The 230686-nt window shown below is 51.5% G+C and carries 221 protein-coding genes, 1 tRNA gene, 1 other RNA gene and 1 pseudogene (2 of these 224 cut by a window edge); 161 read left to right on the top strand and 63 right to left on the bottom strand.

The features are described 5' to 3' along the window. On the bottom strand, positions 1 to 96 hold the beginning of the coding sequence (locus tag CBW46_RS10700; RefSeq protein ID WP_089199992.1) for a D-glucuronyl C5-epimerase family protein. Its footprint begins 1311 nt before the window's first position; only the first 96 of its 1407 coding nucleotides appear in the window; it begins with the start codon at positions 94 to 96; its stop codon lies beyond the left edge, outside the window. Between the two features lie 109 nt (positions 97 to 205). Between CBW46_RS10700 and CBW46_RS10695 the strand changes: the two genes are divergently transcribed. The 19 genes from CBW46_RS10695 to CBW46_RS10605 all read left to right on the top strand — a co-directional run bounded on the left by CBW46_RS10695 (position 206) and on the right by CBW46_RS10605 (position 20644). Continuing rightward, a complete protein-coding gene (locus CBW46_RS10695) occupies positions 206 to 1252 on the top strand; it encodes a glycosyltransferase family protein (RefSeq protein ID WP_089199991.1) in 1047 nt (348 codons plus the stop codon). Then, positions 1239 to 1973 carry a polysaccharide deacetylase family protein gene (locus tag CBW46_RS10690; protein ID WP_089199990.1) on the top strand — a complete coding sequence of 245 codons (735 nt, stop codon included), beginning with the start codon at positions 1239 to 1241 and terminating at the stop codon, positions 1971 to 1973. The genes CBW46_RS10695 and CBW46_RS10690 overlap by 14 nt, the downstream gene beginning before the upstream one ends. Positions 1974 to 2233: 260 nt before the next feature. Further along, positions 2234 to 2944: an acyltransferase gene (locus tag CBW46_RS10685; RefSeq protein ID WP_089199989.1), complete on the top strand. Its 711-nt coding sequence runs from the start codon at positions 2234 to 2236 to the stop codon at positions 2942 to 2944. A gap of 5 nt (positions 2945 to 2949) precedes the next feature. Then, on the top strand, positions 2950 to 4050 hold the full coding sequence (locus CBW46_RS10680; protein WP_089199988.1) for a DegT/DnrJ/EryC1/StrS family aminotransferase: 1101 nt from the start codon (positions 2950 to 2952) through the stop codon (positions 4048 to 4050). A 47-nt stretch (positions 4051 to 4097) separates the two neighbouring features. Continuing rightward, positions 4098 to 5174, top strand: coding sequence for an ATP-grasp domain-containing protein (locus CBW46_RS10675; RefSeq protein WP_165842267.1), 1077 nt, complete (start codon positions 4098 to 4100; stop codon positions 5172 to 5174). 40 nt (positions 5175 to 5214) lie between these two features. Continuing rightward, a complete protein-coding gene (locus CBW46_RS10670; RefSeq protein WP_165842266.1) occupies positions 5215 to 5925 on the top strand; it encodes a PHP domain-containing protein in 711 nt (236 codons plus the stop codon). 58 nt (positions 5926 to 5983) lie between these two features. After that, positions 5984 to 6952, top strand: a complete 969-nt coding sequence (locus CBW46_RS10665) for a Gfo/Idh/MocA family protein (protein ID WP_089199985.1) — start codon at positions 5984 to 5986, stop codon at positions 6950 to 6952. Beyond that, positions 6945 to 8225: a nucleotide sugar dehydrogenase gene (locus CBW46_RS10660; RefSeq protein WP_089199984.1), complete on the top strand. Its 1281-nt coding sequence runs from the start codon at positions 6945 to 6947 to the stop codon at positions 8223 to 8225. The genes CBW46_RS10665 and CBW46_RS10660 overlap by 8 nt, the downstream gene beginning before the upstream one ends. Positions 8226 to 8432: 207 nt before the next feature. Continuing rightward, entirely contained in the window at positions 8433 to 9389 is a 957-nt protein-coding gene (locus CBW46_RS10655) for a sugar kinase (RefSeq protein WP_089199983.1), read from the top strand. A gap of 14 nt (positions 9390 to 9403) precedes the next feature. After that, complete coding sequence (gene hxlB / locus CBW46_RS10650; RefSeq protein ID WP_089199982.1) at positions 9404 to 9949, top strand: 6-phospho-3-hexuloisomerase; 546 nt, start codon at positions 9404 to 9406, stop codon at positions 9947 to 9949. Positions 9950 to 9960: 11 nt separating this feature from the next. Then, positions 9961 to 10971 carry an ureidoglycolate dehydrogenase gene (gene allD, locus CBW46_RS10645; RefSeq protein ID WP_089199981.1) on the top strand — a complete coding sequence of 337 codons (1011 nt, stop codon included), beginning with the start codon at positions 9961 to 9963 and terminating at the stop codon, positions 10969 to 10971. A 73-nt stretch (positions 10972 to 11044) separates the two neighbouring features. Next, positions 11045 to 11665 carry a bifunctional 2-keto-4-hydroxyglutarate aldolase/2-keto-3-deoxy-6-phosphogluconate aldolase gene (locus CBW46_RS10640; protein WP_089199980.1) on the top strand — a complete coding sequence of 207 codons (621 nt, stop codon included), beginning with the start codon at positions 11045 to 11047 and terminating at the stop codon, positions 11663 to 11665. Positions 11666 to 11821: 156 nt separating this feature from the next. Continuing rightward, entirely contained in the window at positions 11822 to 12823 is a 1002-nt protein-coding gene (locus tag CBW46_RS10635) for a substrate-binding domain-containing protein (RefSeq protein ID WP_089199979.1), read from the top strand. A 137-nt stretch (positions 12824 to 12960) separates the two neighbouring features. Then, on the top strand, positions 12961 to 14232 hold the full coding sequence (locus CBW46_RS10630; protein ID WP_089199978.1) for an MFS transporter: 1272 nt from the start codon (positions 12961 to 12963) through the stop codon (positions 14230 to 14232). A 179-nt stretch (positions 14233 to 14411) separates the two neighbouring features. After that, positions 14412 to 15428 carry a LacI family DNA-binding transcriptional regulator gene (locus CBW46_RS10625; protein WP_089199977.1) on the top strand — a complete coding sequence of 339 codons (1017 nt, stop codon included), beginning with the start codon at positions 14412 to 14414 and terminating at the stop codon, positions 15426 to 15428. A 59-nt stretch (positions 15429 to 15487) separates the two neighbouring features. Further along, entirely contained in the window at positions 15488 to 17584 is a 2097-nt protein-coding gene (locus CBW46_RS10620; protein ID WP_089199976.1) for an amylo-alpha-1,6-glucosidase, read from the top strand. A 33-nt stretch (positions 17585 to 17617) separates the two neighbouring features. Next, positions 17618 to 18880: an ABC transporter substrate-binding protein gene (locus CBW46_RS10615; protein ID WP_089199975.1), complete on the top strand. Its 1263-nt coding sequence runs from the start codon at positions 17618 to 17620 to the stop codon at positions 18878 to 18880. 23 nt (positions 18881 to 18903) lie between these two features. Continuing rightward, a complete protein-coding gene (locus CBW46_RS10610; protein WP_089199974.1) occupies positions 18904 to 19803 on the top strand; it encodes a carbohydrate ABC transporter permease in 900 nt (299 codons plus the stop codon). 13 nt (positions 19804 to 19816) lie between these two features. Continuing rightward, positions 19817 to 20644, top strand: coding sequence for a carbohydrate ABC transporter permease (locus CBW46_RS10605; RefSeq protein ID WP_089199973.1), 828 nt, complete (start codon positions 19817 to 19819; stop codon positions 20642 to 20644). 106 nt (positions 20645 to 20750) lie between these two features. On the opposite strand, the gene CBW46_RS10600 is transcribed toward CBW46_RS10605, so the two are convergent. Further along, on the bottom strand, positions 20751 to 22694 hold the full coding sequence (locus CBW46_RS10600; protein ID WP_089199972.1) for a glycoside hydrolase family 97 protein: 1944 nt from the start codon (positions 22692 to 22694) through the stop codon (positions 20751 to 20753). A gap of 275 nt (positions 22695 to 22969) precedes the next feature. Here CBW46_RS10600 and CBW46_RS10595 point away from each other — a divergent pair, with 275 nt between their 5' ends. The 3 genes from CBW46_RS10595 to CBW46_RS10585 all read left to right on the top strand — a co-directional run bounded on the left by CBW46_RS10595 (position 22970) and on the right by CBW46_RS10585 (position 29591). Further along, positions 22970 to 27007, top strand: a complete 4038-nt coding sequence (locus CBW46_RS10595; protein ID WP_165842265.1) for a carbohydrate-binding domain-containing protein — start codon at positions 22970 to 22972, stop codon at positions 27005 to 27007. A 253-nt stretch (positions 27008 to 27260) separates the two neighbouring features. After that, the gene (locus tag CBW46_RS10590) at positions 27261 to 29027 is read left to right on the top strand and encodes an ABC transporter ATP-binding protein (RefSeq protein WP_089199970.1); all 1767 of its coding nucleotides are present in this window, start codon (positions 27261 to 27263) and stop codon (positions 29025 to 29027) included. 21 nt (positions 29028 to 29048) lie between these two features. Next, positions 29049 to 29591 carry a P-loop nucleotide/nucleoside kinase family protein gene (locus CBW46_RS10585; protein ID WP_089199969.1) on the top strand — a complete coding sequence of 181 codons (543 nt, stop codon included), beginning with the start codon at positions 29049 to 29051 and terminating at the stop codon, positions 29589 to 29591. 19 nt (positions 29592 to 29610) lie between these two features. On the opposite strand, the gene CBW46_RS10580 is transcribed toward CBW46_RS10585, so the two are convergent. From CBW46_RS10580 to CBW46_RS10565, 4 genes are read right to left on the bottom strand one after another with little or no spacing between them, the layout of a single operon-like run. Continuing rightward, the gene (locus CBW46_RS10580) at positions 29611 to 30291 is read right to left on the bottom strand and encodes a hypothetical protein (RefSeq protein WP_089199968.1); all 681 of its coding nucleotides are present in this window, start codon (positions 30289 to 30291) and stop codon (positions 29611 to 29613) included. 12 nt (positions 30292 to 30303) lie between these two features. Continuing rightward, positions 30304 to 30834, bottom strand: a complete 531-nt coding sequence (locus CBW46_RS10575; RefSeq protein WP_089199967.1) for an NAD(P)H-dependent oxidoreductase — start codon at positions 30832 to 30834, stop codon at positions 30304 to 30306. A gap of 17 nt (positions 30835 to 30851) precedes the next feature. Further along, positions 30852 to 32483: a DHA2 family efflux MFS transporter permease subunit gene (locus CBW46_RS10570; RefSeq protein WP_089199966.1), complete on the bottom strand. Its 1632-nt coding sequence runs from the start codon at positions 32481 to 32483 to the stop codon at positions 30852 to 30854. A 45-nt stretch (positions 32484 to 32528) separates the two neighbouring features. After that, a complete protein-coding gene (locus CBW46_RS10565; RefSeq protein WP_089199965.1) occupies positions 32529 to 33164 on the bottom strand; it encodes an HlyD family secretion protein in 636 nt (211 codons plus the stop codon). A 233-nt stretch (positions 33165 to 33397) separates the two neighbouring features. On the opposite strand from CBW46_RS10565, the gene CBW46_RS10560 reads away from it, so the two are divergent. The 3 genes from CBW46_RS10560 to CBW46_RS10550 all read left to right on the top strand — a co-directional run bounded on the left by CBW46_RS10560 (position 33398) and on the right by CBW46_RS10550 (position 35599). Continuing rightward, positions 33398 to 33865, top strand: a complete 468-nt coding sequence (locus CBW46_RS10560) for a MarR family winged helix-turn-helix transcriptional regulator (protein ID WP_165842264.1) — start codon at positions 33398 to 33400, stop codon at positions 33863 to 33865. 127 nt (positions 33866 to 33992) lie between these two features. Next, on the top strand, positions 33993 to 34670 hold the full coding sequence (locus CBW46_RS10555; protein ID WP_089199963.1) for an orotidine 5'-phosphate decarboxylase / HUMPS family protein: 678 nt from the start codon (positions 33993 to 33995) through the stop codon (positions 34668 to 34670). A 23-nt stretch (positions 34671 to 34693) separates the two neighbouring features. Further along, a complete protein-coding gene (locus CBW46_RS10550) occupies positions 34694 to 35599 on the top strand; it encodes a sugar phosphate isomerase/epimerase family protein (protein WP_089199962.1) in 906 nt (301 codons plus the stop codon). A 39-nt stretch (positions 35600 to 35638) separates the two neighbouring features. Here the strand turns inward: CBW46_RS10550 and CBW46_RS10545 are convergent, their stop codons facing one another. The 4 genes from CBW46_RS10545 to CBW46_RS10530 all read right to left on the bottom strand — a co-directional run bounded on the left by CBW46_RS10545 (position 35639) and on the right by CBW46_RS10530 (position 40006). Then, positions 35639 to 36691 (bottom strand): hypothetical protein, encoded by a 1053-nt coding sequence (locus tag CBW46_RS10545; RefSeq protein WP_089199961.1) that lies wholly within the window; start codon positions 36689 to 36691, stop codon positions 35639 to 35641. 209 nt (positions 36692 to 36900) lie between these two features. After that, entirely contained in the window at positions 36901 to 37782 is an 882-nt protein-coding gene (locus CBW46_RS10540) for a carbohydrate ABC transporter permease (RefSeq protein WP_089199960.1), read from the bottom strand. Next, entirely contained in the window at positions 37772 to 38644 is an 873-nt protein-coding gene (locus tag CBW46_RS10535) for a carbohydrate ABC transporter permease (protein WP_089199959.1), read from the bottom strand. The genes CBW46_RS10540 and CBW46_RS10535 overlap by 11 nt, the downstream gene beginning before the upstream one ends. A 39-nt stretch (positions 38645 to 38683) precedes the next feature. Next, positions 38684 to 40006, bottom strand: coding sequence for an ABC transporter substrate-binding protein (locus CBW46_RS10530; RefSeq protein ID WP_089199958.1), 1323 nt, complete (start codon positions 40004 to 40006; stop codon positions 38684 to 38686). Positions 40007 to 40557: 551 nt separating this feature from the next. On the opposite strand from CBW46_RS10530, the gene CBW46_RS10525 reads away from it, so the two are divergent. Next, positions 40558 to 41325, top strand: coding sequence for a nucleotidyltransferase domain-containing protein (locus CBW46_RS10525; protein ID WP_089199957.1), 768 nt, complete (start codon positions 40558 to 40560; stop codon positions 41323 to 41325). Between the two features lies 1 nt (position 41326). On the opposite strand, the gene CBW46_RS10520 is transcribed toward CBW46_RS10525, so the two are convergent. Beyond that, positions 41327 to 41878, bottom strand: coding sequence for a 2'-5' RNA ligase family protein (locus CBW46_RS10520; protein ID WP_089199956.1), 552 nt, complete (start codon positions 41876 to 41878; stop codon positions 41327 to 41329). A gap of 89 nt (positions 41879 to 41967) precedes the next feature. On the opposite strand from CBW46_RS10520, the gene CBW46_RS10515 reads away from it, so the two are divergent. The 18 genes from CBW46_RS10515 to CBW46_RS10430 all read left to right on the top strand — a co-directional run bounded on the left by CBW46_RS10515 (position 41968) and on the right by CBW46_RS10430 (position 63622). Then, complete coding sequence (locus CBW46_RS10515) at positions 41968 to 42246, top strand: hypothetical protein (protein ID WP_089199955.1); 279 nt, start codon at positions 41968 to 41970, stop codon at positions 42244 to 42246. Between the two features lie 183 nt (positions 42247 to 42429). After that, a complete protein-coding gene (locus CBW46_RS10510) occupies positions 42430 to 43578 on the top strand; it encodes an ABC transporter substrate-binding protein (protein WP_165842263.1) in 1149 nt (382 codons plus the stop codon). Positions 43579 to 43740: 162 nt separating this feature from the next. Then, a complete protein-coding gene (locus tag CBW46_RS10505; protein WP_089199953.1) occupies positions 43741 to 44631 on the top strand; it encodes a branched-chain amino acid ABC transporter permease in 891 nt (296 codons plus the stop codon). Between the two features lie 35 nt (positions 44632 to 44666). Then, positions 44667 to 46556: a branched-chain amino acid ABC transporter ATP-binding protein/permease gene (locus CBW46_RS10500; RefSeq protein WP_207802267.1), complete on the top strand. Its 1890-nt coding sequence runs from the start codon at positions 44667 to 44669 to the stop codon at positions 46554 to 46556. Next, the gene (locus CBW46_RS10495; RefSeq protein ID WP_089199952.1) at positions 46543 to 47250 is read left to right on the top strand and encodes an ABC transporter ATP-binding protein; all 708 of its coding nucleotides are present in this window, start codon (positions 46543 to 46545) and stop codon (positions 47248 to 47250) included. Before CBW46_RS10500 ends, CBW46_RS10495 begins: the two co-directional genes overlap by 14 nt. A 23-nt stretch (positions 47251 to 47273) precedes the next feature. Further along, positions 47274 to 48443 carry an iron-containing alcohol dehydrogenase gene (locus CBW46_RS10490; protein WP_133253964.1) on the top strand — a complete coding sequence of 390 codons (1170 nt, stop codon included), beginning with the start codon at positions 47274 to 47276 and terminating at the stop codon, positions 48441 to 48443. 15 nt (positions 48444 to 48458) lie between these two features. Beyond that, on the top strand, positions 48459 to 49916 hold the full coding sequence (locus tag CBW46_RS10485; RefSeq protein ID WP_089199950.1) for an aldehyde dehydrogenase family protein: 1458 nt from the start codon (positions 48459 to 48461) through the stop codon (positions 49914 to 49916). A gap of 78 nt (positions 49917 to 49994) precedes the next feature. Beyond that, positions 49995 to 51143, top strand: coding sequence for an acyl-CoA dehydrogenase family protein (locus CBW46_RS10480; RefSeq protein WP_089199949.1), 1149 nt, complete (start codon positions 49995 to 49997; stop codon positions 51141 to 51143). 196 nt (positions 51144 to 51339) lie between these two features. Beyond that, on the top strand, positions 51340 to 51978 hold the full coding sequence (locus tag CBW46_RS10475; RefSeq protein WP_089199948.1) for an RraA family protein: 639 nt from the start codon (positions 51340 to 51342) through the stop codon (positions 51976 to 51978). Positions 51979 to 52012: 34 nt separating this feature from the next. Then, positions 52013 to 53572: an acyl CoA:acetate/3-ketoacid CoA transferase gene (locus tag CBW46_RS10470; protein WP_089199947.1), complete on the top strand. Its 1560-nt coding sequence runs from the start codon at positions 52013 to 52015 to the stop codon at positions 53570 to 53572. Positions 53573 to 53617: 45 nt separating this feature from the next. Beyond that, a complete protein-coding gene (locus CBW46_RS10465; protein ID WP_089199946.1) occupies positions 53618 to 55363 on the top strand; it encodes an FAD-binding protein in 1746 nt (581 codons plus the stop codon). A 9-nt stretch (positions 55364 to 55372) separates the two neighbouring features. Next, positions 55373 to 56284 (top strand): enoyl-CoA hydratase/isomerase family protein, encoded by a 912-nt coding sequence (locus tag CBW46_RS10460; protein ID WP_089199945.1) that lies wholly within the window; start codon positions 55373 to 55375, stop codon positions 56282 to 56284. A 24-nt stretch (positions 56285 to 56308) separates the two neighbouring features. Beyond that, a complete protein-coding gene (locus tag CBW46_RS10455; RefSeq protein WP_089199944.1) occupies positions 56309 to 57067 on the top strand; it encodes an electron transfer flavoprotein subunit beta/FixA family protein in 759 nt (252 codons plus the stop codon). Positions 57068 to 57081: 14 nt separating this feature from the next. Beyond that, positions 57082 to 58050 carry an electron transfer flavoprotein subunit alpha/FixB family protein gene (locus tag CBW46_RS10450; RefSeq protein ID WP_089199943.1) on the top strand — a complete coding sequence of 323 codons (969 nt, stop codon included), beginning with the start codon at positions 57082 to 57084 and terminating at the stop codon, positions 58048 to 58050. A gap of 143 nt (positions 58051 to 58193) precedes the next feature. Beyond that, positions 58194 to 58847 (top strand): GntR family transcriptional regulator, encoded by a 654-nt coding sequence (locus tag CBW46_RS10445; RefSeq protein ID WP_089199942.1) that lies wholly within the window; start codon positions 58194 to 58196, stop codon positions 58845 to 58847. 143 nt (positions 58848 to 58990) lie between these two features. Next, entirely contained in the window at positions 58991 to 61114 is a 2124-nt protein-coding gene (locus CBW46_RS10440) for a (Fe-S)-binding protein (protein ID WP_089199941.1), read from the top strand. Between the two features lie 145 nt (positions 61115 to 61259). Continuing rightward, positions 61260 to 61505 (top strand): HPr family phosphocarrier protein, encoded by a 246-nt coding sequence (locus CBW46_RS10435; RefSeq protein WP_089199940.1) that lies wholly within the window; start codon positions 61260 to 61262, stop codon positions 61503 to 61505. Between the two features lie 197 nt (positions 61506 to 61702). Further along, positions 61703 to 63622, top strand: coding sequence for a glycoside hydrolase family 127 protein (locus tag CBW46_RS10430; RefSeq protein WP_089200032.1), 1920 nt, complete (start codon positions 61703 to 61705; stop codon positions 63620 to 63622). Positions 63623 to 63792: 170 nt separating this feature from the next. Here the strand turns inward: CBW46_RS10430 and CBW46_RS10425 are convergent, their stop codons facing one another. After that, the gene (locus CBW46_RS10425; protein WP_089199939.1) at positions 63793 to 64686 is read right to left on the bottom strand and encodes a helix-turn-helix transcriptional regulator; all 894 of its coding nucleotides are present in this window, start codon (positions 64684 to 64686) and stop codon (positions 63793 to 63795) included. Positions 64687 to 64875: 189 nt separating this feature from the next. Here CBW46_RS10425 and CBW46_RS10420 point away from each other — a divergent pair, with 189 nt between their 5' ends. The 4 genes from CBW46_RS10420 to CBW46_RS10405 all read left to right on the top strand — a co-directional run bounded on the left by CBW46_RS10420 (position 64876) and on the right by CBW46_RS10405 (position 68483). Further along, positions 64876 to 66189: an ABC transporter substrate-binding protein gene (locus CBW46_RS10420; protein WP_089199938.1), complete on the top strand. Its 1314-nt coding sequence runs from the start codon at positions 64876 to 64878 to the stop codon at positions 66187 to 66189. A 209-nt stretch (positions 66190 to 66398) separates the two neighbouring features. Continuing rightward, the gene (locus tag CBW46_RS10415; RefSeq protein WP_089199937.1) at positions 66399 to 67277 is read left to right on the top strand and encodes a carbohydrate ABC transporter permease; all 879 of its coding nucleotides are present in this window, start codon (positions 66399 to 66401) and stop codon (positions 67275 to 67277) included. A gap of 13 nt (positions 67278 to 67290) precedes the next feature. Then, a complete protein-coding gene (locus tag CBW46_RS10410; protein ID WP_089199936.1) occupies positions 67291 to 68118 on the top strand; it encodes a carbohydrate ABC transporter permease in 828 nt (275 codons plus the stop codon). 71 nt (positions 68119 to 68189) lie between these two features. Further along, a complete protein-coding gene (locus CBW46_RS10405; protein ID WP_089199935.1) occupies positions 68190 to 68483 on the top strand; it encodes a putative quinol monooxygenase in 294 nt (97 codons plus the stop codon). Between the two features lie 295 nt (positions 68484 to 68778). Here CBW46_RS10405 and CBW46_RS10400 read toward each other — a convergent pair whose 3' ends face one another. Next, entirely contained in the window at positions 68779 to 69345 is a 567-nt protein-coding gene (locus CBW46_RS10400) for a class I SAM-dependent methyltransferase (protein ID WP_089199934.1), read from the bottom strand. A 187-nt stretch (positions 69346 to 69532) separates the two neighbouring features. Here CBW46_RS10400 and CBW46_RS10395 point away from each other — a divergent pair, with 187 nt between their 5' ends. The 11 genes from CBW46_RS10395 to CBW46_RS10345 all read left to right on the top strand — a co-directional run bounded on the left by CBW46_RS10395 (position 69533) and on the right by CBW46_RS10345 (position 81545). Then, positions 69533 to 70456: a DMT family transporter gene (locus tag CBW46_RS10395; protein ID WP_089199933.1), complete on the top strand. Its 924-nt coding sequence runs from the start codon at positions 69533 to 69535 to the stop codon at positions 70454 to 70456. Between the two features lie 152 nt (positions 70457 to 70608). Then, positions 70609 to 71454: a response regulator gene (locus CBW46_RS10390; RefSeq protein ID WP_089199932.1), complete on the top strand. Its 846-nt coding sequence runs from the start codon at positions 70609 to 70611 to the stop codon at positions 71452 to 71454. Further along, a complete protein-coding gene (locus CBW46_RS10385) occupies positions 71412 to 72164 on the top strand; it encodes a helix-turn-helix transcriptional regulator (RefSeq protein ID WP_089199931.1) in 753 nt (250 codons plus the stop codon). Before CBW46_RS10390 ends, CBW46_RS10385 begins: the two co-directional genes overlap by 43 nt. Beyond that, the gene (locus CBW46_RS10380) at positions 72161 to 73843 is read left to right on the top strand and encodes a cache domain-containing sensor histidine kinase (protein WP_089199930.1); all 1683 of its coding nucleotides are present in this window, start codon (positions 72161 to 72163) and stop codon (positions 73841 to 73843) included. Before CBW46_RS10385 ends, CBW46_RS10380 begins: the two co-directional genes overlap by 4 nt. Positions 73844 to 74087: 244 nt before the next feature. Then, entirely contained in the window at positions 74088 to 74918 is an 831-nt protein-coding gene (locus CBW46_RS10375; protein ID WP_207802266.1) for a sugar phosphate isomerase/epimerase family protein, read from the top strand. Positions 74919 to 74933: 15 nt separating this feature from the next. After that, positions 74934 to 75965 carry a zinc-dependent alcohol dehydrogenase family protein gene (locus tag CBW46_RS10370; protein ID WP_089199929.1) on the top strand — a complete coding sequence of 344 codons (1032 nt, stop codon included), beginning with the start codon at positions 74934 to 74936 and terminating at the stop codon, positions 75963 to 75965. A gap of 27 nt (positions 75966 to 75992) precedes the next feature. Then, positions 75993 to 77372 (top strand): ABC transporter substrate-binding protein, encoded by a 1380-nt coding sequence (locus tag CBW46_RS10365; RefSeq protein ID WP_165842261.1) that lies wholly within the window; start codon positions 75993 to 75995, stop codon positions 77370 to 77372. A gap of 312 nt (positions 77373 to 77684) precedes the next feature. Beyond that, positions 77685 to 78569, top strand: a complete 885-nt coding sequence (locus tag CBW46_RS10360) for a carbohydrate ABC transporter permease (protein ID WP_165842260.1) — start codon at positions 77685 to 77687, stop codon at positions 78567 to 78569. Beyond that, complete coding sequence (locus CBW46_RS10355; RefSeq protein ID WP_089199926.1) at positions 78566 to 79396, top strand: carbohydrate ABC transporter permease; 831 nt, start codon at positions 78566 to 78568, stop codon at positions 79394 to 79396. Before CBW46_RS10360 ends, CBW46_RS10355 begins: the two co-directional genes overlap by 4 nt. A gap of 44 nt (positions 79397 to 79440) precedes the next feature. Continuing rightward, a complete protein-coding gene (locus CBW46_RS10350; RefSeq protein ID WP_089199925.1) occupies positions 79441 to 80286 on the top strand; it encodes a sugar phosphate isomerase/epimerase family protein in 846 nt (281 codons plus the stop codon). Positions 80287 to 80402: 116 nt separating this feature from the next. Then, entirely contained in the window at positions 80403 to 81545 is a 1143-nt protein-coding gene (locus tag CBW46_RS10345) for a Gfo/Idh/MocA family protein (RefSeq protein ID WP_089199924.1), read from the top strand. A gap of 83 nt (positions 81546 to 81628) precedes the next feature. Here CBW46_RS10345 and CBW46_RS10340 read toward each other — a convergent pair whose 3' ends face one another. Both CBW46_RS10340 and CBW46_RS10335 read right to left on the bottom strand, forming a co-directional pair. Then, a complete protein-coding gene (locus tag CBW46_RS10340) occupies positions 81629 to 83614 on the bottom strand; it encodes an NPCBM/NEW2 domain-containing protein (protein ID WP_089199923.1) in 1986 nt (661 codons plus the stop codon). Between the two features lie 566 nt (positions 83615 to 84180). Continuing rightward, complete coding sequence (locus tag CBW46_RS10335; protein WP_089199922.1) at positions 84181 to 84534, bottom strand: hypothetical protein; 354 nt, start codon at positions 84532 to 84534, stop codon at positions 84181 to 84183. A gap of 249 nt (positions 84535 to 84783) precedes the next feature. Here CBW46_RS10335 and cdaS point away from each other — a divergent pair, with 249 nt between their 5' ends. Continuing rightward, the gene (cdaS, locus tag CBW46_RS10330; protein WP_089200030.1) at positions 84784 to 85389 is read left to right on the top strand and encodes a sporulation-specific diadenylate cyclase CdaS; all 606 of its coding nucleotides are present in this window, start codon (positions 84784 to 84786) and stop codon (positions 85387 to 85389) included. Between the two features lie 201 nt (positions 85390 to 85590). Continuing rightward, positions 85591 to 86118: a gamma carbonic anhydrase family protein gene (locus CBW46_RS10325; protein WP_341538179.1), complete on the top strand. Its 528-nt coding sequence runs from the start codon at positions 85591 to 85593 to the stop codon at positions 86116 to 86118. Positions 86119 to 86125: 7 nt separating this feature from the next. Here CBW46_RS10325 and CBW46_RS10320 read toward each other — a convergent pair whose 3' ends face one another. Both CBW46_RS10320 and CBW46_RS10315 read right to left on the bottom strand, forming a co-directional pair. After that, positions 86126 to 86812, bottom strand: coding sequence for a response regulator (locus CBW46_RS10320; RefSeq protein ID WP_133253960.1), 687 nt, complete (start codon positions 86810 to 86812; stop codon positions 86126 to 86128). A gap of 5 nt (positions 86813 to 86817) precedes the next feature. Then, positions 86818 to 88422: an ATP-binding protein gene (locus CBW46_RS10315; protein WP_089199920.1), complete on the bottom strand. Its 1605-nt coding sequence runs from the start codon at positions 88420 to 88422 to the stop codon at positions 86818 to 86820. Between the two features lie 90 nt (positions 88423 to 88512). Between CBW46_RS10315 and CBW46_RS10310 the strand changes: the two genes are divergently transcribed. The 6 genes from CBW46_RS10310 to CBW46_RS10285 all read left to right on the top strand — a co-directional run bounded on the left by CBW46_RS10310 (position 88513) and on the right by CBW46_RS10285 (position 94586). Continuing rightward, complete coding sequence (locus CBW46_RS10310) at positions 88513 to 89700, top strand: CaiB/BaiF CoA transferase family protein (protein ID WP_089199919.1); 1188 nt, start codon at positions 88513 to 88515, stop codon at positions 89698 to 89700. A 31-nt stretch (positions 89701 to 89731) separates the two neighbouring features. After that, on the top strand, positions 89732 to 90517 hold the full coding sequence (locus CBW46_RS10305) for an enoyl-CoA hydratase-related protein (protein ID WP_089199918.1): 786 nt from the start codon (positions 89732 to 89734) through the stop codon (positions 90515 to 90517). Between the two features lie 95 nt (positions 90518 to 90612). After that, positions 90613 to 91674, top strand: coding sequence for a tripartite tricarboxylate transporter substrate binding protein (locus tag CBW46_RS10300; RefSeq protein WP_089199917.1), 1062 nt, complete (start codon positions 90613 to 90615; stop codon positions 91672 to 91674). A gap of 155 nt (positions 91675 to 91829) precedes the next feature. Then, positions 91830 to 92261 carry a tripartite tricarboxylate transporter TctB family protein gene (locus CBW46_RS10295; RefSeq protein WP_165842259.1) on the top strand — a complete coding sequence of 144 codons (432 nt, stop codon included), beginning with the start codon at positions 91830 to 91832 and terminating at the stop codon, positions 92259 to 92261. 16 nt (positions 92262 to 92277) lie between these two features. Next, positions 92278 to 93810, top strand: coding sequence for a tripartite tricarboxylate transporter permease (locus CBW46_RS10290; protein ID WP_089199915.1), 1533 nt, complete (start codon positions 92278 to 92280; stop codon positions 93808 to 93810). Between the two features lie 74 nt (positions 93811 to 93884). Next, on the top strand, positions 93885 to 94586 hold the full coding sequence (locus CBW46_RS10285) for a metal-dependent hydrolase (RefSeq protein WP_207802265.1): 702 nt from the start codon (positions 93885 to 93887) through the stop codon (positions 94584 to 94586). Positions 94587 to 94657: 71 nt separating this feature from the next. On the opposite strand, the gene CBW46_RS10280 is transcribed toward CBW46_RS10285, so the two are convergent. Further along, a complete protein-coding gene (locus tag CBW46_RS10280; protein WP_089199913.1) occupies positions 94658 to 95524 on the bottom strand; it encodes an EcsC family protein in 867 nt (288 codons plus the stop codon). 403 nt (positions 95525 to 95927) lie between these two features. On the opposite strand from CBW46_RS10280, the gene CBW46_RS10275 reads away from it, so the two are divergent. Together CBW46_RS10275 and CBW46_RS10270 are read left to right on the top strand one after the other, a co-directional pair. Then, entirely contained in the window at positions 95928 to 96365 is a 438-nt protein-coding gene (locus CBW46_RS10275; protein ID WP_089199912.1) for a DUF1641 domain-containing protein, read from the top strand. Between the two features lie 34 nt (positions 96366 to 96399). Continuing rightward, a complete protein-coding gene (locus CBW46_RS10270; protein WP_089199911.1) occupies positions 96400 to 97578 on the top strand; it encodes an NAD(P)/FAD-dependent oxidoreductase in 1179 nt (392 codons plus the stop codon). A 68-nt stretch (positions 97579 to 97646) separates the two neighbouring features. On the opposite strand, the gene sleB is transcribed toward CBW46_RS10270, so the two are convergent. Then, positions 97647 to 98294, bottom strand: a complete 648-nt coding sequence (sleB, locus tag CBW46_RS10265; RefSeq protein WP_089199910.1) for a spore cortex-lytic enzyme — start codon at positions 98292 to 98294, stop codon at positions 97647 to 97649. A 415-nt stretch (positions 98295 to 98709) separates the two neighbouring features. Between sleB and CBW46_RS10260 the strand changes: the two genes are divergently transcribed. The 12 genes from CBW46_RS10260 (at position 98710) to phoU (ending at position 112199) form a co-directional block, all read left to right on the top strand. Beyond that, on the top strand, positions 98710 to 100260 hold the full coding sequence (locus tag CBW46_RS10260; RefSeq protein ID WP_089199909.1) for an extracellular solute-binding protein: 1551 nt from the start codon (positions 98710 to 98712) through the stop codon (positions 100258 to 100260). 61 nt (positions 100261 to 100321) lie between these two features. Then, on the top strand, positions 100322 to 101395 hold the full coding sequence (locus tag CBW46_RS10255; protein WP_089199908.1) for an Ldh family oxidoreductase: 1074 nt from the start codon (positions 100322 to 100324) through the stop codon (positions 101393 to 101395). Further along, complete coding sequence (locus tag CBW46_RS10250) at positions 101392 to 102309, top strand: dihydrodipicolinate synthase family protein (RefSeq protein WP_089199907.1); 918 nt, start codon at positions 101392 to 101394, stop codon at positions 102307 to 102309. The genes CBW46_RS10255 and CBW46_RS10250 overlap by 4 nt, the downstream gene beginning before the upstream one ends. A 183-nt stretch (positions 102310 to 102492) precedes the next feature. After that, complete coding sequence (locus CBW46_RS10245) at positions 102493 to 104769, top strand: helix-turn-helix transcriptional regulator (RefSeq protein ID WP_089199906.1); 2277 nt, start codon at positions 102493 to 102495, stop codon at positions 104767 to 104769. A gap of 32 nt (positions 104770 to 104801) precedes the next feature. After that, positions 104802 to 105848: an ABC transporter ATP-binding protein gene (locus CBW46_RS10240; protein WP_089199905.1), complete on the top strand. Its 1047-nt coding sequence runs from the start codon at positions 104802 to 104804 to the stop codon at positions 105846 to 105848. Further along, positions 105845 to 106657, top strand: a complete 813-nt coding sequence (locus CBW46_RS10235) for an ABC transporter permease (protein ID WP_089199904.1) — start codon at positions 105845 to 105847, stop codon at positions 106655 to 106657. The genes CBW46_RS10240 and CBW46_RS10235 overlap by 4 nt, the downstream gene beginning before the upstream one ends. Positions 106658 to 106663: 6 nt before the next feature. After that, positions 106664 to 107485: an ABC transporter permease gene (locus CBW46_RS10230; RefSeq protein WP_089199903.1), complete on the top strand. Its 822-nt coding sequence runs from the start codon at positions 106664 to 106666 to the stop codon at positions 107483 to 107485. Positions 107486 to 107817: 332 nt separating this feature from the next. Further along, complete coding sequence (locus CBW46_RS10225; protein WP_089199902.1) at positions 107818 to 108714, top strand: phosphate ABC transporter substrate-binding protein; 897 nt, start codon at positions 107818 to 107820, stop codon at positions 108712 to 108714. A 253-nt stretch (positions 108715 to 108967) separates the two neighbouring features. Continuing rightward, complete coding sequence (gene pstC, locus CBW46_RS10220; protein WP_089199901.1) at positions 108968 to 109897, top strand: phosphate ABC transporter permease subunit PstC; 930 nt, start codon at positions 108968 to 108970, stop codon at positions 109895 to 109897. Next, positions 109894 to 110751, top strand: coding sequence for a phosphate ABC transporter permease PstA (gene pstA, locus CBW46_RS10215; protein WP_089199900.1), 858 nt, complete (start codon positions 109894 to 109896; stop codon positions 110749 to 110751). The genes pstC and pstA overlap by 4 nt, the downstream gene beginning before the upstream one ends. Before the next feature lie 2 nt (positions 110752 to 110753). Next, complete coding sequence (pstB, locus tag CBW46_RS10210) at positions 110754 to 111515, top strand: phosphate ABC transporter ATP-binding protein PstB (protein ID WP_341538178.1); 762 nt, start codon at positions 110754 to 110756, stop codon at positions 111513 to 111515. A gap of 24 nt (positions 111516 to 111539) precedes the next feature. After that, the gene (gene phoU / locus CBW46_RS10205) at positions 111540 to 112199 is read left to right on the top strand and encodes a phosphate signaling complex protein PhoU (protein WP_089199899.1); all 660 of its coding nucleotides are present in this window, start codon (positions 111540 to 111542) and stop codon (positions 112197 to 112199) included. 115 nt (positions 112200 to 112314) lie between these two features. Here phoU and CBW46_RS10200 read toward each other — a convergent pair whose 3' ends face one another. Beyond that, entirely contained in the window at positions 112315 to 113073 is a 759-nt protein-coding gene (locus CBW46_RS10200) for an HAD family hydrolase (protein ID WP_089199898.1), read from the bottom strand. A 154-nt stretch (positions 113074 to 113227) separates the two neighbouring features. Between CBW46_RS10200 and polA the strand changes: the two genes are divergently transcribed. The 4 genes from polA to CBW46_RS10180 are packed head-to-tail and all read left to right on the top strand — an operon-like array spanning position 113228 to position 117973. Further along, complete coding sequence (gene polA / locus CBW46_RS10195) at positions 113228 to 115891, top strand: DNA polymerase I (protein WP_089199897.1); 2664 nt, start codon at positions 113228 to 113230, stop codon at positions 115889 to 115891. Positions 115892 to 115932: 41 nt separating this feature from the next. After that, positions 115933 to 116802, top strand: a complete 870-nt coding sequence (gene mutM / locus CBW46_RS10190; protein WP_089199896.1) for a DNA-formamidopyrimidine glycosylase — start codon at positions 115933 to 115935, stop codon at positions 116800 to 116802. Beyond that, a complete protein-coding gene (gene coaE, locus CBW46_RS10185) occupies positions 116799 to 117395 on the top strand; it encodes a dephospho-CoA kinase (protein ID WP_089199895.1) in 597 nt (198 codons plus the stop codon). Before mutM ends, coaE begins: the two co-directional genes overlap by 4 nt. Next, complete coding sequence (locus CBW46_RS10180) at positions 117392 to 117973, top strand: lytic transglycosylase domain-containing protein (RefSeq protein WP_089199894.1); 582 nt, start codon at positions 117392 to 117394, stop codon at positions 117971 to 117973. Before coaE ends, CBW46_RS10180 begins: the two co-directional genes overlap by 4 nt. Positions 117974 to 118048: 75 nt before the next feature. On the opposite strand, the gene CBW46_RS10175 is transcribed toward CBW46_RS10180, so the two are convergent. Further along, on the bottom strand, positions 118049 to 118312 hold the full coding sequence (locus CBW46_RS10175; RefSeq protein WP_089199893.1) for an alpha/beta-type small acid-soluble spore protein: 264 nt from the start codon (positions 118310 to 118312) through the stop codon (positions 118049 to 118051). A gap of 125 nt (positions 118313 to 118437) precedes the next feature. Here CBW46_RS10175 and nrdR point away from each other — a divergent pair, with 125 nt between their 5' ends. Continuing rightward, on the top strand, positions 118438 to 118914 hold the full coding sequence (gene nrdR / locus CBW46_RS10170) for a transcriptional regulator NrdR (protein ID WP_089199892.1): 477 nt from the start codon (positions 118438 to 118440) through the stop codon (positions 118912 to 118914). Between the two features lie 69 nt (positions 118915 to 118983). Next, a tRNA-Ala gene (locus CBW46_RS10165) sits at positions 118984 to 119056 on the top strand. A 463-nt stretch (positions 119057 to 119519) separates the two neighbouring features. Here CBW46_RS10165 and CBW46_RS10160 read toward each other — a convergent pair. Both CBW46_RS10160 and CBW46_RS10155 read right to left on the bottom strand, forming a co-directional pair. Further along, the gene (locus tag CBW46_RS10160; RefSeq protein WP_089199891.1) at positions 119520 to 120113 is read right to left on the bottom strand and encodes a C40 family peptidase; all 594 of its coding nucleotides are present in this window, start codon (positions 120111 to 120113) and stop codon (positions 119520 to 119522) included. 366 nt (positions 120114 to 120479) lie between these two features. Next, complete coding sequence (locus tag CBW46_RS10155; protein WP_089199890.1) at positions 120480 to 120989, bottom strand: C40 family peptidase; 510 nt, start codon at positions 120987 to 120989, stop codon at positions 120480 to 120482. A 428-nt stretch (positions 120990 to 121417) separates the two neighbouring features. Here CBW46_RS10155 and CBW46_RS10150 point away from each other — a divergent pair, with 428 nt between their 5' ends. The 6 genes from CBW46_RS10150 to CBW46_RS10130 all read left to right on the top strand — a co-directional run bounded on the left by CBW46_RS10150 (position 121418) and on the right by CBW46_RS10130 (position 126666). Next, positions 121418 to 122932: an extracellular solute-binding protein gene (locus CBW46_RS10150; RefSeq protein ID WP_089199889.1), complete on the top strand. Its 1515-nt coding sequence runs from the start codon at positions 121418 to 121420 to the stop codon at positions 122930 to 122932. Positions 122933 to 123090: 158 nt separating this feature from the next. Then, positions 123091 to 123798 carry a CPBP family intramembrane glutamic endopeptidase gene (locus CBW46_RS10145; RefSeq protein WP_133253959.1) on the top strand — a complete coding sequence of 236 codons (708 nt, stop codon included), beginning with the start codon at positions 123091 to 123093 and terminating at the stop codon, positions 123796 to 123798. A gap of 17 nt (positions 123799 to 123815) precedes the next feature. Next, positions 123816 to 125216 (top strand): M23 family metallopeptidase, encoded by a 1401-nt coding sequence (locus CBW46_RS10140; protein WP_089199887.1) that lies wholly within the window; start codon positions 123816 to 123818, stop codon positions 125214 to 125216. Between the two features lie 100 nt (positions 125217 to 125316). Further along, a complete protein-coding gene (locus CBW46_RS22415; protein WP_481353854.1) occupies positions 125317 to 125424 on the top strand; it encodes a CsbD family protein in 108 nt (35 codons plus the stop codon). A 236-nt stretch (positions 125425 to 125660) separates the two neighbouring features. Continuing rightward, entirely contained in the window at positions 125661 to 125918 is a 258-nt protein-coding gene (locus CBW46_RS10135) for a DUF7667 family protein (protein ID WP_089199886.1), read from the top strand. A gap of 115 nt (positions 125919 to 126033) precedes the next feature. Continuing rightward, on the top strand, positions 126034 to 126666 hold the full coding sequence (locus CBW46_RS10130; protein WP_089199885.1) for a LysE family transporter: 633 nt from the start codon (positions 126034 to 126036) through the stop codon (positions 126664 to 126666). Here CBW46_RS10130 and CBW46_RS10125 read toward each other — a convergent pair. Then, positions 126556 to 127992 carry an amino acid permease gene (locus tag CBW46_RS10125; protein ID WP_089199884.1) on the bottom strand — a complete coding sequence of 479 codons (1437 nt, stop codon included), beginning with the start codon at positions 127990 to 127992 and terminating at the stop codon, positions 126556 to 126558. The two genes, CBW46_RS10130 and CBW46_RS10125, sit on opposite strands and share 111 nt — an antisense overlap. Positions 127993 to 128259: 267 nt before the next feature. On the opposite strand from CBW46_RS10125, the gene CBW46_RS10120 reads away from it, so the two are divergent. The 6 genes and pseudogenes from CBW46_RS10120 to CBW46_RS10095 all read left to right on the top strand — a co-directional run bounded on the left by CBW46_RS10120 (position 128260) and on the right by CBW46_RS10095 (position 135579). Next, complete coding sequence (locus CBW46_RS10120; protein WP_089199883.1) at positions 128260 to 129027, top strand: IclR family transcriptional regulator; 768 nt, start codon at positions 128260 to 128262, stop codon at positions 129025 to 129027. Between the two features lie 357 nt (positions 129028 to 129384). Next, on the top strand, positions 129385 to 130851 hold the full coding sequence (gene gucD / locus CBW46_RS10115; protein WP_089199882.1) for an alpha-ketoglutaric semialdehyde dehydrogenase GucD: 1467 nt from the start codon (positions 129385 to 129387) through the stop codon (positions 130849 to 130851). An 88-nt stretch (positions 130852 to 130939) separates the two neighbouring features. Then, a complete protein-coding gene (locus CBW46_RS10110; protein WP_089200027.1) occupies positions 130940 to 132889 on the top strand; it encodes a YjhG/YagF family D-xylonate dehydratase in 1950 nt (649 codons plus the stop codon). A gap of 469 nt (positions 132890 to 133358) precedes the next feature. After that, positions 133359 to 133547, top strand: a pseudogene (locus tag CBW46_RS21280) (glycoside hydrolase family 43 protein); the annotation flags it as partial. 330 nt (positions 133548 to 133877) lie between these two features. Beyond that, positions 133878 to 134861, top strand: a complete 984-nt coding sequence (locus CBW46_RS10100; RefSeq protein WP_243633262.1) for a cation diffusion facilitator family transporter — start codon at positions 133878 to 133880, stop codon at positions 134859 to 134861. Positions 134862 to 135276: 415 nt separating this feature from the next. Further along, positions 135277 to 135579 carry a hypothetical protein gene (locus tag CBW46_RS10095; protein WP_089199881.1) on the top strand — a complete coding sequence of 101 codons (303 nt, stop codon included), beginning with the start codon at positions 135277 to 135279 and terminating at the stop codon, positions 135577 to 135579. A 176-nt stretch (positions 135580 to 135755) separates the two neighbouring features. Here the strand turns inward: CBW46_RS10095 and CBW46_RS10090 are convergent, their stop codons facing one another. Further along, positions 135756 to 136382, bottom strand: coding sequence for an FMN-dependent NADH-azoreductase (locus CBW46_RS10090; protein ID WP_089199880.1), 627 nt, complete (start codon positions 136380 to 136382; stop codon positions 135756 to 135758). Positions 136383 to 136607: 225 nt separating this feature from the next. Beyond that, the gene (locus CBW46_RS10085) at positions 136608 to 136865 is read right to left on the bottom strand and encodes a hypothetical protein (RefSeq protein WP_243633257.1); all 258 of its coding nucleotides are present in this window, start codon (positions 136863 to 136865) and stop codon (positions 136608 to 136610) included. A gap of 169 nt (positions 136866 to 137034) precedes the next feature. Here CBW46_RS10085 and CBW46_RS10080 point away from each other — a divergent pair, with 169 nt between their 5' ends. From CBW46_RS10080 to CBW46_RS10070, 3 genes are all read left to right on the top strand, one after another. Continuing rightward, positions 137035 to 137721 (top strand): tetratricopeptide repeat protein, encoded by a 687-nt coding sequence (locus tag CBW46_RS10080; RefSeq protein WP_089199879.1) that lies wholly within the window; start codon positions 137035 to 137037, stop codon positions 137719 to 137721. A 171-nt stretch (positions 137722 to 137892) separates the two neighbouring features. After that, complete coding sequence (locus CBW46_RS21760) at positions 137893 to 138210, top strand: hypothetical protein (protein WP_089199878.1); 318 nt, start codon at positions 137893 to 137895, stop codon at positions 138208 to 138210. A gap of 44 nt (positions 138211 to 138254) precedes the next feature. Further along, positions 138255 to 138854, top strand: coding sequence for a pentapeptide repeat-containing protein (locus CBW46_RS10070; protein WP_089199877.1), 600 nt, complete (start codon positions 138255 to 138257; stop codon positions 138852 to 138854). Between the two features lie 441 nt (positions 138855 to 139295). Here CBW46_RS10070 and thiO read toward each other — a convergent pair whose 3' ends face one another. Continuing rightward, on the bottom strand, positions 139296 to 140420 hold the full coding sequence (thiO, locus tag CBW46_RS10065) for a glycine oxidase ThiO (RefSeq protein ID WP_089199876.1): 1125 nt from the start codon (positions 140418 to 140420) through the stop codon (positions 139296 to 139298). Further along, complete coding sequence (locus CBW46_RS10060; RefSeq protein ID WP_089199875.1) at positions 140417 to 141055, bottom strand: thiamine phosphate synthase; 639 nt, start codon at positions 141053 to 141055, stop codon at positions 140417 to 140419. Before CBW46_RS10060 ends, thiO begins: the two co-directional genes overlap by 4 nt. A 171-nt stretch (positions 141056 to 141226) precedes the next feature. On the opposite strand from CBW46_RS10060, the gene thiD reads away from it, so the two are divergent. The 3 genes from thiD to CBW46_RS10045 all read left to right on the top strand — a co-directional run bounded on the left by thiD (position 141227) and on the right by CBW46_RS10045 (position 143436). Beyond that, positions 141227 to 142075 (top strand): bifunctional hydroxymethylpyrimidine kinase/phosphomethylpyrimidine kinase, encoded by an 849-nt coding sequence (thiD, locus tag CBW46_RS10055; RefSeq protein ID WP_089199874.1) that lies wholly within the window; start codon positions 141227 to 141229, stop codon positions 142073 to 142075. 113 nt (positions 142076 to 142188) lie between these two features. After that, positions 142189 to 142626, top strand: a complete 438-nt coding sequence (locus CBW46_RS10050) for a DUF86 domain-containing protein (protein WP_089199873.1) — start codon at positions 142189 to 142191, stop codon at positions 142624 to 142626. 180 nt (positions 142627 to 142806) lie between these two features. Beyond that, positions 142807 to 143436 carry a helix-turn-helix transcriptional regulator gene (locus CBW46_RS10045; protein ID WP_089199872.1) on the top strand — a complete coding sequence of 210 codons (630 nt, stop codon included), beginning with the start codon at positions 142807 to 142809 and terminating at the stop codon, positions 143434 to 143436. 514 nt (positions 143437 to 143950) lie between these two features. On the opposite strand, the gene CBW46_RS10040 is transcribed toward CBW46_RS10045, so the two are convergent. Further along, positions 143951 to 144586, bottom strand: a complete 636-nt coding sequence (locus CBW46_RS10040) for a bifunctional 4-hydroxy-2-oxoglutarate aldolase/2-dehydro-3-deoxy-phosphogluconate aldolase (RefSeq protein WP_089199871.1) — start codon at positions 144584 to 144586, stop codon at positions 143951 to 143953. Positions 144587 to 145680: 1094 nt separating this feature from the next. Between CBW46_RS10040 and mnmH the strand changes: the two genes are divergently transcribed. The 3 genes from mnmH (at position 145681) to CBW46_RS10015 (ending at position 147754) form a co-directional block, all read left to right on the top strand. Next, positions 145681 to 146736 carry a tRNA 2-selenouridine(34) synthase MnmH gene (mnmH, locus tag CBW46_RS10025; RefSeq protein ID WP_089199870.1) on the top strand — a complete coding sequence of 352 codons (1056 nt, stop codon included), beginning with the start codon at positions 145681 to 145683 and terminating at the stop codon, positions 146734 to 146736. Between the two features lie 164 nt (positions 146737 to 146900). After that, complete coding sequence (locus tag CBW46_RS10020; protein ID WP_089199869.1) at positions 146901 to 147353, top strand: DUF948 domain-containing protein; 453 nt, start codon at positions 146901 to 146903, stop codon at positions 147351 to 147353. A 23-nt stretch (positions 147354 to 147376) separates the two neighbouring features. Then, positions 147377 to 147754 (top strand): YtxH domain-containing protein, encoded by a 378-nt coding sequence (locus CBW46_RS10015; protein WP_089199868.1) that lies wholly within the window; start codon positions 147377 to 147379, stop codon positions 147752 to 147754. Between the two features lie 287 nt (positions 147755 to 148041). On the opposite strand, the gene CBW46_RS10010 is transcribed toward CBW46_RS10015, so the two are convergent. The 5 genes from CBW46_RS10010 to CBW46_RS09990 all read right to left on the bottom strand — a co-directional run bounded on the left by CBW46_RS10010 (position 148042) and on the right by CBW46_RS09990 (position 150728). Then, positions 148042 to 148164 (bottom strand): AgrD family cyclic lactone autoinducer peptide, encoded by a 123-nt coding sequence (locus tag CBW46_RS10010; protein ID WP_089199867.1) that lies wholly within the window; start codon positions 148162 to 148164, stop codon positions 148042 to 148044. Positions 148165 to 148169: 5 nt separating this feature from the next. Beyond that, positions 148170 to 148718, bottom strand: coding sequence for an accessory gene regulator B family protein (locus CBW46_RS10005; protein WP_089199866.1), 549 nt, complete (start codon positions 148716 to 148718; stop codon positions 148170 to 148172). After that, entirely contained in the window at positions 148715 to 149386 is a 672-nt protein-coding gene (locus CBW46_RS10000) for a hypothetical protein (RefSeq protein WP_089199865.1), read from the bottom strand. The genes CBW46_RS10005 and CBW46_RS10000 overlap by 4 nt, the downstream gene beginning before the upstream one ends. Before the next feature lie 249 nt (positions 149387 to 149635). Continuing rightward, on the bottom strand, positions 149636 to 149980 hold the full coding sequence (locus CBW46_RS09995; protein ID WP_089199864.1) for a hypothetical protein: 345 nt from the start codon (positions 149978 to 149980) through the stop codon (positions 149636 to 149638). Between the two features lie 88 nt (positions 149981 to 150068). Continuing rightward, positions 150069 to 150728, bottom strand: a complete 660-nt coding sequence (locus CBW46_RS09990) for a helix-turn-helix domain-containing protein (protein ID WP_089199863.1) — start codon at positions 150726 to 150728, stop codon at positions 150069 to 150071. A 200-nt stretch (positions 150729 to 150928) separates the two neighbouring features. Here CBW46_RS09990 and CBW46_RS09985 point away from each other — a divergent pair, with 200 nt between their 5' ends. The 5 genes from CBW46_RS09985 (at position 150929) to CBW46_RS09965 (ending at position 155773) form a co-directional block, all read left to right on the top strand. Continuing rightward, positions 150929 to 151366 carry a hypothetical protein gene (locus CBW46_RS09985; RefSeq protein ID WP_089199862.1) on the top strand — a complete coding sequence of 146 codons (438 nt, stop codon included), beginning with the start codon at positions 150929 to 150931 and terminating at the stop codon, positions 151364 to 151366. A gap of 129 nt (positions 151367 to 151495) precedes the next feature. Beyond that, positions 151496 to 152794, top strand: coding sequence for an alpha-glucosidase/alpha-galactosidase (melA, locus tag CBW46_RS09980; protein WP_089199861.1), 1299 nt, complete (start codon positions 151496 to 151498; stop codon positions 152792 to 152794). 461 nt (positions 152795 to 153255) lie between these two features. Then, positions 153256 to 154065: a glutamate racemase gene (gene racE, locus CBW46_RS09975; RefSeq protein ID WP_089199860.1), complete on the top strand. Its 810-nt coding sequence runs from the start codon at positions 153256 to 153258 to the stop codon at positions 154063 to 154065. Positions 154066 to 154236: 171 nt separating this feature from the next. Then, positions 154237 to 155439 (top strand): M14 family zinc carboxypeptidase, encoded by a 1203-nt coding sequence (locus CBW46_RS09970; RefSeq protein WP_089200024.1) that lies wholly within the window; start codon positions 154237 to 154239, stop codon positions 155437 to 155439. Positions 155440 to 155536: 97 nt separating this feature from the next. Then, on the top strand, positions 155537 to 155773 hold the full coding sequence (locus CBW46_RS09965; protein WP_089199859.1) for a hypothetical protein: 237 nt from the start codon (positions 155537 to 155539) through the stop codon (positions 155771 to 155773). Between the two features lie 156 nt (positions 155774 to 155929). On the opposite strand, the gene ytvI is transcribed toward CBW46_RS09965, so the two are convergent. From ytvI to CBW46_RS09950, 3 genes are all read right to left on the bottom strand, one after another. Then, a complete protein-coding gene (gene ytvI / locus CBW46_RS09960) occupies positions 155930 to 157009 on the bottom strand; it encodes a sporulation integral membrane protein YtvI (protein ID WP_089199858.1) in 1080 nt (359 codons plus the stop codon). A 29-nt stretch (positions 157010 to 157038) separates the two neighbouring features. After that, the gene (locus CBW46_RS09955) at positions 157039 to 157410 is read right to left on the bottom strand and encodes a winged helix-turn-helix transcriptional regulator (protein WP_089199857.1); all 372 of its coding nucleotides are present in this window, start codon (positions 157408 to 157410) and stop codon (positions 157039 to 157041) included. 181 nt (positions 157411 to 157591) lie between these two features. After that, positions 157592 to 158041 carry a LysR substrate-binding domain-containing protein gene (locus CBW46_RS09950; protein ID WP_165842258.1) on the bottom strand — a complete coding sequence of 150 codons (450 nt, stop codon included), beginning with the start codon at positions 158039 to 158041 and terminating at the stop codon, positions 157592 to 157594. Between the two features lie 237 nt (positions 158042 to 158278). Here CBW46_RS09950 and CBW46_RS09945 point away from each other — a divergent pair, with 237 nt between their 5' ends. From CBW46_RS09945 to CBW46_RS09930, 4 genes are all read left to right on the top strand, one after another. Continuing rightward, positions 158279 to 158581, top strand: coding sequence for a heme biosynthesis protein HemY (locus CBW46_RS09945; protein WP_089199855.1), 303 nt, complete (start codon positions 158279 to 158281; stop codon positions 158579 to 158581). A gap of 78 nt (positions 158582 to 158659) precedes the next feature. Next, positions 158660 to 158881, top strand: a complete 222-nt coding sequence (locus CBW46_RS09940; protein ID WP_089199854.1) for a YuzB family protein — start codon at positions 158660 to 158662, stop codon at positions 158879 to 158881. A 369-nt stretch (positions 158882 to 159250) separates the two neighbouring features. Then, positions 159251 to 159571, top strand: a complete 321-nt coding sequence (locus CBW46_RS09935) for a hypothetical protein (RefSeq protein ID WP_243633256.1) — start codon at positions 159251 to 159253, stop codon at positions 159569 to 159571. Positions 159572 to 159710: 139 nt separating this feature from the next. After that, on the top strand, positions 159711 to 160517 hold the full coding sequence (locus CBW46_RS09930) for a DUF2935 domain-containing protein (protein ID WP_089199852.1): 807 nt from the start codon (positions 159711 to 159713) through the stop codon (positions 160515 to 160517). A gap of 40 nt (positions 160518 to 160557) precedes the next feature. Here the strand turns inward: CBW46_RS09930 and CBW46_RS09925 are convergent, their stop codons facing one another. Then, a complete protein-coding gene (locus tag CBW46_RS09925; RefSeq protein WP_089199851.1) occupies positions 160558 to 161736 on the bottom strand; it encodes a THUMP domain-containing class I SAM-dependent RNA methyltransferase in 1179 nt (392 codons plus the stop codon). A gap of 489 nt (positions 161737 to 162225) precedes the next feature. Between CBW46_RS09925 and CBW46_RS09920 the strand changes: the two genes are divergently transcribed. Next, entirely contained in the window at positions 162226 to 162861 is a 636-nt protein-coding gene (locus CBW46_RS09920; RefSeq protein WP_089199850.1) for an O-methyltransferase, read from the top strand. A 487-nt stretch (positions 162862 to 163348) separates the two neighbouring features. Here the strand turns inward: CBW46_RS09920 and CBW46_RS09915 are convergent, their stop codons facing one another. From CBW46_RS09915 to CBW46_RS09895, 5 genes are all read right to left on the bottom strand, one after another. Continuing rightward, the gene (locus CBW46_RS09915; protein WP_089199849.1) at positions 163349 to 164566 is read right to left on the bottom strand and encodes an MFS transporter; all 1218 of its coding nucleotides are present in this window, start codon (positions 164564 to 164566) and stop codon (positions 163349 to 163351) included. Between the two features lie 166 nt (positions 164567 to 164732). After that, a complete protein-coding gene (locus tag CBW46_RS09910; RefSeq protein WP_089199848.1) occupies positions 164733 to 165509 on the bottom strand; it encodes a metallophosphoesterase family protein in 777 nt (258 codons plus the stop codon). 103 nt (positions 165510 to 165612) lie between these two features. Then, positions 165613 to 166581, bottom strand: coding sequence for an ABC transporter ATP-binding protein (locus CBW46_RS09905; protein ID WP_089199847.1), 969 nt, complete (start codon positions 166579 to 166581; stop codon positions 165613 to 165615). Positions 166582 to 166626: 45 nt separating this feature from the next. After that, positions 166627 to 167418, bottom strand: a complete 792-nt coding sequence (locus tag CBW46_RS09900) for an ABC transporter permease (RefSeq protein WP_089199846.1) — start codon at positions 167416 to 167418, stop codon at positions 166627 to 166629. Next, a complete protein-coding gene (locus CBW46_RS09895) occupies positions 167415 to 168191 on the bottom strand; it encodes an ABC transporter permease (protein ID WP_089199845.1) in 777 nt (258 codons plus the stop codon). Before CBW46_RS09895 ends, CBW46_RS09900 begins: the two co-directional genes overlap by 4 nt. A 515-nt stretch (positions 168192 to 168706) precedes the next feature. Between CBW46_RS09895 and CBW46_RS09890 the strand changes: the two genes are divergently transcribed. The 5 genes from CBW46_RS09890 to CBW46_RS09870 all read left to right on the top strand — a co-directional run bounded on the left by CBW46_RS09890 (position 168707) and on the right by CBW46_RS09870 (position 174671). Beyond that, positions 168707 to 170317 carry a CapA family protein gene (locus CBW46_RS09890; RefSeq protein ID WP_243633255.1) on the top strand — a complete coding sequence of 537 codons (1611 nt, stop codon included), beginning with the start codon at positions 168707 to 168709 and terminating at the stop codon, positions 170315 to 170317. 246 nt (positions 170318 to 170563) lie between these two features. After that, entirely contained in the window at positions 170564 to 171190 is a 627-nt protein-coding gene (locus CBW46_RS09885; protein WP_089199844.1) for a fumarylacetoacetate hydrolase family protein, read from the top strand. Positions 171191 to 171492: 302 nt separating this feature from the next. After that, the gene (locus CBW46_RS09880; RefSeq protein ID WP_089199843.1) at positions 171493 to 172332 is read left to right on the top strand and encodes a DUF92 domain-containing protein; all 840 of its coding nucleotides are present in this window, start codon (positions 171493 to 171495) and stop codon (positions 172330 to 172332) included. Between the two features lie 206 nt (positions 172333 to 172538). Continuing rightward, complete coding sequence (locus tag CBW46_RS09875) at positions 172539 to 173456, top strand: endonuclease/exonuclease/phosphatase family protein (protein WP_089199842.1); 918 nt, start codon at positions 172539 to 172541, stop codon at positions 173454 to 173456. Between the two features lie 435 nt (positions 173457 to 173891). Then, positions 173892 to 174671, top strand: a complete 780-nt coding sequence (locus CBW46_RS09870) for a class I SAM-dependent methyltransferase (RefSeq protein WP_089199841.1) — start codon at positions 173892 to 173894, stop codon at positions 174669 to 174671. A 666-nt stretch (positions 174672 to 175337) separates the two neighbouring features. Here the strand turns inward: CBW46_RS09870 and pepF are convergent. From pepF to CBW46_RS09850, 3 genes are all read right to left on the bottom strand, one after another. Continuing rightward, positions 175338 to 177128 carry an oligoendopeptidase F gene (gene pepF, locus CBW46_RS09865; protein ID WP_207802264.1) on the bottom strand — a complete coding sequence of 597 codons (1791 nt, stop codon included), beginning with the start codon at positions 177126 to 177128 and terminating at the stop codon, positions 175338 to 175340. A gap of 702 nt (positions 177129 to 177830) precedes the next feature. After that, complete coding sequence (locus tag CBW46_RS09855; protein WP_089199838.1) at positions 177831 to 178628, bottom strand: TerC family protein; 798 nt, start codon at positions 178626 to 178628, stop codon at positions 177831 to 177833. A 251-nt stretch (positions 178629 to 178879) separates the two neighbouring features. Continuing rightward, entirely contained in the window at positions 178880 to 179107 is a 228-nt protein-coding gene (locus CBW46_RS09850; protein ID WP_089199837.1) for a hypothetical protein, read from the bottom strand. 232 nt (positions 179108 to 179339) lie between these two features. On the opposite strand from CBW46_RS09850, the gene CBW46_RS09845 reads away from it, so the two are divergent. Together CBW46_RS09845 and CBW46_RS09840 are read left to right on the top strand one after the other, a co-directional pair. Then, on the top strand, positions 179340 to 180047 hold the full coding sequence (locus CBW46_RS09845; RefSeq protein ID WP_243633254.1) for a class I SAM-dependent methyltransferase: 708 nt from the start codon (positions 179340 to 179342) through the stop codon (positions 180045 to 180047). A 110-nt stretch (positions 180048 to 180157) separates the two neighbouring features. Beyond that, a complete protein-coding gene (locus CBW46_RS09840; RefSeq protein WP_089199835.1) occupies positions 180158 to 180355 on the top strand; it encodes a cold-shock protein in 198 nt (65 codons plus the stop codon). 322 nt (positions 180356 to 180677) lie between these two features. On the opposite strand, the gene CBW46_RS09835 is transcribed toward CBW46_RS09840, so the two are convergent. Further along, positions 180678 to 181325, bottom strand: a complete 648-nt coding sequence (locus tag CBW46_RS09835; RefSeq protein WP_089199834.1) for a nitroreductase family protein — start codon at positions 181323 to 181325, stop codon at positions 180678 to 180680. 129 nt (positions 181326 to 181454) lie between these two features. Continuing rightward, positions 181455 to 182786: a multi antimicrobial extrusion protein MatE gene (locus tag CBW46_RS09830; RefSeq protein ID WP_089199833.1), complete on the bottom strand. Its 1332-nt coding sequence runs from the start codon at positions 182784 to 182786 to the stop codon at positions 181455 to 181457. A gap of 172 nt (positions 182787 to 182958) precedes the next feature. Between CBW46_RS09830 and CBW46_RS09825 the strand changes: the two genes are divergently transcribed. From CBW46_RS09825 to CBW46_RS09800, 6 genes are all read left to right on the top strand, one after another. Next, positions 182959 to 183276: a hypothetical protein gene (locus tag CBW46_RS09825; RefSeq protein ID WP_089199832.1), complete on the top strand. Its 318-nt coding sequence runs from the start codon at positions 182959 to 182961 to the stop codon at positions 183274 to 183276. Between the two features lie 166 nt (positions 183277 to 183442). Beyond that, a complete protein-coding gene (locus tag CBW46_RS09820) occupies positions 183443 to 184021 on the top strand; it encodes a hypothetical protein (RefSeq protein ID WP_243633253.1) in 579 nt (192 codons plus the stop codon). A gap of 43 nt (positions 184022 to 184064) precedes the next feature. Beyond that, positions 184065 to 185090, top strand: coding sequence for a tetraprenyl-beta-curcumene synthase family protein (locus tag CBW46_RS09815; protein WP_089200022.1), 1026 nt, complete (start codon positions 184065 to 184067; stop codon positions 185088 to 185090). Between the two features lie 20 nt (positions 185091 to 185110). Further along, a complete protein-coding gene (pfkA, locus tag CBW46_RS09810) occupies positions 185111 to 186076 on the top strand; it encodes a 6-phosphofructokinase (RefSeq protein ID WP_089199830.1) in 966 nt (321 codons plus the stop codon). A gap of 159 nt (positions 186077 to 186235) precedes the next feature. Further along, the gene (locus tag CBW46_RS09805; protein ID WP_341538180.1) at positions 186236 to 186430 is read left to right on the top strand and encodes a DUF3906 family protein; all 195 of its coding nucleotides are present in this window, start codon (positions 186236 to 186238) and stop codon (positions 186428 to 186430) included. A 29-nt stretch (positions 186431 to 186459) separates the two neighbouring features. Next, a complete protein-coding gene (locus tag CBW46_RS09800) occupies positions 186460 to 187143 on the top strand; it encodes a uracil-DNA glycosylase (RefSeq protein ID WP_089199828.1) in 684 nt (227 codons plus the stop codon). A gap of 89 nt (positions 187144 to 187232) precedes the next feature. Here CBW46_RS09800 and CBW46_RS09795 read toward each other — a convergent pair whose 3' ends face one another. Then, the gene (locus CBW46_RS09795; RefSeq protein WP_089199827.1) at positions 187233 to 188408 is read right to left on the bottom strand and encodes a putative glycoside hydrolase; all 1176 of its coding nucleotides are present in this window, start codon (positions 188406 to 188408) and stop codon (positions 187233 to 187235) included. 127 nt (positions 188409 to 188535) lie between these two features. Here CBW46_RS09795 and CBW46_RS09790 point away from each other — a divergent pair, with 127 nt between their 5' ends. Next, positions 188536 to 189708, top strand: a complete 1173-nt coding sequence (locus CBW46_RS09790) for an MFS transporter (RefSeq protein ID WP_089199826.1) — start codon at positions 188536 to 188538, stop codon at positions 189706 to 189708. A 120-nt stretch (positions 189709 to 189828) separates the two neighbouring features. On the opposite strand, the gene CBW46_RS09785 is transcribed toward CBW46_RS09790, so the two are convergent. After that, on the bottom strand, positions 189829 to 190023 hold the full coding sequence (locus CBW46_RS09785) for a hypothetical protein (protein WP_089199825.1): 195 nt from the start codon (positions 190021 to 190023) through the stop codon (positions 189829 to 189831). A 143-nt stretch (positions 190024 to 190166) separates the two neighbouring features. Next, a complete protein-coding gene (locus CBW46_RS09780) occupies positions 190167 to 190988 on the bottom strand; it encodes a YitT family protein (RefSeq protein WP_089200021.1) in 822 nt (273 codons plus the stop codon). 522 nt (positions 190989 to 191510) lie between these two features. Between CBW46_RS09780 and cshA the strand changes: the two genes are divergently transcribed. From cshA to fsa, 4 genes are all read left to right on the top strand, one after another. Then, positions 191511 to 193085, top strand: coding sequence for a degradosome RNA helicase CshA (cshA, locus tag CBW46_RS09775; protein WP_089199824.1), 1575 nt, complete (start codon positions 191511 to 191513; stop codon positions 193083 to 193085). Positions 193086 to 193424: 339 nt separating this feature from the next. Further along, positions 193425 to 194273: a YesL family protein gene (locus tag CBW46_RS09770; protein WP_089199823.1), complete on the top strand. Its 849-nt coding sequence runs from the start codon at positions 193425 to 193427 to the stop codon at positions 194271 to 194273. 73 nt (positions 194274 to 194346) lie between these two features. Next, positions 194347 to 194527: non-coding RNA, 6S RNA (gene ssrS / locus CBW46_RS09765), on the top strand. Between the two features lie 48 nt (positions 194528 to 194575). Then, complete coding sequence (gene fsa / locus CBW46_RS09760; protein ID WP_089200020.1) at positions 194576 to 195232, top strand: fructose-6-phosphate aldolase; 657 nt, start codon at positions 194576 to 194578, stop codon at positions 195230 to 195232. A 240-nt stretch (positions 195233 to 195472) separates the two neighbouring features. On the opposite strand, the gene xylB is transcribed toward fsa, so the two are convergent. Continuing rightward, entirely contained in the window at positions 195473 to 197005 is a 1533-nt protein-coding gene (gene xylB / locus CBW46_RS09755) for a xylulokinase (protein WP_089199822.1), read from the bottom strand. A 340-nt stretch (positions 197006 to 197345) separates the two neighbouring features. On the opposite strand from xylB, the gene CBW46_RS09750 reads away from it, so the two are divergent. Continuing rightward, positions 197346 to 197738 carry a DUF1499 domain-containing protein gene (locus tag CBW46_RS09750; protein WP_089199821.1) on the top strand — a complete coding sequence of 131 codons (393 nt, stop codon included), beginning with the start codon at positions 197346 to 197348 and terminating at the stop codon, positions 197736 to 197738. A gap of 189 nt (positions 197739 to 197927) precedes the next feature. Here the strand turns inward: CBW46_RS09750 and tpx are convergent, their stop codons facing one another. Beyond that, positions 197928 to 198446, bottom strand: coding sequence for a thiol peroxidase (tpx, locus tag CBW46_RS09745; protein WP_089199820.1), 519 nt, complete (start codon positions 198444 to 198446; stop codon positions 197928 to 197930). Positions 198447 to 198551: 105 nt separating this feature from the next. Between tpx and gltC the strand changes: the two genes are divergently transcribed. Next, a complete protein-coding gene (gltC, locus tag CBW46_RS09740) occupies positions 198552 to 199457 on the top strand; it encodes a glutamate biosynthesis transcriptional regulator GltC (protein ID WP_089199819.1) in 906 nt (301 codons plus the stop codon). Between the two features lie 65 nt (positions 199458 to 199522). On the opposite strand, the gene CBW46_RS09735 is transcribed toward gltC, so the two are convergent. Beyond that, complete coding sequence (locus CBW46_RS09735) at positions 199523 to 200209, bottom strand: zinc metallopeptidase (protein ID WP_089199818.1); 687 nt, start codon at positions 200207 to 200209, stop codon at positions 199523 to 199525. Positions 200210 to 200230: 21 nt separating this feature from the next. After that, positions 200231 to 200662 carry a MerR family transcriptional regulator gene (locus tag CBW46_RS09730; RefSeq protein ID WP_089199817.1) on the bottom strand — a complete coding sequence of 144 codons (432 nt, stop codon included), beginning with the start codon at positions 200660 to 200662 and terminating at the stop codon, positions 200231 to 200233. A 375-nt stretch (positions 200663 to 201037) separates the two neighbouring features. Between CBW46_RS09730 and CBW46_RS09725 the strand changes: the two genes are divergently transcribed. The 3 genes from CBW46_RS09725 to CBW46_RS09715 all read left to right on the top strand — a co-directional run bounded on the left by CBW46_RS09725 (position 201038) and on the right by CBW46_RS09715 (position 204450). Beyond that, positions 201038 to 202468, top strand: a complete 1431-nt coding sequence (locus tag CBW46_RS09725) for an ammonium transporter (protein ID WP_089199816.1) — start codon at positions 201038 to 201040, stop codon at positions 202466 to 202468. Positions 202469 to 202501: 33 nt separating this feature from the next. Beyond that, positions 202502 to 203572, top strand: coding sequence for a DUF294 nucleotidyltransferase-like domain-containing protein (locus tag CBW46_RS09720; RefSeq protein WP_089199815.1), 1071 nt, complete (start codon positions 202502 to 202504; stop codon positions 203570 to 203572). A gap of 143 nt (positions 203573 to 203715) precedes the next feature. Then, positions 203716 to 204450, top strand: a complete 735-nt coding sequence (locus CBW46_RS09715; RefSeq protein WP_089200019.1) for an exonuclease domain-containing protein — start codon at positions 203716 to 203718, stop codon at positions 204448 to 204450. A 26-nt stretch (positions 204451 to 204476) separates the two neighbouring features. On the opposite strand, the gene CBW46_RS09710 is transcribed toward CBW46_RS09715, so the two are convergent. Further along, positions 204477 to 204926, bottom strand: a complete 450-nt coding sequence (locus tag CBW46_RS09710; RefSeq protein WP_089199814.1) for a M67 family metallopeptidase — start codon at positions 204924 to 204926, stop codon at positions 204477 to 204479. A 66-nt stretch (positions 204927 to 204992) separates the two neighbouring features. Next, complete coding sequence (locus CBW46_RS09705; RefSeq protein ID WP_089199813.1) at positions 204993 to 206300, bottom strand: MFS transporter; 1308 nt, start codon at positions 206298 to 206300, stop codon at positions 204993 to 204995. 179 nt (positions 206301 to 206479) lie between these two features. Here CBW46_RS09705 and CBW46_RS09700 point away from each other — a divergent pair, with 179 nt between their 5' ends. Next, positions 206480 to 207022, top strand: a complete 543-nt coding sequence (locus tag CBW46_RS09700) for a TlpA family protein disulfide reductase (protein WP_089199812.1) — start codon at positions 206480 to 206482, stop codon at positions 207020 to 207022. Between the two features lie 45 nt (positions 207023 to 207067). Here CBW46_RS09700 and CBW46_RS22150 read toward each other — a convergent pair whose 3' ends face one another. Together CBW46_RS22150 and cimA are read right to left on the bottom strand one after the other, a co-directional pair. Next, positions 207068 to 207265 carry a DUF6199 family natural product biosynthesis protein gene (locus tag CBW46_RS22150; protein ID WP_089199811.1) on the bottom strand — a complete coding sequence of 66 codons (198 nt, stop codon included), beginning with the start codon at positions 207263 to 207265 and terminating at the stop codon, positions 207068 to 207070. A 182-nt stretch (positions 207266 to 207447) separates the two neighbouring features. Continuing rightward, positions 207448 to 209067, bottom strand: coding sequence for a citramalate synthase (gene cimA / locus CBW46_RS09690; RefSeq protein WP_089199810.1), 1620 nt, complete (start codon positions 209065 to 209067; stop codon positions 207448 to 207450). A gap of 212 nt (positions 209068 to 209279) precedes the next feature. Between cimA and queF the strand changes: the two genes are divergently transcribed. From queF to CBW46_RS09610, 16 genes are all read left to right on the top strand, one after another. Beyond that, positions 209280 to 209639 (top strand): preQ(1) synthase, encoded by a 360-nt coding sequence (gene queF / locus CBW46_RS09685; RefSeq protein WP_089199809.1) that lies wholly within the window; start codon positions 209280 to 209282, stop codon positions 209637 to 209639. Next, a complete protein-coding gene (locus CBW46_RS09680; protein WP_089199808.1) occupies positions 209623 to 210918 on the top strand; it encodes a DNA polymerase IV in 1296 nt (431 codons plus the stop codon). Before queF ends, CBW46_RS09680 begins: the two co-directional genes overlap by 17 nt. Position 210919: 1 nt before the next feature. Further along, a complete protein-coding gene (mobB, locus tag CBW46_RS09675) occupies positions 210920 to 211429 on the top strand; it encodes a molybdopterin-guanine dinucleotide biosynthesis protein B (protein ID WP_165842256.1) in 510 nt (169 codons plus the stop codon). 125 nt (positions 211430 to 211554) lie between these two features. Next, positions 211555 to 211791, top strand: a complete 237-nt coding sequence (locus CBW46_RS09670; RefSeq protein ID WP_089199806.1) for a ferredoxin — start codon at positions 211555 to 211557, stop codon at positions 211789 to 211791. A gap of 292 nt (positions 211792 to 212083) precedes the next feature. Continuing rightward, positions 212084 to 213526 (top strand): L,D-transpeptidase family protein, encoded by a 1443-nt coding sequence (locus CBW46_RS09665; RefSeq protein ID WP_089199805.1) that lies wholly within the window; start codon positions 212084 to 212086, stop codon positions 213524 to 213526. 107 nt (positions 213527 to 213633) lie between these two features. Continuing rightward, on the top strand, positions 213634 to 214734 hold the full coding sequence (locus tag CBW46_RS09660) for a quinone-dependent dihydroorotate dehydrogenase (RefSeq protein ID WP_089199804.1): 1101 nt from the start codon (positions 213634 to 213636) through the stop codon (positions 214732 to 214734). Between the two features lie 20 nt (positions 214735 to 214754). Continuing rightward, complete coding sequence (gene yjbM, locus CBW46_RS09655) at positions 214755 to 215549, top strand: GTP diphosphokinase (protein ID WP_089199803.1); 795 nt, start codon at positions 214755 to 214757, stop codon at positions 215547 to 215549. A gap of 58 nt (positions 215550 to 215607) precedes the next feature. Beyond that, the gene (locus CBW46_RS09650) at positions 215608 to 216036 is read left to right on the top strand and encodes a DUF309 domain-containing protein (protein ID WP_089199802.1); all 429 of its coding nucleotides are present in this window, start codon (positions 215608 to 215610) and stop codon (positions 216034 to 216036) included. Positions 216037 to 216493: 457 nt separating this feature from the next. Beyond that, complete coding sequence (locus CBW46_RS09645) at positions 216494 to 217258, top strand: pseudouridine synthase (protein WP_089199801.1); 765 nt, start codon at positions 216494 to 216496, stop codon at positions 217256 to 217258. A 28-nt stretch (positions 217259 to 217286) separates the two neighbouring features. Next, entirely contained in the window at positions 217287 to 218111 is an 825-nt protein-coding gene (locus CBW46_RS09640; protein WP_243633252.1) for a Cof-type HAD-IIB family hydrolase, read from the top strand. Positions 218112 to 218416: 305 nt separating this feature from the next. Further along, the gene (locus tag CBW46_RS09635) at positions 218417 to 219505 is read left to right on the top strand and encodes a hypothetical protein (protein WP_089199800.1); all 1089 of its coding nucleotides are present in this window, start codon (positions 218417 to 218419) and stop codon (positions 219503 to 219505) included. 283 nt (positions 219506 to 219788) lie between these two features. Continuing rightward, positions 219789 to 220271, top strand: coding sequence for a 6-carboxytetrahydropterin synthase QueD (queD, locus tag CBW46_RS09630; RefSeq protein ID WP_089199799.1), 483 nt, complete (start codon positions 219789 to 219791; stop codon positions 220269 to 220271). Then, positions 220252 to 220959 (top strand): 7-carboxy-7-deazaguanine synthase QueE, encoded by a 708-nt coding sequence (locus CBW46_RS09625; RefSeq protein WP_089199798.1) that lies wholly within the window; start codon positions 220252 to 220254, stop codon positions 220957 to 220959. Before queD ends, CBW46_RS09625 begins: the two co-directional genes overlap by 20 nt. A gap of 50 nt (positions 220960 to 221009) precedes the next feature. Beyond that, on the top strand, positions 221010 to 221741 hold the full coding sequence (queC, locus tag CBW46_RS09620) for a 7-cyano-7-deazaguanine synthase QueC (RefSeq protein WP_424446211.1): 732 nt from the start codon (positions 221010 to 221012) through the stop codon (positions 221739 to 221741). 446 nt (positions 221742 to 222187) lie between these two features. Further along, on the top strand, positions 222188 to 223630 hold the full coding sequence (locus CBW46_RS09615) for an N-acetylmuramoyl-L-alanine amidase family protein (RefSeq protein WP_089199797.1): 1443 nt from the start codon (positions 222188 to 222190) through the stop codon (positions 223628 to 223630). A 23-nt stretch (positions 223631 to 223653) separates the two neighbouring features. Next, complete coding sequence (locus tag CBW46_RS09610) at positions 223654 to 224235, top strand: GerMN domain-containing protein (RefSeq protein ID WP_089199796.1); 582 nt, start codon at positions 223654 to 223656, stop codon at positions 224233 to 224235. Between the two features lie 196 nt (positions 224236 to 224431). Here the strand turns inward: CBW46_RS09610 and CBW46_RS09605 are convergent, their stop codons facing one another. Further along, positions 224432 to 224839, bottom strand: a complete 408-nt coding sequence (locus CBW46_RS09605) for a hypothetical protein (RefSeq protein ID WP_089199795.1) — start codon at positions 224837 to 224839, stop codon at positions 224432 to 224434. A gap of 199 nt (positions 224840 to 225038) precedes the next feature. Between CBW46_RS09605 and CBW46_RS09600 the strand changes: the two genes are divergently transcribed. Then, positions 225039 to 225692 (top strand): SGNH/GDSL hydrolase family protein, encoded by a 654-nt coding sequence (locus tag CBW46_RS09600; protein WP_089199794.1) that lies wholly within the window; start codon positions 225039 to 225041, stop codon positions 225690 to 225692. A gap of 104 nt (positions 225693 to 225796) precedes the next feature. On the opposite strand, the gene CBW46_RS09595 is transcribed toward CBW46_RS09600, so the two are convergent. After that, complete coding sequence (locus CBW46_RS09595) at positions 225797 to 226549, bottom strand: SDR family NAD(P)-dependent oxidoreductase (RefSeq protein WP_089199793.1); 753 nt, start codon at positions 226547 to 226549, stop codon at positions 225797 to 225799. Between the two features lie 261 nt (positions 226550 to 226810). Beyond that, entirely contained in the window at positions 226811 to 227212 is a 402-nt protein-coding gene (locus CBW46_RS09590; RefSeq protein WP_089199792.1) for a helix-turn-helix domain-containing protein, read from the bottom strand. Between the two features lie 179 nt (positions 227213 to 227391). Here CBW46_RS09590 and CBW46_RS09585 point away from each other — a divergent pair, with 179 nt between their 5' ends. Together CBW46_RS09585 and CBW46_RS09580 are read left to right on the top strand one after the other, a co-directional pair. Then, the gene (locus CBW46_RS09585; RefSeq protein WP_089199791.1) at positions 227392 to 227598 is read left to right on the top strand and encodes a helix-turn-helix domain-containing protein; all 207 of its coding nucleotides are present in this window, start codon (positions 227392 to 227394) and stop codon (positions 227596 to 227598) included. Between the two features lie 751 nt (positions 227599 to 228349). Further along, complete coding sequence (locus CBW46_RS09580; protein ID WP_089199790.1) at positions 228350 to 229486, top strand: glycosyltransferase family 4 protein; 1137 nt, start codon at positions 228350 to 228352, stop codon at positions 229484 to 229486. 541 nt (positions 229487 to 230027) lie between these two features. Here the strand turns inward: CBW46_RS09580 and CBW46_RS09575 are convergent. Continuing rightward, on the bottom strand, positions 230028 to 230686 hold the 3' portion of the coding sequence (locus CBW46_RS09575) for an EamA family transporter (protein WP_089199789.1). The gene runs 271 nt beyond the window's last position; the window shows 659 of its 930 coding nt (coding positions 272-930); its start codon lies beyond the right edge, outside the window; its stop codon occupies positions 230028 to 230030.

The following is a 230686-nucleotide window of genomic DNA, read 5'->3' as shown; positions in this document are numbered from 1 at the left end:
CCCCTCGTGCTGGTGGTGAGAGATTACCTTTTCAACCAAAGCATTCACGCTATAGTATGACAGACTGTAGAAGTGGTGTAGATAAATACCCCGCATGCAGAAGTCTATTCTCCTTATTTACGTGGGCACGAAGACATCTGTGTATGCCATCGATTGCCATTCTCCATAAAATAGCTACCAGACTCACTCGACGGGAGGCCCGCTAATGCGAAGAAAGTTAAAAATTTTGGTATTGATTAAGCCGTTCTGGAGAGCTTATCCGAAACACAGACAAAAATTCGGGGTAATCAAAGCACTGGAAAAATTGGCGGAAGTGAAGTACTGGTATAAGGATGGTAATATACACGATATTCTGAGCGAGCTAGAGTTCCAGCCTGATTTTATTTACCATTATGAAACGGCGTGGCGTTATTCAATGGCGCCCAAAATCACAGGCCTGGACACGGTAAATATACCTAAGGGATGTTTTGTCAATGATTTGCACTATAAGCCAACAGCGGCTCAGGTGAGAAAGTACGGGGAGGAATCGAGGACAAGTTACATTGACAAGAATAAGATAGATTTAATTTTTTGCCCGGTTAAACACTCCTTTTTTCAGGTTTATCCGCAATATAGGGACAAACACAGATGGCTTCCGTGGTCAATTAATCCTTATGTTATAAAGGATTGGGGATTACGCAAAAGCATCGATTACCTGCTGATGGGGCAATTCCACTATCGGGGGCGTAAATATCGCCCTAGGCGAAATCCGCCGAAAGGGAATTATAAATTTAGAGAAGTAGTATTTCGCAAAATGCAGCATGCCAACGGATTTGTGTACCATCCGCACCCCGGACACAGCGTACGCCGAACAAAGGGGGTAATGATCAATGCCAGGTATGCCCGTGAATTAAACCGTTCAAAGATTTTCTTCACCTGCGGCGGACAATGGCAGTGCGCTGTGTTCAAATTTTTTGAGGCACCTGGATGCAAAACCTTACTATTGGCCGAGCCGAACGCAGATGTGCTGGAATTAGGTTTCAAAGATGGCGTTAACTTTGTCGCCTGCAATGAATTTAATGTGGAGAAAAAGGCGCAATATTATTTGAAGAACGTCAGGGAACGACGACGAATTACTAACGCGGGATACGCTTTTATCCACAAATACCATACGAACCGTGTTCGGGCGCGGCAATTTATCAACTATGTGGAGGATTTTTTGCGCAGAAAGCAAGCGAGAGGGAGACGGGTGACGACACTTGCTCCAATGTGATTTTACCACACGCCATTACCGGGAAATTTTGCGAAAGATCAAGCACGCGGGATTTGCCTTTACCAATTATGAGCAATATGTGAAAATGTCGGCTTCACACGCAGACAGAGTATTCATTCTCAGGCATGACTTGGATCATAGTTTGGTTTATGCTAATAAACTTGCGGAGATCGAAGCTGAGGAGAGTGTGACGGCAACGTTTTTTGTCTGGTTGAGTGCTCCTTATTATAACGTCATTCATCCGGAACAAATTAAACTTATTAGACGCATCATCGATTTGGGGCACAGCATAGGGCTGCACTTCGATCCGACGGCTTATCCTGAAAGCAAAGATCTAAGCATGATGATACAAAGGGAAATCGGGATATTGTCAACCATCATCGATCACACGGTTAGCGCGTATTCTTTTCATCGTCCTACCGCAGCCATGCTGAATCAGCATTGGAAGATCGACGGATTGATAAATTCATACGACCGGATTTTGTTTGGTGATTTCAAATATCTTTCCGATTCCAATCATCAGTGGAGAGAGGGCTGTGTTTGCCGACATTTGGCCGATCATAACAAATTGCATGCGCTCATTCATCCGATTTGGTGGTGCTTTGACAACTGTGACACACCTATTGAAAAGCTGCATCAAGCCAGAAAGGATTTAGATGATCACGTGTCACATGAACTCATGCGTAACGTGAAAGTTTTTAGAGAGTATTACGGATCGTGACCTTCAAGCGACTTAACTATTGCTGGATTTATACAGCTGTATCGTCAAAAGCTTTTATCACTGACAGTTACCGGTGATAGAAGCTTTTTTACGTTGGGAAAACTATCCGCACCTCGCATCCCCCCGTGCATCGTGATTCATTTTTTACAACGGCAGGGGGAGCTGTCCAATACCAGAACGAACGTACTTTCATATACATAGAATCATCTAGTAGATATACAAACAAGCCATCTGAAGTATGTGAAAGGAGGCAACGTTCAGTGGTAGATTGCAGGATCGATCCGAGCTGGAGTCTAGGCTACAATGTGGTGATTGAAAATGGTGTTACGTTAGGGCGAAATGTCCGGATTGGCCATAATACTGTGATCTTCGCAGGAACGGTCATAGCGGATGATGTTACGATCGGATGCAATTCCGTGGTAGGCTGTCAACCCTATCAAAACTCTCTCGTCCGAAATGGTGTCACCGGCCAAGGACCTTTGATTATCGGAGAGCAAAGCCGCATCGGCAACGGCGTGGTTCTTTACTCGGGTACAGCATTAGGAGAGGGAGTTCTGGTAGCCGATCTTGCGAGTATCCGTGAGAGAGTCACGATCGGAAATGGAACAATTATCGGAAGAAACGCGAAAATAGAGTGTAGGACGGCAATCGGTCAGCGCTGTGTCATTCAAACCGGAGCTTATATCACTGCAGATATGGTGGTTGAAGACGATGTATTCATAGGGCCGGAGGTATCCACTTCTAATGATAAATACATGAGCCGAGCACCGTATAAGCTGCTCGGGCCGCGGATCCGGCAAGGGGCCAGCATCGGCAACAATGCTACGCTGCTGCCTGGGATTGTCATTGGGGCAAAATCCGTCATTGGGGCGGGCTCTGTTGTCACAAAAGATGTGCCGGAGTATGCAACGGTGGTCGGCGTGCCGGCGAGAGTCGTAAATCGTGCAGACATCACCGCGAAGGAGGACTAAGCCCAATGACTATCCCTTTGATCGATTTACGCGCACAGTACCTCACAATAAGAACTGAGCTGGTGCGCGCCGTCGAAGAGGTGTTGGATAGCGGTATTTATGTTGCAGGCCGACAGGTAAATCTCTTTGAGAAAGAAGCAGCCCGGTTGACGCTGTCGAAATACGCCGTTTCTACGGCGAACGGGACAGACTCCCTGGTGTTGGCCCTCCACGCCTGCGGGGTCGAGCCCGGCGATGAGATTATTACATCCCCGTATACGTTCTTTGCGACAGCGGAAGCCATTGCCAGAGTAGGAGCTGTACCGGTATTTGCGGATATCGATAGGAAGACATACAATTTGTCGCCGGACCACGCCGAAGCGCAAATCACCTCAAAAACCAAAGCGATCCTACCGGTTCATCTCTTCGGCCAACCCGCTGACATGGATGCGTTTCTCTGCATCGCGCAGCGTTATCATATTGATGTGATTGAAGATGCGTGTCAGGCGTTCGGCGCCCATTACAAGGGGACACCCGTAGGAAGCATAGGACGTGTCGGCTGTGTGTCATTTTTCCCCACTAAGAACTTAGGCGGGTATGGAGACGGCGGCATTATCTTCACTGATGACGAGCATGTCGCGCGGCAGGTTCGTTTACTCGCTTCGCATGGAAGCACTGAGCGATACTATCACGAGGCTATAGGTTACAACAGCAGACTGGATGAAATACAAGCTGCGATGCTGCGTATCAAGCTGAGGAAATTAGAAGAGTGGAATCGGCTCCGTCAGAAGAAAGCGACGGTGTATAAGGAACTGCTTCAAGATACTGGAATTACTCTACCGTATACCATTCCCGAGGTACGCCATGTTTACCATATTTACTTGACCGAATGCGAAAAGCGCGATGAACTGGCTTCCTACCTGCAGCAGAGAGGTGTAGCTACAGGACATTATTATCCGTGCGCTCTGCACCTGCAAAAGGCCTGCGCGTATCTCGGTTATCGCCCGGGCGATTTTCCTGCCGCTGAGGAATTATCACGGTACGCGCTGGCTCTGCCGATGTTTCCGGAGCTTACGCTCGCTCAGCAGCAATATATTAGTCATTTGATACATCAATTTATGAGATAAATTTTCGCTACCCAAGGATGAACTCATGTGCGCAAGAGGTGAAACAAATGAAAAAACTTATAAAAGTCGTGGTTACCGGAGCCGGCTCACCAGGAGCGGCGGGGGTGATCAAAGCGTTAAGAAAAGTGTCCGATAGAAACATCCACATCATCGGATTGGACGCTTCTCCCACCGCGGTGGGCCGCGCAATGGTAGATCGTTTCTATCACATTCCCGAGGCGACAGATCAGGCTTTTACACGGACTGTGTTGGACATATGTAAAAGGGAAAGTGCTGACGTGATCCTGCCGTTAGTCACAAAAGAACTATTTAAGTTTGCAGAGCACAAAACGCTGTTTGACAACAAAGGTACGTCTGTGTCCGTGTCCGATTATGAAAAACTAGTGATAGCAAATAACAAAGGGAGGTTACTTGAGGAATTGGCACAAGCAGGCTTTGATGCCCCCCGCTATAGAATAATCAAAACCGTCGAGGAATTGGATGAAGCAATTCGTGAATTAGGCTACCCCGATAATCCGGTCTGCTTCAAACCGACACTGTCAAATGGAAGCCGAGGGTTTCGTGTGTTAGATCCCAGTAAAGATCGAGCTCTGCTTCTGTTTAGCGAAAAGCCCAATTCCACGTATATCAGCATAACTGATTTGTTCGATGTTTTAAAACATGCGACACGGATACCTGAGATGGTGGTCATGGAGTACCTCCCCGGTCAGGAGTATAGTGTAGATTTACTCGCTGACCAAGGCAAGGTGTTAACCGCCATTCCGAGATTACGGGAAGCTATGGTCGGTGGCATAACGACTAGGGGAGTAGTCGTGCACGAACAACCTATTATTGATTACGCCAGCCAAATTGTGAACCATCTGGGGTTACATGGAAACATAGGGGTCCAGGTACGGCTGGATTGCAACAACAAACCAAAAATCCTGGAAATCAATCCAAGAATTCAGGGAACCATCATTCATTGTGTGGGGGCGGGAGTCAACTTGCCTTATTTGGCAGTGAAACTCGCGCTGGGGATAGAGAGTGAGCCGGAGGAGTTAGCCGTGAAGTGGGGAACTCGAATGACCAGGTATTGGGAAGAAATCTTCTATGACGTGGACGGATTCCCATATTCATTGCAATGATTCACATAAAGCCGAATTCGAACAATGGAGGAAAGTTGAAATGATGGATCTGCACACACACTCAGTTTACTCAGATGGTCGCGATAGTGTCGAGCAAATCATTACTACAGCTATAGAATTGGGCTATCAAGCCATTGCAATCACAGACCATGTATGGCGCACCAGCGATTGGGTAGAAGACTATGCGAGTCACATAGATCTGATGAAACAACGGTATGGAAATGAGATTCATATTTTCAGCGGCTTAGAAGCAAAAGTTATGAATTTACAAGGAGATATTGATGCTGCGGACAAATTCGACGCCATGGTGGACTTATTGCTTGGCTCAATTCATCGTATCCCATTTGAGGGAGGTTTCTACAGCGCTTCTAAGGACCACTCGGAGCCGAGGCTGTTTGAAAACTGGTTTATAACCTTTAAGCGTTTGCTTCGTAACCCAAGGGTTGATATCGTATCCCATCCTCTAGCGGAATTGAAACGGTTCAATATACAGATCCACCGTCAGCAAAAGGAAGAAATTGCACGGCTGCTCGCAGAAAGCGGCAAAATAATAGAAATTAACGTCCGGCATAACGCGCCCGATCAGGAAATGCTGGATATGCTGAAACACACGAGTGCTAAATTCGTGATTTCATCAGACAGCCATTCTGTGCATGACTTAACTATGTTCTGTCCGGAAATCCGGAAGATGTATGCCTATCCTCTGAATATTGCCAGTATACCGGATCTGCAGTTGTTGAAAAAAAGCTAGGCAAACGAAGGCTTAGACAACACAACGAACGCAGATACATGGAAGGGGGGAGACCTGCGTGAGAGTAGGCGTGATTGGAACTGGCGTGATGGGGGGGAACCATGTTCGTGCATACGCATCGTTGAAAGACCGGTGCACATTGGTAGGCATTTATGACATAAATTACGAGCGTGCCAGTCAAATTGCACAGCAATATGGGACAGCCGCCTTCCATTCACTGGAAGATCTGCTGCAAAACGTAGATGCAGTGAGCATCACGGTTCCCACCTCGTCTCATTTCTCTGTCGGATCCCAATGCTTAGATTACCGTGTTCATATTTTGGTGGAAAAACCGATTACGGATACGATTGACAATGCAAAAAAGCTAATTCAAAAAGCAGCCATGGCACAAGTCGTGCTCCAGGCAGGGCATATCGAACTATTTAACCCGACGATTCGCACGCTGAAGTCAATTTTATCAAGCGAACAGGTCATAGCCTTTGATATTCACCGTATGGGACCGCTGGAGCCTCGGAACAAAAAATTGGATGTCGTACAGGATCTTATGATTCATGACATTTATATTCTGCCTTATTTGCTGGGGGAACAGGTAGATCAAATATACGCCCTGGGCTGGTCTTACGACAACGTCAGGAAGCATGTCAGTGCCCTGCTTCGTTTTAAAAGCGGAGTGGTTGGGCAGCTGACAGCCAGTCAAGTAACAGAAGAAAAAGTGCGGACTGTGCGTGTCATCACGAGAGATGCGTTTATACAAGCCAACTTGTTGGATAGTAAAATTCTTATCTCGCGTTCCACTAACTTTTTTATGAAACAAGCAAGTGCAGGATACATCCAACAAAACATCGTAGAAAAAGTGGTCGTCCCCGCCGAGGAACCCCTGCGCATGCAATTGATTCATTTTATTGACTGCATTAAGAAGAAAACCAAACCAATGGTCTCCGGGGAAGATGGATTGGAGGCGCTTATAATGACGGAAAAAATCAGGCGTGTTTTACGTAACGTGGAAAGGAAGGTCAATCATGGATGAAATAACGCAGCCGCTTCGAATAAGTGTGATCGGTTTGGGTTATGTCGGACTGCCTTTGGCCATGTTATTTGTTGATAAGCAGCATCATGTGATAGGAGTAGATTTGGACGCTGGCAAAATTAGCCGTTTAAAAGCGGGCAGGAGCTACATCTCAGATCTCACCGACGAACAGGTGTCACAGCTCATGCAAAGCGGAAAATTTGAAGCCCTGTCCGATTATAGACAAATTCCACCTGTGAATGTGTTTGTGATATGTGTTCCGACACCGCTGAATCGGTCAGGAAATCCGGAACTAACCTACATCGAGCGGGCTGGGACGGAGATTGCGCAGCTTGATCTGCAAGGCCAACTCGTCATTCTTGAGAGTTCGACGTACCCGGGCACAACGGAAGAGCTGCTGCTGCCAATTTTAGAGCGCGGCGGTCGCGAAGTTGGCCGAGATTTCTATTTGGCTTACTCGCCGGAACGATTTAACCCTGGCGCACACCAGTTTCAGCGTACAACAATGCCCAAAATAGTTAGCGGAGTAACGCAGCAGTGCTTGCAAAAAGTCAGTTCCTTGTACAGCTCCATTTTCGATACAGTGGTGCCTGTTTCATCCACGCATGCCGCCGAGATGGTGAAAGTATTGGAGAACAGCCAAAGGTTCCTCAATATATCTTTTTTGAATGCAGTCGTTAAATTTTGTGAAGCTATGCACATCGATATATGGGAAGTGATTGATGCCATTCACACTAAACCGTACGGCAATTTGGATTTTTATCCGGGCCCTGGAATCGGGGGCCATTGCATTCCCGTCGATCCTATGTATTTGGAGTGGAAAGCCGCACAGGTTGGAGTGCCCCTGCCGCACCTCCAGATCTCCAAGCACATTAATGACACCATGCCGTTGTATCTTGTCGGCCGCTTGAAAAAAATACTGTCAGAGCCTCAACTGAAGGATGCTTCCATCCTGCTGCTGGGCTTGACCTATAAAAAAGATGTAAGTGATTTACGCGAATCAAGCAGTATGGAAATCTTTTCAATTCTAGTCGAGGAAGGAGCCGATGTGAGTTATCATGATCCTTTGGTTCCGGAGGTGCAAATAGCAGATAAGACGCTGCTTAGCGTAGATTTGGCACCCGAATTGCTCAGCCGAATGGATTGCGTAGTTTTGTTGACGGATCATTCATCCCTCCCGTTGGAATCGATCGTTTTGCATTCAAAATTGTTATTCGATACCAGGAATGCAGTGAAGTCTCTTGGTACCAAATCCCATGTAGTGCGGCTGTAAGGCCGGAAACAGACCCAGTGCCGGATAGGTGCTGGTTTTTTTTCATTTTACTATTGCATCTGAAAGGCTTTTCATTTACAATTTCCCTAAATCGGTTTACAAAACCGGTTTAGTCATTCACTAAATCGATTTAGGCGGATGCAGGGTGTCGGATGCGATCAAATCTCACCGTTTGCTCTCAAATATTTAACCAAAGGAGGTACTTTAGTGGCATCGAAATTTGGCGTTTTAACACTGGGTGACGCCATGATCACGTTAAATCCTGCGGAAAAGGGGCCTTTGCGCTTTGTGACTCATTTTGAACGCAAGGTCGGAGGGGCTGAACTGAATTTTGCCATTGGTTGTGCGCGGCTCGGCATGCGCTCGAAGTGGGTAAGCCGTTTAGGCGAGGATGAGTTCGGGCGTGTGATTTATAATTTCGCACGCGGGGAAGGGGTGGATATGAGTGACGTTGCTTATGTGCAAGGTTATCCAACATCCCTGAATTTCAAAGAAATTCGGGAGGATGGCTCCGGCAAGACTTTTTATTATCGGCAACAGTCGCCTATTTTAACTCTGCAGCCGGAAGATATCACAGATCGGATGTTTGAAGATATCGATCTTGTGCATCTCAGTGGTGTATTTCTGGCTATTCACCCGAAAAACGTAGAGATTGCCAAGAGAGTTATGGACATCGCTAAAGCGAAAGATATCCCGGTTTCATTCGATCCGAATATTCGCTTGAAGCTGTGGAGTATGGAGGAAGCGAGGCCTGTCTATTCAGCAGTTTTCCCATTCGTCGACATTTTGTTAACAGGGCTAGATGAAATACGTTTGATAAGCGGATGTGATTCTGAAGCATCATTGGCGGAATTTGCAAGCGTCAACACTATCGATCAGCTGGTGATTAAGGACGGTGCCAACGGCTCCAAGCTGTACACCAATGGTGTCTGGCATACGAAAGAGGCTTTTCCGGTGACCGCGGTAGACACCGTTGGGGCGGGCGATGGCTTCGATGCTGGGTACATATACGGGCATTTGCATGGTTTATCCAGTGCGGACAAGCTGTCCTTTGCAAACGCTGTAGGGGCTCTTGTCACAACTGTGTCAGGGGATAATGAGGGCTTGCCATATTTGGAAGAAGTATGGCCGTTCATACACCGCCAGGCTGTTATCGAAAGATAGGGGGGCGAAGAGCGATGGCTACCATCAATCAAGTGATCGAGGAAGTGGCTGGTGTCCTGCATAACTGCAAGATGCAAGAGTATGACAATCTTGTTGATTTGCTGAGGCAGGATGTGAGATTTTTTTTCACAGGCGAGGGGCGGTCGGGTCTCGTAGCAAAAATGATCGCGATGAGATTGATGCACAGCGGTAAGCGCGTGTTCGTGACTGGGGAAACAACGACACCATCGATCCGAAAAGGTGATGCTTTGATTGTCATTACGGGCTCGGGCAGCACTCCTTCCATTGTGCATGTGTGCAAATCCGCATCGCAGCAGGACGCTTATGTGTTTGCTGTGACCACCAATGCCGAATTGTACAAGGAGTCCTGGTGCGACGGCATTTTGCACGTACCGGCAGCAACAAAACAGCGCGCACACAATGAGCCGCCTACCATACAGCCCCTCGGCAATCAGTTTGACCAATCCGTTCATCTCTTATTAGACGCTGCTATCATAGATAGTTTATCAGAAGGACACACCCACGAGTCGTTGAGGACACAACATACTAACTTAGAGTGAGGAATGAGACAATGCCAACAGTAACGATACAAGCCGAAGAAGCTAAGAGATTAGTGGTTAAGAAGCTGGCAGAAGCGGGTTTAAGTGAAGGGCATGCTGGTAAAATCGCGGATGTTTTGATCCATGCAGACCTGAGAAATGTCAATTCCCATGGAGTACTGCGAACAGAGCATTATATAAACCGCTTACAGGCCGGCGGCATCAATCCGGATCCGCAGATTTCTTTTCAATTGACCGGACCAGTAAGCGGCGTAGTGGACGGGGATGATGGATTCGGGCATGTCATCGGGGAAGTAGCCATGGATCATGCAATCGAGCTGGCCCGCAGCAATGGAGTGGGCATGGTCACGGTTTGCAACAGCAGCCATTGCGGTGCGCTAAGTTATTTCGTGCAAAAAGCAGCGGATGCGAAGCTAATCGGAATTGCAATGTCACACACCGATAAAATCGTGGTCCCTTTTGGGGGAAGAACATCGTTCCTCGGCACGAATCCAATTGCTTATGGCGTACCTGCCAAAACAAAGAAACCGTTTATCCTGGACATGGCGACATCCAATGTAGCATTGGGCAAAATCCTGCAGGCACGTGAAGAAGGAAAGGCAATCCCGGCTGGCTGGGGAGTTGATGAAAACGGTGCTTCCACCACAGATCCGAACAAAGTCGTATCGCTTTCCACTTTCGGAGGGCCTAAAGGCTACGGATTATCGGTGATTGTTGATGTATTTTCCGGGCTGTTGGCTGGAGCGGCGTTCGGGCCGCATATTGCGAAAATGTACGATGATCTTGATAAGAAACGCAAGCTTGGCCACTATTTCTGCGCAATTAATCCTGCGTTCTTCACTGATACAGACCGGTTTTTGGAACAAATGGATCAGATGATGGAGGAGCTGCAGCAAGTGCCTCCAGCACCCGGGTTTGACCGGGTATATGTACCGGGCGAGATTGAACAAATGCATGAAGAGAGAAACCGTGAACAAGGTATAACGATAGCTTCAAGTGTGTACGAATTTCTTACGAACTAAGTGCTATGAATGAAAGCGGATCCAGTCCCATGTTACATGCGCTGGTTTTGCAATCGGGCAGGGGGTATACGTATTGGATAAACATTTCATTATTCAACAAATCACGGAGAGCAAGATCGTAGCTGTTATTAGAGGACAAGACGGGGCGGAGGCCGCGGAACTGTCCAAAGCGGCTTTGGAAGGTGGCATACGGGCAATCGAATTGACATACACCACACCACACATTGAAGAAGCTTTCAAAGAATTACGGCATACCGATGCACTCTTAGGTGCAGGCTCTGTATTGGATTCAGAAACTGCGCGGCATGCGATTCTGGCTGGTGCCAAATTTATAGTGAGTTCACATTTCGTCGAAGACGTCGCTGCTCTGTGCAATCGCTATGGGATTCCGTATATGCCGGGATGCATGACAATCCGAGAAATGGCCATGGCACTCGAAGCAGGTTGTGATGTACTCAAATTATTTCCGGCAAACCACTTTGAGCCCTCTTTCATCAAATCGGTGAATGGTCCACTGCCGAACGTCCGGATCATGCCAACAGGCGGAGTGAATTTGGACAACCTGAAATCATGGCTCCAGGCAGGTGCGGTGGCAGCCGGTATTGGTAGTGACTTGAACAAGGCCTACCAGCAGGGCGGCTATCAAGCGGTAGTTGAGCTGAGTAAAAAATACATGCAAAAAAGTGCAGACTGATAGCGTACCGAGTTAAGGGCCTTCAAACGCCGGGCCCTTTACTTACGTAAGGTGATGTATTTGGGAATGTGCTTTCGGTATAATGTGATTGTAAAGTCCCTTTTTCCAAATGGTGGTAGCCAGTTGGAACGAAATCATTAGACAGGAATGAATAAAATGAGAGCTATTACAATCACTGATGTGGCCAAACACGCCAACGTATCGAAAAGCACAGTTTCCCAGTATTTGAACAAGCGCTACGAATACATGAGTGAAAACACCAGAAAAAAAATTGAGGCGACAATTCGAGAGTTGAACTACCAGCCTAATATTATAGCACGGAGTTTAAAGCAGAAGTCCACGTTTACGGTTGGCGTAGTAGTGGCCAATATACTTCACACGTTTTCAACACAAGTTACCCGTGCAATCGAAAACTATTTTTACGAACACGGGTTTCATATTATAGTATGCAATGCAGACGATGATCCTGAGAAGGAAAAGAATTACATCGAAATGCTGCGGGCAAAACAGGTGGATGGCATCATTATTTTTCCTACGGGGGACAATCTCGATTTATATCAGCGTATGAAGCGTGATCAATTTCCGATTGTATTCATGGACCGAACGATAGAGGATTTAAATATCGCAACAGTAATGCTTGATAATCACCTTGCGGCAAAGTTAGCGATTGATGAGTTCGTGGCCAGAGGTTATCAAGATATCGCAATTATCACTACTTCCATCAGCCGAAATATTAGTCCACGCGTCGAACGGATTCAAGGATACAAAGCTGCCCTTCAGTCACATGGCTTACCAGTCCGCCCGCATTATATTAAAACAGCCGATGTAGCAGAAATCCCGCACGCGATGTCAGAGATGCTTGGATTACAGCAGCCCCCACACGCCATACTGGCGGGAAATGATATCGTGCTGAATGAAGTTTTGCGCTACATAAAAACGCGTGATTTGAGAATTCCGCACGATGTGGCTGTCGTGGGCATTGACGACGTCCCGTTTGCTAATTTCTATACACCGGAGATAACAACGGTCAAACAGCCAGCGATAGAGATGGCGAGCCAAGCGGCAGAATTGTTACTTAATCAGATCAATAGTACCGGTGAAGCGGACACGAGCGTGCATCGTTTTCAGCCCACTTTGCTGCTGAGAAACTCCTGCTAGATTTCCAGACATGAAGAAAGCGCTTTTATCGCTCCGGTTTACCGGGAAAGGTTCTGCATCAGCTTTTGAAAAGGTTTTCTACCTGTTGTAATCGTTTTCTATATCTGCTGCACTCATTACACTTATAGGAGGATTTTATGTTCTCACAAGGCAGAGGGATGGTCATTCTTTTTTTATTCTTAGCAGGTGTAATCAATTATTTGGACCGTTCAGCGTTGTCCATTGCAGCTCCTTTCATTCAAGGTGATTTATCCTTGTCCGCCACGGAGATGGGGATTATTTTCAGCAGTTTTTCTGTCGGTTATGCTCTGTTCAACTTTCTTGGCGGTATGGCGTCCGATAAATATGGTGCTAAATTGACACTGTTTGTTGCGATGATCGTTTGGTCTATATTCAGCGGCGCACTTGTGCTGGCTGTTGGGTTTGTCAGTATGATTGTCATTCGTGTTTTGTTTGGAATGGGCGAAGGTCCACTCTCGTCAACGATCAATAAAATGGTAAACAACTGGTTTCCTCCGAATCAACAGGCGTCTGTTGTCGGCTTAACGAACAGCGGAACACCGCTTGGGGGTGCTATTGCAGGACCAATCGTAGGCTTTATCGCGATTTCGTACGGATGGAGAATTTCATTTATTGCAATCATGATCATTGGTCTCGTATGGGCGGTATGCTGGTGGAAGCTTGTCAAAGAAAAACCGGCGGCGGCAGCGGATCAGGTAAAGGTGGCAAAATCAAATGCAGCAGCGGCAGAAAGGCCGCCATTCACCTTCTATTTAAAACAAAAAACCGTATTATTTACGGCGTTTGCGTTTTTCGCTTACAATTACATCTTGTTCTTTTTCTTGACATGGTTCCCGAGTTACTTGGTTGATGCGCGCGGCTTGAGTGTGGAAGAAATGAGTATCATCACCGTTATTCCGTGGATTTTTGGTTTTGTCGGTCTCGCTTTGGGCGGCTTCGTGTCGGACCTTTTCTTTAAAAAGTTTGCTCAAAAAGGAGTTCTGTTCTCACGTAAGCTCGTGCTCGTGACCTGTCTGTTCTTATCTGCAGTTTGTATCGGCTTTGCCGGCCTGGTGTCGACTACCGCCAGCGCGGTCATACTTGTCGCGCTTTCCGTGTTCTTCTTATATTTGACCGGTGCCATTTACTGGGCAATTATTAACGATGTCGTGGACTCAAATAATGTAGGGTCAGTCGGTGGATTCATGCATCTTTTAGCGAATACAGCTGGTATTATCGGACCAACGTTAACCGGTTACATTGTGGATACATCAGGTACTTACACCGTAGCCTTCTTGCTTGCAGGAGGACTAGCTGTTGTTGCATCGTTGGCAGTAATCCGCTTTGTTCGCCCGATTGTAACAAGGCGTGATACCGTGCCAGCCGCTCAGTATGACCAGATGGGCTGACCGTTCGCCAAGAGTTTGAAGCGATAACGTTCGCCGGTGGCGCATGAATTACTCATGCGCCATTTTCGTGCCGTATTTTGTCTAACCGTGCCAAAAAATGACTTGCAATCGTTTGCAGACTGCGATATACTTGTCCGAGAATTGATCCGAAACGTTTTGGACGCAAAAGGAGTACATAGATGACGACCATTAAAGACATCGCCCGTGTGGCGGGTGTATCCGTAACCACTGTCTCGCGGGCGCTGAATGGGTATCACGATGTCAATGAGCAGACTCGTCAGAAGATCGTGCGAGTGGCAAAAGACCTCAACTACAGTCCGAATACTCTGGCGAGGGGGCTGGTGCTCAACAAATCCAAAACGATCGGCCTGCTGGTTTCGGGTCTTAACCGGCAAAGCGCCAAAGATCATTTTACGTTCGAGGTGCTGTCCGGAATCAACGAGTGCGTGTCAGAGCAGGACTACGATCTAGTGCTGTTTAATACCAACACAAGTAAGCAGAGGGAGAAGACGTATTCCCAATTGTGCCGTGAACGACGCGTGGACGGGGTGATTCTCTCGGGCATCAAGACGGACGACCCTTACCTGCACGAAGTTGTCGCAAGCAGCATTCCGTGCATCCTCATTGATATTCCGATTCAATCCGATTCCGTCGGGTACGTGACCACGGACAACGTGCTCGGTGCCAAACAGGCTGTGGAACACTTGATGCAGCTCGGCCATCGGAATATCGCTATGGTCAACGGGCACGGTCAGGCATTCGTCAGCCAGCACAGGCTGGACGGTTTCAAGCAGGGGCTTGCGGCCGGCGGCCGGCCGTACAACCCGGACTGGGTGGTTAATGGTTTCTTCGATGAAGACATTGCACGGGTAGAGGCGGAAAGGCTGTTAACCCGTTATCCCGAAATTACCGCTGTGTTTTGCGCGAGTGACCTCATGGCCCTCGGGGTACTCAAAGCAGCGAATAATCTCGGCATCGTTGTTCCGAAAAGATTGTCGGTGGTAGGCTACGACGACATACTGCTGGCGTCTTATGCGAGTCCGCCGCTCACCACAATAGCGCAGGATAAGTTTCAGTTAGGTTATGAGGCGGCGAAGTTATTAATCCGGATGCTCGAGGGTCAGGACAATTCGCGCGCCGTACTGCTGGAAACAGAGCTTATAACAAGACAATCCACGACCGGAAACCACGTGTAGGCGGTTTTCGATTGCCAAAATCCGAAACGTTTCGGACAAACCATGGGAGGAACCTAGCAATGGATTATAGAGTGATTAAAGAGAACGATCTGTTTCTGCTCACCGATTCGAAAGGCAACATCCCGGCGGACCATCCGTACGGGCTTGGCCTGTACACCAAGGACACCCGTTTTCTCAGCCGTATGGATCTTCGAATTAACGGCATTGAGCCGATTTTGCTTTCCTCCGATGCCGCTGAGAATTACATGGCCAAGATCGTTCTAACTAATGCGCACATGGAATTGGAAGGCGAGCTCGTGCTCTGGCGGGAGTCCATAGAAATTGAACGCACGCGCTTTATTTATGACGATGTACTGTATGAAAGCGTGCAAATGACGAACTATTATCCAAAACCGGTACAGTTCGAAATGAGCATACATATGGACGTGGATTTTGCCGATATGTTCGCTGTACGCGGCTTTCAGACGGCAGAACTGGGCAAGAGAACGGGTCAAACCCTCGGCGCACGGTCGATCACGTACCACTACGCAGGGGCGGATGAAGTGAAGCGGGCCACAGTGATCAACTGGGATAAGCCGCACAGCTCAGCTTCTGAAGACGGTGACGTAGCATTCCAAGTGGCATTGGCTCATGGCGAGTCGTATAAGGTAACTTTCCGCATCCAGCCGCACATAGGTGAGATGGAGCCGCGACAGCTGTTGGAGCCGGACGACGCTGTAGTGAGACTCCAGCGCTCTTACGACGAATGGCAGCAGCACATTACTGCCGTGCAAACGGATCATGGGCAGCTGCAGCAGCTGGTAGAGCGCGGTCTGAAAGACTTGAAGGTGCTGCTGACCAATCTGGGACATGGCTCGTTCCCGGTAGCCGGTCTCCCGTGGTTCGGCGTGCCATTCGGCAGAGACAGCTTGATCGCCGCTCTGCAAATGCTCCCGTTCAATCCGGCGGTGGCTAAGGGCACGCTTCGCACCATGGCTGCCAAACAAGGGCAGGCGGTCGATGCGTGGCGGGACGAGCAGCCGGGGAAAATTATGCATGAAATCCGTTTTGGCGAGATGGCGGGCACAAACCAGGTGCCATTTACGCCGTACTACGGCACCATCGATGCAACGCCTTTGTTCCTCATTGTGATGGCAGAGTATGTGAGATGGAGCGGTGACACGGCGCTCGCGCTGGAACTGCTGCCGAACATCGAACGTGCGCTGCAGTGGATTGATGAGTACGGAGACAGGGACGGAGATCTATTCGTAGAGTACCATCAGGAATCCAGTAAAGGCATCGCCAACCAGGGGTGGAAGGATTCCGGGGATTCCATCGTGCACCGTAATGGCGAATACGCGGTGACGCCGATCGCTTTGAGTGAGGTTCAGGGCTATGTGTACCAGGCTAAAATGGGCATTGCCGAACTGTATCAAGAAGTTGGCTTCAAGGACCGTGCAGAGAGGCTGCGTTCAGAAGCACAAGCATTGAAAGCAAAATTTGACGAGGCATTTTGGATGGAAGAGCACCGGTTTTATGCAATTGCTTTGGACGAAAATAAACGGCAGGTCGGCACCATCACCTCCAATCCGGGACATCTGTTATTGTCCGGCATGCTGGATGAGGATAGAGCGGACGCTGTGGCGGATTGCCTGCTCTCGCCCCAAATGTTCTCCGGCTACGGAATCCGTACCATGGGAGCGGGTGAGGCGGGGTACAACCCGATGAGCTACCACGATGGCAGCATATGGCCGCATGATAACAGCATGATTATTCTTGGCCTGAGCAAATACGGCCGGCAAGCCCAGGCAAACACCGTTATTGCCGGGCTGATCGACGCGGCCGACCATTTTGAATACGAGCGGCTGCCGGAACTGTTCTGCGGCTATGACAAAGCACGCGGGAGAGCGGTGCCGTATCCGGTTGCGTGTTCGCCGCAGGCATGGGCCGCAGGCACGCCGCTGGTGTTCGTGCAGTCGCTGCTCGGATTGTTTGCCGACAGCTTGCACAAGCGAATTCAGCTGTCGCCGACGCTGCTCGACGGGATGAATGTGCTGCAAGTAGACAACATCGCGATCGGAGGAGGTCGTTTATCCGTGCGGGTTGAGCGTGCCGACGGTGAAATCCGCTGGTCCGTGCCGCAAAACACAACGGGATTTGAGATTGTAACTGCGTAAAAACAATAATAGGGTGAAAGGGGAGCATGCCGCATGAGAACAGCCAGACGGGTCACAGCCCTCACCTTAACTGCCGCGATGGCCGCCGGATTGTTGTCCGGCTGCGGCGGGACAACAGCCGGAACGGATGGCAAGACTCAAATCACGCTGGCGAGTTGGGGATCCACACCGGATGAGACGCAGCTGCTGAAGCAGGTGCTGCAGGATTTTGAACACGCGCATCCTGACATTAAAGTCAAGCATGAAGTGATCGCCGAGCAGTATATGGACGTGATGAAAACGCGTTTAATCGGCGGTAAAGGACCCGATGTTTTTTATCTCGATGCGATTGAAGCGCCCGGACTGATGGAAACAGGCGTGCTGGAGCCGCTTGACTCATATGTAACGCAAGAGTTCGATACCGGGGATTTTGAGAAGCCGATGCTGGAAGCATTCCGATGGGAGGGTCGAACATACGGATTTCCTAAGGGCTATTCCACGCTAGCATTGATTTACAACAAAAAAATGCTGCAGGAAGCCGGTGTCGCAGTCCCTCAAACATGGGAAGAACTGCGTGCAGCCTCGAAAAAGTTGACTAACTCCGCGGCTGGAGACACCGTGTACGGCTTCGGTCAAAACCCCGAACTCGCCCGTACTTACTACATCGGTCAATCATTGGGCGGGCAAGTGGTAAAGGATGGCCGAGCCAATTTCACCGATCCCGCAGTGCTGCAAGGCCTGCAGCTGTATGTCGATCAGCATCTTATAGATAAAACAGCGGCACAGCCGAGCGACGTCGGCGCCGGTTGGACCGGCGAGATGCTGGGGCAGGGGAAAGCGGCGATGGTGATCGAAGGGAACTGGGCTATCCCGTTTCTAAGGAGCACCTTTCCCGATATCGACTTCGGCACTGCAGAGGTGCCAACGATCAATGGCAAAAAAGGGACCATGGCGTTTACTGTCGGATACGTGATCAACGCTGCTTCCAAAGAGAAACAAGCCTCTTGGAAGCTTATATCTTATCTGACGGGCCGCAAGGGGATGACGGATTGGACCAGCAAAGGCTTCGAGCTGCCAACCCGGAAATCGGTTGCCAAAGCACTCGGCTATGACAAAGATACGCTGCTGGGTCCGTTGGTCGCCGGAGCGCCGTACGCTACAGTCTGGGCCGAGGGGCCGACGCTGCCGACCATTTTTAACAATTTCAACAACCAATTTGTCAGCGCTTATATCGGCCAGCGTCCGCTGAAAGAAGCGATGCAAGACGCCCAGGAGCAAGCGAACGAAGAAATCGAATTCCAGTTGTTTGACGAGTAGATATGAAAGGGAGGCTCGGACGGATGGCACGTAACACTTCCAAGAGAGCGGTTAAAGAGGCTATGCAGGGCTATGTGTTTCTGCTCCCTACCTTGTTTGTGTTGTTAACTTTCATTATCGCGCCGATCGGTTATGCTATTTTTCTCGCATTCCAGAAAGTACAGCTGCTTGGAACCGCCAGCTCGGATTTTATCGGTATCCAAAACTTCGCGCGCGTCGCAGTCGATAACAGAGCCCATATCGCTATCTGGAATACGTTAAAATATGTGGCGATCGTTGTTCCGATTCAGACGCTGCTTGCTATGGTCCTCGCCGCCGTGCTCAATGCCGGTGTAAGAGGGCAGAAAATATTCAGGATCATCTACTTTTTGCCGACGCTTACCTCGTCTGCGGTGCTTACTTTGATTTTCATGTGGATGTTCAACCAGAATGGTCTGATCAACGAGATGTTCGCAGCGCTCGGCCTGCCTAGATACAACTGGATTGGGGACCCGCGGGTGGCTCTCAACGCCATCATGGGCATGAACATATGGTCATCGGCTCCTTTTTACATGGTCATCTACTTGGCGGCATTGCAGGATATTCCTGATTCCGTGTATGAGGCGGCTGACCTTGACGGAGCAAATGCGTTTCGTAAATTTTGGAATATTACCGTGCCGAGCTTGAGGCCTGTCACTTCGTTTGTCGTTATTATGGGCCTGATCGGTACGTTCCAGCTGTTTGACCAGTCGTATATTTTCTCCGCAGGCTCCGGCGGACCTAACAACTCGACGCTAACTGTCGTTCTGCTGATATATCAGTATGCGTTCAAAAATCTGGGTACGATGGGGTATGCAGCAGCTTTGGCGATGACGCTCGCAGCCATCATACTGGTCGCCACACTGATTCAGCGCAAGTTTTCAAAAGAAGAGGCTTTGCACTAAGGAGGAGCGCACGGTGAACCAACGTATAGGTTTAGGCAAAGTTGTGTTGTATTTGATTCTTCTCGTTTATGCGGTTGTGACTCTCATTCCGTTTTTCTGGGCGTTGTCGTCTTCGTTCAAGCCGTTAAAGGAAATTGTAAGCGGAAATATCAGCCTGCTGCCTCAAGAATTTACATTGAGCAATTACACAATGATCTTCACTCAGCAGCCGCTGTTCGCCCGCTGGCTTCTGAACAGCTTGATTATTGGAGTTGTCGTAACCGGTCTGAACCTGCTGTTCAATTCAATGGCAGGATACGCGCTGGCCCGGCTGAATTTCCCCGGCAGAAACGTACTGTTTGCGGTAATCTTGGCCGTGCTGATGATTCCCGCGCAGGTGACCATGATCCCCAATTTTCTCATTCTGAAAGGGTTCGGCTGGCTGGATACATATCAGGGCATGATTGTGCCGTCCATGATCAGTGCCACTTATATTTTTATGATGAGGCAGTTTTTCATCAGCTTTCCCAAAGAGCTGGAAGAAGCGGCGGAAATCGACGGCTTGGGCCGGTTCGGGGCGTTCTTCCGGATCGTGCTGCCTCTGGCCCGTCCGGCGATGGCGGCGCAGGTGATATTCGTTTTCATGGCTTCGTGGAATGACTTTATGAAACCGCTGATCGTGATGTCGAGTCCCGAGATGTTCACGCTGCCGCTCGGTCTGAACACATTCAAAGGCCAATACATCAGCTACTGGAACTATATTATGGCCGCTTCCATGGTGTTCACGCTGCCGGTGCTGCTGATCTACGCATTTTTTAATCGTTATTTTATCAAGGGAATTACGTTTACCGGCGGGAAATGAGTGGCAGTGGCGGTTGACACTTTGCTGTCACTTGCTTGCCAGAAAAAGAACAGTGGTTGGGCATAAGCCCAACCACTTTTTCTTGTTTGCACCCTCAGCTCCGCCGTTAATCCGCCCGGGAGGCTTTTATGAAGCGCCCGACAAATCCGCCGCCGCTAACCATCTCTATTGTCAGCGTTGCACTCGAGTCAACGGTCTCGTTCTCCAGAACGACCGCGCCTGAATTTTCTTCATTGTCCCGCACAAACACGGCCTCGTACTGTTCGCCAGGCTGCAAGAACGAGAGAGGCACCCGTATTGTCCTGGCCGGCCCCGAGCTCATGATTGCCAGCATCCACATGTCGCCGCTCCGCCGCGCAAAAATCGACAGATCGCCGATTCTCGAATCCGGCAGCACGATGGTTTCATCCCATACCGGCTGGATGCTTTTGATCACATCGACTGCGGGGTTATCGAGCACGCTCTGCGGATGAGCGGCAATAGTGAGCATAGGGCTATGGAACGTGGCCAAGCATGCAATTTGATGTGCCCATGAAGAATCACGCCGGCGTTCGGTGAAGATCATGGTCGTGTAATCCGCAGGCCCCGCCAGGTAACGGGTGAACGGCAGAATCGTTTCATGACGCGCACGCAGCTGCAATCCGCTCGATTCCATCCCGCGCACACCCTCATACAGCATCGCATTAGGCCAAGTCCGCAGCCTGCCGGTCGGTTTGTTCGAGCCGTGGAAGTCGAGCACCAGCTGGTACTCTGCGGCCTTTCTGAGCAGCTGCTCATAAAGATCGATGTTTTCCTTGGCTTCATGGTCGAAAAAGTCGATCTTCGCGCCGGCCACGCCAAGGCGGTGCAGCCGTGTGAAGAACGCATCCTGAGCTTCATCGGTACGCAGGTCCTTGCTGTGCCGCCAGAACAGCACGCGCACTCCCTGTTCGTCAGAGTAATTCACAAATTCCCGGATCTGTTCGTCCGTCCAGCCATAGGCAAAGCCTTCGAGAATGTGATATTTCGCGCCCAGTTCCCCGCCCATACGCGAGAAATATTTCATCCACTCCAATTGGCTGACGTCCCCCCGCGGCCGGTAATTGCGGTCCACATAGTCCCACACCGCAAGGCCAGGCTCCACCCATGACGTCTTTATGCTTTGGGGAAACAACTGCGGATCTGCCGGCGGGCACAGGCTGGGCAGAATGTCGCTGTTAACCAGCATGTTGAGGTCGCGCGCAGCCAAAACCACACGCCATGGCGTAGTGATCGTGCCCGTCACCGGCGCCGGTGAGGCCAGACGCTTCGCTTCCTCGCGCCCATATCGGAGCTCGTAAGGATAGTTGATCGGATGGCGGTGGCCCAGTCCGATGATCCAGCTTCGACGGCCGCTGCTTTCGAGCGCCATGCCGCTGTAATCGACCAGATTCGCCTCAGTGATCGAGCCGTACCCGGCATTATCCGGCAATTGGAATGTGAGCGGCGGACCTCCCCACTGCCCTGCCTTCACTTCGGACACGTCCTGCTGTGCATACTCTGCTTCATAGTGGCCGTCTAGGCCGTGGTACCAGACCGTGGAGCCCGCCGGGATGATGAATTCCGAGTACTCGTCCGGCACGCGCACCGCATTCTCGTCTCCGGGAATGATGTGGCGGTAGGCCACGCCGTCATTGAACACCCGTACCTCCAACACGTACGGTATCATACTGAGATCATGGGTAAGAGAGATTTTTGCTCCGTTACAATGATTGACTGCTGTGCTGTGTGCACCGTGCCATGGGTAAGTTTCACTAACGTGGAAGAGCTCCAGGTCATCGAATACGACCCCGGACGACAGGTGATAGTTGTCCATCTGCATGTCAATGGGGGACGGCTCAATCACGGTGGTGTTATCCATCGTAACCTGGTAAGTCAAACGTTCCGGATTGTCGCTCCCCAGTGTGAACTGCACTCTGCCGTCAGGGCTTACAACCTTGATTTGCTGTCGCGGCAGAACCCTTTGCGTACGTCTGGTGGGCTGCGGTGGCGTGGCGGTCGCTTGCACGGTTTGTCCAATTCCTGTTTCCATCGACTTAACCTCCTAAAAGATGAATTGAGCGCGGTGAGGTCCATTCGTTGGCGTGCAGGGCTCCTGATGACTTGTACAGACCCCTATTTTTATATTACTGTCAAAATTCTCAATAAAGAACCGTGTGATAGTAATTTTTTCGAAGAGGAAAATTCACGGTGGCGCCGCCTAAACCTAAAAATAATTATAAAAAATATAAAAATAATACATAGTTTATATCCTAATATTTACCTACAATGTATGTATACGCTTTCAAATTCCAAAAAGGAGCTGGTATGATGGCGAACCAAATGAGAAAGGCAATGTCGGCATTTATTGTTTCGGTGATGCTGCTTTCATCTGCGCCGACCGCGTTAGGAGCCGATGCATGGGCAGCAGCAGGCGGCGGCGAAGGCGGCGGGAGCTGGAGCAGCCTTGAACGAGACGGCGGCGGCTGGGGCGGCGATGGTCGAGACGAGCGCGGCGGTGAAGGGGGCGAGGATCGCGACGGACGCGATGGTGAAGATGGCGGCTGGGGCGACGATGGTCGCGACGGGAGCGGCGGTGAAGGTGGCGAAGATCGCGAAGGACGCGATGGTGCAGCTGGCGGCTGGGGCGACGACGATCGCGACGGTAACAAGGACGGCCACGACGACGGTGACCGGGAAGAGCATGACGGCCGCGGCGGCGATGGCCGAGACGACGATGACGACCATCGCGGCGGGTACGGGGTGCCGGACAAGCTGTCGATTGTCCCCTCGGAGCAAGGTGTCAACATAGGTGAAATCTCACGCAGCTCAATTAATCTCACATCAGGCGATACATACATCTACACGGTCGACACAGCTGAAGGTGAAGGCCGTACCACACTTGCGATCAACACAGTGGACGAGCTGCTCAAGCAAATTGCTTCAAAGACCGGGACGGAGCAAACCTATGCAGTGAAGAGTGCGGACGGGACGACAAAAGAAATGGCTGATCCGATAGCACAGGGTGACGTTTTGACTGTCACTGCAGGGCGACAGTCCCATGATTACAAAATCAACGTGGTAAAAGGCGCAATCAGAGGAAAGATACAGCTGATTGATGACACAATCACTACCAACACTCCGTCTGACGTGGTTCTGAACTTTTTTGCAGGGATGAGAAGTCCGGCCACAGAGGTTGTCATTAAGGTGCCGAAAGACATCGACGCCACGATGGAGAACACAACAGTCAATGTCATCGGCCGAGGCGAAGTGAAGCTGTCAGGACTCGCGACACAATCGATCGGCCGCGTCGGAGCCGGATACCGATTCCAACAAGTCGGTACGGTGGCAATTGATAACCAAAAAGATGGCAGCCAAATCATCACCTTTAAGGGGTTGGATTTACGACCGGCCAATGGTGCGGATCTGCAGATTACCTTCAAGGGTGTGACATTGCACAGAGGCAGCCATCGATTTGAAGCCTCCTACAAAACATCGGAACCGGAGGTGTTAACAAGCCCTTGGAGCAGCGCGAGATTAAATGCAGTAGACACAATCAGCAATTTTCACAGAATATTGGATAAGCGCCTGACTTATAAGGAAACAAGTGACACATATACGAAGGCGAAGTTCAGTTGGACTGCCGCCAAGGATGCGGATTCGATCAAACTACTGCAATCCACCGACAAGGGTGTGACATGGAAAAAAAGCGACGTTAAGGTTGATCCGAGAACAGAAACAGTAGAAGCTGCTAACCTGACGCCGGATACCGAGTACTACTTTAAGCTTGCCGTTGATGGCGGGAAAAATAAGGGAGATTCTAACATCGCGAAATTTTACACCGGTAAATACAATGCCAAGCTGATGGGCGCCAAGGGTGACGGTCAGGCGGATGACACGGAAGCTATTAACAAAGCTATTTTGTATCTGAATTCTTTGGGCGGAGGCACGCTGCTGTTTGAAAACGGCACTTTCAATGTGCGGACGGTCCATCTGCAAAGCAATGTGTACCTTTATATCCATAAGGACGCTACAATTGCTGCTTTGAAAGGCGGGGACGCTCCGGAGACAACTTATTTCTCGGACAAAGGGTATCGCTCCGGCACATCTGCAACGGACCCAGGCCCGTACAGAGATCCCGAGAACTACTTGACCAAGCAAGATGTCGGCCATCATTACTTCCGAAACAGCATGTTTTTTGGTGAAAGATTAGATAACATCAAGATTATCGGAAATGGCAGAATCACAGGCAACGGCAATCTGGTAACCGGTGACAGTGTGATGAACAACCCGCCGGACAATCGCACTGACAAGATGGTTACAGTGAAACTCAGCACCAACTTTGAATTTGGCGGTTTGGATAACGGACTTGACCTGTGGTATGAAGAAACAGATTCACCTACGACTGACGAACCATATTATATTAAGAGCATTGACCCGGATGGCAAAAATGAAGTGCGGCAAACAGACATCAGCAATATGCTCAAAGTGGACCGGGCAGGCCATTTTGCTTTGCTTGCAACCGGCACGGATCACATCAACACGCATGATTTCTATTACGACAAAGGTCCAGGCGGCGGCGCCCGGGATGTGTTCGACTACATGCAGAGCAGCTATGTGACAGCCAAAAACATTTATGCCAAAGGTGTTTCCGATGATATTGTGAAGCCCGGCAGTGATTCTTCCTTAGGCTTCACCAGACCTGCGACGACTTATTACGTGCGCAACATTATAGGTGATACGAACTGTAATCTCTTCCAAATCGGCAGTGAAACGGTCGATGATATCAAGAACATATATGTGGATAATATCTATGTATTGGCGGGGAATAAAGCGGGATTTTCTATATCCACGAATGATGGCGGTCACATCGAAAATATTTACTTGAATTATGGTCAGACAGGGTCAATACACCATAGATCCGAAATGCGGCGCACGCGTGCACCTTTCTTTATCTCTATTTCAAATAGGGGACGTGTGATCGGCGGCGAGGCTAAGAGAATGAAGTTTGTCGAGAACGGCCGGGAGCGGGATGAGCTCTTAAGCACCAATGTAAACATCGGACGGGTGAGAAACATTTTCATCAAAGATGTTAACATCGAAGAAGTTTATCAAGGCAGCCAATATGGTGATCCCTCCAAAAGATGGGTGCCATATACAAACCAGCAGAAGGCGACGCCCATCATTGCCGGTTACAAAGTAGGCGAGGGCGGACCGACACTGCCGGACGGACGCAGCACCGGTTATATTGAGAATCTCCACTTTGAAAATGTTGATGTATTGGTAAAAGGCGGAAATACCTTTGCCGATTCGGAGATCAGTCCTCCGGAATTAGGTGTAGGCAAATATAACGTAGGCGACCTCGGGGTGCAGCCATCTTACGGCTTTTGGGCGCGGCATGTGGATGGTTTGACCTTCAAAAATGTGAATACAAGCTTTGAGCGAAATGATGATAGATATGCGATCGTGCTGGATGATGTGAAGAATGCTGCGATCGACACCATGAAAATGATCAAAGGGACGGGTAATCCCAACGTTTTGCAATTAAAGAATACAAGTAATATAACTGTGAAGAATTCTGCTTTCTACCAGGCCACATGGGGCAACGAGCTGACTTCTCTCGCCGATTTGAACAATGTCACTGTGACAGGCAAACAGACGTATCCGAACCCTATGGTGCAAGACCCGCGCAATACGGGGATACGGCCAAAACCTGGTAACTCGAATGTGACGAACGTAGATATACCGGCAGGCACGGTTACCGTCACTGCAGGTACCACTGCAGTTCATGTCAAGGGGCAAATCGATTCCACGGATGGCACGGTGCAGACTTACTCCGTTACGGATGCGACGTACGCGGAGAAGCATGAGGGCCTGCTTATGCGGGGAGACATACTTGTTGTCACTGCGCAAGACGGGGTGACAAAGAAAAATTACAGCGTCATCGTGCCTGATGACGTCTTACTTGAAGGAGAGGCGCTGGTCGGCGCGAACGCAGTGACAAAAAGTTCTTCTGCAATAACGCTCACGACTTCCTCGACGAATAATATCAGCTATCTTCAGGCGAACGGGGTCGCTTCCGGAGAGTGGATTGAATTCGGCGTGCCTATACAGTCGACGGGCATTTACAAGGTCTCTTACCGGTACAAGACGCAGACATCAGGCAGAGCCACAGTGCAGGCTTATGTCGATGGTGCGGCTAAAGGTGCGGCGGTGAATCAGAATAGTACGACCGCAAATGAATTTGTTGAGGTTGATCTCGGCGAGGCAGCATTCGATGCAGCGGGCAGCTATCCGATGAAATTCGCCGCCACCAGCGCGGGTTCAATCGTCATTGACTACGTGAAGCTAGTCAAGACAAACTAGCCAACGCCAGTGAGCGACGCGGGAATAGAATAGCTGCAATGCGGACGGCTCGTGTTTATTCAGCACTGTTGTCCACCCATGTTTAAGGCAATGACAAAAACCCGCCAGCACGCGCTGGCGGGATTTCTATATTTGGGTCGCGTGGCCGCCGGCCTACAGTTCACAACATATTCACCTTATGTTAAGATTAATAGTTGCTGTACACCACGGAGCATCCCGACAGCCATCTTTTTTCGGTAAAGGAGTACCTACTATGTCAGACTTTAAGGCTTATTATGCGTTTGTGAAACCGTATTGGAAGTTGGTTTTGGTCACGGTTTTAATAGGGATGGTGAAGTTTGCAATACCTATGACTCTACCTCTCATTATGAAATATGTAGTGGATGAATTGTTACTTGGTACCCTGCCATCCGATGTGAAGCTGCAGAAATTACTTTACGTGATGCTGCTGGCATTTGTGTTGTTTGTGGTAGTACGGGCACCTGTAGAGTATTTCAGGCAATATTTTGCCCAATTAATTACGAGCCGCATTTTGTACGATCTGAGAAACCGGTTGTATGAGCACATTCAGAAGCTGTCTTTGCGATATTACCACAACCACAAAACGGGGGAAGTGATTTCCCGAGTTATCAATGATGCAGACCAAACAAAAAATATAGTGGAAACCGGGATGATGAATATCTGGCTGGACTTATTTACTCTGTCCATTGCCATCGCGTTCATGTTTTCCATGGATATCGAAATGACCTTTGTGGCGATCGCCGTCCTGCCGTTTTACGCCTTCTCCGTGAAAAAGCTATACAAAAGATTGAAGGCTTTTGCCAAAGCAAGGTCGCAAGCGCTCGCCGAGATGCAAGGGCATTTACTGGAGCGGGTGAACGGCATGTCGGTGATAAAAAGCTTCACGCTGGAGCAAGTGGAAAAAGAAAGATTTGACGCAAAAAACCGGTCATTTCTACAAAAGGCATTGGCGTTGACCAAATGGAACGCATTAACTAACGGAATTATCAATACTTTGACGGACATTGCGCCTCTGTTGGTGCTATCATACGGTGGTTATCAGGTGATTCAGGGCGATCTCACGGTGGGTGCATTTGTCGCCTTCTTCGCCTACTTGGATCGTGTGTACACGCCGCTTCGTCGTCTGGTCAACTCTTCAACGGAACTGACGCAGGCAAGCGCCTCGCTGGAACGAGTTGTGGAGCTTATGAACGAGCCGTATGATATCGTCGAGTCTACGCAGGCTAAAGCACTTCAACATGTGAATGGAAAAATTGAGTTCGAAGATGTGTGCTTTCGGTATGAGCGCTCTGCTGATTGGGTGCTAAACCATATCAACTTAACTATCCGGCCGGGGGAGACGATAGCGCTGGTCGGGATGAGCGGCGGGGGGAAATCGTCCTTAATCAGTTTAATTCCACGCTTTTACGATATACAGCAGGGCAAAATACTATTGAATGATATTGATATCAAGGATATTTCAATCAACAGTCTACGACGCCAAATCGGTATGGTTTTGCAGGACAATATTTTGTTCAGCGGCTCAGTTCGCGCCAATATTCTTTTTGGTAAGCCTGACGCTTCGGAGGAAGAAATCGTTCGCGCCGCTCGTGCAGCTAATGCCCATGATTTCATTGTTAGCTTACCTAACGGGTATGACACGGAAATCGGGGAAAGGGGGGTTAAGCTCTCCGGGGGTCAAAAGCAAAGGATTGCGATAGCCAGAGTATTTCTCAAAGACCCCCGCATTTTGGTTCTCGATGAAGCGACCTCAGCCCTTGATTTAGAGTCGGAGCACTTAATCCAAGAGTCCCTGCATAAGCTTGCAAAAGATAGAACTACACTGATCGTCGCACACCGATTGTCAACGATTACGCACGCTGACCAGATTGTGCTGATCGAGCATGGAGAAATCAAGGAACAAGGAACTCACGAGCAATTGATGCGCATGGGCGGGGCGTACGCCCGATTGTTTAATGTGCAACATTTTGACCAGATCGCCGTGTCGGTTAAACAGTGAGTTGGCGGGAGGACGTCGGACATGTCAAATGAGAGCCAGAAGCAGATTATATATCTCATATCCGGTCCATTGGGAGTCGGGAAATCCACTACGTCGAAAGAGCTCGCACAAAGGGTGAGGCAATGCGTGCTCATAGAGGGCGATAATATATTGCATATGTTTCAGGGTGAATCACAACCTGCGTGGGACGAACGCTTACGTCTAACATGGGAGAACATCCGTGCTCTGACGAGGAATTTTATGCAGCATGGCTTGAATGTCGTGATAGACTTCGTAGTTGAGGATGAACTGGACTGGTTTTGTGAACAAATATCCGATCTGAATGTGGCATTGAAATATGTTGTATTACACGCGGACAAGGCAACGATCGCCCAACGTCTGACTAGGCGGGGGGATATCCAGATGTTAGAACGTTCTTTATTTTTACTGCACAAGATGGAAAGGGACCCATCCAATCGGCCGTTCCTCTATGACAGCACTACAAAACAAACCGGCGAGATCGTAGCAGATATCATCAATGGCAGCCGATTTACAGTGGTGCAAAAAGAAGGCAGCCCACCGTGATGGTGAGGCTGCCTGAAATTCATTTATTGTTGCTCTTATTGCTCATAGATTGTAATGCAGCCCGATAGTCCTCGTCGTTCATTTCGACTTTCTTTGTCGGGGCAGCGTTGCGTGGGGAACTGCTTTTAAACCTCTCAAGTGCCTCACGGTAAGCTGCGTCATGCAGGGCGCGCTTGGCCTGGCGATGGGCCTGGCGAAAAGCTGCACCGTTGACGCGGCTGTCTGCTTGGCGACTGGCCTCACCATACTGTGGATCATGTACACCGTGTTCCGCGTGGCGATCAGCATCGCCGTAGGCTGCGCCGTTTACGCCACGGTCTGTTTGGCGATCGACCTCACCTCGAGCGTGGTCGTGTACGCCGCGCTGCACTTGGCGATCGACCTCACCTAAAGCGTGGTCGTGTACGCCGTGCTCGACTTGGCGATTGACCTCAGCGTAAGCTTCGTCATTTATGCGACGGCCGGCTGCGTGATGGGCCTCATCATAAGCGTCGCCATTTTCGTTCGACACAGCTGCCGAGTCGGCTTGCCGCGAATCGGGGTTCGCTTCGTCCATTTCCCATAAGCGCTCCAATTCATCATATGGATGCTCCTCTTCGTTTTGCCGCCTGGCAGAGGACGAGCTCGTACGAACGTTCATGATCACCAGTGCCACGAGGACGATTACAGCAATGACGATACATAATATAACAGTGATCATCTGATCATCCCCTTATTTTGCCTGGGCGAAAGATTTTGTTACCTCCGCCACCCGTTTCCCTAATGCTTCGCCTAATGCCAAACCTTGCTCAGAGATCAACTCCGAGCTATCTACGGGACAAGTGATGCCCACGCCATAGTAAGAGCCATACAGCGCGTTCTCAGGTATATTGCCTGGCAAGCCGACAATGATCATCCCCTGGTGAAGCATAGGGGTGATGAGGTTAAGCAGCGTTGTTTCTACACCTCCATGCGTGGTTGCCGTGGTACAGAACACCGCACCAACTTTATTCACCAGCTGTCCGTTGGCCCATAAATAACCGAGCCTATCGATCCATGCTTTTAACCCTGAGCTGATCGTGCCGAAATGACCGGGGCATCCCCATATAATGGCATCCATCTCAGCCAGCTTATATATATCCGCCTCATCCACATGGTCGATATAGACTTCGGCTCCATCCGCGCTTTCAGCGCCCGCTGCGACGGCATGAGCCAACGCTTTGGTATGTTGTCCTTCACTATCGTACACAACGTAAATTTTCATAGATGAACGTTCCCCCTTTACGAGTAATCAGTGCCCACACGTGTGTGCTGTGTGGCGGCCGGCAGCGGTAGTACTTCTTTTTTCGTTATCTCGGCGGTATGCACTTTATCTTTGCGTACGTCGCGCAGGAATAAGCTTAACAGGATTCCCGCGATGCAAAACGCCGTCGCCCAATAGAAGGCATCATTGATGCCTAAGACATTGGCGTGAAGCTGCGTCTGCCCGGCCAGTACGGACATAGCGTATTGCCGTGCCTGGTCTAGGGTCATGTGCCCGGCTTGCGCGATCGACTGCACGAAAGACTGGAATGACTGCATAAAGTTCGGGTCCGAGGTGACCATCTGGTCGGACATGCCGGCAGCGTGGAAAGTAGTACGGCTTGTATAGATTGTTGTCACCAAGCTTGTACCGATCGAACCGGCGACCTGCCGGAGCGTGTTGGACATAGCGGTACCATGGCTGTTGAGATGCTTGGGCAGTTGGTTCATGCCCGCGGTCATTATCGGCATCATTAAGATGGACATCCCGAAGGAACGTACCATATACAACGCTAAAATGTGTTCGTATGACGTGTGTATGTTCAACCGGGTAAATTGATATGTTGTTACGGCTGTAATGATCAAACCGATCAGCGCCAGCGGACGCGGCCCTACTTTGTCAAACAGGATGCCGGAAATTGGCGACATCACAAGCATAACCAGCGCCCCGGGCAGCATCAATAGACCGGCCTCGTAGGGCGTGAACCCCCGCAAGGTTTGCAAATAAATAGGGAGCAGAAACATACCTGCAAACATGATGACCATAAGAATGGCACTAATAACATTGGTCAGCGAAAACATATCATACTTGAACACCCTGAAATCGAGCATAGGGTTGGAAGAGCTTAATTGCTGAATAATGAACGCTATGATGCCGATGATACCGATAATGACAGTGGTCAGAACAATCGGATCGGTCCACCCATTTTTGCCTGCCTCACTTACTCCGTATAACAGGAACGACACACCGACCAAGGAAAATAAGGTCCCATACACATCCAGTTTGATTTTCTTCGGAGTTGTCAGATTTCGGAGCGTGAAGAGAGCAATGAGAATCACCATCACGCCAAGCGGCACCATTGCGTAAAACATCGCCCGCCAGCTGTAATTCTGGATCATCCATCCGGACAAAGTCGGACCGACCGCCGGAGCAAACATCATGGCTAAGCCGAATATACCCATCCCTTTACCACGGATTTCCGGAGGGAAAATGTACAGTATGAGCGTCATAACGAGAGGCTGCAAAATGCCGCCGCCAACGGCTTGGATCAAGCGTCCCGTCAACATAACCGAGAAGTTCGTCGCCACTCCACATATCAGCGTGCCAAGAGTGAAAGAACACATAGCGACCAAGAATAAGGCACGCGATCCGAAGCGTTCAATTAAATACGCCGATAAGGGAATGAGAACCCCGTTCACCAGCATGTAACCCGTAGTGAGCCATTGTATAGTTGCGGCCCCTACACCAAACTCCGTCATCATATGCGGCATTGCAACAGCCAACAGTGTTTGATTTAATATAGCGATAAACAGGCCTAACATAAGCACGATAAGCAGAGGGATATGCTGTCGTATTCCCTGGTTATCCGCACTCGCTGTTTGGGTAGCCATATATAGGCAACCTCCTTTCCGGGCAGCTGCCCGACTCAGTGGACATTACTTCGAAATTTTGATTTGCGCATTCATCCCGGGCAGAACGTTATCCGAAGCGTTCTTGATCGAAATCTTCACCGGAACTTTCTGTGTTACTTTCGTGTAGCTGCCGCTGGTCGTTTGCTGAGGCATCAGCGCGAATACCGAATTCGTGGCGTAACCCATTTTCTCCACTTTACCTTCGAACACGGTGTCAGGCTCACCGTCTACTTTTATATCAACACTATCGCCTTCTTTAATATCTTGCACATCTGTTTCTTTAATGTTGGCCGTGATGTAAAGATGATTCATGTCCGCTACTTGAGCTAAAATCTGGCCTGCCTGCACCGTTTGATCGTTTCTCACTTGGTTTTTAATCACTGTGCCCGCCATCTGCGATGCAACAGAAACCGCGTTTTGTCCCTCCGACACTTTGCCTAATTCAGCGCCTGAGGTCACGGAAGCTCCCTCCTGTACGTTCCAACCCGTTAACTTGCCGGTCGCCGGAGCCACAACAGGCATCATGTCGGCAGATACTTTTGCCTCGTCCGTCTGCAAATAATTAGTGCTCTGATTGTAGTAGTAGGCACCACCGGCGATCAGGGCAAGTGCCACCACTATACCTAAAACATTCACGATAACTAGCCGTGCTTTACTCATTCATTTGTTCTCCTTTCGCTATAAAAGCTGTGAATTATGTGACGTAGTAGGTTCGTGCTGCATTCACCTCTTTTTAACGAATTTATTTAAACAGTTTAAATATTAAATTGTGTTATTATTTAAGTCAACTATTATTTAAATCATGTAAACAAATTTTCCAATTTGACAATTTAATTTCAACCAATTAACATTTTATGTATTTGAATAATTTGGCGCCGAGGGGTCGTTCGAGAATGGTTAAACATGAGCAAGAGTTTCTCAATAACATACAGTCGATTATGCTGTCAATCAGCCGCAAGTTGCGCCCGGTTCTGGAAAAACATTTACAGCCGTACGGCATAACCCCGCCGCAGTTTAACATGATGTTTACTCTCGAACGGGAAGGGGCGTGCCGGGTGACCCACCTGGCCGATATTATTAATGTGAAGCCAAGCGCTATCACCGTTATTATGGACCGGCTGATCGAACGGCAATTGGTGCTGCGCTACCATTCGGAAGTCGACCGCAGGGTGGTCATGATGGAGCTGAGCGAGAACGGTAAACAGGTTCTGGCAAAAATGATGCAATCGTACCGCCAGATTATGGGACAATACTTTGCACAGTTTACGCAGGATGAACTGGCGGCGTTTTTGGAGCTGTTCCAAAAGCTGGATGCAGTTATTACGACGACAAAGATAGACTTTGAGCAAGGCGAAAAGTGACATGGGCTAGCCCGCAGTGACTGCGCCTCTCGGTAGGTGGTTGGACTAAAAGGTTTGCCGTAGCATACTGACACCATTAACGGCATATGGTGAAGGATACTCCCCAATGCAGCAGGAGGTAACACGGATGAAACCAATCTTGCAAATCTCTCTGGATTTGACCAATATCGAGGAAGCGTTGGACATGGCTGAACTCGCGGTGGAGGCGGGTGTGGACTGGATTGAGGCGGGCACACCTCTGCTGCTGAGTGAAGGCTTGCACGCCGTGCGCAAGCTGCGCGAAGCATTCCCGCACCACCCGATTGTGGCGGATTTGAAAACGATGGACGGTGGGTACCTCGAGGCCGAAATGATGGCTAAAGCAGGCGCAACCCATGTAGTTGTGATGGGGGTGGCACATCAAGCGACGATTCGTGCGGTGGTCCGGGCGGCAAAGCATTACAACATCAAGGTTATGGGTGACATCATGGCATCGGAGGATCCTGTGGCTTGCGCGCGAATGTTAGAGGAGAACGGTGTGGATTACATTATTGTACATACCGGGTTTGACGAGCGGGGGGAGGATCCCGCAAGAACTCCGTTCGACCATTTGGATGAGGTAGTCAAAGCCGTTTCAATCCCCGTGCAGGCTGTGGGCGGTCTATCCATCGATCAGGCGGCGGAAATGCCGAAGCACGGTGCCCCGCTGGTCGTGGTAGGTGCACCGCTCGTCATCGACCGGCAGGAATTCAGCCCGAGTACCGACCGTGAAAAACTCAAGGAAATTTTGCTTGAACTGAACAAGCGCGTCAAAGCAAACTATTAGACCGCCGATGGGGAGGTGAGACGATGCGTGTGCCGGGCCGTGCAAGGATAGCAGCCTTTCCTAAGGCGTATCTGAACGATATGGTCGAGGGTAAACTCAGCTTGTTCGAATGGATCGAAATGGCGGGCACCCTGGGTGTGGACGGACTGGAAATGTATTTTCACTTTTTCAAGGACGCGGACAGTTCCTATACGAACGAGGTGAAGCAGGTCGCTGACGCGCAGGGGCTACTCATCCCAATGATGTGTGCCTCCCCGGATTTTACCCAGGCTGATGCAGCCGCCCGCGCGAGAGAGATAGAAGCTATGAAGCGAATCATCGACATAACGGCTTACCTGGGACCGGATGATTTCAGAAGCTGCCGCGTATTATCCGGACAAAACCGGCCGGGCATTGCAATAGAAGACGGAATCCGTTGGACAGTGGAATCAATTAACAAGCTATTGCCATATGCAGCGGAAAAGAAAGTTCATCTGGTGATGGAAAACCATTACAAGGATGGCTTTTGGATATATCCGGAATTCGCTCAGCCGGCAGACATTTTTTTGAAAATCATCGGTCAGATTAGTTCGCCGTGGTTCGGTGTGAATTATGACCCGTCGAACGCGCTTCTCGCAGGTGAAGATCCGATTTGTCTGTTGAAGAAGGTGATCCACCGCACAGTAACGATGCACGCGAGCGACCGTTATCTCAAAGACGGTTACACCGTGGACGATCTGAAAAACTACTCTCTTCAGGGCTATTCGGAAGCATTGGCTCATGGCGTAATTGGCAGCGGATTGAATGACTATGATACTATTTTTTCCATTTTACAGGCGGCGTCGTACCACGGATGGATCTCGATTGAGGATGGAATCAACGGACTGGATGAAATGCGGGAATCGGCGCAATTTCTGAGACAACAGATCGATGAATACCTCACCGGTTGAAGGGGCAAGGGTTTTCAATCCGTGGCAGCCGATCTCCCGCTACTTGGTGAGAATGTGCGGGTTTGCGGCCAGGATTTGTTCTGCGGTTGCCCGCAGTCTCGGCAGGAAGCGGCGAACATCCTCCGCTCGGCGGATGAGGTCTCTCGTGGAAACGATGCCAAGGTCGGCGAGCAGCGCTTCAAATGCGGGAGAGAGTGCCCGCTGCAGCTGCGGCCGCGAGTCTGCAGCCAGAATCTTGTGGCAGCGTGAGAATGTCGCGACCGTCCAGAACACGGTTTCACGGTGATCGCCGGCCTGGATCAGCTCCCGGCTGCCGTCAATGGCGATCGGCCGTGCCGCGGCGGTGATGTCGGTACTGAAGAAAAATGGTGTCTTGGCCTCCGCCGCGGCGGCGTCGAAAGTTATGGCGAGCTGGGTCAGATGATGCGCAGCACGCTCGCGCGTCAAATCAGCGCAGCCGAGCAGCTGCAGCAGCTCCGGGTAGAGCCCGTCGTGGCCGTATTCATTGAGCACTTCGCGCGCGGCGAGGTAACGGAGGCGCACCGTCGGGTTGCGCAGCGCGGCGACCAGCAGGACATGTGTGGTCACGCCGGTAGGGAAAAGCCACGCTGTCACTTGGTCGTACATCGGCGCGGATGTGTCGATGCCGTGCAGCCCGGACTCGATTTTATGCAGCACGTTGTGACAACGGCGTTGTACCCAGTCGCGCTCAGCAAATTGACGGGACACCTTCCTTTGCAATTCGGAAAGACGTCCGGTGGGATCGCTAATGATCGTGTCAATGCGAAAGCTGCCCGCCAGATGATAATTCGTCAAAACCTCCTCTGTTGAGCTCAGTTGGCGCCAGGTGAGAAACGTAACCTCGATTAGTGTACCGCGGTATATGAACTTACCTAATTTTAGCGGTGGCTCAGCCTCCGCAGTGACGACCACGACATCAATATCCGAGGCCGGCGGCAGCTCCGCGTCACTAGACAACCCTACCGTGGAGCCGCTAAAATATGCCCCCCGGAACGCAGCGTCCTTACTCGCGTTCTGCATCACCCACTCAGCAGCTGCCGCGCGTGCAGCGCCCACGGTTTGTATTGTCATGCGAATTATCCCCTCCGATGGTTACCTAACAAAAGTTTTTGCGTGCACCTGCTGACTTCGCACCTCGAACATAGCGTAATTCCTGCTCGCGTCGTCGGCGTTGTAGGCCGCCGTGGTACCACGCGGGCGTGTTCAGGCATCGCATCGACAGCTCGGCATCCGTCGCACAAAAAAGTCCGTATATCCCTCGCGGGATATACGGCGAAGTGTTACCCTTTGATACCTGTTAACGTAATGCCTTCGATAATCTGTCTCTGCGCGATAACGTACACGATCAACACCGGAACCACGGAGATCGTCGTGCCTGCCATCAATAGCGCCCAATCGGCGGCGTACAGCCCTTTAAATGTATTCAGCAGCAGCGGCACGGTGAATTTTTCCGGCGTATTCAGATAAATCAAGGGCTCCAGAAAGTTGTTCCACGTACCCAGAAAAGAAAATATCGCCAAGGCGGCTAGCGCCGGTCTGATTAAAGGCAGGATCACTTTCCAATAGATTGTGAACGGATTGGCGCCGTCGACTACGGCCGCCTCCTCCAGCTCGTTCGGAATACCTTTGACAAACTGCCGCAGCAGAAACACGCCGAAAGCATTGAATAGAGCAGCCGGAACGATGATCGCCAAGTGAGAATCCATCCACCCGATGGTTTGCATGATGATATAGAGAGGGATCATGGTGACCTGCTTCGGTACCATCATGGTAGCCAGAAACAGAACGAACAAGAAGTGGGCCCCCGGGAATCTGATTTTGGCAAAAGCATACGCAGCCATGGACACTGTAAGCAGCTGTGCGGCGATCACGGTCACCGAGATATACAGGCTATTCCAATAGGCGTGCCCGAACGGCATTGCACTCAATGAGTTCGGGTAGTTCGACCATACCATCGGGTCGGGGATCCACTGCGGCGGGATCAGAAAGATTTGGGAAATGTCTTTCAACGAGCTGCTGACCGTCCACAAAAACGGAAAAACCATCAGAAACGCGCCAAGACTCAATACGACGTGCAGTATGATCTGTGAGACAGAAATTCGCTTTTTGCGCGCGGCAGCGTGGGTGTTGCTGATGCTTATACTCAATGTTCTACCCCTCATAGTGCACCCACCTTTTTGACATTTTTAACTGGACCAATGTGAATGTCAGAATGATGGCAAACAGAATCATTGCCGCCGCGGCACTTTCGCCCATTCTGAAGTTAATGAAGGCGCGGTCATAGATGTGAAACACCAGGGTGTAGCTGGCCTTGGCCGGTCCGCCGTTGGTCATAACGAACGCCTGGTCAAATACCTGGAACGATCCGATAATCGACATGATGGTGATGAAAAAGGTGGTCGGCGACAGCAGCGGCAAAGTGATGTGCCAAAACTTTTGCATCCCGGAGGCTCCGTCGATCTCAGCCGCTTCGTAATAGCTGGACGAGATGCCCTGCAGTCCCGCCAGGAAAATTACCATGTTATGACCGAGCCCCGACCATATACTCAGCATGGCGATGGAGGGAATGACCCACTCCGTGTCGGTGAGCCACTTGGGTCCGGTGATGCCGATGCGTTTTAGAATTTCGTTCAAAATCCCGAAGTCTCCGTTCAAAACCCACATCCAAATCACGCCGACCGACACGGTGCTGGTCACTACAGGCATGAAATAAAATACGCGGTAAACATTTTTTCCCTTGACCTTATTCAGCGCAATCGCCACCAGCATGGCCAAGCATATGCTAAGCGGAATCACCAAAACCGTGTAATAAGCAGTGTTGATCAGCGCCTTCCAGAAATGTTCATCGTGAAACTGTATGACAAAATTGCCAAGGCCGATAAATGTTTTTTCTCCAAAGCCGTCCCACTTCATCAGGCTTAAGCTAAGCGCATAAACCAGTGGAATGAGTGCAAACAAGATCAAACCGATCAACTGCGGTCCGATGAAAAAATACCCCCACAGAGCTCTTTTTGCGTTAGTCATGTTCTATCTCCTTCCATTGTCAGATGATGGCAACGGCGATTACTGTTTGTCTTCGGCGATTTTTTGCTTCACCTTGGCGGCGAGCTTCTGGACAGTTGTTTCCGGTGTATCTTTGCCGAGCAGCATCAAATCGTATATATCCTCCGCGTCCTTCGACAGGCCGGCGACCCGGGCGTCTAACTGCTGCGGTGATCCTGCGGCAACCCCAATTTTACGGGCGTCCAACAAATACTGCGCATGCGGCGGAATTCCGTTCGCAGTGACGATTTCGTCAATGCCTGTTACAGAAGGAACAGCGTTGCCGGTTTCGGATAGACGAATCTTCTGTCCCTCTTTGGACACGTAAAACGATAGGAACTTCATCGCCTCCTGCGCATGGGCCGAATTCTTGTTGACCGCCATATACGCAGTGGCCACGGCAGCCGGTTCCGTTTTGTTGCCTGTGTTAGTCGGATAAGGTATGTAATCAAAGTCTAGAGATTTGTTAGTGCTGAACAGCGGCGTCAGCCAACGTCCGGCAGCAACCATGGCCGCCTGGTTGGACAGAAACATGGCGTCTACGCCCTGCCCCTGCGGCAGAGAGCCGGCGTACACGGATTGTTTGTTTTGTACCAGTCGAGCCACGAACTTGACCGCTTCCAGCGATTTCGGATCCTTATCCAGCACATAGTTGCCTTGTTCGTCGTAAATCTTCCCCCCGTTTGCCCATATCCAGCTTGACATGCCCGACCATGATTTTTCCTGCACGAAACCGTATTTGCCCGCCTCCTTCAGCTTCGCTGTGACCTGATCGAATGTTTCCCAATTCCACTCACCCGCGTCGAAATACTCCTGCGGCAGTTTCACGCCGGCATCCTGGAACAGTTTTTTGTTGTAGTAGAGCACGAGAGGATTGCAATCCACCATCACGCCGTAATACTTGTCGTCCTGCTTAGCGACACCCCAGAGCCCGGGAGAATACTCATCCAATTTTGCGGCGCTGTCCGGGCTGTTCAAGAACTCGGTGAGCTCGGCGATAGATTGATTCTTGATCAGCCTGGACATCGTCCCATCACCGACGTAAAACACATCGGGCGCGTTGTTTCCTGACAGCTGCGTTAACAGCTTCTGCTCATACCCGTCGCTGGGCGTAGGAATCAGTTTGATTTGGACGTTCGGATTTTTTTCCATATACGCATCGATGCCTTTCTGATACACCTTCAACTCTGCCGGATTGCCCCATGCACCCATCGTCAAGTTAATGCTTCCATTCGCTGCGGAACCGCTTTCACTTTTGGTCTCAGGACCCCCACAGCCCTGCATCACTGGCAGCGCCAGCAGCACCAGACCCATGGCTGACAGTGTAAACTTTGATCGTTTCATTTGAATACCCTCCCGGTAATGTAATTAAAAATAACGTTTTCAGGTAAAAGTTTACTTATAGCCCAGACGATACCATGTACAGGAGGAGTGTGCAACACAAATTTTGTAACCGCTTTTAATTGTTCATGCCGTAATTTCCCTGTCGACACGAGTACCGCTGGGTTGACACCACACTTATGTATACCTTTTTCTGTTATTAACCAAAATTCGAGCATTTGAATCAGATTGATGACAAGCCGCCGACAAAAGCAGCTAGAGCCATGGCTACCATGGCTAGCGCCGTCCAGCATGCGAAAAACATGCATCCACGTCCATTAATGGACGCGATAAAGAAAGCGCATTATAGTACAGGGAGGGGCTGCAGGCGTGCGCTGCTAGAACTGGCTGAGCAGGTTGGATGCGCGAGTAAAGAAAAAAATTCCGGCTGCGCATACAGTTCTGGCGTACCGGAGTGCAGAGGCAATACGGCAGGCATAAGCTCAGAGCTCCTCGTACGTGATAGCAGCGCAGCCCTCATGGCATGTGGACATAATTCAGTGGAGGTGTATCGGATGAACGAGTGGGAGAGAGCAGTCGACATTTTTCTACGGGATTGGAGAAGCAAACCGGAGGTGATTGGTGCAATGGTCTGCGGCAGCTATATAACAGGCAATCCGTCACCACGATCAGACATCGATGTGCATATTATTTTGTCGGATGCTGTTGATTGGCGGGAAAGGGGCAATAGAATATGCCGTGGATTCCTTATCGAGTATTTTGCTAATACGCCGAAGCAGATCAGGGGTTACTTTCAAGAAGATTTCAATGACCGCCGGACGATGTCCATGGTGCAGTTTATCACCGGGAGCATCGTGTTCGATACGGCGGGCGTGATCGGACAGCTGAGAAGAGAAGCGCAGGAATGGAGGGAAAGGCAACACACCGGACTCACCGAGGCATCGCTGGAATTAAAAAAATACGCAATCTGGGACACGCTGGACAATCTGTATGATTGTTTTGAGGGGCAGAGAGCGGATTTCCATTTTAGCTACCACAACTCATTGATGCGGCTATTTAAGGAGTATTGTGAGGTTCTTCAACTGGAACCGATTCCGTATTATCAGATCTATTCGTATCTGTCGGACTCAATGTACCTAGCTAAATACTTGAAGAGCCGCTTTCCAGACGAGGCGTTCAAACACATGTTTATCCAAGCGTTGCAAGAAGCGGACAGGAATAAAATGATGCAGTATTATGATCGGCTATCTCAGCACGTTCTAACACAAATGGGCGGGTTTGATATCGATGGCTGGACGCTTAGAAGCCCGACTGAGGTGTAACTCAGCTGCAACCCTTTTCACTTCGCGCTAGAGGTACGTCGACATATTTTACATATCGGTCTCGTTCGATTTCTCGATAAATTCGGACAAAATTCACGTCAAAGGTCGGATAAGGAGTCAATTCTTGTTCGGCTTTTCTTAGCATTTGCATCAGCTCCTCATGTGTTAAGCCCCAATAAGTTTGCCCTAAGGTCAAATGCGGAGAGTAACTTTCTAGCTCAAAATATCGCTTGATGAGCTCTGTGGAAGGGGAAATCGCGTGCACAAGCCTTTCGTGCAAGCTATGTATTTTCTCTGACCGCACGCTCAAAAACAGCACATCCCGGGAAAAAAACATCGGTTGGTGCAAGCTCACCTGGAAAGCAGGAAAACCACTGCATACACATTTCACTGCATCAATCCAGCTGCCGTCAGGTGTTAATCCACCCTGAGCCTTCACTGTGATGTGCGGTTCCACGTCTTGCGGCAGTGCATTATTCGGCCACTGTCTTTGGAACCTTGTCGTTTGACACACATATTCGTCTGGCGGCACGATTCCGATAAAAAAATGCATCCTTGACCTCCTCACCTGACGGTTATCCGCCACCTAAATTTTACTGTGTTTTCATGCGGTATGCACCTATCGGGAGAAATTTATGACAGATGGATTGGAAAATATGCGATGTTTTAAAAGATCTCTCGGAGCGCTGCGGCTTTCATTTATTGTTGGCTTTTAAGCAGGGAGATTGCCGTGGTGCCACCACGTCATCTATTGATTGGTTGACCTGTGCCAAGAGAGAGGCGCGCGACTCCCGTACGCAAACGTATGGATACGCCATGTTTGCAGTCCTGCGGGGACCGGACGCTAGGTTTTTTGCTACTCGCGGGGATGGACAGCTAATCCACGTGCCCGCCTCCAACGCTGATAAAAAAACCAATTGACAGAGAATGGAAACGTCACCTATACTACACTTAACGATTATCGATAATCATTAATTACTAGTTCCATTTCTGGAAGCGCTTAATCATGTTGGGAGGTGAGGTGCCGAGTCCCATCGATGTTAAGTCAGCATGAATCGTAGGCTCCGACAATGCGATATAATACCCGAACAAGGAGTGGAACTATTGAAAACGTCGATCCGCGCGATACTATTGATGTGTTTCGCAGCAGTTATACTCACTGTGTCCGCGTGTGGAAACACTTCGGCCGGCGGCGCTGCCGGAGGTGCGGGCGAAGTGATCAAGGTCGGGATGACGGCCGATCTCACTGGGAAATCGGCATTGACCGGCGAGTTCAAGAAGCGAGGCGCGCAGATTGCGCTGGATGAGATTAACGGTGCGGGCGGCATCCAGGGGAAGAAGCTCGAGCTGGTGGTGGAGGATGACCGCGGCACCAATGACGGAATGGTCTCGGCATTCCAGAAGCTTATAGCGGATCCGGAGATAGTCGCGGTCATCGGTCCGATTACGAGCACAATGTCGCTTGCAATCGACCAGATCACGAAGAGAACCGGCGTACCGGTCATGATTGGCGGAACCAATGTCGAGCTAACCACGGAGTTGAAAAACAAATGGTTCTTCCGCTTCAGACCCAGTGACGCTTACGCTGCGAAAACAATAGTAGATTTTTCAACAGATAAGCTAGGGAAAACGAAGGCCGCCATCGTCTATGATACCGATGCCTTCGGTACGGCCGGCAAAGACCTGCTGGTCGCCGAATACAAGAAAAGGAACATGACCCCGGTGGTCACCGAAGGGGTTACCGCCAACACCAAAGATTTCACGCCAGTACTGGAAAACATTCGCAAATCCGGCGCGGATATCATTAACGTATATATGACACTGTCAGCTGACATCGCCCAGTTGGTAGTGCAAATGAGACAGCTTGGCGTCAACGCGGAATTGATATCGTGCGCGGCCGGGGCGCAGACAACTACGATCAAGCTGGCGGGAGACAAATTGGACGGCATCTACGGCGTGAACGATTTTGCGCTTGATCAGAGTGAAGAAACCAAGCGATTTGTTGCAAAGTTCTCGAGCAAATACACTGACAATCCGGACTTATACTCAGGTTGGGTGTATGACGCCCTGAATGTGCTCGCCAAGGTGATCGAAGAAAGAGGAAGCGACCCGGACCAGATCCGCGAGGGGATTTTGGCTATCAAGGGCTATAAAGGGGTGGAAGGCGAATACGACTTCGACGAACTCGGAGACGGGCTTCATGCGTATTCCGTGGTTAAAGTGGAAAATGGCCGGGTTGTGACTGTGAAATAGCGGCACGAGCGGGCGACACCGCCCAGTGGGAGCGCAAGCAGCCGTGGGCAGGGAACGCGCGCGATGATGTTTGCAAAAAATACGTAGGCTTCGGCTGGAGCGGCGGAGCGCAAACGCCATAGCGTCGCATGCGAATCATTACATGAGGGAAGGGGGAAGCGGATGGAACTGCTCAATATGCCCCTGCAGCTTCTAGTCAGCGGAATGGCGATAGGAAGTATTTATGCGTTGGTAGCGCTGGGATTTGTGTTGATTTACGTGTCCGTAAACGTCGTTAACTTCGCCCAAGGCGAGTTTACCATGATGGGAGCGTTCGTCGCTTTTACGCTTATGGTTACACTCGGTATGCCGATCTGGGTTGGACTTATCCTGGGGATTATCATCGTCGGCGGGATCGGTTACTTGTTCCAGTTGAGCGTGTACCGGCCGTTTGCGAGGCGCAACAAGGCGTTTTTGACCGTAATGATCAGCACGCTCGGGGCATCGATGATTATCCAGAACATTTTTCTGCTCGGCTATGGTGCTGTCCCGCTTAAGCTGCCGCCTCTGTTTCAGACAGATACAGTTAAGTTGGGTGAAATCGTCATTTCCGTGCAGTATCTCTCGATCCTGTGCTGCGCCGTCATCCTGTTGGCGGTACAGTACCTGCTGTTTGAAAAAACACGTCTCGGCAAAATGATGCAAGCTACCGCGCAGGACCCGGAAACTGCCAAATTGATGGGTATCAAGGCGTCCCGAATGCAAGCGCTAACATTCATCTACAGTGCGGCACTTGGAGGCGCAGCCGGTATTCTTGTCGCCCCGATTTTTATGATTAGCCATACGATGGGAGCGATCATAGGATTGAAAGCTTTTGCCGCTGCGATTGTAGGAGGTTTGGGTGATGTGAAGGGTGCGATTATTGGCGGGCTGATGATAGGGGTTGCCGAAACGTTTGCCGCTGCATATATCTCGGGCCCGTATAAAGATGCGTTTGCCTTCCTGTTTTTGATCGTTTTCCTAATCTTCAGGCCATACGGCATTTTCGGGGAAAAGGTAGGGACGAAAGCATAATACTCTGGCGTACTTCAACTCTAAGGAGTGTTACCATGCAAACCAATACGATGCAAGCCAAACCGGCAGAGAGCGGACATTACAATGAAACAAAACTGAAAAGTTTGAAGCCGGTTCACCCCGCACTTATTGTGGGCGGTGCAATACTTATCGTTCTCGCGGTCTGCATTCCGTTTCTGCTGCCTGGCGGCCGTTTGGGCAACTACTATATGACGGAGCTTCTAAGAACTGTCGTATTTTGTTTCGCCACGCTGGGTCTGACGGTTGGCATGGGGTATGCCGGCCAAATCTCGTTAGCTCAAGCCGCTTTTTTCGGGCTCGGAGCCTATTCGTTGGCTTCTACCACCGCGCTATTCGGTTTGCCATACTGGGTCGGGCTGACTGCTGCCTTAGTCGTCCCCATTGTGATGGGGGTGTTCCTGGGAGCTATTTCTCTAAGGCTCGTTACGCACTACCTGGCGCTGGTCACGATAGGATTTCAAATCATTGTGCAGCTCGTCCTTCACAACTCGAAAGCGCTAACCGGCGGTGCAGATGGCCTTAGCAGAATTCCGCGTCCGTTCGGTCTGGAGAATCCGACATATTTTTACTGGTTATGCCTGGTTGTCCTGCTTGTGTGCATCTTGTTTGTGTTCCGTTTGAAGCATTCACGATTGGGGCGCGCGCTGTTTGCGCTGCGTGAAGATGAGCTGGCGGCGTCCGCAGCAGGTGTTGACCTGTTTAAGATGAAAATGCTCGCATTTTCCATATGTTCCACTTTGGGAGGGATAGGCGGCTTCCTGTATGCCTCGGCTACCGGGTACATCAGTCCGGATGTGTTCAGCTTTGAGCAGTCCGTCAGCTTTTTCGCAATGTTGATTACAGGGGGCTCGGATTCCATTATCGGCGCGGTGGTGGGGACCGTACTGTTAACCTGGCTGCCGGAATGGCTGCGTGCTTTCAAGGAGTATTACTTGGCGATTTACGGCGGTCTCATCATTGTTTTCCTTATCTTTCTGCCTAATGGTATCTGGGGGCTCATGGGCAGCTTGTACGATATGATCTTCAAAAAGAAAGCAGCATCGGAGGAAAACACAGCGGGGATCAAGTTTATCGAGGGGAAGACTCTAACGTACTTAAACCGGGCGGGGGAATTGGCGAGGCGGCAGGAGCAGGAAGTCATTTTCCAGGTGTCGGGGTTGAAAAAGCATTTCGGGGGCGTCAAGGCGGTTGACGGTATTGATTTTCATGTTAAAAAAGGCGACATTCACGTGCTGATCGGTCCCAACGGTTCGGGCAAAACGACCGTGATCAATGTGTTAAGCGGCATCTACTCGGCGACGGCGGGGCAGATCGCATACCGCGGCAGTGAAATCACCAACCTGAAACCGCACTTAATCGTCGGCATGGGCGCTGCGAGAACGTTTCAAAACATTCGTCTGTTTCCCGAATTGTCCGTGATCGATAACGTCATGATCGGTCAGCATGTACGATCGAAAGCGAATTTGCTCAACATTCTGTTTAATTTCAAAGTGCGGGAAGAAGAGCGGCAGATCCGCGCGAGAGCGGAGGAAGCGCTGGCTTTCGTCGGTTTTGAGTATTTTTTTGAAAAAGTGAAAAATCTGTCCTACGGGCAACAGCGGATGGTGGAAATCGCGCGGGCACTTGCCACTGAGCCTGAGCTTTTGTTCCTCGATGAGCCGGCGGCCGGCATGAACCCGGAAGAAACGCAGGAGCTGGTAAAGCTTCTGAAACGGATGAACGAGCTGGGCATCACGATACTGCTGATCGAACACGACATGCACCTTGTCACCGAGGTTGCCGATTACATTACAGTGCTGGACTTTGGTAAAAAAATAAGCGAAGGCACCGTCGGGCAAGTATTGAGTGATCCGGAAGTTATCAGAGCTTACCTCGGGGAGGAGCTTGCGCGTGCTGAAGCTTAATGAGATCGAAACAAGATACGGCAAAATCGTGGCGTTAAGGAATATCTCAATGGAGGTACATGAGGGAGAGATCGTAGCTCTGCTCGGCATGAACGGGGCCGGCAAATCGACCACGCTGAAGACGATCTCCGGACTGATCAGGCCTAAAGCCGGCACAGTTGAATTCATGGGGCGAAGCATAGAGAGCGTACCGCCGGAAGAGATCGTGCGCCAGGGGTTGATTCATGTGCCGGAGGGCAGAAAAATTTTCCCCGGGCTCACGGTTAGGGAAAACTTGGTGATCGGTGCGACCAGCAGGAAAATTGCCATGAGTACCGTGAACCAAGAGATCGAAGAAGTATTGGAAGTGTTCCCTGACCTGACGCCTCTGTTGGACCGGTTGGGATGGTCGCTTTCCGGCGGACAGCAGCAGATGTGTGCGGTCGGCAGAGGCTTGATGGCCCGGCCGAAACTGCTTATGCTCGACGAGCCTTCGCTGGGGCTTGCGCCGGTGATTGTGCAAAACATGTTTCAAGCTATCCGCAAAATCAACCAAAAGGGCACTACCGTACTGCTGGTAGAACAAAACGCCAGACAAAGCTTAGCCATCTCTCACCGCGGCTATGTGTTGGAGGCCGGCAGCATCGTGGCCAGCGATAGCGCCCCGTCGCTGCTGGATGGAATTCAGAATGCTTATCTGGGTGCGGCGAAATAAAACAGAAGGGACGCGTGAGAGTGATGAATCTAGCGCTGGACGCATTCGAATTCGGCTTGCACACTCACATCTATTACGGAGTGAACAAATTAAACGAGCTTCCGTCCATCATCCGCAAGTATGGTTACAACAAGGTTTTTATTTGCTCGGATAAAGGCATCGTACAATCCGGGGGGTTGCAGCGGTTAGAGGCACTGCTGAGCGAAGCGGGCGTCGCATTCTATTCGTGCACCGAGGTGGAGCCGGACCCTACGATTGAAATGGTGCAGCGCGCGAAAAACCTGTACGTGGAGCACAGATGCGACGCTCTTATTGGAATGGGCGGGGGCAGCTCCATCGACACGGCCAAAGGAGTATCTGTGGCGGCGGCTAATCCAGGCGACCTGTCACAGTACGAAGGAAAAGATAAGATCCCGAATAAGGGCCCCGATGTGATTACGATACCTACAACCGCGGGCACGGGATCGGAAGTGACGCATGCGACGGTACTCAAAGACAGCAAACGGCATTACAAGATGGGGATTTTAAGTGCGCATTTGCACGCCCGGGCTGCGGTGCTCGATCCACAGCTGTTAACCACTGTGCCGCGCGGGGTGGCTGCCGTCACCGGCATGGATGCACTCAGCCATGCGATCGAGTCCTATACCTCGAACCAGGCCCAGCCGATCACGGAAGCGTTCGGACTGTATGCCATCCGCCTGATAGGCCGTCACCTGCGCCCTTTCGCTGCGCGGAGAGCGGACCTCACTGCAGCGTGCCACATGATGCTGGCTTCCACCATGGCCGGGGCCGCATTCATTTGGGGGCGCATCGCGGCGGTGCATGCGATCTCCCATCCGCTTGGCGGACGGCTAGGCGTTGCGCATGGATTAGCCAATTCTCTGCTGCTGCCTGTTGTGATGCGATATAACGTAGGCACGAACTATGAGAAATTCAGGGATATCGCGGTTGCTCTTGGAGAAAATGTGGAAGGCTTAAGCCTGCGCGCAGCGGCGGAACGTTCGATTACGGCGGTTGAACTGCTGATAAGGGATTTGGAAATTCCAACTACCTTAAGCGCGCTCGACTTGAAGCCGTCGGATGAGGAACTAAACGTGATCGCACAGGAAGCGATGGACTCCGGCATGACCAGCGCCAATCCTAAAGATTGCACAGTGAAGGACCTGCGCGCCATGCTCGAGCAGATCAGATAGGAGGCGGCGTTCATTATGAGATACGCACAGCAGACAGCTGTACAAGTGAAAAATTATATTGGCGGGCGGTGGGTTGCATGTGGCGGCCCGAACATACGGAGAGAGAACCCTGCGAAAACGGACGAGATTGTAGCGGTTGCTGCGAGCGCGACCGAGGCGGAAGCGGTGCAGGCTATTGAATCGGCTCACGCAGCATTTCAAACGTGGTCCAAACTTTCGCCGGTCAAGAGAGTGGAGTACATTTACAAGTTCATCGATCTGTTGGAGCGAAACCGGATTGAAGTGGCCGCACTGCTGACTAGAGAAATGGGCAAGCCGCTCCATGAGGCGAACGGTGAAATTACCAAAGCCATCAATGAAGCACGGTTTTCTGCGGGAGAAGCTCTTCGTCTGGCGGGGGAGACTCTGCCTAGCGAGCGGGACGGAATTCAGATTCGTACGATTCGTGTGCCTAAAGGTGTGATCGCCGCGATCTCACCATGGAATTTCCCGTTAGTCACACCGCTTCGCAAAATTGTTCCGGCTCTCGCGTTCGGCAACACGGTAGTGTTCAAGCCCGCGACCGTGACGGCAGCTATGGGTGCCAAAATTGTGGAACTGTTTGAGGAAGCCGCACTCCCGGCAGGTGTGTTAAATCTCGTCGTTGGTGCGGGCAGAACCTTGGGAAATGCAATCATTTCGCATCCGTTAGTGCAGGGTGTCACGTTTACCGGCTCGACATCGGTCGGCAGAGGCATATACAAGCTCGCGGCCGAACGGCTGATTGAGGTGCAGCTGGAGATGGGTGGAAAAAACGCCGGCATTATTTACGACTACGCTGATGTGCCTGGTGCGGTAGATCAGATGTTGACGGCCGCATTCGCAGCGGGCGGGCAGCGCTGCACCTCGATCAGCCGCATCGTTGTGGAAAGCTCGCAGGCGGCCGAGGTGGTAAGGCTGCTTAGTGCACGGCTCGCTGCCTACGTGGTGGGCGATGGCATGACACCCGGCGTGAATATGGGCCCGTTAGTGAGTCAAGATCAGCTCAATACCGTGGAGGATTATGTGAAAATCGGATTGACGGAGGGAGCCACACTGGCGATGGGAGGCCAGAGGCCCGTCGGCCTGGACGGTGGATACTATTATCTGCCCACGGTGTTCACCGATGTAACACCGGACATGCGGATCGCCAAGGAAGAAATATTCGGCCCCGTATTGGCGGTGATTGCTGTGGATAGCTTCGAGGAAGCGATTGCAGTGGCTAACGATAGTGAATATGGGCTTGCTGTGTCATGCTTCACCGACAACATGCGGTATGCGGCGCAGGCGGTCCAGGACATTCACGTCGGCATGGTCCATATCAACAACGGCACCATTAGTGAGTCGCACGTGGCGTTTGGCGGTGTCAAACATTCCGCCGTCGGTCCGTACTCCATCGGATCTACGGGCAAGGACTTTTTTGCCTCCCTGAAAGTGGTTTATTCGGGCAGCTAGTCTAGCATGCCAAGCGGATGGGCTGCAGCTATTTTGCTCTACAAAATGAGTTGATTCCATTGACGGGAGTTGTTACGTATGGGTTATGAATTATCGAATGAACAGTTGGAATGGCAGACGATCGCCCGGGATTTTGCGTCACGCAGGTTGAAGCCCGCCAGGCACTGGCTGGAAGGCGATGAGTTTTGGGCCAACGCGAGGATGCTGTCGGAGCAGGGATTTCTGGGCGTGACCCTGCCCGAGGAATACGGCGGCATGAATTTGGACCTATTCAGCGCCGTGCTGATGATTGAAGAGCTGTGCCGGGTATGCCCGACAAGCGGCCGGATGGTATACCACACGGGTCCGGGCATCACGAATTTCATCAATCACCTTGGAACCGCCGAGCAGAAGGCGAAATATTTACCGAAAATTACGGCAGGTAAGTATTATGTCGCGCTTGGCATGAGCGAACCGGAGGCCGGGAGTGCGGCGACGGACCTGAAAACCACTGCTGTCGAGCATGGCGACCGCTATAAGCTGAACGGATCGAAGATTTTTGTCAGCGAGGGCCATCTGGCCGACGCCTTTGTCGTCTACGCGAGATTTGGCACCACGGGCAAGCCGTCAGACATTGGGGCCATCTTGGTAGAGCGCGATACACCCGGCTTTTCTGTGGGCGTACCCGAGGAAAATATGAGCGGCGAATACCAAACTGCTCTGTATTTCGATGATGCGATCGTCCCAAAGGAGAATGTGCTGGTTAAGGAAAACGCTTTTAAGGCGCTGATGGGAGTATATAATGGCGTGCGATTAGGTTATGCTGCGCAGACGCTCGGCATCACGCAGGCGGCATTCGACCGTACGTGCCAATACGTGCAGGAACGCAAACAATTCGGCAAGCAGATATGTGAGTTTCAGGGCGTGCAGTGGATGATTGCTGATATGTATCTCCAGCTCGAAGCGGCCCGCACACTCCTGTACAAGGCGGCTGCGGATGCGGCTGCCGACAGTAAGGCGGATAAGACATCGGTGAGTATCGCTAAAGTGTACGTTGCCGAAGCCGCGAAAAAGATCACCGATGATTGTCTGCAGCTGCATGGCGGGTACGGTTTTTCCCGGGAATATCCGCTGGAATGGTACTACCGCTGTGTGCGGGCTGCGTCCATCGCAGGAGGGACAATTCAAGTGCACAAGACGATGCTGGCCTCGACGGTGCTGGGCAAAAAGTTCGATCAGCGCAGGTGAGTCCGTTTACGGCGTGTACGACGATGGCAGAGCCTTGTGCCACGTGCATGACGCGTCTGTGATTACGGCACCTAGTCGAGCCTTGGTGCTGCCGGCATCCTTACAGCGCACCGCGGTCGCTGTAAAGGGTTGTACCACGGTGGCGTTGCCGGTACGGTGAGCGGTATCACACACTTTACCAGAAAAGAGGGAGAACATGAATGAACAGCAAACGACCACAACGCTTATTCGGCAGCTGGTCCGGTTTGACGCAGCAATCGTGTCGGATTGCCTTGCAGGCAACGAGCATGCTATGTCAGCGGCGATCAAACCGCTTGATCCCGCGTGGAAGCTGTGCGGCCCCGCATTCACCGTCAACTGCCGGCCGGGGGATAACTTGATGCTGCACTTGGCTGTAGCCCACGCCAAACCGGGAGACGTACTGGTAGCTTGCACCAACCAGCATTATGAAGCGGGCTATTGGGGCGAGATCCTCACGATCGCAGCAATGGAGCGCGGCATAGCCGGGCTGGTTATAGATGGCAGCGTGCGGGATGTCGCGCCCATCGTCCAGCTGGGCTACCCCGTTTTCACACGGGCTGTGTCCATCAAAAAGGCGGAGAAGAACAACGTCGGCAAGCTGCAATCTCCGACCGTGGTCGGAGGCGTGATGGTTCATCCAGGCGATGTCATACTGGCCGATGGCAGCGGTATTGCTGTCGTACCTGCGGCCCGCCTGGAGGAGGTCGTCCGTGCGGCTGAAGAAAAAGTGGCGTTCGAGCAGAAAATCATCGAACAGCTGCGGCAGGGATACTTTACCGTCGACTTGTTCGATCTTCGCAAATATGAGGTGTAGCACTGCACTCACGAATTGAAGGGGGAAGGCAGCCATGCCGAGTCCACATACTGAAGCAGCGCAGCGTTCCAAAGTCATGTCTGCACAAGAGGCGGCTGAGCACATTCCGGATGGGGCGACAGTAGCTATCGGAGGACTTATCTCCATCCTTTGCCCGGAGAAGGTGATCGCCGCCCTTGGAAGCCGTTACGACCGCTCCGGCAGCCCGACCAACCTGACGGTCGTGACACCCGTCCGCGTCGGATGGGACAAAGAGACCATAACGGGGCTCGATCATTTGGCAAAGCCGGGCATGATGAAAAGGCTCATCAGCGGCAGCTTCAATGTGAAGGAAAGCCCGAAAATTACGGACATGATACGCACCAACGCGATTGAGGCATACAGCTTTTCGATGGGGACATTGTTCCATTTAATGCGCAATATGGCAGGCGGAAACACCGGAATGTTTACCAAAGCCGGACTGCACACCTACGTGGATCCCAGGGTGGAGGGCGGCAGGCTGAACGAAAGAACAACCGCCAACATCAACGAAGTCGTCACCGTGGCGGGCCAGGAATATTTGTACTATCATCCACTGCCTGTCGATGTGGCGGTTATTCGCGGCACGACCGTAGATGAGGACGGCAACGTTTCCTTGGAACATGAGCCGGTCACGCTGGCGGGCTTGGAGATGGCAATGGCGGCCAAAGCAAACGGGGGCTTCGTAATCGTGCAAGCCAAGCGGTTGACGGCCCGAGGTTCGATGCATCCGCGAGCCGTAACTGTGCCGGGTATTCTGGTGGACGCCATCGTCATCGATCCGGAGCAGCGGCAAAGTCTGATTGATTATAATCCGAGCTGGACCGGGGAAGTGCGAGAGCCGGCTGATGAGACACCGCATCCCATCCCACTCGACGCGAGAAAAATTATTTTGCGCCGTGCGGCGGAAGAATTGCCGCCGGGTTCCGTGGTGAATCTCGGAGTGGGCATACCGGTGTCGCTGCCCCAGCTGCTGCTCGAGCAAAACCGCCTCGAGGAAGTGACTTTTTCACTGGAGCATGGGGCGATCGGCGGCATTCCGATGGGTGAAGAAGTATTCGGCGCCCATCGCAATCCAACCGCTTTTTTCACCTCCCCGCAGGTGTTCGATTATTACCACAGCGGTTGTCTGTCCGCAACCCTGCTTGGATTTGCGCAAATCGACGGGGACGGCAACGTCAATGTCAGCAAGTTCAACGGGATTTTTCGCGGATCGGGGGGATTCATCGACATCACGCACAGCACGAAGAAAATATTGTTTTGCGGTACGCTGACCAGCGGGGGCTTAGCGCTCGACATTCGCGACGGACGTCTAAGCATCATCCGAGAAGGCCGGCATAAGAAGCTCATCCGACGGGTGGAGCATCTCACATTTAGCGCCCATGCGGCGCGCGAAAAACAGCAGGAGCCTCTATACATCACGGAAAGAGCGGTTTTCCGGCTGGGCGCGGGCGGCCTGGTGCTGACTGAGTATGCCCCTGGCATTGACATTGAGCGCGAAATTTTACCGTTGGCCGATTGTGCAATCCAGATCGCACCGGATGTGAAGCCGATGTCCTCACACATTTTTCAATAGGGCGGGCCAGCTCAGGTTCGCTCATGGCAAAGGAGACCATACCTAATGGTGAGACAAAAAATTGCGAGAGAGATCGCTGCCGATGTTCTGGTTGTCGGCGGCGGCGGAGCGGCGGCCCGGGCAGCGCTGTCGGCAAAACAAGCGGGTGCCGACGTGCGCCTGGCGGTGAAAGCAGAGTGGCAAAAAAGCGGTTCCACCGCTACCGCATTTTCCGAGCTGCTGTCAATCGCAGCGGCAATCGGCCACGGCGATGAGAGGGATCATCCAGAGATACATTACGAGGATACGATGAAATCCGGCGAAGGCTTCATTGATCCTGAGCTGGTGTGGGGACTGGCACATGAAATGCCCGAACGCATCTTTAGCTTAATCGAGCTTGGCCTTAATTTTGACAAACAGCCGAACGGCAAATTGGTGCAGGGTATGAGCGATTTTGCCGTGTATCCGAGAACCTGCCGGGTCAATGGTGTGACGGCGAGGCATATCCTTACCGTTTTGGCCAAACGTTTAAAAGAGCTGGAAGTGCCGGTGGATGAGCACATGATGATATTTGAACTGCTCACGCACGGTGGTGGCAAGGTGGCCGGGGCGCTTGGCTGGGACCGTCTGGCACGGGAAATCGTGCTCTATAGGGTGCCGGCAGTCATCTTGGCCTGCGGTGGTGCCCACGGCATTTACAAGCACGGTGTCGGCACCCCGGAAATGACGGGTGACGGATACGCCATGGCCCATAAGCTGGGTCTGCCTCTCGTGAATATGGAGTTTGTGCAGATCGGCCCCGCCTCGCTGTTTCCATCCGTCACTTTACTGTCCGGGCCGGTGTGGAAAACCAATCCTATTCTGACCAACGGCAGCGGAAGAGATATTTTCCACGGCGTCCTTCCTGACGGCATTACCGCCGAGCGGGTCTATCAAGAAAAAGTGTTCCCTTTTTCCGTGTCGAATGAGTCTTTCTATCTAGATACCTCGATTCAAAGGGAGTCGGAAGCCAATCCAGCACCGGGCGGAGGGGTGTGGTACGAGAAACGGCCGGGCACCGATGATTTGATCGAGGCGACAATGCCGAAAACGAAACGCGTCCTGAAAAGCAAGGGTATCGATCTGGACGAGGATAAGTTCGAAGTCGGCCTCATATCCCAGTGCAACAATGGCGGTGTGCAGATTTTGAATATGGATGGTGAAACCGCGGTCGCCGGGCTGTATGCGGCGGGGGAAACCGCGGGCGGCCTGCGGGGACCGGACCGGCCGGGGGGCAATTCACTTGCGGAGGGTCAGGTGTTCGGACACACATCGGGCACGGCTGCGGCGCGATACTCGCGACGGCAGAGGGGTGCGACCTCAGTGAAGGAGCAGGCGCTCGCCAAGTTGGACGGCTACAATACCTGGCTGGCAAATTGTGCGGCGGGGTCTGGAAGTGCAGCAGAAGCGGCCTCATCGCTGCGGGACATGATGCACAGGAACTGCTTGGTCATCCGCAGTGAGCAAAGGCTGGCGGAGGCGTGGAGCTTCTTGACACAGCTGGAGGAGGCACTGTTGGACGGTGACCTGGGTGTTGCCGGCGAGGATGATTTCGCTGCAGCTATCGAGCTGCATCATATGATTATCACCGCCAAAGCCATCGTCATGTCCGCCCGCGAGCGCAAAGAAAGCCGAAGCTGCCATTACCGGGAGGACTTTCCCGAAAAAAACGATCGGGAGTGGAAGAAAAGCATACGGGTGAAGAACGTGAACGGCAGGATGGCAACGGAGTTTTATCACTGGCCGTCCCCGAGAAGAACAGTGAGAAGGTGATGATTACACATGCAGGTGACAGCGGACTTCATTTCTGACGGCATTTGTAGAATCACACTGTCCAACCCGCCGATGAATCTGTTGACCGATCGGGTGAAGCGCGATATTACAGAGAGTTTTACTCGTGTGTCCCGAGACCCCTCGATACGGGTGGTTCTGTTTGTCGCTGCGGGGCGTCACTTTTGCTGCGGAGCGGACCTGAAAGAGTTTCCTGAGCGCATAGCGAGCAATGCCGCCGGCCGCGTATGGGACGACGGCCATCGTATGCTGGAGGCCATTATACGCATGCCTCAACCAACCATTGCGTGTGTTCAGGGAAATGCAATCGGCGGGGGCGCGGAATTGGCGCTGGCATTCGATTTCCGTTATTTTGAGCAGGACGCACGTTTCGGTTTGCCGGAGGTCACGCGAGGGGTCATGCCCGGCAACGGCGGGTTGGAAAGACTCGTTGATCTCGCAGGCTTGGGCAAAGCAATCGAGTTGATGGCGACCGGCCGCATAATCAGCGCTGCAGAAGCGAAAGCGATGGGCATCGCCACCGCAGTGGCTCCGGCAGACGCCGGTAAGACCCCACCCATGCCGCTGACCGAAGCGGCTCAGACACCGAATGCCGGGGCGAGCACAACTTCGGCTGTGCTGCCTGCAAGCAGCATGCCATCTCACCACACGGATGAGGCCGGGAGCGAGACGCCCTGCACACCGATGCTCAAAGCGGCTGAGGCGCTTGCACGGCAGCTGGCTGCCCTGCCAGCGGTTGCCGTGCAAGCTGTGAAATGTGCCGCCCATCAGTATACGGCGTCCAAAGCGCGTTTTTGCCCGACTGGCCGGGATATGTTTGAGAGGCTGCATGCAACGGACGATATACGCGAAGGCGTGCAGGCTTTTCTGGAAAAACGGACACCGGTCTTCAAGCACCGCTGACTGGAGTGAAACGGAGGGAATACGTTGAATATTTGGGTCTGCCTCAAACAAACATTTGACACTGAAGAGAAAATAAAGTTGGACAACGGGCGCATAGTGGAGGATGACGTCAACTGGGTGATCAATCCATATGACGAATACGCGGTTGAAGAAGCGGTACGGCTGAGAGAGCAGTGCGGCGGGCAGGTGACCGTGGTCACGGTGGGACCGGAGCGAGTGGATACCGCGCTGCGCCACGCACTGGCGATGGGCGCCGACCAAGCTGCTGCCATTGGCGGCGTTGAGGGTGACGAAACGGTCATCGCCTCGGCGTTGGCATGTTATTTGAAGGATCAACCATGCGATCTGATTTTAGCAGGCAATCAATCCATCGACAACGGCGCCGGGCAAGTCGGCGTACGTGTTGCAGAGCATTTGCACATCCCCCATGTCACATCGGTGATAAAATTGGCTGTTGAGGACAACGCAGTGAAGCTCGAAAGGGATGTGGAAGGCGATATTTATCACATTGAGGCAAGGCTGCCGCTTCTCGTCACCTGCCAACAGGGGCTGAATGATCCGCGTTACCCGTCGCTTCCCAACATCATGAAGGCGAAGAAGAAGCCGATCGATAGGATTGACGCCGCCCAATTGAGCGGATTCGCAGCCTCATCCAAAACAGTTACGGTCGACCGCTACTTGCCTCCCCGGCGCGAGCCCTGCCGGTTCATTGATGCTGGCGATGCCCGTAAAACGGCCGGTCAGCTTGTCAGTATTCTTTTTGCACAGAAGTCAATCTTATAGGAGGATCACGCGCAATGAACAAGAAGGTGCTGGTTTTCACGGAAACGAAGGCCTCGGCGCTCCGCCAGGTATCTCTTGAGGCGCTCTCATTGGGCAGACGGTTGGCAGGAGAGGGAACATTACTGGCGGCCGCACTCGGGAGTAAAGCGGCGGATTATGCACCGACATTAGGCGAATACGGCGCGGATCAAGTGTTGATCGTATCGGATGCCCGGTTCAACGAGTATCAATCGGACGCTTATCGCCACACCATGGTTCGACTCATTGAAAGAACGGAGCCGGACGTCATCATCGCCGGGCACACAGCCAACATGAAGGATGCCGCTCCAGGAATTGCCGCCCGCCTGGGTTACGGGCTGATCACAGATTGCACTCAAGTGGAGTTTGAAGGCGGCGAACTGATATATGTGCGACCGATCTATGCGGGGAAAGCGTTCGAAAAGAAGCGTTTTACATCCGGGAAGATGTTCGTCACCATCCGTCCGAACAACTTCAAGGCGGAGCCCTCGCCGGCCGATGCGGAAACGATACCGTTTGAACCGGGAGATATTGACCTCCGCACGGTCGTGCGAGATATCGTTCACAAATCGACAGCAGCGATCGATTTACTCGAAGCAAACATCGTGATATCTGGCGGACGCGGCGTGAAAAAAAAGGAAGGATTCGCACCGCTGCAGGAGCTGGCGGCGGTGCTTGGCGGGGCGGTCGGCGCTTCTCGCGGAGCTTGCGACGAGGGATACTGTGACTATGGTATGCAGATCGGGCAGACCGGCAAAGTGGTGACGCCGGACCTCTACATTGCTTGTGGAATCTCCGGCGCCATACAGCACGTGGCCGGCATCTCGAATTCTAAAGTGATCGTCGCGATCAACAAAGATCCCGAGGCGCCTATCTTCGGGATTGCAGACTACGGCATCGTGGGCGACATGTTCGAGATCGTTCCGCTGCTGACCGAGGAGTTTCGCAAACGGCAGGCGAATTGAGTTGGGTCCTGCCAGATGAAGGTAGTAAGCAACTTGGCGGTCGGGTACAATAGCAAGTGGATATTGTCGATTATTGCGCCGTTTCAACTGCGCAACAACCCGATTGCGTTCAAAACAAGTTGATATAAAGGGAAGTGACGGTAATGAAGAAGGTAGTCTACAAATCGCTTGCCGAACAGGTATATGAGGCAGTGAAAGAGGCGATTATCAAAGCGGAACTAAAGTCAGGCGACCGGATTATCGAGCTGGAGCTGGCGAAAACATACGGCGTAAGCCAAAGTACGGTGCGTGAGGCATTATCGATGCTCCGCCGGGATGAGCTGGTGATTACTCATGCGAACAAGGGCACCTACGTTTCTAACTTTTCGAAAAAAGACGTGGAGGAAATGTACAGCTTTCGTGAAGTGGTCGAATTATTTGCCATCAAAAGGGCGATTGAGAAGGTGCAGGCCGAGGATGTTGCGGCGTTGGCACAGATTTATCAGGAAATGATTGAAGCAGGCAAAACAGATGACATTGAAAAAATGAGAATGAATGATGTGGCTTTTCACAGCGTGATATATAAAATCGCCGACCACTCTTTTGCCTACCAGGTGTGGCAGGACATTACCAACAGGATGAACCGCATCTGGTATTGTACAGGCCAGTATTATTTCAGCAACTTATTGGAGCTCGCGGAGATGCACAAACCAATCGTGGACGCCTTCAAGAATAGGGACAAGGAAGCAGCTTGCGATTCGTTTATATCCCACTTGAACTATGTCAGACATCAGCTTTTGGGTACTCCGGACAAATAAGTGTTTGCCGGTTCGGCTCCAGCCGGTTCGGGAAACGCTGCACGAGCGATCGGCTCGCCGCACACAGACCAAAGCTCCCCCGTGACAGTGGAAGCTTCGCAGTGGGCAGCCAAATACGCCGGACATAATGGGAGAGATATGCCATGTGGGCCTTTATTCAATTCGTTTTATTTTTGGCGGTGACCGGTGCAGGGTTGTTTTTAGTCGTGAAAGCGATTTATGCGCGCTACAGCTACATCCGCTTAGGCCGGCCTGTGCCTGCATCGGCAGGGTATGCGTACAAAGCGCGCATGAGCGGCTTCGTAACCGAAGTGCTCGGCCAGAAAAAACTGCTGAAAGACCGCAAAAGCGGGTGGATGCACGTCGTCGTGTTTTACGGTTTTATCATTTTGCAGCTCGGCGCGATTGATCTGATCTACAAAGGGCTGGCGGCGGGTGAGGCGCTTCCGATTCCCGGATATGATTTGTTTTCGCTGCTGCAGGAGACAACGACGCTCCTCGTCCTGCTTGCCGTCGGCTATGCGGGCTACCGCAGGTATATCGAAGGCATCGACCGGTTAAAAAAGGGCTGGAAGCCGAGCATCGTCATTTTTTTCATATTTTTTCTGATGCTTTCGGTTATCTTAACACTCTCGTTCGAGCGGGCCCTGCTGCAGCATGAGTTTTCGTGGTATGCGCCGCTCTCATCGATCATTGCTGCGTTGTTCTCGAGCCTGTCCACACAGACGTACATGGTGTTGTATTATACCGTATGGTGGGCTCATTTGCTGATTCTGCTGGCTTTCGCCGTCTACGTGCCTCAGTCGAAGCATTTTCACATTGTAACGGCACCTGTCAACATCTGGTTCAAGCGGAGCGAACCGGCCGGCAAGCTAAAAAACGTCGATCTGGAAGATGACAGTGCCGAGTCGTTTGGGGTACAGAAAATCGAGGATTTCACACAAAAACAAATGTTGGATTTCTACGCATGTGTGGAATGCGGTAGGTGTACCAACGTTTGTCCGGCGTCGAATACGGGGAAAATGCTGTCACCGATGCACTTGATCGTAAAAATGCGGGATCATCTGACAGAGAAGGGCAGCAGCATCACTGCGCGCTCGCCATGGGTGCCGGCCTTTGTCTTTGCCGATGAACGTGTGCATTTGTTCGTTAACAGTAATGCGGTTCAACCGGTTTCCCAAAACAAAGTCACGGATATATCGTCGACGATGCGAATGCAGCAGGAGAGGTGGAGGCTGTCAGACAAGAACATCAATGATGTCGAATTAATCGGTGATGTGATCAGCGAAGAGGAAATCTGGCAGTGCACCACTTGCAGAAACTGCGAGGACCAATGTCCGGTTGGTAATGAGCATGTGGATAAAATCATCGATTTGCGGAGACAGCTTGTGCTTATGCAGGGCAGTCTGCCGACAGAGGGACAACGCGCGCTGCAAAACATCGAACGGCAGAGCAATCCGTGGGGATTCAGCCAAAAAGACCGCTTCAAGTGGAAGGAAGAAACGGACCTGCATGTGCCGACGGTAAAAGAAAATCCCGGTTTTGAATATTTGTACTTCGTGGGCTCCATGGGCTCTTACGATAGCAGGAATAATAAGGTCATCCGGGCTGTGATAAAGCTCTTGAACAAGGCGCAGGTAAATTTCGCGGTACTGGGGACGGAAGAGAAAAATTCGGGGGATACGGCACGCAGATTGGGCAACGAGTTTTTGTTCCAGGAGCTGTGCAGAGAGAATGTCGCCATACTGCAGAAATATGATGCGAAAAAAATCGTCACTGCATGCCCCCATACGTATAATACGCTGAAAAATGAATACCCGGAATTCGGTCTGCAAGCGGAGATTTATCATCACACCGAGCTGCTCGACCGGCTGATCCGAGAGGGGCTGCTCCAACCTGTGCATGAAGTGAATGAACGAGTCACTTATCATGATTCCTGCTACCTCGGGCGATATAATGACGTCTATGATCAACCTAGAAACATTTTACGTGCCATTCCAGGCGTGCAGCTGGTTGAGATGGAAAGAACGAGGGAGAACGGTATGTGCTGCGGCGCAGGCGGGGGCATGATGTGGATGGAAGAAACGGCCGGTACACGTGTAAACGTGGCGAGAGCTGAGCAGGCGATCGCGGTCAATCCAACGGTTATAAGCAGCGCCTGTCCATACTGTTTGACAATGATGAGCGATGGCACCAAGTTGATAAACGCAGATGAACGAGTTGCAACAAAGGATATTGCGGAAATATTAGCTGCTTCGGTACTGTAGGGTTTGCTGTGCACTTAAATTATCGATAAACGATAATTCATAGAATTAACGTGGAATATGGGCAGGCGGCTAAATATTAATCCATTAAATTTTGATAAAATACTGGGGGAGTATGATGATTTAACAAAAATGGAGGTCAGCCGCGATGTTGAGTCATACGGAAACCATGGTCAGGATTGTCCAGGAAGCCAATGAGTTCCAGTCTTCAATCGTTCTGAAATACAATAACAAATTTATCGATGCAAAAAGCTTGCTCGGCTTATATACCACCATGTCGGACTCGGAGGAATACGAGCTGCACGTCAATGGAACGGATGCCGCCGAGGCGACGAAGGCTATGGTCCAAGTGTTTGAGAAGTATGGGCTGCGCGTGAAGGTAGCGGCTTCGTAGCTTCGCCACTGACATGGTCCCACAAATAGGTCGGAATCGTCCACCATAAGTACTTTTCGGTTCACTGACATTGGCGTGTTACTTTGCTATGATGGATATGTAAGTGGCACGCCAGTGCTTTTCCCGCGGGCAGCATGCGCTTAACGGAAAAGCGGAACAATGAAAACGATGGAAAGGTGGATGGGGCATTGAGACAGATGAAAGCGATTTCTATGAAGCAGGTGCACATGCATGACGAGTTTTGGTCCAAGCGGCAACAGTTGGTACGTGATGTTGTTATCCCGTATCAATGGGAGGTGCTGAACGATAGGATGCCAGGCGCTGCTCCGAGTCATGCGATGGAAAATTTCCGCATCGCCGCAGGGGAGGCGGAAGGTGAGTACGCCGGTGCGGTGTTTCAGGACACGGATTTCTCCAAGTGGCTTGAAACGGTCGGTTTCGCGCTCAGCTTGCAGCGCGATGAAGCGCTCGAGAGGATCGCGGATGAGGCCATCGATCTGGTCGGTCGTGCCCAGCAGCCAGACGGTTATCTGAACACGTACTTTACCGTGAAAAAGCCGGATGGCAAATGGACGAACCTGCGCGACGATCACGAACTGTACACTGCGGGCCATTTCATCGAAGCGGCTGTCGCTTATTATCGAGCCACCGGCAAACGCAAGGTGCTTGATATCGCGTGTTCGCTTGCCGATTGCATTGCGGCCGAGTTCGGTGCGGGTGCCACTCAGCGGCACGGCTACGACGGGCATCCCGAAATAGAGCTGGCGCTGGTGAAGTTATATCAGTCCACCGGCAACCGGACGTATCTGGAGCTGAGCAAGTTCTTCGTTGACGAACGCGGCAGGCAGCCGCATTTCTTCGACGGTGAGCAGCAGGCACGCACGGAAAGCAGATTCGGCCAACGGGGCTACGATTATTTTCAATCTCACCTGCCTGTCCGCGAACAAACCACGGCGGAAGGGCACGCTGTCCGCGCCGTGTATCTGTATTCCGGGATGGCCGATTTGGCGGCAGAATACGATGACCGCTCGCTTCTCGACGCGTTAAAGGAGCTATGGCGCAACACGACCCGCAAGCGGATGTACATAACCGGCGGCATTGGCTCATCGGCATATGAGGAACGGTTCACGGTCGATTATGATCTGCCGAACGAACGCGCTTACACGGAAAGCTGTGCCGCCATCGGTCTCGTGTTCTGGGCCAACCGGATGCTGCAGCTCGAAGCGGACGGCGAATATGCGGACGTGATGGAACGGGCCCTGTATAATGGGCTGCTTAGCGGTATCTCGTTGGACGGGACCAAATATTTTTACGTCAATCCGCTGGAGGTATGGCCGTCGACGTGCGAGCACCGCAACGATATGAACAAGGTGAAGGGCACGCGCCAGCCTTGGTTTGCCTGCGCCTGCTGCCCTCCCAACATCGCCCGGCTCCTGCTTTCGCTCGGTCAATACATGTATGGGGTGAACGACCGGGAAGTGTATGTTCATTTGTACGCATCCAACACGTTCCGTCATAAGATCGCCGGGGCTGAGCTCGAACTGGTGCAGCAGACAGCTTACCCGTGGCGTGATAAAGTGCTCTTCTCCGTATCGCCCGACCGGCCTGCGGAATTCACGCTCGCGCTGCGCTTGCCGGCCTGGTGCAAAAATCCTGGTATCACGGTGAACGGTGAGCCGGTTGATCCAGCATCCTGCGCAGAGCGCGGATATGCAAAGATCACGCGCACTTGGCAGCCGGGTGATAAGGTTGAGCTGACGCTTCCAATGCCGGTGGAGATTGTGCGCTCGCATCCCGCTTTGCGCGCGAATGCCGGCGCCATTGCGGTGCAGCGCGGTCCGGTGGTGTACTGCCTGGAAGAGGCGGACAATGGCGCCAACCTGCGTGATGTCACTCTGTCCCGCAATGCCGCTTTTTCCTCCGACTACGATCCAAGCTTATTGGATGGTGTGGTGACCTTGAAAACAACCGGCTGGCGATCTGAGATGCCAGCGGATGATGAACTATACACCACGGACGTGTTCGGCCGGCGGCAGGTAGATCTCACCGCAATACCGTATTACGCCTGGGCCAACCGCGAAGCCGGTGAAATGCTCGTCTGGATCAGGGAGCAGTAGACGATTCTCCCAACAGGTATATCGTGGCATAACGTAAGGAAGAGTTTCTATCGTCAACAAAAGCCAGGGGTACTTGACCGCGCGCATGCTTACGTTGCAAGTATCCCTTTTTTAATTTTGAAGCCGCTGCCACGGCCGTATGCCTTACCACTACTGCAGATAGGCATGTCTCACTTGTTGTTCATATGCGTTAGATAAAACGCCTTCCGAAACTCGGAAGGCGTCATTTGTTCGTACTTTTTAAAAAGTTTCATAAAATACTTTTCGTCCCTGATGCCAACGGTCTGTGCGATCTCCTTAATATTTTGATTGGTCCGTGACAGCAGATCCTTCGCCTTCCCCAGCTTAAGCAGATGGATATACTCCTGTAAATTCATCCCGGTCTTCTGCTTGAAAAAGCGGGACAAGTAATCTTTGTTGTAATTAAATTTCTCGGCGATCGAGCAAACGCTTATGTTGGTCAGCGCATGAATGCGTGTCCACTCCATGATGCGGGCGAGGTTGATTTCCGAATGCTTTTTGTTGTGGCCGATGGTAAACTCGCTGATCGTCTGCTCGGATAGTTCGATTAGCAGGGTGGTCAGCAAGTAGTGCGTGCCCTGGTACGTGTAATAGTTGGCGTTAGCTACATGCAGCAGCTGCTGGAACAGTATGTTCAGCCGTTCAATGCCGCGCGGGGTGGAGAACAGCGGAATGTAAATGTCTGCGACCAGCTGTTCCGCGTCCTGCCGGGTGCGAAGCAATCGCAGTTCCTCAGCCATCCGGGCATCATCGATGAGCGTATGATTTCCCGAACAGTGAAAATGAAACCAGAAGAACGATACGTCCTTATCGCACACGGCATGACCAAAGTGAACCCGATTTGGCAGCAAGAGAAGCACGTCCCCCGGTTTGACCTCATGTGGAGTATCCTCCTGTTGAATATATAGCGTGCCCTGGACGCCGATGATCACTTCGTAGCTGTCAATGCTCCGCCTGCTGTGCGACCAAGGTACTTCCGACACGAATTGTCCCGCAGATATGAACTGCATCGGTTTTTGTATATCAGCCTTCAACGTTTGCATAGGTTGTTGCCTCCTTTTTTGTTTTTAACTATATGTTGTCCCATTTCCACCTAATCCGCGACCGGCCGCCGCATATGTCCCCGATTGATAAAAGGTCATATTTGACCACCTAATCTGTTTTTCCGACTACCGACAAAATAATGGCAGGTTGATAAGATAAAAATAACCGGTCAAGGGAGGGACAAATGTATGAAAAAAAGGTTCGTAACAGTAAGCCTGATGTCACTAATGCTGTCGGCTTGCTCCATTGGGGGGCCCGGCTCCGGTGAGGGCGGGGATGCAACAGGAGACGGAAAGACAGTTACACTGCAGTTCATGGGCTGGGAAGCGAGTCCGCTGGAAACGGAAAGTGTCAAAAACGGGTTGAAGCGGTTTATGGAGGCCCACCCCCACGTTAAGGTCGAATATACACCGGTGCCTAACGCGCAATATCCGTCCAAACTGCTCACCATGCTATCCGGGAATGCCGCTCCTGATGTGTTTTTCTTAGGCAGCGCGGAGTACCGTGCTTTTCAAAAGCGGAATGTGCTGCTTGATCTGACGCCGCAATTTGACGAGAAGTATAAGCTGGACGATTTCATCCCATCGGCTGCACAGATCATGCAAATCGATGGCAAAGTGTATGGGGTGAGCAGCTGCACGGTGTCGCCGGTGTTGTTTTACAACAAACAGCTGTTTGATAAAGCTGGAGTACCTTATCCGCCGAGCGATCCGGCAAACGCATGGACTTGGGATGAGTTTGTCGACACTGCGCGGAAGCTCACTGTGAAAGACGGTGACAAAATTGCACAATACGGGGCGTTTGGGTTTGAAAATTTCAACATTGTCACGGCGCAAATATTTTCAAACGGCGGCGAGATGTATAACAAAGACAGTACGCAGTCGGTGATTCATTCGCCCGAAGTCAGCACGGTGCTGCAGAATCATCTCGACCTGCGGGTAAAGCACGCTGCAGCCCCGGAGACGAAAATGCTCGAGAATATAGGGATGAAGGGCGCCCAAATGCTGCAAACCGGCAAGGTTGCGATGCTCGCAGAGGGATCCTTTGCTTTGCAGGAGCTGGCAAAGATGAATTTCCCGGTAGGGGTGGCCGTACTTCCGAAGTTTAAGGAAGCGGTTACACATGGTCAAGCCCATGTGCACGCTGCCTCTGCCAAAACCAAGCATCCGAAGGAGGCATGGCAGCTGATCGACTTCCTCTCCTCCGAAGATTATCAGGCGCAGCTGATCAAAGAGGGGCTGTGGATGCCGAACCGGAAATCGATGTACACCGAAGAGGGTATCGCCAAATGGCACAATGACAAGGTGCATCCGGAAGGGTTCAAAGATCTGATCCCATATTTCCTCAATGCCCGGGTGACACCGTCCGCCTTACTGCGTTCCAACAAAGTTACGGCCATCATAACGGAGGAAATGGATAAGTACTGGTACGCCGGACAGACCGCCGACCAAACGCTCGGCAGCATCCAAGCCCGGTCCAATGAAGAGCTGGCGAGGCAATGAGTTTGCGTGGCACCGTGCGCCCAGTGGCGTTCAGCCCAGTGGCCGTGGAACCACTGTGCGGATGCCGCACTGACGAAAGGCTCGGCAATGGCCGGCCCGGTGCCGCGCCAGGCGGTGCCCCAAAGGCCAGCCCCAGCCAGAGCTGCAGAATATAACGTATCAGCTGTGCTCCGGATTTCGCCGGGGCGACAGCCGCGGAGGTGACGGTAATGTTCGGGAGATTATTATACAGGGACGGCACATGGGCGGTTCTGCTTCTGCTGCCTAATATGATCGGCTTCACTTTATTCACGCTCTTTCCGGTGGTAGCCTCATTCATCCTCTCCTTCACCGCATGGGATATGCTGACGCCCATTCAATGGGTCGGCCTGCAAAACTATAAAGAGCTGCTGCACGACGAAACATTCGTGAAAGTGTTCTGGAACACCATCTACTTTTCCGCCGTGTCGGTGCCGCTTAGTATCGTAATTTCCTTATTTCTTGCAGTAGCGCTCGACGTCGGCATAGGAGGGAAAAAGTTTTACAGGGCAGCCTATTTTTTGCCTGTGATCTCGTCAATGGTCGCCGTGGCGGTCGTATGGCAGTGGATTTACAACCCGGAATACGGCGCACTCAACTATTTTCTCAGCCTGTTCGGCGTCAAAGGACCGAGTTGGTTGACGAGCACGGTCTGGGCTATGCCTGCGGTCATTATCACAAGTGTCTGGAAAGGTCTCGGCTTTAACATGCTAATCTTCCTCGCCGGGCTGCAATCGATCTCCCATGACTACTACGAAGCGGCCGAGATCGATGGTGCCAGCTGGATGGACAAATTCCGCTATGTCACGGTTCCTCTGCTCACACACACCACTTTTTTCGTTACCGTCATGGCATTCATCCATTCCTTCCAGGTGTTCGATGCGGTATTCCTGATGACGCAGGGCGGACCTGCCCGGTCTACTTCGGTGATTGTGCATTACTTATATGAAAATGCGTTTATGTATTTCCGTATGGGCTATGCCAGCGCTATGGCGTACGTATTGTTTTTCATAGTGTTGGTCATCACGCTGATACAGTTTTGGCGGCAGAAAAAATGGGGCTCTTATTGAGGAGGTCATTCCGATGAAAATGAAGCTCGGGCTGCGAATCACCGCTCATCTCGTGCTGGGGTTGGGTGCACTCACCATGATCTTTCCATTTGTATGGACGCTCAGCACGTCACTCAAGAGTCTGCAGGACGTATTCGTTTTTCCGCCGACCTTGATTGGCGACGCGCTGCATTGGGAAAATTACTTTCGGATATCCGATCGCTTTCCGTTTGGCACACTTTTTCTGAACAGCCTGAAAATTACGGTGATCGTCGTGATCTTCCAACTGTTCACCAGTTCTATGGCCGGCTATGTGTTCGCGCGGCTGCGGTTTCGTTTTCGTGACACGCTGTTTGCGCTTTACTTGGCCACAATGATGGTGCCGGGCCAGGTTACGATTATCCCGAACTTCATCGCCATGAAGCTGTTCAATCTGGTGGACACGCACTGGTCGCTCATTTTGCCGGGACTCGTTTCGGCCTTTGGGACTTTCCTGCTGCGGCAGTTTTTCATGACGATACCGGCCGCGCTAGAGGATGCTGCAAAAATCGACGGATGCACACCGTTCGGTACGTATTGGCGTATATTCGTGCCGCTATCCAAACCGGCAATGGCGACACTCGGCGTCTTCGTATTCATGGGCACATGGAATGAATTTCTCGGTCCGCTCGTGTTCATCAATACGCTCAGCAAAATGACCCTGCCGCTCGGGCTGGCCTCCATGGAGGGGATGTATTCAACGGATTGGCCCGTCCTGATGGCCGGCACGATTCTAAGCGTGCTCCCGTTGATCATTATTTTCCTTCTGGCGCAGGACTTTTTCATCAAGGGGGTGACTTTGTCCGGCTTAAAAGGTGAATGAGCGGACGAGAAATGGCGTAACCTGTGTAGAGAATCAATCTACATATCCGATCGAAGGAGAAGAAGCGCCCCATGGTAGCGTTAATCGCGAGATATAAGGTAAAACCGAATGAAACGCAGCAAGTAATACAGCTTTTGCAGCAAATGCAGGCGAAGATAAAAGAATTTGAGCCCGCCTGCCAGATTTTCAGGGTACATAGACCGACGGATCATTCTGACGTTCTCGTCCTGTATGAGGTTTACACGGATATCGAAGCAATGGAAGCGCACCGCGGAACCGACCATTACCGGAACATCATCGAAGGTCAAGTAGCGCCGCTGCTGGAGGGCCGAGAGCGGGAAGTGCTGGACTTGGTCATCGACTGAGCTGAGAACCCCGCGTTTCAGCGTGCGCCTACCCGGCAGCACTGCACCGGCTGCTTCGGAGATCCGCGAGCATGCGATGGTACGGATATATCTGCCGAACGATGGGCAAAAAACGGCTTGGCATCGATGCCAAAGCCGTTTTTTGGTGTGTGCCTCGACGCACAAGCTGCCTACGCGGTCGGCACCAGCGTTGCAGGGCGCGCATGCCGCCGGCACCAGAATCACACGTGTGCCCATGCGGCCCGCATCTGCGTCAGAAGTTGCCTTGGTCGCCGGCACCGGCCGCTGGAGCGGTTCACTTCACGCCCTCGTAGATTCGCAGGGGTGGAGCATTCAGCAGACAATATTCAGCGCGCACGCGCGGGAAGTAATGGTGCATATGGTCCTTTAGATGACGGTCCTTCTGGAAAAACATCTGATAAGGCAGAAACTTGCCGCCCGTGTTAAGCACTTGGTGCGAATCGGAGACGATGCGGTCCTTGACCGGGTCGGGCAGAAAAGTGAACGGAATACCGGACACGACATAATCCGCTTTCGCTGCACCATTCCGGCGTGCCAAGATGTCGCCTACATTTTCCGCGCTGTCATGATGTATGGACATCCTCGGATCTTTAAACCGCTTGTGCAGAATAGCTACGAAACTCGGATTTCGTTCGATTAAAATCAGCTCCGACCCTCTGGTCATGCGGCTCAGCAAATATTCAGTGAATACGCCTGCGGCGGGCCCATATTCAACGATGACATTGTCCTTGGAAAAATCAATTTTGTTGCATACCTTTCTCACGCCGAATCGAGATGTCGGTGTTATTGATGCGATGTGTTTATCTTTTAACATGTTTTTAATGTAGAGAAAGGTGCTCAACGTAGAATCCGCTCCTTTTGGGATAAGTACAATCTTTACATTTTCCCAAAGCAGAGCAATTCATTCCATATTGTCTCAAATAGCTGGCAAGGTGATAGCACCACCTCCATGACAAACATTTCATTTTGCTTATGCCATTCAGTGGTGTATCATAGTATTTCAAGTAACAACAAGGAGATGGTAATTAGTGGGAAAGTTGCCCCGAACACGAACGGCTCTGCTGCTCGTGTTTCTTGTCATTATATGGGGAGTGAACTGGCCTTTATCCAAATTGGCACTGTCGTACACTCCACCTGTGTTGTTTTCTGGTCTTAGAACATTGCTCGGCGGGTTGTTGCTGCTGTTCGTGGCTATTCCGCGATACAGTAAATTGCATTTGAAGCAGACCTGGCACCTGTACGCGATCTCTTCTTTGCTGAATATTGTGCTTTACTATGGTCTGCAGACGATCGGGTTGAATTATTTGCCGTCCGGACTGTTTTCTGTGATCGTGTTCCTGCAGCCTGTGCTGGTGGGATTGTTCGCCTGGCTTTGGCTTGGGGAAGCCATGTTCGCGCTGAAAATTGTCGGGCTTATTCTCGGCTTCGCGGGAGTCGCTGTGATCAGTGCCGGCGGCTTGACGGGTGAAATTTCTTCCACAGGAATTCTGCTTGCCCTCGGAAGTGCCCTAAGTTGGGCGCTCGGCACGGTGTATGTGAAGCGAATCGGCGAAAGAGTCGATTCGATCTGGCTGGTTACGGCACAGCTTATTATGGGCGGACTATTGATGACGGGCTTGGGCACGGCCGCAGAGAGTTGGTCGAGTATCGAATGGAACTTAACATTCGTGCTGTGCCTGTCGTTTATTTCCGTGTTTGTCATCGCAATCGGCTGGCTCATCTTCTTCGCGCTGATCGGAGCAGGAGAGGCGAGCCGCGTGGCATCTTTCACATTCTTAATTCCGGTGATTGCTATAGCTTTCGGTATGATCATTTTGGATGAACCATTCACGCTAACGTTGTTTGGCGGGCTCGTGCTGATTATCATCAGTATCTTTTTTGTCAATCGCAAGCCGAAATCTCTTGCAGCACTAGGCAGCCGGCAAGCCGCGGTCGAGCCTGGAGGCGTCTGAGCGCTGCATCGTTAGCGCGAGCCGACCTTACATTAATTTACAAAAACTCGCTTTATGTGTCGAATTATCGTATTATCTGAGCAGGGTGTTTTCTACAAAGCACCCTGCTTTTTGAATTCCAGAATATATCTGCATATTGGAAGGTGTTCTGCTTGAAACTCATTTTGATTGAGGATGAACCGGAAGCTCTGCTCGGCATGCGCAAAGCGGTGGAGTCGATAGATTTGGAGTTTGCGTTGTACACTTCTAATAATGGGGAAGAGGCGTTATCCGTCATTCTGGACCAGCGGCCGGACTTGATTGTCACGGATATTATGCTGCCATACATAACAGGCTTGGAAATAGTGGAACAGGTGACCAGCCAGGAGTATCAGCCTAAGGTCATAGTTGTAAGCGGATACAATGATTTTGAATATGCCCGCAGGAGTATACAGGTAGGGGCCATGGATTATTTGCTCAAGCCGTTCGGCACGGATGATTTTACCGGAAAAATACGCAGAGCTATCGAGTCGATTCAACAAGAAAACATGCTCATGCAGCAGATGAAGCAGCAGCAAGCTTTCGCAGAGATTGGCAACCGGTCGATGCGGGATGCGTATCTGACGGATTTCTGTTTGCGGCGCACGAGCCTTGAGGAGCATCTTTACCAGAGACTGTGCCTCTGGGAGCTCGAGTGGCTGGCCAATGGGGCGTTGACACTGATCGTATTGGACACCAAGGGCTATCCTGACGGCAAGCCGCTCGGCCGGGAGTTCTCGCTTCAGACGTTTGCCATTGGCAATGTCGTGCAGGAACTGCTGCATGATCATGCGGCTTCCGTGCTGTTCAAGGACCCCCAGAACCGTTGGGTGATTTTAACGGCGGACGAGGACATAGAAGGATTGTCTACGTCGATCGTCACTGGCATTAACCAATACCAGAAGATCCCTATTGCTCTTGGCGCCAGTCCAGAAAGGTGTCGTTCGAGGATATTCATGCCGCCTACCACGAGTCTCTGAAAGCGTTTCGCATCAACGCGTTGTCCGACCAGTCGGACGATTTTTTTCATGCCGATCAACCGGAACCGCTCTCTGATGACCTCTCATCCCCGAAAATTATGACCGCTTTTATTTGCGACAAAGAGTACGAGATGATTGAACTCGGGGTAAGCCGCTATATTCGTTGCACGATCATGTCCGATGGCACGGTGAGCCGCGAAGATATGATTCGTCAACTGCTGAACTATATTTCACAAATCCACGTGCATGTTAGTACCGCCACAGCCAAGGAGCTCGAGGAGATCCCCATGAAGGTGTGGGAAACGTTCGACGAATGCAGAACGCTCGAGGAGCTGGCGAGTGTGCTATGCCAGTATTTGATCAACCTGAGCAAAGAGTTGTTCTCGCCGGCATCGAACGCCATGGTAGAACGCGCCCTGCAGATGATCGCCGAACGATACATGGAAGAACTCACCCTGCAAGTGATTGCGGATGAGCTGTCGCTGCACCCTGTATGGTTAAGCCAGCTGATCAAGAAGGAGACGGGACAGTCATACATGGATCACCTCACGGAAACGCGGATTCAACGGGCCAAGGTGCTGCTGAGGGAATCAAACTTTAAGATTTATGAGATTGTCGAGGCCGTCGGTTATCACGATCTGCAGCATTTTGGGAACGTATTCAAGAAACGGACAGGGCAGACTCCCAAGGAGTATCGATACGGAAAATGAAAAAGAAGAGACATTTCGCTTTCAAAGACAAGCTCTTCAACAAGATGTTTCTGCTGATGTCCGTATCGGTGTTTCTTCCTGTCGCGCTGTTAGGTTTTCTGTCTTACGACAAATCCAAAAGTCAGCTTACCTCAGTCACATCACAGCTGCTGGAAGATAATCTGCAGCTCAACGCCAAACAGCTGAATACGTTTTTCAAAAGTGTGGAAAAGGAAACGGAGAAAATGATCGCCTCCAAACCGCTGCAGAGCCTGCTCCGTTCGCCTCCGCCGAAATCGTACGAGGAAGAAGTAAGCTTCATCAATGGTATGGTAGACGTGATTATTTCACTTAAGGGATCTTACGAGCTGTACGTGCTTCCCAAAAATATGGAACATTATCCGCATTACCGGAAGCTGCTCACCTTGAACAAGCTCCAGCCCGGGTCTAATTTGTTTGAGCGGGCGTATATGCTGCAGCGCACCGGTATTTGGCTCCACGTGTGGGACGACAATTTGCATAAGGCGACGTTCATTTACGTGCGCGCTATCCGTGCGAATAATCTCGAACCGCTTGGTATTTTGGCCGTTCAGATTCCAGATTACATTTTTTTGGAGGAATTGGAGTCGCCTTCGTCGTTCGAACGCTATTTGTTCCTTATGGTCGACAGCGAAAACCACATCATCTCCCACCCGTCATCCGGTTTTTATAACACGGAATACATCCCCCGGCCGGGATGGTTTCAAGCGGAAAAGGAGCTCGACGAGGGGGGCTGGAAGCTGATTGCGGCCGTGCCTCAGCAGGACATAGCCGGCAGCATCGAGCAGATCAAAAATTTCTCGCTGTGGATAGTGGTCGGCAGTCTGGCCGTCATTTCACTTCTGCTGTATCTGATCGTGCGAAGCGTGACGCGTCCGCTTAGTGCGATGGTTGCCCACATGGACGAGGTGGGTCAGGGGAACCTCAGTCCTTTTCGCTTCAACAGGTCGAGAGCAGACGAAGTGGGGCAGCTTGCACAAGGATATAATCAAATGATTGCCGGCATGACCGAGCTGCTGCACACAACCAGACAAATGGAAGCCGACAAGCGGCAGCTCGAGCTGCAGACTTTGAACCACCAGATTAATCCGCACTTTTTCTACAACACTTTGGATGCGATTAAATGGCGGGCGGAAACCGTTCGGGAGAGTACGATCGCCACTATGGTGACGAAGCTCGCAAATTTGCTCCGGTTCAGCTTAAACAACGGTGACGAATGGACTACGATCGAGAGAGAAATAGAGCACGCCAAAAACTACTTGGACATCGAGCTGCTTCGCAGCAATCGGTCTTTTCAATTGTTTATTCAAGCGGATCCGGACCTGATGAAGCAGAAAATCATCAAGCTGATACTGCAGCCGATCGTTGAAAATGCAGTAAAACACGGAATGAGTAAACTGCCGGAGGGCAAGGGCAAAATCCGTCTGACCGTCAAGCGCAGCGACGGGGATATTGTCTTTATCGTGGAAGACAACGGACCGGGTCTGCAGGACAAGCATACCCCGCACCTGGATGTGCCGGGCGGCAGCGATGCCCCCCGCGGCATAGGGCTGAGCAACGTGCACAAGCGTATGCAGCTCCATTTCGGCGCAAACTATGGCATTCACATTGACCGGAATCAATCGCCCGGGCTGAGGGTTGTCGTGCGGCATCCAATGTAGATTAACGCGTGTATCATACACGTGTGCAACAGGCGAATTATTTTGCGGCAGCCGTTGTCGCAAGGACATGCAGCGCGCAAGTGGCGACCACCTCCTGTGGTGACAGGGGGTGGTCGCCTTTTTGTGTTGGTGGAAAACACATTAAGAAAGCAAGGGAAAACATTAATTTACCCATGTTCATTCTTTTTTTATGCGTGTGTATCATGAAGGTGTAATTCATTTCCACAGGAGGGGGCGCTGAAACGTGAGTGCCATCAAATATGGGTACAACACATTGGTCTATGCTGGGGAAGAAATAGAACAAGGGATCAAGAGAATTTCACGGTTTGGATATGACGGCGCGGAGTTCGTAGGAGAACCTGATAAATTGGATGCGCGCGGCATCCGGGAGGCGCTCGACAGATACAATTTGGAAGCGTCATCCATCTGCGCAATATATACGCCGCAGCGTGACCTGGTGTCAAGCGATGCCGCCATCAGACGAAACGCAGTGGACTACTTGAAGCAGTGCGTAGACTTCGCGAGTGCCATCGGCGCTAAAGGCATCTCCGTGACACCGACCGCCAACATGAAAATTCACGCGGAAGCGGATCTCGATACAGAGCTGGGTTGGGCGGCCGAAGGAATTAGAGAAGCCGGAATTTACGCAGGGGAGCACGGAGTGCGCTTGGCCCTAGAGGCGTGGAACCGTTACGAAACATACTTAATCAACCGACTGGAGCAATCGCTCGCACTGGTGAATCAAATCAACCTGCCTAATGTGGGCTGCATGGGCGACACGTATCATATGAACATTGAAGAAACCGACATCGCGGAAGCATTCCGGAACGTTGGTGACAAGCTCTATTACGTTCATTTTGCGGACAGCAACCGCGCGGCACCCGGCAGAGGCCACATTGATTTTAAACCTCTCGCACAGGCGCTGCTGGATATCAATTACAAAGGGTACATCTCAATGGAGCTTCTGCCACCGTTCGCAGACCCATTCAGCGGCGTGAGATGTGAAGAGTTCTACGACCAATACACACAAGAATCCATCGACTACCTGAAAAAATTGTTCGGTTCTTTATCATAAGGAGGTTGTACCACAATGGAAACTATGGTGGCTGCGGTCCTCCACAAACCGGAAGACATGAGAATTGAACAAGTATCTGTTCCTGAAATAGCGGACAATGAAATTCTGATTGCTGTCAAACGATGCGGCATTTGCGGCACCGATCCCCATATTTACCGCGGACACTTCCCGGCGCCGACACCGCTCATCCAAGGCCATGAATTTTCGGGTGAGGTCGCCCAAATCGGGTCCGCTGTCACCACAGTCAAAGTTGGGGACAGAGTCACTGCGGACATTAATATCAGCTGCGGCAAATGCTTCTTCTGCCGGATGGGGCATAAACTGTTCTGCGAAGAAATCATGCAGATCGGTGTTCATATCGACGGGGCGTTCGCGCAGTATGTGAAAGTCCCGGAGTCCAACATCTACAAGCTGCCGGAAGATATGAGCTGGGAAGATGCGGCATATATAGAGCCGCTTGCTTGCGTCATCCGCGGACAGGAGCGCGCCGCCATTACAATGGGCAGCACGGTCGCGATCATTGGAGCGGGTCCGATGGGACTGGTGCATGCACAGCTGGCAAAATTGAATGGTGCAAGCAAGGTTACCATCAGCGAAATGAACGCGGTGCGGCTTGCAAAGGCGAGAAGCCTCGGCATTGATCATGTAATTGACGCGTCCTCGCAGGAGGCGGTGCGGGCGGTGAAGGATTTGACGGGAGGCCGGGGAGCCGACTTCGTTATTGAGGCGGTCGGTGCGGTGCCGACTTACACGCAAGCATTCCAGATGGTGCGTCGCGGTGGAACACTGGTCACTTATGGAGCCGCGCCGGCCACTGCCACGATGGAGATCCGGCCATTCGAAATTTACAGCAAAGAGTTAACCATAGTGGGTTCCTATGCGGGTACATACGACACCTGGCTGAAAGCGATCAATCTGATCTCAAGCAAGCGGTTCAAACCCAGCGATATTATCAGCAAGTCGATTCCGTTGAGCCAAGCTGAGGAAGGAATCCGCGAAGCCATGAGCAACAAAGACACGATTAAAATTATAGTAGACTGCTCTTAATTTCTTGCAGTTTCAGGGGGGATGAATATGCAATCAAAGTGGATCAAGTCATCTGCGGCCTTGCTGCTCACCAGTTCCATGCTGCTAGGCGCTTGCTCTTCGGATAACGATGCGTCGGCATCCGGCGACAGCGGCGAATCCGGACAACAGGTCACGCTGAACGGGGTATTCCTTGGCGCCACATGGGGCCAAGCCGCACAGGAGCTGGCAAAAGAATACGAGAAAGAAACCGGCGTAAAGGTGAATATTGAGCTCGTCGGACGTGATGTAATTTATCAAAAGCTCGCTTTGTCCATCGCCGGCCAAGCCAATTATGATCTGTTTAACGTGGATTACAACTGGGTACCGGAATTCGCATCCACAGACAGCTTATATCCGCTGGACGACCTGATCAAACAGAACAACATCGATACATCCAAATACTTGCCGCGGGCACTGGCATTGACGCAGTGGAACGGCAAGAACGGCTCTTTCGGCGAGGGCGGAACCATCTACGGGCTGCCCCAAACCATCCATCCGCACCTTCTTTGGTACCGTTCCGATCTGTTCAATGATGCAAAGATTAAGCAGGAATTCCAAGCCGAATACGGCTACGATCTTGTACCGCCGAAAACGATGCAGCAGTTCCGCGACGCGGCTAAATTTTTTAACGGCAAAGAAGTGAACGGACAAAAAATGTACGGTTGGGCCGCTCAAGCGAGTAAAGGCTTCGGTAATGTTCACACATGGCTTACATTTATGTATTCCAACGGAGCGGATGTAATTGATTGGAGCAGCATGACTTCCTCCTTGTCCACGCCGGAAGCTATCGAGGCGACGAAAACGTGGGCCGATCTGCTAAGCTACTCGCCGCCGGGAATTAACGATTATACGTTCGCGGAAGTAGCGTCTGATGCCGCGCAAGGCAAGCTGGCGATGGCGCTGCACTGGTCATGGTCCGCTTTTGAGGTAGATGATCCGACAACGTCGAAAACCGTGGGCAAATGGGACTTTGTTCAAGTGCCGGCGATGAAACAATCCGTACCTCATCTTGCGGGCTGGTCCGTTGTCATGCCCAAAACGACCAAGCATCCGGAGGAAGCTTTTAAATTTATGACTTGGCTGGAAAGCAAACAAAACGATGTGAAGCAGGCTGCGATGGGCGGCGGTGATCCGGTTCGCGAGGAATCTTACTCGGATCCGACATTGACGGATCAAGTAATCGAAGGCACCGATGTGAAAAAATTCCGTCGATACGAGGCCCTCCAGGAGGCTATGAAAACAACGAAAGCGCGCCCATTCTTCCCGCAAGAAGAGAAGTGGGAAAGTACCGTATCGGAATATCTCAGCGCCGCACAGTTGAAGCAAATTACCGTGGAAGACGCATTGAAGAAAGCCGACGAAGCGGTTAACGCGATGCTGAAGTAGCAGCGAAGGCAGGTATCGCTAGTAGCGATAGATTGATAAAAGAGGGGGATTTGGTGCCCCTCGTTAGCACTAGCCAATCTGAGCAGATGAATTGCGGATAATCAGGAGGTGGGTATGCTCTGGAGGAGCGACAGCGTCCGCCTTTGTCAGTAGGAAATCACCGATCAACAGCTTAATCAAAATTTCCTACTGACCACAGCGGCCGGAAGAGCATGCCCACTCCGCCCAGCTGTTCCGCATTTCCAACGAGTAGTTGGTTTGCACTTTATGAGGGGGACTCTTCCCCGAAATTATCATTCGGGAGCGTGGAATATGAACAAACTCAGACTGAACAGGAGTGGGCCTTATCTGGTGATGGTACCCGGGGTGATACTCCTGCTCCTATTTTCCATCTATCCCTTCTTGTTTCTTTTAAAGATCAGTTTTCAAAAATACAGTCCAATTGGGAAAACGCAGCCCTATGTCGGGTTTGATAATTATATTACGTTATTTCAAGACCACAATTTCTGGAACGCGATCAAAGTGACGGCCGTTTTTGTCGTCAGCACGGTGTCTTTGGAGTTTATCATTGGACTTGCATTGGCCGTTATTTTAAACCAGCTGCGCTTTGGGGAACGCCTTTTTCAATCCCTGATCCTCATCCCTATCGCCATGGCGCCCACAGTTGTCGGCCTGATGTTCCGATTCATGATGAACGACCAGTACGGCGTGCTGAACTATTTCTCTGAACTGTTCGGATTCGGCAGAAACGCGTGGCTTTCCAATCCCGATAAGGCGTTGACGGCGATCATCATCACCGATGTGTGGCAGTGGACACCGTTTATGATGATCATTCTTCTGGCCGGATTAAAAGGCATTTCCGACGAGCCTTATGAAGCGGCTTCGATCGATGGCGCATCCGCTTGGCAGACGTTCTGGTACGTGACCATTCCACAGCTGTCCAAAATCATTTATATTGCGTTGCTGTTGAGAACCATCGACGCATTCCGGATATACGACACTATTTATATGATGACCAAGGGAGGGCCTGTCAATGTTACGTCCACGTTGAGCTGGATTGTGTATGACAAAGGCTTCAAGTTCCTCGAATTCGGCTATGGTGCGGCTATCTGCGTCGTCATGTTGATTGTGGTAGTGGGACTGCTCACGCTGCTGCTGAAGAAATTCGATGTATTCGAGGTGGAGCCGAGACGATGAACACATCCAAACAGAAGTGCTTGGCTGGTCTGCAGCTCATCATTGTACTGCTCGCTATGGTAGTGTTTGTTTTTCCAATTTTCTGGATGATTTTGACTTCCCTAAAAACGCAAAATGATGCCTTTACCGCCGTACCGAAGTGGATTTTCTCGGTCACCTTTGATAATTACAAAACCGTATTGTTTGACCGGAACTTTATGGCATATCTGATGAACAGCTTTTACGTATCATTAGTGTCAACGCTCTTTGCCGTACTGCTCGGCTGCGGCGTAGCGTACCCGTTCGCCAGATACGGCTTGAGAGGGACCAAAGATGTTCTCACCTGGATTCTCACTTTGAGAATTGTGCCGCCTATCGTCTCGATTACGCCGATTTATCTGCTTTTCTCCAAATTCAACATGCTCGATTCGTATACGGCTCTCATCCTGATGTATACCTTTATGAATCTGCCGCTCGCTATCTGGCTGTTGTACGGCTTTTTCAAGGACGTTCCCGGTGAACTGGAGGAATCAGCGCTGGTCGACGGATGCAACAGGTTTACCGCATTTTTCCGGGTTATTTTCCCGGTCGTTGCACCGGGCCTTATATCCGCCGGACTGCTGTCTTTCATTTTCGCATGGAATGAATTTTTGTTCGCGAATATTTTGTCTGGGCCGAATGTCCGGACCGCCCCCGTTGGGCTGAATGAATACGCTACACCGGTGAGTGTGCTGTGGGGCCAGATCGCGGCGGCGGGAACGATGATTATTGTGCCGATCGCGGTCATTACTATCGCACTGCAGCGTAAAATGGTACGTGGTCTAACAATGGGCGCGGTGAAAGGCTAATCCGATCATCAAAAGCCAAGCATTGTCGAAGGAGGCAAAAATACATGTTCACATACAGCGTGACGCAATGGATCTTCGGTCACGAAGAAATGGAGCTCAGCTTACGGAGGCTGAAAAAGCACGGCTATGACGGCGTGGAGCTGGCCGGGGAGCCAAAAAAAATCAATATTGCGGCGACACAGGCAATGCTCCAGCAATATGACCTCACATGCACATCGATTTGTGGCATTTACACTCCTGAGCGCGACTTATCCAGCAGCAAACCGGATATCCGGCACAATGCGATTCAATATGTCAAGGACTGTGTTGACATGGCGGTACAATTAGGCGCGACCGTGGTTATAGTGGTCCCGACGCCGGTAGGCAAAAGCGGCCCGGACACAACCCAGCAGGAAGAGTGGGCCAACGCGGTCGCCAGCTTGAAGGAGGCCGGTACGTACGCGGCTGAAAAAAACATTCATTTATCAGTCGAGGCGTTGAATCGTTATGAGACTTATTTGGTTAATAAGTTAGACGTGGCAAAACAATTTGTGCAGCAGGTCGATGTGAAGAGTGTCGGCATCATGGCGGACTTGTTTCATATGAGCATTGAGGAAAGAGATCATGCGGCCGCGTTGCGCAGCATTGCCCCCCATCTGATGCATGTGCACATTGCGGACAATACACGGGAAGCCGCCGGATACGGGCAGACCGACTTTACTGGTGTGATCAGCACGCTGCTCGAATTGGGCTACACGGGCAACATTACGATGGAATTTCTGCCTCCGGTCTCGAATCCCTATCTGGTGGCGCACCACGGTGAAGCTCAAGCAAGCTCCATTTATGATGAATACACCAAGCAGTCAATCGACCATATCAAGGCAATTGTGAATAGTTTGCAGCTCAAATGACAGCAGGTAACCGCTTGTGAACTCATACGTCTGCCACAGCAGCCGCGTGCATTGGCATGGCAGTCATGCGTCCACACTGAGAAAAATTTCAGCTGCTAGGTTGGAGGGATAATCGAATGAATACCATTAAAGTGGGCATTGTTGGCACGGGCTTCTCCGCAACGGCACATATGGAAGCGTTGAGGCGGATACCGTGCGTAGAACCGCTGGGGGTAGCAGGAAGCTCCCTGGAAAAAAGCAAAGAAATCGCGGACAAAATGAATATTCCGCGAGCATATGCGTCATACCAAGAGATGCTGGCAGATGCGGACATCCAGGCGGTTCATAATTGTACGCCGAACTCCATGCATTTCGAGATTAACCGGCAAGTACTCCTTGCAGGCAAGCACCTGCTGTCCGAGAAGCCGCTCGCAATCAACAGCACTCAATCGGCGGAGCTGGTGGAATTGGCCGCGCAAACGGATGTCGTGAGTGGAGTCAGCTTCAATTACAGGCATTACCCGATGGTGTCGCAAATTAAAGAAATGCTGCAGGCGGAGGCTCAAAGCAAAATTAACCTCGTGTATGGAGGATATCTTCAGGATTGGCTGTTATATGACACCGACTACAGCTGGAGACTGGATCCTGAGCAGAATGGCCCTTCACGCGCTGTTGCCGACATCGGATCGCATTGGTGCGATACGGTACAGCACGTATTGAATAAAAAGATAACGGAAGTATTTGCAGATCTGAAAATTGTTCATCCAGTGAGGAAACGCCCCAAGGCGAAAACGTCCACATTTACGGCGAGCGGGCAGACCGAGCGCGAAGAGGTACAGGTGAGTACCGAAGATTACGGCAGCGTACTAGTGCATTTCGAAGACGGCGTGCAAGGCGTGTTTACGGTGTCCCAGGTCACTGCGGGCAGAAAAAACCGGCTCCATTTTGAAATCGCGACCAGCCGCTCGTCATTCGCGTGGGATCAGGAAAAGCCGGATCAGCTCTGGGTGGGCAAGCGAGAGCAGGCGAGTCAGGCATGGTTCCGGGACCCTGACTTATTGTCTTCCAAATCGGCCGAGCTGGCGCATTATCCCGGCGGGCACAACGAAGGCTGGCCGGACGGGCTCAAGAATCTGTGCATCGACTTTTACAAAAAGGTGCTCGATAGGCAGCATCAAAGCTCTTTTGCCACGTTAGCGGATGGACATCGCAATATGCGAATCGTTGAGGCGGTGCTGCAAAGTTATCAGGAAAAGAAATGGATACGTGTTGATACATAGTAACTTCTTGTCCTGCTGCAGCTAACAAACAATAAAAGAAGAGACCCGAGTGCATCCCGGGTCTCTTGCAGCGTGAGTTTGCATCAGCGTTTCACCGTAAATCTCGCATTCGCCCAATCGGCGTGGTCGTCAGTCATGCCATTGCCGCCGTTTGTTACAACGAGTCTGAGCACATTCACTCCATCCGTGGCGATGTTCACATGTTGCGCCGGAGACTCGCCCACCATTAACCCGCTGTCGTACACTATTTTTCCATCAGCCCATATTTGAAAGTTAACGGAACCCATATCATCCCGCTCTTCATCATCCACCCCAACATCTGCAGTGAACGCCGATACGTTCCCGCCCAGATAGTAAGATACCTCCGAGTGCGAATGCACGCCTAATCCCTTATCGTAAGTTACACCGTTGAGCGTGATAGGTTTACCGCCGACACTTTTGTCTTTTTGGATCGAGCGCCAGCCGTTAACGCTGCTTCCGAAGAACGGCAGATCACTCACAAATGCGTCTGCTGCCGGCGCCGCCGGTGGAATTTGCACAGATAGCGGGAACGTGACAGTGTTAGGTGTCTTTTTGCTACCGTGGCTGTAACTGACGTTGACTGTCAGGCTGTCAGCGCCTGCATTTGCGTCCTGAGGGACAGTGATTTCCCACGTTACTTCCATGGTTCGTTTGTGCTTATTATTTGATAGTTTTTTCAGCGTTGTATCCGATTTGGGCCGCACGATCCACTGGTCGGGTGCATCTAGCATCACATCTATCTCTCTCAGGTCAGTGAAACCGTTATTGGCCAGTGTCATCGTTACCTCCGTGGGTTTGCCCGGCACGATCAAATCGGTCGAAAGCTGCGCAAGCGCAACAGACGGCTGTGATTTGTCCGCTTGACCTTGGCTTATCCGGAACATGGTTGTGCCGTGCGCAGGCACCACCGCATCGATAACACCCGTCACAGCCGTTTCCTGGTGCGCCCACAGGTCTCGCACAATATAAGCTGCGGACTCGTCCAAACCGAGCGCCGCCGTATGGATACTCATAGTCGTAGTTCGGCTGCCGCGGTTGAGAAAAACAACTGCCCGATCGCCGTCCGCCAGCGGTCTCATCCAAATTTCATGATCGCCATCATCCTCGATTTTCTTTCCCTGCAGACCCGCTGGATCTTGATCGACCGCGATGACTTCCTTATTGAGTAAAATTTCTTTGGTCGCGTCCGACATGCTGCGCAGGTCATTGCCCGCGATCAACGGAGCGGCCAACACGCTCCATAAGCTGAAGTGCGCCCGGTATTCGTCTGCGGTCATGCCGCCATTGCCCACCTCGAGCATGTCGGGATCGTTCCAATGTCCCGGTCCTGCGTATGATTCAAGGCCAACCTGCTGGTCCAAAATACTCATCACGGAGTCCCATCTGTCGCTGATATCTGCGGTTGTGCGCCAGAGATGGCCTACTTGTGGCCCCCATACCCATGGATGCTGCTCTCCCCAGTTGCATATGCTGAACACAATCTCCCGTCCGGTGGCCGACAACGCGTTCTTCATCTGAGTATATTGCGTTTCCGCGTCCAGTCCGGTGGCGTAACACCAATCGAATTTCAGATAGTCCACACCCCATTCGGCAAATTTCCGCGCGTCTTGTTCATAGTGGCCGTAGCTTCCCGGCAGTCCCTTGCATGTTTTTGTGCCGGCATCCTCGTATATGCCCAATTTCAATCCTTTACTGTGAACATAATCAGCCAGCGCCTTAATCCCATTTGGGAAACGGTCAGGATCCGCCTGAAGGTCTCCGTTGGCATCCCGGGTGGGCGCCATCCAGCAATCGTCGATGTTGACATATTCATATCCCGCTTCTTTCATTCCGCTCGCCGCCATGCTGTCGGCCATTTCCTTAATAAGGTTCTCATTTATGTTGCAGCCAAATTTGTTCCAGCTGTTCCATCCCATAGGCGGTGTTTCTGCCAGACCGTTATCGAGCGCATTAACCGGGCGGGCATCCCTAAACCATAAGATACCTGACGAGAGAAATATTGTAAGAAAAACAGTCAAAAAAAATCGATAACTTCGGGTACGTTTCATAGCCGTTATGTCACTCCTTTTATTTGTTTTCCTTTGCGGCTTGTGTCATGTATGTACTCTGCGGGGAGGAGGGATACCGCTCCACGTTAACCTGTTCACACCAGCATCACCTTTGCTTTCTGAGTCAAAGTGGTGATTAAAGAAGGGCGATTGACGATTTTGCAGCGGCTGCGAGTGTCCCTGATGTCCCCGATGTCCCGATGTCCCGTCAATGCTGCGTCCGCTAGGCCGCACTATATGAGCGGTTAACCCATTATGTAAAATGTGCCAATATCCCCTATTATAACACAGCATGTGTAACCGTTTTCAATTTACTCATTTCTACGATATCAGCGCTGATTTCTACGCTGACCGGCTGTTACGTTTATTCGCGGCTCTCCCGCGCACCGGATGGGTATCATAAGGCGCTATAATCCAACGGGCGACAAACGACGCCCCTAGGTCGACTGCAACTGCACCCCAAAATCACGTTCTGACAAGTTGGAGGTGCAGTTCACTAAGGGTGGCGGCCTGTTTTTGTAGGTCGCCTGGTGGGGGAGAACCGGCCGCGGCGCAGCTTCGTTGTGCTATCTTTTCACGAGAAAATGCAGCTGTGCATTTCTGGCATTCGAAGCGAGGTTGCGCAGCACTATTATCCATTCGTGGTTCGTCAGAGGATAATTGCTCACCGGGTATGCCGGCTGCGACAGATTGCGGTCGATCCACCAACCACAATCGATAACTTTGTTTTGTGCGTGGCGAAAGCTGAAGTCTGCATACGTGTTGCCGGGCACGGTTACGTCAAACACAACGCGACTGAAACCATTCCCAAGGTTCTGTGTGGCACGTGCCTGTCTAGTGGTTAGCGCCACTTTTTTATACTTCATACCTGTTCTTTTCGCCACATTATGTGAAGTGGTCAACTCGGTTCTATTCTTCATGCATTCATCTCCTTGTCGTCTGGTGTGCAAAAATTCGACGCTAATATTTATTTATGCCGGCGTTGCCAGAAGGGCAGGGCATGAGGCCAGCGTCTCCCTACATCCAGAGCTGACTCATATTTCCACTGGCGTTAGCACATGCTATAGCTACACTATTTCACATGGATTTGGAGCCATTTGACCATGTTCGAGACGACACCAGTGACAGCCGACAACATCAGCCCGGTACATTACGGACCAGTTAGTACAATGGATGAATTATGCGATTTTTCCCCGCTCAAACTGGAGCTTAAGGATCAGCTGCAGGCTGTGATTGAGCGGTTGCAGAGTACGCTGCGCGGATTAGATGAAGAAGACCGCTGTCTGCTCAACGAATTCGCGTCGATCGGGGCGGAAATCAGCGCAGCTGAATCCCTTGCGGCCACCTTCTATATGAGATGTTACTTATCTTCTTATACGGATAAATATTGGGACATAACACAGGCCGCACAGAACTTATCGAAAAGGCGGCACGGTGCCTTAATCGTGGTGCAGCGCGAGGACCCGCTTGATCAATTGATCACTCCGGGAATACCTATCGGTGCGACGTTAACTCATGCTCTGCTGGAATCTGTGTTTATTGCCGGTGGGCCGCTCCATGACGGAGCCGTGCTGGTGCACGGCAATAAAATCGTGTCCGCGGCCAACGTCCTTCCGCTCACTGCCATCGTAACGGAAAAGAAGCTTGGCACCCGGCACAGAGCGGCTATCGGGTTGACTGAGCGCAGCGACGCTCTTGTGATCGTAGTGTCGGAAGAAACGGGCAAAGCCTCGTTTAGCATGACAGGCAACCTATACGCCTTTGCCCTTAGCTGAACTGTTGCGCGGATAGATAGGTGCAGCCTGGCGGCGCGTGGCCGCCGGGTTTTGCGCGTTACATAAATTACAAAAGTAAGTTACATTAGTTGAATCATTTTACGTTGATTACGAAAAAACACACAGGGATAACCACGCGCTATAATCTGATTATAAACGCTACAACACTAATCCTTACAGGATAACGGAAAGGAGGTACAAATGCGTATGCTTTACTCGCTCGGCTCACTCAAACCGTGTCTACATCCAACGGCATACGTCGCCCCTGGCGCTCAGCTCATCGGAAACATCACAATGGAGGCAGCGTCCAGCGTGTGGTTTAATTCGGTGCTGCGTGGCGATAACGCAGCCATCCATGTCGGCGAACGATCCAATATCCAGGACGGCTGCACTTTGCATGTGGATACCGGAGTTCCTCTGCGTATTGCAAGCCGGGTAACGGTAGGGCATAACGTCATCCTGCATGGCTGCACAATACACACCGGAGTGTTGATAGGGATGGGCGCGATCATTCTCAACCATGCGGAAATCGGGGAGCAGTCTTTGATTGCCGCAGGCGCTTTGATTCCGGAACGGAAACGGATACCGCCGCGAGTGCTGGTGATGGGGACGCCGGGTAAAATCGTTCGTGAATTGGATGAAGATGACTTGCGTATGCTGGAATCGGTATCTAAACATTATGTCGAACAAAGCCGGAGATACAAGGAGTTGATTAAACCAGTGGTTTAGTAACCGCTTACATTTTTCCCTTGTAAATGTACAGCTTGGTCGGTCGTCCCTTTGCCGAATACTTCAAGTCGAGCGTGATTTCATCGGTTTCACACATGTACTCCAGGTATTTGCGGGCGGTGATACGTGAGAGCTGCAACTGATCGGCGATGTCTTGAGCCGATGGAGGCGTCCCGCTCGCGGCCAGCTTTTCCCGGATCATCTGCAGCGTGACGGCGTCGATGCCTTTTGGCGGCGCGGCTGGTTCGCCCGTCGATAACTTCTGCTTGGAAGCATGCAGCGAGTCTATCAGCTGTTGATTCAAATTTGTATGTTCGCGGAATAAGCAATGCCTTTTCTTCAACGTTTCCATAGCAGCGCGGAAGCGTGCGAAGTCGAACGGTTTGATAATGTAATCGATGATGCCAAGCCGCATGGCCTCTTCAACGATCTGCGGATGATCCGCAGCCGTAATTAGTATCACGTCGACGCCTATCAACTTCCTGCGGATTTCACGCAGCAGCTCCAAGCCATTCATCGCTGGCATGAAAATATCAAGTAGAATAACATCCGGGCGCAGTGTCGCGATGAGATCCATCGCCTCATGTCCGGTTCTGGCATGGCCGACACATTCAACAAGTTCAATGCTGTTTAAGTATTTCTGATTAATGCTTGAGACCATTGGATCATCCTCAATCACTAACGCTTTGAGCATCAAGGTCACCCTCCTATGCGTTGTTGTGGGTCTCCACGTCTCGGGATGTTAATCCAAAAAGCAGTGCCTTCGTCGGGTGTCGACGTGATGTCGATTTGCCCACGCAGTGCGTGATCGACATGATTCTTCACCAGATATAGGCCGTAGCCTCTGTCAGAATTTTTGGTTGAGTAATGTTTGTGGAAAATCAGATCGAGCTGCTCTTCCGGTATGCCCCGGCCGTTGTCCTCCACCAAGATAACCCATTGGTCCGGCTGCTCCAGGAGAGTCACTTCCACGGTTGCGTTAGCGCGGCCGTCGACGGCATCAAAAGCATTGTCGATGAGATTGCCCAGAACCAGGATCATGCTGTTCGAGACATCATCAGGCAGATTAGACAAATGACTGCCGGCATGAACGGTGAATGCTATGCTCTTCTCCTCCGCTTGCTGCATCTTCCCGAGCAGCAAAGCTGAAGTTTTCGGATCAAGTATCTTTCGTCCCAGGAACTGGAGCAGCTTTTGCTGGCCGCGATTCGTTTGCAGTATGAGCGCTTTTGCCTCGTCATACTCCTGCAGCTCAAGCAGCCCGTGCAGCGTATGGAGTCGATTCATGAATTCGTGCGTCTTGGCACGCAGCCCTTCGACGTATTGCTTCACACCGGTGAGTTCTTCGGCGAGGCTGCGAAGCTCCGTGATGTCTCTGAAGGTAGAGACCGCTCCCACCACCTCATCGTTCACCAAAATCGGGGCGCGGTTGACAATGATCGTAACGCCGTTGACGGAATGCTCGGAATTATACTCTTTTTCCTTGGTCTCGACTACTGCGCTTAAACGGGAACTTGGAATGATCTCCGTGACGTGTTTACCTAGCGCGTCGCTGCCCAGCGACAGCGTGGTGCGGGCCGATTCATTGATAAGGGTGACTGTCCGTGACTTATCCACCGCGAGGACACCTTCATGCAGACAATCTAACAGGGCTTCGCGTTCCTTGACAATGGAAGCGATTTCATCCGGTTCCAGGCCGTACATCGTTTTCTTGATACTTCGTGCTAGAAGGATGGATAGCAGGATGCCCAAGCCGAGGCCGACGGAAAGGTAGTACAGCACGGACGAGAAATAAGAGTTGACGATGCTGTAGACATTGTTGTTGAACATGCCGACAGAAATAACACCGATAATCCGACCGTCCTTTTCAACTGGGACGAATGCGCGGATTGACGGTCCGGAAATGCCCACAGCCTTGGAAATGTACCGTTCGCCGCGCAGCGCCGGGCCTTCATCACCGCCGGTAAACCGCCTGCCGATCAGCTCCGGGTTATTGTGCGAATAGCGTATGCCGTTGGCGTCCAAGATCGTGATGAAACCTGCTTGGGTTTTTGCTTTGATTTCCTGGGTTCGCGTTTGCAAATATGAGTTCGGATTGCGCTGCTCCATTGCCTGGCGGATATCCGGCAGCTCCGACAGCAGGGTTGCGACATCCATGGCGCTTTTGCCGACCGCATCCTCCACGGATTGCACGATGATGAGATTAAAAAGATAGCCGACGATAACCAGAATGGAGAGCACCACTGTCAGCACCAGACCGGTGATGCGCAGCTGGAGCGGGGGCTTCTGCTTAAATAGCGGCAACGGCCTATCTCCTTTTGGCGAGATTCTCCAAACTATTATATTAAAAATAGTCAGAAAATTACACCATTTTATTGGTAAGGAGTGTTGTGCATGCTTCCGTTAGCGGGAATACGGGTACTTGACGTCTCGCAAATTATGGCGGGCCCTCATTGCACGATGGTATTAGGGGACTTGGGCGCCGAGATCATCAAGGTGGAGAAGAAAAACGGCGGCGACGACTCGAGGCAGATGGGACCGTTTGTGAACGGGGAATCGACTTGCTTTTTCCAGATCAATCGTAATAAGAAAAGCATAGCGTTAGATTTAAAAACCGATGAGGGCAAGCAGATTTTTTACACACTGGCGATGACAGCGGACATCCTCGTGGAAAATTACCGGCCGGGAGTAACCAAGTCTCTGAAGATAGACTTTGACACAATCAAAGAAATGAATCCAAGTATCGTGTACTGTTCTATTTCCGGTTACGGACAGACAGGACCTTATGCACATAAGGGAGGCTTCGATCTGGTACTGCAGGGTATGACAGGCTTGATGAGCATGACCGGGGAGCCCGGCAAAAAGCCGATGAAATCGGGCATAGCCGTATATGACATTGGCGCAGGCATCACGGCAGCCTATGCCATATTAGCGGCATACATCCATAGGACAAAGACAAACGAAGGCCAGCATGTGGACGTATCTCTGGCGGAAGTCGGATTGCCTTGGTTCACTTGGGAAGCTGCCGCGTATTTCGCGGACGGCAAGATTCCCGGACCGACGGGTTGGCGCCATCGTGCCTCAGCCCCGTATCAGTCGGTTCAAACACGTAACGGCTACATCATGATCGGTTGTGCCAACCAACGTACATGGGAGAAGTTCTGTACCGCTGTGGTTGAGAGGCCGGAATGGATTTCCGACCCCCGGTTCAAAACCAACACCGAACGAATTGGCAACGTCGAGGAGTTGGAAGCGTTGATCGAAGAAGTGCTGGTGACCGAAGATTCCGCACACTGGCTTGACAAATGTGAACAAGCGGGAGTTCCGTCGGGTCCGATCAACAACTTCGCGGAGGCTATGCAAGATCCGCATTACATGGCGAGGGATATGATCCAGGAAGTCGAGCATCCGACCATGGGCAATATGAAAATGGTAGGCATACCAACCAAATTTTCACGCACGCCTGGTCAAATTAGGATGCCGGCGCCGACCTTGGGGCAGCACACGGCCGAGATTTTGCAGTCTATAGGTAGAGATGAGCAGCAAATTCAGAGACTGAGGGAAAGCGGAGTCATTCTGTGAACCTATACTAATAGTAAGTGGGGGACTGTACATGCCAACTGAGCAAATTTATATGGAAAAATACGATGACGTCGCGACCATTTATTTCAACCGGCCGGAAAAGCGGAACGGCCTCAGCTATGACATGTGGGTCACGATCTCCGAACTGATGGACGAGTGTGAACACGACAAACAGATCAAAGTAGTCATGTTCCGCGGCGTCGATGCAACAGCTTTTTCGGCGGGCGCCGACATCAGTGAATTCAAGACCCTCAGGTACACGGCGGAGGGCGCGGACAAATACAACAGGGCAACATTGATCGCGGAGGAAAAGGTCATGCATTTATCCAAACCGACCATCGCTATGATCCAGGGGTTTTGCGTTGGCGGGGGCTGCGAAATCGCCCTGGCATGTGATTTCCGCTTTTCCGATCACACGGGCAGATTCGGAATAACCCCGGCCAAGCTCGGACTGGTGTATAACCTGCCGGGAACAAAAAATTTGGTGGATCTGGTCGGACCGGCAAAAGCCAAGGACATCCTCTTCACAGGACGATTGCTGAACGCAGACGAAGCATACCGCATTGGCTTGGTAGACCGCATCTATACCAGTGAGGAGATGGTAGACAAAACGTATGAGTACGCCGCTCTGATCTGCCGTAACGCCCAGTTTTCCGTTAGAGGCTCAAAGTATATCATCGGCAAAGTGCTGGAGGGGGCCGTGAGAGATACTCCGGAGATTGCTCAGTTGGTATTGGAGTCTTTCGAAACGGATGATTACCGCGAAGGGGTGAATGCCTTTTTGGAAAAGAGGCATGCACAGTTCAGGTACTGTTGAGCTAACGTTACAAGCGGCAGGGCCTTTCAGCGTGACACCGCTGCAGGTAACCCGCGGATTGACCAACAATCGCACAAGGAGGGTTCACTTTTTATATGAGGAAATTTCTTACGGCGTTATTAGCTTCAATCGCTGCGGTATCCATGCTTACCGGTTGTGCCAACACGCCGGCGGCGGCTCCTCCCCAGGGCAGCAGCAGTTCTGCTTCCGCAGGCGGCAGCACGACGACGGGTGGCAACATCAGTCATTCGGCTGGTTTCACCCTCACCAAAGATGTCGAATTTGTCGTTCCATACAGTGCCGGCGGAGGGAGTGATATCAACGCCCGCGCTATGGCGCAAATCATGAAGACTCAAAAGCTGGTGGACAAAAACATACTAATCATCAACAAGCCCGGCGGAACCGGCGCGGTAGGCAACAGCTACACCTTCAGCAAAAAGGGAGACGCCCACACGCTGATGACTTGGGTGTCCGGCCAGCAGGCCGCCACCGTAGTGAATAAAGCAGATGTTATGTTAAAAGACTTAACACCCATCGCCACCTTGGCTGTTGACTCCTTTTTAATATTGGTAAAGGCGGACAGCGAGTTCAAAACGTTTGACGACCTGGTGAAAGCGGCCAAAGAGAACCCGGACAAAGTGACGATTGGCGGGGCCGGAGCGACACAGGAAGACTATCTGATACACCACCTCATTAACAAGCATGCCGGAGCAAAATTAAAGTACGTTACTTTCAACAGCGGCGGCGAGGCACTGACCGGCTTGATCGGAGGACATATCGATGTGATGTCAAGCAATCCCAACGAGGTCATCGCACAGATTGAAGCTGGGCAGCTGAGGGCGCTGGCCGCAACATCGGAAGAACGGCTGTCGAGCCCGCTCGAGCAAGTGCCGAGCTTTAAAGACTTAGGCTACCCCGGTATTCAGCTCACCCAATTCCGCGCTGTAGCCGGCCCCCCCGGTATGCCGCCGGAAGCTGTGAAACACTGGGAGGGCGTATTCAAACAAATCCATGAGTCCAAGGAATGGCAGGACAACTATATCAAGAAATACAATCTGAAAAGCGAGTACAAAAATGCGGAGGAAAGCAAGAAGTATTTTGAGGAAGCGTTAAATAAATATCTTGATATCCACAAGGAGATGGCACCTCGTAATTAATCTGGACGTCCCGGGCCAACAATAACAAACATCGTGCGGTTCAAATATTTGCAATGGTTCACGCGGGTGAGAGCTGGGAGGCTCACACCCAGCGGTGAAAAAAGTATAACTGAGGCACGCTATGGTCGATGGCGTGGCGCGGAGGTGCTGCTGAAGTGGGCAGAATTGTACCTATGGTAATAGCGTTGATTGGGGCGTATTGGGCGTATCAAGGTTGGTTTAAGTACGGAGTGTGGGTTAATAAAGGTCCGGGCGGCGGATTTTTGCCGTTTGTGGCAGGTGTTTTGACGACTGTGCTCTGCTGCGTGGAGAGTGCCAAGAGTGCCAAGCAGAGTGGGGAGAAGGCAGCCAAAATTCAAGCCAAGCAATGGCTGCCCGTCGCAGCCACCATAGTGATGATAGCGGTGTTTCAGGTGTGCGGGATGATTGTGACCTTTGGCTTGTTTGTCATAGCCTGGCTACTATTTTTCGAGAGATATCCGATTCATCGCGCCGCGTTCATTGGAGTCAGCGCAACCGCCGTTATTTATCTTGTGTTCAGATTTTTCCTTCAGGTTCCCTTTCCGGCCGGTTATTTGGGAATTTAAATGAAAGGATGAGAGTATGGACGTTATCCAGTCACTGCTAGGGGGCTTTGCCATCGCTCTTACCGTACACAATTTATTGGCTGCTATCGTTGGTGCGATGCTGGGTATCATCGTCGGAGGATTGCCGGGGTTGGGCTCGGTCACCGGTGTGGCGCTGCTGCTGCCGCTGACGTTCACAATGGATCCGACCACAGGCATTATTATGCTGGCAGGAATCTATTACGGCTGTATGTACGGCGGCTCCTACACGGCTATTTTGGTCAATATTCCGGGCGAGTCCTCTTCCATTACAACGGCATTGGATGGCTATCCGCTGGCGAAGAAAGGATTGGCGGGCAAAGCGTTGTTTACGTCCAATCTATCTTCGTTTATAGGTGGTACGATCGGCATTATTTTTCTGACCTTTATGGGGCCGATGCTGGCTCGAATCGGTTTGTCTTTCGGCCCGGCCGAAATTGCCTGCGTCATTCTGCTGGCTTTGTGCTCTATCAGCCTGCTGTTTGGTGTTAACCGCCGCAAAGGACTAATCGCAGCGTTTGTCGGTATTCTGCTCGCAACAATAGGGGTGGATACCACCTTGGGACAATCACGCTTTACATTTGGGTCGATGACACTGTTAAACGGGCTGTCTTTCGCGCCTTTAATCATCGGCATGTTTGGATTCAGTCAAATAATGGAGATGATGGTGCAGAAGGTAAACGCGGACACACAAAAAAAGATTACGTTCAAGGAAAGCCTGTTAAATAAAAACGAAGCCAAAAGAATTCTCGCTCCGTCTGTCCGCACCGGCATATTGGGCAGCTTTGTCGGCATTCTGCCGGGAGCGGGAGCGACGACAGGTTCGATGTTCTCATACATCCTGGAAAAGAAAATGGGCCGCAACCGGGAGCAAATGGGCAAGGGTGCGCTGGAAGGCGTTGCCGCATCTGAGTCGGGCAATAATGCAACCGCCGTCGGGGCATTCGCGCCCCTCTTGTCTCTCGGTATCCCCAGCTCGGGCACGACGGCTGTGCTGTTGGGCGGACTCATCATGTGGGGACTTAAGCCGGGACCGCTGCTGTTTCAAAGCAGCCCGGATTTCGTCTGGGGCTTGATCTCATCCATGTACATCGGTAATGTGATCAGTCTAATGGCATCACTCGCCATCATCCCGCTTCTGATCTATTTTATAAGGATTCCGAATGCAATTATGATCCCTATAATTATCATCTTTTGCGTGCTGGGAGCATATACCGACCAGAATAATATGTTCGATGTGTGGATCATGCTAGCGGCTGGCGCAATCGCTTTTATTCTCAGTATGAACGGTTATCCCATTGCGCCTCTGTTGATGGCTTTTGTGCTGACGCCAATGTTCGAAACATCTGTGCGGCAATCGTTTGATATTAGTAACGGTGATCCGGCAATTTTTGTGCGAGGCCCGATAACCGTCACGGTGTTATGCTTCATTCTTCTGTTTATCGCAGCGCCGTTCATATTAAGGCTCGTGAGGAGAAAGGACAAGGCCGCGAACACGTCCGGTATTGTTGCCCACCCCCATGGTAAATGATAGAATCGAAGGTAGATGAGCGTTTGACGTGACAGTTTTCAAAAACCACTGAACCAGCGGAGGAGATTAATATTATGGAAATCATTTACCATGGGCACTCGTGCGTGCAAATTGTAACTAACGGAAAATCCCTGGTGATCGACCCGTTTCTGAGGGGAAACGAGCTGGCGGTGACAAAGCCGGAGGACATCAAGACGAATGCCGTCCTATTAACACATGGACACACAGACCACATTCTCGATGCGCCACAGGTGGCACGCGATAATGACGCCCCTATTGTAGCTGTGGTCGAACTCGCTTCATATATGGAAGGCAAGGGATTGAAAACAATCGGAATGAACCTGGGCGGCACGGTTGATCTCGATTTTGCGAAGGCGACGATGATTCAAGCGTTTCACAGCTCCGGAATCACGACGGACGACGGCCAAACCATCTACGGAGGGGTGCCGGCAGGTTATATTATCCGGGCGGAGGGCTTGACCGTCTTGCATGCGGGGGACACCGCCTTGTTCGGCGATATGAAAATGATCGGCGAAAGGTTCGACATCGACGTTGCGTTCCTGCCGATCGGCGACCACTTTACAATGGGCCCTGAAGATGCCTTGGTGGCCGCAAAGTGGCTCAGCGCGAAGCTTGTCATACCCGTCCACTACAATTCGTTCCCCATCATTCGCCAGGATGCCGACGCGTTCGCTGCTAAAGTGCAGGCGCAAGGGCAGAATGCCCAAGTCCTTGCCCCAGGCGAAAAGATTGAACTTCAGGCAGGCAGCATTTGAGTGATAGCGTCACATGCACAAAAAAGCACGACTCGCGCGCCTTCCAATGCGTTAAGAGTCGTGCTCTTTCATTACTTCGTGCTGTGAGCTTCTAATTGCTGAAGACGCTGTATGATCCGGCGTTTGCGGTAAAGCATCTGACCTGTCTCCGCCACCTGCTGCAGCGCCTCACGGTTTGCATAAGCGCCGAACAAGGTGCCCGCCACCGGCACGAGCTGAAACATCTTCTTCATGCCGAAGCTGTCACGGTAAGCGGCGACGACCTCCCGCCAGCCCTGCAGCTGGCTCATCACCTGGACTTGTTTGTTCTCATGATCATAGTCCGCCAACTCCTTGAGGATAGCCTGCTTACCGACAAAGTCGGAGGACGAGAACTGAAGGCATTTTACTATAAAGGTACGCTCACGTTCATCGGACGGATCGAATCCGTAACATACCGCCAGCTCCTGCAGCAGCTTCAGAGACAGTCCAAGCATGGCCGGAATGTCGGCCACGATAGTGAAAAGCCCGCCGAATCCAGTCGCGGCCCCCTGTACGGTGGCAATGTTCCTGCGGTTTGCCCTCAGCTCATCGGCAGCTTGGTCCATCACGGTTAAAGGGAGCAGTCTGGCATCGGCAATGGTAAAATCCGCCCCTGTCCGAATCGCGCTCGGCAGCGCCAGATCCATCTGTTCTTGGTCCCCGTCCCGGTATTTCTGCTGCAATTTGCTCAGAATCGCTTTTTCCGACCAGAGGTAGTCGCCCCCGGTTTGAATAAATTTGCCAATCTCGTTTAATGCAGTCGCGAGTTGATCCTGAATCACTCTCGGAGTCAATTTGTCCAACAGCGCGAAAGGCAGCCGGCCGAGCTTTTCCCAGAACCACAGATCCTTTGTTTCATTCTCCCATTGTACGATTTCTCGCAGCCGCTGCTGAAGATATTCGCGGTTTTCTACCACTGCCGCCGCCTCCTTACGTTGTTTTCATTTACTACGCAGAAACTGCGTACGCGATACATACCTTTTACCATTCGAGATCATATGTGAACCGCACATAAGTTTTTTGTTAACTTCGGTCGACGCGGGGAATATTCATAAAAATGGTATTGCAAGCAGTGCTTCATGCGACAGCATTCAATAAAATGGTATTGCAAATAGCCCGCCATTTAGGTATACAATAGAGTAGTAACATTTTTACCCTGTTCGCAGCAGCTTCGGATTCAGACGAAGTCGAAGATTTCTATGTGAAGATTTTCACTTAAGAAACATATAATAAATCATTGTTTATTATATACAACAGGGATGCATCATTGCCTTCAGCTGCGAGCCGCACTACTCATATGAATTAAGGAGGAACGTAGAAATGTCAGACTCAAGTGTTCAGAAGTCGGATCAAGCATCTGCCGCGGTACAAGGTGTTGTCAAACCGGACGTGCTCGACCAATTGTTAAAGCCGGAAGTGCAAGAATCCTTGACTTTGTTGGTGGATCAACTGCCTAAGCTCACCGAAATGGTGACCATGCTGACCAAGACATACGACTTGGCGCAGAAGGTAGCGACAGACCGCGTGCTTATTCAAGATATGGTAGGCGGTATACAAGAAGTGGTCCAGCCGCTCGGGGAAAAAGTAAAGGGTTATGCGTCCGCCGCTATTGAAGCAAGTGACCGCGCTGAACAGAGCGACGCAACCATCGGCCTATTCGGTATGCTCAAACTGCTGAAAGATCCGGAACTGCAAAGAATGCTTCGTTTCGCCCAAGCATATTTGGATATATTGGGTGAGAGAAAACAGCAAGGTTAAGTGAGATCAACCTACTTCAGAACGGAGGATAAACGTGAGTAAACAAATATTGATTTTAGGTGCCGGCTATGGCGGATTGTTGAGTGCTCTGTCTGCGCGCGCGAATTTATCGGCAGAAGAAGCTACTATCACAGTGATCAATCGCGTGGGCACGCACCAGATTATTACGGAGCTCCACCGTCTTGCTGCAGGCAATGTGGATGAGAAGGCAGTCGCGCTGCCGTTGGACAAATTACTTAAGGGCAAACAGATCAATGTGCAGGTCGGCACTGTTGAAAATATCGATCTGCAAGGACATAAAGTGCTGCTCGCTGATGGCACCACCCATGGCTATGATGCACTGGTTTTGGCACTTGGAAGTGAAACGAACTACTTCGGCATTCCCGGACTTCAAGAGAACAGCTTCACGTTGAAATCCGTAGGGGACGCGAACCGGATTTATACGCATGTGAAGGAACGGATCCGCGAATACAGCAAAACCAAAAACAAAGCTGACGCAACTTTCGTTATCGGCGGCGGCGGGTTGACCGGCGTGGAACTGGTAGGCGAGCTCGCGGACGAGCTGCCGGGAATTTGCCGTGAGAACGGAGTGGACTTCAATGATGTGTCGCTGTACCTGGTGGAAGCGATGCCAACCATTCTGCCAATGTTCTCGCCTGAGCTCATTGCACGCGCGACCACAAGTCTGGAAGCCCGCGGCGTACAATTTTTAACCGGATTGCCTATCACCGAAATGAACGGCAACGTAGTCAGCCTGAAGGACGGCAGAACTATCGAGTCGAACACGGTGGTTTGGACGGGCGGCGTACAAGGCAACTCTCTTGTGGCAAACTGCGGCATCGAAGTGAATCGCGGCCGTGCAACGGTCAACGAATTTTTGCAGTCCGTGTCTCACCCCGATGTATTCCTTGCGGGCGACTGCGCGGTCGTGTTCGGTCCGGAAGGCCGTCCATACCCGCCAACAGCTCAGTTGGCATGGCAGATGGGCGAGGTTGTCGGACACAACATCGCTTCTTACTTCAACGGTACCAGCATGGACGCCCTCGCACCGGTATTCTCCGGTACGCTGGCCAGTCTTGGACGCAAGGATGGCATCGGCACGATCGGCGAGAGCGGAATCGAACTGAAAGGCACTCCTGCTTCCTTGATGAAAAAAGCCAGCAACGCCCGCTACCTGTCACATATTAACGGCTTGTTTGCACTAGCTTACTAAATAACACCTACACATACACAAAAACGCTGATCTCACCTGTGGTGATCAGCGTTTTTTGTGAACCGGCATTAGCGTGCGTAAATATGCTTACCGATTTTGACCGTTTGCGGCCGTGACCAGATCCAGTCGCTGGTCGCAGTGTCAGGATTGAAATAATACAGTGAATTGTAGGTCGGATCCCAACCGCGCACTGCGTCGAGTGCTGCCAAATAAGCTGAGCGGTTCGGTGTCAGCCAGTATTGGCCGTCATCTACCGCGGTAAACGCGCGGGATTGGAACACCACTTCGCGAATCGTGTCCGGGAATTGGTCGGATTGGATGCGGTTCATGACCACTGCTCCCACCGCGACCTGTCCAGCGTATGATTCACCACGCGCTTCACTATGAATCGTTTTGGCCATAATGTCCATCTCATACTGGTTTAATGTATATTTTTTCAGCGCTGCCCAAGTGTCAGGTCCGACAACTCCATCAGCGGCCAAACCATAGCTGCGTTGAAACGCGCGCACTGCCTTTTCGGTGCCCGCCCCGAATTTGCCGTCCAACGGCTGCGTGTAGCTGCCTAAGGCTTTTAAACGGAACTGCAAGTCCCAGACATCGCCGTTAACAGATCCTCTCGATAACTGCGTGGCGGCTTGAGCGTGCCCGCTGGAGAGGCCGACCAGCCCGGTCACCAACAGCGCTGCGCAGAGAACGAGTGCTATCAATTTCTTCATAAAATCTATCAGTCCCCTTTCGGGTCGATTATAGGGTGATTCAAGCTCCCGATTCAACCTACACTTTTTGGATTCGTGCCATGCCGGCCGGCGCGTACCCATTTGCGCGGGGGGCGGAAGGCAGACGCGGCAGCACGCAGACGAGGTTTAATTAGTACTATTGGCCAGCAAGAAATGGTAATTTCATCCCTGAACCCATGGTGTGATAACCCGTGTGCCGTGCGGTTCCGGCAGCATAGACAGGTTGAAACAATACTATTGCCGGTCATCAAGTCACTTGGTAACATTAAATTGTAAGCGTAACCACATAACCTTAAACCGTTGTGACAAGCGCCGAAGCACCGCGGGGGAGCTCCCGCTCCCGTCTACCATTTCTGTGGCACGCCATGCCATGCTTCAACATCGGGGGGATAGGATGAATCGCGCGCGTATTGCGGTACGTACTTTCTCGTTGGCGGTGACAGCAGCATCCTTGACCGGCTGTGTGGTGCAGCATGAACAGCTGCCAACAATAGACGATCAATCCGGCAGTCCGCTGCTTGAAATAAGCATAGCCACGCCGCAGGTCGGAGACACAACGAAAAAAGACAATGAAATTGAGCTGGCCATCGAGCAATACACGAACGTAAAGCTTGATATCCAGTGGATACCGCCCGCCGCCTACGAAGACAAAAAAAGTATTATGCTTGCATCCAAAGAATTGCCGAAGGCAATCAAATTAACTCAGAATGTCACTACGCTCAGCGCTATTGAGTCCGGATTGTTGTGGGAGATCGGCCCTCTGCTGAACGAATACAAGAACTTGTCTGCGGCCCAGGCCATGTATTACGACAACATCAAGGTGGACGGCAGATTATACGGGCTGCCTCTTTACCGCGATGTAGCGAGGGGAGGCATCATTTACCGGAGGGATTGGTTTGATGCCCTCGGTTTAACGAACCCGGTCACCCTCGACGATTGGTATCATCTGATGCGAGTTATTGCTGAAAGTGACCCTGACCGTAACGGCGCGCGTGACACGTACGGATTATTTTTGGACGAGTCCTATAACGACCCGGCATCGAGCGCCGCCTTCATGACCCGGATTGCTGTCACGCAGGGCGCTCCAAACAAATGGGGCGTTGAGAACGGCCGGATCGTCGCGGAATTCATGACGAGCCCCTATTTTGAGACGATGAAGCTTTTACGCAAATTGTATCAGCAGCAGTTAATCAACCCCGATTTCGCCGTTGTGCAGGCTGCCGACACAGACGCTAAATGGAACACGGGCAAGGCCGGAGTACGCATCAGCAACGCCTCCTCCGCAGCCGGCTCACATGAGCGGTTAGCCAAGAACGTACCATCGGCCGCAGTTGATGTCATGCCCTTTATCGGGCCGGCCGGACGAATGCTGCCTGCTGAACCGGGCAACAACGGTTTTTATGTGTTTCCAAAAGCCACTGTCAGCACAGAGGCGGAACTGAAGCAGCTGCTGGCGTTCTTCGATAAACTGCTAGAGCCGGAAATGTCGACTCTGCTCACCAGAGGAATGGAAGGACGCCACTATACGATAACTGCCGATGGCAAAGCGGAACTAAAAGATTTGTCGTTATTTCAACAGGAAGTAAAGCCGTACCGGGACAGCTTGCCTTCGTTTGAAGTCGGCGGTCGGGGTTTGCCGTTACAATTCAATTCGCTGCAGGGCAAAGGCTGGAAAATGGTAGAGGATAATCTGAAGCATGCCGTGCCGAATGTGGCATTAACTCTCACTTCCAAAGTGTACATGCAGAGAGGAGTAGAGCTCGATGCATTAATACGAGACGCGCAAACGCAGTACATTATGGGGAAAATTGATGACGCCGGCTGGCAGGCGGCGGTGGAGAACTGGAAGCAAGCGGGCGGCGCCCAGGTGCTGGAGGAATTTACACGAGAGTATGCTAAGCGGCGTGCAGGCGATGTGGGGGCGGACCGGTTCACCCCGCAATAGCTAAGGTCGGGCTCCGGAGCACCTGCAGCACATTTTTGAATAAAAACATAGAGGTGTAAATATGAGCGATATTATTGTACAAGTTGATCAACTAAGACAGTTCTGCACAGACGTGTTTGCCAAATCGCTCCCCCAACGGGAGGCGGCAATCATCGCGGATAATTTGGTCGACGCCGATTTGCTGGGCGTGGAATCCCACGGAGTGTCCCGCGTGCCGGGCTACCTGAAACGGATGGAGCAAGGGCTGATAGAGCGCAGCACGAATATCTCGCTCATCTCAGAGACACCTACCACAGCTATGTATGATGCCGGCAACGGCTGGGGGCAAGTTGTCGCGGTGAAAGCCATGCAAGCGGCTATCGACAAAGCGAAAGCTTACGGAACGGCGTTCGTTGGCGTTAACAATTCCAATCATTTTGGAACCTGCTCATATTATACGCGGATGGCTGCAGCGGAAGGCTGCATCGGCATTGCCATGACCAATAGCTCGGCGATGATGGTGCCGTTTGGCTCACTGGCGCCGTCATTAGGCACGAACCCGCTGTCCTTCGCTATCCCCACAGGCGCCGGTCAAGATCCGGTCGTGTTGGATATGGCCACAAGCAATGTGGCAAGAGGCAAAATTATCGTGGCGAAAACCAAGGGCAACCAGATTCCTGAAGGCTGGGCTGTAACCAAGGACGGCGAACCGACGACGGATCCGATTGCGGCGTTGGAGGGTTTTCTGCTGCCGATGGGCTCCAAAGGCTCCGGTCTTGCCATCATGGTCGATGTACTGTCGGGTGTGTTGACCGGTGCGTTGTTTGGCAAGCGTGTGCCTCGGATGTATGAGGATCCGGAACCGCAAAATATCGGCCATTTCTTTGGTGTGATTCGTGTAGACGCCTTCATGCCGCTCGATGAATTCTACCGGAGAATGCAGGAGAAGATTGATGAAACCGTTAAAAGCCAACCGGCAAAAGGTTTTAACCGTGTGTATATGCCGGGGGAGATCGAATCGTTGAAGATGAAAAAACAATTGGCTGAAGGCATTGCCCTGTCCCCCGCGATATTTCGTGAATTGGAGCAAACCGGCCGGAAGTACGGCGTAGATATACAGTCTTATATGAGTAAAACGGAGGAGACTATGCTATGAATTACGCTGAATTCAGCAAGAAGCTCGAAACGATTACGGCGATAAATATTACGCCATTCGATGAAGTAACGCGCGAGATTGATTGGGAGGGCTTGGAACAAAATATCGAGTACTTGGTGGCCAATGGGGCGGAAGTCATCGTGCCATGCGGCAACACAAGCGAATTTTATGCGCTTACGCTCGACGAAGCAAAGGCGGAAACGAAGCGGGTTGTAGAGATTGTGAACAAACGCGCCATCGTCATGGCCGGCGTCGGTTATTCGGCTGACACCGCGATCGAGCTGGGCAGGCACGCGCAGGAGGTCGGGGCGGATTGTGTGATGATCCACCAGCCGATTCACCCGTACATAACGACGCCGGGTGCGATTTCCTACTACCGTAAAGTGATAGAGGCGTTGGACATTCCGTCCATTCTTTATTTGAAGGATCCCCAAGTATCGGATGACATCCTTATGACACTCGGTGCGCTCGAAAAATGTGTCGGGGTAAAATATGCGATCAACGACCTGCCGCGGTTTTCAACTACGATAGGCAATGTGCCGAAGGAGTATAACATCGCATGGATCTGCGGTACCGCCGAGAAGTGGGCTCCATACTTTTACAATGCCGGTGCGAGAGGCTTCACCTCGGGCTTGATGAATGTATATCCCGAGAAGTCCAAACAGATGCTGTCGGCTTTGCAGGCCGGCGATTGGGATAAGGTGTGGAACGTATGGGCTGAAGTGCTGCCGTTTGAAAACTTGCGGGCCCGTTATAATGCAGGTAACAATGTGGTAATTGTGAAAGAAGCGATGGAGCAGTTAGGCCTGCGCGCAGGCGTGCCGCGTGAACCGGTTGATCCGTTGAATCAGGCTGAGAAGCAGGAAGTTTCGGCAATGCTGCAAAAGTGGGGCAAGCTTGCCGTTCTACAATAACGGCAGTTTATGTATGGCGGGCTGGGCGAAACCCAGGCCGCCTTTTTCATTATATTCTAAGGTTGTGCGCCGCAGTGTGCTGCTTTTCTGCTATAATGGGAGCCGTGGATCATATTGGATGAAGCCGATGCGGTGATAGTTGAAGGTCCATTCATACCAAGCTATAGTGGGAGAGGTCACACTTTGCCTAAATACTTATACCGGCTGCTAGTTTTCACCTTACTATTGGTAGCCATTCCAGTAGCCTCCATTGGAACCATTTCATATTTCATCGCGTCCCGTGACATTGAAAATCAGGTGGTAAAGGGCAACGAGCAAATTTTGCTGCAGAACCAGATGCGCCTGGAGCAGGTGTTAAAAAGCGTGGAACTAGCCGCCGTGCAATATCTGAATTCCACCCTGGTGATAGATTCGATTTATGACAAATTGTCGAACGAAGACTTTCAGACGATTACGGATTTGTCCAGAGGGCTGTATAATTTGCAAGCGCTAACAGGCGTGTCGGAAACGTATTTGCTCAACTTGGAGCAGGATTGGATGATCAGCAACCGCGGTTTCACATCGGCAGCAGGCTTTTTGATCGATGATGAACTGGCGGAATATTCACAGCAGTCGCGCAATTTGTTTTGGCTGGCTGCGGTACCGGCGGCAGCAGCTGGCGGAGCGGGCAGTGAGGCCTCGGATGTGCAGGCTATCCGGCTGGTGGTAAAGCTGCCAATCGTGGCGCCCTCCGCCGAGCCTAGAGCACTGCTCATCGTAGACATGTCACACAGCGAGCTGGAAAGCTATCTGGCGCAGGACACACAGCTCGGCAGTATTTATGTTCTGAATGATGGGCGCACGCCGTTTCTAGCGAATCCTGATGCCCCGCCCATAGCGCCGGCTGTAATTGACAGGCTCAGGGGAACTAAAACGGGCAATGGATTTTTTGAACACGACGAGCTTGCCGTCACCTATAAAGTGGCTCCATACAATAACTGGACGTATGTGTCCGTGGTTTCGATCGACGGGATTACTCAGGAATCGAAGAAAATCGCTCTGATCACACTAAACGCCTGCTTGGTGATTATTGTGTTGTTTGCGGCAGCCGCATGGTATGGGAGCCGCCGGATGTACACGCCGATTCGCAAGCTGTTTGCAACGCTCGAGAAGCTTGGCGGTGAGTCGGCGGACATGAAGAAGAAGGACGAATTCGCTTACCTCGAAGACAGATTTAACAACCTGTTCAGCACGCGCAATCAGCTTCAGCAGCAGCAGTACGTACAGCTGGCCCAGATGAAAGAGTTTTTTTTGCTGAAGCTTTTTCTCGGACAGATCACGGAAAGCGAGTTCTTGTTCAAATCTGAAACTTATGGACTGGCACAGCGAGGAACCGCGCTGGGTGTGCTGGCTCTGCAAATCGATACGCTGCAGAATACCCGCTATTCCGAGGGGGACCGGGAGCTGTTGCTTTTCGCCATTAACAACATGGTCAGTGAGCTTGTTCCTGCAGACCGCTTGTTGGGAGCACTGCTGCTGAACCAGTCCCAGGTATCGCTGTTGACGAGCGAAGAACAAGACCCGGATCAGCTTAGGACATGTTTTTATCAAACCGCTGAACACATTAAATCAAAAGTGCAGGAGCTTCTCCAGCTCCACATCAGTGTCGGAATCAGCCGGGCGTTTCACCGTTATACGGATGCTTCGGCAGCGTACGCGGAAGCGTTGGAAGCGCTCAAACAACGAATCAGGCTCGGTCACGATATTATCGTGAATTACGACGACATCGAGTCCACTCTCGGCGCCAAATACAACGCGATCCAGTCACTCAGCCCGATGGAGGACTATTTCGTGAACGCGCTCAAGGCCGGCGATGGGCCGGCTGCCGCCGAACACTTGGATCAATACATTGCCGCTCTCCTCGAGAGGGGCGTCAAGTTCAATGATTTTCAGATATTGATCCTTCAATTGATCACGCGCGTTTACCAGCAGGTACAGCAGCAGGGCGGAGCTTTGGACAGTTTGGCGGGTTCCAATTCTGTCGTGAGCCAATTTATGAAATGCAGCACGGTCGAGGAGATTTCTGCATGGTTTAAAGGCGAACTGCTGCCGCCCGCCCTCACCTTCCTGAAAGGCCAGGTGGAGACGCAGTATCTGAATACCGCCCACCAGATGGTGCAAATGATTCATGAGCAATACGATCAGGACATATCATTGGAATCATGCGCAGATCAGCTTAAATTTCATCCGGTCTATTTGAGCCGCGTATTCAAAAGGGAGATGGGCGTAACATTTATCGAGTATCTCACGGCATATCGTATGAGTATGGCCAAAAATATGCTCGAGGGAACGAATCTGAAAATCACCGAAATCGCCGAACGCCTGAACTATAACAGCTCTACCGGCTTCATCAGGACTTTCCGCAAGCTCACCGGCATGACACCCGGTCAATACCGTGAGGCGAACTCCAAATTGAAGTAAATCCATTTTTATTACTAATAGGAGATGAAACTATGCCCTTAATCGAAGTCAATGAGGTGCGAAAAGTGTTTGAAACCACGGTCAGACGCCAAGGCCGTTTCGGCACGCTGGCAAGTCTTTTCAGGCCGGAGAAGCGGCAGGTGGCGGCTGTCGAACAGATCAGCTTTGCTATTGAGCGAGGGGAAAGTGTGGCATATCTGGGACCGAACGGCGCGGGAAAATCGACCACAATCAAGATGCTGACCGGTATACTGGAGCCCAGCGCAGGCAGCGTTGAAGTGGCCGGCCTCATCCCCCATCGCAACCGCAAGCGGAGCAGCTATCAGATCGGGGTGGTCTTCGGGCAGCGAAGCCAACTGCTGTTTGATCTACCGGTGAAGGATTCTTATGAACTGCTGCGGTATATGTACAGCGTTTCTTGGGAGCGCTATCATAGCAACCTCAAGGAATTTGCCGACATCCTAGAGGTGGAGCATTTGATGGACCGGCCGGTCAGGACCCTGTCGCTGGGACAGCGCATGCGCTGTGAAATACTCGCGGCGCTGCTGCATGACCCGGATATTTTATTTCTCGACGAACCGACGATCGGGCTGGATGTGGTTGCCAAAGAACGGATACGCTCCTTTATCGAAAAGATCAACCGTGAGAAGGGCGTGACCCTGCTTCTGACTACGCATGATATGAATGATATAGAACGATTGTGCCATCGCACCATGATTATCGACAAAGGTCGGCTTATTTATGATGGAAGCTTACAATACATAAAAGATAACTTCGCGACGGAAAGACAAATCAGGGCGGCGTTTTCGGATGTTCAAGCGGCTCGGGCGGCAGCGCTCATTTTCCATGGCAGGCCGGGGGTTGCGGTCGAGATAGAGGAGCAGGTGGTGCGTGTCACCTATGACCAGCAGCAGACCGATACCTCGGAGCTGTTAAAGCTGCTGTTGGATAAGGCGAATCCGCGTGACCTTACCATGCAGGATGAGAGCGTGGATGCGCTCATCAGCCGGATCTACCGCGAGGGCTTGGAGGAGCGTCCGAAAAATCGGCTGCTGGCGGCGGAGGGGGCACTCCGATGATGTCCGCCGTTCAGCGATTGTCCGGTATGTCCCTGATCGCGGTGCGGCAGAGGATGCAGTTCCGCTTTGACTTTATTATGACGCTGGTGTCCACACTCTTGTTCAGTGTGTTGTATTTTATGCTCTGGAAAGCCATCTACGAGTACTCAGCGGAAACGGTCATGCCTTGGGAACAGCTGATCACATACGTTATGGTCGGTCAGGCTATTAATTTTGCCCGTTGGTCCCCGGCCGACAGGGCGCCCACTTATGAGATAGCAAGACGGGTACGCACAGGGGATATTGCGCTGGATCTCATTCGTCCGGTTGACTTTCAGCTTCAGCGTTTTGTCGAGGCCGCCGGATTTTTCGCGGTTGAAATGCTGTGGGTTAACGTTCCATCAATGCTGCTGCTGATTTGCGTGTTGGGGATCTCCCCGCCGGCGGATGTTGTGAGCGCAGCCGGTTTCGCCCTTAGTCTGGTCATCGGGTTTTTGGTCGCTTTCAGCATCAACTCCATCGTGATGATGGTTTCATTTCTCACGACCAACACGTTCGGCGTACAGCTGGCGAAGCGGGCTGTGGTGGATATTTTCGCTGGAACGCTGATCCCGTTTGAGTTTTTTCCCGCCGGATTGCGAGTGGTGATGGAGTTTTTGCCGTTTCAGGCGATGGCTTATATTCCGCTGTCTATTTACACAGGAGGTTTAACTGGCTGGACGATGGCCGTTGCACTGTCGGAGCAGCTTGGTTGGGCCGTGCTGATGATTGCCTTGAGCCGTCTGCTTTGGATGAAAGCCGCCAGGCGGTTGACGATTAACGGGGGGTGAGGGTGAATGTTAGCGCCGAAACGAAACGCCGTGCAGCAATTGTTTTTTTTAATAGGCATGTATGGGCACTATCTGAAAGTATATGTCAAGACGTTAGTGGAGTATCGGGCGGATACGATCATCGCGGTTGCGGCGGGTATCGTCGCTCAAGGAAGCACGCTGGTGTTTTTGTCGGTCATTTTTCAGCGCATACCGCAGCTCGCCGACTGGGGATTCTACGAGATGGTTTTTATTTTCGGTCTTGCGGCGACGGCAAAGGCGCTCAATCAGACGATTTTCAACGCGCCCTTTACCTTAACGGGGTTCATACGGCGGGGACAGATGGATGTCATGATGGTCCGGCCGGTCGGTGCGCTTTTCCAGACGATTGGGCATTCGCAGGAGCTGAACGGCGTGGGCCAGCTGATCACCGGAATGGTCATTTTAGTTTATGCCGGAGCCCGTGTGGATATGGCTTGGACGGTTTGGACTGTGCTGTACACCGTGATCGCACTGTTTAGCAGCGCTTTGATCCAGTTTGCCGTGCTGCTCACCATAAGCGTGCTCACTTTTTGGGTGCATGAGATAAGGTCACTGATTTATCCGGTGAACTGGCTGTTTGATTTCACGCGTTATCCGCTTGACATTTTTCATCCGGTCTTGCGCGGGCTGCTAACCTACGTTGTGCCTTATGCGCTGGGCAGCTTTTTTCCCGCCGCCTACCTGCTGCGTCCCGGTCTCTACTCTTGGGCCGCGTGGGGCGTACCTGCGACGGCTGCCGTCGTGGTACTGTTGGCTTACGGGCTGTGGGCCGTGGGACTTAAGCGATACGCAAGTGTAGCAGGATAACCCGTAAGCACGAGTTGGCCCAGCGCTATCTTTTGCTTCGCAAGTTCACATTTCTTCAACAATGCTCTGAGAGAAACGAGGCTGCCCATGCCGGTCAGTCTCATTTTTCATGTGCATCTGGCGGTTCATACGTCCCATAAACGAGAGGTATACTCCGCGGGTGCCCGCATTCGGTGACGTCTTTGAGTGCTGTTTTTAGCAAGAATAGTTAAAATTACCCAGTCATAAGGTTTTACATACATTTTACGTTTCACGCGTTTAAACTTTACACTTGCTTGCTAACATGTGCATGTAAACAAAAAAATAGATAGGGCAAAGGGAGGACATGCAAAGTGTTCAAGCGTCTTTCAAAAAAAGGGTTTAGCTCGGCTTTGATCGCAATTTTGATGATGGGGGTTCTTTCAGCGTGTGGTGGGCAATCAGCGGCTCCGGCAGACACCAATCCGTCCGGAAACGGCGCGGCGCCGGCGGCACAAGAATTAAGCGGCACGGTAACAGCTTCGGGTTCCAGTGCGCTGCTTCCGTTGGCGAAGCAAGCGGCAACCGAGTTCATGGACAAAAATCCTGAAGTCACCGTTAACGTAACTGCCGGCGGATCCGGCACGGGCCTGAAGAACGTGGCAGACGGCACGTCCAATATCGGTAACTCCGATATCGAAGCCGGCGACCAATATAAAGATAAAGGCCTAGTTGACCATGTAGTTGCAATTGCTCCGTTCGCTTTGATCGTCAACAAGGGCGTTCCGGTGGATAACCTGACGAAGGCACAAGCAGCTGACATTTTCACAGGTAAAATCACAAACTGGAAAGAAATCGACGGCAAAACCGATGCGAAAATCGTAGTGGTACACCGTCCGGACAGTTCCGGCTCTAAAGCACTGGTTAAGAAAATCGTTCTGGACAATAAAGAGTTTACAAAAGACGGCGTCACACAAGAATCCAGCGGTGCGGTAGCCACAACTGTCGGTTCCACAGCAAATGCGATCGGTTACGTGGACACTCCTTACCTGAACGACTCTATCAAAGCGGTGAAGTTCGACGGAGTAGCATTCAGCAAAGAGAGCATCAAAGAAGGCAAATATCCATTGTACGGTGTAGAGCACATGTACACTAAAGGCGAGCCTACAGGCGCAGTAAAAGCATTCTTAGATCACATCATGTCGCCAGAGTTCCAGACACAGAAGGTAGAGCAACTGAAATTCCTCCCTGCCGACCTGCTAAAAAAGTAATATAAAAACAGGCAAAAAGACACGGGCTCGCTCCGTGTCTTTTTTGTCGGTTGCGTGAGGCACCTGCTAGGCATCCGCGAACTTTGTCTAAAACTATTCAATTTTTACATTCCCTTAACAATACCAAGGCACCGCTTTTACAATTGTCCCCTATACTAGGAAGCGATAAGAGCATGCGACTTGATGCCTTATTACTGACAGAAGCGGTTATAGCGCACCGTAACTAAGCAATCATACACTGGGGGGCATTGGTGTGAACACTTTCGCTGACAAGCTCACTGATAGAGCCAAGAAAGATGAAAAATTAAACCTTTGGGCAAAAAAGCAGAACCGCGCGGATCAATTGATGCGATGGATATTTGTCGGAAGTGCGATCGTTGTTTCGGCGATTATATTTTCTATTATTGCATTCGTAGGTTTACAAGGCGTGAAGACGTTTGGTGACGTCTCACCGTGGGCTTTCTTTTTTTCAACAGAATGGACACCGGCAAACGGTGAGTTCGGGATCTTTTCGTTCCTGTACAGCACTCTGCTTCTAACTTTGCTATCGGTGCTGTTATCGGTGCCGCTCGCTTTATCCGGGGCTGTTTTTATGGCGAAAATGGCTCCGAGTTGGCTGCGTGAAATCATGCGTCCGGCTACCGATTTGTTTGTCGGAATTCCGTCCGTCGTTTACGGCTTGATCGGATTGACGGTTGTTGTGCCGTGGCTCGCTAAAGTGACGGGCACGATCGGCTACGGTATTTTACCTGCAGCGATCATTCTTGCCATCATGATTTTGCCAACTATTTTGTCCATTTCCGAGGATGCCATACGCGCACTCCCAATCCGCTTGGAAGAAGCTTCTCTCGCACTGGGTGCGACCCGGTGGCAAACCATCTGGAGAGTGCTGCTACCTGCAGCCCGTCCGGGCATCATCACCGGTATTATTCTCGGTATGGGCAGAGCCATCGGTGAAACTATGGCCGTGTTCATGGTAATCGGGAACTCGCCTCAGATGCCCGGATCGCTGCTGGAGTCAACTACCGTGCTGACTACCGCGATCGTGAAGGATATGGGAAATACCAACTACGGAACGCCATGGAACAACGCTTTGTATTTGATGGCGCTCGTTCTTCTGCTGATTTCGTTGTTTATGATTATTGCAATTCGCATCGTAGCCAAGAGGAGTGAGCTCAAATGACCAGTAAAACCACCGATCGGATTGCCACAACATTCTTTTGGGCGGCCGGCTTCGTCATCATGCTGCTGTTGGCATGGTTTCTGATTCGGATTTTGGGTGACGGGCTTCCGCATCTGTCCTGGAAGTTCATTTTCGGGAAGCCGCAGGAAATTATGGCTGGCGGCGGCGTAGGCCCGATGCTGTTCAATTCCTTCTACATTTTGTTCTTATCCCTGCTGTTCTCGGTGCCTATTGGGCTAGGTGCAGGCATCTATTTGACAATCTATGCGAAACAAAACCGATTCACGGACTTTATCCGAATTTCGGTTGAGGCTCTGTCCTCGGTACCGTCGATCGTATTCGGCCTGTTCGGTTTTCTGCTGTTTGTAAATTTGATGGATTTGAAATTTTCGATTATCGGCGGAGCTGCAACTTTATCTCTGCTCAATCTGCCTGTTCTTGTCAGGGTAACGGAAGAGTCGCTGCGCTCGGTGCCTGAATCGTACTGGGAAGCATCACTGGCGCTTGGCTCGACCCGCTGGCAGGCGATTCGCAAGGTACTGCTGCCGGCCGCGCTTCCAATACTGATCACGGGGATCACACTGGTGGCGGGACGAGCGCTGGGTGAGTCGGCAATTCTGATCTACACTGCAGGCTTGTCCGTATCGCGGCATTTTCCGGATTTCAGCCCATTAGCAATGGGCGAAACGTTAGCCACCCACTTATGGTATGTCCAGTCCGAAGCCATTGTGCCGGACGCCAAACAGATTGCTCAAGGCAGTGCAGCGCTTCTGTTGATCGTCGTACTCATGTTCAATTTGTTGATTGGTATTCCTAGCCGTTTGATACAAAAAAGACTGACCGGAGGTAAATAAACGTGATCGAACAACATAAGATTACAGTGGAACAACTTAACTTGTTTTATGGCGACAACCAGGCACTCCACAACATCGGCTTGGACATCAAGAATAATTCGATCTCTGCATTGATCGGACCGTCCGGGTGCGGCAAATCAACCTTCTTGAGAACGTTGAACCGTATGAACGACTTGATTGACTCTGTCAGGATCGAAGGAAAAATTTTTGTGGACGGGCAAAACATTTACGGTAATGATATGGATGTCGTGTCGCTTCGGAAAAAAGTAGGCATGGTCTTCCAGCGCCCTAACCCGTTCCCGATGAGCATTTACGATAATATTGCCTACGGCCCTCGCATCCATGGCACGAAGAAGAAGGCTGTGCTCGATGAAATTGTGGAAAAAAGCCTGGTTCAGGCCGCTCTCTGGGATGAGGTCAAAGACCGCCTGAGCAAGTCGGCTTTGGGCTTGTCTGGCGGTCAGCAGCAGCGCTTGTGCATTGCGCGTCTGCTGGCGGTGGAGCCGGAGGTGCTGTTGATGGATGAGCCCACCTCCGCGTTGGACCCGATTTCTACGCTGAAGGTGGAAGAGCTGACACAGACTTTGAAGGAAAAATACACCATCATTATCGTGACACACAACATGCAGCAGGCAGCAAGAATTTCCGACTACACATCATTCTTTCTTAACGGTGTATTGGTTGAATCAGATCAAACGGACAAGATCTTCACGGCTCCAGCGGATCAAAGAACAGAAGATTATATCACCGGACGTTTCGGCTAACAACGCACAGGAAGGAAGTATGGTATGGACACGAGAGTGAATTTTCACCAATCGCTCGACGAGTTGCAAAGCACGCTGCTGCTGATGGGGGACCGGGTAAAAGAATCGATTTCACAAGCTGTCGAATCTCTATCCTCCCTGGATGAAGGTCTGGCTAGAGAGATTATCGACAATGACGATATCATCGATGACATGATGCTGGATGTGGAAGAGAGCTGCCTGCGGCTAATCGCACTGCAGCAGCCGATGGCAAGCGACTTGCGCACTATCGGCATGGCGCTCAAGATTGCAACGGATTTGGAACGGATCAGCGATCATGCGGTGGATATAGCCAAAATCACGATTCGGCTGTCCGGCGAGGAGCTCGTCAAGCCTCTGGAAGATATTCCAAGGATGGCGCTACTTGTCAAAGATATGCTGCACGAAAGTATGCTGTCGTATACCGAGCGGAACATACACAGGGCGGCCGCGCTGGCGGAGAAGGACGACGAGGTCGACAAGTTGTACAGTACGGTGATGACGGAAATTATCGGACTGATGAACGGTGATTTCGTGCGCAACCGCCAGCTGTCACATTTGATGTTTACAGCCCATTATTTGGAGCGAGTGGCTGATCACGCAACGAATATCGGCGAAGGTGTCATTTATATGGTGACAGGCAAGCGCAAAGATTTGAACGTGTGACAAAACCACAGGGGGCCGCAAAAAGCGGGCTCCTTATTTTCATCCTCTCGGCAGCGTGAGAATTTGAGGATTCGACTGGTTTGCCAGTGCTCCTCACCGCCGTTTCCACCGCTTTCTATGCAAAAAGCTCCAGGAGCTGAATGATTTGTTGAATGCCGTATACGTTGCGCTTGCCAAGCTTGTGGTGGTCGATTTTTGGCGGATGGGACTGCTCCTGCCGCTGAATCCAGACCGAGTCCATGCCCGCTTTCGCCGCGCCGCACACATCGTGCTTCCATGAGTTACCCACCATGACCACCTGTCGCGGGGATAGTCCCAATGTGCGGATGGCGGTTTTAAACAACGATGTTCCAGGCTTTTTGTCCGCCTGCCGCTGTGCAGTAAAGATGTGAGCTTCCGGAAAATAAGGGTCCAGCCCAAACCGGCTGAGCAGGTGAACAACCTCCCGCCGCGGGCTATTGCTGATGATGGCCAGCTTGTAACGCGGGGAGAGCTGCGGCAGGAGCTCTACCACGCCTGGCGCGAGTGATTTGGCGGTAAGCCGGTAATTTCTGATGGTATAAAAAAAGTCGTGTGTGAATTTCTGGTGGACCGGGATATTCAACTGCTTCAATGCCGACCGAAGGCACTGCTGCTGCAGGTCTTCGAGCACAAGCCGCACGTTTTTCAGTTTTTTTTGCTGCTGCCAGTGATGTTGATACGCTTCCCACAGCGCATCGGCATGAGGAAATCCGTCGTCTTGCGACCATCGCGCGGCATAATCGCTCCAGACGGAACGGAAAGCCTGCTCAAAATGCAAACCCTGATGAATAAGGGTTTGATTCACGTCGAAACAGATCGCTTTTTTACCTTGGAGCGGATAACGAGTGCTCATTGCGTACTACCTCCGTTCGTGCTGGGCGTTCATCCATTACTTATGTTTATGCTGAAACGTGCGGCGTCACCCCTCAGATGCGACAGGGGCGATGCTTTTTTTCTTTCATCGTCCTATGCTATCATGGAGGGAGTATGGAGAATGAGGTGTAACGATGTCCAAGTTAATATTGATTGACGGTAACAGCATCGCAAGCCGTGCTTTTTTTGCACTGCCGCTGCTGAGCAATTCCAGCGGTCTTCACACGAACGCTGTGTACGGCTTTACCACGATGCTGCTTAGACTCATCGACGAACAAAAACCGACGCACTTTCTAGTGGCATTCGACGCTGGAAAAGCGACGTTTCGACATAAGGATTATGCTGAATATAAAGGCGGCCGCGCCAAAATGCCGAGCGAGCTCGGAGAACAGTTCCCGCTGTTGAAAGATTTGCTGCGCGCGTTTGGCATCTCGCAGTTTGAGCTCGAGGGATACGAGGCCGACGATATCATCGGAACGATCACCCGGGTGGCTGATGAGCGGGGAGATATGGAAGTAGTCGTGGTAACGGGCGACAAGGACATGCTGCAGCTGGCTTCCGAGAAGGTAAAGATCGCACTGACTCGCAAAGGGATCAGCGAGGTCGAGCTGTTCGATCCTCCATATATCAAAGCCAAATATGATCTTACACCGCAGCAAATTATAGATCTAAAAGGCTTGATGGGTGATGCCAGCGATAACATTCCGGGTATCCCCGGCGTGGGTGAGAAGACCGCGTTGAAGCTGCTGCATGAATTTGAAACGGTAGAAGGTGTGCTGTCACATACCGCAGAGTTGAAAGGAAAGATGCGGGAAAAAATTGAACAGCATGCTGATGATGCACGCATGAGCAAGGAGCTGGCTACGATTTTCCGTGAGGTGCCTATGGAAACCTCTTGGGATGAGCTCGTGTATAACGGCTATCAAGGACCAGCATTGGCGGATATGTTCCGCAAACTCGAGTTCAAGTCATTGCTGGAAAAAATGGATTTTGCCGGAGTTGACGCTGCAGGCGCGGATCAGCCTCCGCAAGCCGACATTAAGGCGGTATTGGTCGATCAGGAGAAGCTGCCTGAGCTGATAGAAGCACTCGCGGCGGTGGACGCCTTGCACGTCGAAGTGGTTGGCGATAATCCCCATGCCGGTTATATTCTTGGTATAGCGCTGCATTCGACTGACGTGTGTTATTATGTGCCCTTTGATCTAGTCAAGGACGGCGCGGCCGAGATCGAACCTTTCAAAGCATGGCTCGAATCGGCAGATAAGGCTGTGGCGGTCTTCGATCAGCATCGTGCCGAGGTCGCGCTCCATTGGCAGGGCATCTGCCTGCGGGGCACATCGTTCGATCCGATGCTGGCAGCATATTTGCTGGACCCCACCGAGTCGGAGCTGGCGCTGAGCGGCATCGCGAAGAAGTACGCCCTGCCTGCGCTTCAGCCGGACGAGGATGTTTTCGGCAAAGGAGCCAAGTTCAGGGTACCCGCGGCAGAATTGGTGAGTGAGCACTTGTGCCGGAAAGCGCACGCGGTTCACAGCTTGGTAGAGCCGATGAAGCGGGATCTGGAGAGCAATGAAATGCATCGGCTGTACTACGATCTCGAGCTGCCGCTGGCAGCCGTACTCGCCTCTATGGAACAAAAGGGGATCAAGGTTGACAGGGAAGCGCTCAAAGAGTATGGATCGGAGCTCGCAGGCCGCTTGGAGAGCATCATGAAGTCGATCTACGAAGCGGCTGGCACCGAATTCAACATCAATTCGCCGAAGCAGCTTGGCGAAATCCTTTTCGAGAAGCTGCAGCTGCCCGTTGTGAAAAAGACTAAAACCGGCTATTCCACCGATGCGGAAGTGTTGGAAAAGCTGGAACCGTATCATCCGATGGTCGGCCATATTCTTCTTTACCGCACGCTGGCTAAGCTCCAATCCACGTATGTAGAAGGGCTGCTCAAGGAGGTTCGCCCGGACACCGGCAAGGTACACACGTACTACCGGCAGACTATAGCGGCGACCGGACGGCTGAGCAGTCAATACCCGAACCTGCAAAACATTCCGATCCGCCTGGAAGAAGGACGCAAGATCCGCAAGGTATTTACGCCGTCCAAGCCGGGATGGTCCATGCTGACCGCCGATTATTCGCAAATTGAGCTTCGTGTGCTCGCCCATATTTCGCAGGATGAAAAGTTGATGGAAGCGTTCGTGAATGATATGGACATTCATACCAAAACCGCAATGGACGTATTCGGTGTGGAGGAATCCGCCGTGGACTCGAATATGCGCCGTTCGGCCAAGGCCGTGAACTTCGGTATCGTGTACGGTATCAGCGACTACGGGCTCTCGCAAAACTTGAACATCACCCGCAAAGAGGCGGCAAGCTTCATCGAACAGTATTTTGCTGTGTTCAAAGGGGTTCGGCAGTATATGGACGAGATTGTGAAGGAGGCCCGGCAAAACGGATATGTCACCACACTGCTGCATCGTCGCCGGTATCTGCCAGAAATCAATGCATCCAACTTCAATCTTCGCTCCTTCGCTGAACGTACTGCCATGAACACGCCGATACAGGGCACAGCCGCTGATATCATCAAGCTGGCTATGGTGCAAATGGACGAGCGATTGAAGCAGGAAGGGCTGCAAAGCCGGATGCTGCTGCAGGTGCACGATGAATTGGTGTTTGAAGTACCTAACGATGAAGTGGAAATAATGACAACCATTGTGCCGGATGTCATGGAGCATGCTTTGGAGCTGGGCGTGCCGCTTAAAGTAGATGTCGACACCGGTGCCAACTGGTATGAAGCTAAGTAGATAATCATTAGACTAGTACAACAACCTAGAGGTGAATCAACATGCCGGAGCTGCCGGAGGTCGAAACGATCCGACGTACTTTAAACCAATTGGTGGTGGGCAAAACAATTGACCGTGTCAAAGTACTGCTGCCGCGGATCATCCAGCGGCCGGAGGACGTAGAGGAATTTTGCTTTTTGTTGGCGGGACAAACTATGCGGAGCGTAGAACGAAGAGGGAAGTTTCTGCGTTTTGTTATGGATGATTACACACTGGTATCCCACCTGCGGATGGAGGGCCGGTACGGCCTGTATGATCGGAATGACCCGTTGGAGCTGCACACACATGTCGTGTTCAGCTTCACCGACGGCAGTGAGCTGCGTTATAAGGATGTACGCCAGTTCGGAACGATGCACTTATTCCCAAAGGGACAAGAGTTTGAGGAGAATCCTCTGAAGAAGCTCGGGATTGAGCCGCTCGCTGAGGCATTCACGCTGGAAGCGTTCCGTGCCAAGCTCGCGGGCAGGTCTACCAAAATCAAGCCGCTGCTCCTGAATCAAGAATACATCGTCGGCATCGGGAATATTTATGTGGATGAGTCCCTTTTTGTGGCAGGCATTCATCCGGAGCGTGAGGCCCGTTCGCTCACCCGCAAGGAGACTGCCGCCCTGCATTCAGCCATTGTATCCACATTGCAGGACGCGGTGCGGGCAGGCGGATCATCTATCAAATCCTACGTGAATGGCCAGGGCGAGATCGGCATGTTTCAGCATCAGCTGAAAATGTACGGACGGAAAGCCGAATCGTGCTACAACTGCGATCATCCTATTGAGAAAACCGTGCTGGCAGGCCGCGGGACACACTACTGTCCGAAGTGCCAGCCCATGAAGAGAAAGAGAGCCAAAAAGGTTAAGGGAGCGCTACGCCCATGAATATCGGTTTGACTGGTGGAATCGCCTGCGGTAAGAGCACCGTATCGAATATGCTGGTGGAACGCGGCGCACTACTTGTGGACGCCGATCGTATAGCCAGGGAGGTGGTTGAGCCGGGCAGCCCTGTGTTGTCACAAATAGCGGCGCGGTTTGGCTCGGAGGTTCTGTTACCGGCCGGTGCGCTCAACCGTAAAAAGCTGGGCGAGCTCGTCTTCGGTAATGCGGAGGCGCGCAAAGACCTGCAGAACATCATGCATCCATCCATTCGAGCTGTCATGCGCGAGCGGATGAAGGATTATGAGCTTTCACATCCGGACAAGCTGGTGGTCGTGGACGTGCCGCTGTTGTATGAATCGGGATTGCAGTCGATGTTTGAAGCGGTTATGGTCGTGTATGTGCCGCGTGATGTGCAGCTGGACAGATTGATGCAGCGCGATCAGCTAACACTGGCGCAAGCCGAACAAAGGCTGGCGGCGCAGATGGATATCGAGCGGAAAAAGGACAAAGCTGACGTGGTAATAGACAACAGGGGCACACTGGACGATACACGGCGGCAGGTGGAACGCTTCCTGATGGAGAGGAGGCTGCTATGAGCTGGGGTTTTTGGCGGAAAAAGCGGGTGTTCGCGCTGTTTCTGCTTGCCTTCATCTTATTCATGTTTCTCAGCAGTAACATCGTAAGCAAATGGCTTTACCCAATACAATATGAAGATGAGATTCGGCTGAATGCCAACAAATACAACCTGGACCCGTTTCTGATAGCCGCGATCGTGCGTGTGGAATCCAATTATCAGACGAAAATTGAATCGAAAAAAGGCGCCTACGGGCTCATGCAGCTAATGCCGGAAACGTCCCAGTGGATCGTGGAAATAGGGCAGTTTTCACCCAGTTATAATCAGAAATTACATGATCCGATGGTGAGCATCCAATTGGGCTCCTGGTACTTGAAGTGGCTGCACAAGGAGCTCGATGGGAACACAGTGGCGGTGATCGCCAGCTACAACGCCGGGCAAGGCAAAGTGCGCCAGTGGCTGAACAATGGACGCTGGGATGGCACACGTGAGCATGTGGACGATATCCCGTATGGTGAAACCAGGCATTATATTCAACGTGTTTTATATTATTACAATAAGTATCATAAACTATACGCCGACGACTGGCGCGCACGGTGAGACACACAAAGAAGCACTGGACAGGCCGACCCCTGAGAGTCGGCGTCCAACGCTTCAATGTTATAATTTCTTAAATTAACGCTGCATGCCTTGGCCAAATTGAGTCGCTAGTTGTTGCTCGGCCAATTGCACCATACGACGCACCATGTGACCACCGACTGCTCCGGTGTCACGAGTTGCCATGTAACCGTAGTAGCCGTCTGGAGGCATCGCGATACCGAGCTCCTGAGCGACTTCATATTTCAATTGATTCAGCGCTTGGCTAGCTTGGGGTACGACCAGTATGTTATTACCGCCGCCACCGCCGCCGCCGCCGCCGCCGCCGCCGTTTCCGCCCATTAGGGATTCACCTCCTTGTCTGTTGGTAATTCTATTATGTGGCGATATGCTGAAGTTCATTACAGGGAGTCGCTGGGAAGGTTGGATTTTTCCCGGATGTTCTAACAATGAGGAGTAGACGGAATATGAAATGCCCTTACTGCGATTATCACGGTACCAAAGTGCTTGATTCAAGAGCCGCGAACGAAAATAAATCAATCCGCCGCCGCAGGGAGTGCGAGCGATGTGCCAGGCGGTTTACCACATTCGAAATGGTGGAGGAAACGCCGCTGATTGTGATTAAGAAAGACGGCAGCCGAGAGGAGTTCAGTCGTGAGAAGATGCTGAGAGGCTTGATTCGCGCTTGCGAGAAGCGCCCTGTATCAGTGGAGCAGCTGGACATGATTGTATCGGAAGTGGAGAAGCAGGTGCGTAACACTGCCCACGCCGAGGTCGACAGCCGCGCGATCGGTGAGATTGTGATGGAGCAGCTGTATCCCGTCGACGAGGTCGCCTATATACGCTTCGCATCGGTGTATCGGCAGTTCAAGGACATCAATATGTTCATGCGCGAGCTGACCGAGATTCTCTCGAAACACAATGTCAGCGATGAGAAAAAGTAACCAGGAGTTCGGCGTTGAATTTAGTTGACAATGCCGAATCACCTGTGGTATTATCATTTTTGTCGCCACGGGGCCTTAGCTCAGCTGGGAGAGCGCATCGCTGGCAGCGATGAGGTCAGGGGTTCGATCCCCCTAGGCTCCATATGACAATCAAGAATAGAGAGCCGGTCCTCGCGGACCGGCTTTTTTTCTTGTCGGAATTATTTTGTCTTCAAGTTGTAACACTAGTTGTACGCCAGCTATTTTGACCCGCACTCGCAATTCGGCAATTTGAATTGTCCGACCAGCGGCTGCAGCCGAACGGTGATTGCCTCCACGCTTTGTGGGGTAAGGTTATCTCCTCAGCTGCATCACCATCGTCGGCACAGTCGGCGGAAGAGCTCAACACGTCGTGTGTCGGTGTTTAGAATCAGCTAACACAGCCGACATAGAGCAGAAAAAAAGCCCCGCTGAATGCCGGGGCTTTAATTTTTTCACACATAATTGTGGAGTATTAGTCCATTTCGCAACAGACGTCGCTGTGTTTCAGCGTTCGCCGCACTGAGTGACAGATGCTTGTACAATGCTTTGCAGCGGCAGTGTCCGCAACAGCTAATAAGTAAAACTTACTCCTCCTGTGCGTCCTCCTGTGCTGACTCATTAGCTGATGCTTCTTCTGCCTGCGGAGCGGCAGCTGGAACTTGTCCATCGGCTGGCAGGACCCGTTTCGCGCTCACGAAAGTCTTATCCCATGAGCTGCCTTCAAAATCGGAGATCGTTACGCCTATCCCCACCCGGTAAGTATGAAGCAATTTGCCGTCCCCGATGTAAATGCTGACATGATTGATCTTGCCGTCTTTGTTCGTATCAGAGAAAACCAGATCTCCCGGTTGAAGTTGATCTTTGGACACCGATACGCCTTCCTTGGATTGTTCTCTCGACGAGCGTGGCAGCTCGATTCCATTTTCCTCATAAACATGCTGCACAAATGAGGAGCAATCAAACGAGCTGGTATTGCCCGATTTTGCGCCGAATTTGTAAGGCACTCCAAGATACTGTTTGCCTGTGTTCGCAATATTGTCTGCGACAGATGTGCCTGCAGGCACAGCCGCGTGCACAGCTGCCGGCGCCACAAGCGAGCTGCTTGTGAGAGCAGCGGAAAGGCAGAGGCTGATGCCCACTATGGTTTTGCCGAGACGTCTTTTCTTCGAGTTATTCATAATCATATGCCTCCCTATGCATGGATGTGTGTGGGTGATTGGCCCTAGAACACCATAACACACTTAAAACAACCACAAATTTCCGTGATATGCGCAAACCCTTGAATTGACTGGCATAACGCTGGACCATTAAAAGTCGATGAGAAATTTTTAATCGAGTGTTTATTGACGCTGAGAAGAGAGTGCCAAACGCAGCGGCAACCATCTGGCTACCGCTCTCCTGCGTTGTGCACATGTATGTACCGTTCGCTTAGCGCCCCTAGGACACGCGACGTCGAGCTGCTGTCGAGCCATCAAGCTCCACTGGCATGCCTATAGAGTTTGCTCATGCGACAGTTCAGCCGACCGGTAACTGCACTGTTTGTCCTATTTGATCACACGGCGTGCTTCAACGAAAGTTTTATCCCAAGTAGTTCCTTCGAATTTGGTAATGGTCACGCCGATTCCTTTTCTGTAGGTGTGAAGCAGCTGGTCCTCACCCATATACACGCTCACGTGATTAATGACGCCGTCTTTGTTCGTATCGGAGAAGACAAGATCTCCAGGCTGCAGCTGACTTTTCGATACGGATTCACCGACCTTGGACTGCTGTCTTGACGAACGTGGCAGCTTGATGCCATTTTCCTTATAGATATATTGCACAAACGAGGAGCAATCGAAAGAGCTGGTGCTGCCGGACTTTGCTCCAAATTTATATGGAACTCCTAGAAATTGTTTACCTGTTTCAAAAATGTTGTCCGCGGTTGATACAGTGGATACTTCAGCAGCTTGGGCGGATTGAGGTGCTGCGAACATACTGCCTGAGAAAGCGATCGAGAGGCTAAGAGTGATCCCTGCTAGTGTTTTACCGATACGGTTTTTCTTGGTGTTAATCATAAGTTCCTCCCTACGGTGTGTTAAATTGGTTTAGCTCATGACTCGAGAACACTGTACCACATGTGAAACACCCACCAATTACCAATAGGTGCTGAAACCCGTGCCCCGTCTCAGCTTGCGCTGGATAATTAGAAATCCATGAGAAAATTTTAATGAAAATTGGCTTGACATCTACTGATGCATGGATTAACCTGCCGCTTTGCCTTTCCTGGATCAGAACCAAAAAAGGTTATATTAGTTCGATTGCAGGTTATATTAAGCTGATTTTGATCGGGTTGCGAGCCCTCTCACGGCGCTAAACGAGCCCGTAAAGCCCGCCGTTGCAGACAAGTTAAATGCAGCCTATAGCCTGTTCCGGATGGCCGGCCTAATATGAAGGGGAATCGACAACATTTCACTTCCGGTTAAACCGAATAGGGGGATATGGCATGAAAAAAAAGCGCATACTTACGCCTGCCTGCAGCATGGTTTTGACAGTTGGCCTGCTTACCGCGTCTGGCGGCAATGCAGCGGATACACAGGGAACGGCACAGCCGCAGGACAACTCGGCTCCGTTGGAGCTATCCATTGTGACGCAGCAGGTTGGAGAAATTCCGATGAAGGATAATGAGATCGAAACGGCTATCGAGAAGAACACCAACACGAAGCTGGACATGCAGTGGATTCCTTCGGCCGCGTACGAAGAGAAGAAGAACGTCATGATCGCATCAGGTGAACTGCCGAAGGCCATCAAACTCACGTATACCGCAACATCGATCGCCAATATCCAAGCGGGGATGTTCTGGGAATTGGGGCCTTATCTCAAGGATTATCCGAACCTCGCAGAGGTCAATCCGATGTACTATGACAACATTAAAGTAGACGGTAAGGTGTACGGCGTTCCGCTATTCCGTGACATCGGCCGGGCGGGCTTGGTCATACGCAAGGACTGGATGGACAAGCTGCAGTTGAAAACGCCGGTGACGCTTGATGATTGGTACAACGTGACGAAAGCAATTGCTGAGAAAGACCCGGAGGGCAACGGAGAAGCGGACAGCTTGGGACTTTACTTAGATAAAAAGTTCGCCGACACGCCCAGCAGCGCCTTTATGACACGATTTGCCACGGCACAGGGAGCACCGAACAAATGGGGATTTATCGATGGAAAAATGACCCCGGACTTTATGACCCCGGAATATTTCGACACACTGAAAATGATTCGAAAAATGTACGCTGAGAAGCTGATCAACCAAGACTTCACAGTTACGCAAACAACCGACAACGATAATAAATGGAACAATGGCAAGCTTGGACTTCGTGTCGCGGTGGCCTCAACAGCAGACGGTTACAGGGATCTGGTTACGAAAAATGTCCCGACTGCCGAGGTCGATGTGGTGCCCCTCACCGGGCCTAAGGGCATTCGCCTGCCGGCGGAGACGGGGAACAACGGATTTTATGTCATTCCCAGATCGTCCGTCAAAACCGAAGCCGAACTGAAACGCGTGCTCCAATTTTTCAATGACCTGCTGAACGCGGATAACGCCACGCTTCTGACCAGAGGGATCGAGGGCAAGCATCATGAGAAGAACGGCAAGGTGAAGTGGAAAGACTTGAGCGCCTTTATGCGTGAGGTAAAACCATACCGTGATATGCTCCCTTCGTTCGAAATTACCGGCAAAGGATTGCCGTTGGAACTGGGGCCGTTGGCGGAGAAGCAGTGGAAAGTCGTAACGGAGAATGTGCAGTATGCCATTCCGAATCCGGCGCTGACGCTGAACTCACCTGCTTACGCGGAAAAGGGTGCGGAACTGGATCAGATGATCTCCGATTCGCAGAGTAAATTTATTATGGGCAAAATTGATGAAGCGGGCTGGCAAGCCGAAGTGGACCGCTGGTTGAAGTCAGGCGGCAGCACCGTCATTGACGAATACACCGCCGAGTATAAAAAGAGAAGCGATAAATAGCTGTACAGAACACCATCCAGAAATTGGTAATTTGCCGAGACCGGCGATTCCCAGTGCTCTTGGAGCGGTGTTTTTTATATTAATAAAAGGTTTTTCGTATAAAATAAGGAATTTGACCAAAATAATACTAGCCCGCCCGCTGAGTCATCACTTACAATGTGGCTTATGAGGAGGCAACAATCGATGAGAGTATGGTGAGAGGCTTGAACGTCGTCTTCTTATGTCTCGCTCCCACAGCAATGCTGCTGCTGGGCTGGAATATTTTACATAGCGTGCCTGTGACGTTTTTGTTGTTTTACGGTTTTCTATTGAGCGTTCCTTTTATAGAGTTGATGCTTTATAACCGTCGTACGTTTGGAGAGGCGTGCGCCGAATTCGCGGTCGAATTCAAAAGCAGAAACATGCTGTATGGCGTGATAGCAGGGATTATTTTTATGTTTGTCATCACCGGCACATTGAGCTTGCTGCAAGAACAGTTTTTCGATCAGGATGAGTTACGTGCTTTACTTCTTGAATGGCATTTTTCAGGCGCGTATGTTATTGCACTCGCAACCGTATTGATCGTCATCAACCCGTTTTTGGAGGAGATATATTGGCGCGGTTATATGTTAAGTAAACTGCGTCGAACCATGGGCATTATGAACGCAATTCTGATCACATCCATATGTTACAGCCTCTACCATTTGTTTTTGCTGGTCCCAATGTTTCACTGGCCTTTCAACGTGTTAGCCGTCATTCCCGTGTTTATCGCAGGCGTTTTCTGGGGCTGGCTGCGTCACAAGTCGGATTCCCTTCTCGGTTCAATTGTGAGCCACATTCTCGCCGACGTTGGCATTATGCTGGTGTATTTTAAATTCTTATATTGAGCGGAGGCTATTGAAAAATGGAACTGCGTAAACCATGCGAGCGTTCCGTAGCGCCACGCAAAAGAAGGCCGCGCCTGGCTTCTGTGCTCTTGGTGGCTGTACTCATATTTATGCTGATGCTGCTATTGCTTTGGTTCGTGCACATGCCTGGTCTTTCTCCCCCAGCACCAATGCCAAGTGAACCGACGCAGGCTTCTGCTGAAGCTGTCAGACAGCCTATCGACTTTCGCATGGATGATTTTGAAATCGGCTGGCTGGCGTATCACGATGCAGTAATGCACACGGAGGATGGAGGAGCGCATTGGATGGATGCGGACATGCCCGCTATTCCTGCACCACCGGCAGCAGTGCCCGATGGCATGCTGCCGTGGATGGCAGGCCGCCTGCCAAGCCCCGACACCATTACTGTCGAATCCAAGCAGTACAAGGTCAAGAAAGCGCAATTTCTTACCGCTAACGTCGGATGGGCGCTCACAGAAGCTGCGGTACAATCCGCGCAACAGGTACCATTATGGGTAACCGCCGACGGCGGACAAACATGGGGTCATGCTAGCAGCGCCGAAGCCGTGCAAGGGCTAGCGGCGGAGCGTTTGCGGATGCAGAGCATACGGCACGAGGCTGCGTATTACCCTGACAGTCAGACCGCGCGGCAGGCGATCCAGTCGGATTGGATGCTAATGCCGTCAACTGCCGCTCCGGGAGATATTATACTGGTCCGCCACCGGTCGCCGGGAGCGCTCGAGTGGCAGGGCAAGTCTTATGAGCTCCAGACGTTCGGCGCCGGTTATTTCACCTATCTGCCCGTGCCGATGAAGACGAAGCCGGGCACCTATGCCATCGGCGATCAGGAACTTACTGTTAAGGACAAAAAGTTTGATACGCAGCATCTGAAAGTGACCAAGCAAATGGAGAGTATGAGACAGGACATACAGCGGATTCAAGCTGATCAGAAGAAAATTGATCGGGCCAGAAGCACATCCATGCCTGAGTTTTTGTTCAGCGGTCCCTTCATGAAGCCTGTTGAAGGGGTACTGACAACACCGTTCGGTTACACCCGTTATGTCAACGGCAGGCTGGACAGCAGCCACATGGCGCTCGACCTTGCCGCAAAGCAGGGCACCCCGGTGAAAGCTGCGAATGACGGCGTGGTCGTATTGGCGGAAAACATATACCTTACCGGCAATGCAGTATATATCGATCATGGCATGCATCTCTTCAGCCAGTATGCGCATTTGTCGGAATTGCGGGTAAAAGCAGGCGATCGTGTGAAACAAGGTGACATTATCGGCCTGGTCGGGTCTACGGGGTTTTCGACCGGTCCCCATCTGCATTTTACGTTTTGGGCGCATAACGTGCCCGTCAATCCCGATCTTTTTTTCGATACGACCCCTTTTCATTGGCTTGAGGCTGCGCGCTGAATGCCACATGTACCTGCACATAAATCGCGGCAGCCGCCAGTTGTTTAATTACTCCAGAACCGGGTAATAAATCCCATCATCGATAGAAGGAGTGACACGCATGGCAGGCAAGCTGCTGAGAGGCAATTGGAAGCAAATCAAACACAAGGCGCAAAAGCAGTGGGGCGTGATGATGTATGAGGATCTGGATCTGATTGAGGATGGATAAGGAAAAGCAGCTTGGTAAATTTCACAAACGGTACGGGTATTCTTCAGCATCTGTGGTGAGGGATTACAAGGAGTGGTATGCGCGCCACTGAAATGCGCAGCGCCGCATTAGCGGTACGCAGGAACGGTCCGAACCGTTCCTTTTTTCCAATTGTGTTAATGATTACGTGTAAACCTCGTGCCGGCTGCCCATAATAGCTGCTAGAAACCAATGGCGCACAATAGGGGGAACCAGACATGCTGTCGGTGCATTGGCGATTAGCGGAATTATGGACGATTCAACAAAAGCGGGCTTTGTCCGAGGACGAGCAATCCGAAATGAATGCGTGTTTGCATTATAACGCGGTGTTCGCCAGAAAGCTGGCCGGACTTTACAATCAATCCTTATTGGCTTCTATGTCGAAGGATACCGAATGGCAGCATGACATCTGCGCGCAGATCGATAAGCTGCAAAAACAGGGCGGAGTCAACGCGGAATTTCTCGATTCGTGGTGAGAAAACTATTTTCAGTGCAAGATGTATTCTTTGGTCGTACAAGCAGCTTCCCGTGCATAGATTAGGTACAAGCAGGCGCCAGCCGAAACTAATGCCTCGGGGAGTTGTATGCACAGTGAGCGTAATAATCGGTTATGTCTTTTTGGGTTTGTCTTTAGCGGCTCCGATCGGACCTATTAACGCAGCCCAGTTGGATAAAGGTATCCGGGCCGGGTTCTGGCATGCGTGGCTCGTCGGGGTCGGGGCCATGTTCGCCGATGTGCTCTATATGGTAATGGTTTATCTCGGTGTGGTGCATTTCTTGGACAACTTTTATATGAAAACGTTTCTTTGGCTGTTCGGTTCCTTCGTCCTGATATACGCGGGTGTGGCAAGTTTGTTAAAAGCGCGGGACGTGATGATCGAGAGCCGAAGCGTCCAGGATACGTTATTCAAGTCGTTCCTCTCAGGCTTTTTTATGTCGTTATCCAATCCGCTCACCATTCTGTTCTGGCTTGGCATTTACGGTTCGGTGCTCGCCAATGCTGCCGCCTCGTACGGGAGGAATGAGCTGCTTTTGTACAGTGGCGCCATCGTGTCCGGCATCCTGCTCTGGGACTTGGTAATGGCCGGCATTGCCAGTACGTTCCGGAGGCTCTTAACGGGCGGGATGCTTGTTGCCATCTCGGCGGTCTCCGGGATGTCGTTGATCGGATTTGGCTGCTATTTCGGATTGGAGGCTTATAAGCTGATTTTCGCTGGCTCTTGATTCACTCGCTTCGCGTTCCCATCGACGGTGCATAATGATCGTCACCACCCCGATAATCAGCACAAATGCCAAACTGATAAAGAAGCCTGGCCGGCTGGTCGCATGGAGGACAGCACCGCTTACGGCAAGCACGATCAGAGTCATGCCTGTGAAGCGTTTGGTCTTGCCCCATGCGGAGAGCCGAAGGATCCGTCCCGAGGTGACCAATATGAAAAACCAGTTGTACAGCAGCATCAATCCCGCAGCCGTGGTAACATATTCATATAGGCGTTCCGGCAGCAGGAGCGCCATTAGAATGGACACGAGAAGCCCTGCGGTGGTGAGCCCCACGGCCCGCAGCGGTAGCTTTTTCTCACCCCGGTGGGCGAAATATGCAGGCGCGTCCCCATCGTCAGCGAGCGTGACAAGTATCGTGGTGACCGCAAACAACGACGCCACCAGTGTAGAAAATCCGGCGATAATGAACACGGCGTTAAAGAGATGCGGGACAAAGGCGACGTCGTAGCCGTTGAGCGCTAGAACGAAGGGGCTTTCCTTGGAATGTATCAGGGTCCACGGGATGAGCATGAGTGCAAGTGTAAGGGAGATAACATAGATCACGCCGAGCGTTATGAGCATAATTTTGCCGGCTTTGGGGGCCTGCTTGGGATCGCGCAGCCGCATCGCCATCAAGCCCATAATTTCTATCCCGCCGAAAGCATAAAATGCGAAAATCAGCGAGGACCAAAGTCCCAGCACGCCTGCTGTGAAAAATTCATCCACCGGAAACCTTGCAGGCTGAGTTCCTTCGCCTATCCAACCCATGAGGGCGGCGGACGCGATCACCAGGAACATAATGATAGCTGCAATTTTCACAACGGCGAAGAGATTTTCCATCCGTTCAAACCCTTTGGTCCCTACCATAACGATAATTAAGGCAAGAACAGCGTAGCAGGACGCGAATATCCACATCGGTACATTCGGAAACCACAGCCGGGTGAACAGCGACAGCGCCGCCATCTGGCTGCCCATGATGAGCAGCTCCGAGCTCCAATAGCCCCAACCGCTGCTGAAGCCAGCCCAACGGCCGTAGGCTTTTTTTTCATAGGAGCGAAAAGATCCCTTGAGCGGGTCCTCCGCTGTCATGGTGGCGAGCATATCATACACGATATATGTGCCCAGGGCGGCTAAGACAAAGGAGATCAACACGGCAGGTCCGGCGATTGTAATCGCTATACTTGCCCCGAGGAAGTAACCCGTCCCGATGGTGCACGCCACACCGAGCAGCGACAGCTGCCACCACTGTAATTTTTTGGTCATGTTGTCGTCGTGTTTGTCTGCCTGCATAGTAAACTTCCCCACTGCTAGTATTTTGTATCTTCAATGTAACCCAATTCCTATTGGCCTATGCAAACACTGGTCGTGTGGCGAGATCTAATAATTTTGGCGCAGCGTCCGACAAAAATCCCACCGTTCAATGAAAAGAGAGTTGTCTTTACCAGAGTTTGGGTTTAAAATAGAGTGGTAAGCTGTTTAGTAATATCGTCACTCGTTTTATAATGTAATACTGAGTCGGGATCTGCACCGCAGGCCCAGCCATGTAAGGAGCCGACCATGCCCATCATACAATCATTAGACCGCGCGTTAAACATTCTGAATTTGTTCGACGAGCACACCACGGAGTTGAAAATCACGGAAATCAGCGCTCGCATCGGCCTTCATAAAAGCACAGTCCATTCGCTGCTAAAGACTTTGCAGATGCATGGATATGTCGATCAGGACGCGGAAAGCGGCAAGTATCGCCTGGGTTTAACGCTTCTGGAAAAGGGCCAGCTGCTGCTGCAGGGCATGGATATCCGCGCACAGGCTCGCAAGCATTTGATGGCCTTGTCCGCCCAAACGGGGCAAACGACCCATTTGGTCATATTGGACGGCACAGACGGGGTCTATATCGACAAGGTGGAAGGCATGAAAGCGGCCATACGTTATTCGCGTATCGGGCGGAGGGTGCCTTTGCACAGCAGTGCGTCCGGCAAAATACTCGCCGCTTTTCGCCGGCCGGAAGAGGCGGAGCTGCTGCTGCAGGGATATCAATACGTGCAGCAAACGCCGCACACTCTTCCCGATAAGCACAGCTTCGTACGCGAGTTGGCCAAAGTGCGCGAGCAAGGCTATGCGGTGGACGATCAGGAGAACGAGCCCGGCGTGAGGTGCGCAGCTGCTCCCATCTTTAACCATGCCGGTGAAGTCGTTGCGGCGATGAGCGTGTCGACGATGCTGTCCGGCGTGGATGACGAACAGTTTCAGCAGCATATCGCTCTATTGATCGGCGAGACAGCCCACATATCGCAGCTGTTGGGATACCGAGGGCTGCAGGGGTAGGTGGCGGGGGAGGACAGTATACCGAATTAGACGTCAGGTCTTGCATCTGGTGCGACCACCCATGAAGTCCGTTCATACCGAACAGGGATTTGCCGATGAGGTGAAATCACCCCTGAAGTTGATTAAAATTTCGTATTATGAGAGGATTAAGAGGATAGCGCGGCAGGTCACGCACAGTTATTGTCGTAAAGCAAAGCTGCGGTTTTTCGTCTAAATCTAGCAAACGCTTTCAATCTTGCACCGCTTATTGCAAACGGTATCATCTTTCTTCATGCTCCACTGGCTGCATCCAAGTCAAACGTCGTTTTCACCAACCAATTCACATAAACACTTATATCAAATTTGGGAGGAATGGACATGTCTACAGCACTGAAAGCACCAACGTACTTGAACTACATAAACGGGGAGTGGAGCGCGTCTGCCAGCGGAGAAACCGCGGCCAGCATCAGTCCGGCTAACCGGAATGAAACGGTTGGCTACGTGCAGGTATCCACGGCGCAGGATCTCGATCATGCCGTACAAAGCGCTAAGCAAGCGCACAAAGCATGGAGAAAATTGGCGGGCTCGGCCAGGGGAGATTTCTTGTACAAAGCGGCGAGTGCGATGGAGAAGCGGCTCGATGAAATTGCCGAGACGATGACCCGTGAAATGGGCAAAACGCTGCCTGAAGCCAAAGGTGAAACCGCACGGGGTATCGCTATCCTGCGCTACTATGCGGGCGAAGGGATGCGTAAGATCGGAGATGTTATTCCGTCGACCGACAGCGAGGCATTGATGTTTACGACTCGCGTGCCGCTTGGTGTGGTCGGTGTTATTTCGCCTTGGAATTTTCCGGTAGCCATTCCGATTTGGAAGATGGCTCCCGCATTAATCTATGGCAATACAGTGGTGCTGAAGCCTGCTCAAGAAACCGCTGTCACGGCGGCAAAGGTCATTGAGTGCTTTGTCGAAGCCGGATTCCCTGCAGGTGTAGTTAATATGGTGACGGGGAAAGGCTCGGTCATCGGCCAAGGGCTGGCGGAGCATCCGGATGTCAACGGAATCACGTTCACCGGCTCCAACCAGGTCGGCAAGCAGGTGGGGCAGGCAGCGCTCGCCAGAGGCGCCAAGTACCAATTGGAGATGGGCGGCAAAAACCCGGTCATCATCGCAGCGGATGCCGACCTGGACTTGGCCGTGGAAGGTACGATCAGCGGCGGCCTCCGGTCGACTGGACAAAAATGCACGGCAACGAGCCGGGTGATCGTGCAGAGCGCTGTATACGATGAATTCAAACAAAAGCTGCTGGATAAGGTCCAATCGATCACGGTCGGCGACGGTCTTCAAGGCGAGAGCTGGATGGGACCGTGCGCGAATGAGAACCAGCTGCAAACCGTAATGTCATATATCCAAAAAGGGATCGATGAAGGCGCGGAGCTGCTGCATGGCGGAAACCGGCCGGATGACGCCGGCTTGGCGGACGGTTTCTACGTCACCCCAACGGTGTTTGACAACGTAAAACCGTCAATGACGATTGCGCAGGAAGAAATTTTCGGGCCGGTGCTGGCTTTGATCAAGGTAGATACATTAGAGCAGGCGATTGAAATAGCAAATGATGTTGATTTTGGACTGAGCGCTTCCATTTATACGTCCAGCATCTCGAATTTATTGTCGTTTATTGAAGATATGGAAGCAGGTCTTGTACGTGTTAACGCAGAGACAGCCGGCGTTGAACTGCAAGCACCGTTTGGCGGCATGAAGCAGTCGAGCTCCCATTCCCGTGAACAGGGCCAGGCGGCCATCGAATTCTTCACTTCAATCAAAACTGTATTCGTTAAATCATAAATCAGCGACGGTGCCAGTACTATAGTGGTAAAAAGCGATGCAGCTTGCCGGGAGGTTATACGCGTTGTCACAATCTTTGCAAAACATCATGGGCGTATCGCATGAGGACCTGTACGCCATCCGCACCAAAGCGCCAGGCCCTGCGGGATCTCTGCCGCTTACACATGACCTGCTAATGAACGCTCCAAGCGGGGAACTATTCGGCCTGTCGCAAAATGTGGGCATGGGCTGGTCCCCCGCACGGCTGAGCGGCAAGCAGTACTTGATACTGAGCACGCAGGGCGGCATCCGCCGGGAAGACGGCACTCCAGTGGCCCTCGGCTATCACACAGGGCACTGGGAGGTCGGCCTGCTGATGCAGGCGGCGGCCTTGGAGATTTCCGGCATGGGCGGCGTGCCGTTTGCCGGCTTCGTGAGCGACCCGTGCGACGGCCGCTCTCAAGGTACGGCAGGCATGTTCGACTCTCTGCCGTATAGAAATGACGCCGCCATCGTGTTCCGCCGCCTGATCCGCTCGCTCCCGACACGCCGTGGTGTGATTGGCGTGGCGACCTGCGACAAAGGCCTGCCGGCGATGATGCTCGCTTTGGCGGCGATGCATGATCTTCCCTGTATCATTGTTCCGGGCGGCGTGACGCTGCCGCCCGAGCACGGGGAAGATGCAGGGAAGATCCAAACGATCGGCGCGCGTTACGCAAGCGGCGAGATGACGCTGGAGGAAGCCGCCGAATTAGGCTGCCGCGCGTGTGCCACGCCGGGAGGCGGATGCCAGTTTCTAGGCACCGCAGCCACGGCGCAGGTGGTCGCCGAGGCGATGGGCATGTCGGTGCCGCATTCGGCATTGGCGCCATCCGGGCAGGCGGTGTGGGAAGAGGCCGCCCGGCAGTCGGCGCGTGCCGTTGCAGCAATGGAAGCGGGCGGCCTCCGCATGCGGGACATACTCACGGATGGCGCGATCCGCAACGCGATGGTGGTGCATGCGGCCTTTGGCGGCTCGACCAATTTACTGCTGCATATTCCGGCTATCGCACATGCCGCAGGGCTGCGGGTGCCGGATGTGCATGATTGGGCGGCCGTGAACCGGCAGGTACCGCGCTTGGTTAGCGTACTGCCGAACGGGCCGGAATATCATCCAACCGTCCGGGCATTCCTCGCAGGCGGCGTACCTGAGGTGATGCTCCACCTGCGCCGGCTGGGCTTGTTGGATGAGTCGGTCCTCACGGTTACCGGACAGACACTGGGCTCCGTGCTGGATTGGTGGGAGGCCAGCGAACGCAGGCAGAAAGTGCGTGAGCAGCTAACCCGGTTGGACGGCGTCAACCCGGATGACGTGATCATGAGCCCGGATGCAGCCAAACGAAGAGGGGTGACGTCGACCGTCACGTTTCCGACAGGCAATATCGCGCCTGAGGGAGCGGTTGTCAAATCAACGTCAATCGACCCGTCGGTGTTGGACGCAGACGGCGTATACCGCCATCGCGGGCAGGCGAAGGTATTTACCACAGAGAGGGCGGCTATAACGGCGATTAAGACCGGCGGCATACAAGCTGGCGACATCATGGTGCTGATAGGACGCGGCCCGTCCGGCACGGGGATGGAGGAGACCTACCAGTTAACCTCCGCCTTGAAGCATTTGCCCTTCGGGAAGTATGTATCGTTAATCACCGACGCGCGTTTTTCCGGCGTGTCTACCGGGGCCTGTTTCGGGCATGTCGGCCCTGAGGCGCTGGCCGGGGGACCTATCGGGCGCTTACGGACCGGGGATTTGATTGACATCGTCGTGGATACTCGGCGGCTGGAGGGAACCATTCATTTTGTCGGCAGTGCGGAGCATCCGCTTAGTCCTGAGGAGGGTGCACTCCTGTTAGCGGCTCGGGAGCCTCATCCTGATATGCGGCCAGACGCGCAGCTGCCTGCAGATACCAGATTATGGGCGGCTTTGCAGTCCGTCAGCGGCGGAACCTGGAAAGGCAGCGTGTATGATGTGGAGCGCATCATCATGGCTCTGGAGGCCGGCAAGAAGTCATTAGGCTGGTAGTCGATATTTTCGATTCGGAAAGTTGCTTACTCTTGGGCAGTCCCTTCGGGGACCGCTCTTTTTTATGTCCAAAAACAGCGAGCAAATTGTGTACATAATGTGAAATGTGGACTTGCCGAATACCTTCCATGGAACGTAGCGAGCGTCGGCAGTTGTGCCGGACTAGGCATTTATTAGAGAGCTGCGGAGATTTACTGGCACGGGGGTGTATTTTTCTCTGTATCTATTTCACCATGCACTGCCAGGCATAAAAGGGTAAAAGTTACTTGCGCAGTAGACGATTCAGCCGGTAGCATTTATATTAAAAGAAACCAGTGCCGGAGCTTGGACACATTTTCACATATTGCGCTGTAGGGGAGAGATTGTTATGCCAAGAGCGGATTTTGCGGCGTCACGGCCGCGTTCCATGTGGACAGCTGATTTAGGCGAGGGCACTTTTCAAAATCCCGTTATACACGCCGATTATTCAGATCCTGACGGTAATGCGTATTTGGTGCATGCTTTCGCGCACAGCCCGTCCGGTATCAAGCATAAGCTCCAGCTCTGCCGGATGAGTGCTGACGGCCGAAACCTGTTGGACGAGGGTGTCATGGTATGTGATGGAACAACCAAGCATCCGACACTGGAAGGCCCCAAGATGTATAAACGCAACGGATATTCCCTGCCGAAGCAAATACGATCGGCATAACTTATGAGCAAATGATTCATATCTTATTTGATGGATAATGCCAATTGGCAAAATACTATGAGGAAATGACTCGGGGAGGCTGACCGCATGAGTAAACGCCCGCATCACGGCACCGATCGTCCGCACGATCAAAGCCAAAGGGCCCATCCTGGGCACAGTCAGAGCAGCGGCGCCCGTCATATGGACGAACATAACTGTCACGCCGAGCACGGCCATCATCAGGGCAACGACACGCATCCGGCGCATGATCACAGTCATCACGCCGAGCACGGCGATCATCAGGGCCACGCCACGCATCAGGTGCATCATCACAGTCATCACGCCCAGCACGGCCATCATCAGGGCCATGACACGCATCCGGCGCATCATCACAGCCATCTCGGCCACCACGGCCATCATCATCATGTCGCCGGCGCCGAGGGAAATCGCAAAGCTTTAACCACCGCACTCCTGATTACTGCTGCCATTATGCTTTTGGAATTTTTCGGCGGGTTGATCACGAACAGTTTAGCCTTGCTCTCCGATGCCGGACACATGCTCAGTGATACGACCGCGCTCGTGCTGAGCCTGGTTGCCGTATCTTTCGCCGCAAGACCGGCTTCTGCCCGGAACACTTTCGGTTATCACCGGTTTGAGATTTTGGCGGCGCTGTTCAATGGCGTCACGTTGTTTGCGGTTGCCGCGATTATCATATGGGAAGCGTATCACCGGCTCTTGGATCCGCCAACGGTTGCCAGCGGTTCGATGATGTTGATCGCTTCCATCGGGCTGATCGCGAATCTGTTGAGTGCGTGGGCATTGATGCGACAAGGGGACGTGCACGATAACGTGAACGTGCGCAGTGCTTTCCTGCATGTCATTGGAGATGCGCTCGGTTCACTCGGAGCGATTGCAGCCGGACTGCTTATGCTGCTGTTTTCCTGGTACGCAGCCGACCCGATCATCAGCGTAATTGTCGCCATTCTCATACTAAGAAGCGCGTGGGGCATGATCCGTCATACCGTACATGTGCTCATGGAAGGGGCTCCGGCTGCCATCGACCGGGATGAAGTGTGCAAAGCGTTGGAGAGTATACCGGGGGTAGCGGATGTGCATGATCTGCATATATGGACGATCACTTCCGGCTTGGATGCGTTAAGCTGCCACCTGCGGATTGGGGATAACCAGGACGGGCAAAGTATTCTGCAGAGAGCGATCCACCTGCTCGCAGAGCGTTTTAACATCCACCACACAACCATTCAAATCGAAACTTCCGACATTGAACATCAGCCATGCCAAGTGTGAGCGCGGCCTGCTCGGCCAACAAAAAACAAAAATGGAACCGTCACTGCCATGTAGGCCTCGGTTCCATTTATTTTTATGCTTATGATCCAATCTGTCTCTTCGTTCCGCCAGCGTGGGTGTTCTTCTGATCACCGGCGTCACGCCGTTCCAGTCTAAACGGTTCAGTTCAGGATTCACTTTTCCTCGGCGCTCCATTTTGAGCCGCGCCTTCTTCGCCTTGCTCTGTGCCATGCTGTCTGCCTCCTTGTTGGATTTGGTCGTACTTCTTCAGTATATCTTATTTTCTAGCTGAATCACAGCCGAGCAGCCTGTGACAGTTTTGAAAAAACCTTCGCAAACGGTTGTACTAACAGCGCTGTTTTGGTAACCTAACATTGCGTCAAAGCAAAGATTTTCTGCGCTGGGAGTGAACGGAGTGTCATACGATTTTTATTATTGGTTCATTATGAGCAGCGCTTTTGTTGTTACCAACGTGATTGGCGTCGCGATTATGTACAAAACACGAAGGTTTTTGCTGTCTTTTCTCGTTTCCCTGTTTGTGAATACCGCAATTTTCGTCGCGGCTGGAGTATGGTGGGCGGGTTTATTCGAGGGCTTCTCGCGCATGTTCGGCTTGTTTGGTTATGGGATCGCTTACGTGAACATTGAGGTTTTGCTTGTCTTTGCCTTGTTTATCATGAAAAAAAAGCAGGTGCCGCGTCCCAGTAACAATTTGTAATCTTTCATACATATGGATTTAACGTGCAATGGTTATTATATAGATGACCCCTTTTTTGATATATAAACCTTCGACGATCTGCAATCCTTGTGGTTGCAGATTTTTTTTCGCCTCCGCACATAAAAAACTCCCACACCCGGTATGCCTCGGGATAGGGAGTTGGCGCATAACGACTCTTAGAAAGATTTCGCAGCAGCAGCGGCCTTCTGCAATCCTTCTTCGATAATGGCTTGTGCTTTGTCGGGGAATTGATTATGGCCTTCCACCACCACAGTGGTCAGGTTTCTCACGCCCATGAAGCCCATGATGGTTTGGACATAATTCAAGGACATTTCCACTGCGGCAGCAGGTCCTTCCGAGTAAACTCCGCCTCTTGCGTTCAACAGAGCTACCTTTTTATCCGACTGCAGACCAACCGGGCCTTCTGCTGTGTATTTGAACGTTTTGCCGGCTTGCAGTATGTAGAATAGGTAAGTCAGCAGCTGAGCCGGGATAGTGAAGTTCCACAGCGGGAACGAGAATACAACTTTGTCCGCTGCAAGAAATTGCTCCAAATATTTGTTTGCGTTGTCTGCACGCAGCTTTTCTTGTTCGGTCAGCTCCAAGCCTTTGGCTTGCTTGAACAGGCCGTTCAGCGTGTCCGTGTCATAGTACGGAAGCTCTTCGGAGAACAGATCCAACTCAATGATTTTATCCCCGGGATTCGCCGCTTTGTAAGTGTCCAAAAAGGTGTGATGCAGCTTCACACTTACCGCTTGGTCGATCGGGCGGCCGTTGGCTTTGACAAACAATACAGTAGACATAAAAATTCCTCCGCTTTATATATAATAACTGCCTTACTTCTAGATAGTATTTCACCTGCTTACTTTTGTCAAGTGACTATATAAATGTGAATGTAGCTCCTGACAGCTGACAAAACGCTCAGCGGAAGCAGGAATAGCGGCACTAACAAGGCGGCCAACCAGGAGTGGTTTGACTTACCCTGACCGGACTATACCGAAAAGAGCCGTGATCTGATAAGCTGCGCGCTAGCGGGATTGAAACCTTTTTTCCCGGCTTTCCCAGCGGAAATTGGCGATAAAAAAGCCAACGCTTCCGAATACCGCCAGCCGAATATACATCCAGGATACGTTGTACACTGACTGTGTGAGCAATTCTAATCCGGTAAAAATGGCCGTCAACAGCACTCCCCACAGCAAAACACCGTAATACATGACATATTTAGCTTTCCCCATGGTTCGTGTTTTCCGCCATTTATTCGCTTGTTGCTCATTCATGTGACTCATGTCTTTGCTCCTCCCATGTGGGTCAATTCGGCAGAATTCCGATTTGTCACATGCTTTCGCCGTGGCACAGGCAAACTCCTTCCGGCACGCAGATTGTTCACAAACGCGTTTAATGAAAATTGTGGTACAATGGTTTGGTAAAAAAAGACAGTGAAGGGAACATGGAGTTATGAGCAAGGTACTGTTGTTTTTCTTTTTAACTTGGATCACCGGGAGTCCCATCGTTGCGATTGTTTTGCTGCTTGTACTGCTGTATTTTTTGGATCGGCGGTTTATCGGGCTGACGCCCAATGTTTTTCGGCCTATTCAACGTTCGAGGCGGCTGGCAAAGCTGCGGCAGGAGCTGCGGCTCAGCCCTCACAATAATTCGACTAAGCTTGAAATCGCCCGTATTTTGATGGAACGCAAGCAGTATGCGGATGCCGCCGGGATGCTGGAGCAAGTGGCGGAGGTGATGGATGATTCTGCCGAAGTCCGCGCGGAGCTGGGGATATGCCGTCTCAAACTGGGGCAAATCGAACAGGGCAAGCGTCTGATATTGGAAGCCTTCGATCTGAACCCCCGTGTAAAATATGGCGAACCTTATTTGCGGTTGGCTGAGGCCGTCGCTGAACGCGATCCGGATGAAGCGATCGGTTATCTGGAAAAATTCAGTAGTGTCAACTCGTCCTCTTGTGAAGCTTACTACCGTCTGGGTCAATTGTACCACCGGCTGGGACGGCAGACTGAGGCACAAAGGGCATTCCGTGAAACGGTCGAGCTGTACCGCGGCCTACCGAAATACAAGAGGCGCGTGGAACGCCGTTGGGCGCTACTAGCCAGACTAAAACTCACCGGCGGTGCCAGCGCTAGATAAATGTCGATGCCCGGGCGCTGCCGCCTGGAGGCCTGGCGGCCTGTTTTTGTTCCGTGTGGCCAATCACCCGCACAGGTCGACAACGCAACGCCGTGAGACTAGCTAACAGCAAACAGGATTCATTGCGTTCCGTTTTAACCTCGGTATAAATTGGATAGAGGAGTGAGAAACATGCCTGTGGAGGCGGAAACTTTGTCGATGCTCACGGTGGGATTTTCAATTGTCCTGCTTATCGGCACAGTGGTGTTTACCGCATTGTTGGTCAGAACAAAATCTTTCGGGTACATATGGTTTTTGTTAAACATAGCGCTCTTAATAGCAGGTTATTATTTCGCGTTGGACGTACTGCGGGGAAACACCGACGTCCATCCGGTGCTGCGCTCCGAGGCAAACTCATTGTCGATCGGTTTAACCGCTGTGTTTTGGGGATTCAGTGTACTCTGCACATTGATCGGCGTGCTGCACATTTCTCATAGAACCGAACGGTAAACTGCTTGTCCGGTATAATTAAGACAGTAACGGAGTTGAAAGATATGTATCAGCGTACTGATCGCGAATACAACGAGGTGGATTTCAGCCGGAAGGACCTAACAGACGGTGAACTGCGGAATTGCACCTTCACCAAATGCCGTTTCCAAGGTGCTCAATTAGATGAATGTTGGACAACGAATTGTCGCTTTATAGCATGCGATTTCAGCGGAGCCGCTTTCAACGCATCCATACACACGGGCTCTGCCTTCACAAACTGCCGGTTCGTGGGCGCGAGTCTGTTCGTAGCGAAGTTTGAAGAGTGTAAAATGGTAGGCACGGACTTTGCGGATGCTCGCTTCGATGGCATCACCATGCAGGGCGGAGATTGGTCATACACGAATTTGCGGCATGTGAACTTGACCAAGCAGCAGTTAAACGGTGTGAAATTTGTGGAGGCTGACCTATCCGAAAGCAACTTGCAAAAAACCGATCTACGTGAAGCGGACCTAACCCGTGCCTCGCTGTCGAAGGCGAGCCTCAGTGGCTGCGACCTCAGGGGGGCGAAGCTGGACGGTATCGATTTTAAATTGGTTGATGTGACAGGCGTACACATGGATAGCGAGCAGGCGGTACTGTTTGCCAGGTCTTTCGGAGCAAAGTGAACTAACATGCGTATATGGCAGGGAGCCACGGCGTTTACATGCTGGCTGGCCGCTGCCGGCAGCTGAGCAAAGGGCCGTGGGACCGTCAGCTGCCCTTTAGAAGCAGTGTGTGCGGAGGAGCGAGGTTAAGGCGCAAACGGTGCTAGGCATCACACTGAGTGCTCTGCGACAGTACGGAATGTCTACGTGCGCACTGGCCGGTGCGGCAATCACACTGAGTGTTCTGCGGCTCCACGGAGTGTGTGGATGTCCACTGGATGCGGACGAGAAGTGCAGCCTCCGCCGGTGCTAGGTATCACACTGAGTGCTCTGCGGCACTGCGCAATGTTTGCCATGCGCACTGGCTGATGCCGGTAATCACACTGAGTGCTGTGCGGCACCGGAGTGTGTCGATGTCCACTGGATGCGCACGATAAGTGCAACCTCTGCCGATGCCGGGCATCACATTAAGTGCTCTGCGGCACTGCGCACTCGGTCGGGCGCAAACGCCCCAAGATCCATGTCAGGCTGCTCATCCAACACTAACTGTTTGATCAGCCTGCCGGTGGCGGGAGCAAGCAGGATACCGTTACGGTAATGTCCGGTCGCGGTGATCAGGCCAGGTAGTGCCGCCGGCCGGCCGATATACGGCAACCCATCCCGGGTACCCGGCCGCAGACCGGCCCACGTCCGGACGAACTCGGCATGCTCAAGCTCCGGTATCAGCCGGGATGCAGAGGTGTGCAGTGAGCCTATGACAGAGGCATGGCAGCGTTTGTCAAAGCCGGCTTCCTCTTGCGTCGCACCCACAATCATAGTGCCGTCCTCTTTGGGTACAACGTAACACTCCTTAAAAAATACGGTGCTGCGAATGACAGGCGCTGCTGTTTTCAATGAGATGCATTGTCCTTTCACCGGGAAGAGCGGGAGGGACAGCCCAAATGGCTCGGTCAAGGCGGAGCCCCACGCGCCTGCGCTTAGTATGATATGATCCGCAAAGAGTTCGCCGTCTGTCGTCCGCACCCCGCGGATGTGTCCTCCGCGCTCGATTAAGCTTAAGGCGGGAGTCCATTCGCGTATTTCGCAGTCCAGTTTGTGCAGCGCCGCTGTCAGCGACTGTGCAAGATGGATTGGATGCACCTGATGATCTCGACGCAAGTACAGTCCGCCGAGTACGTCCGGAGTGATAGCCTGTTCGCGCACTCGCATTTCGCGTGCGCTGAACCATTCGGCGTCCTCGATCCAGGAGAGGCGGCTCTGCAGCTCCGATTCATCCTCCGGTGTCAGCGCCGCCCGTAGAATTCCCTCTGCTATATATTGAGGAGAGATACCCCCGATTGTCAGCAACTTAATAGACCATTCCCGGTACAGTGCCTGGCTTAGTCTGCATAGTTGATAAAATGGACCCGGATGGTGCGTTTCCACCTGGGCACCGAGCATGCCCGCGGCGGCGGTAGACGCTTCCTGGTTGAGCGCTCCTTTGTCTATGAGTGCGCAGCGTATGCCGGCGAGACTCAGTTCCAACGCTATGGAGCAGCCTATAATTCCTCCTCCGATGATGATGGCAGACTTGGTACTGCTGTTCATTGATAACCCCTCCTAGGACTGTGCTGGGTACGTTCCAGCGCTTCATGAAACCGGGCGAGCTGGCTCGCCGGATCCGGATGGAGCAGAATCGCAGACAGCACAGCCACGCCCGAGCAGCCCGTAGATAACACGGTGTCTACGTTGTGCGGCTCGATCCCGCCGATTGCAATCACAGGCACAGGACAGGCTTGCACCACCTCGGCCAATGCTGCAATGCCGCGCGGGGGCGTGCCGGGCTTGGAAGCTGTCGCAAAAATATGCCCGAACATGACAAAATCGGCCCCTGCCTGCGCCGCGGCCACTGCCTCGTCCTCCGAGTGAACCGAGCAGCCGATCCGCTGCGACGGCGCCAATATCCGGCGGGCTTGTGGCACGCTCAAACTGCGGAAGCCAAGCTGCACGCCGGGGGCTTGTACCGCCAACGCGGCGTCCAACCGGTCGTTTATGTAAATCGCCGTACCGGGGAGCAGCGTATGCAACTCGGCATACCAAGCGGTGAGTTCTCCCGCCCCGCGCTGTTTCTCGCGCAGATGCAAAGCATCGATGTGCTGCGTGGAGCATTGCACGGCTATCGCCTTGACTTCGTGCAGTTCCTGTTTGCCGGTTGTAATCAGGTGCAGCTCATGCCGTTTCATCTGCCTGCTCCTTTTTTAAACTCATCATATCGCAGCCTGTCAGCACCGTCAAAGCGTTTACATCAGATGTCATAAAAATAACAAATCCTGCGAGCTTGACGCTTGGAAAAGGGACCGATACACTGGATGAAGAAGATTGTAAAACGGACGAGTTTCGGGGGGAGAAACCATATGGCACAGGCAGAGCTATCAGTATATAAGGCGTTAACTATAGCTGGCTCGGACAGCGGCGGCGGAGCCGGCATACAGGCGGATCTAAAAACATTTCAGATGCTTGACGTGTTCGGCATGTCTGCAATTACAGCGGTCACAGCGCAAAACACATTAGGTGTAAGCGGTATCTACGATATTCCTGTCGAGGGGATCGCCCGGCAGATCGAGGCGGTAGTGGAGGACATCGGTGTAGACGCGTTAAAAACGGGCATGCTGTCTCAGCCGGAAGTGATCGACTTGGTCGCGGATTTGATCGGCAAGCATAAGCTGGGCAAGCTGGTCGTCGATCCGGTGATGGTGGCCAAGGGCGGGGCCACCCTGTTGGCGGCGAGCGCGCAATCGGCGCTTAGAGATCGGCTGCTGCCGTTGGCCGCGTTAGTGACCCCGAACATCCCAGAGGCTGAAGTGATCACAGGAATGCGCATCACCACCTTGGAGGATATGAAGGAGGCCGCAGTGCGCATTGTGCAACAGTATGGAGCCGGGGCGGCGGTGGTGAAAGGCGGGCACAGCGCCGATGCGCCCACCGATGTACTGTTCGACGGGGAGCAATATCATCTGCTGACCGCCGAGCGCTACCAAACCCGGCATACGCATGGTACAGGCTGCACGTTCTCAGCCGCAGTCACCGCCGAGTTGGCCAAAGGCTGCACACTGTTGGCAGCGGTCCAGACAGCCAAACGATTCATTACGCTGGCTATCCGGCACGAGTTGGGCATAGGAGGCGGCCACGGTCCGACCAACCATTGGGCATACTCCAGATATGCATCCGAAGACCGCGGCGAGCCTACGGAGGAGCCGGTGTAATATGAGTTACGAATATTTAATGCAGGCCGTGCTGTTGATCGTACTACTGATCCTCAGTTTTCCGGCTATTGTTGTATGGTCCAAATGGAGAAAAAAGAAACGGAGATAAGCCCATGTACTATGTAAATGAAGAGCAAATCGGGCTGCGGCTGCGGTTCATCCCAACATTAGCTTCCGCTTGCGAGCGGCTGTCAGCCACGTGGGAAACGTTATCGCCGGCTGACCGGCTCGTGCACCACTTGGCACAGGAGCGCACGCTCCATCTGGCAATCGAGACGGTGACCGATATCGGAAGCCTATTGATTGATGCCTTCATGATGCGGGACGCCAGCAGTTACGAGGATATCATCGACATACTGCGAGGAGAGCGGGTATTCGATGCGACGACAGGCGACATTCTTCGACGATTGGTGCAGATGCGACGACCGCTTGTCCAGGAGTATGCAGATTATCCTCGGAACACGATGCACCCTTTGATTTTAGAACTGCCCGCTGCATTGGCAGCGTTTGCGGAGGCAGTGCCCGCCTTCATCCAGCGAGAAATGGTGTGAGCCCCAATCTCCAGCCGAAGAAATCTCACTGACATTGCCGTGGTTTTTCCGAGAATGGGATTTTCGATACATTTTAGTATACTAATTTACTTAGTGTCGAATTTCGTATACAATGTCAGTATTACTTTCCGCTAGATACGGCGGCGGTAGGGAATTAATCGGGAGGCGGAGAAAGACCGGATGAACCAGGATATGGATATATCCACACGAAAAGTCATATTGACCATGCTCAAGACGCAAGGTTCCCTCGCGGTCAGCGACATGGCTGAACAGCTTGGTGTAACAGAAATGGCTGTGCGGAGGCATTTGAACACGCTGGAGCGCGATGGTCTCATCCAAGCGAGATTGGTTCGGCAGGCGATGGGCCGACCAACGAAATTGTATTCATTGACGGAACAGGCGGATGATTTATTTCCCAAGAAATATAAGCACCTCGCATTGGACCTGCTGGCCGAATTGATTGAGGAGGCAGGCGAGGAGCAGGTTGAACGCCTGTTTGAACGGCGCAAGGAACGTTTGATTGAACGTTATCAGCAGCAAATGGATGGCCAACAATTATCGGAACGTGTCAAAATTCTCGCGGAGATTCAGAATGCCAATGGATATATGGTTGAATGGAAAAGCGAGGAAGGCGACCGGTACGTGATAGATGAGCACAATTGCCCCATTACGAAGGTAGCGAATCAGTACAAATATGCCTGCAATTGTGAATTAAAAATGTTTCAAAAACTGCTCAACGCCGATGTCGAGCGCACCGAGTGCTTGGCTAAAGGCGGAAGCAAATGTTCCTACACGATTCGAAATAACTGAACCATCCCACGCTTGTCGGCTGCGGAGATGGTTTTTTCGTATTTGTATCGACACCTGGCGGGAGGCTCAGCCGGCTAGCTGATTCGTAACTGCGGTGGTCAACAAGTTTTATTCATGTGTGGCAGGGCTAGGCGTGCGGCGCCGGCCGCGGAACTCAAGCCACGTCGTCTCACCGTGCATGCCTGTCGCCCAGCTAAAGCCACGGTCCTCGCGTGCCCGGTCGAAGTGTTGTCAACATGGCCCTTATCGCATGCCCCGTGGAAGAGCTCAGTCACGGCCCTGACCGCGCGTGCGCCGCCTTGCGAGTTAAAGCCACGGTCCTCGCCGTCGTCCCCGCCACAGCTAAAGCGACGCCGCTCTCCTTCTACGCCAGCGTTGCTGCCGCCTTGCCGGTGGCCTCCTAGCCGCAAAAAGCCACCGCCGTGACGCTGTGCACCTGCGGCTCTGCGGTTATGCCGTGACACTCACGTGCAGCGTGCCGTACGGCCTTAGCCATAGGCTATCGGAATGGATTTTAACGTGGTATATTGGCGATTAGCCGGGCTGCTTTCTCTTGGACCCAAAGGTAATTGCCGGCTGTAATTTCCTTCAAATTAACTAATGAGCCGCCGATGCCGACACCGTAACAGCCAGCTTGGATGAATTGAGCGATGTTATCCTCGTTTACTCCGCCCACGGCAACCATCGGTATATGGTTCAGCGGTCCCTGCAGCTCCTTCAGATAGCTGATGCCGAGACTGGCGCCGGGGAATATTTTCACCGCGGTAGCCCCTGCCTTCCAAGCTTTGACGATCTCTGTGGGCGTCATTGCCCCGGGAAAGATGGGCACGTCATTTTGCACCGCGTACCGGATCACTTCCTCATCCATATTCGGGGTAACTAGATAGGCAGCACCGGCATCTAACGCTTTCTTCGCATCTTCCAAGTCGAGGACGGTACCGGCTCCTATGTACATTTTCTGTCCAAACTGCTCCTGAAGCTGAGCGATCATTTCCGGTGCTCCTGGTGTATTCAGAGTGATCTCCATTGCCCGAACTCCGCCGTCCAACAGGGCTTGCGCCACAGCGGCAACATGCTGCTGCTCCACCCCGCGCAAGATGGCGATGATGCGTGTATCTTGAATGCAGCGCAATCCTTCATCCCGTTTCATATTTCATCCACCTCATCCCCAAAATATACATCCATTATGGCATTCTTTTCATTGAATTGAAACTATGGTAGTCTCTATGTAGACAACATTTTTCGCGAAAAAATAGCTATGCACGTTATCCATCCGGGCAAAGCCAAAGGCAAATGGCGGTGCTCCGGCGGGTGAGCAGCTGATCTTACGAAGCTGATCGGCGTCGGTATTATCACAACACTTTGATGAAGAAGGACGGCTTGAGTGAGGCGAAATCAAACGGGTCACATAAGTAATGACCATGCTGAATAAAACCGCGGCCGAAGTGTTGGAGGCGTTTGAAGTGCGCTACTGCACGGACGTCACTGGCTTCGGTCGCTTGGCCGCGTGCCGCGACGCCCAAGGCCAGCGGTGTAGGGGTGCGCATCGGCGAGACGTCGGTGCCGGTGCTGTCGCGCGGCCGCGAGCTTGCGGAAGCAGGCTTCGTACCAGGCGGCACCAAGAACAACTTTGCGCACCTGCAAGGTACCGTCACGTTCGCGCCGACCATTGATCCGCTGGATCAATGGATTTTGTGCGACGCGGTGACGTCGGACGGGCTGCTCAACTCGGTGGCAGCCGCGAAGCGGACGACCTGCTTGGGCGCTTGCGCCAAGCAGGCGTTGACGCTGCCATCATCAACGATGTGGTCGCCGATCATCCAGGCCTATATCAGCGTCGTGGACTGGCTGTCAGCCTCCGCCGCCGCGCGCCACGTTATGCGCCCAGCACCGCCGTGCCAGCACCGCCTGCAAGCGCCACAGCCGGTCCGCCTGTGCCGTAGCCCGCTCGGTGCCGCGGCACTGTGCCAGCACCGCCGTGCCAGCACCGCCTGCAAGCGCCACAGCCGGGCCGCCTGTGCCGTAGCCCGCTCGGTGCCGCGGCACCGTGCCAGCACGCCTGGCCTAGGCGCCGCAGTCGGGCCGCCTGCGCCTCAGCCTGCTCGGTGCCGCGGCACTGTGCCAGCACCGCCTGCCGAGGCGCGCGCAGCTGGTCAACTCGCCGGTGCCGGCACCACCCGTCATCCAAGCGGGCACCCGGCCAGCGCATCGAATGCGCACACATCCGAAAGGGAGCGAGATACAGTGTTTCAAGACATCACAGTGGAAGAACTTCTGGAGCAGCAGCGCAAACGCGAGTTAGTGTTGATAGACGTGCGCTCATCCAGTGAATATAACGACTTCACGATTCCCGGCAGCGTCAACATTCCGCTGTTTAATGATGCGGAGCGCGCCGAAATAGGAACAATCTATAAGCAAGAGAGCGTTGAAGCGGCCAAGCAGAGGGGGCTCGAAATCGTGTCTGCCAAGCTCCCCGCGTTTATCAAACGATTCCAAGAGATTGACCAACGTAAAGCGGTTTTCTGCTGGCGGGGGGGAATGCGTAGTAGAACGGCCGCCACACTGCTTTCACTCATGGGCATCCGGGTATACCGGATCACCGGCGGTATTCGTCAATACCGCAGTTGGGTGGTCGAAACGCTGCGTAATTTTGAGCTGAAATCTCAAATGGTGGTGATCCATGGATTGACCGGCGCGGGCAAAACCGCTGTGCTCCATAAGCTGGCGCAGAAAGGCTTTCCCGTCCTTGACATAGAGCAGCTCGCCGGGCACCGGGGGTCGATTTTCGGTCACATAGGCGTTAAGCCCAACAATCAAAAAACATTCGAGGCATTGCTGCTGCAAGAGCTGCTCCGCTTCCGTGAAGCGCCTTTTTTGGTGATGGAAGCGGAAAGCAAACGGATCGGCAAAGTGGTCATGCCTGAATTTTTAGTGGAGGCAAAGGAACGCGGAATTCAGTTGTTCCTTGATATTCCTTTGGAACAGCGTGTCCGCCATATCATTGAGGATTACGATCCGATGAGTCACAAAGAGGAATGCATAGAAGCGTTTCAGCGCCTTCGCAGGCGGCTCCATACGCCGGTGGCTGCACAGATCGGACAGCATTTCCTGAAGGATGATTTCGCTGAGGGTGTAGCACTTCTGTTGGAGCATTACTATGATCCTCGCTATGAGCATGCCGGCGAACAGTATGAGGCCGTACCGGAACGTATTTCGGCGTCTGATCCGGATGAAGCCGCAGAGAAGATCGCAGGCCGCTTGACAGCACTGATGTCCCAGCGCCAAGCAAACCAAGCATAAATAGTCGATTTTACAACCCGTGGCTAGAGCAGCTGCGGGTTTTTTACTATTTTCACAAAAAAATGTTGGTTCCGAGTGTCAAAACATGGTGTGCGTATCTATACTGTAGTATTCCATAGGCATTCGTCTAGGGCGGTTGCTGAAAATGGGAGGTGGGAGCGAATATGTTTTGGCAAATTGGTATCTGCGCCGCGTGTCTCGCAATTATCATTTTGATCGCTGTGGTGATTCCAGCGGTGCTGGCAGCCAGGCATGCCGTGCAGGAGACCGTCAAAACGCTACAGCATATGCAGATGAAAGTGGAGCAGACCGCGGAGGAATCGAGGCAGCTGGCTGTTATCACACAGCAGTTGCTCGGGGACGTGCAAAATCGCATTCAGCGCACCGAAGCGTTCTTCCAGGCCATGGATCAAACCGGGGAGGCGGCGGGCCGCTTTTCAAAGTCGGTTGAGCTCGTATCACATACGTTGACAGATACTGTGCTCGGTGCTCGCAATTCGCTGCACAGCCGACAGGAGACGATCCGTGAAATCATTGATCTGACCACCACGGGCATGCAGCTGTGGCACCGCTGGCAAGCGCAAAAATCCTCCAAAGCAGCTGCCAAAGATGAATGAACAACCATAAAGGAGAGGATACTATGAGATCGGACAAAAAAGGCAAGGATCTGTTGGTTGGAGCCGTGGTAGGCACGGTGTTAGGGGCGGTCGCCGCGCTGCTTTTGGCGCCTAAATCCGGCCGTGAGCTGCGCGCGGACATCGCTGCACGGGCGCACACGGTGTCGGAGAAGACACAGGAGGTGGCGGGCAGCGTGACCGAACGGTCGAAAAAAATCGCAGGTGTCATCAGTGAGAAAACGCAGCAGGCTGCTGAAACCATCTCCCGGCAGACATACGGTTGGAAGGAGAAGGCGCGGGTAACCGCATTGGCATGGAAGAATGGGAGAGCCGCGGCGGAAGAGCATGGGGAGGCACCGGTCGCTGCGACAATCGTCGAAAAAGAAGATCAGCAATCCTAACGAAAAGAGTAAAACCATCCGAGCCCTGCGCTAACCAGCAGGGCTCGGATGCCTTTTTGAATATATGCAATTGATTACCAGTTGGATGGGTCTATCTCACTCGGGTCGAGCCCTTGCAATAAACCGAGAGGAGGGCATAGACATAGTATGATACGTAAAGCCTGTGCGGCTGTACAGGAGAAGTACGTTGCTTGGGGGGAGCTGGATTTAGTGCGCTGGACCCACTTCGGCCGTAAAAACGGGACGGCTGCCAAGCACTGCTTGGCAGCCAGGCATCATGATGTAGGTTACTTCTTGAGCAGTTCTTGAGGAGTTTCTGGGCGGTGTCCAACGATGGAGTTAGTAGTGACAAATGCGGCGGCCAAACCCATCAATACGCTGTTAGCCATAATGGCAAGCTTCTTTTTCATATATTTCACCTCCCTTCAATAGTATCACGGATGGTGTAAGCGATCGGTGTCGTGAGGAATGCCTGTGAAATAAACGCGGCAGTTAAGACGGTCGATTGCACGTAGAAGTTGCTTGCCACAATCAGCAAAGCAGCAAGTTTTAGTAACGGATAATATTTCGTATCGATGCTGCTCACATTCTGTATGTCATTTGGTGCGGTTATCAGTAGTATGATCATAGAGATAGCATCTAGCACCATGAATGTCACGGAATAATCAAAGGTCATAAAACCCGTAAATATAAAAATCGAGGCTGTAAGTACGCAGCATGAGAGCGACGAAGACATGTGCATGCCGCCTGAGACAAAGCGAAGCAAAATAAACGAGAACATACCTATCACACAAGGCACGAAGTGCCCGGCGATCGAACATACGATAAGCGCTGCAACAATAGCTGTCAGAGTATTAATTAGAAGGCTCAGGGCGTATGTCAGGGCTACTTCCGAGCCGGCCTCGGAGTGATGGCTGCGAATACTTTTAGCAATGGATTTCGCCGAATGATCAATGAAATTCATCGTTTAGACAACCTCTCTCGCCGGTTTTTCCACAATTTTCGGTTATGTTGGTACGCCAAGTACACGCCAATTAACAAAATACCGCATAGAGCTATGGGAAGCAGTATGTGCACCGTCGAACCTCTGAAAGAAACAATACTTATTTGAATACCGAAGATTGCAATAACTAAAATCGCTGCCAGCCAGAAGTTATATGCTTTTAAAGCATCATTGCTGGTTGTGTGGAAACCAAGCTTGTACTTTTGAATCGGGTAGGTGACCAACAGCAGAGTAGCAGTGTTAATTAGCTCATGGACGATAAACTGAGTCAAAGATGTTTTCATAGTGTCCTGCGTAAACAAATGAAAGTACGAGCCTATCGCTAGGACCAAAGTCTCAAACATCGCTGTCGCGAGCATTCCGATGATACTTATCAAAAATGAGAAAATCAACGGCAATCCGAACAGCACAGTGATCAGTATTACTTCGGTAGTGATAACTGGCAGGAGCGAATAACTGACTAGATCGAGTGTATCTCTGATGTAGACGGATGTTGAGGCCATAACCACAGCTATAAGTGCAACTTTGTGCAGCGAATACCGGAAATAAATTCTGAACGTCGACAGACTGAGCAACAGCATACCGAAAAACTCAGCTGCGGTGAAAATAATACGCAACAAAATATACATCAAATAGCTCCTCTGTGCGAATGGTCCATGTTCTAATGATGTATCAATCAATCGTGATTGCATGCAAAACATGATGATAATTTAAGTAGAATTTAAGTTTAGTTTAATATAGTATGGGAAAGTTAACAAGTGGAAATTAGTCGAAAGGAAACGCTTTCTTGTAATGTTTTGGGGTGTGACCGTTCTTGCGCGTTTTTTCTCCAATATATGAACGATTTAATACCGCAAACAGAAGCGTAGTCTCATACACTATGGCAACGCTGGTACGGCAATTGAAGTGGCAGCGAAGAAAACTGCCATCGCTAGCTGCAACGGGATCATGGCTGCATTGTTTTTTTGCGGGGTGATGAAGATGAAGCCCAGCCTGAATTTTCCAGAAGGAAGATGAGCAGTATATCCATGCCCATCACAAACAAAGCCTGGGGAATGTAGTCCGCTTTCGAAATTGCAATAAAAAAGCAAAGCGGCTGGACTACGGATATCAGCACGATCAGATTGGACGCTTGCAGTATAATGGAAGCTTATGAGAGCGCGATCGAGCAACAAATCATCTCCCTGATGCAGTGAGCAGCCTTCACGCGGAATATCGAACATATTTATTTCACCCACCGATGCGCACATCCAACCGATAATCAACATAGCCGGTCGGACGCTGCGCATACGGCCGCTGTCCATGCGCAGCTTATTTATCGGTAGGTGAGAAGCTCGATTGCAGATGACCATGCTTGTCGAATGAAAACTCTAAGCTTGTGTTGTTGTTGTTCGCAACCGATCGCTGAATCAGATCGTGGTATTTGCGCTGGCGCAGCGCGGACATCGTCACGGACACACTGCGGCCTTCGGTGTCAAAATACAACTTGCCGCCTCGTTCATCATATTTTCTGATCTGGCGGAAATTAACGTAGATGGCTGTGTCCACTTTTTTGAATTGATGCTCGTCCAACATGTCTAAGAAAAGGCTAAAATGCCGCAGGGATGCGATGCTTTTCCTCAGCTTATCATTTCGATTGAAATATGTTATTTCTTTCATGCCGATCTCTATGTACAACACCGCTGACAGATCAATATCCACGTTGGCAGCCTCGCCTGTTGAAATATCTTGCTCCACTAGATGGCCTGCTTTGATCATCAGTTCCGTGTATGGGTAATCATAAGCGGCGGACAGTTTTTTCAAAGTGTCCGGCGAAGGTGTGATTCTCTCGTTTGTGGAGCGGTTTTTTTCCAATTCCAGATCCCTGATGTAAGCATGCGAAAGACCGCTCTTTTTAGCCGCTTCTCTTAACGACATCGCACCTCTTAAACCTTCCAGAAATTTACCGAATTCAGCGATAGGCTGACCCATTTATTTTCTCACCTCTTTCTAAACCATTGTAAAGGACAACTGCCGCAAAAGAAACAGTAGCGCTAATACGCAGTACTGCTGCGGGCTGAGCGACAATTCTAAAAAATAGTTGATATATTAAAAGTAGTTCTTGACGATATGTAGTATAAATACTACATTGTTAGCAGGGGCAGTGAGCAACAGGAAAGGGGGTCATATGCATGAAAGATAAAACCATGAACAGGTGGAGCACTTATGAGCCCTTTTACATAGAATTTAACGGCTACAAGATTGCGGATATCGTTATCACCAGTCATGCCTTGTCCCGGTGGGATGAGCGCGTGGGAAGCGGGAACGGCGGGGTTGAGCAGATTTGCTCGTTCATGTGGGATGCGTTGAAACACGGGTCTATCCAGCCCTACTATGAGAATGAGAAAGATGTTTATCTCGTGAATCAGGACATCGTAACTGTCGTTGAGTTTCTATCAATGGAGAATGAAACGGATATTGCAGGCAATCCTTTGCACAAGATGATTGTCGTTACTTTTCTCGGCAAGCTCTCGCAAGACATACAGCTGCGCGATTTGAAAGCGTATTATTCGTGGCTGCGCCATTCGAGAAGAATGGCTTTGTTGAAGCACGGCAGAAAACGCAGATAACCCCTTCACGCAATTCCAGGCGCACTGACTTGGCCGCCGCCAGGTTTTTTTGCATTTAGGAGTATGAAGTGGACCTGCAATGAAGTATAATCTGATTGTGGTTGAATCTTCGATTGGGAGGTTGTACATATGTCAAAAATCGCTTTCTTAGGGGCGGGCAGCACGGTTTTCGCGAAAAATGTGCTGGGGGACTGCATGCTCACGCCGGCGCTGCAAGGATTTGAGCTGGCATTGTTCGATATCAATCTGGAGCGGCTGAACGATTCGGCCAATATGCTGAACAACTTGAAGAATTCAACAGGAAGCACCTGCAAAATTAAAGCGTATACAAACCGCAAGGAGGCGCTCCGTGATGCCAAATACGTAGTCAATGCGATTCAAGTAGGCGGCTATGATCCATGCACCATCACAGACTTTGAGATTCCCAAAAAATATGGACTGCGTCAAACCATCGCTGACACGCTTGGGATCGGCGGCATTTTCCGCAATCTGCGCACCGTGCCCGTTATGCTAGAGTTCGCCCAGGATATTAATGAGGTTTGTCCGGACGCGTGGTTCCTCAACTACACGAACCCGATGGCTGTGTTAACCAATGCGATGATCACCCACGGAGGCGTGAAAACGGTAGGTTTGTGCCACAGCGTCCAGGGCTGTATGCCGTCACTGTTTAAAGCATTGGATCTTGACACAGAGGGTGTCCAGACCAAAATCGCCGGCATCAATCACATGGCCTGGCTGCTCGAAGTGACAAAGGACGGCGTAGACTTGTACCCGGAAATTAAGCGCCGCGCCCGTGAAAAACAAAAGGAACAGCATAAAGACATGGTCCGCTATGAAATGATGTTCCGCTTCGGCTACTATGTCACCGAGTCCTCCGAGCACAATGCTGAATACCATCCTTACTTCATCAAAAGAAATTATCCCGAGCTGATCGATCGATTCAATATTCCGTTGGATGAGTATCCACGGCGCTGCGTACGCCAGATTGAGAAATGGACGACGATGCGTGAAGAGCTGGTTAATAACAAGAATTTGGAACACGAGCGCTCTCATGAATACGCTTCCTTTATGTTTGAGGCGATGGAGACGAACAGCCCTTTCAAAATCGGCGGGAATGTGATGAACACTGGTCTAATTACCAATCTGCCGCGTGAAGCGTGTGTCGAGGTGCCCTGCCTGGTAGATTCCAGCGGTGTCACGCCGACTCACGTGGGCGATCTGCCGCCACAGCTGGCCGCGCTCAACCGGACTAACATCAACACCCAGCTGTTAACCTTGGAGGCGGCCATCACCCGGAAGAAGGAACATATTTATCATGCTGCGCTGCTTGATCCGCATACGGCGGCCGAGCTGTCTATCGATGAAATTGTTGCGTTGTGCGACGATTTGATAGAGGCTCATGGGGATTGGCTGCCTAAGTTTGAGTAGCCTCGGGGCGTGATTGCAATCGACCCTGGATTGCAGCGGCCAGCCGATCCACGGCTTCGCTGTTGCCAAGAACACACTGTGTTTGCTAAAATATGTACGAACATCAATTCGCCCCGGCATCGGGGCGAATTTGTTCCATTGGACGAGCTGCATGCTGTCGCGTGTCTGGCGACCGTTGCAGGTGCAATGGCTGATGTGGCGGGCGGACAGATTCCCGATCACGAAAAGAACTACAAGATTGCGAGACAACCGCCCTTGCATTAGCTGGCAAATCAGCGTGAGCTAGTTTTCTTTGGACGAACACGGACATGACAACAGACTGCTCCCTCTGATATGATGGGACGATGCGGCACACGTGCCTATTATGGGTACCTTTCCTTATCTACCAACATAATCTAATAGAGGTTCATCTGTCGAGCAGCAGGGTTACATCAATTCATAGACAAAGGAAGCGAATACTTGTGCAGCAAGCGATAGCCATACTGGATTCCGGAGTAGGCGGGCTCACCGTAGCGAAAGAAGTGATGAGGCAGCTACCACTGGAAAAAATTATGTATTTCGGTGATACGGCGCGTACCCCTTATGGTCCAAGAGAGCCGGATGAAGTTATAAGATTTACACATCAAATCGTCAGTTATTTATTGCAATTTCAGCCCAAAATGGTAGTGATCGCCTGTAACACAGCGACGGCCGTTGCTCTAGAAGAAATTCGATCCAGGCTCACCATCCCTGTCGTGGGAGTGATTCATCCTGGGGCCAGAGCGGCGATCAAAAATACAAGAAGCGGCAGGATTGGCGTGATCGGAACAGAGGGCACGATTAAAAGCGGCGCCTACGAGCTCGCACTGCGACAGATCACCCCTCATATAGAAGTTGTCAGTCAAGCTTGCCCGGCGTTTGTACCTCTAGTGGAAAAAGGATTGTTTCACACGCCGGAAGCCCACGCTGCGGTTGCGCAATCACTGCGGCAATTTCAGCAAATACCGATGGATTGCTTGATACTCGGCTGCACGCATTACCCTTTCTTGCGTGATACGATCGCCGAGGTTATGGGTCCGAAAGTAAACCTGATCAGCTCTGCGGACGAAACGGCTCGTGAGATCAGCACCGTCCTGTATCACAAAGGATTGCTTGCGACCACCAACTCGATGCAGGTACATCAATTCTTTTGCAGCGGCGATCCATGGATATTCAAAAAAATTGCACAGGAATGGTTAAATGAAGAGATCAAAGTGACACCGGTCGTGTGGCAGGTGCCTCATATCAGCTAATTCCAACCGAACGATCCGTCGGCTAAACAGCAACGGGTCGTTATTTATTTTCAGGGTAAGCCTCAGCAGGCTGAATGGCTGAGGGGCATGAAAGTAATGATACGCCGCATACATATAAGCTACCAAGGCTGCCGCATGGATTGCAGCAGCTGCACAAAGGGGCTGGAAGCGATGACTTTTTCGTACGTCACGCAGCACAATGACACATGGTTTCGAATTGCCCGCCGGTACGGTGTAAGCACGTCCGCACTGTTCTGTTGTAATCCGAGGCTGCGTGAGCATGCTTATATTTACCCCGGACAGATCATACAGATTCCACTGCATCCGGAAGCCGGCTACGTTATCCAAGCGGGGGATACACTACCTGACATAGCGTGGCGTCTACAGATTTCGCCCGGCTGCCTGACCGCGGCAAATCCTGGTGTGGATCCTTTATCGCCATGTGTCGGCCAAACCATAAAGCTGCCTGCCGGTGACGGCGCCGAGATTGTTGACACAAAAAGGGAATACGGGTATGTCGAATTGATGGAGGACATTCGTTGTCTCCGCACTAAATATCCATTTCTTCAAGTCAAAACCATCGGGCAAAGCGTGCTGGGCCGGGATATACCCGCGATACGCTTAGGCAGCGGTCCCAAACGCATGCATTTTAACGGTTCTTTTCACGCGAATGAATGGATTACTACCTTGCTGCTGATGAAGTTTATTGAACAATACGCTCATGCATATGATCACCGCCAGCTGCTGCGCGGCCGTAATGTCACTGAGCTGTTCGCGCAAACATCGCTGTGGGTCGTCCCACTGGTTAACCCCGACGGTGTGGAGCTGGTTCATACGGGAGCAGTACCTGACCCCGTCCAGCATAAACAATTGGTTCGGTGGAATCACGGTTCATTGGATTTCACAGGGTGGAAAGCCAACATTAGAGGTGTGGATCTGAACGACCAGTTTCCTGCGTATTGGGAGGAAGAGAAGCAGCGTCGGGCGGCAGATGGCCCGGGGCCTAGGGATTACACGGGCGCCCATGCGCTGAGTGAGCCTGAAGCCAGGGCTATGGCTGACTTCACATCTGAGCATGATTTCGATATGGTTATAGCGTTTCACACGCAAGGCCAGGAGATATACTGGAACTACCGCGACATGGAGCCGCCGGCGTCGGAGTCGATCGCCAAACGGTTCGCTAAGGCCAGCCGATATCGGGCAATTAAATTGCACGCCAGTGATGCAGGCTACAAGGACTGGTTTATTCTACAATTTCGCAGACCCGGTTTTACCGTCGAAGCCGGGATTGGCGTTAATCCACTGCCGTTGTCACAGTTTCGGTCAGCCTATGATGACGTCATAGGGCTCATGCTGGAAGCGTTGGTCATATAAAGGTATAATAGGGGTGACACTAGAGCCTTAGTGTGAAAGTCACTATATACCTAGCTGTTACCAAGCTGTACTACCGAGCACCGAGGGGGAACTGTCTATGTGGAAGCGACTCATCTCGTTCCGTTACTGGGGCCATGTGTTCCGCCGTATCGGCCCGCTGCTAATGTCTAAGAAAATCCCTCTTAGGGAAAAGCTGCTTTTCGCCATACCCGCCCTGGTTTACTGCATCATGCCGGATGTCATGCCCTTTATGCCGATCGATGACATTGCTCTTACCATGCTGCTTATGAATTTTTTTACCACGCGGGCTGAGCGTAAATATTTGCAGAAGTAGTTAGGCATCACAGGCATTACAGGCGCACAGGGATCACACAAACGCGCAAGCAGCCCGCCTCCGGCAATCCGGACGGGGCTGCTTTTTTATTTGTCACACGACACTCGCTACAGTCTTACTTGTGCCGGTGATCCGGATTTCAATTACCACACTCGTTCATTCTCCTTCAGGCCAACGGATCCAACGCTGCAAATGGCCTTGCTCGTACAGCGCTTTGATCGTAATGATTAGCACCGGAGATAAAATCAATCCAGCCACCCCGAAAAGTGACAGTGAAATAATCATGAAAGACAGCATAGTAAAGGCCGATACCCCCAACGTATCCCCCGTGATTTTTGGCTCCATAATTTGCCGAACCAAAACGACGACGGCCAGCAGAGCTGACAGCCATATGGCTAACGTCGTTTGGCCGACGATAAACAGATAAATGATCCAAGGCACGAATAGGGTGGCCACGCCTAACAGCGGGAGCACATCGAGTAGAGCCGCCAGCAGCGCAACGGCGAATGCATTGTTGACGCCAAGCGCGACCAGAGCGACCAACACAACTCCAAAGGTCAAGCTGATGAGCTTAGCTTGGGCCTTTAGATAGCCCACGATACCTTGCAGCACGTTTTCCCTCAAAAAAATAAAAGCCGACTTGAACGTTTTCGGTGTGTGTTCACGAGCCGCTCGTTTCCAAGTCTCAATTTCTATGCTTAAAAAGTAGGCCAAGATGATAGCTATTATAAAATTTACGAGAAAGGCGGAAAAGCTGGTCAACATCGTGAACGTTCCCGTCAGAAATTGGCCGGCCAGCTCGGTTGCCCTTTGCGCAAACTGTGTAGCGTACTCGGCCATCCGCTGCACCAGATCGTCCGGTAGTGCCGCTATTCGATCATGCAGCAGGTCATTTTTGGATGCGAGCTGCTTCTGCAGGATGGCGGCATATTCGGGCAGCCGCTCTCTTAAATTTAGAATCTGGCTGGTGAGAATTGCACCTGCTCCGGTGATCGCGCCTAGCAGCACAAGCACAAATACGATGATGGATATGGCAGAGGCTATACTTTTTGAAATTCTTCTTTTATGCAGAAAACGGGCTAACGGTTCGATGATGAGATAGACGACAAAGGCGAGAAAAATCGGAGTCGCAATCCGGTACAAATAACTGAAGAGCGTCATGAACAAATATACGGTAAGAATCAGAAGAGCAATATCAAACACGGTTTTCCAATATTTCTTGTAAAACGCAATCATTCAAGCACCTCGTCAACAGGGGGGTAATGTTAAGTCCACTTTGCGGACCATAGCTTCATCTCTTTTAATAACCGGTGCAGATCTTCCCCTTTGGGCGTTAGAGTATATTCAACAGTTACGGGGACAGTGGGATAAGCGGTACGTTCGAGCACACCTTGGTCCTCTAGATGGCGCAGCGTTTCCGTTAAGGATTTCGGGCTGATCGACTTAATTCTCTTTTGCAGCTCACCGAAACGTTTGGTACCGCTGAACAGTTCGCGGATCACAAGAAACGACCATTTGCCGCCGATGACATCCAGGGTACGCTCAATGGAGCATTCAATGTGGGTTGGCTGTTTGGGCACGTAATTTTGGTTTTCCATCAGGGCTTTTTTGTTGGTATCGCTTTCTAATAAAGACATTTAGAAATTCATCCTTCCCATGACAGTTAATAACAAACAGGTAACTAGATATAAATCCCACCATAATGTAATGCTTACTTCCCTGCTTCCATACTAAAGAAGAAAAGCGAAAATAGCAAGGACATCCGGGCACAGGCATGATGTTGCTCTCGTGCACGCGCACCGGCTGCCCGCTGTTCCACTAACGCACTACGGCACTGCTGATATACTGGCGCTGGCGACTGTTTAGCTGTGACTTTACGAAGTTCAGAAACTGTGAGGCTGCGGGACTGAGCTCTTCATTCGACCTTCGGAACAAGTCTATCGGGTTTGTCTCATGTACCCCTTCCACATAGACGCGAGCCACTGCACCCCGTCGCACATAATCACCCACTTCCAGAGCGGACAAAAAGCTAACGCCATAGCCGGCGGTAACGGCCCGGACAGTTTCATTGAACCCCTTGAATTGAAGGCCGACCTCGGGGGGATCGATGCGATGAAGCCGACACAACGCAATGAGCTGTTCTCTGGTTGCGCTGTCTTCTTCCCGGACGATGAACGGCTCCCTGACCAGTTCGGATAATGGCACGGTTTGTCCTGCCAACCGATGGCCGGCAGCTTCATAGAAAAACTTCAAGGCGTGCAAGTTCATTTGCTTCATCCCACCTTATTACATAAGTAGTAGTGCAAAACACCACGTCTGCTTCTTGTTATTCCGATGTGTAACACCAGGAAGCGTATGTATTTTTACCCAAGTGCTGCAATTCGGTAAACAACAGGCCGTCGGCCACACATGGCAGAGCCGTGGTGCGGTATTAGGCGGGTTGATTTCCCCTTCGGCTTTCTTTACAATAAAGAGAAAACTATACGCCATTGGAGATGCCGATTAATGAATGCAAAAATTTCACGCAACGCGGCCAAAGTGCTGCTCGCCGAATTAGAAAAAGAAGAGAACAAAGAATTGAAACTTCGTGTTTACATCACACACAGTCACGGCGATCATGCCCATTATGGTATGAGTCTGGATACGCCGACAGAAGATGATGTGGTTGTCAGCACCGATAAAAACATAGATGTCATCCTGAAGAAGGACGAGCCTTTGCTTGACGGCATTCGTATCGATTACTTTTATACGCCGGAAGAAGGCTTCGCGGTAACCAATCCGTCTAAAGGAAACCACGGCGATCATTAAAAAGGTTTAACCACGGTCGGCCAGCGCCGCTGAGCCGCCGTGCCGGCGTGTCATGGGGCAGGAAAGGATTTGTAAGACATGGCGAACGACATTCGCGTCTGTGACAAGTGTAAGCATATGAGGATGAAAACAGCGGTGCCGAAGCTGCAACAACTGGCTCCCGACGCTGCGATTAAGGTAGGCTGTAAGTCTTATTGCGGACCATGCTCGCGGTTTGCCTTTATATTTATTAACGGCCGCTATGTGACCGGTGCTACCGAAGATGAAGCGATAGGGAAGGCCAAGAAATATGTTAAGTAAGGTATATCCGCATTCAGCACAAAGAGGCGAAAGCCTCTTTTTTTGTTGGTTCGGAACAGGAAGCATTAGAAAAATAGGTCAAAATACCTACTTAGTCGAGGCAAATTAGGTAGTAGGATAGATGCATTCCTTTTAGCCTATCTTATATGCTAAAGTTGTCGGAAAATATTTTAATTACAGTAATCTACAGCAGATTACAGATTTTGACTGTCGGCTATTGACAAGTAGACAATGGCAAACAGGTAAAAAGCTTGCGACTTTAAAATACAAGGGGCTTCGGATGACAGAATCATCTTGCCAGCCAGCTGCCGAAGCAACTGTGACGCCCAGTACGCTCGCGGACTCCAGCCGGATGCGGGGGCTTTTTTTATGAGGAAGGTGAATGGAACAATGTTGAGCGAGGGATCGCAGATGATGAAGAGAGAAGGGTTTTACACAAAAGTGGGCAATGATATCATCGGCATTCATTTGTCGAATGAAGGGCCTAAGCTATTCATTAACAAGGAAATGTTTGAATTACATAATGATTGTTGGGACGTAGAGATGGTGATGGGGAAAAGCAGTCATCTGGTTACGTTTTACTGGCATGGGCAAGTCAAGCTCTCCCTGCGCTGCGGAAACGAAAATGATATGTTTTTGAGCTTATACCATTATTTAATTTGCCGCACTGAGTCCAAACATTTAGCTTAGACTTGAATCACGACCTCGACCGCAGTGGCACCGAAATGGGCGGATGCGCATATCATGCATATCGAGAAGGCAACTAGACAAATGCCTAGTTCGCGACGAAGCCGGTTCTCGCCAAAACGCTCGGGAGGTTTGATAAGATATGCATAGCTACATCGCAGCCGCATTATATGAACATCGTTTTTGGTTGCAGGTGCTGGGAGATCATGCCCGGTTCATCAAAAACGCCTTGTCGCTACACGAAGGTGAAGAAATTATGCGGGCTGACTGTTTTATTCGGTCCATGGACCAGTTATTGGAACAGTCTCGCCGGGAGGTAGCACCTGCCCAGTTGAAGGAGATCACGCAAGCGGCATTTCAACGTGCGCAAGAGATTAGAGCTTTTAAGCTGCATTTGCTGGAACGGCAGCTGACCGGCAAAATAGGTTTTCTGCTGACTCCTACCTTCGTAAATCACATGGTGAACGAGGTCGAGGAATACTTACGCATATTGGCTTTCCTGCAAGCAGGCGAACCCGTGCCGGTGTTTGACGAAATCCACCATCATCTTGTGTGGCTGGCAGATGCGACGGGCCATGCCGCCGCCATTACCGGGAATTTGGATATGACGGAAAAAAGATTGATGGACATGAGTCGAACGTTTGAGCAGCATTTTCAGGATTACTATTTGAAGGCTGTGGAACTGGCCGGCTATATGCGGACCAACTTGAGCAAATTTCCAGCCCTATCTCGTTTCAACGAAGAGGTTGAACTGGAAATGGCGCTGTTCAAGCAGTTTCTCCGAGAGTTGGAGTCGCTCGCGCTAACTAAGGAAGTGCTGGCGGTGCTATCGCCTTTGATGGCGGATCACATGGCACGTGAGGAATGCTATTATTTGACGAAACTTGCCCAGGTCTCGGAAATTAAGCCGCCGAATTGTGATCCCACTAAGCCGCGGACGGACGGATGACACGGCGGACGGACCCGATCGCAAAGCAAAAGCCCTGCGTTTAACGGTCAGGGCTTGTTTGTTGTTCAGCTCGTTTGTTTCGTTCCTTAGCAAATAGACCGCCTGGAGCAAAGTACTGGTACAGCTGACACTCGATGCGGCCGTTGAATAGTTTGCGTTTCTTGTTGGCGGGGCGGCCCATGTAATGCTCGAGCTGTTTGCTCGGACTCAAGATAAAAGCGGACCAGGTTGGCAGCTGAGAGGTCATGCCGCCCAACTGCCGCAGAAGCTTTTCGACTTCACCACGATCACCTAGGCGCTCCCCGTACGGCGGGTTCGTGATTACATAGCCGTAGTCGCCCCGCGGCCGGGCCTTCGCCACCGGCAGCACCTGAAGGCTGAGCTCCTTCGCCAGCCCGGCCGCCTTGGCCGCGGCCACAGCCACATCGATTGCTTCGCTATCGATGTCGGAGCCTACGATCTCGAGCGGCACGTCGTCCCGCACGAGATCGTAAGCCTCTTCCCGTGCCTGGGTCCACAGTGCCTCCGGCACGGAGTGCCACGCCTCGGCGGCGAACGTCCGCCGCAGCCCCGGCGCGATGTTCCACCCGATCATGGCAGCCTCGATCGGGATGGTGCCCGACCCGCAGAACGGGTCGTACAGCGGGCGGTCCGCCCGCCACCGGCTGAGCAGTACCATCGCTGCAGCCATGGTTTCCTTGAGCGGCGCTTCCGTCACGAGCTTCCGGTAGCCCCGCTTATGCAAGCCTACGCCGGTCGTGTCCAGCGTCAAAGTGGCGATGTCGTTCAGCAGTGCCACTTCCATGACATACCGTGCCCCGGTTTCTTTGAACCATTCGGTGTGGTATCGTTCTTTCATGTGTTCCACCACGGCTTTTTTCACGATTCCCTGGCATGCGGGCACACTGGACAACTGGGACTTGTGCGAGCGGCCCTCAGCGGGAAATTCACCGTCCTCAGCGATCCAGTCGGACCAAGGAAGCGCCCTGGTGCCTTCGAACAGTTCGTCAAAGGTGCGGGCTTCAAACTGCCCCATTCGAATTAGTATGCGATCCGCTGTGCGCAGCCACAAGTTCGCCCGGCAGATTGCCAATTTGTCCCCGACGAACGTGACCCGTCCGTTTTCTACCGTCGTGTCGTAACCGAGATCTCGAATCTCTCTTGCCAGGACGGCCTCTAAACCCATCGGGCATGTCGCGATTAAAGTCAGTTGTTCCATCGGTGTCTCACTCCCGTATCTATATTGGTGCCAGCATAGCTCACCATGTTTATTGTCTGTGTTCCCTGCGTCTAGCGCCTTTGGCGCCGCACACTATGGCGGTGTATGTATCATAGGCAGCGCATGTTGGCTAGTGCCGTGAGGCCATTCTGATTGCGGCCGCTGCTGGCTTGTCCGGTGGACCTCGTGGTTGAAGTCTTAATGTGAAAGCCATACAATAAGCTAAAAGAGAATCGCTAAATCACGTTCACTCGACCAGATAGCTGCACTTCACAAGCGGCCCATGGAGCTGCGCGATGTAAAGGTAGTTTGCCTGACATACAGAACGTGAGTCATTCTGATATTATAGCAAACATAGATCAAGGCCATTCGATGATGAGCGGCCGCGGTGCAAAGGTAAGCATGCCTGACATATCAGAACGTAGAACCATTCTGATATTATAAGCAAATCTATTGGTGGATACAAATGAATATGAGGGGGATTGCGTTATGACTGAGTTAAATGCAGAGCAGTACGTGGAGTCACTGCTAGCCGAGGACGAAATGCTGGGGAAGGTGAAGGAAGCTATCAGGGCGAAGGGCATGCCCGAGATTTCCATAGCTGCGGGCTATGGCAAGCTGCTGACAATGCTCGCCAAAATAACTGGTGCGAAAAGCATTCTTGAGATTGGCGCACTCGGTGGCTACAGCGGTATTTGTTTGGCAAGGGGACTTAGCGGCGGCGGCAAGCTCATTTCATTAGAACTCAAGCAGGAATACGCTGATGTGGCGCAACAGCATCTCCGTGAAGCAGGCCTCGGCGATAAGGTAGAGTATCGGATTGGTGAAGCGTTGGATAGTCTTGCACAGTTGGAAAGGGAAGGGCAGAAGTTTGATCTGTTTTTCATCGATGCGGACAAAGGCAATTATCCGAATTATTTGGAGTGGGCGATCAAGCTGGCCAATTCGGGCGCGATCATATTAGGGGATAACACTTTAATGCGGGGGAGGACTGTTGATCCAAGCCGACAGGGCAACTCTGTGACCCAAATGCGTCTTTTTAACGATCGCATCGTGAATGATCCCAGGCTGGAGGGCGTAATTCTACCGGCGTACGACGGGCTGGCAATCGCTAGAGTGTTGTGAACACCTGATGCCTATGCATGCGCCGAGCAGGCCGGCTTGTATGGGCACTGTAAAGTGAGAGTTGTACCGGCGTGTATGGGCACGTGTACAGTGAAGAGTTGCGCCGGCTTGTATGGGCACTGTAGAGTTAAGAGTCACGCAGCGGAACGGTGGTATCGTGCCGCGGTGATCGACGGCCCGAGACCCAGCCTCACGCCGTCCCGAGCACCGACGCACCGTTCCGCGCCGCGGCTCTCCCGAGGCAGCCGCCATCTGCTCGGTCACGGCCTCGGTCGCGCTGAGGCAGCCTCCCGATTTGACGATCGGTCCGGCTCGATGACCAGCTACAGCCAGTGCCACAGCGTTCCACAGCCCGCCCGAGTCAAGCTGCCATCCGGCTCTCCCGCGGCAGCGCCGCCTCTGCGTACATGGCGGCCTGCGCGCAGCTGCCACAGAAGCCGGATATGCATGGTCCTTGCATGCAGGTGCCATTCATGGAGCCTGCATGTTAGCTCTGTATCTCAGTCTTGTCCGACGCGCGGCCATGGAACAGCGTTTGTCGCACCCACAGCGCGTTCGCGAGCATCATAACCGTTGACATAATAAAAAGTCCCCGGATGCTGAGCCAGCCTGACACCGCGCCGCCGATAATCGGCCCCATCATATTCCCTAAGCTTAGAGCACTGGCGTTAAAGCTGTACGCGCGGCTCTCCATACCATTGGGGGTATACCTGCGGATTAGTGTTTGCACACACGGTAGCATGCCGCCCATGAATACGCCAAGCATGAATCTGGAGGCAAACAGCTGCCAAATGTTGGTCACCAATGCCTGGGGGATGAAAGACAAGGCGGCCCCGATTAGGCAAACGGCCAATATCTTCTCCGGCCCAATCCGATCGCTCCATCGGCCAAGCAGCGGCGATGCCAGCATATTGGAGAACCCTGTGACGGAGCCAACCAACCCCGCATAGAAAGCCAACATGTTCCCGGGCCCGTGCAGCTCCTGCACGAACAGAGGTATGAGCGGCATGGAGCTTAGCATTGAGAATTGAATGATAAAAGTTACAGCGTACAATGAAGGGAGTTCTTTGGCCTGTTTCAGTACGTTGAAGCTTTCTAATATCGATATCTTCGGTTGTTTCTTGGCCATGGCGGGATCGAAATTCTCCTTCACCAAAAACAAGGCCACAAGCGAGGCGCAGAACAGCAGGCCGCCGGTAATGTAAAAGATGGGCCGAAAGCCGATCCATTCTGCCAACAGTCCTCCGATGAACGGCCCGAGAATCGAACCTGCAACACCTCCCGACTGGAGTGTCCCCATGGCAAACCCGATCTTATCCCTGGGCGTTGTGGTGGATAACAAAGCCACGGCCGCAGGCATAAATCCCGAGATCACCCCGTTCAGAACCCGCAGCATAAGCAGGTGGGAGGGGCTCGCCGCGAACCCCATTAATGTCATAACCACAGCCATACCAAAGCCTGATCGGAGCAGCATCACTTTCCGGCCGTATCGGTCTGCGAGTCCGCCCCAAATAGGTTGAAATATAAAAGATGTCACGAAGTTTCCCGCGAAAATCAATCCAGCCCAGACCGCAACCTCGTGAGGATCTGTCACGCCCATGTCTTGTATGTACAAGGGCAGAAAAGGAGTGATCATCGTCATTCCGCTCATCACGAGAAATTGCCCGATCCATAATACGGTAAGATTAATGCGCCAACGAACCAAAGCCCTCTCCTCGTTTCCTGCTGAAAACATGCAGCATGTGACTACCCCAAAAGCATCTGCACTTGGCGCTTGCTAAGCTACCAACAAGATGTGCAGCGGCTATGAGAAAGTCACAGTATCACCTATTGTACCACAAGCGTCTTGAAATCTCATGGAGGTGCGCTGCTTATCGTTCCAGCCCATGCGTCATCTCGTAGCGGAACCGGTGGATGTCGGGCATTCCGAGCTTTTCTGCGGTCAGAATCGCCTCCTCTACATCGTATGGGACACGTACGATCTGAATGCTGAAGGACTCCTCCTTTGCCGCATTTTCCGTGCCGTCGATAATCGCGTAGCAGGCGTGGGGAATACCGTCATACGGTGCGCCAACACTGCCGACGTTAAACAAGATAAGCCCCTTTTTTTGTTTGTTTTTTAAAGTCTGAACAAATGGCAGGTGAATGTCACCATAGCCAACGATGTCCGGTGTCGGAGCGACTGCGGCGGCGACTTCCGCGTGCTCTGCATCCGTCGGTTGGCCTGTCAGCTTCGTGTGGTGGAACATCGCCAGTTTTTCTTTGCGTGACGCCTTGCGCGGCACTCTATGATAAACACTTTTGGCGGAGGCGTGAAACAACCTGATCCATTTGCCGCTAAGATAGAGGTCGGTCGAAAACGGAAGATTTTTCAAATAATCCAATCTTGATTCGCCGAGAGCCTCCCGCTGCCATAATCCGGTGTCTTTTGTCTGCGGCTGATTGATGCCGTCATCCCAGTTTCCCTGCAATGTGATTTCACAGAGCTCGCGGACCCGGTCCACGCACTCGGCGGGCTGAGGGCCTTTGCCAACCAGGTCACCCAAGCATATCACTCGTTGAATCCGCCGTTTATTGATGTCCTTACGCACAGCCTCAAGCGCTGTGAAGTTGCCGTGTATGTCGGAGATTAACGCAATTTTTGCCAACGCTGTTCACTCCCTCGGTTGCTTGATGTGCGCTATTTCACAATGGTGTTTATTCGTATTATAATTCTTTACCACGCAAAGAAACACTCATGTTATGGCATATCTAAAATATGTGCCGGATCACCTCTTCGAACACCGGTTCTTCCACGTGCACATCCGCGATGCCTCCCCATTGTTCAAGCTGACGCAGAGCCTGCATTACTGGCACAGTTCGTCTGTTGCACTGCACGGTGACAGTGTTGGCACTGCGTTCCACAATTTGAAAGCTGCCGCTCCACTCGCGAGGGATATGGACTGTGCCGGTGAAGCTGACTTTGATCATAGTGGGCAAGCCGATGCGCTCGCGCAATCCGTCGATACTGCCGTCATAAGCCAGTCGGCCGTGATTGATCACCAGAACCCTGGGACACAGCTGTTCTATGTCATCCATATCATGAGTCGTGAGCAAAATAGTTTTTCCGAAATCATGATTCAATGATTTCAGGAGAGTGCGGATGGTCTTTTTGGCAATAACATCCAAACCTATCGTCGGTTCGTCCAGAAATAGAATGTCCGGGTCGTGCAGCATTGCCGCAGCCAGATCTGCGCGCATTCTTTGACCGAGCGACAGCTTGCGGACAGGGGTATCGAGCAGCTCGCCCAATTGCAGCAGTTCACCCAGCTGTTCCAGCGTACGTTCCTTTTGCCGGCGTTCGATCCCGTACATTGCGGCCAAAATATCATAGGAATCTTTGGCGGGCAGATCCCACCACAGCTGCGAGCGTTGGCCGAATACAACACCTAATTTGCGTACGACATGACGACGGCTGTGATGAGGGCTTCGTCCGGCGATGCGCACTTCTCCCGAGGTGGGATGCAGTATGCCGGCGAGCATTTTGATCGTAGTAGATTTCCCTGCACCAATGGGGCCGATATAGCCTACAAATTCACCTTTACCCACAAAAAAACTCACATCCTGCACTGCCATCTTTGTCCGGTGCCGCCCACGAACGAAGGACTTGAACCGCTGCCAGCGGCTGTCACCGGGACTGGTGGCGCGAAAAGATTTGGTTAGTAGTTTGGCCTCAATCATCGCATGCGCTCCTTCTCATTAATTTTATGTTTGAACCGTGTCGGTTCAACTTCCGGTGCTCTGGTATTTGCTCACGCCAAACTGCCAGAATTTCAGAGTAGCTGAGAGGAACAACGCTGCGAACAGGATGGTCGCAGGCAGCAGCCAGGCGCCGAGCTCGCCGCGCAGAATGTACAAAGCAGGAAGGTAGTTGGCGGCTCCGACCGGAATGACGGTCAGCAGTAAACTTCGCATCCACATAGGATATATTTCCATGGGATACTGTACGGCGGTTCGAGCTGCGTCTTCGGTCACAGTTTGCAGCTCACTGATACGCGTGAGCCAGAAACCGCAAGTCGCGGTGCCGAGACCGATAGCGAACAGGATAGTGGCTCCGGTCACGATGAACATACAAGTGAGTGGGATTGCCGACCAGCCGACCTGCCCTGACTGGAGCATGTGATTAATACAAATGGTGAGAACGGCACCGCCTTGTATGTATTCTCCTGGCATCAGACGGAAGTTCTGCGACATTAATGCGAACAGCAAAGGCACCGGTCGAAGCAGTAATTGATCCAAATCGCCGGAGACCAAATATTTCTCCAAATGATGTATGTCATTCGCCAACGTTCTGTAAATCGCTTTACACATCATGATAGTCCCATATAAATAACCGATTTCATAAATGCTCCAGCCTTTTAGGCTGTCGAACTTCCACAGCACGATGGTGATCAGTACAAAATCCATCACATTAATGATCGCCGCCAGCAGCGCCGAGAACCAAAAGTTCCACTTATACTGCATCCGGCTGCGGATGCTGGCCTGAATTAGCGTGCTGTACATCCGAACTGTGTTCATCCGCCCTGCACCTCCAGCTTATGCCGTACTATGGCGGTTGCGGCGAGGCAGAGTAGAGTGAGCAGCGCGCACCACACGGCTGAGCCAATTAGCGCAAGCGCTGATTCCATCCCTAAATACAGCCTGGTGGGCACATACTGCATATAAGGATAGAAGGACCATCTGCTGATCGTCTGCAGCCAATGCGGCAGCCAGTCAACGGCGATAAGAAAGCCGGACAGTACTGTGGAAAAGGAGTAGTGCACCCAATACAGCCAGTTGGATTCGGTTGTCCATAGAGCGGTCACGCCGATCAAATAATTGATACATATATTCAGATAAGCGGCTAGTGCGAGCGCTGCCAATGTCCACAGCCAAATGGCCGTACTACTGGGAACGGGCAGCCCAAGCGCCCAAATATACAGCAGATAGATCGGCACCGATTTATACATCAGTTGATATCCGGCCTGCCCCCACTCTTTGCACATTAAGTGATAGAACAAGTGGACCGGCCGCATTAGATCCAAAGAGATCTGTCCGGTTCTGACAGCGTTCTCAATGCCGAGTCCTTTTGTGAGAAATAGCGTGATCCATAGACAGACTTGGTTGAAAGCCACATAGTGCACGATATTTTGCAGTGTGTAACCATGCGCTCCAACAGGGTCTCCGACGCCTTTCCATATCGATACGTACACGAGACCGAAGGCTGCGCTTGCGATGGGATTGACAGCGTGCGATGAGCGATATTGCAGATTACGGGCGAACGCTTTTTTGATCAAAACGGGAAATAGCATAAACACCTCCTGAGCAGAGCGTTATGTTGCCGTGAAAAAACGGTTCTGGGCGGCGCCTAGAAAACTTGTATCTGCCGGAGTCATGAGATTCCCGGCCCATGATATGGGTGCGACGTAGTGGAGACAGAAACAGTGTGGATCAAGTTTGTGCGAACAACGCTAAGAACTAGCTGATGAGGGTGAGTGCGTAGATATACAGAAAAGAGAGACGAAAGATATAATACCAAAATGTGGATATGTTTGGCAACTACTTTTTAGATATTTTGATTCATGCCCGCATATGCAGGATTTGGTATAATAGCACGGGACGGTAGCTGCGTGTTGCGACATGTCAATTGTGTGGATAGTTGATTTTCACGGGCGGTGGGAACATGGGCGCCATGTCAAAGGCGATGAGCACTGTTTCCCTTGCATTACCATTAAAGGAGTAGGTCATTATAGAATCTCGTGCGAGCAAACATAATCAGGCAGCCAGAAGCAAAAGAAATACTTGGTTCACCATCGGAGCATTGAGTGTGGTGACGATCGTGTCGTTCATTTATTTAGTGTCTTGGTTGTCCGAACAGGACCAGACCAACTCGCTGGAAGCTTCCACCGCAGCTGCGTCGCCTAGTGCCGATGCAGCTGGCTCGGAGAGCTCAGGCGCACCGCCAAAAGAGCCGACAGCACCGCAGTCGGAACAACCGGCTGTCAGCGGACAGCCGGGAGGGGATCAAGCAGTGCCGACGGCGGGCGGCATCACAGGCGGACAAAGCGTCCGGCTGTCTTTTGTCGGGGATGTCATCTTTGCCGGCAACGTGGAAGAGCTTTTGAAGAGAAACGGTTGGGACTATCCTTACCGGTATGTGCACGATTACATACATAAAGCGGATATCTCCGTGGCTAATCTCGAAACTCCGATCTCGAAGCGCGGCACACCGCAGAGCAAGGAATACGTATACCGCTCCTCCCCGGACGCCTTGCGGTCGTTTAAGGCCGCTGGATTTGACGTGGTAACGACGGCCAATAACCACATCCTTGATTACGGCCAGGAGGCGCTGCTGGATACGTTGGATGAATTGGACAAAGCGGGCATCAAACGTGTCGGTACAGGCCGAAACAGCGATGAGGCATACCGTCCGGCAATCGTGGAGCACAATGGCATCAAGGTCGCCTTCGTCGGTTTCAGCAGGGTCGCTCCTGCGGTGAGCTGGTACGCCGGCAAGCAAACTCCTGGTGTCGCTGAAACCTACAGCACCAAGCTGGCACTGGAGGCGGTGAGCCAAGCCCGGCAGCAAGCGGATCTTGTGGTCGTGCTCGCTCACTGGGGTGTGGAGCGAACCGATCGACCTGTCAAGGAGCAGACGGACTTGGCGCACAAATACATCAACCAAGGTGCGGACTTGGTGATCGGCAGCCATCCGCATGTGCTCCAGGGATTCGAGCAGTACAAGGGCAAATGGATTGCTTACAGCATGGGCAACTTTATTTTTACAACTAACAACGAGCCTTCCACTTGGGAAACGATGATTCTCGATGCAGTGTGCACTCGGGAGCGGGTCTGCGAATTGCAGATGATGCCGGTCTTGACCAAGGGGGCGCAGCCGGTCCGCATGACGGAAGAAGATGGGGCTAAATTGCTTGATAGAATGTCGCGTATTTCCATTAATGCGAAGCTGGAGCCCGACGGGAGAGTGCGTGCTTTGGCAAATGCTCCTGCGCCAACATCTGCCGATGAAGCATCATCAACGGTGGTGAAAATGCCGACAACACGGGCGGCGGGGCCGGTCAACCAGGCTGCTGCGAAGCCGGCAGCAACAACGAAACAGGAGACGGCAGAACAACCGAAGCCGCAGCAGGGCACGCCAACGGCCACGAAGCCGGCAGCAGCGCAGCAGATGCCGAAGCAGAGCACACCAACGGCGAAGCAGCCGGCAGCAGAGCAGCAGACGCCGCAGAGCACGCCAACGGCCAAGCAGCCGGCAGCAGAACAGCAGACGCGGCAGCGGAGCACACCAGCGGCCACGAAGCCGGCAGCAGAGCATCAGACGCCAAAGCAGAGCGCACCAACGGCCACGAAGCCGGCAGCAGAACAGCAGACGCCGAAGCAGAGCACGCCAACGGCGAAGCAGCCGGCATCCGCGTGAGAGCGTACTGGCCTGGCCGTGGAGTTCGCCAATTGTCTCTCATCCATCACTCGTCAGAGCAACAGTACATTACCGAACTCATGCGAAGGAATAGAAGTCATGTTCCTTCGCATATTTATTTTACAAGGACGGGTTGGCTTCCGTCGGCCTGCAATGAGCTAGTGATTGTGGGCACCAAATAATTGAATTATAATTTAGACAACATCACACGCAGCTGGAATTTCACCTAGTTAAGGGAGGGTACTTATGCTATCTGTTCGTAACATTTATTGTGTGGGACGCAACTATGCTCTGCATGCTGCAGAGTTGGGCAATGACATTCCCAAACAGCCGATGATCTTTCTGAAGCCGACACATGCGTTGTTACCGATGGAAGGACAAGCGATACAACTGCCTGGCGATCAAGGAGAAGTGCATTTTGAAGCCGAGCTGGTCATTCATGTCAGCCGACCATACGAAGAAGGGAGCACCGTGGATGAGCTGGTGGACAAGATGGCGCTCGGTATCGATCTCACGCTCCGTGATGTGCAGTCGGTAATTAAAAAGAAGGGGACGCCCTGGCTGCCTGCGAAGGGATTTCTCAATTCGGCCCCTATTACGAAATTTCGACCGTTTCCCGGCTTTGAAGCGATCAAGCAAGCTCAGTTCTCTCTATTTCGCAACGGCGAAGAAGCACAGCACGGTAAGGTGAAGGATATGATATTTGATCTGCAGGTCATTATTGAGTTTATTGCAAAAAATTACGGCTTGGACGCAGGCGATATCATTTTTACAGGAACGCCGGCGGGAGTCGCCGCAGTGCATAGCGGTGATCGACTGGAGCTCCGGTGGGGAGAGGAATCTGCAGGAACCGTCACCGTCGAATTGTCCTGACACGCAGGGGGAGGGGCCTATAACCAGGCCCCTCTTCTCTGTGTCTCCAAGGAGAAGCATGCAGCGATTGATCTGCCAAGCTTTGTTTTCATTGTTTCGCGACGGTGAGGTCGTACGTGCAGCGAATACTAGCAGTGGTGACTGGTTTAATGAATGGCATCACCGTGCGATGGCTCCGTATGAACATGAACAAGCGACAACGACGTTGACCGCCGCCATTGAGAGTGGTGTGAGCTCCAGCCGGGAGAGAGAGACATGTTGGGAGACAGCCACTAAAGTCTATAGGGAAGAGGAATACGGAGATGTGGGACTGGCTTATTGGCGCTGCGTGCAGCCTATACATTGCCGCAGCGGCCTATGGAAAAAAATCATTGTCCGGTTCCGGCGCAGCTGCGGCGGTAGCTGTAGGAACCGTCATGTATGCGATGGGCAGTTTGCCCTGGTTTGGCACGTTGATAGTTTTTTTCATTGCATCCACGGCCTTAACAAAGTGGAGGCACCGGCAGAAATCGCTGGTGGAGTCCGGCTACGCCAAATCAGGCCGAAGGGATGCTGGTCAAGTATTAGCGAATGGAGGGCTAGGCGCAGCGCTATGCATTTGCCATAACCTGTGGCCCGGCCCGCTATGGTGGGTGGCCTTTATCGGGGTGATGGCAACAGTAACTGCGGATACCTGGGCGACTGAAATCGGTGCGCTCAGCCGGACGCAACCCCGCTCAATTTTGAACGGCCGCAAGGTAGCTGCGGGCACCTCCGGGGGTGTGACAGCATTGGGCGCAGTCGCTTCAGTGGCAGGGGGGATCACTATCGGTCTTGCGGCCTGGCTTCTCAGCACGTGGCAGCCCGCGTCTACCCTGGCGGCGGAGAATTCAGCCGCTGCACCTGCAGGAGCAGTGCTCCTGTTATTCGGTGCTGCAGGGGGGCTCGTCGGTTCTTTGTCAGATTCATTGCTCGGTGCGGTATGGCAGGTTATGTATCGCTGCACGGTTTGCGGCAAGGAGATAGAAAAAGACCGCCATTGCAACCAACTGGCGGTTCGTATTCGAGGGGCTTCGTGGTTTACCAACGATGCGGTGAATATCATCAGCTCACTGTGCGGCGGTGCTGCCTGCCTGATCTTATATCTTATATTGTACGGTTAAACGCAGCCTCTGATTTTTCCATTCATTCATTTTTCCGGTTATGTGTGCTGTTTGACGCCCAGATTAACGTCCCTGACATTTTCTTCGTTAAATATTTACAATATTTACAATATTAACATCTATTAATAACATTCAATTAACATAGGAAAGGTATGCTTCAACTGTAATACATAATTAAAACGAATTAAAACAGAGGAGGAATTAGATTGGAGAAAGTTTTGAAACGCCCATTTTTAGTGGTAATCGGTGCACTAGTTTTACTAAGTGGTTTGTTCCCAGGAGCTTCCACTGGGTTTGCTGCAGAAAACAAAGATCAATCGACGGTGGTAGATGTAACAGCAATGACTTTTAATCTAAGATACGAAAATAGCAGTGATCCCTCACCACACACTTGGGATGAAAGGGTTCCTACCATCAAAAAAATGATTAACATGAAGAATCCTGATATCATTGGAACACAAGAAGTGTTATATACACAACTACAAGATTTAGAAAATACATTACCTGAATATAATTGGATTGGTTTAGGCCGTGAAGGCGGAAATCGTGGAGAATACTCTGCTAGTTTTTACAAAGAAAAAGATTACACCGTGCTAGAGTATGATCATTTTTGGTTATCCGATACACCACAAGTAATTGGTTCAAAAACATGGGGAAACAATATTCCAAGAATGGTTACGTGGGCTAAGTTTCTTGATAAAAAAAGCAACCAACAGTTCTATTTCGTCAATACACACTTTGATCATCAATCCGCCAATGCAAGAGAAAAAAGTGCAGAATTAATGCTCCAAGTAACAAAAGAATTTGATCCCGAGTTACCGGTTATCTTGACAGGCGACTTCAACACTGCACCAGATACTCTTCCACACCAAATTTTAACGAATGATGGAGCGTTTGATGATTTATGGGGAACAGCTGAGACAAGAATCAATGAACATTTAGGAACATTTAATGGTTTTCATGATGCTACTGGTGGAGGACCTGACAGGCGTATTGACTGGATTCTTGGAAAAGGAAACCTGACCACTAATGAAATTGAAATTGTTAACTATCAGAAGAACGGACAATTTCCAAGCGATCATTTCCCAGTGATTGCTGACATCACCTTAACTTACGACAAATAAGAGAATGCAGTGCGCCAAGACCACTTGTTCAGCTAATGATGCATCACCATACGAAATTAAACCCTCGTGCATCGAGGGTTTTTTGATATACCGGCTGGCAAGTGCCCGGGACGGCCGGGCGGCTCGCTATCAAACAGGCGCGAAGTGTTGTGCCGGGGGCCGATATAACATGGTCCCTCGATCGGGTGCCGCCAGCAAAGCGCCACGCTGAGGGAAGTGTATTTCAAGGTGTTTTCCCGAACTCACCAAATCCTCACTTTTTTGTTGTCTAATTTTTTCCAACCATGTATTCTGGAAGTATCGTTCTAGAAAGCGAGTGATTATCGTGAGAAACATTAAATTTGTTGGCGACGCAATTATTTTTCAAGGTGCGGAAGGGATAACCACCAACAGTGCTCCCTGCCTGCAAAACTCAAATTACGGAGGGAAAGCAATATGTCTTTCAGTAATTACGGTCAGCTCTGCACGGAGGTCTATGACCTAACCAAGAAAATTGGGCAATCATTCGGCGGTGACATTGAGTACTATCGTGAAAAGCTAAAGCATTGCAAGGGACGTATTCTGGAAGCAATGGTCGGTTCAGGGCGAGTTATGATTCCTTTACTAGAATCTGGACTAACTGTGGATGGGGTGGACTATTCCCCTCAAATGTTGGCTTCTTGCCGAAACCGATGTGAAGAGCGTGGATTAAGACCCGAATTATATGAAGCAAACTTACAGGAGCTTTCTTTGCCACATAAGTATGAGGCAATCATCATTCCTGGAGGCTCATTTTTATTGATTGAACAACGGGAGGAGTCACTGAGGGTTTTACATCGATTGTATGAACATTTGGAATCAGGCGGGCGGTTGATCCTCGATCTGTTTTTGCCCGACAACAACTACAACAGTGCCGAGCTTGGACGATGGGGCGGATCGGCAACATACAACTTGCCTAATGGTGACATGATCACGATGGAAGGCAAGTGCGTGGAAGCTGACTTATTCTTTAATCAATACCGTGTAAGCTACTTGAAGTATGAAAAGTGGCGTAACGGGACATTGATACAAACGGAACTGCAGCGTTTTGCACTACGCTGGTACGGAGTTGAAGAATTCAAGTGCACCCTTGAGAGCGTTGGGTTTGCAAATGTAACCGTTTGCGCAGATTTTGAGGATGAAAAAAAGCCGACCAGTGGCAATCAGAAATTCATTTATCAAGCCGTTAAATCATGATTAAGCACGGCTCCCGCACAAGATTGTAGCGGGGCTTGTCGCGCTAACGGAGAGTTACGTGAATGACAACAGTGAGGACTCGAACGTTAGTCGGATCCCACTTGCCGCCGGTTACTCTTCCTCATCCCATTTCCGTGAGTATGCCTTTTTGGTCACCCAAAATGTTAACCCGCCCACAATGCCTATGGTAATCAGGCCTAGTATGATCGTTCCGCCTATTCCCAAGCTTAAACGCCCCGTTCCCATAAAAATGTATATCGTTCATGGTGTCACACGTGTAGTCAATTATATAGGATGTGTCTACGAGAGTGCAATAATTTCCATCTGAGCTGTGGGAAGTCCATAAAGTGCTCGCTTGTAGCCAGCGGTCAACTTGTGCATGTTTGCAAGATCCGGACGCAGCAAAATAGACCTCCAATGCACCAGAATGGTGAGATTGGAGGTCTGTTTGTTGCGTGTATTGCAATGATGAGATCACGGATCACGGGTCTCTCAGCGCAGCCCATGTTAGCCTGGCGAGATCTGCGATTCTGTTGGGCGTAGCACACGTCAGAATGGCGAGTCTGCGATGTGAAAGGATGCAGCGCACGCTAGAATGATGAGATCGAGATCTATCAAGCGTAGCATCCATCAGCTCGGGCACATCGTTACCTTCAACAGCACGCCTTATTTGGCGAACTGTTCCATTTGTTCCAGCAGACCGTTGAACACATCCATAGCCTGCTTGATCGGTTCGGGTGACGACATGTCTACTCCCGCTCGTTTCAAAATATTGATCGAGTAGTCACTGCCGCCGCTCTTCAGGAAGCCGAGATACCGGTCAACCGCCGGCTGGCCTTCCTCGAGAATTTGCTTTGCAAAGCTCGTTGCAGCGGAGAAGCCCGTAGCATATTTGTATACGTAAAAGCTGTTATAGAAATGCGGGATACGTGCCCATTCCATCTCAATGTCTTTGTCAACTGCCATGCCTTCGCCATAATATTTCACGTTAAGATCATAGTAGATTTTGCTGAGCTCTTGCGGGGTGAGTGAATCACCTTTTTCTGCCCGCTCATGTACAATCTTTTCAAACTCGGCGAACATCGTCTGACGGAATACCGTGGTGCGGAACTGATCCATGTAGTAGGTAAGCAGGTACATTTTCTCTTTAGGATCGGTCGTCTTTTTCAGCATGTAATCCATTAGCAGAGCTTCGTTCAACGTGGACGCCACTTCCGCTAGGAAAATCGTGTACTGTGCATAACGGTAAGGTTGATTTTCATCCGACAAGTAAGAGTGGATCGCATGACCCATTTCGTGGCTGAGCGTGAACATGCTGTTCAGATTGTCCTTGTGATTGAGCAGCACGAACGGATGGGTACCGTATGCTCCCCAGCTATAGGCACCGCTGCGTTTGCCTTCGTTTTCGTAGATGTCGATCCAACGGTGATTAAAGCCTTTTTCTAAAATTTGCAAATAATTTTCGCCTAGAGGCTTCAAGCTTTCCTTCACCATTTCTTGCGCTTGCTCGAACGTGATGTCCATTTTGAACTCTTCCACAAGCGGGGCGAACAAGTCGTACATGTGCAGTTCGTCGACGTTCAACAACTTCTTGCGGAGCGCCATATATCTGTGCATGGAAGGTAGCGCTTCATGGATCGTATCGATCAGATTTGTGTACACTTCTTTGTCGATGTTATCGCTGAACAAAGCCATTTCCAACACAGAAGGGTACTTCCGCACCTTTGCGTAAAATACGTTCTTCGTAATGTTCGCAGCGAGCGTAGCTCCGATCGTGTTTTTGTTTCTCGAGTAAGTCGCATACATCGCCTCGAAAGCTGCCTTGCGAACATCCCGGTTGCGGCTTTCCATGAATTGAATGTACCGGCCGTGCGTGAGCTCGACTTCTTCCCCTTGCTCATTTTTTACCTTAGGGAACCGTAAGTCGGCATTATTCAGCATGCTAAAGATCGTGCCCGGTGCTTGAGATATGTTGCCTACTTGGGCGAGAAGCGCCTCCTCGGATTTGGACAAAACGTGCTGCTTTTGGCGGATCATTTCTTCGAGCGTTCGCTTGTAAAAGCTGAGTTCCGGATGATTCACCAGATTATCCAATTGTTCATCGGATAGACTTAGGATTTCCGGGGAGATGAAAGACAACGCCTCGCTGCTTTCCACGCTAAGCTTTTTTGCCTTGTCGGATAATGCTTGGTATGTAGGGTCCGCCGTATCTTCATGGTGTTTCAGGTTGGCGAACACGTAGAGGCGTTCGGTATGTAAGGAGATCTCGTCCTCTAACTCAAAGCACTGCTTGATCGCGCCAGGGTCGTTCAATTTGCCTTGGAATGCCGCCGCTTTCGCTAAAGCATCCTTGACTTCTTGATATTCTTTATCCCACGCCTGTTGATTAGGAAATAAATCTTCCACATTCCAGCGGTGTTCCGCTGCAACCTCACTGCGCTTAAGTACCTGATTCATCGGAGCCCTCCTTGATAAATGGGATGGTTGGGAGCTGTCATGCGCCGCCAACGGAGCGGACAGCACGGTGCTGCTAAATAGCACGCCGGTCAACACCAGCGGAACAAAACGCATAAAGCACACGCCCTTGCATTTTTTTCCTAGTATGACCGGACCGTAGTTTAATTATAAGGAATTTATGGATCGAAGTAAAACAGGATGAGGATGAACGACCGCGTTGTAGCGGTAAAATTCCTTGCTGATGCACGAAAGCATTTCAAGGAGAGAGGCTCGCATCATAAAGGAATTTATCAATCGGAGTAAAGCAGGATGAGCGAGTGTCCAGCTTCAACCCATAACGAGAAAACTATAAACGATTAACGTGAAAGAAAAAGTTATCATGGCCAGGGCGAGAATCGCCAGCGGTCGCTTGACCCCCGGAGGCAGAGTATCCTTTTTCAGTATGAGAATCAGCGCAAAACAAAATGAGACGATGATAAACGTTAAGATTGTTGCAGAGTCATCCATCAATGTTCACCTCACATCAGCGGCGGTTTGGATAGTATGCCCAATTGTTTGATTCATGCTTAGGTAGCATTCGCCGCGAGCAGGGAAAATCCTTTTCAAGCGGAACTGGTTTTCACGTCGGCGCTCGAAGACAGGCGCGGTGCTGCTGCCTTGTAGCAATAGAGCAGGGGAGGCCAAACGGCCTCCCCTTAACATTTATCCATTCAACTTTACAAGCACCAGGCGTCCTTTTTCATCATGGCTTGCTTTAAAGCTGTCGTTTGGTGAGATATTTGCTTCCTGCATCAGTTCTTCAGATAGGGTCAGATCACCGCTCGCATTAAGAGTGACAAAAGAACCGCTCTTTTTCTTCCAGATACCGGCTAACACGACGCCTACCGTGACGAGCACCAATACCGTCCACTGCACTACAGGGTTCGCCTCAAACCATGCCTTCACTAGAGGATCACCGACCAGCATCTTTGCTGCCGTGAAGGCCAGTACACCTGCGCCAAGATAGAGAATCCATGGAAATTTTTCCATCGCAGTAATAAATAGCGTGCTGCCCCATACGACAATAGGAACGCTGATCAGAAGCCCCAGTACAACAAGCTCGAATTGACCGTGAGAAGCTCCAGCCACAGCCATCACATTGTCGAAACCCATGACCGCGTCGGCGATGATGATAGTTTGAATGGCGGGCCAAAGTGCGTTTTTCGCTGCAATGTTGTGCTCTTTTTTATCCACCAACAATTTAAAGGCGATCCATACGAGCACGACACCACCAATGAGCAGCAGCGCTGGCAGCTGTAAGAGCCATGCCACTACTAGGGTTGCCACCACTCTAATAGCGATTGCACCTACCGTGCCCCAGATGATAGCCTTCTTCTGATACTCCTTCGGCAGATTCCGAGCTGCCAGCCCAATCACAATCGCATTGTCTCCCGCAAGTACCAAATCGATTAGAATAATACTTAAGAGACTTGTAAAAAATGCAGCATCCAACCACTCCATAATCGATCCGCTCCTCACTTCGTGTTTTGTTACATAAAAATAACCTCTACCGCTCGGGCACAGGTCTTACAATGCACAAAAAGACCCTGACCGTTTGGCAAAGGTCTTGCTAACAACATTTGTTGCCAATAAAGCCGGGGTTATGCACCCGAACTGACGACTTTACTGTGACAGCTACTCCCCTTTGGAGGAAATCTTATGTAATTAATTCAATTATAAAAGGGACACCAACTTCTCGTCAAGCGAAAATATCACACTTCTTTCAAAGCGTTCATGATCGCCTCTAATTCTTCTTCAGTTCCGTCAAAGTTCGCAAATCTGTTCTCCGCCCAATGCATCATCTCAGGCCTGCTCAAGAAGGTGTGGCATTCCTCGCCCCATTGATCGGTTATTTCCCGCACCACCAGTGTCTTGCCCTGAACCTCGACGTTCATCATATTCCATTTATCTTTTTTGTAAATCGTATGTTTTTTGATCATAAGTTAGGCTCCACTCCATTACTAAGGATATCGGCTGAATCATACCGCAATGCACCGGTAAAATCAAGTTTTCAGCAGGGCAGGCAGTACATGCACGCTATCTATACCGTTGCCAGTTGCATCTATCTATGGTAGAATCTGCTATAATCTTGTGCAGGCGGGCGTTAAGCAGTATCGCGTGGCACAAGTTGAGACGAGTTGAGACGAGTTGAGACGAGGAGAGATGGGACAGATGCCAATGGGCGAAAAGAGTTATGAACAAATAGGTGTGGCGATGACTTGCCGGTCGTTTGCCGAGTACGAGTTAATGTTTGCACTGGCACCGCTGTCCGCGCAGGACGGGCCGATATTGGATGTTGCAGCAGGTGCATCGGCCTTTGTGGCAGAGGCTTCTGCACGAGGGGTGAGGGCGTACGCGGCGGATCCGCTTTATGCCATGAGCCCGGAAGATGTAATTAACCATGCAGCGAAGGAGATCGACACATCCACGCACAAGCTGGCCGCTATACGGGATGTGTATGACTGGAGCTACTACCGCAGCCTGGATAATCATCGCCGCATGCGGGAATGGTCACTGCAAGTGTTCGCGGCGGATTTTCGCCACAACAGGTCGTCAGGCCGATACACATCAGCGCAGCTGCCGGACCGGCCGTATGCAGACGATGCGTTTTCACTCGTTCTGTGCAGTCATTTTTTGTTTTTATACCAAGATCAGTTTGACGATGAGTTTCATGAGCAGGCGGTGCTAGAACTGCTGCGTGTGTGCCGCAAGGGGGGGCAGGTGCGGATTTATCCGCTGCGGTCTCTCAAATGGGAACTGTATCCCCGGTTGGACACTCTCATCGCCAAGGTACGGGAGACAGGGGCCAGCGCCGAATTGGCTGCTTCCAAGCTGCCGTTTATTCCGGGATCGAGTGAGCTGCTGCTGATACAGAAGTGAACATATAATAAGAAACATTGATAATTTGCCACTGTTGATTTATAATTATGGCGATGTTATAATTAACCTATTCGCCCGCAGATGGCGATACTTCTGGGAGGTTGTTTTCATTGACAGGTACAGTAAAATGGTTTAACGCAGAAAAGGGTTACGGTTTTCTTCAAGTTGAAGGCGGCGAGGATGTCTTCGTACACTTTTCCGCAATTCAAGGCGACGGCTTCAAAACTCTAGAAGAAGGCCAGTCCGTTGAGTTCGAAATCACTCAAGGAAATCGTGGTCCTCAAGCAGCTAACGTCATTAAATTATAAGATCTACACACTTCGATGGAAAGGCCCATTGAGCGGTTTCTTATATATTAGTGCCATAGCAACCAAATGTACAAAAGCAGTTCTCGAACATTTTCGGGAACTGCTTTTTTTAGTCTCGCTTTTGCGTCCGAAGCATGGAATCACCATCAACAATAGCCGCCGGCCGTATCGGCGTGTAACCAACATTCAAGGGCTGAGCGAGGGGAGAATAAACGCCCCGCAACTTGTTCACACATAAGCTGCGGAGTGATTCATATGTTAAGGATAGATGTATAAAACGTAAACCGTATCATTCAGTGTTATGTAACACGGAGATTCGAGGTCAATCCACGATTCTCAAAATGCTGTCCACTTCTTTCCGAGGGAGCCTGCCTGGACGTTCGGCCGGATAACCGAGTGAAATGACCATATTGATCTGGCTCTCTTCCTGGATATCGAGATAAGAGCGCAGCTGCTCTGCGGCGAGCAGTACCGGGCCTGTCATCGGACAGGTGGCCAAGCCTTTGGCGTGCGCGGCAAGCATGAGGTTTTGCGCGGCGAGACAGCTGCTTTTTATGCCTTCTTCGGCCCACACCGTGTCGTCGACCAGTTGAACGGGATCGAATATTTTATCCCTGAATTTAGATGTGTAAGGAGTGGCAAGGCATATGATCAGCACGGGTGCATCGGAAAAGGCGGTTGCATAGGGCCCGAACGATTTTACCAACAGCCGGGCTTCCCGGTTCAATCCGCGCGCTTCCGCTTGTGCTGCTCGTTGGTGGAGCTGATCCCAAGTCATTTGTTCGATGTGCTTAATTTTCTCGCGATTCATGATTGCTATAAATTCCCAAGTTTGTGAGTTAGTATCACTCGGCGCGTATCGGGCACAATCGATGAGTTCTTTGATGTCTTCGATAGATACGTCCTGCTCGGTAAAGCTGCGAATACTTCTTCGTTCCAGAATTACGTTCTTGAAATCGTCAAAATGCATGTAAGTCCATCCCTTCAAGCTTGCGTATGTTCGCTTTATGACTTGGTACTAAGAGTTGCGGTTAATTATATCGGTTTTTGAAAGGGTTGACAACCTGCCAATGTGCGAATTTGCCTTCATTATAGGCTTCTACATATTTTGTGTAACTCCTGTGACCGGCTTGCCGGACGATCTACCGATGGCGCGCAGCACGAGCCACACCACCGCGGCTTCCGCAGCGAGCCCCAATGACTGTGCCAATGCCCCGATCATGCCGTTCCAACCAGGGCTGAGTACGACGCACAGCACTAACGCTATAAGGGTAACCGCGACATTCGCCGCCTGAGACCAAACCATGAGCTTGGTTTCGCCGCGCAGGAGCACTAGGCCATTGCCAAAGTCGAGCCACGGAAAAGCCAGCGTCATGATCATAAAAACTTTTAATGTGCTCAAGCTCGCATGCATCAGGCGCTCCGACACGCCCATCACGTTCTCCATGAACCATGGACCAAGCGGAGTGTAGGCGACCAAGGCGATCAACAAAGTCGGCATAAAAGCGAGGATAAACGTGAATCGGATAACGGATGCAGGATCCTTGCGGTAAAAATTAAGCACAATCTGATGAATATACGAGAAAAAGCTGAGCACTAATTGATTCAAACTCGCCGCTATGGCAAAAGACGCCACAGCCAGTTGAAAATCCATGGTTTTGCCTAGAAACGCGTTGATGGCAGGTCCGATGATCACGGCGATAATGGATGAATAAAGTAACGGCCTGTAAAAGTGAAAAATTTGATGCGGGCGTTCCACAGGGTGATCCGGCTTCTTTTCCGGGATTTGTTTTAATAACGACCTGCCTTCCCATACGCTTACCGCAGCTTCAACCATCATGCCGGCGAGAAAGATAATCGCGCCCACCTGCCCGCTGTCGACTGAGTTTGTGTGAATGAAGTAAAGCGAGAGCAGATACATGACCAGCAGCCGGAATATCATGCCGATCGTAAGCCACTTGGTGCGCATGTTGGAGATGATGATCCCTTGATACATGCAGCGCAGGCTGGAGAAAATGCTTACAAACATTAGCACTTTATATACATCGACCATCGGTTGGATCAATTCCTCGTCAGCGCCGAAGAAATGCAAAAACAGCCATTCGCCGGTCGGAGTGTAGCAAATCAGGCCGCCCATGACTAGTATACAGGCTAAAATGTACCAGCTAACGACGGACATAGCTCGAAACGAAATACGGTCGCGGACCAGAGCGGAGCACGTTTGTCTCATGAGCAGCGCAGGTTTCTCTGTAATGCCCAACACACTGAGCGGCAGCGCGTACGTTGCGATAATGACTTCCGGAGCGGCGGAGCGGGCGAGCGTGCTGTTAATGATGACATGGGAAATCGTAATGAGACTGGAAGAGATTCCGAGAGGAACGAAAAATGTCAGCAGTTGACCGAACGACACACCATTTGGTTGGTTACTCATGGCAGCAGGACCCCTAATTTGGATAAAAATCGATAACATATTTTTCTAGTATACCACATAAAAACGTAGGCTGCGCGGAAGAAAAGTGCTGTAGCAGTGTAGCAGAGTATTGTCTATTCGTGATACATTATGAAGATAATATTGCTGTTGGAAATGGAAGGTGGAGAGCGCCATGAGCTGGAATTTTGTCATGGATGAGCGGCTTGGTATTCCGCTGCCGCATCTGGAGAAAGATTGGGATGAATACAGCGAGCAGGAACGGGCCCGTATTTTACTCAGGTGGGAAGAAATTCGCGGCACGATCCCCGATCATGTGAAAAGATTGGAACGAGTTATAATCCAAAAGCAGCATTGGTTAGCCCTGGAGGAAAATTTCAAGATCTCCTGCCAGTTGAACACTGAAATCGCTGAGCTGGCCGCCACGATCAATGAACTCCACTTATGGTTTCGCGTAAACCAAGACATTAACGCATCCGCCACACACCACTGAAACCGACCAAAAGCGAAAGAGGCTGTTAAGGGGCTTCTATAGAAGCTTCTAATATAATATAATATAAGCTATGTTTTTTTGATGTAAGGGATGAACGGCAGCAGACTGGTAAAAGAGTCCAATCAGAGAAAAAAGAGGTGAGCGTCTCGTGGTATGGGCGGAAGCAGTGCAAAAAATATGGTCCGCTTTATCGGAACATCAGCCGTCTCTCTATCCGGCGGAAGAGTGGGATGAACTGCTCGACATTAGAATCTCCAAGCTAGCTCTGCCAGAAGCTGTGTCCGAACAGCTCACTTATGTGCGGGCTGTTAAAGCAGGCTTGCACCTGTTGAATGAAAGCTTGGATCACTCCCATGAACTATCCCAAAACATCGACAATCCAACCGGAAGCTACTGGCATGCCATTATGCATCGCATGGAAGGCGACTATGGGAACGCAAAATATTGGTTCCGTCTCGTCGGCACACATCCGGTATTCGCCGTGCTGCACGAGCAGGCCCGGACGCTGTGTGAAGGATTCGAGCTGAGCTCTATCCAAAATGCGTCATTGAGGGGCCAGCTGGAAACACTTAAGGTGCACCCTAACTGGGATCCGGATTTGTTCACCGATCTTGTCCGGCATCAGGTAACCGTTGCGCAGGAAGACCAGGTTGACGAGCTGCTGCGCGAAATCCAATGGCGTGAAATGAAGCTGCTGCTGCAGTTTGCGATGGAACGGACCGGAGGGAAGCTGCTTGAGCTTTAGGACCCGTGGCATGGTGCTCGTCCCGCGCAACCCCATTCATCTGATGCTGAGGGTGTACCGTTTTATTTTGCCGGAAGTACGTGAGCAGCTGCGGTATTGGCGGCACAGGGCGCAGCAGATGCCTGATCCCGAGCTGCGCAAGCAGGCGATCACAAGCATGACCAGCAAGGAATTCCACTGTCAGGGTGGAGCTGTGTATGCGGCCGCCAGACTGCAGATGCGCCATGTGCTCATTCCATTGATAGTGGCACTGCAAACGATTAGCGACTACTTGGACAATTTATGCGACAGGAGTACGTCATTGGACCCCGATGATTTCCGTAGGCTGCACCAATCCATGCTGGATGCGGTGGACCCCTCCGCGCCGCTGCACGATTATTACGCTTATCGCATGGAGAAGGAAGACGGCGGCTACTTGAGCGATTTGGTGAAAACATGTCAGGCGAGCATCAGACTGCTGCCGTCGTACCCGCTCGTTGCAAGCGAAGTGCGGGAGCTGGCAAGCTTATACTGTGAGTTGCAGGTGCACAAACATATCAGGCACGAACTGCGCGAGCAAGCTCTGCTTGACTGGTGGCAGCGATACGAGTCGCGCTACCCAGGCATCAGCTGGAATGAATTTGCTGCAGCGACCGGGTCGACGCTCGGCATGTTCATGCTGTTTCTGGCTGCCAGCGACACCTGTCTGCAGCAGCAGACGGCAGCCGCCATTCGGGATGCTTATTTTCCTTATATATGCGGTTTGCATATTTTGCTCGATTATTTGATTGATCAAGAGGAAGACATGCGCGGTGGAGATTTAAACTTTTGCAGCTATTATGACGGTATGGACCAGACGGTTGCGCGTATAGCTTTCATCGTGCTGAAAGCGAGAGAGAAAGCGGACCTTTTGGAAAACCCGGCGTTCCATCGGATGATTGTTGAAGGACTGCTCGCGCTCTATTTGTCCGATCCAAAGGTAAGCAAACAAAGACAGGTGAAGCAAATCTCGCAGCTGCTGATGAAGGGCAGTCCGCTCACCCGACTGTTTTTCTTGTTTAACAGCATAGTGATTCGGAAAACATCTTAGTATATAGGAGGAAACCATACATGACAGTAAAAAAAATAGCGGTTCTGACGAGCGGTGGAGACTCTCAGGGAATGAACGCTGCTGTGCGCGCGGTGGTGCGGAGCGGGTTGTTTTACGGCTTGGAGGTTTTTGCCGTGCAGCGCGGCTATGCGGGATTAATCAACGATGATATCCGGGAGATGGATTTGCGCAGTGTGGGCGATATTATCCAGCGCGGCGGAACTATCCTGCAGACGGCACGCTGCAAAGAGTTCATGACCCTCGAAGGTCAGCAAAAAGGTGCGGAAAACCTGCGCAAGCGCGGAATCGATGGACTGGTCGTAATCGGCGGTGACGGCTCTTATCAAGGGGCTAACAAGCTTAGCCAGCTCGGCATCAAAACAATGGGTCTGCCCGGCACCATCGACAACGATATTCCATACACCGATTTAACGATCGGCTTTGATACGGCCGTGAGCATCGTGGTGGACGCGGTAAACAAGCTCAGGGACACCATGAGTTCTCACGAACGTTCTTCCGTTGTGGAAGTGATGGGGCGCCACAGCGGTGATATAGCGCTGTATGCCGGCTTGGCGAGCGGTGCGGAAACAATTCTGGTGCCGGAAGTGCCGTTCGATTTGGATGAAGTGGCCTCCCGGATGGCAAGCAACTTTGAGCAAGGCAAGCGCCACAGTATTATTTTGGTTGCTGAGGGCGTAGGCAAGGGCGAGGATATCGCGAATGCAATTACCGAGCGCAACGGCATCGAGCCGCGCGTCACCGTGCTCGGCCATATTCAACGCGGCGGGGCCCCAACCCATAACGACCGAGTGCTGGCTGGACGGCTCGGTGACTTCGCGGTCCGCAAGCTGATCGAAGGAGAGTCTGGCAAAGCCTGTGGCATCATTAAAGGCGAGCTGGTGCTGACAGATATCGGCACCGTCGTCAACTCGAAGAAGGAATTTAACATGGAGCTGTACGAGTTGGCTAAAAGGTTGTCTCAATAGTACAGAACCATCACCAGACACCATCAGCCGTTGCCTCCTACAAGGACGGTTTATGGTGTTTTATTTATACACGAAATCTTATGCAACCTTTGACCGTTTCTGATACGATAGGTATTGTGTTAACCCAACTGCCGGACAGGAGGCTGGATCGTATTGTACATGTATAAGCTTGAGGTAGAGCTGAAAGAAGAACAAAAGGTGCACGTAATTGTGTTGGCGGAGGATGACGCGCAAGCGTTTGATTTTTTGGAAGAGCAGATGGTGCGCCATTTTATACATACCCCGGAGGTTGCAGAAGCGACGATTATCGAGAAAAAAAGGGCGGTGAAGGGCGCGGGGTACGTGGTGGAATAAGAACGGCTTGAAAAGAGGTGGGTGCTGATATGGACTACTTTACGAATCTGGAGAATGATTGGACTGCATTGCTGGCGGCGGAATTTGAAAAGCCATATTATCATGAGCTGCAGCAGTTTCTGGAGGAAGAATACGCTACGAAAACCGTCTATCCCGCCGCCAAAGATATATTCAACGCACTCAATCTGACTTCGTACTTGGATACGAAAGTTGTTATATTGGGGCAGGATCCGTACCATGGTGAGGGGCAGGCACATGGTTTGAGCTTTTCCGTTAAGCCGGGCGTACCGGCGCCGCCCTCCCTGAGAAATATGTTAAAGGAGCTGCACGATGACATTGGCTGCGCCATTCCGAATCACGGCTGTCTGGTGAGCTGGGCGGAACAAGGCGTACTGCTGTTAAACGCGGTGCTCACCGTGCGTGAAGGCACGCCGAACTCGCACAGGGGAAAAGGGTGGGAGCAGTTTACCGATCAGGTCATTCAACACCTGAATGGCCGGGAGCAGCCGGTCGTGTTTGTGCTATGGGGAAGCCAAGCGCAGCAAAAGCTGCAGTTCATTACCAATAAGCGGCACGGAGTGCTCCGCTCCGCGCATCCGAGCCCGTTGTCGGCGCGCCGCGGATTCTTCGGCAGCAAGCCGTATTCTAAGGCGAACGAACTGCTCGTTCAATACGGAAGTTCGCCGATCGATTGGCAGCTGCCGAACCTATAGCTGTAAGGCCCTGTCGACTGACGAGGCATGTAGTTCGCGCAACGTGCTAGACAGGGCCGTTGTACAAATTCTACAAATTATCTGATAAGTTAATTGTAACTCACATTCGGTGTGTAGGTGTTTACGGCGTTCCACAGTAAAAACTCGTCGATGCCGTTATCCTTCAAACCGCGTATTTGTTCCTCAATCTCATGCTTGCCATACTTAATGGAGCCTTTCACCCACGACGCTGTGAAATCCTGTAACCAGGGCCGGATGACCGGCTTCAAATCACCGATGGGTTCCAGTTTTTTATGCGTGTGCTGCATGGCACCGTTTATTGTAACATACGGAGCGGCGTCGGGTACGTTCACGCCAAACCAGCCTGCACTGTAGTGGCTTGGATAGACCATCGGACAAATCACGTCGACATTTTGCGAAATTTTTTGAAAGTCCTGACCGATCCCATACGCGGCGGGTACGGAGGCAGCGTAACCGAATATGTCCACGGACATCCTCACGCCCATTGGCGTCAGCTGTTCGCGTGCGTATTTCACAAATTCAGCAACAGCATCGATTCTTGAGCGATCATCTTTGTAATACTGCAATGCATCGGCGCGTTTTTCAAAGCCTTCGGGAAAACGCACATAGTCGAATTGAATTTCCTTGAATCCGGCTTTAGCTGCTTCTTTGGCGACTTCAATGTTGTAATCCCACACTTCCTTATTGTATGGATTGACAAAGCTGTCTTTGCCGTTGTTCCACACACTGCCGTCAGCGTTGACAAATGATAGCTCAGGACGTTGTTTTGCCAAAACCGTATCCTTAAATACAACGATTCTCGCGATGGGGTACACTTCATGCTCTTGCAGCGTGCTCATGAGCTGCGGCAAATCGCTTATTACCTGCTTTGTCGTGCCCAAGGCTTCGAGCTGCGGGTTACCTGTGGGATAAGTTATGTATCCCCAGTCGTCCTTGATGTCGATAACCATGGAATTCAGTTCCGTATCATCCATCAGCTTTAACAGATTGGTCATGCGCGCGCCTGCGGCACTGTGGGCGGTCACATAAACTCCTTTGACCTTGGGCGCTTCCTTTTGCGGGTCCTGCTTCTGGGCAGGGCGCAGATGGTCTTCGGCCGCCGCGGTGGAGCCAGGGCCGGCTTGCTGTGCAATGGCATTTCTCGAATCCAACGAGGCCTGTACGAGTTGGTCAAAGCTAACATCAGGATGAGCTGTACCCACCTGACCCGCGACCATGAGCAGGGAAGCTAACAGAAGTTCCATAGCGTGAGAATCTCTCCTTGCTAGAATGATATTTTTATGATAATGGAAGGTTGACAGGTTAATAGGGAATTTTGATGCATTTTGCCGATTGTTGGGGAATTAACATTTTGTTTAAAGGACAGGTGTTATGAAAAAGCAGATCTGGACTCTCCGTGGACTCAATTTTTCTTACTATGCGACGTCGGCAGCTCTTATGCCTTTTTTGCCCATCTATTTCGGGTTAAGAGGTTATTCGTCATCACAAATCGGTCTGCTTATGATGTTCGGGCCGTTTGTTGCGATCTTCGCGCAGCCGATATGGGGTTATCTCAGTGACCGGTATAACACGCTTAAGCTTATTATTTTCGTCTTGTGGGGACTGACTATCGCGTCAAGTATTGGCATATTCGCCACGGATGGGTTCGGTTGGGCTTTCCTGTTTATGCTGCTGCTGTACTTTTTTATGCAGTCTTCCGTGCCTCTGCTGGACAGCATGACGATCAAATCTGCGCTGCAGGCGGGGATATCGTATGGATCGGTCAGGCTGTGGGGATCAATCGGCTTTACCCTGATAGCGTTGTCAACAGGCTACGTACTTCAAGCTTTCGGCGGCATTCAATTCATTTCCGTGTGGTATTGGCTGATCTGGCTGCTCCCGTTGGTGCTGTTGATTTTTTTAAAAGACGAGAAGGCCAGCGGACCTCAGATTTCGCTCGCTGCATTGACCAGCGTAGTTAGAAACAAGCCGTTTCTTTGGTTTCTGCTGCTTGTGTTCATCATGATGGTGCCTCATCGCATGAATGACGCACTGTTCGTGCTTTATTTGAAAGACTTGGGTTCCAGCGATTCCTTGGCGGGCTGGGCTTGGGCGTTGGCGGCCGTGAGTGAGATTCCCACGTTCGCTTTGCTTGGCAGATATATGCATCGCTTTCATGAACTGGCGCTGCTTGGCATCGTAGCGGTTCTGTATACTGTCCGGTGGTTAGCCTACGCATGGATCACCGATCCCGCCATACTGATATTTATGCAGGCAACACACTCCATTACGTTCGCCGTATTCTGGATTGTGGCAGTACATTATGCCGTCCGCTTGGTGCCGGATGAAATGCGGTCCACGGGGCAAGCGATGCTATCCGCTGTGTTTATAGGCTTGGCTGGAATTGTAGGGGGATTTGCGGGCGGCTATATCAAAGACTATTGGGGCGGTTCGTCAATGTATGTACTCGGCGCCGTGCTGACGGCAATCGCCGCAGCATTGCTGATAGGTACTCACTTATATGGGCAGAAGCAGAAGAAACCGCTCGGCATGCCCTCCATATAGGAGACCGAAACGCTATCGGCGGACGACACCGTGACGGTGCTGCTGCTAGCACACTGGAATGCGCCTGGTGGCCGCGATTGACACCGCGGTGCAGCGTTATCAACCAAAAGAAAGACGCCCTTAATGTAATAGGGCGTCCTTTTGTTGTTTCGATATACTGTATTGAATAATTTCCATTGCGTCTTCCGGGTGCAATCCTTCTAGTCCATTGCGCAGCACAATGTCGCAATCTAATTCGGTTCGCTTCAGAGAAGGATACAACTCGGGAGTCAATCTCATTACGATCGCCGACAACTTTACTGTTTCCACAAGCATCACCCTTCCTCTTTTTTATCTTTCGGGAAGACAGGTTAACTTTCGTGAGCAACACATGTAAAGGATGTAGCTAGAAATGAAATTACTATTCCAGTATACCACATGCAAAAAAAATATGTATGGATTAATATGCCATCACCCTTCTACCCCCGGCGGAACTGGCCGATTATCCCGGTGGTCTCCACGATATTAACGAAAGCGCCTGGATCTGTTTCACGTATCATCTGCTGCAAACTGACCAGTTCGAAGCGGGTAGTGACGGTCATCAGGACGTGCTGCGGTTTTTTCGAATAGGCGCCTTCCGACTGCATCACAGTAACCCCCCGCTCGACTTGCATGAGCTTCTCCAACAACCGGTCCTTGTGGTGGGTGATGATGAAGAGAGTGACTTTTAAATGCCGGGTATGGATCATGTCAACCACTCTGCCGGTAATGTAAATAGATAGCATGGAGTACAATGCGAGATCCCAATCCCGCTGAAAGTAACCGAGTGCCACAATCACACCCCCGTTGAGCATAAACAGCACAGTCCCCAACGGAAAATCGCGTTTTTGTGTTAAAATGGCCCCGACAATGTCAAATCCCCCTGTCGACCCGCCGGCTCGCATAGAAATGCCTGTTGCAAGCCCCATCAACACGCCGCCGGTAACCGCTGCCAGAATATCGTCATTGGCGATCGGATACTCAGGTATGAGAGTAAGGAACCATGTCGTCAAAATGACGGATACAACACTAAGTGTAACGAATCTGCGGCCGATACGAATAAGACCTATCACGATAACAGGAAGGTTGCTGAACAAATAAACGAGAGAGATGCTCCACCCCGTTAAATAGCTTATAATCATCGAAATCCCCGACAAACCGCCGGTTAACAGCTGGCGGGGTACAAGAAACCAATTGAAACTGATCGCTATTATAGCTGCACCAGCTGTGATCGCTAACAGCGCACCAACCCAAGACCGCACCAACGGGGTAACCTCCTCACTTCGCGTTGATACGCTTAGTATGGATGAAATAATGTGTTTCCAACCGAGCGGCGTGTGGCGAAGCGCTGCCGCCGATTCTGCCGTATATTACATATTCGGGCTGGTCAACGCCAATACTAGCATAGACTTGTGTGCCTTCAGGCAGAATGGGATAATTCGTCATACGCGGCTCTCTATTGAAATTTGACATGGACGGTTTCTGTGTCCACATTGGCAGCTGCAGCAGCGCTCGGCTTGTGTATGGAGCACATCCGCAATTATCGCATGATACCTGGTTATGTTGACGCGGCGGCGATGGGTTTCACTCGGAGCCTAATAATGATAGCCGTCTTTCTGGAATATTGTTTCTGTCTGTGGTATAATACTAAAGATATTCTTAAGTACGGCCTGGCGTATGTAATTACGAGTGCTTCGGACGCTTTTTGCAGATAAAAGGATATAGGAGACGCACTTAAGGGTATATACAAACTAGAACCCTATTTAAAAGGAGAATGAAGACATTTGAAAAATTTCAGCGAATTCGGTCTTGAGCCAAAGGTACTGCGTGCCATTACGGAAATGGGCTTCGAAGAATCCACCCCGATTCAAGAGAAGGCAATCCCGATCGCAATGGAAAATCGCGACCTGATCGGTCAGGCCCAAACCGGTACAGGTAAAACAGCGGCGTTTGGTATCCCGCTCGTTAATAAAATCGATGTTAAGGAAGAGAAAATCGTTGCTTTGATTATGTGTCCAACCCGTGAGTTGGCAATCCAAGTGGCTGAGGAAATTGAAAAGCTCGGCAGATTCAAAGGAATTCGTTCGCTGCCGATCTACGGCGGCCAAGATATCGTGAAGCAAATTCGCGCTTTGAAGAAAAGACCGCAAATCATCATCGGCACACCAGGTCGTCTGTTAGACCATATTAACCGTAAAACCATCAAGTTGGACGATGTTCAAACGGTCATTTTGGATGAGGCGGACGAAATGCTGGATATGGGCTTCATGGATGACATCCAATCCATTTTGAAGCTGGTGCCAAGTGAGCGTCATACCATGTTGTTCTCGGCTACCATGCCGGCCAACATCCAAAGACTGGCTCAACAGTTTTTGAACAACCCTGAGCATGTTTCGGTGATCCCTAAGCAGGTTAGCGCACCATTGATTGAGCAATCATACATCGAGCTTCAGGAAAGACAGAAGTTTGACACTTTGTGCCGCTTGCTGGACATGGAATCTCCAGAGCTCGCGATCATATTCGGCCGCACCAAGCGCCGCGTAGATGAGTTGGCCGAAGGCTTGCAAAAGCGCGGCTACACTGCAGAAGGCTTGCACGGTGACTTGTCGCAAAATCAACGTGACAACGTAATGAGAAAATTCCGTGACGGCAGTATCGACGTGCTTGTGGCGACAGACGTAGCTGCACGGGGTCTGGATGTCTCCGGCGTAACGCACGTGATCAACTTCGATCTGCCGCAGGATCCTGAGAGCTACGTGCATCGTATCGGCCGTACCGGCCGTGCAGGTAAGGAAGGCGCTGCATATACCTTCGTAACACCAAGAGAAATCGATCACTTGAATTTCATCGAACGGTTGACGCGTCATAAAATCGCCAAGAAGCCAATGCCTAGCCTGGCTGAAGCGATCGAAGGCAAGCAGAAGATGACGGCGGAACGTATCTTGCAGTTGCTGGACAAGGAAGATCACAACGAATACAAAGGTTTGGCCATTCAGCTCTTGGAGCAGCATGATTCGGTCCACTTGCTGGCGGCGGCTATGAAGCTGCTCACCGGTGAGAAGAAGGACGTTACTGTCGAGTTGACTCCGGAAGAGCCGCTGCGCGCACGCAAGAGAAGAAATGATGTACGCAGCGCGGGCCGCAAACCGTCCGGTAGCTACGGCACTGCAGGCAATGCACGTGGTGGAGACAGAAGATATGGCGAGCGCTCCGGTGGCTATGGCCGTTCTCAGCGCAGAGACGGCGGTAGAGACTATGGCCGTGGCGGCGGCCGCGGTGAAGGGCGCGACTACGGACGCGATCGCGGATTTAACCGGTCCACGTCCGCCCGCGCGAACGATGATCTTGCAAAACGTTAATAACCCGAAAGGTGGAGCTCGCAACATAAGCTCCACCTTTTTTTGTTGCGTCTGGCGCGGGTACTGTCGGCGATTGTCGCGCTGCGGCGCGTACGTGGGTAGTCGTATCCGCGCGGGCGGTTGCGGCAATGCGCGCAGACGGTGTGGCCTGAGGAACGGGTGCGGGATGCCGCGCAGATGGTCGTGGCCCGTACGGGTGGTGCGGGCAATGCGCGCAGACGGATATCCTGTGGCCGCGAAACCTGCCTATCCGGTCAAAAAGACAACTACCGGGAACAACAGAAATAAGCTATAATGAGGGCAGAGGACGGTTGGTGATTAGATGAGGAGGGTGTTGTTTTGGAATTTAGAGGCATCATGGGAGGCTTTTACCGCATCTCGGAGTGGATTATGCGGTTATCCGTCATTAACGTTTTATGGGTCGTGTGCGCATTCCCCTTTTTCATCATCGCGCTCACCTTACTTCAAGCTGAATCGCCCGAACAGCTTTTATCAACGTTCATTCTGTTGGCGGTGCTATCGCCGTTCACCTTGTTTCCATCGACAACAGCGATGTACACGGTGGCCAGAAAGTGGCTGACGGGTGAAGAGGATGCGCCGCTGTGCAAAACATTTTTCCGCGGGTACAAAGAAAACTTTTTGCAAAGCATGCTAGGTGGCTTCGTGTATTGCCTGTTGGCTGTAATTTTGTACACAAACTTCAGATATTATGGTACGCAAGGCGGCTTACTGGGAGTTTTACGCTTTTTAGTGTTGACGCTTACAGTTGTGGTGTCGATCTCGCTCTTTCACTTCTTTTCGATCTTATCTCATCTTCATATGAAGCTGTTTCAAATTTTGAAAAGCGCTCTATTGATCACGATCGGTCATCCGATACGCTCTGTCAGCATGATTGTGGGCAACCTGTTAGTGGTGTATATAAGTTTAACGCAGTTTACATTTTTAATTCCGTTTTTCATGGGCAGCTTGATCGCCATCATCTCTTTTTGGCACTTTAATCTGATCTTTGGTAAGCTGCAAATGGCTCAACAGAAGCTCTCTGAGGAGGAAGCGGCCAAAGAAGCGGAGCAGAACGGGGCAGCCGATGCAGGGCAGCAGCGGAGCGCAATGGACAAGTCAGACACTGATCATGTGAGCACTGCTGCGGTGGCGCATGACGAGGGCGCGCAGAGCCAGAAGCTGAGTTGACTATTATTTAACTACGTTGGGAGTAGAAGTGAGGTTTACTTTCTCGCCGAAAGATCATATAATGGGTTTACAGCAAATCCTGCGGTGTTCGTTTCGGTTTTAAGTTGTTTTGAACCAATGACTGTTTCTTGGGAGACCTACATTGAAGCGCGGCTGACATGCCCCCGAAAGGGGATCTCAAAAGCGATTCTGCGGACACCCACCTGCGAGAGCGGGTTTGAAACGCTAAATCGGACGGCATCTGCGGGTTTTTTTGTATTTTTTGGAAGAGGAAAACCATCATTGGAAGGGTGACAAAAGTTTTGAAACTGTTCATCGACACAGCGAACGTAGAGGAAATTCGCAAAGCACATGAATTGGGAGTTATCGCAGGAGTCACGACAAATCCTTCCCTTATCGCAAAAGAAGGCAGAGATTTTTTTGAGACAGTAAAAGAGATCGCTTCCATAGTGGGCAATCTGCCTATCAGCGCTGAGGTTATTAGCCTGGAAGCCAAGGAAATGGTGGAGCAGGGCAAACAGCTCGCAGCCTTGGGGGACAACATCGTTGTAAAAGTTCCTATGACCGAGGACGGTTTGAAAGCGACTAAAATTTTCACAGAGCAAGGTATTAAAACGAATGTGACACTCATTTTCAGCTCACCTCAGGCGTTGCTTGCAGCTCGAGCAGGTGCAACTTACGTGTCCCCATTTATCGGACGGTTGGATGACATCAACCAGGTTGGGATGAATCTGATCAAAGAGATTAGCGCAATTTTTAAAGTACATAATATTCAGTCTGAAATCATTTCAGCCAGCGTACGCCACTCCGCTCATGTCATCGAAGCGGCGCTGCTTGGTGCAGATATTGCGACAGTGCCTTATAAAGTTATCCAGGGCATGGTCAAGCATCCGCTCACCGACACAGGCATCGAGCGTTTCTTAGCCGATTGGGAAGGCGCGAAACTAAGTCAGTTTTAATTCATGTTTTAAAAAGCCTGCTTGAGTCTCAAACATTGAGCCCAAGCTAGGCTTTTTTGCTATTCATATAGGCGCCGCAGATTCTGGTTGTAATCACCCGATGTGGGCTGTCGGCATGCCGCGACGGACGTTCCATGCATGCTCATATGCCGGCCTGATGGGCCGAACAGTTAATGTTCGTGCACGCATAATATTTTGCCTGCCGCGGCACGACAACAGCTCGAACTCTCTCACACCAAATTATTTAGACACCGCCAAATCACTCAACTGATGCAGGGTGCAGCGCAAAGCGGGATACAGCGAACGGTACACTTCGTAATATTGCTCATAGCGCCTCTGTTGGTTCTTGTCTGGCTCCACGCGGTGGACCACCTTAATCCACTCTTGGCAGAGAACGCTCACATCCCGTTGCAGCACCCCGGAAGCAGCCAACAGAGCCGCGCCGTACGCCGGACCGTCAGTGGAGTTGACTGTCACGACAGGATAGCCGAAAACATCCGCGATCATTTGCCTCCAGAACAGGCTGCGTGCACCGCCGCCGTTGACGCGCAGTTCGCGGATTTCAACGCCGGACGCGGTGATGAGCTCCATGGAGTCTCGTAATCCGAAGGTGATGCCTTCGAGGACCGCACGGGTGAGATGGGCTCTGGTGTGCCGCATGTTTAGGCCGATAAAACCGCCACGAGCTTTTGGGTCTGGGTGAGGGGTGCGCTCGCCGGTCAAATAAGGAAGGAACAGCAGGCCTTCGCTGCCCAGCGGAGCCGTTTCTGCTAGCGCGGTCAGATAGCTGTACACATCGCCGCCATTGGCTTCCACCTGCTGCAGCTCATCCGACGCAAAGTGGTTTTTCCACCATTGAAACGAGCCGCCTGCCGCCAGCATGACGCCCATACGGTGCCACTTGCCGGGTACGCCGTGGCAAAAGGAATGCAGCCGGAACTCCGTATCGGCTTGATACGTATCGTCGTGTACGAACACCACGCCGGACGTACCAAGGGCTACGGAGGCGATGCCCTGCTGAACTACGCCTACACCGACCGCGCCGCATGCTTGATCTCCGCCGCCCGCCACTACCGGTGTGCCGGGCGCGAGCCCTGTGAGCTCAGCCGCGCCATCCAGTACCTGTCCAACGACATCATTGCTCTCGTATAGCGGCGGCAGCCATTCTAGCGGAAGACCCAGCGCACGCGCCACTTCGGACGACCACGAACGGTTGGCCACATCCAGCAGCAGTGTGCCGCTGGCATCCGCCATATCCATGCCTAATTCGCCGGTGAGCTGCAGCCTCACGTAGTCTTTTGGCAGCAGTACGTGTGCCGTTCTCGCGTAATGATGCGGTTCGTGGTTGCGCAGCCAAATCAGCTTGGGCGCCGTGAAGCCCGTTAACGCACGATTTCCCGTCAACCGGCCGAGCTCCGTTATGCCGACGGCTTGCTCGATCCACTCGCATTCAGCGGCAGTCCTCTGGTCGCACCAGAGCAGCGCTGGTCGCACCACTTTCCGATCGCTGTCGAGAAAAACCGAACCATGCATTTGTCCTGATAGCCCCACACCAACGACCTCTCCGCCAGAGACCGAAGCTTTTGCCAATAGTGCTCGGATGGCCGCTGCGGTGCTCCGCCACCAATCCTCGGGATGCTGTTCCGCCCAGCCGGGCTCAGGCTGCAGCAAGGGATACTCCACGCTATGGCTGGCTTTGACCGTACCTGCACTGTCAACCAGTACGCATTTTACAGCCGACGTGCCCAGATCAATTCCTAAAAAATAAGACATGACCCATCCACCCCACAGAAGTTTTATACTTAGTTTATTCGATGAACTAATGTATATCATATATATTCGCATTCTACGAAGAAAATCCTGCCGCGCGCCATATGCATATGAATCATGCGAAGCGGGGAATCCACCCTCCGGCCATGGCAGATGACTGCCAATGTGCTCGCTGGGATGGCCGTCACAGAAATGTCATTGAATTGTAGATATTTTTAATAGAAGCCACATAATATTGTCTAAAATGTGAAATAACTCTTTATCCGGTGTAAGAATGATGATAGAATTGTAACTAAATGTGTTTGCGTAAATTGCATTGCAACTTCTATGAGGAGGGAAAGCTTTGTTGAAGCGCACCTTGATCGGGATCATTCGCAGTCAGGAAACTACCGGTGAGAAAGCGAAAGACCCGGCGTTGAAAACCCGATACTATAAACTTTCTAAGGATGAGGTATGGGATGAGGTAACCAATATGTTTAAGAAAATGAACGGTTACAAACTGCTTCATGAGGTAAAAAGTGTCGGAGAGATCGTGGTAGAACGAAAAACGGTGACTGGGCGAACGCAGGACATTACTTTGACTCTATTCGGAATCAACCCGGTTAAAACTGCAATCGATATTTACTCGGCCTCACGCGGGTCCTTCGGTGATCTCGGTTCGAATTACAGGACGATTTTGGAGATCTACAGACAGTTGGACCGTCGCCTTGCGGCTTACAAAATTGAACAGCAGTGATGGACATACAGCCCCTGATATTCTCGTAGATTCCAGCCGGGATTATACATATAAACAGCTTGCCGTGCGGACACGGGCGAACTTGGAGCTTGCATCGCTATCAGTAGGATCATCCCATGGATGAAACTTTGAACCTGATGTGATAATAAAAACAGCAGAGAGGCTGAGCTTCTCCGCTGTTTTTTTGGATTATACGAGCTTTTGAACTGCTGCAATAGCGTTCTCATAGTTCGGATGTTCTGTCATTTCCTGCAAGTATTCAACATATTGCACAGTGTCGTTCGCATCAATCACGAAGATAGATCGCATATCAAGCTGAATCTCTTTAATTAATACACCGTACGCGAGACCGAAGGAATGGTCTTTATAATCGGATAGAGTGATGACTTTATCGATGCCGGCGGCGCCGCACCAACGTGATTGAGCAAACGGAAGGTCCACACTGATAGTAAGTACAACCACATTGTCACCAAGCTTTGCCGCCTCTTCGTTAAACCGGCGAGTTTGAGCATCACATACGCCAGTGTCCAAAGACGGGACTACACTGATTAATTTCACTTTCCCTGCGAATTCAGCCAAGGATACTTGCTCCATCAGGTTCTTGTTGACCTTGAAATCTGGAGCCTTGTCCCCTACCTTTACTTCAGGTCCGAGCAATGTAATCGGATTGCCTTTCAGAGTTGCTACTCCGGTACGCTCTTGTGTCATTTTGTACGTGGGCCTCCTTAATATACAATGAGAATGATTGGTATTTAACCAAGATTTATTATAAGCTTTTCAAAAGGCATTTGTCCAATGGGAAGGAGACCCGCTGTGGAAATCAGACAGCTGCAATACTTTGTCAAGGTAGCGAAGAAACAGCATGTAACACAGGCCGCGGAAGAGCTGCACGTAGCACAGTCTGCGGTGAGCAGGCAAATTCATCAACTGGAGGAGGAGCTCGGAGTCCCATTATTCGTCCAGAAGGGGCGCAATCTTCAGTTGACGACCGTCGGGAAAAAGTTTTTAGGCCGGATGGAGCAGATATTGCGGGATTTAGACAGGGCCGTGAATGAAGCGCGTGAGTTTCTTGATCCTGAAGCGGGCGAGATTCGCATCGGTTTTCCCCACAGCTTGGGTATCAATCTGCTGCCGACTGTGGTAGCGAGATTTCGTCAGCTCCACCCCAATGTGAAATTCCGTCTGCGTCAGGGCACATATAATAGTCTCATCCGTGATGTCATCAAAGGAGAGCTGGATTTAGCCTTTATCTCCCCGTTCCCGGAGCAAAATGAGTACGTGAGCGGTGACCTGCTGCTGCGAGAGGAGCTCTACGCGATCGTGCCCGAAGGACATGACCTGGCCCAAATGGGAACCATCAGACTGGAGCAGCTGAAAGACGAGGCATTCGTCATGTTTAGCGAGGAGTACTCTCTCCGCAACATCGTTTTGGAAGCATGCGCGAAGGCTGGCTTTGTACCTCAGATCGGCTTTGAGGGGGAAGAGACGGATACGATCCGAGGGCTCGTTGCCGCGGGCATGGGAGTGAGCTTACTCCCGGAGATGGCTTTGACGGAGATCAGCCAGCTGCAGCCTGCGAAAGTCAGGGTGACGGAGCCGCAGGTCACTCGCAGCATAGGACTGATTCAACGGACAGGAGAGAAGCTGCCGCATGTCGCGGAAGTGTTTCAGGCCTTCTTGCGCGACTTCACGCTGGGCAATAAAAAAAGCACATCTTGATGAAAAAAGAAAAAAACGCCGACGGCCTATACAGGCTGATCGGCGTTTCGGCGTGATTCGTATAGTTAGTCCTCGTTGCGGTTGGTGAAAATCATAATATATTTCAGCAACTCAAGCAGCGAGATCAGTGCAGCGGCAACATAAGTCAATGCAGCGGCATTTAACACTTTAGCGACTCCGCGTTCTTCGTCGTTAGTGATGTAGCCCTCGGCCACCATCAAATTCCTCGCGCGGCTGCTGGCGTTAAACTCGACAGGCAGCGTGATCAACTGGAACGCGACGGCTGCGGAAAAGAACAGAATCCCGATGCCAAGCAAAAAGTTGAATTGCTGAAAGATCAGGCCGGCTATGATTAAGAAAGGTGAAACACCGGACGCGAAGTTAACAGCCGGAAACATGCGATGACGCAGCGCCAGCATTGGATAACGTACGCTGTGCTGAATCGCGTGGCCCACTTCATGGCAGGCGACGGACACGGCCGAAATTGAATTCTCGTAATAAACCGGTTCCGATAACCGCACCACCCTGTGTATCGGATCATAGTGATCTGACAGGCGACCTGCGATTGGCTCGATGGGCACGTGGTGAAGACCGTTGGAATCAAGCATACGGCGTGCTGCCTCATAGCCGGTCATCCCGGAATACGTAGGGACGTCGGCCCATTTGTTGAATGTGCCTTTCACGCGAAACTGTGCCCACACAGAAATGGCGAAGGCGATGAGGATCAGGATATCCATTGGATGAAAAAACATGGCAGCTAACCTCCATTTATATTAGGATAAAGGATTTTTACCCATCAGTAATACTAAGGCTTCAATGCAGGCCACTGTGTGGGGAGTGAGCAGCGTGTTCAGCCTTTTCAGCTGGGACGGCTTTAATCGTTCCAGCAGCGGACTGATCTCCTGCACTTCTTTTTGCAGTTGTTGCAAATGCAGCTGAAGAGATGTCAGCTTATCTGTCACAATCTCATCTGAGCATATTTTTGTCCACAATGTCAGACTCGCCTTAATTTCCTCTAGGGTATATTTCTCCCTTTTCATATTCTCAATACGTTTGAGTCTCAGTAAGGTTTCATCGCTGTACAACCGATAATTCGTTTCTGACCGGGCTGTCTCTTCAATTAAACCAAGCTTCGTGTAATAGTCGATCGTTCTGGGGCTGACCGCTGATAACCGAGCCAACTCACCGATTCTGTAGAGCTTCATATCCCCATGGAAACCACCCCTCGATCAGTTTTTCCTACTTATAATGATAACTGAAAATAAACCATACAGTCAAACGTGACGCTTGCAAGAAAACATGCTGAAAAAACGAGATACACCGTCTCCTGCCCGAGGCAGAACCCATGCACGGCCCCGACGCAACGAAATATAATGTGACTAAATATCACATACATCAGACTCACCGATCTCCAACTGCTCCACAGGGACCCTTCAACGGTGCCGTATGTTAGGTTTTATATTCATTTGCTGTTTTCTTCATAAAAATTGTATTGTCAAACATAAAGGAAATGTATATAATGGCAATAATAATTTCAACAAATGTTATAGAAACTAACATATCGAAGGAAGTGGTCCACTATGTTAAAGAAATTGCTATTGTCTGCGGGTCTCATGTCAATTCTGATGCCAACTATGGCGTTCGCAGCGGAGGATGCGGCACCGGCCCAGCTGCAAAGCGCTATCAACTCAGTCTGGGTGATGCTGGCTGCAGTTTTGGTTATTTTTATGCAAGCTGGCTTCGCCCTGTTGGAGACAGGGTCTACAAGGATGAAGAATGCCGGGCACGTGGCTGGTAAAACGGTGCTGACGTTTGGTGTGTGTGCTGTTGCGTTTTGGGCATTGGGATTCGGGCTTGCGTTTGGCGAGGGCAACGCTTTTATAGGCCTAACCGGATTTTTCGTTAACGGTACCGCAGAGCAAGCGGCAGCTGCCTTCGGCTCATTATCGTATTCGGATGTGCCGATCGGCATTAAGTTTATGTTCCAATTGGCGTTCGCAGGCGTATCCCTGGCTATCTGCTTCGGCGGTTTTGCAGAACGCGGCAAGCTGGCCGTGTACTTCCTGTTCGGCATCTTATTCACAGTGCTTATCTACCCGGTCATAGCACACTGGATTTGGGGCGGCGGCTGGTTGGCGGGCCACGGAAAACAGGACTTCGCAGGCTCTACGGTGGTCCATTTAACGGGTGCTACCGCTGCACTCGTGGCTACAATTATGCTCAAGCCGCGGATCGGTAAGTTCAATAAAGATAGAACACCGAATATGCTGCCAGGCCACAATCAAGTGCTGTCGGTGTTAGGCGTCATCGTACTGTGGATTGGCTGGTTTGGCTTTAACCCGGGCTCGACGCTAAGTGCCATGGGTGACGGTTTCTTTGGCTACATCGCTATGACAACTAACCTGGCGGCTGCCACAGGGGGTATAGCGGCCATCGTCGTAGCCTGGATTTATTTTGGCAAAGCGGACATTCCGAGCATGTTAAACGGCGTTCTGGCGGCGTTGGTCGCGATTACGGCATCATGTGCATTTGTCACAGTGAGAGACGCAATTATCATTGGAGCCGTGGCCGGCATCGTGACGTTTTTTACAGCACAATGGTTTGAAAAAGCAGGCATTGATGATCCAATCTATGCGTTTTCCGTGCACGGTGTGGCCGGTATCTGGGGGACGCTGGCCAACGGTATTTTCGCGCATCCGGATCTGGTCGAAACCGTTGGAGTAGGTCAGCCTGGACTTTTATACGGCGGCGGACTGCATCAGTTGGGTGTGCAAGCTTTGGGCATATTCTCGGCTATGGCTTACGTTTTGGTCGCATCATTCATCATTTTGTATATTTTAAAAGTAACTATCGGCTTGCGTGTCACCGAAGAAGAAGAATTAATCGGCTTGGATTTGTCCGAGCACGGTAGTTACGGCTATCCTGAGCAAATGAAAAAAATGATTCAACCTGCGGCGCATGGTCATACGGCGGAAACAGCACAAGCTGCTCCAGCCGCGTCAACGGTGTAAACCAATCAGGCATCACACTAAAGGAGGCAGCGCATGGATGAACTCGCATTAGATATGATCCGTGCTGAAATTGAAACGGCTGACGATTGTTCACAACTGCGGCGGTTACGTGATCGACTGCATCACGTTTTCCAGACGCGGCTCCTTGTGTCTGATGCGTTGGAGTGGAATCGTGTTTTGAATCAAGTTCACGATTGCTTTCTTCGGAAATCGGTAGCACTCGCTCAACAGAACCTCCGCCAACGAGGGCATGAAGACGCTCCTGCGTCTTTTGCCTTTGTTTTGTTTGGAAGCGGGGGCCGCGGCGAGCAGACATTGTGGAGCGACCAAGATAACGGTTTAATCTATGATGACCCAGCGGACAGCGCAGACAGGGAAAGGGCCGACACGTATTTTACTGCGTTATCGGGCGAGATCAGCTCGTTGTTACTTGAACTCGGCTATCCACCATGTGCCGGCGAGGTGATATGTACTAATCGTAGATGGAGGCAGCCGTTGAGCGCTTTCCGCGATGCTATGCTGGCATGGTTCGCAGACCCGCATTGGGAGAATGTACGCTATTTGCTGATATTCGCAGATATACGGACGGTGTACGGTAACTCCGGACTCGTGCGTCGACTACAACAGTCGTTTAGCGCGCGTATCAGTCGAAAGCCGGTCATTCTGGAACACATGCTCCACAACACTTTGCATCACAAGATCACGCTCGGTATATTTGGGCAGCTGATTAAGGAAAGATACGGAGCCGATGCTGGTGGCTTTGATATCAAGTACGGAGCATACATCCCCATCGTGAACGGAATTCGACTGCTCGCTGTGGAGGCAGGGATAGAGTCGACGTCCACCGAACAGCGGATCATAGAGTTGAGGCAGCGCGGGCGGCTGGAAGAGGAAATAGCCCAGGACTGGTGGGAGGCTTTATCTATCGCGGTAAAACTGCGGTCGTTGGTACCCTATCAGCTGGAGGCAGGGCAATACACATCACGCGGCAAGCTGCCTGCTGACGATTTAACGAAGGAACGAACCACTCAATTGAAACTATGCCTTCGCATTGGCAATGATTTACAGAAGTTTGTAAAGAAGCGAATACGCGGAGAAATGTAAGGAGCCCGCAGTTGCCCGAGGCACGGTCGCAGACGGACGACACGGCAGTCGCAGAAGGAAGCGGCAATGCTGGTACCGGAGGAGCCACGACTTGGCAGTATGATGATAAACGGTCTCGGGATATCGTGAGGAGGGACGTCCGGTTGAAAGGCGTGAAATCTGGGGGCATATGGCATTTATATAAAATGGGCGGGATCACCCCTGCTATCACTTCCATGTTCAACGCGCAGTCTGCCCAGCAGATGGCTTTCATCCGGTCCATCATGCGGGAGCAGCGCAAAAACCCGCTGTTCGAGGTGCCGTTGGACACCTTGGAATTGGTTGTGTTTGATTTGGAGACCACCGGCTTTTCGCCTTATAACGGGGATGAAATCATTTCAATCGGGGCCGTGGCCGTGCAAGGGGACAAGGTGTTTGAGGACGACACTTTTTATAGTTTGGTAAATCCGAAGCGGCCTATCCCGTCAGACGTTACACAGCTGACGGGCATAACGAACGACATGGCGGACGCTGCGCCGGATCTGCTGTATGGGTTGGGGAGTTTTCTGGAGTTCGTCCGGCAAAAGGTGCTGATTGCTCACGGCACCGGGCACGACAAGCATTTTCTTAATTCCGCCTTATGGAAGACGTCGAAGATTAACTCAACCCATCGAATGCTGGATACAATGATGATTACTAAATGGCTCAATCCAGATTTGGAGAAATATGACCTGGACTATGTGCTTGCCTATTATAACGTTGACATTACCACCAGACACCATGCGCTGGAGGATGCCATGATGACGGCCAAGCTGTGGTCTAAATTGATGGCTGAAATTAGATCCAGGCGCATCCATACATTGGGAGATTTGTACACTCAATTGAGCCGTCATCAATAACCTTTGGGCATGCACGCTGAAGGTTTTTATTTTTCTGCTGTGCTTATAGGTATGAGAACATGCCGCGTGGTGCCCTTCGAATCATTCTGCCTCTCATATCGATACGCGCGTATGTCACATGCTGATTCTGACAACAGGGATACTATCCAATGGCTAGGCAGTTTGTGCCACTCGGTTTGCAGATCCTGTGCGGACGGTGCCGCGGGAGCCGCCGGGTGAGAGTGCAGTGTGCCCGCTAACAAGCGGTGATCCTCTAATGGGCGGTGCAGCGCGAGTAGTATGTGGTCCGGATGCATCGCGAAATTGCGGGCTGGGTCCTTTGCCACATTGGGGACAGGCATGAATTCGTCCACAAATAGGCTGGAGCCGATACGGTGTCCGAACAAAAAGCCGCATGCTTCGTGCGGCTTTTTCTGTGTGCAATATCTTGTGATCTCTTCTCTGATGGTCTTCGTGACTACAATAGCAGTGATCATGCGCTCTGAATTCCTTCATCATATTGTACGTCAATTATAACTCGATAAAGGAGTCTTGTGAACGGCTCACGCCAGCCGTCCTTTTGGTTTAACCATGAAGTAAATTAGCCCAAGAGCGATAACAGACAGACTAGTGACAGATATAAACACGATAGCATGGGAAATGTCCATCATCCAGCTGAACAGCGGCGGACCGAACGCTACTCCGAGGAATCGCAGACTGCTGTAGATCGAAGTGATCATGCCGCGCTGCTCTCTTTCTACTGAGCCGGTGATCATTGTATTCAAACACGGCAGCAGCAGGCCGGTACCGATACTGCTTATAGTCAGCAGGGTTATCAATACATACATGTTATCCATGTTCAGTACGAAGATACAGGCGCCCAGTGATATCACCATTAGGGCTAAGCCGATGTTCATCAGCCAGCGCATTAATGTTCCGTTCTTTTTAATCATCGCTCCAGTGGTGTAAGACGTTATGACCATACCGAGCAATGGTATAGCGAGAATGAAGCCTTTTGGCACGCCGTCGATGCTGTAAGGCGGGGCTTCGAGTACGTCCGACAGATAGAACAGAACTCCAAACAGAATAAACAAAGCCAGAGAGCCTGCAAAAAACGCCGGAATTAACCAGTGGCCTTTGTCCTTCATAATTCGGCCTATGCTCTCCATATATGCGCTGAATTTTGGGGCAGGCTTATCTTTTTTCGGCTCGGTGAGAAGAAATATCACTGCGAGCAGTGACAAAAAGCAAAACACGGGAAACGCGAAAAATGCGGCGTACCACACAATCAGGGCAAATAGCGAGCCAAGAATCGGACTGATTACTTTACCTGTGCCGTTGGCCGCCTCAGTGAGACCAAGCGCCTTACTCTCCGTGGCTCCCGAGTACAAATCACCCGCTAAAGCCATAGCTATTGGAGCTGTGCCCGCTGCGCCAATGCCTTGTATGGCTCGTGCTGTGATCATCACCCCGTAGGAATTCCACACGGCCCCGAATCCGGCAAGGATACCCGCCAAGCCGTAAATGAGCAGCGAAGGGATCATAATACCTTTACGTGAATATCGGTCAGACAAATAACCTGCGAAGGGTATGATTAACCCTGCGGTAACCGAAAATAAGGTAATGACCAAGCTGCTCTGGAATTTGCTGATCCCCATCTCTTGCTGCATTTGTGGCAGCACAGGCACGAGCATCGAGTTTCCTAATACGAGAACAAGTGGAACACTGGCGATGGCGATGAACTCCCATATTCTGTCTTGTCCCACATCGCCCTTTTTTCGCTTGCCGCCGGCCGACGGCTCTGCTCGCCCTGCATTGTCCTTCTCATTTTCAAATGAGAGTTTCAGTCGTTTGTCTTTGGCGTTTTGCATCGGTCGCAAGTCTCCTTAACACACATAATGTAGCAATAGTGTGTCCTCTAGAGCTTGCCATCATTCTTTCCTGCTTTTGCTCGACCATAGTCCGGCGGTTACCAGTGTATATTCGGATGCAGTGAGGAATAGCAAGCTTGGAGCGATATGAGATTGGAACAAGGCAAAGGAGGCCTATCATGAAAAGAATTGTGTCTGCGTTGGTAATAACGGTACTCTTAGCCGGATGGGCCGTATTTCAGACGGGTGATGGTGGTACGCAGGCAAGGCAGGCGGCATTGATCTCATCGGAAATTGCTCTCGGGAAAACGGCACCTGCTTTTTCTCTGCTAGGCTTGGATGAAAAGGAATATAAGGTGGGTGGAGTGCGGGACAAGCCGCTAGTCCTCAATTTTTGGGCTTCATGGTGTGGTCCTTGCCATCAGGAGGCGCCGGATTTGAAACAGATGTATGACAAGTATGGAGAGCAGGTGGATTTGTACGGTGTCAACGTGACCAAGGGAGACCGGCTGCCGGACGTTAAACGATTCGTGAAGCAGCATAAACTGCCTTTTCCCATCTTGTTAGACGAAAAGGGAACGGCTGCTGAGATGTACCGGATCATCGTAGTACCCACCACTTTTTTGATCGATAAGCAAGGCAACCTCCGTGACGTTATCCACGTACTGCCGCCCGATGAACTGGACAAACGAATTCGGGCACTAATTGACACAAGCAAATAGGTGGCGGCGCAGGCAGGAAGATCGAGTGTGGGGAAAGAGAGAATCTCATTCCATGAGCAGGGTAACAAATAGACCAACTAACCCGAGTAGAAGACAAATACTTCCACCTAATCGTGTATTCCATATAAACAGGTGAGATGGTTCTGTTCCGTCTTCCGACGTCCACTTTGCCGTGAGCGACCAAAACCAAGAGGTCTTAAAAAGCATGAATGAACCGCCGACAATAAGCAATATACTCAACATTCACATCAGCTCCTTCCATATGATTTGCGTTACGTGGTAATACGGTCCAACGTTCCTCTAACGATATATGAATTTTGCTTGATATGAAAAGCCAATGTGTGACTGCAAGAACAAAGCCTCAAGACGTTGTCTTGAGGCTTCTAACCGCCGGCTGGATATCAGTGGTTCGCTTCCCTAGCGGTTTAATGATTGACGACACCAACACGTTCTCTTTGCTCGCCGATTTGTATGGTTGTACGCTCTTTGCCTAATAACGCATAGCGTAAGCTATCGATGAGCGCATCACAGCTGGCTTCAATGACGTTGCCGGATACGCCGACAGTGCTCCACGTGGTGTCAAAGTCGGTGGACTCGATCAACACGCGAACTTTCGCAGCAGTATTGTCTTTCTCATCTAACACACGGACTTTGTAATCGTTCAAATGCATGTTTCTCAATTCTGGGTAATACTCAACCAGGCACTTGCGCAGCGCGTTATCCAACGCGTTCACAGGCCCGTTGCCTTCCGCTGCATTATATACGGTCTGCCCGTTCACATTCAGCTTCACGATAGCTTCGGTGACAGAAGCTTGATTTGCGTGCTTCGCAACTAATATTTTAAACGACTCCAGGGTGAACAACTCCTCCTGTTGGCCGTACGCATCGCGGATGAGCAGCTCTAAGGTCGCGTCGGCACCTTCGAACTGATAACCCTGATGTTCCATTTCCTTGATTTGTTCGATGAGCTGGCGCGACTGCTGATTATTGTTGTCAAAATCCAGCCCCAGCTCTTGCGCCTTAAACACAAGATTGCTCTGGCCGGCCAGCTCAGACACCAGCACGCGCTGCTTGTTCCCAACCAGCTCCGGCGCGATATGCTCATATGTGCTTGGATTGCGCAGAATCGCGGACACATGAATGCCGCCTTTATGAGCAAAAGCTGCGGAACCTACGAAAGCCTGGTTCACAGGCAGATGCATGTTGGCGATTTCGCTCACGTAGCGGGCGACGCTAGTTAACGTTTCCAGCTGCTCCGCGCTCACGCATTCATAGTTCAGCTTCAACTGCAAATTCGGGATCACGGAGCACAGATTCGCGTTGCCGCAGCGCTCGCCGAATCCGTTGATCGTGCCTTGCACCTGCGTTGCTCCGGCCATGACCGCCGCCACACTATTCGCAACGCCGAGCTCGCAGTCGTTGTGTGCGTGAATGCCGATAGGGACGGACACCGCTTGTTTGACGGCAGCCACTATTTCACTGACCTCGTGCGGCAGCGAGCCTCCATTGGTGTCGCACAAGACAATCCAGTCCGCTCCCGCTTCCTCAGCCTTTTTGATTGTTTTCAGCGCATAATCGGCATTATTTTTATATCCGTCGAAGAAGTGCTCGGCATCATAGATCACTTCCAAGCCGTTGCTTTTTAAGTAACGGACGGAATCGTAGATCATATTCAAATTTTCTTCCAGTGTCGTCTGGATCGCCTTATGTACATGAAAATCCCATGATTTTCCGAAAATCGTTGCCACCGGCACGCCGACTTCCAGTATACGGTTTAGATTGGCATCCTGCTCGGGCAGAGTGTCCTTGCGCCGCGTGCTGCCGAACGCCGTCACTTTCGCGTGCTGTAAATTGAGTTCCTTGACACGATTGAAAAACTCGATATCTTTGTTGTTGCTGCCAGGCCAGCCGCCCTCAATATAATGAACACCGAGCGCATCGAGTTTTAAGGCGATTTTCATCTTGTCTTCAACGGAGAGACTGATGCCCTCCCCTTGCGTGCCATCTCTTAACGTGGTATCAAAAATTTTTACGATATTTGCCATGGATTATCCTCCTGCTCATACAAAGCTTGCAAAACTTGCGTCAAATATACTGGATAATTATATCACAACCAGCTCCGCACAGGGTATTACTTTCACAAAATATACGGATTGATCGGCTTGACCAGTCGCTGTGTGGAAGGTATTCTGAGAGAAGCGGTTTAGCGAGTTTTACAAGCCATTCATGCTATATATTTTTCGGGGGTGTGCAACCTATGTCTACCAAACCATCAAGAACACTGCTAGCTGTGCCGAATCCTCACCCGGATCGCGAGTACGAAGTGGAAATTGAAAGTCCGGAATTTACGGCGCTGTGTCCCGTGACCGGGCAGCCTGATTTTGCTACGATCACATTCAAATATATCCCAGGCCCTTCCATTGTCGAGCTTAAATCTTTAAAGCTGTATCTGTGGAGCTTCCGGGACGAAGGGCATTTCCACGAAGATGTGACGAATCGGATTTTGAAGGACTTCGTGGAGCAAATCCAGCCGCGCAAGCTGCAAGTGGTTGGTAAATTTAATGTCCGCGGCGGCATCTACACTACGGTACGCGCCGAGTATGAACAAGAAAAGTAATCAGTCGTACCCGGTGCATGGCAGAGTCATCCTTCATATTGATATGAATGCTTTTTATTGCTCTGTGCATGAGGCGGTGGAACCGGAGCTGTACAAGGGAAAGCCGACGGCCGTAGCGGGCAGCGTCGAGCTGCGCAAAGGTATTATCGTTACCTGCTCCTACCCGGCGCGGGCAAGGGGAATCAAGACGGGCATGTTGGTCGGCCAGGCACAGAAGATGTGCCCCGAGCTGATCCTCATTCGCCCGAATTTTGATTTGTACCGGGAATTTTCGCGCAGGTTTATGAAAATTGTGTATGATTATTCGCCGTTGGTGGAAGCTATGTCAATTGACGAATGCTATGTTGATATCACGGGGTCCAAACAGTTCGGTACCCCGCTGGAGATCGCTTCACAGATCCAGGATCGTATCCGCACAGAGCTAGCACTGCCATGCTCAATCGGGGTGGCGCCGAACAAGCTGCTCGCCAAGATGGCGTCAGACATGAAAAAACCGAACGGCATATCCGTATTACGTAAACGGGATGTGCCGCGAGTGTTATGGGATAAGCCCTGTGCTGAGCTGTATGGGATCGGACGTAAAACAGCGGATAAGCTCAAGCGTTTGCACATCCATACACTCGGACAACTTGCGGCGGCGGATGATAAACTGCTAGCCGATCGATTCGGTGTGCTGGGCCCGGCTCTGAAGCAAGCCGCAAACGGAGAAGATCATTCGCCTGTTCAGCCAGAACGGGAGCAAAGCAAATCGATCGGTCATACGACCACGCTGCCTATCAATTTCACAGAGCTGCCGGCGATCCGTCGTGTATTTCTTAATTTGGCGGATCAAGTCGGCAGGCGGCTGCGCAAACAACAGCTGCTTGCACAAACGGTGCAAATCACGATTCGCGATCCGGATATGAGAACGATTACACGGGCCGCAAAGCTGCAATCGCCAACCGAGAGCCGCGAGGACATTTACCGCATGGCATGCCAGCTGTTCGATGAGCATAGGCCCGGCGGCAAGCCTGTAAGGCTGCTTGGAATCACATTGCAGAACTTGCTTGCCAAATCGGAGACGGCGGTTCAGCTGGATTTATTTGATTATCAGAAGCAGCCGGCTAAAGAGAAGCTCAATAAAGCTTTGGATGCACTGCGTGACAAGTTCGGCGAAAATGCGGTATTAACCGCAGGGATGTTGAGTGATGACCCGTCATCACTGATTCGGGACCATAAAGCTCGCGGCACATCGCTGCAGATGGATCATCTTAGATTAAAGCCGTTGGAGGATGAATAGCATGTCCAATGTCATTGGGTTCATAGGATTTTCCAATAGCGGTAAGACGACCTTGATTGCTCGTCTGGTTGAGTATTTCGCGCAAGAGGGTGTTCGTTCGGCTGTTATTAAGCATGATGCCCATGGGCACTATAAAGAAGCTGAGGGCAGCGATTCATCCAAGTACATCAATGCCGGTGCGTCAGCTGCAGTTGTGGTATCGCCGGAGAGCTACGTGATGTTCCGCCGGGAAGCTAAAAATCTGGAACAGATGGTGAGTCTTCTCCGCGAGCAGGACTACGATCTCATTTTCGTCGAAGGATTCAAGCATGGTCGGCATGACCGGATTGCCCTGATTAGGGAAGCGGAGCAAGCCTCGATTTTACATGACCTCCAGGATCCTCCGATCGCGGTGGCTGGGCCGCCGGAGCTTGCACATTTGGCACCTGCTCACATTCCTTTCCTGGATATGAACGATATCGGTGCGTTGGCGAAATGGATTCTAGCCCGCACGGCGGCAAATGGCGTGTGAACGTTTCTTGTATAATTTTATCCTCTATTGGAAATCCTAAGACTCCATGCCACTTTCTATTTGAACTTTGTATTGTTTTATATTATATTTTAGGATGAGGTTACATTATAGGGAGGAATATAGACATGGCAAAATATACTTGGGTCGAAAAAGACACCTGTATCGCATGTGGAGCTTGCGGCGCAACAGCACCAGATATTTATGATTATGACGATGAAGGCTTGGCTGAAGTAATCTACGACAACGATGGTAACACAGGTAACACTGAGATTCCTGAGGATCTATATGATGATTTACAGGATGCACAAGACGGCTGCCCTACCGATTCCATCAAAGTGGCAGACGCGCCTTTCAATAAATAAATTCTAGCATTTGTAAAAAGCCTTTTTCCAGTGTGCGAGCCTGGAGAGAAGGCTTTTTTCGCGTATTTTGGCAGAAAATATCGGTTGCGCTCATCTGTCTTTTGGTGTTGGCGTTCGGAGTTTTGCAGGCGGTATCTGATCGAAATCGGTCTGATGTGCAGTGGCATGATCGCTACGAGAACGGTCGTTCTGCGTGACAAGTGGCGATAGCTGCCGCGAGCGCCATCTGAAAAAAACGGACAAATCAACCGATAAAATGCAGTAGGGAGATATGGAAAGTAGGGATCGTCCAATGGCAGACAAAGACCAGGAGGAGCGGCTGCGCCTATTTTTCAAACATGAGGAAGAACCGCTGCATTTAAAAAAATATGTTCGCAAGCATCCGACGAATAAAATGGCATGGTATTTGCTGGGCCGTGCGTATGATGCTCAAGGCAAGCATGGTAAAGCGCTTTACTGTTATACCCAAGCCGGGGAGATATACGAGGCATTCGAGAATCAAGCTGCGCCGATACCGCCCGGCATCTGGCTGCCACCCGACCGCTCGCAGCGTCGGACCAGGCACGGCTGGCTTCGCCTCGTAAGAATGGTGGTCATAAGTACTCTCGCCGTGATAGGCATTGCGTACATGCCTGCGGCGCCACCGGCATCCGTGCAGAACGTGCCGGCGTTCCCGCACGCTGATCCTGGCGAGGCGGCGCACGCCAAGGTGTATTACGTGTCAGGGGGCAAAGACAAAGAAAGCGTAGGTGCGGCTTTGCGAGAAATGCTTATCCATGAGCGCGCCAACAGTTACGCCATTCTCGCTTATGGAAAGCCTACCGATGACCGGGAATGGATTTCGTGGCTGGAACCGCCGGATCTGCTGCTATCCGTCGAAAGCAAACAGGATGCTGGACAGCAGCAGATCTCGTATCATGATGCGGAAAGCTGCGCCTGTCAACCTTCGGATCCGGCAAAAGCACGCGCCATCTTCCAGTCGTGGGCGGCCGAGCGTGAGCAGGAGTTGATTCTGCGCTCGGCTATCGAAGCTTATATGCGTAAAACGGGAACCGCCCCGGAGGTGGTGGAGGAACTGAGCCAACCGTACCCTAATAATATTTTACCTGGAGTCACGTCACATATGCAGCAGCTGTTCGATGCACAGCAAGCCCAGCAGGCGACGCATATGGCCGTGCCCACGAGCGGACAGTCCGCTGCGTCGAAGCAGCTGCATAACGTGTCGCCTGAGCAAGCTGTTGGCGCTGATGCCGGAGGCGCAGCTCTGCCACGCGGATTGATCGCCCCGTTAACAGAGCCGCTGCGCATCGTGGTTGACAAGGCAAATCATCGTTTGGTGCTAGTCAGCGGCGGCATTATCGTGCGCAGCTACCCGGTGGGCTTGGGAGCCGGCCGCACGCCTGAGGGGATTTTTGAGATTAGCGAAAAGGTTCGCAATCCGAACGGAAAATCAGATGGGGAGTTCGGTAGTAGGGGAATGACACTGTCCGACACGATGTACGCAATCCATGGTACCGACAAGCCTGCCAGCGTAGGCAAGGATGAATCTCTAGGCTGTATCCGCATGCTCGAGGACGATGTGGAAGAATTATTTGATATGATTCCCATGGGCACACAGGTGACCATCGGCAAAGGCTTGTTGCCTACTGAGATCAAGCGCGGGGACCCAGCGTTCCGCATGCCCCTTCATACAACGGAAACTAACCCGGGAAAAGTGTATAAGTGGTTGGAATAAGGCCGACAGCCAGTTTTATACGAGTTCCCTGTCACTTTATTTTTACTGCGTAACGCGATACACTGTTCAAAGAGAGAATTTCAGTGTACGGTAGGGGAGAGGCTTACATGCTGTATAAAAAAATATTGAAACCGATGCTGTTTCGGATGGATCCTGAGAAAGCGCATCATTTGACTATAGATGGCCTGCATACGGCTAGCAAGCTGCCGGCGGGACAGGCATTGCTGAGGCGCTTGTATACCGTTCCCCGATGCCCGGAACTGGAGTGCACGGTATTTGGCATTCGGTTCCCTAACCCGGTCGGACTGGCCGCAGGCTTGGATAAGAATGCGAAAGCGGTACGGGGGTTCTCCAGTATCGGATTTGGGTTCATGGAGGTGGGCACCGTCACTCCTAAGCCTCAAACCGGTAATGAACTGCCACGGCTTTTCCGGCTGCCGGAGGATTCGGCACTGATCAACCGCATGGGATTTAACAATGTTGGCGCTGACGAGATGGCGCAGCACTTGGAGGAGGCCGGCCGATATACGATCCCTGTGGCGGTCAATATCGGCAAGAATAAGACCACCCCTAACGAGCACGCCGAGGATGACTATCGCGCATGTATTCGCCGGCTCTACACTTATGCGGATTTTTTTGTGGTCAATATCAGCTCGCCTAATACCCCGGACCTGCGCAGCTTGCAGCACGGGGATGATTTGTCACGGCTGTTGGCCGCTGTGCAGGACGAAATGCAGCTGCAGCATGGGCGGCATGGCGGCGCAAGCAAGCCGATATTAGTGAAAATCGCTCCGGATCTGCGTGAGGAAGAGATCACGTATATCGTGCAGGCTATTGTGCAAAGCGGCGTGTCCGGCGTGATCGCTTCCAACACGACGATTGCGAGGGAAGGGTTGATTCATCACCACAAGGGAGAAGCGGGAGGCTTGAGCGGCAGGCCGCTGACGGAGCGCTCGACCCGGTTGATTCACACGATCTATGACGCGACCGGAGGCAAGCTGCCGATTATCGGCTCGGGCGGGATTTTTACCGCCAAAGACGCCTATGATAAAATATGCGCCGGGGCGAGCCTGGTGGAAATTTACACGGCATTGATCTATGAGGGTCCCGAATTAATTCGCCGCTTGAATCAAGGTCTGCGCGAACTGTTGCACAAGGATGGATTTCGGCACATATCGGAAGCGGTGGGCTCGGCGCATCGTCGTTAGATAGGAATGGAGGAACTTGCATGGATGGACGTGACTGGAAAAAGTTTCTGCTGCCTTACGAACAAACGGTAGAGGAGCTTAAGGTGAAGTTTAAAACATTGCGCGGGGAATTAAAAAGCCGTGAGGAATATTCGCCGATTGAATTTGTTACCGGACGTGTCAAAAAGGTGTCCAGTATATTGGAAAAAGCCAAAAGGCTGGATGTGCCGATGGAGCAGCTGGAACGGGGAATCGAGGACATCGCCGGGATTCGTATTATGTGCCAATTCGTAGAGGACATCGCAACACTGGCGGAACTGATTCGCAAGCGCGAAGATATGACCCTAGTGTACGAGAAAGACTATATTACCAACAAAAAACCAAGCGGTTATCGCAGCTATCATATGATTGTGGAATATCCTGTGCAGACAGCTCTTGGCATGAAACGCGTACTCGCTGAGATCCAGCTCCGCACACTCGCGATGAACTTCTGGGCGACCATCGAGCATTCGCTGAATTACAAATACCGTGAGAAACTGCCGGAAGAGGTTATCAAACGGTTAAGCAAAGCTGCTGAAGCGGCGTATCTGCTCGATCAGGAAATGAGCAGCATCCGCGATGAGATTATGGAGGCGCAGCAGCTGTTCGAGGATAACTCCAACATCGTATCACAGGTGCTCAACGGCATCCAAGAATTGTATTTCTACCATCGCGTACGGGAGGCAGCGCAATTCCAGAAACGGTTCAACGACCGTTGGGGAACGGATGACGTTAGATATCTGCAGGAGCTCTCTAAGGAGATCGAGCAAGCCATCGCACGTGCGAAAAAAGGGTAGAGCAGCGTTCACGATTCAGCAGGCACCATTATTTCCCGGGGAATCGAGGCGATAGCGTATGCGAAAGCAGCGTTATGACCGGCTTTATGTGGAATTTATCTATTATTTTAACGTAGAGCGGGATTATTTCGAATGTCACGAAGTGATGGAGGAGCTGTGGCTGGAGGAAGGCAGATCCCCTGTGTACCAAGGCCTGCTGCAAGTAGCGGTGGGCCTGTATCATTATCGGAACGGCAATGTGAGCGGCGCCAAGAAGCTGTTGTCTGCGGCTCTGGCCAAACTGCGTGATCGGCCGGCGGGGCAGCTCGGCATTGATTTGGCTCAGCTAGTGGAAGACAGCCAAATCTATTTGACACGTTTGGAACGGGTGTCTGCAGAGCCGTTCGCCTTTTATGATCTCGACATTCGTATCACCGACCGTGATTTGGCCGCCTTGGTGGAGGAGCTGAAGCTTAATCCGCCACACACCGGCCATAAGGATGATTAGCCGGAAGCTGTCTTGCATTGACTACTCGTATTTTGCAGAGAAGGCAGGATGAGCTCAGAGCTCGACCATCCGCCTTTTTATCATGTACCTGTAAGAGCGTGTTCATTCCTCAGCTCGTATGTATACGCGAAAACGTATTACTTGTGTGAAGTTAATAAATGTCCGGCCGCTGTAAAAACTAAAATGCGCACACCGGCGTGGAAAATTGGAAGATATACAGGCTTCATTCATGTGTGCGAAATTCCTGCGGCTGCGCGGGGACGGCTCAATGTTTTTTGTCACTTCACATCATATTGCCATATGAAATGACTGTGAACACATTCAAAATGCGCCGTAGGGCCTCCACATACTCACGCGCCCTGTTTTTTGCACACGCATTGTCCGGCTCGGTGACACAACTGGCTGGACGGCATGTAGATACAAGAATACCACGCCGGTTGGAGGTGGGAGACAAGAAATGAAAGCAACTATGAGACTGGAGAAGCTGTTGGCACATGCCGGTCACGGAACGCGCAGCGAAATCAAGCGCAGGATAAAAGGCGGCGCCGTCATCGTAAATGATCGGCCCGTTAAGGACGGGGCCATGCAGGTCGATCCCGTCAAGGATCACATTGTCATCGACGGTGAAGTCGTGCGGTACCGGGAATTTATTTATTTAATGTTGAATAAACCGCAGGGTGTCATTTCAGCCACTGAGGACGTTCGTGAGCGCACTGTACAGGATTTGCTAGACGACCACTATCGCTTATTCGACCCGTTTCCGGTCGGACGGCTGGATAAGGATACGGAAGGGCTGCTGCTGCTGACGAACGACGGCAAGCTCGCTCATAACCTCCTCTCGCCGCGTAAACACGTGCCCAAAACGTATTACGCCGAGGTGCACGGCACAGTGTCAGCAGAAGATGGACAAGCTTTTGCCAAGGGTGTCACTCTGGATGACGGGTATGTCACCATGCCAGCGGCACTTAATATTTTGAAAGCCGGAGATCCTGTTCTAGGTGAAGTGTCGAAAATTGAACTCACGATCATGGAAGGTAAGTTTCATCAGGTGAAACGCATGTTTCAATCTGTCGGCAAGCGGGTGGTTTATTTGAAACGGATTACAATGGGACCGCTGCTGCTGGACGAGCATTTGGCGCCCGGGGAATATCGGGAGCTTACCGGCGGCGAGCTGGAGCAACTGCGTTCCGCCCACACACCCGGGCCTGAGGATGCACGATGATGCACAAGATAGAAGAAGGAATAGGAGTGTGGCACAAACTTTGGACTATTCTCTGATTGCATTGGATGTTGACGGCACCTTGTTAAACGACAATTATGAAATGACCGACATTACGAAACGGGCGCTGCGCGAGGCCCATGGGACAGGCGCCAGCCTGGTGTTATGCACGGGCCGAGGGCCGGCAAATGCTGTGCCGATTTTGGAACAGCTGGGGCTCGAGGGTGTGCTGATCACCCACAACGGTGCAGCGACCATCCAGACGCCGGGACCTGTGCTGCTGCAAGAGCATGCGTTTTCGTTAAGCCAGATTGAAGCTTTAATTCGATACTGCCGCAAGCATTCGATTCACTTTGATGTAAATACCGCGTTTGATGTCTTTTTGGAAACGATCGGCTCGGCGGAAGCCATTATGTATGAGAAGTATCTGCAAACTCCTAAACAGATTGCCGATGTGCTGAGCTTAGAAGGGCCGGTTGTCAAATTGACGATGTTCGGGCCAAGCAGCGTGATGGACGCCGTCGAACGCGAGCTCCCGACTATGCCGTTGGCGGATGGAATACGTTGGTTCCGCAGCAGTGCCGAATTCATAGATGTGATGAGCGGCGCAGTGTCCAAAGGTAATGCTCTGGCGAAGCTGGCGGAACAATGGAATATACCTCGGCCGCGTGTGTTGGCTATGGGGAACTATTACAATGACATTGAGATGTTGGAATATGCGGGACTGGGTATCGCGATGGGCAACTCGCCGGATGCAGTCAAAGAGGCCGCTGACGATGTGACCTTATCCAACAACGAAAATGGTGTGTACGCCGCTTTGCTAAAGCACGGAATGGTTAGTGGCAGCTGGTCGTAAACATACACATCCACGCTGTGCGGATAATGGCTAGGAAATAGCGAAAGACCGATTGTATGCAACCGGTCTTTTTTTTGTTGATATGTTTTTGCTACTGTTAATCGTGTTGCCGTTATATGAAGTGTCGCGCATCTGGGGCAGTTGTTGTGTTGCAGCTTCTGCTCATCGGTTCACGTATACTATTGGTGCCGCTGAGTCTGGGATTGGACTCCTGCCGCCGGGCTTATATTTTGGGCCTTTTAGGACACGATAGTAATGCGTCAGTTCAGGCAATGCGATCTACATTCCATTGGAGGCGAGAGACAATGACCGATGTGATGCTCAGACATGATTTAAAGACAGCAGGCGGAGAAGTCAGCGACATTTTGTGGAATAATCAGTTTGTTGGCACTATGACGTTGGTGTACCGTGAGGGCGACCGGATCTCCGGGGCCATCCAATTGGAAGAAGAGAGTCTTCCCCCGCACGGCAAAGAGCGTGTGGCCTCTTTCCTACAGCATTACCTGCAAACGCACATTGACGCATTAGCTATAGAGTCCTGCGATGTTCTGCTGACATACAGCGACTTCGATCAGATCATTTCTACAGATGTAGACGAAGAGATGTCCGCGCTGGAAGATGTGGAACAAGACGATGAGATGCAGTGGGCCGACAATGACCGGTTCAGAGTGCGGCGGAACTTGGATGAGAATGAATATGTTGTCGATGATTATTCCGAGGCCTTCAAGGCGGATATGGCGGCAGATGAGGATGTGGATTACGGCTATTTTGAATTGGTGCTAATTGAGGAAACAGCCGACACCGCCGTCTACCACATTCATGATGAAGAGCAAGAACTGGTTGCCGAAGCCGAGTTTCACCTTACGGACCGCGACGTCACCGGCACCGTAAATTGGAGATTTGAACCTGGAGACGAGGAGCTTGAGGCGGTTGCGGATCTTTTGGTGCACGATTTCGATGAGGACGCAGTGGATACCATTTCCATCAACATGCAGTGGGATGATCAGTTGATCGAAACCTTTCAGCTCGCGCATGAGGATTATTTGGACGATGCGCAGGAGGACATACTTCTGGCCGAAGGGGGAGCGCGGTCGGAAGACGATTATTCCGTAGTGCTGGTCCGTGACGATGGCGATGCCTTAACTTATGAAATCTATCAAGCATCTTATGGCCCGCTGCCGATCGGGACCGCGACCGTTGATATCAGCCAACGTGCGCTGACCGGGTTCATTGATTTCCGCGAGCCGGGCGACTCCGATGACCGCGAGTTCATCTCGCAGCTGTTGATGCAGGAGCTGGATAAGGAAAAAGATTTCGAGTCGTTCAATGTGACGATGCTTTATCAAAACGAGCCTTTCGAGGAGCTGTTATTCGAGTCGGAGCAGGTGCATTAATTAAATCGTAACACATCGCCACAGTGATGCACTCCGGTGCGTCCGGTATGTTCGTTGTTCGCGCGTCCAGTCACCCCGCTAAGGCTTCATCACGAGAGCGGCGGGGCCGGGGCGGAGGGGGCGAATATGATGCCGGACGCGTGCCGGAGTTTTTTTGTATTTATATATGGCGGTGGACGCATGCGTCCCGACTCTTTTCTACTTCCAGTCTTAAGTTGTTGTGGGATGTCTCACGCACGTGCTATAATTAGGTTTGTTTTTTTTGGGGAAGAAGGTGAATACAGTGGAATACCACATTCCGATGAAAGTTCAACAGTTGGGCGTGGACATCGACAAAAGCCAGCTCAAATATCATGATAAAGAAGTATTGGTTTCAAAGGAGTTTACGTTCGACAGCGCACATCATCTGCACTGCTATGAAGGAAAGTGCAAGAGCTTGCACGGCCACACTTACAAGCTGCAGGTTATTATGCGCGGTAAAGTGGATGAGAGGGGTATTACAATAGATTTTGCGGATATTAAGAGAATCGCCAAGGAGCGGGTGATTGATCCGCTGGATCATCGTTATCTCAATGAAGTGCTGCCTCTCATGAACACTACCGCTGAGAACATGGTGGTTTGGATGTATGAACAGCTGAATACGGCGGTTCGGGAGGAAGGGCTTTACCCGCAAGTGCGGGTGGAGGAAGTAAGGCTATGGGAAACGCCGACAAGCTATGCGGCGGTTACCGCGGCGATGATGGGAGATGCGGCAGGTGAGCGCTAATCCGGACTGGTACAACATAAAATTGCCGATGGTGGAAATCTTCGAGACCGTGGAAGGCGAAGGGACACGTGCCGGGTTTCCGACCATATTCGTGAGATTGTTCGGCTGCAACCTGCGCTGCACCTGGTGCGACACCAAATACAGCTATCCGCCTGAGGAAGCCGACCGGGTGATGACCATCTCGCAAATCGTACAGGAGGTGCGTAAGTACCGCTCAACCCACCTGTGTCTGACCGGGGGTGAGCCGCTGCTGTATGGCGAGAAGTCGGCTGCGCTGATAGAGGCGCTCATAGATATTGACAGCTTGACGGACATTCATATCGAAACGAACGGCGCAATCGACATCTCGATGTTCATGGACCGGATTTCTTCTCCGAAGGTACGCTACATAGTAGATTACAAGCTCCCAGACTCCGGAGAGACCGATAAGATGGTGTTAGGCAATTTGATGAAGCTTCGCGAGCAGGATGAGCTGAAGTTCGTCATAGGCAGCGAACAGGACTTCGCCGAAGCCGTCCGTGTGCTGGAACAGTATCCTACCATGGCGCTTCCGCTGTTTAGTCCGGTATGGGAGACAATGCCGCCACACAAACTGGTGCAGCTTATGTTGGAGCATGGCCTTTCACGTGTGAAGCTCAACATGCAGCTTCATAAAATTATATGGGATCCTGCGGCAAGGGGCGTGTAGTGGAGCGTGCACACTATTTCCGCGGCAATAATACAAAGGTGTGAATAAGTATGAGCATGAGCAATCATAATCAAGGCGGCCGGAAAGCCGTCATTATTTTGAGCGGAGGCCTGGATAGCACGACCTGCATGGGAATCGCTCAAGCCAAAGGATACAAGCTGTATCCCATCACGTTCGATTACGGGCAGCGGCATAGAATTGAGCTGGACAATGCCCGGGCGGTTGCGGAGCACTATGGAGCGCAAGGCCGGCATAAAGTGATTCAGCTCGGATTTCTCAAGGAATTCGGAGGCAGTGCGTTAACAGATGATAGCATCGCGGTGCCGGATACAACTAAAGCTGCTGAACATACCGCACAGCCCGAGTCCGACATTCCAGTGACTTACGTACCGGGGAGGAACTTGTTGTTCCTTTCAATCGCCACCTCGTATGCAGAAGCTATTGGGGCGGAAGCGATCTTCATCGGCGTGAACGCTCTGGATTACAGCGGTTATCCGGATTGCCGGCCGGAATTCATCCGCAAGGTGGAAGAAGTGATGGCGGTGGCTACGCGTGTCGGCGTGGAAGGCGGCCCGATCCGGATTGAGACGCCGCTCACCGAATGGACGAAGGCGGAGATCATTCGGCAGGGGAACATGCTGCAAGTGCCTTACCATTTGACCACGTCATGCTACAACGGCCAAGCAGAGGCCTGCGGCGTATGCGATAGCTGCAGACTGCGGTTGAAAGGCTTCGCTGAAGCCGGGTCCGCCGATCCGATCGCATATCGTGCGAGACATTAATGGCAGGCATACGTGCATAGGCTGAAAATGGACGTTGCCTGCTTCATATGATTAGAACCAATGAGTGCCTTATATTGGTAACGGTCAAACTGCTGTCAGCAGCTTGCTGTTGTTCCCGCCGGGGAGGTGATTTAATCCATCCTTGGCGCCTGATTGACCCCTATTCTATCCCACGAGGATAGAGTGGGGTTTTTTTGTTTGTACTCCTAACGCCAACGGTGATGGTCTCGGCGGCATTCAACCCGGTGCAAAAAATACCTTGGGAAAATGCAACATTTTGAGGGATAGGCGCGTCTAATATTTTTGTATGCGTCTGTCGAAAAGGGGGAATGCCGTCGACAACAGATTTTTTTTCATTAAGCAGCTAAAAATGCTCAAATTGTCCATTGTTGAATGCTTCTATAGTTGTGTCACACCATAATTACTTACTATTTTAGAGGTGAAGGATGAAGTTAAGGTTTGTTTCTACATTCATACTACTACTGCTTATGGCCATTATGCTGCCAGCCTTGGCGTCTGCCGCTCCTCAAGGTTCCGCTGACGGAATACCTTTGTTTTTTAACGGAAAACAATTAAAGCCGGAAGTCGAACCCCGTATCATCAAGGATGTGGCGATGGTTCCCGTGCGGATTATTGCTGAAGAGATGGGTTCCAAGGTAGAGTGGGATCAAGCCGCTCAAAAGGTAACGATCACCAAAAATTCGACCAACATACAGATGGTGATAGGCCAGCCCACGGCAACCGTGAACGGAACGAGCAAAACGTTGGCCGCCCCACCCCTGCTGATCGCCGGCAACACTTTGCTGCCCGTGCGCTTTGTCGCCGAAAATATGGGCATCGAAGTGGACTGGCACGAAGTGCAGCGGGCGGTGTATTTGAAAGAAAAAGCAGCGGCTGCACCGCAGCCAGCCCCCGGCTCAGGTTCAGGAGCTTTGCCAACTCCAGCGGGAGCGGGTGTACAGCCGCCGGACAAGCCTTCCACTGACAGTCCCGTCGCGGACGGCAATGGAAAACCTTTGCCCGTAATTAAAACGATTGATATGAATGCTTCCCAATTGTTAATTAAAGCTGATTCGGGAGAATTGAAACCTAAAGTGTTTACGATGACCGGTCCTCACCGGATCGTCATCGACATTCCCAATGTCGTGTTAGACCCGTCACTGTACAAAGATGCGGCGACCAAAAGCGGCGACACGGTATCCAATAATGTCTATGTCGGTCATGTGCGCTACTCGCTGTTTAATATCAATCCACACACGGTGCGCATTGTGCTCGACATGAAAGAGTCTGCAGAGCTCACCTGGGAATCAGGTTGGAACACCTCTGCTCTAGCTGGCGTATTTAAGAAGGGTGCTAAGCATAAGGTTGTGATTGATCCGGGGCATGGAGCCCACGATCCCGGCGCGAAATCGGTCACAGGTCACACGGAAAAGCAATTCAATCTGGCTATGGGGCTAAAAGTGTTTAACCTGCTTTCACAGGAGGCGCAAATCCAACCTCTATTGACCAGGAGCGACGACACGTTTGTCACGCTGGATGACCGTGTGAAGTTTGCTAATGACCATAATGCGAGTCTGTTCGTCTCCATTCACGGGAATAGTTATCGTTCCACATCGACAGGCACGGAAACGTACTACTACAAATATGACAGCGCGGCGTTTGCTAAAGTGATGCATAAGCACATGGCGGCAGTCACAGGCTTGCCGGACCGTGGCGTTCGACAGCAGCCTTTCCGGGTAGTGAAAGTGACTAACATGCCGGCCGTACTGCTGGAGGTGGGGTATTTGTCCAATTGGCGCGACGCTTCGTTGATGTATGACGAATCATTCCAAAACAAGGTGGCGGCTGCGATCGTAGCCGGAATCAAAGAGCAGCTTAACATTCAGTAAGGTAGAAAAAGGTGGTGGATTCGATGCAAAAAAATACGGTTCGCGCTATATTGATCACTGGAGTAATCGCAGCATTGGCATTGTCCGGTTGTGGTCAAAAGCCGACAAGCAGCGGAACGGTGTCTCAAGGCTCCGAACCTCCGGTTAACAACAGCCAGACGACTCCGCCTCCACAGGAGAAGGCTCCAACGTCTAACGAGAACGAACCAATCCAGAGCAAAATCAAAGCGTACTACGGCGATGAACAGGCTTCTCAGCTGGTGGAGAAAGAGGTCACCATCAACTTCAAGGAAGAAAAAGACAAGTATACTGCTGCACTATGGACCTTGAAAAAGGCTCCAGCCAACAGTGGGCTGGTTCCATTGGCCGACTCCCTGGGCTTTAAATCCGCAGCGCTGAAGGACAAAAAGCTGACGTTGGACATTACCGTGTCCGGCGAAGGCCGTCTTGGAGCTGCGGGTGAGGCCATGCTGTTGGAGGCTATCCAAAAAACGCTGTTTCAGTTCTCGGAGGTCGAGCAAATCGACATCCTGGTGGACGGTAAACCCGCAGATTCGCTGATGGGGCATATGGATTTGCCTCATCCCATGAACCGGCCGAGCTAATACTCGCAATACCGTCTGCTGAACGCACAAATAATTAACACAGTGAACCATTAAAATCGCATCTTTAGCCCACATTTACGTGGGTTAGGCCCTTCCGCTTGAGTTGCGGGAGGGCCTATTTTGCATGGCATTCACCTGCCATCGCTTCGCGCGTGAGTGTCTAAGAGCGCTTGTGTGCCGGGAGCTCAGCGATACATCAGACGGTTTTTCTTGCACGCGGACGGCGTTTGTGTTTCTTGGCTGCACGGTGGCCTATTGGAGCAGAGGCAGACCCAGATAAGATGGAGCTCATCGCCGTGAACAGCAGCGGCTGCAGCTGCTTAATCACACGTTTCATCTCCGGGGAGCTCAGCGCTTTAACAATGGCATCCACACCTCCGAGACGATCGATGAGCTGCTGCAGCTGTGCTTGCTCACCGAGAGGCTCGTTGTTTGCCGAGGGAGCGGCCGGAATGGCCTGCTCGGCGGGATGTGCACCACTATAGGGCTGTGCACCATTATCGGACTGTGCACCACTGTAGGGCCGTGCACCACTATACGGCTGTGCACCACTATAGGACGCGGGATGTCTCCAGAAGCCGCCCTCCATATCATAACCCTTCACGCGTTCACTTCCTTTCCATGCATCTTATTGTTGACCGGCACCACATGCAAGGGCTTTCGTGCTCGTTCCACCAGATCGGGCGGATGGGACGCAAATGGCGAGGTGTGGCAGGATATCCACTCTCACTGTGGGACGAGTGCGTATGCAAACAGCCGCATCGCTGCGTAACATAAATGAATGAGAAGAAGGGGGAATAGGCATGTTGGGTTATGCGGCTTTAGGGGATTCGATCACGTACGGTCTCAACGCGAGTGCGGCTGACAGAGCGTATCATTCCCGTGTGGTGTCGATGCTGGCTGCTAAAGGCGTCAAAGCGAAACGGACCGTACTGGCCCGGCCGGGCTGGACGAGCGCTGATCTAGCGGAAGCATTAAGCGTGGATCCCGGTCGTCTGCGAGCCGCCAGCACCGTTTCCGTGTGGATAGGCGGCGTAGATTTGATCCATGCCGGGGTGGATGCATTGCAAGGAGTGGGAATCTCAGTAGAAGCGCGCATGCACCAGTACAGTAGACGACTCGCAGCCATACTGCAAATGATACGTACGATCGGGTCATTTGACGTTATTTGCTGCACACAGTATAATCCTTATCCCAATAGTCCGCTGGCAGTTCAAGGCGTGAGCATGTTGAATCAAGAAATCCAAAAGCAGGCTGAACGAGTTGGCTGCCGCATTGCTCCTGTTGATCAATGGTTTGCCGGTCAAGAGGCACGCCTGATCGATGGCTATCGGAGCGGGACGGTCGAGGAGGTTTACCGTGGCATTACTGCGGTACATCCAAATGAGAAAGGGCACGCTGTTATCGCAGCGGGTTTATTTCCGCTCGTATACGCAGGTATGGTCAGACTACAGTAGCGTGGTCTAACGAGGAAAAGGAAAAACGCTTTAAGATGGGTATCAATATGCACCCAGCTAAAGCGTTTTTCTTATGTGGATCGCACAGTGGATCGATCAATACATCAACTCATATCAATTCCGCCGTTAACCGGAATATAAGCGCCGGTTACATATGTATTCCAGTCAGCGACCAAGCTTAGTACCGCGCCCGCAATGTCGTCAGGCTGCGCCAAACGCTGCAAAGGTGTTAAACCTCTGAGAGTTTCATGCACTTGAGCAGGCTGATCTTTCGTTGCATCTGTGAGCACCAATCCCGGTGCAATCACATTGGTTGTGATATTGTGTGGACCCAGCTCTTGCGCTAAATATTTCGCAAATGCCACGACCGCTGCTTTTGCGGTACCATGGGCTATGAATCCGTGCGACGGTGTGCGCGACAACGAACTGGAAATCAATACGATTTTTCCGCCGCCCTGCTGTATCATGTGAGGGACGACTGCTTGACAAACATGGAAAGCCGAGCCCATCTCGTTACTGAGCTTATAGGAGAACTCATCCCACTTCATCTCGGTGAACGGTTTGTAAGCAAACTCTATATTCGCGTTGTTGATAAGGATATCCACTTTGCCGAATTCGCTGACTGTCTGCTCGACCAAACGCTGCACATCTTCTGGGTTTCTTACGTCAGCTTGTACAATCTTGCCCTTTCGTCCGATAGATTGGACCTCGGCGAGCACGTGCTGAGCATCCTTTTCCGAGCTGAAGTAGTTGATCACCACATCGGCACCCGCCTTGGCGAGCATAATCGCGGTTGCCGCGCCGATCCCTCTGCTGCCGCCCGTTACGATGGCGACCTTGTCATGCAATGGCTGCATAGCTGTAACCTCCCTCGTTTTTGAGTCAGTATAAACATACTACATTTTCGGGTTTTTCCAAAGCTCAGACACTGAAAAAATGTGCCCACAAAGCATTGGATTCGCACTCAACGCCCGCAAAAATACATCACACCAACGCACAGGCGCGCAGCGCATGCAGGCTTGGGCGCACATGTCAACCACCGCGTGAATGCATCACACTAATGTAACGGAGTGCAGAACAATGAAGGCTGGGACTTACAGACGAACTCCTTAATCCTATTAGCCAGGCTCGTTCTCCCTCCGTTGCTTCTCTTTCCAAAACAGTACAGTGAGCATACGCTCAATCCAATCCTTGTCCTGTTCGGTCAGCTCAATGCCGTCGAACATCAATTCATTTTCCCGCAAAAAACGGCGGAGATTCACACGTGGCCTCTCTTTGGATAGGTTGTCGTCATGCTCTGAGCCTGTTCTCGCCAAATAGCCGGCGATGCTCATGAGCTCCGCGTAAGGTGTATTCAATCCCTCGGACAGCTTCATTAACACATCTGGTGAAGGAACTCCCCGGTTGCCATTTTCCAATTGGGAAATATACGCCGCGGAAACACCAGAACGATCCGCTAATTCGCGAATGGTAAAGCCTTTTAATTTGCGCATGTCGCGCAGCTGTTCATAAAAGTTCATCAGGGCACCTGCAATTTTTTCAAAAGTAAACAAAGGTTAACATAAAAATAATAACAGTAAATATCTGTAATTTCAACGTTCGCGGTAACGAATACAAAAGTAAACAAAAGTAGTTGCATATGTAAAACCAAATGGTATAATGGAAATAACCGGAAAAGAGAGGGAGGAACTTCTAGCAAATGAAAATCAGAACGAAGTCGAACGCCTTTGTCAAAGCCAGAATCGTCAAGGGCATGTCGCAGCGCGAGTTGGCCAAGCAGTCAGGACTAAGCCCGTCCTACATCAGTTTGCTGGAACGCTCCGTTAAAACGGTGGGGCCGGCAACCGCTAAGAAACTTAGCGAGCTGCTCGATCAGCCTTTAGAGGCGATATTCATGATTGAGTGACTGCGGCGACGCAACCCGAGCACCGTGTAGTGGCGCCGGGGGCGTCCGCTCGGGGAGACAAGCGTCCGCTAGAAGGCGACCAACTTTGTTTTTTCCGCATGCCTTGGCCTTTTTTATTCGCAGATCGCCGTGTTTATGCACCGGCTTCGTCAGCTTTGCTTGATTCCCGACCGCCGAGTCATTTTTGCAGTCACGGATTACGCCCACACTAACACTGCCAATGGTCTCTGTTCCACACGGGCAAGGATATGTTCGGCAAACGCGCCGGATCAGAGCTGCTGTCCGTAAGCAGGATCACCAGTTGGTCACCGCCATAACGGCAACAGATTCCTGTTCCCCGCTTCTTCCTGCATTGTGAGTGCCGCGATGATTTAACACTTCATCCCCCATTTGATGACCCTTCGCGTCGTTCAATTGCTTGCGTGTCGTTCAATTGCTTGAACATTATCGATATCGATGTACAGCACGGCCACGGGCACTCGTGCGCCAATATGCTGTCTTATCCGTTCATTCAGGTTTTGCGGGTCGCAGATGTGTCAGCTCATTATGAGCGGAGGACGGAGGAGTGATCACGCCTCAGCATCAAGTTATCTCAAACCTACAGCCATTATACCAAACATACATTCATTTTAGGAAAAAGTTGTCGTACGCGTGCGTTTACTGTTACGATGTAATTGTTCAATTATAATCCATTATTCTACAGTACATCGCCAATGTTTGGCATTATTGCATTTGATCACGGAGGGGTATCATGCACATACTGCAAGCCTTGTTTTTTCCGCCGGAGCAGCCTGGCGGAGTATCCTCAATGATTCCCTTTATGCAGGAGCGGTTCAATAAACGCGGTTGGGAAATGGAGTTATTCTCACTGCCGAAGCGGGTGCGCGGCAAAGGGACCGAGCCGGTGTCCTTCACCACCTTCGACTGGCACGTGTATGAGGGGAATCCCATTGTGGATAAATACATTCAAACCTACAGGGATTATATATGGTGGACAAAGCTCCGCATCACAAAAACATATGATCTAATTCACGCGCACCATCCCATCGCGGCGCTGGTTATGAAGCAGCTGTTTCCTGACACGCCCGTGCTGATGACCGTTCATTCAAGCTATGAAAGAGAACTTATACTGAATGGTAAAATTAAGGAAAACGGACCGGAAGAGGCATTTCTCACCGCGCTGTACCGGGAACTGGAAGAACGCGCAGACCAACTGATCACCGTGTCGAATTCATTTAAACAGTATTTGGCGGATTATGTGCAGGAGCCTGACCGCATCGGCGTGATTCCGAACGGCTTCGATGAGAGAAGATTTCGTCCCGTGCCGCATGAGAATAAAATCCCGCAATTGATAACCGTGTGCAGGCTCGTGCCGGCCAAGGGACTAGACACGCTGCTTCTTGCTTGCGCGGAGCTCAAAAAGCGCGGTCAGCCCTTCGTGCTTCATCTCATTGGGGATGGCCCGATCCGGCCGCAGCTGGAACAAATGGCAGTTGAGCTGAATATCTACGAGGAGATCATTTTTTACGGGTACATGCTGCATCCGGAAGACTTCATGCCGTTCTTTGACGTGTTCGTGCTGCCCTCCCGTGCAGAGTCATTCGGCTCCGTGTTTGCAGAGGCGGCATTGTGCGGTTTGGCCCTCGTTGGCACCAATGTAGGAGGTATTCCGGAACAGATCGTGCACGGGCACAACGGGCTGCTCGTACCTGTGGATGATGTGCCGGCACTGGCTGCGGCGCTGGAAAAGGTGGCGGGCGATCCCATCTTCCGCTACAATCTTGGCCGTGTGGCATGGGACAAAGCGCAGAGCGCTTATTCCATGGCGCGGATCGTACAGCAGTTAAAGAGCGTGTACCGCATTTATCGCAAAGATGACAAGGTGTAAAACGGCGTGCGCAGTCTCAAGATAATGTTAGAGTAGTGCCCGCGAGACGAGTACAAATGCCGGGTCCGTCCCTCTGTCACCGGCGCTGACTGGGTGCACAGGCAGTGAGTGGGGGCGAGGGTGCTAGCCCATGGTGCGGAGTGCGCAGTGCGGAGGCCGAGGCCGAGGCAGCAGTGCTCACCTATGCGAGGTATAAGTGCAAAACCAGAGTTCGGCTGTCTGCGCTGCGACAGACCCGAGCGGCGGCATTCCCGCCAGGTCGGACCTGTAGAATGCGCCGAATGGAAGTTGGGACGGGGGCTGGGAGGGGGCGCCTCCTCCCGTATTGCTAACGGCGCCGATCGGACTTTTCTCCATTAGTTGGCGTGGTACCTGCATTGCTGCGCTTGCTGCCTAGGGACCGCACGCCGTAGGCTGGGCTATGCCGCCAACGACGGGCTAGAGCCCTCGTTCGGCTCCGCGAAATTCCGCAACGCCTGATTACATCTCCACGCCTGCAGCGTCACCGGCTGGAGTGTAACAACTATACTCTTCCGCGGAATCATGCTGCCAAGCGGAGGATGATTACCCCAATGAACGCGGCCGTGAGACCGCAAACCTCTAATTGAGTAAATCGTTCTTTTAGCACAAAACGGGCATACAACAGCACAAGCGCGACATTCATCGCCACAACGACAGACACTAGTCCGGTCACACCTAAGCGGAATGCAGGCATGATCAGCATCATTCCCGAAATATTCGTCAAACCGACAATCATGCCCCATTGCAGCGTTTTCGTCACACCCCAGACTGCAGGAACCGGTGCCGAAGTGATGGCTGCGGCCGCGCTCGGTGCATCCTCCAGCTCTGTGGCAGCAGCAACTTCACGCCGACTTACAGCCATTCGTCCCCGGCCCATGGCCCAAGTCAATCCAAACAGCATAGTGCCTGTGAAATACATCACCGCTAACGTCGGCAGTGTCTGCGCGCCCAGCATGGTAGCCAGCTTGGAGGACAGATCCGTGATGCCGAAGCCGAACATTGCGATGATCCCCCATTGGGCACCTTTCATGTTGCTCCAAGAAATATCATTGGAATAACGAATCAGCAGCAGGCCCACAATGATAATGACGAACGAAAGCGCTTGCCACAGATTGAGCTTCTCTCCCCATAAGATATAAGCCATAATGACCACTACTACCGGCGGGAGACCGGTAAACA

It is taken from the genome of Paenibacillus xerothermodurans, assembly GCF_002220865.2.
Lineage (GTDB): Bacteria > Bacillota > Bacilli > Paenibacillales > NBRC-103111 > Paenibacillus_S > Paenibacillus_S xerothermodurans.
Note: the sequence above shows the minus strand (reverse complement) of the source record. Positions and strands in the feature narration are given on the sequence as shown.

Bases quoted from the DNA above. Each gene is read 5' to 3' on its own strand.
- CBW46_RS10695 (WP_089199991.1), top strand. From the start codon at position 206: ATGCGAAGAAAGTTAAAAATTTTGGTATTGATTAAGCCGTTCTGGAGA.
- CBW46_RS10680 (WP_089199988.1), top strand. From the start codon at position 2,950: ATGACTATCCCTTTGATCGATTTACGCGCACAGTACCTCACAATAAGA.
- CBW46_RS10675 (WP_165842267.1), top strand. From the start codon at position 4,098: ATGAAAAAACTTATAAAAGTCGTGGTTACCGGAGCCGGCTCACCAGGA.
- CBW46_RS10670 (WP_165842266.1), top strand. From the start codon at position 5,215: ATGATGGATCTGCACACACACTCAGTTTACTCAGATGGTCGCGATAGT.
- CBW46_RS10660 (WP_089199984.1), top strand. From the start codon at position 6,945: ATGGATGAAATAACGCAGCCGCTTCGAATAAGTGTGATCGGTTTGGGT.
- hxlB (WP_089199982.1), top strand. From the start codon at position 9,404: ATGGCTACCATCAATCAAGTGATCGAGGAAGTGGCTGGTGTCCTGCAT.
- allD (WP_089199981.1), top strand. From the start codon at position 9,961: ATGCCAACAGTAACGATACAAGCCGAAGAAGCTAAGAGATTAGTGGTT.
- CBW46_RS10635 (WP_089199979.1), top strand. From the start codon at position 11,822: ATGAGAGCTATTACAATCACTGATGTGGCCAAACACGCCAACGTATCG.
- CBW46_RS10630 (WP_089199978.1), top strand. From the start codon at position 12,961: ATGTTCTCACAAGGCAGAGGGATGGTCATTCTTTTTTTATTCTTAGCA.
- CBW46_RS10625 (WP_089199977.1), top strand. From the start codon at position 14,412: ATGACGACCATTAAAGACATCGCCCGTGTGGCGGGTGTATCCGTAACC.
- CBW46_RS10620 (WP_089199976.1), top strand. From the start codon at position 15,488: ATGGATTATAGAGTGATTAAAGAGAACGATCTGTTTCTGCTCACCGAT.
- CBW46_RS10615 (WP_089199975.1), top strand. From the start codon at position 17,618: ATGAGAACAGCCAGACGGGTCACAGCCCTCACCTTAACTGCCGCGATG.
- CBW46_RS10610 (WP_089199974.1), top strand. From the start codon at position 18,904: ATGGCACGTAACACTTCCAAGAGAGCGGTTAAAGAGGCTATGCAGGGC.
- CBW46_RS10600 (WP_089199972.1), bottom strand. From the start codon at position 22,694: ATGGAAACAGGAATTGGACAAACCGTGCAAGCGACCGCCACGCCACCG.
- CBW46_RS10595 (WP_165842265.1), top strand. From the start codon at position 22,970: ATGATGGCGAACCAAATGAGAAAGGCAATGTCGGCATTTATTGTTTCG.
- CBW46_RS10590 (WP_089199970.1), top strand. From the start codon at position 27,261: ATGTCAGACTTTAAGGCTTATTATGCGTTTGTGAAACCGTATTGGAAG.
- CBW46_RS10585 (WP_089199969.1), top strand. From the start codon at position 29,049: ATGTCAAATGAGAGCCAGAAGCAGATTATATATCTCATATCCGGTCCA.
- CBW46_RS10580 (WP_089199968.1), bottom strand. From the start codon at position 30,291: ATGATCACTGTTATATTATGTATCGTCATTGCTGTAATCGTCCTCGTG.
- CBW46_RS10575 (WP_089199967.1), bottom strand. From the start codon at position 30,834: ATGAAAATTTACGTTGTGTACGATAGTGAAGGACAACATACCAAAGCG.
- CBW46_RS10570 (WP_089199966.1), bottom strand. From the start codon at position 32,483: ATGGCTACCCAAACAGCGAGTGCGGATAACCAGGGAATACGACAGCAT.
- CBW46_RS10565 (WP_089199965.1), bottom strand. From the start codon at position 33,164: ATGAGTAAAGCACGGCTAGTTATCGTGAATGTTTTAGGTATAGTGGTG.
- CBW46_RS10560 (WP_165842264.1), top strand. From the start codon at position 33,398: ATGGTTAAACATGAGCAAGAGTTTCTCAATAACATACAGTCGATTATG.
- CBW46_RS10555 (WP_089199963.1), top strand. From the start codon at position 33,993: ATGAAACCAATCTTGCAAATCTCTCTGGATTTGACCAATATCGAGGAA.
- CBW46_RS10550 (WP_089199962.1), top strand. From the start codon at position 34,694: ATGCGTGTGCCGGGCCGTGCAAGGATAGCAGCCTTTCCTAAGGCGTAT.
- CBW46_RS10545 (WP_089199961.1), bottom strand. From the start codon at position 36,691: ATGACAATACAAACCGTGGGCGCTGCACGCGCGGCAGCTGCTGAGTGG.
- CBW46_RS10540 (WP_089199960.1), bottom strand. From the start codon at position 37,782: ATGAGGGGTAGAACATTGAGTATAAGCATCAGCAACACCCACGCTGCC.
- CBW46_RS10535 (WP_089199959.1), bottom strand. From the start codon at position 38,644: ATGACTAACGCAAAAAGAGCTCTGTGGGGGTATTTTTTCATCGGACCG.
- CBW46_RS10530 (WP_089199958.1), bottom strand. From the start codon at position 40,006: ATGAAACGATCAAAGTTTACACTGTCAGCCATGGGTCTGGTGCTGCTG.
- CBW46_RS10525 (WP_089199957.1), top strand. From the start codon at position 40,558: ATGAACGAGTGGGAGAGAGCAGTCGACATTTTTCTACGGGATTGGAGA.
- CBW46_RS10520 (WP_089199956.1), bottom strand. From the start codon at position 41,878: ATGCATTTTTTTATCGGAATCGTGCCGCCAGACGAATATGTGTGTCAA.
- CBW46_RS10515 (WP_089199955.1), top strand. From the start codon at position 41,968: ATGGATTGGAAAATATGCGATGTTTTAAAAGATCTCTCGGAGCGCTGC.
- CBW46_RS10505 (WP_089199953.1), top strand. From the start codon at position 43,741: ATGGAACTGCTCAATATGCCCCTGCAGCTTCTAGTCAGCGGAATGGCG.
- CBW46_RS10500 (WP_207802267.1), top strand. From the start codon at position 44,667: ATGCAAACCAATACGATGCAAGCCAAACCGGCAGAGAGCGGACATTAC.
- CBW46_RS10490 (WP_133253964.1), top strand. From the start codon at position 47,274: ATGAATCTAGCGCTGGACGCATTCGAATTCGGCTTGCACACTCACATC.
- CBW46_RS10485 (WP_089199950.1), top strand. From the start codon at position 48,459: ATGAGATACGCACAGCAGACAGCTGTACAAGTGAAAAATTATATTGGC.
- CBW46_RS10480 (WP_089199949.1), top strand. From the start codon at position 49,995: ATGGGTTATGAATTATCGAATGAACAGTTGGAATGGCAGACGATCGCC.
- CBW46_RS10475 (WP_089199948.1), top strand. From the start codon at position 51,340: ATGAATGAACAGCAAACGACCACAACGCTTATTCGGCAGCTGGTCCGG.
- CBW46_RS10470 (WP_089199947.1), top strand. From the start codon at position 52,013: ATGCCGAGTCCACATACTGAAGCAGCGCAGCGTTCCAAAGTCATGTCT.
- CBW46_RS10465 (WP_089199946.1), top strand. From the start codon at position 53,618: ATGGTGAGACAAAAAATTGCGAGAGAGATCGCTGCCGATGTTCTGGTT.
- CBW46_RS10460 (WP_089199945.1), top strand. From the start codon at position 55,373: ATGCAGGTGACAGCGGACTTCATTTCTGACGGCATTTGTAGAATCACA.
- CBW46_RS10450 (WP_089199943.1), top strand. From the start codon at position 57,082: ATGAACAAGAAGGTGCTGGTTTTCACGGAAACGAAGGCCTCGGCGCTC.
- CBW46_RS10445 (WP_089199942.1), top strand. From the start codon at position 58,194: ATGAAGAAGGTAGTCTACAAATCGCTTGCCGAACAGGTATATGAGGCA.
- CBW46_RS10440 (WP_089199941.1), top strand. From the start codon at position 58,991: ATGTGGGCCTTTATTCAATTCGTTTTATTTTTGGCGGTGACCGGTGCA.
- CBW46_RS10435 (WP_089199940.1), top strand. From the start codon at position 61,260: ATGTTGAGTCATACGGAAACCATGGTCAGGATTGTCCAGGAAGCCAAT.
- CBW46_RS10430 (WP_089200032.1), top strand. From the start codon at position 61,703: ATGAAAGCGATTTCTATGAAGCAGGTGCACATGCATGACGAGTTTTGG.
- CBW46_RS10425 (WP_089199939.1), bottom strand. From the start codon at position 64,686: ATGCAAACGTTGAAGGCTGATATACAAAAACCGATGCAGTTCATATCT.
- CBW46_RS10420 (WP_089199938.1), top strand. From the start codon at position 64,876: ATGAAAAAAAGGTTCGTAACAGTAAGCCTGATGTCACTAATGCTGTCG.
- CBW46_RS10415 (WP_089199937.1), top strand. From the start codon at position 66,399: ATGTTCGGGAGATTATTATACAGGGACGGCACATGGGCGGTTCTGCTT.
- CBW46_RS10410 (WP_089199936.1), top strand. From the start codon at position 67,291: ATGAAAATGAAGCTCGGGCTGCGAATCACCGCTCATCTCGTGCTGGGG.
- CBW46_RS10405 (WP_089199935.1), top strand. From the start codon at position 68,190: ATGGTAGCGTTAATCGCGAGATATAAGGTAAAACCGAATGAAACGCAG.
- CBW46_RS10380 (WP_089199930.1), top strand. From the start codon at position 72,161: ATGAAAAAGAAGAGACATTTCGCTTTCAAAGACAAGCTCTTCAACAAG.
- CBW46_RS10370 (WP_089199929.1), top strand. From the start codon at position 74,934: ATGGAAACTATGGTGGCTGCGGTCCTCCACAAACCGGAAGACATGAGA.
- CBW46_RS10365 (WP_165842261.1), top strand. From the start codon at position 75,993: ATGCAATCAAAGTGGATCAAGTCATCTGCGGCCTTGCTGCTCACCAGT.
- CBW46_RS10360 (WP_165842260.1), top strand. From the start codon at position 77,685: ATGAACAAACTCAGACTGAACAGGAGTGGGCCTTATCTGGTGATGGTA.
- CBW46_RS10355 (WP_089199926.1), top strand. From the start codon at position 78,566: ATGAACACATCCAAACAGAAGTGCTTGGCTGGTCTGCAGCTCATCATT.
- CBW46_RS10350 (WP_089199925.1), top strand. From the start codon at position 79,441: ATGTTCACATACAGCGTGACGCAATGGATCTTCGGTCACGAAGAAATG.
- CBW46_RS10345 (WP_089199924.1), top strand. From the start codon at position 80,403: ATGAATACCATTAAAGTGGGCATTGTTGGCACGGGCTTCTCCGCAACG.
- CBW46_RS10340 (WP_089199923.1), bottom strand. From the start codon at position 83,614: ATGAAACGTACCCGAAGTTATCGATTTTTTTTGACTGTTTTTCTTACA.
- CBW46_RS10335 (WP_089199922.1), bottom strand. From the start codon at position 84,534: ATGAAGAATAGAACCGAGTTGACCACTTCACATAATGTGGCGAAAAGA.
- cdaS (WP_089200030.1), top strand. From the start codon at position 84,784: ATGGATGAATTATGCGATTTTTCCCCGCTCAAACTGGAGCTTAAGGAT.
- CBW46_RS10325 (WP_341538179.1), top strand. From the start codon at position 85,591: ATGCGTATGCTTTACTCGCTCGGCTCACTCAAACCGTGTCTACATCCA.
- CBW46_RS10320 (WP_133253960.1), bottom strand. From the start codon at position 86,812: ATGCTCAAAGCGTTAGTGATTGAGGATGATCCAATGGTCTCAAGCATT.
- CBW46_RS10310 (WP_089199919.1), top strand. From the start codon at position 88,513: ATGCTTCCGTTAGCGGGAATACGGGTACTTGACGTCTCGCAAATTATG.
- CBW46_RS10305 (WP_089199918.1), top strand. From the start codon at position 89,732: ATGCCAACTGAGCAAATTTATATGGAAAAATACGATGACGTCGCGACC.
- CBW46_RS10300 (WP_089199917.1), top strand. From the start codon at position 90,613: ATGAGGAAATTTCTTACGGCGTTATTAGCTTCAATCGCTGCGGTATCC.
- CBW46_RS10290 (WP_089199915.1), top strand. From the start codon at position 92,278: ATGGACGTTATCCAGTCACTGCTAGGGGGCTTTGCCATCGCTCTTACC.
- CBW46_RS10285 (WP_207802265.1), top strand. From the start codon at position 93,885: ATGGAAATCATTTACCATGGGCACTCGTGCGTGCAAATTGTAACTAAC.
- CBW46_RS10275 (WP_089199912.1), top strand. From the start codon at position 95,928: ATGTCAGACTCAAGTGTTCAGAAGTCGGATCAAGCATCTGCCGCGGTA.
- sleB (WP_089199910.1), bottom strand. From the start codon at position 98,294: ATGAAGAAATTGATAGCACTCGTTCTCTGCGCAGCGCTGTTGGTGACC.
- CBW46_RS10260 (WP_089199909.1), top strand. From the start codon at position 98,710: ATGAATCGCGCGCGTATTGCGGTACGTACTTTCTCGTTGGCGGTGACA.
- CBW46_RS10255 (WP_089199908.1), top strand. From the start codon at position 100,322: ATGAGCGATATTATTGTACAAGTTGATCAACTAAGACAGTTCTGCACA.
- CBW46_RS10250 (WP_089199907.1), top strand. From the start codon at position 101,392: ATGAATTACGCTGAATTCAGCAAGAAGCTCGAAACGATTACGGCGATA.
- CBW46_RS10240 (WP_089199905.1), top strand. From the start codon at position 104,802: ATGCCCTTAATCGAAGTCAATGAGGTGCGAAAAGTGTTTGAAACCACG.
- CBW46_RS10235 (WP_089199904.1), top strand. From the start codon at position 105,845: ATGATGTCCGCCGTTCAGCGATTGTCCGGTATGTCCCTGATCGCGGTG.
- CBW46_RS10230 (WP_089199903.1), top strand. From the start codon at position 106,664: ATGTTAGCGCCGAAACGAAACGCCGTGCAGCAATTGTTTTTTTTAATA.
- pstA (WP_089199900.1), top strand. From the start codon at position 109,894: ATGACCAGTAAAACCACCGATCGGATTGCCACAACATTCTTTTGGGCG.
- phoU (WP_089199899.1), top strand. From the start codon at position 111,540: ATGGACACGAGAGTGAATTTTCACCAATCGCTCGACGAGTTGCAAAGC.
- CBW46_RS10200 (WP_089199898.1), bottom strand. From the start codon at position 113,073: ATGAGCACTCGTTATCCGCTCCAAGGTAAAAAAGCGATCTGTTTCGAC.
- polA (WP_089199897.1), top strand. From the start codon at position 113,228: ATGTCCAAGTTAATATTGATTGACGGTAACAGCATCGCAAGCCGTGCT.
- mutM (WP_089199896.1), top strand. From the start codon at position 115,933: ATGCCGGAGCTGCCGGAGGTCGAAACGATCCGACGTACTTTAAACCAA.
- coaE (WP_089199895.1), top strand. From the start codon at position 116,799: ATGAATATCGGTTTGACTGGTGGAATCGCCTGCGGTAAGAGCACCGTA.
- CBW46_RS10180 (WP_089199894.1), top strand. From the start codon at position 117,392: ATGAGCTGGGGTTTTTGGCGGAAAAAGCGGGTGTTCGCGCTGTTTCTG.
- CBW46_RS10175 (WP_089199893.1), bottom strand. From the start codon at position 118,312: ATGGGCGGAAACGGCGGCGGCGGCGGCGGCGGCGGCGGTGGCGGCGGT.
- nrdR (WP_089199892.1), top strand. From the start codon at position 118,438: ATGAAATGCCCTTACTGCGATTATCACGGTACCAAAGTGCTTGATTCA.
- CBW46_RS10160 (WP_089199891.1), bottom strand. From the start codon at position 120,113: ATGAATAACTCGAAGAAAAGACGTCTCGGCAAAACCATAGTGGGCATC.
- CBW46_RS10155 (WP_089199890.1), bottom strand. From the start codon at position 120,989: ATGATTAACACCAAGAAAAACCGTATCGGTAAAACACTAGCAGGGATC.
- CBW46_RS10150 (WP_089199889.1), top strand. From the start codon at position 121,418: ATGAAAAAAAAGCGCATACTTACGCCTGCCTGCAGCATGGTTTTGACA.
- CBW46_RS10140 (WP_089199887.1), top strand. From the start codon at position 123,816: ATGGAACTGCGTAAACCATGCGAGCGTTCCGTAGCGCCACGCAAAAGA.
- CBW46_RS22415 (WP_481353854.1), top strand. From the start codon at position 125,317: ATGGCAGGCAAGCTGCTGAGAGGCAATTGGAAGCAAATCAAACACAAG.
- CBW46_RS10135 (WP_089199886.1), top strand. From the start codon at position 125,661: ATGCTGTCGGTGCATTGGCGATTAGCGGAATTATGGACGATTCAACAA.
- CBW46_RS10125 (WP_089199884.1), bottom strand. From the start codon at position 127,992: ATGCAGGCAGACAAACACGACGACAACATGACCAAAAAATTACAGTGG.
- CBW46_RS10120 (WP_089199883.1), top strand. From the start codon at position 128,260: ATGCCCATCATACAATCATTAGACCGCGCGTTAAACATTCTGAATTTG.
- gucD (WP_089199882.1), top strand. From the start codon at position 129,385: ATGTCTACAGCACTGAAAGCACCAACGTACTTGAACTACATAAACGGG.
- CBW46_RS10110 (WP_089200027.1), top strand. From the start codon at position 130,940: ATGGGCGTATCGCATGAGGACCTGTACGCCATCCGCACCAAAGCGCCA.
- CBW46_RS10090 (WP_089199880.1), bottom strand. From the start codon at position 136,382: ATGTCTACTGTATTGTTTGTCAAAGCCAACGGCCGCCCGATCGACCAA.
- CBW46_RS10085 (WP_243633257.1), bottom strand. From the start codon at position 136,865: ATGAGTCACATGAATGAGCAACAAGCGAATAAATGGCGGAAAACACGA.
- CBW46_RS10080 (WP_089199879.1), top strand. From the start codon at position 137,035: ATGAGCAAGGTACTGTTGTTTTTCTTTTTAACTTGGATCACCGGGAGT.
- CBW46_RS21760 (WP_089199878.1), top strand. From the start codon at position 137,893: ATGCCTGTGGAGGCGGAAACTTTGTCGATGCTCACGGTGGGATTTTCA.
- CBW46_RS10070 (WP_089199877.1), top strand. From the start codon at position 138,255: ATGTATCAGCGTACTGATCGCGAATACAACGAGGTGGATTTCAGCCGG.
- thiO (WP_089199876.1), bottom strand. From the start codon at position 140,420: ATGAACAGCAGTACCAAGTCTGCCATCATCATCGGAGGAGGAATTATA.
- CBW46_RS10060 (WP_089199875.1), bottom strand. From the start codon at position 141,055: ATGAAACGGCATGAGCTGCACCTGATTACAACCGGCAAACAGGAACTG.
- thiD (WP_089199874.1), top strand. From the start codon at position 141,227: ATGGCACAGGCAGAGCTATCAGTATATAAGGCGTTAACTATAGCTGGC.
- CBW46_RS10050 (WP_089199873.1), top strand. From the start codon at position 142,189: ATGTACTATGTAAATGAAGAGCAAATCGGGCTGCGGCTGCGGTTCATC.
- CBW46_RS10045 (WP_089199872.1), top strand. From the start codon at position 142,807: ATGAACCAGGATATGGATATATCCACACGAAAAGTCATATTGACCATG.
- CBW46_RS10040 (WP_089199871.1), bottom strand. From the start codon at position 144,586: ATGAAACGGGATGAAGGATTGCGCTGCATTCAAGATACACGCATCATC.
- CBW46_RS10020 (WP_089199869.1), top strand. From the start codon at position 146,901: ATGTTTTGGCAAATTGGTATCTGCGCCGCGTGTCTCGCAATTATCATT.
- CBW46_RS10015 (WP_089199868.1), top strand. From the start codon at position 147,377: ATGAGATCGGACAAAAAAGGCAAGGATCTGTTGGTTGGAGCCGTGGTA.
- CBW46_RS10010 (WP_089199867.1), bottom strand. From the start codon at position 148,164: ATGAAAAAGAAGCTTGCCATTATGGCTAACAGCGTATTGATGGGTTTG.
- CBW46_RS10005 (WP_089199866.1), bottom strand. From the start codon at position 148,718: ATGAATTTCATTGATCATTCGGCGAAATCCATTGCTAAAAGTATTCGC.
- CBW46_RS10000 (WP_089199865.1), bottom strand. From the start codon at position 149,386: ATGTATATTTTGTTGCGTATTATTTTCACCGCAGCTGAGTTTTTCGGT.
- CBW46_RS09995 (WP_089199864.1), bottom strand. From the start codon at position 149,980: ATGTTCGATATTCCGCGTGAAGGCTGCTCACTGCATCAGGGAGATGAT.
- CBW46_RS09990 (WP_089199863.1), bottom strand. From the start codon at position 150,728: ATGGGTCAGCCTATCGCTGAATTCGGTAAATTTCTGGAAGGTTTAAGA.
- CBW46_RS09985 (WP_089199862.1), top strand. From the start codon at position 150,929: ATGAAAGATAAAACCATGAACAGGTGGAGCACTTATGAGCCCTTTTAC.
- melA (WP_089199861.1), top strand. From the start codon at position 151,496: ATGTCAAAAATCGCTTTCTTAGGGGCGGGCAGCACGGTTTTCGCGAAA.
- CBW46_RS09970 (WP_089200024.1), top strand. From the start codon at position 154,237: ATGACTTTTTCGTACGTCACGCAGCACAATGACACATGGTTTCGAATT.
- CBW46_RS09965 (WP_089199859.1), top strand. From the start codon at position 155,537: ATGTGGAAGCGACTCATCTCGTTCCGTTACTGGGGCCATGTGTTCCGC.
- ytvI (WP_089199858.1), bottom strand. From the start codon at position 157,009: ATGATTGCGTTTTACAAGAAATATTGGAAAACCGTGTTTGATATTGCT.
- CBW46_RS09955 (WP_089199857.1), bottom strand. From the start codon at position 157,410: ATGTCTTTATTAGAAAGCGATACCAACAAAAAAGCCCTGATGGAAAAC.
- CBW46_RS09950 (WP_165842258.1), bottom strand. From the start codon at position 158,041: ATGAACTTGCACGCCTTGAAGTTTTTCTATGAAGCTGCCGGCCATCGG.
- CBW46_RS09945 (WP_089199855.1), top strand. From the start codon at position 158,279: ATGAATGCAAAAATTTCACGCAACGCGGCCAAAGTGCTGCTCGCCGAA.
- CBW46_RS09940 (WP_089199854.1), top strand. From the start codon at position 158,660: ATGGCGAACGACATTCGCGTCTGTGACAAGTGTAAGCATATGAGGATG.
- CBW46_RS09935 (WP_243633256.1), top strand. From the start codon at position 159,251: ATGAGGAAGGTGAATGGAACAATGTTGAGCGAGGGATCGCAGATGATG.
- CBW46_RS09930 (WP_089199852.1), top strand. From the start codon at position 159,711: ATGCATAGCTACATCGCAGCCGCATTATATGAACATCGTTTTTGGTTG.
- CBW46_RS09925 (WP_089199851.1), bottom strand. From the start codon at position 161,736: ATGGAACAACTGACTTTAATCGCGACATGCCCGATGGGTTTAGAGGCC.
- CBW46_RS09920 (WP_089199850.1), top strand. From the start codon at position 162,226: ATGACTGAGTTAAATGCAGAGCAGTACGTGGAGTCACTGCTAGCCGAG.
- CBW46_RS09905 (WP_089199847.1), bottom strand. From the start codon at position 166,581: ATGATTGAGGCCAAACTACTAACCAAATCTTTTCGCGCCACCAGTCCC.
- CBW46_RS09900 (WP_089199846.1), bottom strand. From the start codon at position 167,418: ATGAACACAGTTCGGATGTACAGCACGCTAATTCAGGCCAGCATCCGC.
- CBW46_RS09895 (WP_089199845.1), bottom strand. From the start codon at position 168,191: ATGCTATTTCCCGTTTTGATCAAAAAAGCGTTCGCCCGTAATCTGCAA.
- CBW46_RS09885 (WP_089199844.1), top strand. From the start codon at position 170,564: ATGCTATCTGTTCGTAACATTTATTGTGTGGGACGCAACTATGCTCTG.
- CBW46_RS09880 (WP_089199843.1), top strand. From the start codon at position 171,493: ATGTGGGACTGGCTTATTGGCGCTGCGTGCAGCCTATACATTGCCGCA.
- CBW46_RS09870 (WP_089199841.1), top strand. From the start codon at position 173,892: ATGTCTTTCAGTAATTACGGTCAGCTCTGCACGGAGGTCTATGACCTA.
- pepF (WP_207802264.1), bottom strand. From the start codon at position 177,128: ATGAATCAGGTACTTAAGCGCAGTGAGGTTGCAGCGGAACACCGCTGG.
- CBW46_RS09855 (WP_089199838.1), bottom strand. From the start codon at position 178,628: ATGGAGTGGTTGGATGCTGCATTTTTTACAAGTCTCTTAAGTATTATT.
- CBW46_RS09850 (WP_089199837.1), bottom strand. From the start codon at position 179,107: ATGATCAAAAAACATACGATTTACAAAAAAGATAAATGGAATATGATG.
- CBW46_RS09845 (WP_243633254.1), top strand. From the start codon at position 179,340: ATGCCAATGGGCGAAAAGAGTTATGAACAAATAGGTGTGGCGATGACT.
- CBW46_RS09835 (WP_089199834.1), bottom strand. From the start codon at position 181,325: ATGCATTTTGACGATTTCAAGAACGTAATTCTGGAACGAAGAAGTATT.
- CBW46_RS09830 (WP_089199833.1), bottom strand. From the start codon at position 182,786: ATGAGTAACCAACCAAATGGTGTGTCGTTCGGTCAACTGCTGACATTT.
- CBW46_RS09825 (WP_089199832.1), top strand. From the start codon at position 182,959: ATGAGCTGGAATTTTGTCATGGATGAGCGGCTTGGTATTCCGCTGCCG.
- CBW46_RS09815 (WP_089200022.1), top strand. From the start codon at position 184,065: ATGCTGAGGGTGTACCGTTTTATTTTGCCGGAAGTACGTGAGCAGCTG.
- pfkA (WP_089199830.1), top strand. From the start codon at position 185,111: ATGACAGTAAAAAAAATAGCGGTTCTGACGAGCGGTGGAGACTCTCAG.
- CBW46_RS09805 (WP_341538180.1), top strand. From the start codon at position 186,236: ATGTATAAGCTTGAGGTAGAGCTGAAAGAAGAACAAAAGGTGCACGTA.
- CBW46_RS09800 (WP_089199828.1), top strand. From the start codon at position 186,460: ATGGACTACTTTACGAATCTGGAGAATGATTGGACTGCATTGCTGGCG.
- CBW46_RS09795 (WP_089199827.1), bottom strand. From the start codon at position 188,408: ATGGAACTTCTGTTAGCTTCCCTGCTCATGGTCGCGGGTCAGGTGGGT.
- CBW46_RS09790 (WP_089199826.1), top strand. From the start codon at position 188,536: ATGAAAAAGCAGATCTGGACTCTCCGTGGACTCAATTTTTCTTACTAT.
- CBW46_RS09785 (WP_089199825.1), bottom strand. From the start codon at position 190,023: ATGCTTGTGGAAACAGTAAAGTTGTCGGCGATCGTAATGAGATTGACT.
- xylB (WP_089199822.1), bottom strand. From the start codon at position 197,005: ATGTCTTATTTTTTAGGAATTGATCTGGGCACGTCGGCTGTAAAATGC.
- tpx (WP_089199820.1), bottom strand. From the start codon at position 198,446: ATGACACAAGAGCGTACCGGAGTAGCAACTCTGAAAGGCAATCCGATT.
- CBW46_RS09735 (WP_089199818.1), bottom strand. From the start codon at position 200,209: ATGTTTTTTCATCCAATGGATATCCTGATCCTCATCGCCTTCGCCATT.
- CBW46_RS09730 (WP_089199817.1), bottom strand. From the start codon at position 200,662: ATGAAGCTCTACAGAATCGGTGAGTTGGCTCGGTTATCAGCGGTCAGC.
- CBW46_RS09725 (WP_089199816.1), top strand. From the start codon at position 201,038: ATGTTAAAGAAATTGCTATTGTCTGCGGGTCTCATGTCAATTCTGATG.
- CBW46_RS09720 (WP_089199815.1), top strand. From the start codon at position 202,502: ATGGATGAACTCGCATTAGATATGATCCGTGCTGAAATTGAAACGGCT.
- CBW46_RS09710 (WP_089199814.1), bottom strand. From the start codon at position 204,926: ATGATCACTGCTATTGTAGTCACGAAGACCATCAGAGAAGAGATCACA.
- CBW46_RS09705 (WP_089199813.1), bottom strand. From the start codon at position 206,300: ATGCAAAACGCCAAAGACAAACGACTGAAACTCTCATTTGAAAATGAG.
- CBW46_RS09700 (WP_089199812.1), top strand. From the start codon at position 206,480: ATGAAAAGAATTGTGTCTGCGTTGGTAATAACGGTACTCTTAGCCGGA.
- CBW46_RS22150 (WP_089199811.1), bottom strand. From the start codon at position 207,265: ATGTTGAGTATATTGCTTATTGTCGGCGGTTCATTCATGCTTTTTAAG.
- cimA (WP_089199810.1), bottom strand. From the start codon at position 209,067: ATGGCAAATATCGTAAAAATTTTTGATACCACGTTAAGAGATGGCACG.
- queF (WP_089199809.1), top strand. From the start codon at position 209,280: ATGTCTACCAAACCATCAAGAACACTGCTAGCTGTGCCGAATCCTCAC.
- CBW46_RS09680 (WP_089199808.1), top strand. From the start codon at position 209,623: ATGAACAAGAAAAGTAATCAGTCGTACCCGGTGCATGGCAGAGTCATC.
- mobB (WP_165842256.1), top strand. From the start codon at position 210,920: ATGTCCAATGTCATTGGGTTCATAGGATTTTCCAATAGCGGTAAGACG.
- CBW46_RS09670 (WP_089199806.1), top strand. From the start codon at position 211,555: ATGGCAAAATATACTTGGGTCGAAAAAGACACCTGTATCGCATGTGGA.
- CBW46_RS09665 (WP_089199805.1), top strand. From the start codon at position 212,084: ATGGCAGACAAAGACCAGGAGGAGCGGCTGCGCCTATTTTTCAAACAT.
- CBW46_RS09660 (WP_089199804.1), top strand. From the start codon at position 213,634: ATGCTGTATAAAAAAATATTGAAACCGATGCTGTTTCGGATGGATCCT.
- yjbM (WP_089199803.1), top strand. From the start codon at position 214,755: ATGGATGGACGTGACTGGAAAAAGTTTCTGCTGCCTTACGAACAAACG.
- CBW46_RS09650 (WP_089199802.1), top strand. From the start codon at position 215,608: ATGCGAAAGCAGCGTTATGACCGGCTTTATGTGGAATTTATCTATTAT.
- CBW46_RS09645 (WP_089199801.1), top strand. From the start codon at position 216,494: ATGAAAGCAACTATGAGACTGGAGAAGCTGTTGGCACATGCCGGTCAC.
- CBW46_RS09635 (WP_089199800.1), top strand. From the start codon at position 218,417: ATGACCGATGTGATGCTCAGACATGATTTAAAGACAGCAGGCGGAGAA.
- CBW46_RS09625 (WP_089199798.1), top strand. From the start codon at position 220,252: ATGCGGCAGGTGAGCGCTAATCCGGACTGGTACAACATAAAATTGCCG.
- queC (WP_424446211.1), top strand. From the start codon at position 221,010: ATGAGCATGAGCAATCATAATCAAGGCGGCCGGAAAGCCGTCATTATT.
- CBW46_RS09615 (WP_089199797.1), top strand. From the start codon at position 222,188: ATGAAGTTAAGGTTTGTTTCTACATTCATACTACTACTGCTTATGGCC.
- CBW46_RS09610 (WP_089199796.1), top strand. From the start codon at position 223,654: ATGCAAAAAAATACGGTTCGCGCTATATTGATCACTGGAGTAATCGCA.
- CBW46_RS09600 (WP_089199794.1), top strand. From the start codon at position 225,039: ATGTTGGGTTATGCGGCTTTAGGGGATTCGATCACGTACGGTCTCAAC.
- CBW46_RS09595 (WP_089199793.1), bottom strand. From the start codon at position 226,549: ATGCAGCCATTGCATGACAAGGTCGCCATCGTAACGGGCGGCAGCAGA.
- CBW46_RS09590 (WP_089199792.1), bottom strand. From the start codon at position 227,212: ATGAACTTTTATGAACAGCTGCGCGACATGCGCAAATTAAAAGGCTTT.
- CBW46_RS09585 (WP_089199791.1), top strand. From the start codon at position 227,392: ATGAAAATCAGAACGAAGTCGAACGCCTTTGTCAAAGCCAGAATCGTC.
- CBW46_RS09580 (WP_089199790.1), top strand. From the start codon at position 228,350: ATGCACATACTGCAAGCCTTGTTTTTTCCGCCGGAGCAGCCTGGCGGA.